This window comes from Pyxidicoccus sp. M6, assembly GCF_055568925.1.
In genome coordinates, this window is the sequence record NZ_CM145714.1 from 458,449 (window position 1) to 685,545 (window position 227,097).

Here is a 227,097-nt window from a genome sequence, read left to right on the forward strand (position 1 = left end):
AAGTAATCGACGGAGGCCGTCCAGCCCGTCTGGCCCGCGGTGCCCGTGCCGATGGCCTTGTCCGAGTTGCCGTGGATGAAGATGACGGGCTGGTTCACCACCGTGTCCGTGCTGCTGGCCTTGCCGCCGTAGCTGCCGCCGGACAGGTCCGTGCGCACGAAGTCGTAGGTGTCGTAGCCGTTGGCGGTGAGCCAGCTACGGAAGTGCGTGGTGAGCCCGGTGGTGGACGCCGCGGACTCCGAGGTGCCGAGCTGCTCGCCCGCGGGCGCTTCGACGGCGGGAGTCTCGGGGAGCGAGGACTCGGGCTCGACGCCCTCGCCGCAGCCGGTGAGTGAGCCGAGCAGCAGCGAGCCCGCGAGATAGAGCGAATGCCGCAGACGCATGGACTTCTCCTTCGATGTGTTTTGGAAACGCGCGCGGAACAGAAACGTCCTCGAGCGCGATGCACAGTCTAATGACTGTTCATGCACGCGTCGTCAGCCGAGTGGACGTGAAACACGTTGTCGCATCGCGTCGCGTGATACTCACGTGTGCATGCGCGCACGCAAGGTCGTGATTGAGAAGGCGGGTGGGTACGAACAGCTCCACCTCAGAAACCTGAATCAGGTTTCACCTGGGCCGGGGGAGGTGGTGGTGGCCACGGAGGCCATTGGCGTGAACTATGCGGACTGCGTCATCCGCATGGGGCTGTACGCCTCGGCGAAGGAGTTCGTCGGCTGGCCGATTACTCCGGGTTTCGAATTCTCAGGAACGGTGGTTTCGGTGGACCCGGGCGTCACGGACCTGGCGGTGGGGGCGCGGGTCTTCGGTGTCACGCGGTTCGGCGGATATTCGACGCACGTCGTCGTGCCGCGTCATCAGGTGTTCGCGGTGCCGTCGCGGTTGACGCTGGAGCAGGCGGCGGGGTTTCCCACGGTGTTCCTCACGGCGTACTACGCGTTGTTCGAGCTGGCGCACCCGAGGCCGGGGTCGACGGTGTTGGTGCACTCGGCGGCGGGTGGGGTGGGGAGCGCGCTGTTGCAGCTCGGGAGGATTGCCGGGTGCCGGATGGTGGGCGTGGTGGGCGGGCCGCACAAGGTGGAGGCGGCGCGGGCGCTGGGGGCGGACATGGTTATCGACAAGAGCCGCGAGGACTTGTGGGCGGCGGCGGAGCGGGCGTCGCCTCGTGGGTATGACGTGGTGCTGGATGCGAACGGGCCGTCCACGCTGAGGGACAGCTACAAGCACCTCGCGTCGCCGGGGAAGCTGGTCATCTACGGCTTCCACTCCATGCTGCCGCGCACGGGCGGGAGGCCGAACTACGCGAAGCTGGCGTGGGACTGGCTGCGGACGCCGAGGTTCGACCCGCTCACGCTGACGAACGACAACATGAGCGTGCTCGCGTTCAACCTGTCCTATCTGTTCGAGCAGCGCGGGATTCTGGAGGAGGCGATGGCGCGGCTCGTGGGCTGGGTGGAGGAGGGGAAGCTGGTGTCACCGCAGGTGACGCGCTTCCCGCTGGACGCGGTGGCGGAGGCGCACAAGGCGCTGGAGTCGGGGACGACGGTGGGGAAGCTGGTGCTGGTGCCATGATGGGCGTGGCGAGCAGCGGTGGAGTTGCTCGCCAGCCTCAGGGGTCCTGGCTGCCGGCGTGGATGTCTCCGACGGCTTCGATGCGCACCTGGACGGAGCCCCACTGGCGCGGGACGGCCGCCAGGACTTCCGGGGTGAGTGCCTCCACGTTGACCTTCACGTGGTAGTCACCACCCTCGGAGGCAAGCCCGATGCCTCGCAGCCAGCGCGTGCCAGCGAGGCGCCGGCCCAGCTCGGTCTTCACGCTGCTGGCTTCCGCTCGTGTTGCCATGCCCGAAAGGTAGCGACTTGCATCGGGCACGTCATCTCAGCCGGCGTCGAGGAGTTCGACTCCGAGCAGGTCCAGCACGGTCTCGAGCGGGTTCGCGTAGCTGACTCCGATGCCGAGGAGGCCTCCTCTTTCCGAGCCGGCGAAGAGGAGCCCCACGCCTTGATGGGCTTCATCGACGACGAGGGCACCGGAGTCCCCACTCCTGCTGAATGGACGGCTTCTGCCCGTGACTTCGAGCTGGCCATCAAAGGTGTGGAAGGTACCGCCGTAGTCGACGGTGACCTGATCGACTTCGATGGCGGACACTCTTCCCTTTGTGTAGCCCGTCGTGCGCCCAAGCTTCCAGACCCCGAGACTCGACTGGATTTCGCCCACGGGCGTCATGCCCGCGAGGCGTCGCTTCCGGTAGAGGGGGTGTACTTTCAGGTCATGTTTCAGCAGGGCCAGCGCGGCATCCACCGCGTTTCCATGGGGCTTCATATGGATGAAGCGCTCCAGCCGGGCGACCTCATCGTCCGGGTAGCCACCTCCATCCATGGGCCCCGCCTGCAAGATGGCATCCCCTCGCTTGCCAGCATTTCTCGCGGCGAGCACATGGTTGTTGGAGAGGATGCCTGGCCGGCCTTTTGAATCGATGACGAAGCCACCGAGTGTCCCTGCCGTGACGTTGACATGGCCAATCGAGAGCCCCGGCCTCAATGGACGGCTGCGTCTCCGATAGCGAGCGGAGGCCGTATCAGCGGGTGGCGCCTGGACGGCACCAATGTAGCGGACATCGGCTTCATCGGCGGCCTTGCCTGCCACATAGGCGGCGTAGCTCTGTGCCTCATGGCTCAGCTTCTGGAGACGCACCGCGAGCTTGAAGTCATCTCGCCTGCGTCCAGGCACGATGCCGAGTGCTACGCCTGGAGGCGGCATCGCGGTGCCCTCGCTCCCAAGGGCTTGGGCCAGTACCTCCGAGCGGCCCATTACGGTTCTATGCAGGTTGAACCAGAGCTCTTCCTTCAATGACCTCGCACTCTCCAGTCTCACGCCCATCCCCTTCTTCGGCCCGAACGGAGCCGTTGGTGGAACGCACCCTATAGGTGGGGGCTGACATGGGAGATGTGACAGGTCTCGGAGCTACTCGCGGTCCTGCTCGCGCTGGCGTGCCTTCATCAAGTCGTCGATGCGGCGGCCCAGCGCGGGGATGCGCTGGGTGTAGTCGATTTTCGTGCTCACGTAGGGGAAGCCTTCCTCTCCCTTCGCCGGGTCCGCGGCGCTCGCCACCGAGGGGTCGTAGTAGCGGTAGCCGAGGTTGGAGATGAACACGACGATGTAGTGGCGCCGCGACTGCCCCGGCAGTGAGCGCACGATTCCGCCGTCGCTCCCGTAGTTCTCCGTCAGCCCCGTCTTGTGCAGGAACGTCACCTCCGCCGCCGCGTTGCAGGGCCGCGTGTCCCTTCCGAACGCCATGTCCGCCGCCGTCACCGTGCCGTCCTTCGGGTCTACCCACCGCCTCGGCACCGCCGCGGGGATGCCCGGCTCCGCCTTCGGGTCTCCGCACAACACCGTCGACGACAGCGCCTCGTGCAGCGCCTGGTCCGCCAGCAGCGATTGCAGGTACACCCGCGACGCGGGTGACAGCTCCGTCGCCGTCACCTCGCGGCCGGACGGCGTGCGCCACAGCACTCCCGGTCCTCCCTCGATGAGCAACAGCAGCCGCGCCGTGTCCAACGCCGTCATGTGGATGCTGCCCGGGTTCCAGTTCCGCCCCGTCTCCGGCGCCGTGTCGTTCACCTGCAACGTCTCCAGCCCGAGCTCCGCCAGCTCCGCGTTCAGCCCCTTCATCTGCTCTGTCTCGTGTAGCAGCTTCACCAGCGCCTCGGTGGAGCCGTTGTCCGATTCCGTCACCATCGGCTCCATCCACCGCCACACCGGACGCTCACCCCGGTCCAGCGTCTCCCGCATGAAGTGCCACGGCTGCGCCAGCGTCAGCACGCCCTTGTCCACCAGCCGCATCACCCGGAAGGCAATCATCAGCTTGAACAGCGACGCGGGGTAGGGCGCCATGAAGCGCAGCTTCGCGCCCTCTCTCCCGGGCACCACGTCGTCCTCGGCCTTGACCGCGGCCCAGTCCCTCCTGTCGTCCCAGCGCTCCAGGTCCCACCGCGTGTAGCGCACCGCCGTCGTGCCCCACGTCTTCGGGTCGATGGGCACCGTCACGCCCTTCGGATGGTCCCGCGACAGCAGCACGTTGGCCGCCGCGATGGGACGCCCCTCCGGGTCCAACTCGATGAGCGCCACGTCCACGTTCGGCGGGTGGGCGATGCGCTCGCCGTTGCGCTTGATGTCCAGCACCTCGTCGAAGCCGGACTGCCTCACCGCGTCCAGCAGCTCCTGCTCCAGCGAGGCGGGGCGCTGCGTCTTCTTGCCCGGCGCGGCGGAGGCCTCCGTGCTCGTGAGCGGGAACATCATGAGCAGCGTTCCCGTCATACCCGCGATGAAGCTCCGCGCCGCATTTCGCATGTGCTGGCTCCTGGATGCCGCCCCGCGTCGCCACGGCTGACGGCGTCTGACATTCCACGCCGTATCACCCTCGGCGCGCAACGAACCCGGGTGCTCATCGATATGCCACGGACGGCCGAGCGTTGGCGTTTCTCTTCAGGGGCCGAGCCGAAAAGACGAGGAGAATTGCATGAAGATGGCATTTCGTGGCGCCTGGGGGCGATGGCTGGCATTGACCGCGTCACTGTTGGGTTGTGCATCCGAGCCGGTGGAAACGCCCGCGACGGATGCTTCCCCCGCACAGGAGCTCAAGAAGCAGGACGACGGAGACTGGATTCCGGAGCGGCTGGCCGCGTGCCAGCTCATCACCGACGGCAGCTCCACCGCCGAGTGCGGCACCCCCGAGTCCTTCAATCTGTCCGCCTGTGACACCGAGAGCCTCGCTGAGCTGGACGCGCAGGGGACCTTCACCCTCCACATCGTCGGCGACGGCATCCTGCAGAACGACAACGACCAGTCCATCTCCGTCCTCCGCTTCGGGGCGGATGGCCGCGTCTTCAACGATGGCTACGCCCTTCGCGAGGCTCACGTGGGCTCGGGGGCGTTCTTCCTCACCAATTACGGGACACTGCGGGATGGACGCACGTACCGCTCGTCCTTCGTGGGCTGCAAGGCGCGCGGGCCGAAGCGCGTGACGGGGTGCTACGTGAGCTGCCTCGCGGGCCAGCCGACATACCAGGCCACCTTCGAGGCGGAGAAGGTCTCCCGGCCTCCCAGCGAGGGTGACTCCTTTGGCCTGTCGCTCATCGGCGAGGGCACCGTGCCTCGCGGCATCGCCGCGGACGTCTTCGTCACCCACGGCCATGCGTACGTCGTCGCGCTCCAGGATGCGCTCGCGGGCCCCGGTGGTCTGTATGTGTATGACCTGAGCGACCGCACCGCGCCCCGGCTCGTGAAGTCCATCTACTTCCCGGGCGACAGCTACTGGAACGGCGTGTGGGCCAAGGACGATGCGCTCTACGTCGCGAGCGGCGCGCGCGGCGTGCTCGTGTTCGACATCTCCACTCCGGCCGAGCCCGTGTTCCTCCGCGCGGTGCCCGGCAATGGCTTCCTCAACGCGCACACGCTCTACGTCGATGGCAACCGGCTCTACTCGATGTCCGCCGCGCCCTCGCCGCAGACGCTCATCTTCGACGTCACGGACGCGAAGAACCCCGTGCTCCTCAACCGCCACCAGGACCCGAGCGTCGACCCCACCGTCGCCACCTTCCCCCATGACGCCACCGCGCAGGGGGACCGGCTCTACGTCAACCACTGGCGCGCCGGCCTGCTCATCCTCGACGTGAGCGACCCGCTCAACGTGGTGAAGCTCGGCCAGTACACGTACCCGCGTGCGACGAGCCACACCCACCGCGTGGGTGTCTTCGACGGCCGCGTCATCGCCTTCGAGGGTGGCGAGGACTGGGGCGCCCACCTTCGCGTGCTCGACATCACCGACCCGGCGAATGTGGCGCTCATCGGCGAGTACCGCCTCACGCCGGGCGTCTCCATCCACAACATGGACCTGCGGGGGGACCGGCTCTACGTCTCGCACTACCAGCACGGCGTGCGCGTGCTGGACGTGTCCAGGCCCAAGCACCCGAAGGAGATTGGCTACTACCAGACATGGCGGGAGACCGACCGGATTCGGGGCAACCTTTTCCATGACGGCGCCATCGGCATGCGCGTGCCCGGGGACGGGTATGTGTACGTCGTTGACACGTCGCGTGGTCTGCTCATCTTCCCGGAACTCTGACAGGGCGGCGGTGCGGTCCGTGGCTGCACCGTCTGGATGGATGAGGACGGGCGCTCCGTCATCGAGACCTGAACGGCGGTTCGGTTCTTCGCGCCACCGTCAGGATTGAGGGCCGGGCGCTTCGTCGTTGCACCTCGGCGGGTGTGCCCGGCCCCACGTGAATGGGCCGGGCACTCCGCCCTTCGGGTCGGCTAGCGTACGGGGCCATGCCCATCGTCCATGACTGGCTGGCCCGCCGCGCCGCGCTCGACCCCGACCGCACCGCCCTCATCGACGCCAACAACGGTGAGCGGCACATCTCCTTCCGTCAGTGGGATGCGAACGCGTCTCGCACCGCGTCCTTCCTGCACCACGTGCTTGGCGTGCAGCGGGGCGACCGCGTCGCCGTGCTCGCGTACAACTGTGTCGAGTTCCTCGACCTTGTCTTCGCGTGCGCGAAGCTGGGCGCCATCCTCCAGCCGCTCAACTGGCGCCTCAGTCCGGCGGAGCTGAGCGCGCTCCTCGGGGACGCGGAGCCCGCGGTCCTCGTGTTCGGCGCGGAGTTCCGCGCCCAGGTGGACACCGTGCGTGCCCGCGCGCCCTTCGTGCGGCACTGGGTGTGCCTCGCGCCTCCGGGCCCTGGCGAGCGGGCGCTCTCCGAGCGGGAGCGTGCTCCGTCCACGCCGCTGCCCTCGCTGGAGCTGGAGGCCGATACGCCGTGGGTGCTCTGCTACACGGGTGGCAGCACCGGCATGCCCAAGGCCGCGGTCCTCACGCATGGCTCCATCACCGCCAACGCGGTGAACACCGTAGTGAGCTGGGGTCTGACTTCGAGGGACGTGGCGCTGCTCAACGCGCCGCTGTTCCATGCCGGAGGCTTGAGCGTCTTCACCACGCCGCTCGTCTACGTGGGCGGCGCGTCCGTGGTGTGCCGCAGCTTCGACGTGGAGGGCGTGTTCGACCTGGTGCACCGGGGCGCGGTGAACCTCGTGTTCGGCGTGCCCACCATGTTCATCGAGATGCAGCGCCATCCGCGCTTCGAGTCGGTGGATTTGTCGGGGCTCAAGCTGCTCATCAGTGGTGGTGCGCCGTGCCCGGGGCCGGTGTTCGAGCGGTTCTTCGCTCGGGGCGTGGACTTCAAGACGGGCTACGGGCTCACCGAGGCGGGGCCGAACAACTTCTGGCTGCCTCCGGGGCAGGTGCGCCACAAGGCGGGCGCCGTTGGCGTGCCCCTGTTCCACGTCGAGGCGCGCATCGACGGCGAGCAGCAGCCGGGCGACGTGGGTGAGCTGCTCCTTCGCGGGCCGCACGTGTGCGCGGGGTACTGGCGCCGTCCCGAGGACACCGCTCGGACCATCGTCGATGGGTGGTTGCACACGGGAGACCTCGCGAGCCGGGATGCGGATGGGTGTTTCCGCATCGTCGGGCGGAGCAAGGACCTCATCATCTCCGGCGGAGAGAACATCTATCCGTCCGAGGTGGAGAACGTGCTCGCCGGGCATCCGGATGTGGCCGAGGTCGCCGTGATTGGCGTGCCGGACCCCAAGTGGGGAGAGACTCCGCGCGCACTCGTGGTCGTGCGTCCCGGCACCGCGCCCACGGCGGAGGCGCTCATCGCGTTCTGCGAGGGACGGCTCGCCCGGTACAAGACGCCGAAGTCCGTGCGCTTCATCGACGCGCTGCCTCGCACGTCACCCGGCAAGGTGGACCGGCGCGCGCTCAGTGCGGCGCATGGGGCGCCATAGACGCGTCCTGGCGCCGCTAGCGTGTTGGCAGTTCCTTGAACGTGATGCCGTCCAGCTCGAGGCGGCGCACGGCGTCCATGAAGCGCTCGGTGCCGATAAGCATCGTGGCGAAGTTGCCGACCCGGAACAGGTCCAGCTCCGAGGGGAGGGATGCGGCGTCCAGGATGGGCTCGTCTGGCCTGCTGAAGCCATGTCGGCCACAGGTCGGGCACGGTGGTGGCACGTCCGGGGGGATGCAGTCCGGGTGCAGTTGGCCGCGCGGTTCCACCTCGGGCTCCAGCAACTCCGGTGGGTTTTTCTGGCGAAATCGGAGCTCTGTGCGGCAACCCTTCAGTCCGCGCACGCCTTCTGCCTGGAGCCGCTCTAGCGCGTCCCGCCGCACAAGGAGCTTCAGCCCTCCCACCCAGGCGATGGGCCCGAACTCGCCGAAGGCCCGGCCCACGAGTGGGCCAAAGCCCGTTCCAGGTGGAAGCTCGGCATGGGCTGGCACCAGCGGACGAACAAGCTCGCGAAGGCGCGCAAACTCGGGGAAGGGCTCGGGTCTCGGCTTTGCGAACTCGCGGCGCTCCGGAAGCTGTGAGAGGTCGACAGAGGGGTAGTCGTGGCCAACGTCGCTCCACGTGGCGCCGCACGTGTGACAGCGCACACCGGGTAGTGACAACTGTTGCCATCCATCAACTTCGCCGCCGTGCTTCGCCGTGGCGGCTTTGTCCTCATTCATCCAGAAGAAACGACTCATTCGCACCTACGCTCCTGGACGGGAATAGTAAGGCTGGATGGGGCCGCCGATGAGGTCGAAGCGGTAGATCAACTCCCCCGCATGCTTGAAAATTTCTTCTGGAGAAGCTCGCGGCTTGGCGTCTTTGAACGCCCTCCATGCGTCGTTCCATGCACCGCCACGTCCGTTGCCATCGTGAATTCGTCTGTGGAGGTGAAGCGGAATGGGCATCGTGTAGTTGTGGATTTTGACGCCTTGGCGCTCGAACCACCGCGCGAGGTCTTCGGACTGGGGAAAGATGTGGTGCTTTTCCCAGCGTCCGGGCGCGAGCTGGCGTGACGGCGGGATGACCTGTTGTGGAGCACCGCCCCAGTTGGGGAACACCATGACGGCGCCCTTGGGTAGGTCCTGCGCGCCGCCCCAGTTTCGCCGGGGCCCCATGCCCGGCGCGGCCGCAGCGGCGGGAGGACGTGCGGGCGGGAAGCGCGCCAGCTCGACTTCTCCGGGCAGGTCCCCGCACGGGTAGAAGCCGCAGGCGTCTCCCAGGCAGAGGAGGGAAACGCATTGGTCCCTCTCTGCGGTGTGACACTCCACCTCCGCCTCTTCCCAGGCCTGCGCCAGGGGACTGGGATGCGTGGTGGAACAGCCCAACCACGAGGTGGCAAACACCAGGACCAAGAAAACGCGAAAGGCTCGCAGAATTTGCGAAACCTATCATCCGGGTCCAGGTTGCGGCCCCTCATTCGTTACCAGGCCAGGGGGCTATCAGCCGCGTTCCCTCACCCAGTCGAGCGCGAGGCGCACTCGGCGGGGCAGCAACCTCCGTGACGGGTACACGGCGAAGAGCTCGCGCGGCTCCACGGTGCGTCCCACCACCGTGAGCTGCACGAGCTTGTCGCCATGCGGCTTCAATGCATCCATCGGCGCGCAGACGATGCCCAGGCCTTCCACTGCGGCGGCGATCGCCACCCTCGGGTCGTTCACCGTGTGCCGTTCATTGGGGCGCAGCTCGTCGAGCGAGCCGTCCTTGCGGCGCAGGTGCCACGTCCCTCCGGCGCGGTTGAGCACCGCGGGCACGGACGCGAGCGTGTCCCGGTCCAGGCGCGTCCGGCCATGGAGCACCTCGCGCACGAAGCGCGGTGACGCGGCGATTGCGAAGGGCATGCTCCAGATGCGTCGTGCCACCAGCTCCGCGTCCTGGATGGGACCCATCCGGAAGGCCAGGTCGTAGCCCTCCTCGACCAGCGATACCACCGCGTTGGTCAGGGTGAGCTCCACGTTGATGCGCGGATGCTTCGCGGCAAAGGCGAACAGCGCGGGCGCAATCCGCTGACTCCCTGTCAGCACGGGCGCCGTCACTCGGAGCCTTCCCGCGGGCTCTTCATCGCGGTCCACCGTCCGGTCCAGCACCGAGGCCAGCTCGTCCAGCAGCGGCCCGGCGCGCTCCAGCAGCCGCTCACCCTCGTCGGTGAGGCCCACCTTCCTCGACGTGCGCTGGAGCAGGCGAGCGCCCAGTGTCTCCTCCAGGTGCGCCACCCTGCGGCTCAGCGTGCTGGTGGGCACTCCGAGCCGCTTCGCTGCCTCCACGAAGCTCAGGTGCTTCGCCACCGCCGCGAAGAGCCGCAGGTCTTCCAGAGGCATCGTTCCATTCATGGGATGGAGCCTGCCACGGCGTCCCATGGCTCGCGACACCCGGTACCGCTACTTCTGGGGCATGAACCTTCAAGACCAGCAGGTCGTCATCATCGGCGGGTCGTCCGGCATCGGACTCGGAGTGGCCAGCGCGAGCCTGGAGGCCGGGGCCTCCGTGACGCTCGTGGGCAGGTCACCCGAGAAGCTCGACGCCGCCGCGTCCCAGCTCGGGAACAATCCGCGCGTGCGCACCTTCGCCGCCGACATCACCGAGGAGGCCCAGGTGCGCGAGCTCTTCCAGTCTCGGCCTCCCGTGAACCACGTGGTCGTCACCTCGGTGCATGCGTACTACGCGCCCGTCCGCCAGTTCGACATGGCGCAGGCGCGCCGAACCATTGACTCGAAGCTCGTCGGCGCGCTCAACGTCGCGAAGCATGCACGCTTCGCGGGCCCGGGCTCGCTCACCTTCACGGGCGGCGTTGCTTCGGACAGGCCCGGTCCGGGCGGGGCTGTCATCGCCGCGGTGAATGGAGGGCTGGTGGCGCTCGCGCGCTCGCTGGCGCTGGAGCTGGCGCCGGTGCGCGTCAACGTCATCTCCCCCGGGTGGGTGGAGACGCCGATGTGGGACGTCATCGCGGGAGACGCCAAGCAGGAGCGCCTGGCGCAGCACGCGCGCCGGCTCCCCGTCGGGCGGGTAGGGCTGCCCGCTGACATCGGCCATGCCGTCCTCTTCCTCATGGGGAACGGCTTCACCACCGGCGAGACGCTGCACGTGGACGGCGGGCACCGGCTCGTGTGACGCGTGAGCGCCCGGGCAGGGCGGTGCCCGGGCACGCGGCGCTCAGCGGTGGCTCTTCGCCTTGGCGACTCTCGCCAGCGGCGGACGGGCCCGGGTGCTCGCGACACGCTGCTGGCCCCGGGCGCGCGATGGCGTGGGGTCCACCGCGCGCCGGGACTGCCTCGCCGCATCAGGTGGCGGCAAGAGGAACCACAGCCACGGCCAGGGGCTCACTGACCGCCCCGCATCCTCTGCCGCATCCCCTCGTGCCGCGCGCGGGCTTGCGAGAGGAGCTCGCGCGCCTTCGTCTTCTGCGCGTCGCTCAGCACCGCCTCCGCCTGCGCGTACGCGGCGTCGTCATTGGCACGCACCTCCAGCATGAGCGGCTCCGCCTGCTGCCTGCGCGCCTCCAGCTCCGACGCGTCCGGCGGCGCGCCTCCCGGGAAGCCGCTGCCCGACCGGCTGCCATCTCCCGGCGGCGGCGGGCGCGGCGGACGCAGCGCCTCCAGCTTCTCGATGAGCGGCGCGTTCTTCTCCTCCAGCGCCTGCCGCAGCTCGCTCACCTTCCCCACCTGCTCCGGCGTGAGGGCGAGCGTCTCCCGATTCTCCAGCAGCAACTCCAACGACGACGGCGGTCGCCGCCGCATCATCTCCCCGCCTCCCGAGCCACGCTGCGCCGCCGCATCCTGCGCGCACGCCAGCAGCGGGAACGCCATCACCATCACCAGGGGCAACTTCTTCCAACAGGCCATGACTTCCTCCGTTACACATGAGTCAGAGCTGCCCTGCCGTCCTGCGCCTGCCCGGCAGGTCCCCCGACTCTTCACGGTGCAATCTGGACCCTGCCCATGTCCTGGAGATGAACCCCCCATTACGGCATGTGTCGGAGGCCATCCCGCGCCCCGTAACATTTCGTCATCGCCTGGAAGTGTTACGGAAAAGGGCCGGTGAGAACTTGCACTCGTGGCCCGGCGGTAAAGTCTTCCGACTCGCCTTCAAGACGAGACCAGACACCCCTCCAAGGCCTCCGGACCACACCTTTCATTGTTACCCTTCCGGAGAGTGCTCAATGCGGGAGATACAGTTCATGGAGCAGCCCACGCATCCGGCCCCGGAAGAGGGCACCGTCCAGGTCCTGCTCGTCGAGGATGACGAGCGACTGGCCCGCCTCACCAGCCGCTACCTCCAGGAGCACGGTGTCGTCGTCACCATGGCCCACTCCGGAACGGACGCGCTCGCGGAGGCCAGCCGTCACACCTTCGACGTCGTCCTGTTGGACCTCATGCTCCCCGGCCGCGATGGCCTGGAGGTGTGCCGCGAGCTTCGCGGCCGCACCGACGTGCCCATCATCATGGTGACGGCGCGCGGCGAGGAGGCCGACCGCGTGCTCGGCCTGGAGACGGGCGCGGACGACTACCTTCCCAAGCCCTATTCGTCGCGCGAGCTGCTCGCGCGCATCCGCGCCCAGGTGCGGCGCGCCCGCGGCAAGGCCGGCCCCGCCACCCAGCCCGTGCACGTGGGCCGGCTCACGCTGGACCCGCGCAGCCTCAAGGCCACGCTGGACGGCAAGGTGCTGCACCTCACCACGTACGAGTTCGGCCTGTTGCGCGTGCTCGCCGAGCGCGCCGGCCGCGTGCTCAGCCGCGAGCAGTTGCTGGATTTGGTGAAGGGCAGCGCGGACGAGGTGTTCGACCGCTCGGTGGACGTGCACATCTTCCGGTTGCGGCAGAAGCTGGAGGTGGACCCTCGCAACCCCACATTGCTGAAGACGGTACGCGGAGCAGGCTACATGCTCGCCACCGGGGATGAGACTTGAGCGGATTCTCCTTTCGTCGTCCTGGTCGGCTGCTGCTGCGCATCTACATGGTGGGCCTCGCGCAGCTCGTGCTCGTCAGCGCGGTGCTGTACCTCGCGCGCTCGCTCGTGCTGGAGAAGCCCTTCAAGCACGGCTTCGTCCGGAACATCCAGTACAACGCCCGTGAGTGGGGAGAGCTGCGGGACGACCCGGAGGCGCTCCAGGCCTCGCTGGCGCGCGCGGCGAGGTTCCTCGACGCGGAGGTGACGGTTCGTGACGCCTCCGGTCGGCTCATCGCCGCCAACACGACCCACCCCATTCCGCCGCTGAGCTCCGCGCAGGTCTCGGCCCTCTCATGGCCAGTGAGCAGTCAGGGGCCAGGGCCGCGCGGCGGCGGTCCACCTCCGGGCGGTCCGCCTCGTGGCGGTCCGCCTCCAGGTGGTTCGCCGCAGGGGCCACCGGCTCCCTTTCCCGTGCTCACGCTGCCCATTCCCGAGAGCGGGCCGGTGGAGGCGTACATCTCCATCTCCATGCGCCCGCCCAGTCCTCCCGCGGAGAACACCACGTTCATCGTGGCCGCGGTGCTGGTGTGCACGGCGATTACGTCGCTCGTCTTCGCGCGCACGCTGGCGGGGCCGCTCCAGCGATTGGCAACGGTGGCGCGCGACTTCGGCGCGGGGAAGCTGGGCACGCGCACCGGCTTCCGCCGCCGCGACGAGCTGGGCGAGGTGGCCGAGGCCTTCGACGAGATGGCCGGCCGCATCACCCACCTGTTGCGCTCGCAGAAGGAACTGCTGGCCAACGTGTCCCACGAACTGCGCACGCCGCTGTCCCGCATCCGTGTGGCGCTGGACCTGGCCTCGGAAGGTGACGCCGCCACCGCGCGTGAATTGCTCACCGACATCACGGAAGACCTATCCGAGCTGGAGCGCCTGGTGGAGGACGTGCTCACCGCCGCGAAGTTGGATTTGTCCAACGAGGGCTCCATCGCCGGCGCGCCGCCGCTGCGCAGGGAGCGCGTGGACGCGCGCGTCCTGGTGGACAAGGCCGCGAGCCGCTTCCGCACGTCCCGTCCCTCGCACACGCTGGAGGTGAGTGTGGACGAGTCGTTGCCCACGCTGGAGGCGGACCCGGTGCTGCTGCGCCGCGTGCTGGACAACCTGCTCGACAACGCGGGCAAGTACTCCGAGCCGCGCACCACCGTGCGCCTGCGCGCGCGCGCCACCGGGCAGGGGCTTCAGTTCGAGGTGGCGGACCAGGGCATCGGCATCGAGGCGGCGGACCTGCCGCGCGTGGGGACGCCGTTCTTCCGCACGGACCGCAGCCGCGCCCGGAAGACGGGTGGCGTGGGGCTGGGCCTCACGCTGGCGCGGCGGATTGTCGACGCGCACGGTGGGACGCTCACGCTCGAGAGCCGTCCGGGCGAGGGGACGACCGCCCGCATCACCCTTCCCGCCGCTCCGGCGGACGGGCAGGCGGAGGCGGCCTCGGCCCACGCGTGACACCGGCCGTAATCCGGTCGTCATTCATTGAAATGAAGCGTCCCGTACATCTGGGCGCATGAAGGTCGTGAGCGAAGCGCCGCGGAGCCTGGAAGTCACCGCTCCCGCGGTCCCCGAGGTGGATGAGAAGAAGCGCCGCATGCCGTGGTGGGGCTGGGCGCTGTTGGCGGTGGCGGTGGTGGGCGCGGCGGGCTACTGGCGCGTCAGGAGCCGCCCGGTGGACCCCACCGCCGCGTTCCAGACGGCGAAGGTGGAGCCGCGGCGCATCACCACGAAGGTGACGGCCACCGGCACCCTGTCCGCGCTGGTGACGGTGGAGGTCGGCAGCCAGGTCTCCGGCCGCATCCAGGAGCTGCTGGCCGACTTCAACTCCGAGGTGAAGAAGGGCCAGGTCATCGCGCGGTTGGACCCGCAGTTGCTCAACGCGGCGGTGGAGCGCGCGAAGGCGAACCTGGTGGCGGCGCGCGCCAGCGTCACCAAGGCGCGCGTGGCGGCGGAGAACGCACGCAAGCAGGCCGAGCGCTCACGCACGCTGCGCCAGCAGCAGTTCATCTCGCAGGCGGACCTGGAGACGGCGGAGGCCACGGCGGAGACGGCTCGCGCGGAAGTGGCGGCGATGGAGGGCCAGCTCGCGCAGGCCCAGGCCGCGCTGTCCGAGGCCGAGGTCAACCTGCGCAACGCCACCATCGTCTCGCCCACCGACGGCGTGGTCATCTCGCGCGACGTGGACGTGGGCCAGACGGTGGCCGCGTCCCTCCAGGCGCCGAAGCTGTTCACCATCGCCGAGGACCTGCGGAAGATGCAGGTGCACACCAGCGTGGCCGAGGCGGACGTGGGCCGACTCCAGGCGGGCATGGCGGCGACGTTCACCGTGGACGCGTGGCCGGGGGAGCACTTCACCGGCACCATCCGGCAGATTCGCAACGCGGCGACGACCACGCAGAACGTCGTCACGTACGACGCCGTCATCGACGTGGCCAACACGGACCTGAAGCTCAAGCCGGGCATGACGGCCAACGTCACCATCGTCACCGCGAAGAAGGACGACGTGCTGGCGGTTCCCAATGCGGCGCTGCGCTTCCGGCCCGCGGCTCCCGAGGGTGCTCCGGCGGAGGCCGCGGCTCAGGACCGCGTCGAGGATGGCAGCCGCGTGCTGTACGTGCTGCGTCCGGGAGCGCGGGGCCCCGTGCCCGCGCGAGTGCGGACGGGACTGACGGACGGCAGCTTCACGGAGCTGGTGGAAGGGGACCTGCACTCGGGCGACACCGTCGTCACCGGGCAGACCACCACGAGCACGGCGGCGTCGTCATCGTCGGCGGGACCGGGTGGCATGGGCGCGCGGTCCGGCGGCATGCGGCCTCCGGGACGAGGGCCGTTCTAGGCGCGGGATGCGGACGCCGGCACGCGAGACGAAACACCGGTGCGGCGTCATCGCCCGAGTCGCTCCGAGGTGCAGAGCGCTTTCGAGGTGGTTCAGGGCGGCGAGGAGAAGAGGGACATGGATGCGGTACGTGAGGCTCCGCCAGTCGTCGAGCTGCGCGGGGTGAGCAAAATCTATCGGACGGGAGACGTGGAGGTGCGCGCCCTGCGCGGCGTGGACCTCACCGTCCAGCCGGCCGAGTTGGTCGCCATCATGGGGACGAGCGGCTCCGGCAAGTCCACGCTGATGAACATCCTCGGGTGCCTCGACAGGCCCACCGCGGGCGAGTACCTGCTGGAGGGGCGCAACGTGGCGCGGCTGGACAGGGACGGGCTGGCGCGCGTGCGCAACCGCACGCTGGGTTTCGTCTTCCAGAGCTTCAACCTGCTGGCGCGCACCACCGCGCTGGAGAACGTGGAGCTGCCGCTCTTGTACGCGGGCGTGCCCACGCGCGAGCGCCGTGAGCGCGCGAAGGCCGCGCTGGAGCGGGTGGGCCTGGGCGAGCGGTTGGAGCACCATCCGAAGCAACTCTCCGGCGGACAGCAGCAGCGCGTGGCCATCGCTCGCGCGCTGGTGGGCCGGCCGCGACTCATCCTCGCGGACGAGCCCACGGGCAACCTGGACTCGCGCACCAGCGTGGAGGTGATGGCGCTGTTCCAGGAATTGCAGCGCGAGGGACTCACGCTGGTGGTGGTGACGCACGAGCCGGACATCGCGGCGTACGCCGGCCGCGTGGTGGTGGTGCGCGACGGCCGCATCGTCGCGGACCGGCGGCAGGTGCCGCAGGCCGCGGTGCCGCTGCCCGAGGAAGAGGAGGCGCTGCCATGAATCTCCTCGAGACGCTTCGCCTCGCGGCGCGGGCGCTGTTGCGCAGCAAGACGCGCTCGGTGCTCACCGCGCTGGGCATCATCATCGGCGTGGGCGCCGTCATCGCCATGGTGGCCATCGGCGACGGCGCGCGCGCCAGCGTGCAGAAGGTCTTCGACTCCATGGGGACCAACCTGCTCATCATCCTGCCGGGCTCGTCCAACTCGGGCGGCGCGCGCGGCGGCTTCGGCAGTCAGCCCACGCTGACGTGGGACGACCTGGAGGCCATCCGCACGGAGTTGCGCTCCGTGCGCGCGGCGGCACCGGAGCTGCGCTCCAACACGCAGGTCTTCTCCGAGGACCAGAACTGGACCACCACCGTGGTGGGCACCACTCCGGACTTCTTCGAGGTGCGCAGCTGGACCATGGCGAAGGGCGCGGCCTTCACCGAGGCCGACAAGGAGGCGGGCGCGAAGGTCGTCGTCCTCGGCCAGACGGTGGTGGACAACCTCTACGGCGCGGGCGCCAACCCCGTGGGCCAGATGGTGCGCATCAACAAGACGCCCTTCACGGTGGTGGGCGTGACGGCGCGCAAGGGCCAGTCCCCCATGGGACAGGACTACGACAACACCGCCTTCATTCCCTCCACCAGCTTCCAGCGCTCGGTGCAGGCGCAGAGCCTGGGGGCGTTCATCCCCGGCGCCGTCTTCGTGCAGGCGGCCTCGTCCTCGCAGACGCAGCAGGCGCAGCAGGACGTGACGCAGCTCCTGCGCGAGCGGCACCGGCTGGCCGAAGGTGAGGCGGATGACTTCGACGTGCGCAGCCTCGCGGAGCTGGCCAGCGGTCAGCAGCAGAGCACGGAGACGCTGAGCCTGCTGCTGGCCTCCATCGCCGCGGTGTCTCTCGTCGTCGGCGGCATCGGCATCATGAACATCATGCTGGTGAGCGTCACCGAGCGGACGCGCGAGATTGGCGTGCGCGTGGCGCTGGGGGCCCGGCCTCGGGACATCCTCGCGCAGTTCCTGGTGGAGGCGCTGACGCTCTCCATGTTGGGCGGCCTGTTGGGCGCGGCGGCGGGCGTGGGCGTGGCGCAGGTGCTGGCCGCGCAGTTCCAGTGGCCCATGCTGGTGCGCCCGGACGTCGTCTTCCTCGCGCTGGGCTTCAGCGCGCTCGTGGGCGTGGGCTTCGGCCTGTACCCCGCGCGCAAGGCCAGCCTGTTGGACCCCATCGATGCACTGAGGTACGAGTGATGCGGACGTTGGCCATGGTGGTGGTGCTGGGGTGGTGCGCGGGCGCGCTCGCGGCGGAAGCCCCGAGGGTGCTCACGCTGGAGCAGGCGGAGGCCACGGCGCGCGAGCAGCAGCCGCAGCTCCGCTCCGCGCGGGCTGGCACGGAGGCGGCGCAGGCCCGGGTGGACCAGACGTTCTCCGGCTTCCTGCCGCAGTTGAGCGGCAATGCCAGCTACAACGTGGGGACGAACCGCGTCGGCACCGACGCCGGTACGGTGAGCAACGGCACGTCGAAGCGCTTCAGCGCGGGGCTCACCGCGAACCAGCTCCTCTACGACTTCGGACGTACATCGGGGCGGCTCACCGCGACGCGCCGCTCGGCGGAGGCGCAGGAGGCCACGCAGGCGCAGACGCTGGAGGATGTGCTGCTCGACGTTCGCACCGCGTACTTCGACGTGCTGACGCAGCGGGCGCTGCTGGACGTGGCGCGCGAGACGCTGGAGAGCGAGGAGAAGCGCCTGAAGCAGGTGCAGGCGGCGGTGGAGGTGGGGACGCGGCCGGAGATTGATCTACTCCAGCAGCGGACCGCGAAGGCCAACGCGCAGGTGAGCTTCATCCAGGCTCGCAACGCGGAGGCCACCGCGAAGGCCCGGCTCAATCAGGCCATGGGCGTGGAGGGTTCCACCGACTACGCGGTTGAAGACGTGGCGGTGGCGCCCGTGGACGGCGAGGACTCGGAGTCGGATGTGTTGGTGCAGCGGGCGCTCGCGGCGCGCGGTGACGTGAAGGCGCGCGAGCTGCAGGTGCGCGCGCAGGAGGCGCAGTTGGGTGCGACGAAGAGCGACTTCTGGCCCAGCCTCAGTGCCACGGCCGGTGCGACTGACTCGGGCACGGACCCGGTGGACGCGACGGTCAACGTGAGCGGCGGACTGACGCTGAGCTGGCCCATCTTCGAGGGAGGCCGCACGCGCGCGGAGGTGCGCGAGCAGCGAGCGCTGCTGCGGGACTCGCAGGCGCAGCAGGACGTGCTGCGGCAGCAGGTGCGGCTGGAGGTGGAGCAGGCGCGGCTGGCGGTGACGGCCTCGCGCGAGGCGCTATCCGCGGCGGAGGAGGCGGTGGTGAACGCGCGCGAGCGGCTGCGGCTGGCCGAGGGCCGCTACCAGGCCGGCGTGGGCAACATCATCGAGCTGAGCGACGCGCAGGTGCAGTACACCAACGCCGCCGCCCAGCGAGTGCAGGCGACCTACAACCTGGCCACCGCGCGCGCCACACTGGCCCGGGCCGTGGGGACGCAGCCGCAGACGGTGGTGGCCATGGCGCCGTGAGCGGATGCCTGCCACGTACGTGGTCACTGTCCGGGCCATGAGGGCACAGCCTCGGGGGGCATGGTACCCCGATTGGACAGGGCGATATGCAGGAGGTGTCCTCGCGTTAGGGGGAACGGTCCCTGCAAGGAGCCCCGATGTCCGTCCCTCGCCTCATCCTGGGCCTGTCCATCGCGGTGAGCCTGTCCGGCTGCGCGCATGACACCGCGGCCCGCACGGAGGCGGTGGTGGCCCGGCGGTTCGCCCAGGCGCTCCAGGTCTCCGTGGACATGGCGTTGGGCACCGCGGGCAAGGTCCTGGAGGAGAAGGGCTTCACCCTGGAGCCGGTGCGGGATTACGGGCAGCTCGCCACCGCGTGGAAGGAGACGGGCCCCACGCGCGAGCGCTATCTGGTGACGGCCATCTCCGCCGGAGCCGAGCGCTCCGTGGTGCGCATCTTCCGAATCACGGGCACGGGGAGCTCCTCGCGCGAGAGGGATTCGGAGCTGGAGCGCGAAGTCGCGGCTCGGGTGCGGGCCGGCCTTGCCTCCGGCGCGCTCCGTCCCGAGAAGGCGCTGCCTCCCTCCAGGCCGGTGCGCGACGAGGAGTTCTACCTCACGCGCTGGCAGGACGAGTCGAGCTGCCCACGCAAGGTGCGGAACATGGAGACGGTGGTGCGGCCGGGGCTGGTGATGCTCATCGGTGAGCAGCTCGGCTCGCGCGAGGCGCCCTCGGTGGTGGGGGACCTCGTGTGCCAGGTCGCCGAGCAGGGACTGGACGTGGCGCTGGGCCTGTCCATTCCGCGCGAGGAGCAGCCGCGCATCGACCGCTACCTCGCCAGCGCGGGCACGCCGGTGGACCAGGACCTGCTCCTGGAAGGCCACTTCTGGCGGCGGCCCTACCAGGACGGCCGCAGCAGCCGCGCGGTGTTCGACCTCATCGACCGGGTGCGCGGCATGCGGGAGCAGGGCCTGCGCGTGACGTTGGTGGCCTATGACACGAACGATGCAAGCTCCAGCGAGCGCGACGCCGCGCTCGCGGACGTCTGGCTGAAGCGCCACGCCGCGCGGCCCGAGGAGGTCCTCGTCGTGCTGGCCGGGAACACGCACGTGCGCACCGTCACCGGCGTGCCGTGGGACGAGGACTTCAAGCCCATGGCCCACCACCTCCAGTCGCTGCCGTCGCTGAAGGTGCTGGAGCTGGGCTACTCGCAGGGCTCGCGGTGGGGGTGCAGCCTGGACGCGCACAGCCGGCTCTACTGCCGCATCGTGGGCGCCTGGCCGGAGGCCCGCGTGGCGGACCACCCGGCGTTGAGCCCCTACGTGCGCTTCTACGAGACGCCCACGGAAGAGGGCTACCAGGGGTTTCTCTTCGTGGGCCGGCTGACGGCGTCGTTCCCCGCGCTGGAGCCGCTCGGGACGAAGCCGGCGCCCACGGGCACGCGGAGGCCGTCCGCGCCGCCCCCGCGCTTCGTCGAGCCTCCGCGCAAGCCGGCTTCGCGCACGCAGAGTCGCTAGCGCGTGGGCGGGTCTTCCACCGCGAGCGGGCCGCTACAGCATGACGTGGAAGGTGGTGGTGGCCCGCGCCGCGTCGTGGCGGAGCAGCTCCACCTTCGCGTTGGGCGAGCCTCCCTGCTGGAATGCGGTGGTGAGCAGGCCGCGGACGAAGTGCGGCGGCTCGGCGCGCACGCCCGGCGTGTGGGCGAACTCGGCCAGGGGCCGCACGAGGAGCTCCCAGCCGGTGTCCTCGCTTCGCGGCGTCACCACGGCGTCGAGGACGTTGTTGGTGGAGCGGATGTTGCGCGACATGCGCAGCAGCATCCGCTCCGCGCCCACCACCTTCGCGAAGTCGTGCAGCGCGGCGCCCACCTTCGACTGCCGGGAGCGCTCCAGGTAGCGCTGGCCCAGGACGAACTGGGCGACGTCGGTGCTCGCGAGCAGGCGGATGGCCTCCGGCCACACCGGGTACGGATAGGCGGCGTACAGGGGCCGGCGGGTGGAGATGCCCAGCCGCTCCAGCCCGGTGTGCATGCCGGGTGTCAACGGTCCCGCCGCCGCCAGCAGCGCCTCCAGTGCATGTCCGAACACCACCGGCTCACGACCCACGGGCTGCGCTGTCACCGTCTCCATCTGCCACCTCTCTCGACACGGGGGCGGGGGCGCCCGCTGCGAGATCATGGATAGCAATCGGCCTGTTTCAGTGCCTTGCCGCTGTATTTCGGGAGATGACGAAGGGCGCCCGAGTGTCTCGGTGGCGTCACATCGGCGCGTTGCCGGGGCGGCACTCTGTGCCATCGTGTGAGCAGCACGACATCTGAAGTGGAGGACACGCAAGGTGAGGACGCGGGCTGCAATCGTGGTGGGTGCGCTGGGACTGCTGACGGCCTGCGCGGGGGTAAGGGGTTCCACGGAAGCGCCCGCGAACGCGGAGGAGGGGAGGCCCATCGTCCTCGCGCGCTCGTACACGCTGGAGTCGCGCGTGCTGAAGGAGACCCGGCGCATCAACGTGTACGTGCCACCGGGCTACGCGGAGGGACAGACGCGCCTGCCGGTGCTGTACCTGCTCGACGGCGGTGAGAAGGAGGACTTCGCGCACATCGTGGGCCTCGCGCAGCTCGCGAGCCTCAGCCACACCATCCAGGAGATGATCGTGGTGGGCATCGAGGGCACGGACCGCAGGCGGGACTTCACCTTCCCGTCCCTGGAGCCCAATGACAGGAAGGGGCTGCCGACGAGCGGCGGCTCCGCGGCCTTCCGTGAGTTCCTCGCCCAGGAGCTGAAGCCGTGGGTGGAGGCGCGCTACCGCACGAGCGGCGAGTCCATCCTCATCGGCGAGTCCCTGGCGGGCCTCTTCATCGTGGAGACCTTCCTGCGCCAGCCCACGCTGTTCGACCGGTACATCGCCGTGAGCCCCAGCATGTGGTGGAGCAACCAGTCGCTCTCGAAGGAGTCCGCCGCGCTCCTGCGGAAGCATCCCGCCGGCTCGCGCGCGCTCTACCTGACCATGGGCAACGAGGGGTCCGAAATGCCGGAGATGCAGGAGGGCCTCGACGTCTTCGTCGCCGCCCTGAAGGCCCACGCGCCCACGGACCTGCAGTGGTACTACGAGCCCATGCCCGACGAGCAGCACAGCACCATCTTCCACCCGGCCGCGCTCCGGGCGCTGCGCAAGCTGCTCCCCGGGCCTCCGGAAGAGGCCACGCCCACTGCCCCTGCGCCTCCGGCTCCCTGAGTGGGTTTCTCATCACTCTCCATCAGGGAATTGGCGGGGCTGATGGCTTCCTGCGCTGCGTCCGCTTCGGGTGGGTTCCAGGCTTCGTGGTGACGTCATCCTGGAGGCGCAAGGGCGCATTCGCGGTGTCAATCTCGTCCGGGTGGCGTGTGTTCATGACGAGGGGGGTGATGCCGCCCTCGTCATCCGGCACATCCAACTCGTCGAGCTTGCCGCCCGCCTCCAGCATGGCCTCCTGCACCTCCTTCACCGCGTCGGCACCGCGGTACGGCTCGAGCTGCGCCAGTCGTGCGCGGAGGACGGCTTCCAGCTCGCTCGCCGTGGCGAAGCGCTCCTCGGGTCTGCGCCGCAGCAGCGTGTGCAGGATGTCGCGCAGAGGTGCGGAGAGCCCTTGCGTCGCGCGCTCCACGTCCCTCACGCGGTAGGACATGGCGCACAAGATGGCGTCCTCGGCGAAGGGCGGCAGCTCCACCCCCATGGCCGTCACCGACGCTTCGAGCACCTGCTCGCGCTGTGCGCGCGTCAGGCGCTTCTCCACGTCCTCGATGCGCACGTCACCCGGGTCGTACAGGTGCCGGCCATTGGCGAACTCCAGCAGGGTGAGGCCCAGGGAGAAGAGGTCTGCTCTGGCGTCCACCCCGTCGCCCAGCAGGGCTTCGGGCGCGGAATAGAGGACCTCACCGTGGAGGCGTGGCAGCGAGGTCGCCAGCCGCCCTGCCAGTCGCGAGAGGGCCACGCCGAAGTCCGTCAGCCGCACCCGGCCACTCGGGCTCACGCGGATGCGAGCCGGGTTGATGTCCCGGTTGACGATGCCCAGCGGTGCGCCCGCGTCATCCGTGAGCGTGTGCGCGTACGCCAGCGCCGCCGCGACCTCCGCTCCCACGTACAGGACAAAGGACTCCGAGAAATAGCGCCCGCGCGCCTGGGCCAATGCCAGCAGCGTGTCGAGCGTCAGCCCCTCCACGCTCTCCAGGACGACGCACAGGCCGTGGTCCATCTCGAAGAGGCCGTGCACGCGGGCGATGCCCGGGTGCTGGAGGTACCGGGCCAGCCGGACCTCTTCCTCCAGTCGCGCGCGGGCGTGCGGGTATTGGCGGAGGGCCTCGGCCCCCTCGGGCAGCGTCACGCACTTGAGCACCACCTGTGGCTGGAGCCCCTCCGGAGTGCGAGGACGGGCGACGAGGAGCCGCTCGCCATGGCGGCCCTTCCCCCGGTCGAAGAAGAACTCGTAGGCCGTGTCGCCCCGGGTGAAGAGGATGCCAGACGGGGTGGGTTGTGCTTCGGAGGGAGTGGCCATGGGAGGGGTCCTCAAAGACATACAAACCCTACCCGCCACCTCTCGCGGCGTGAACGACGTGACAGGTCGAAGATATGCAAATCTGATTCACCGGGGGTGAATCGATTTGCAAACAGGCTTTACGTGTGGAGGCGCTACGGCCAGCGCTTGACGGAGTAGGCGGGCCAAGTCCGGTTCAGCACCATCGCCCCTGGCTTGGAGCCGGGCTTTAAATATTCGGCGGGCACGTACCCATCCTCGCCCAGCACGAAGCAGACCGGGACGGTGCGGCCATCCGGGAGCCGGGCCTCCGTGTAGCGGCCCACGAGATCCTCGCCGTGTGTCCACAGATAGCCGGACATCAGCGTTCCCTCGGGAAGTTCGTCCCAGTCGCTTACCCGCACCACCCCCGTAACGGGGCCATCGCCGTAGACGCCATACTGCCCCCCTCCCCAGGGGCCGGGCTGCCGCCTGTCGAGGGTGAGCATCACGGATTTTCCCACCGGCATGCGCAGCCCGTCCTTCCGCTCCCGGTTGAACATGATGTCGCGTGCTTCAGCAGGGCAGTCCGCCGGCTCGGGACGGACCTGGGCGCCCGGGCAGCCGAGCTGGAGGGCCGCCACGACAGTCGCGCCCGCACAGGTCTTGAGTAGCTCTGCCCAGCGCAGCGGCGGCCAGCCTGTGCCGGGGGCCTGGGGCCTCGGCTTCCTGGCATTGGAATCAGCAGGGCGGAGCATGGGGGCGGGAGCACGCTTCACGGGAGGGCTTTCCTTCTGGGCTGGAGCGGGAGGGGGGAACGCTACCGTAGGGGACTGCATCTCGGTCGTGCGAGGCGAGGCGGGGGCCGGGCCGGCGTCTCGCGCGGCGGCAGGGGAGGGCGCTCTGGCGGGCAGCGTTGGGGTGACGGGAGGCGCGGGGCGCGTCATCAGGAAGGCACCCAGGATGGAGAGGACCACCACTCCGGCTACACCCCCGAGAAGCCGCCGCCGGGAGGCGCCCGGCGTGGCGGCTTCTCTTTCGGGACGACTTGTGTCTCCCAGGGGAAGTTGGGGCGTCGGCGGGTGCAGCGGCGACGTCCAGGCCTCACCCGTCTGGAGCAGGAGCGCTTCCAGCTCCCGGCGCATGACCTCGGCCGTGGCCGGGCGTTGTTCGGGCTGGCGTGCGATGAAGCGCAGGGTCAGGTCTCCCAGCACCGCGGGGACACGGGCGTTGACCTCATGCGGAGCGGGCGGCATCCACCGCCCCTCCACCATCACGCGCGGAGGCATGCGGGCTGGCTGTGCCGCCGTCAGCACGTCGTAGAGACACACGCCCAGCGCGTAAACGTCATCCGTGGCCTTGAATTCATAGCGCGCGCCGCGCTCGTCTCCGTGCTCGCGCAGGAACCGCGTGGCCTCCGGGGAGCGGTAGCGCCGGGTGCCCGGGGGCAGCGGCGTGTCCGTCAGCTCCGGCGCCCACGCGTATTTCCCTGCTCCGAGGTCGAGGACGACGGGCTCGCCGTTGGAGGCACACACCACGATGTTGCCCGGCTTCAGGTCGCGGTGGTGCACGCCCAGCCCGTGCATGTGCGCGAGCGCGAAGGCCAGCTTGGCGAAGAGGCGCACCACCTCCAGGGCCGTCGGGTGCATGCGCTCCACCCACTCCCCCAGCGTGTGGCCCTCCACGTAGTCCAGCACGACATAGAGCCAGCCCCGCTCGCTGTCCGGCCAGTGCCCGTATCCGTGCACCTGAACGATGTGAGGGTGCCCTCGCACCTGGATGAGGCAGACCACCTCTTGCATGAGGCGCTCGTGCGCCTTCTCCGCGTCTCCGCTGCCGGAGCGGTGCATGGCCAGCTTCATGGCGCAGCGCCGGCCATCCTTTTCGACAAGGTAGACGGCGCCGAAGCTGCCCGCGCCCAGCCGCCGCACCACGCGCCAGCCATCCACCAGGTCCCCCGGTTGCAGGTGCGCGGGGCTCATCGCGGTGAGCATGGCCGCGCTTCCTATAATACGAGGCGTGGGATGAGAAGGTTGGGGGCGCTCGCGACGCCACGCAGCTCCAGCAGGAGCGGCTGGCCGTCCGGCCAACCGGGTGCGCCGCTCTCCACCACCACGATGGCCGTCCGGCCCGGCTCAATCCGTGGCTCCTGCATGCGCACCGCGAGGACGGGGAGGTGCACGCCGTCCGCCACGCGAGAGAGCCGCGCCTCGACAGGGACCCAGGGCTCCGCGCCTGCGTTGCGCACCCGCAGCGCGATGGCGGTCCACCTGCTTGCCCGAAAGACAAGTGAATCCTCGGCGGTCAGCAGGCCATCGTCCTTTGCCTCAGAACCAAGGTTCCTTCGGGTCTGGACTCCCATTTCATCCAGCAGGCCCGCGAGAATCATCCCCGCCGGGCCGCTCGCGGCGGTCCGCGCCCGGAGCTCCTCCAGCTCCGCGTCCTTGGCGGCGCAGGCGGCGCGCACCTCGTCCAGCCCGGCCTGCACCGCGTCGGCGGTGCGGGGCAGGCGCGCGACCTCCACCTGGACGTCCACCTCGGAAGGGTGCGCGACGAGCACGAAGGCGCTCCGGGACGGGGCGAGCCCGTCCTCGAAGGGCACGGTCAGCAGCACGCGCTCGCCGGGCGCCAGCTCCCGCGCGGGCCTGAGCACGAGCGTGTGGCGGTTGACCTCGACCCGCGCGAAACGTCCCTCCGCGCCGTGGAGCGTCACCTCGTCGCGGTCCACGGGCGAGTCGAACTCCAGGGTGGTCAGGACGCCAGGCGCGACGTGCAGCTCCACCGGAGGGGCCGCGCTGCTCGCCGGGAGGGACACCTGGCGTCTCTTCAGCTCGCGTCCCCGCCCCGGGCCCGCGGGCTGGGCCAGGGCCCTCGTACCGAGGAAGGGTGCGAGCAGCAGGATGAGCCGACGAGGGACTGGGGACACGCGCGCACGACCTCCACGGGAGCGGCGCGCAACGTAGCAGGTAGCGCCGGGTTTTCCTCACCCTGCACATCCCCACCCGGAGCCTGGCGCTTCAGCCCCGGTTTCGCGTCCCTGCTTCCGACTCCCGCGCCGTGAAGCGCGCGGCCAGCTCCTTCAGCCGCGAGGCCCGCGCGCGCAAATCCTCCACGGAGCGGGCAATCTGCTCCACGCCGGACACCGACTCCGTCGAGCGCACCGAGAGCTGCTGAATCCGCCCGGCGATGCTCTCCCCGGACGCGGACTGGCGCGCGTTCTCCTCGGCCATCCGCTCCACGTGCTCGCCAATCTCGCGCACGCCGGCCACCAGGCGCGCGAGCGCGTCTCCCGCCGCCGAGGACAGGTCCAGCCCCTCGCGCACCTTCGCCGTGCCCTGCCGCATCAGGTCCGCCGCGGCCGCCGTGTCCGTCTCGTTCTGGCCGAGCAGCGTCTGCACCTGCTCCGCGGCATCGCGCGTGCGGTTCGCCAGCTTGCGCACCTCGCCCGCCACCACCGAGAAGCCCTTGCCGTACTGGCCCGCGCGCGCCGCTTCAATCGCCGTGTTCACGGCCAGCATCTGCGTCTCGTCCGCCACCTGCTGGATGAGCCGCAGCATGTCCCCCGTCACCCGCCCGGACGCCTGCAGCCGCGCCACCGTCTGCGCCGAGCGCTCCACCACCTCCACGATTTCCGCCATCTTCCGCGACGCGTGGCCCACCGCCGTGCCGCCCTCGCGCGCCACCTCGCCGTTGTCCGTCGCCCGCTCCGCCGCCGTGCGCGCCGCCTCCGCCCCCTGCGACACCCGCGCGCTCATCCCCTGCACCGCCTCCGCCGCGCGCCGCAGTGACTCCGACTGCTCCCGCGTGGTGTGCGACAGCGCGTCCGCCGACACGCGGATGCGCTCCGCGTCCGCCGCCGTCGCTCCCGCCGCCTCCACCAGCGCCGCCACCACCTCGCGCAGCCCCGTCACCATGCCGTTGAAGGCCTCCGTCAGCCGGCCCACCTCGTCCGCCGACGACACCTCCAGCCACACGTGCAATTCACCCCGGGACACCCGGTGCGCCGCGTCCGCCAGCGCCCGCACCGGCTTCACCACCCGCCGCGACACGTATGCGCCCGCCAGCAGGGCCAGCATCAGCGCGCCGCCCACCGCGACGAGGATGCGCTGGCGCACCTCCGCCACCTCGTGGTCGATGTCCTCCACGTACACGCCCGTGCCCAGCACCCACCCCCACGGCCTGAAGAGCTTCACGTAGCTCTCCTTGGGGATGGGGTCCGGAGAGCCCGGCCGCGTGGCCGCATATGCAATGGAGCCCTCGCCGTGGTCCTTCGCCAGCGTGACGATGTCCACGAACACCGCCCGGCCGCGCACGTCGCGGTAGCCCGTCAAATCCTTCCCCAGCATCTTCGGCAGGTGCGGGTGCATGACCAGCTTCGTGTCCAGGTCATTCACCCAGAAGTACTCCACCCCCGAGTAGCGCAGCCCCTGCAGCAGCGCCGCCGCCTGGGCCTGCGCCTCCCGCCTTGTCAGCGTGCCGGCGCGCTCGCGGGCCTCGTAGGACTCCAGGATGCCGGAGGCCGTCTCCACCGCCTGCCGCAGCCCGCGCACCCGGTCCTCGTGGAGCGTCGCCCGCAGTTGCGGCAGCACGTAGCCGAGGACGACGAGCAGCAGTGGGAGCGCCACCACGCCCATCGCCACGCAGAGCTTCACCAGCAGGCTTCGCCTTCCGAGGGACATCGACCCGCGAGCGTACCCCCTCCACCTCCGTCGCGCGCAGGCTCGGGGGCCCGCCTCCCTGGCTGGCTGCACCCGGGGTTCCTCCTCGAAGCCATGGCGCATACCTGGGGTGTGTGGCACCGGGCGGCGGGCCATGCCCTGCACGATGGCCCAGGGCCGGGTCACCGATGCCACCGGCGGCGCCCGCACCCGCGCACGCGTCCAACCCTGGGGGGAGGAACCGGTCGCAGGACTTGCCGGAACCGTAGGAAAGTCGCCGTCCAACGTTATAGGTCGCCAGCGTTCCCGCGCCTTTCGTCATGTCTCGGAGCCCCAGGCAGGCACCTCCTGAGAGGCATTCCGTCGAGGGAAGGACGCGCCCGCACGAGCATCCGAACCCCGAGAGTCCACCTCGTGGGCAGCAACCCTACGGGTGAACAATTTGAGGCTGACCCGGCAAGTTCTGTCTGTCTGCCTCCATACGTCCTATGCCAGCGGCCAAACGTTTCGGGTCGGTAAGGCATGGACAAGAAACTCGCAACCACCATCGGAGCAGCGGCCCGCGCCGCCCGGACGCGTCTGGAGCTCACGCAGGCCGACGTGGCCGAGCGCATCGATGTGGCCACCGAGGTGTATGGGCGCCTGGAGCGCGGCGGCATGCTGCCCAGCGTGCAGACGCTGCTGAAGCTGTGTCACGAGCTGCACGTGTCCGCGGACGAGCTGCTGGGCCTGGCCAACACCTCCCACGGCGCGTCCAATGTCTCGCGCGCCAGCGAGCCGCCGCCCTCTCCGCAGGAGCGGCCCGAGGTCAGGCGCCTGCTGCGCACCGTCCGCCAGTTGGACCCCTCGAAGGTGAAGCTGCTCGGCCTCGTCGCCAACGCGCTGGGGCGGCGCTGAAGCAAAGCGCCCTCGTGAGTCACTCCCCCCTCACAACGTCGAGAGGAGCTTGTCCAACTCGTCTGGCTTCACCGGCTTGACGAGGTGCCGGTCGAACCCCGCGCGCAGCGCGCGGTCATGTCCCTCCGGGCCGCCGTAGCCCGTAATCGCCACCAGGCGGATGCTCTGCCCCACCCGCGAGCGCAGCTCCTCGGCCACCCGGTACCCGTCCATGCCCGGCAGGCCGATGTCCACCAGCGCCAGCTCCGGTGACTGCGTCAGCGCCAGCGCCACGCCCTGCAGGCCGTCCGGCGCCACCGCCACCTGGTGACCCCACAGCTCCAGCAAGTCCCGCATGGCCTGGCGCGCGTCCGAGTTGTCCTCCACCAGGAGGATGCGCCGTCCGCGCCGCGTGTCCTTGTTCCTGTCGCTGGGGGCGGGCTCGGCCCGCTCGTGCATGAGCGGCAGCGTCACCACGAACTCGCTGCCGCGGCCCGGGCCCTCGCTGTGCGCGTGCACCTCGCCGCCGTGCATCTGCACCAGCTTGCGCACCAGCGTCAGGCCGATGCCCAGGCCTCCGCGAGAGCGCTCCAGGGACGTGTCCGCCTGGGCGAACAGCTCGAAGATGTAGGGCAGCACGTCCGCGGGGATGCCGATGCCGGTGTCCTTCACCCGAATCACAGCCTTCGCCGAGCCGTCCACGCCCTCGCGCTCCACGCGCAGGCTGATGTGGCCGCCGTCGGTGTACTTGGCCGCGTTGTCCAGCAGGTTGGTGAAGACCTGCTCCAGCCGGGTGGCGTCCGCGTTCACCCACAGCGGGCCGGGAGGCAGCGACACCTCCATGCCCAGCCCGCGCGACTCCGCCATGGGGCGCGTCACCTGGAGCACCTGCTGGAGGACGGCGAGCAGGTCCATCCGGTTGGGGCGCAGCTCCACCTTGTCGCGCGTAATCCGGCTCACGTCGAGCAGGTCATCCACCAGCCGCGCCAGGTGGTGCGTCTGGCGCTGGATGATGCCGCGCATGCGCGCTTCCTTCGCGTCGTCCGTGGGCTTGCGCTCCAGGATGCCAATGGCCGTCATGATGGCGGCCAGCGGGTTGCGCAGCTCGTGCGCGAGCATGGCGAGGAACTCGTCCTTGCGCCGGTCCATCTCCGACAGCTCGTCGGCGCGCATGCGCGCGGCCTGCTCCGCGTGCCGCAGGCGCAAGAGCGACTTCACCGTGGCGATGAGCTCCGCGGCCTCGAAGGGCTGGGTGAGGTACGCGTCCGCGCCGCCGTCCAGGCCGCGCACCTTCTTGTCGGAGGTGACGAAGGTGGCGGAGGTGTGCAGCACCGCCATGGACGCGGTGCCGGGGTTGGCGCGCAGGCGCTCGCAGACCTCGTAGCCGCTGATGTCCGGCAGCTTCACGTCCAGGACGATGACGTCCGGCCGGTGCTGCTCCGCCATGAGCAGCGCGCCCATGCCGGTGGCGGCCTCCAGCACGCGGAAGCCCGCCATCTCCAGGATGCGGTTGACGAGGTACCGGTTGGCGTCGTCGTCGTTGACGTTGAGGACGGTGGCAAGCTTGGGCTCAACCACGGCGGCCCTCCTGCAGGGCGTGAGAGCCCAGGCCGGCCTTGGCCAGGGCGTCGCGGATGCGGGTAATCGCCACCTCGCGGCTCAGCGTGTGCTTGGCGAGGATGGCGGCCGTCTCCTTCGCCAGGCGCGTGCGCTCGTCCTCCTGCAGCTCGTGCGAGGTGTGGAGGATGACCGGGATGTCACGCGTGCGCGGGTCCGCCTTCAGCTCGTCCAGCACGTCGAAGGCGGTGATGTCCGGGAGGACGAAGTCCAGGAAGATGAGGTGCGGGGACTGCTCGCGCGCCAGCTTCACGCCCTCCTTGCCGCCGGACGCCTCCAGCAGCACGTAGGGCAAATCCTTGAGGAGCTGCTTGAGCAGGTAGCGGTGGACGTCGTCGTCGTCGATGAGGAGCAGCCGCTCCACCGGGCCGCTGCGGGCCATGGCCGTGAGCTTCTTCTGCAGGCGCCCCTCGTCCACCGGCTTGAGCCAGAACTCGTCCGCGCCCAGCGCGCGCGCCTTCTGCTCGCGGTCCGTCACGGTGACGACGAGCACGGGGATGTCGCGCGTGGCCTCGTTGTTCTTCATGTCCGCGAGGAAGCTCCAGCTCGTCTCTCCCTCCAGCATGACGTCCAGCACCATGGCCGCGGGGCGCACGCGCTCCAGGACGCGCCGGGCCTCCTCCGTGCTGCGTACCGCCAGCACCTGGAAGCCGGAGCGCGCGAGGTACTTCTCGTAGAGGAAGAGCGTCTGCCGGTCGTCCTCCAGCACCAGCACCGGAGCGCGGCCGGGGTCGAGCTGCGCGCTGCGCTCGGTGAGCCCCGCCATCTCGGCCACTTCGGTGTGGACGCGGGGAATGGTGACGGTGAAGGTGGAGCCCTGGCCTGGCGCGCTCTTCATGGTGAGGGTGCCGCCCAAAAGCTCGGTCAGCTTGCGGGCGAGCGGCAGGCCCAGGCCGGTGCCCTTCACCTTGCGCTGCAGGTGGCTGTCCACCTGGGAGAACTCCTCGAAGATGCGCTCGTGGTGCTCCGGGGCGATGCCGATGCCCGAGTCCTGCACGGTGAAGATGACGGTGTCGCGCGGGCCCTTCGTCACCGAGAGCGTCACGTGGCCGGCCTCGGTGAACTTGAGCGCGTTGGAGACGAGGTTGCGCAGCACCTGGCTGAGGCGCGACTCGTCCGTCTCCAGCTCCAGCGCGTCCTCCGGCTCCACCAGGCGCAGCTCCACCGGAGCGTCCGGTGGCAGCAGCGGCTTCATCATGCCGCGCAGCGCGCTGAGCAGGTCGCGCACCACGAAGTGGCTGTGGCGCAGCGTTGCCTTGCCGGCCTCCATCTTGGAGAGGTCCAGCAGGTCGTTCACCAGCTCGAAGAGGGCCTCCGCGGAGTTGCGGATGAACTGGACCTGCTTCTCCTGCTCGCTGCTGAGGGCCCCGTTGATGGGGTTGAGCAGCACCTTGGACAGGCCGAGGATGGAGTGCAGCGGGGTGCGGAACTCGTGGCTGACGTTGGCCACCACCCGGCTTTTGATTTCGGCGGCGATTTGAAGGCTCTCCGCCTTCTCGTCCAGGGCGGCGTGGAGGCTGCGCACGCCGCGGTTGGACTCCTCCAGCTCGCGGTTGAGCCGGGTGAGCTCGTCCGCGCGGCGCTTCAATTCGCGCTGCTGGCGCTCCGTCTCGCGGTGGAGGGTGGACACCTCGCTGAGGGCGCTGCTCACCTGGTCCAGCGCGCTGCCGTAGTCCTCGGGCACCAGGCTGCCCACCATGAGGACGCGGCCGTCTGCGTCGGGGCGGGCGCGGAAGGCGAAGGTGGTGGGCCTGTCCTCGTGGCAGAGGATGAGCTCCCAGCCCTCGACTCTCTCGTCGCGGGCCTGCGAGAGGAGCTTGTCCACCTTCTCCTCGGTGCCCTTCGCCGCGAGGCTGCGCAGCGTCTGGCCCGGCTTCGCGGCGAGGATGGACTGCGCGCGCGCGTCCAACCAGATGAGCGCGCCGTCCGCGTCGCAGACGAGGGCGATTTCCCGGCTGAGGTCGTCGAAGAGGCGGACATCGGGTGATACGAGGTGCCTCATGAACGGGTCTCCTCCCAGGACACCCCCGCCGTGGCGAGGAGCGTCCGGGCCTCCGAGTGCCGCGAGCCCAGCACGGACTTCAACATGCCGAGCACGCTGGGAAATGCCAGGAGACCGAAACCGCGCCGCGGCCAGAAGCCGACGTACCAGCGCACATGGTCTCCCATCACCTCGGGACGGCCCGACGCCAGCGAGTCCGCGAGGTAGGACAGATGCAGTTGCAACTCCTCTTCGAGACGGGGACGGTCCTCGGGAAGGATGTAGAGCGTCAGCCGGCCGGCGGCGGCGTGGGCCAATTCGGGGGCGTCCTGCTCCAGGGCGCGGGCGGGCCCTTCGGTGTAGCGCAGCGCTTCCCGCGCGGCGCGGACGTAGTCGTGGGGCTCGGTGCCGGGGCCCCAGCCCTCGGCCTCCAGGGCCTGCTGCAGCCCGGCGAAGTGGCTGTCGATGTGGCGCGAGCACATGCCGCGCGACACGAGGAGCGTGCGCAGCCAGCGGGCATAGCCTTCCAGGACGGAGGGGCGGTGCTCGTCCAGGGCCTGGACGAGGTAGCGGACGTGGAAGACGGCGTCCTCGTCACCGAAGCGGCGCGAGCGCTCCAGGCCGTAGCGCGCCTCCCAGAAGGGGTCGCGGTACAGAGGCGCGACGGAGGCGGCGGCCAGACGGCTCGCCTTCGCTTCCACGAGTCTGCTCAGCGGCTGCTCCATTGAAGTTCAGACTCCCAGGGTCCTGCAGGCGGTGGCGACCAGCTCGCGCGCGTCCCTGCCGAAGAAGCTGACGCCCATCGAATCCAGCTCCAGGTCCGCCGCCCAGCGGAAGGCGAGGCCGCCCACGGCGATGGGAACGCCGGGAAGGGCCTGGCGCGCGTGCTTCACGGCCTCGCGGAGTTGGGGCAGGTGGTACGTCATCGTCACGGAGAGGGCGAGCAAATCGGGCCGCACCTCGCGCAGCATGCGGGCCAGGTGCTCGGGCGGGACGTTGGCGCCGAGGAAGCGCACGTCGAAGCCGGCCATCTCCAGGAAGTCGCTGGCCATGCGCGCGCCGACCTCGTGCAGCTCGTCCTGGACGCATGACACCATGACGACCTTGCCGTTCTCCGGGTCCCTCGGCAGGTGGCGGTAGAGATGGGCGAGGGCGAGCTGGGAGATGGAGGTGGCCAGGTGCTCCTGCGCCACGGAGATGATGTTCTCCTGCCACAGCCGGCCAATCTCGTACTGCGCGAGCTGGATGACCTCGAGGTGCAGCACCTGGAGGGGGATGCCCCGCAGAAGGCCCTCGTCCACCAGCAGGCGCAGGGCTTCCCGCCGGTTCCCGGCGAGCTGCGCGGCGACGTACTTCTCACGCAGGGTGGTGGTGGAGGGGGCGGTCTGTTGGAGCACGGGCTGGAAGGTGGCGGGCGAAGGGTCGGAGGCTGGTCGTGAACGACGGAGGTTAGAGGGGACCCGTTTCTCAGTTACAGCGAACCAGGTCCAATTTCATCGCCAACCCGACACTGTGTGAGCATTCCGGTAGGAGGTCGCACGCCTGGCTGCCCTGTAGAATTTGCCGATCAGCTCCGGGACGTTGGACGAACGTCGAACGGACCTTGGATGTGTGGACAGGGGCGCACAACGCGAGCGTGTGGCTCGGCTCAGCGCGGCAGGCGCACGATGAAGGTGGTGCCGCGGCCGGCGGCGGAGTCCAGGTCCACGGTGCCGCCGTGCGCGTCCACGAGGTGCCGGACGATGTAGAGCCCCAGCCCAATCGAGTGGCTCGACGTGTCTCCCGTCCTCGCCCCGCGCCGCATGGGCTCGAAGAGGGTGGCCTGGACGTCGTGCGGAATGGGCTCGCCGTCGTTGTGCACGGAGAGGTTCCACCCCGCGTCGGTGCTCCACGTCTTCACGGTGACGGGCGTGCCGGCCAGGCCGTAGGTGAGCGCATTGGTCAGCAGGTTCGTCATCACCTGCGCCATGCGGTCCCCGTCCCAGTGGCCCCGGCCATCACCGGACAGCTCCAGACGCACCTCGCGCTCCGCATGGGCCACGCGCAGGTCCTCCACCACGCCGCGCACCACCGTGTGCAGGTCCGTGGACGTGCGCTCCAATGTGATTCCCCCGCCCAGCCGCGCCTGCGTGAAGTCCAAGAGGTCGCGAATCATCCGGCTCGCGCGCTCGCCGTTGGAGACGATGCGCGACAGGTGCTTCGTGGTGCGCTCGTCGAAGTCCGTCCGGCGCAGCAGCGTGGCGGCCGACAGCAGCATCACCGCCAGCGGGTTGCGCAAGTCGTGCGACACGATGCCGATGAGCTGCTGCTCGAAGTCCGCGCGCCGGCGCAGCTCGTCCTCCACGCGCTTGCGCTCGGTGATGTCCTTGGCCACGCCGATGAAGCCCAGCGCCTCGCCGCCCTCGCTGCGCAGCATCGTGGTGTGGATGTCCACCCAGATGGGGGCGCCGTCCTTGCGCCGTCCCTTCCACTCGCCCCGGTAGTCCATTCCGCCGAGGATGTTCGCGAGGTCTTTCTCCGTCGCGTCCGCGTCGACCTCCGGATAGAGGCGCGCGGTGGTGCCGCCCAGCATCTCCTCCGCCGTGTAGCCGAAGAGGTGCTCCGCGCCGTGGTTCCAGTGCGTAATCCGGCCGCGCAGGTCCGTCACCACCACGCTGTCGCGCACGTTGCGGAGGATGACGGCCTGTTCGCGAAGGAGCGCGTTGGCCCGCTCCAACTCGGCGCGCGTGGCCCGCTCGGCGGCCAGGAGGTTGGACTGCGTGCGCGCGGACGCCCGCGCGTGGAGCAGCCGCTGGAGGGTGGCCAGCAATTCCTCCGGGTTCACGGGCGCGACGAGGTAGCCGTCCGCGCCGCCTTGCAGGCCCTCCACCCGGTCCGTGGTGGAGGTGAAGGACGAGGAGAGCTGGATGATGGGAATGGCGGCCGTCGCCCCGTCCTCCTTCAGCCGCCGGCACACCTCGAAGCCGAGCAGGTCCGGCAGCCGCACGTCGAGCAGGATGGCGTCCGGCAGCTCGCGGGCGCGCGTCAGTGCCTCCTGGCCGGTTCTCGCCTCCACCGTGACGTAGCCCGCGCGCTTCAGCGTGACGCAGAGCAGGTAGCGGCTCGCCTCGTGGTCATCCACCACGAGAATCTCGGGCGCGGGCCGGGCGGCCGGGCGGGGGAGGTCGGTCAACATCGCTCCCGAGGATGACGCAGGCCCGTGCCGCTTTCTTCCGCCCGTGTGGGCGCGGTGTCGGGTACTGGCCCGAGCAAATCCGCGGACCGACGCGAGGGCGCACCCGGAGGCCGGGTGGTGTCGCTCACCAGGCGTGAGGCTGCGCCGGGGCCGAGGACGCGCTCCAGGCCGGGCGGCGGGGTCATGTGGGGACGGTGCACCGGTGGTCCGGCGGGGAAAAACGGGGTACGGACGCGGGCGGTAACAGATTTTCGCGGGGCCGGTGTTCCCTTCCGCGAACGAGGGAGGCGTGACGCCGGTGTCAATCGATGTGGAGGCCTACTACCGCCGCTACGGCCCCCAGGTGCTCCGGCGCTGCCGCTTCCTCCTGCGTGACGAGGAGAAGGCCGTGGACGCCATGCACGACGTGTTCGTGCAGCTCTTGCGCTACCAGGGCGCGCTGAAGGACCAGGCGCCGTCCAGCCTGCTGCACCGCATTGCCACCACCGTGAGCCTCAACAAGCTGCGCGGGGCGAAGCGGCGGCCGGAGGACCGGGAGGACGAGCTGGTGCTGCAGATTGCGTCCGCGGAGGACAATGAGTCGCGCGCCGCCGCGCGCGGGGTGCTGGACCGGCTCTTCGGCCGGGTGCCCGCCTCCAGCCGGGACATCGCCGTGCTGCACCTGGTGGACGGCATGACGCTGGAGGAGACGGCCCGCGAGGTGGGCCTGTCCGTGTCCGGCGTGCGCAAGCGCCTGCGTACGCTGTCCGCCGTGTTGCAGGAGATGGAGCTGGAGGCCGCATGAACTCGCCCACCCGTACGCCCGACTGGCTGCTGGAGCGAATCGCCCTGGGAGAGCTGCCCCCCGAGGAGCTGGCCGCCGCGCGCGCCCGGCTCGCCGAGGAGCCCGATGGCCTGGCGCGCCTGTCCGCGCTGGAGGCGGACTCGCGCGCCACGCTGGAGCGGCTGCCCCCCTCGCGCGTCGTGCGCGAGGTGACGGCCCGTGCGTCCCGGAAGGGAGCATCCTCCCCTTCCTGGCGCCTGGCACCGGCCTGGGGGCTCCTGGTGCCGGCGCTCGCCACCGTGGCCCTCTTCGTCATCGCGCGCCCCGACACCGTCGAGGACACCCAGCCGGTGCGGACGGTGTCCGACGATTCGTACGAGCCGACGCGCATCAAGGGACTGCCACCCCAGTTGCACGTCAGCCGTCAGGTCGCCGCGGGCCCCGAGCGCCTCACCGACGGGGCTCCCGCCGCCGCGGGTGACCTGGTGCAGGTGGAGTACGTCGCCGCGGGCCACCGGCACGGCGTCATCCTCTCCGTGGACGGGCGCGGCACCGTGACGCTGCACGCGCCGGAGGAGGGCAGCCCCACGTCCGCGGAGCTGTCTCCTTCCGGCACCCACATGCTCCCCCGTGCGTACGAGCTGGACGACGCGCCGGAGTTCGAGCGCTTCTTCCTGGTTGTCTCGGATGAGCCGTTCGCCCTGGAGCCGGTGCTGGCCGCGGCGAGGGCCCTGGCGCAGGGGCCGGAGGCCCGCACGGCCCCCCTGTCGCTCCCCGAGGGCTTGACGCAGGTGTCCCTCAGGCTGGAAAAGCAGAGGTGATGAAATCCTTGGCGCTCCTCGCATCGTGGCTGTGGGCAGGGGCGGCGGTCGCCGGACAGTTCCCGGGGGCTTCCCGCCTGATGCCGGAAGCGGCGGTTGAGTCTCTCCTCGAGCAGGAGGCGGGCGAGCCGGCAGCCGCCGCGTCGCGAGGGCTGCGCAAGGGCAAGGTCCACGTCGAGCTGTGGGCGAGCGACATCCAGTACGCCAACCTGGCGGTGAAGTTCGGCGGCGGTCCGTTCTACGTGACGCTGCTGTCGGGCTTCGAGCCGGGGCGTGACTCGCGCTTCAGCTTCGGGCTGGGCGTGGGCGGGCACCTGACGCTGGGGCACCGCCTCTGGCTGGACGGGGACGTGACGGGCGGCGCGGTGCAGCCGGTGCAGAAGCCGCTGGAGGGCGACGGCGGCAACATGTTGGGACAGCTGCGGCTGATGCTGGGCTTCCAGGTGCTGCCGCGGTTGGCGCTGTTCGCCGGGCCCACCTACAACCTGTGGTTCGTCTGGGGGCAGCCGGACTTCGACTCCATCACCCGGATGTCGGTGCACCAGAGCGAGCCGAAGCCGGACCAGCGCCTGCAGCACTGGCCCGGGCTCCAGGTGGGGCTGCACATCTAGCGCGGCCTACTTCGCGACGCGGCTGGCCTTGAGGACGGTGGCGGCACCGCCGGGGCCGGCGTTGGCGCGCGTCTCCAGGGTGGCCTCCACCTTGAGGCCGTTGCCCATCTGCATCTGCTGCACCAGCTGCTCCGCGCGCTCATCGGAGCCGCCGCTGAGGGCGGACAGGTCCACCTCGTGGACGGGGATGGGCTCGGAGCCCGGCTTGTCCGCGCGGGTGGCGTTGTAGGACGGGCAGGGCGGGGCGATGCAGCGCACGCCGCTGTCCTTGACGATGTACACGGCGCTCTCACCTGCCTTCACCTCGCCACCGGCGGCGGGGGTGGGGGGCGGGGCCTCGGCGCCGGGCTCGTTGCCCTTGGGCGGGGCGTTCTCCGCGGGGCGTGCGGCGGTGTCGGCGGTCGGGGACTGGGTGCCGGGCTCGCTGCTCGGAGGGGCGCTGGGAGAGGAGGAGGGCGTGGTGCAGCCGGCGGCGAAGCCAAGGGCCAGGGCGGCGAGCAGCAGCGGGCGGACGTTCATGACGGGCTCCGGAAGGGAAGGGCGGGGACAGTGTCCTCTGCTTATGAGGTTGGGGCCAGTGCGCGATTGAGTCCAGGGGGCCGTGGAGTGGCGACGCTTCAGGAGCGGACTATGTTCCGGCCATGGACCAGGACACGGATCCACGCCGGCGCGAGCGCTACGTGCAGTTGCTGCGGGCCCAGTCCCCGGTGGATCGGCTGCGCAAGGCGGGCGCGCTGACACGCGCCGTCCGGCAGATGGCCACCGCGGGTATCCGTCAGGCATTCCCTCAGGCGGACGAGATGGAGATCCGGGTCCGTCTCGCCGAGAGGCTCTACGGGCGCGAGGTGGCGGCCCGGCTGTTCGGCTCCCACCCGGCGCTCCGAGGATGAGCGAGCCGGATGTCATCGCCGTAGCCCTCCAATGCGCGGACGCGCTGGAGGCGGCCGGAGTGGGATATTTCCTCGGAGGCAGTCTGGCGAGCTCGCTCCAGGGAGAGCCTCGGGCCACCAACGACATCGACTTCGTCGTCGACCTGCGACTGCCCCAGCTCCCGGCGTTCGTCCAGGCCCTGGGCACCGACTTCGATGTGGACGAGGAGTCGCTCCGGGAGGCCGTCCGACAGGGCTCTTCCTGGAACATCTTCCATCTCCCTACCGTCACGAAGGTGGATCTCTTCCTCCTGCGCTCGGGTGCGTTCGACCGGAGTGAGTTCGAGCGCCGCCGCCGGGTGGTCCTCATGCCGGACGGAAGGGGACTCTTCATCAAGAGCCCGGAGGACTCCGTCCTGCGCAAGCTGTTGTGGTTTCGTGAAGGTGGAGAGACGTCCACCACCCAATGGCGGGACATCGTCCAGGTCCTCCGGGTGACCGGCGGTCAGATGGACATGGATTACCTGAACTCCTGGGCAGGGTCACTGGGAGTGACGGCCCTGCTCGACCGGGCGCGGACAATGGCGGGCTAGAGGGCTCCGGCGTTCATTGACGAGCCCCCAGTCAGGGGCTACATCCGGCGTCGCTGATCGGCCCTCCGGGCCGTGACCTGTAAGGACACCTTCCGATGGAATTCCGCATCGCCGCCGACGAGCTGAAGAAGGCCCTCCACCGCGCCCAGGGTATCGTCGAGCGCAAGACGACGATGCCCATCCTCGCCAACGTGCTCGTCAACGCGAACAAGGGCGGCATCACCGTCACAGCCTTCGACCTGGACATCGGAATCGTCTCCGAGCACCCCGCCGAGGTCATCAAGACGGGCGCCGTCACCCTCAGCGCCAAGTACGTCTTCGACATCGTCCAGAACCTCCCGGACGCCCAGGTCACCCTCAAGAAGCTGGCCAACAACTACGTCGACATCTCCAGCGGCTCGGCCCACTTCAAGATTGTCGGCATGGCCGCCGAGGAGTACCCCAAGCTGCCCAAGGAGGAGAGCGCTCCCATGGTGCAGGTGGGCGGCAACACCCTCCTGGAGATGATCAAGAAGACCCAGTTCGCCATCTCCAGCGACGAGACGCGCTACATCCTCAACGGCGTCTTCTTCGAGCCCCAGTCCGGCGGCAAGGTCCGCATGGTCGCCACCGACGGCCACCGCCTCTCCCTCATCGAGCGCGAGATTCCGGGCGACTTCAAGCTCAAGAGCGGCGTCATCATCCCCCGCAAGGGCCTGATGGAGCTCAAGCGCCTCCTCGACGAGGCCCCCGACGCCGAGTGCCACCTGGGCTTCGCGGAGAACTCCGCCCTGTTCAAGAAGCCCGGCCTGTCCATGGTGATGCGGCTCATCGACGGCCAGTTCCCCGAGTACCAGCGCGTGATTCCGAAGGAGGGCGAGAAGGTCGTCCTCGTGCCGAAGACGCGCTTCCTCGAGGGCCTCAAGCGCATCGCGCTGCTGTCGGCGGACAAGAGCAACGCCGTGCGCATCGGCCTGGAGGACAACAAGCTCGTCATCACCGCGAGCAACCCGGACCTCGGCGAGGCGAAGGACGTGCTGGAGCTGGCGTACCAGGGCAACGACATCACCATCGGCTTCAACGCGCGCTACCTGATGGACGTGCTCGCCGTGACGGAGACGGACGAGGTCTCCTTCGAGCTGGGCGACGAGCACAGCCCGGGCGTCCTCCACGCCCCCGGCGACCGCAGCTTCACCGCCGTGGTCATGCCCATGCGCGTGTGAGTCGCGCGTCTCGAAGCGCCGCCTCCTGAACGCATGGGCGCCCACGTGGCGCCTTCGGGCCAACGCAGGGGTGTGTGCTCCGTTCACTCGTGCGGGGCCTCCGGGGCGGGGAGCCTGCCGGCCGCCGGGCACCTTCGTATAGTGAGGGTGTGGCCACCCACCCGGACAACCTGCGGGCTCGGCTGGAGGACCGTGCGGACCTCCTGGAGGCCACGCGGCTTCGCTACCGCGCCCTGCGGAGCATGCTGGATGCCTTCTTCTGGAAGGACCGCGTGCGCGCCCAGTTCGAGCTGCTGCGCGAGGTGGCCCAGAGTCAGCCCGAAGTGGACGCCGCGCTCGCCGCGCTGAAGCGCCGTGCCGCCGCGGAAGGCTGGCCGGCCCATGCCGCGCCCGTGAAGTTGATGGCCGAGGTGGAGCGGCTGCGCGAGGCCGTGTGGCACCTGGCCCTGCGGCGGCTGCCCGGGGACGAGCGCCCGGCCACGCTCGGCGAGGCGCTGCTGAAGCTGGAAGAGGTGGTGCTGGAGGCGGGGCCGCTCCTGGGCCGGCGCACGTGGGCCCGGGCGGTGGAGCTGCTGCCACGCAACCTGCCGGAGCTGCGCGCCGTGTGCGCCGCGGCCGAGGTGTTCGAGCGCGTGTTCAAGCGTCCCGCGCCGGAGGGGCCGCTGCCCTTCACCGTGGCGGAGGCGGATGAGTTGCGGCGCGCGCTGCCGCTGGCGGAGACGGCGCTGGCCGCGCTGTGGCAGCGGCTGGAGCACTTCGACACCAGTGGCCGCGTGAAGGAGTTCCTGGAGAAGCGCGCGTCACGGGCGCCATTGCAGGTGCCTCGCAGCGGGCCGGAGTTGCTGCTGCACGCGGCCTTCTGGTTGGGTGTCGGGAAGGCCCGGCTGCGCGCGCTGCTGGAGGCGCGGCTGGCGCCGGTGGTGCCTGGCGACGCGGAGGTGCCGGAGCTGCTCGTGTGGCTGGCGGCTCGTGAAGGCGGGGCTTCCGAGACGCGTGACGGAGTGGCGGCTGAAGCGCGTGAGGGCTCAGGCCCCGGTGCCGCACGTGAGCCTCACGAGGCTCCAACCCTCGGAAGAGGCCGCGACGCGAAGCTCGAAGCGTGCGCGGCCTTCGGTGAGGGACGCGCGGCCCTGTTCGAGCTGGCCGCGGAGCTGGCGGCGCTGTCCCGCGAGCGACCCCAGGGCGCGTGGGATGAAGAGGCCGCGTGGGTGCGCTTGTGGACCGCGGCGCAGCGGGCCCGGCGCGAAGAGGGCCCGGACGTGGAGCGACTGCGGGACGCGCTGCGGCTGTTCATCCTTCTGCGCGGCCAATCCCAGACACCCGCGCGCCTGTTCTCACCGGACCGCGCACGGCCTCCGGCGGCGGACGTGGGCGCGGACGTGAAGGACCTGGCCGCGCTGGTCCATGCCGCGCGCAACGCCGCCTCGAAGTAGGCCTCCGCCGTGCGAGGCGCGCCACTCACACGGCGAGCTCCCGCCAGGACGCGGGGGCAGCGCTCACTCCGCGCGCGCTTCCACCACCGGCATCAGTCGAGAAGCCAGCGCCGCCACCAGTGCATCCTCGGTGAACGCCGCCGCCACGCTCGGCACCTTGAAGCGCTTCGTGGCCACCTTGCGCAGCGAATAGAACGCCCAGCTCGACGCCACCGCCGCCACGCCGCCGAGCACGCCCGCCAGCGCCACCACGCCGCGCTTCTGTCCCGCCACCGACGAGGCCGCGGCCAGCGCGCCCGCCACCACCCGGCCCGCCAGCGGCACCAGCTTCACGCGCGCGGGCGTCTTCGGCAGCTTGTCCGCCACCAGCTCTCCCGCCGCGAGCACGCCCAGCACCTTCGGCACCCAGGGCTTCGACAGTGCCTCCGTCAACGGGTCCTTGTGAGGCCCCTTCGCCTGCGCCAGCCGGCGGCTCACCAGCGTGGGCGCGCTCATGCTCCGCATCCCCGCCAGCACACCCAGCCCCAGGGGCGTCAACCATTGTCCTCGATGCACGGCTTCTACCTCCTCGTCCATCTGCGTCTTCTTCCGCCCGGGTGCTATCTGCGCGAAGAACTGCACGGGCCCCAGCTCCAGCTCGTGTCCCGAGTGTTCAATCCGTCCCGACTCCGCCGGCTGCCCCACCAGGTCCGGGCGCCGCCGCGTCAGCTCGCGCAGGCGCACGTGCGTCAGCCGGTGCCACGCGCGCTGGTACCGGCGCCCTACCAGTGAGAAGCCCAGGCGGCTCCACCAGTTGGGGAACTCGCCCGGGTGCCATGCCGCCTCGATGTGGAACTTCACCTCGCCCGTCGGGTGGTCCTTCTTCAGCAGGAACCACTCGCGCCCCGCCTCGATGTGGCCTTCCAGCGTCTCGAAGCTGAAGCCGTAGATGCTGCACTTCTCGCCGTACTCCAGCCGCGTGCCGCCCACGCGCACCGCGCACAGGTAGCGCAGCTTCTGATTCAGCGACTTAATCTCCAGCAGCACGGTGCGGCCGCGCAGCGGCTCGTCGGCGGAGAAGTGCCAGCGGACGATGCGCGGGTCCGAGAAGTCGAACGTCTCCAGCACCTTCCGCGCACGCTCGAAGATGCCATCGGGTTGCGGTTGGCCGGGCGGCTCGTGGCCCAGCAGGCCCACCGAGTGCACCTGACTCCAGCCCGCCTCCAGCGTCATCTCCCCGGCGCCGGCAGCGTAGTTGCGGCCCAACGAGCGGGCCTCGTCGAGCCGGGGCACCAGCTCCGCCTCCGTCCAACCGGAGAGCCACCGCCACTCAATCATGGTCCTCGTCTCCCTTCGCGATGAACGTCGGGTCCTTCTCCGGGTCCGCGCCGTCCGGCTCTTCGTCCAGTTGCGTGGTGTCCGCGTGGATGACGCCCACCACGCCCTCTCCGGCGGTGACGGCCGCGCGCAGCACGAACTCCGTCCAGGTGTTGGTCTGCATGGCCTCACCCGCCGTGACGAACCCCACGTAGTGGAACGCCGAGCCGGAACGCGCCCGGCTGCGGATGTGGAAGATGACGTCGCCGTGCTCGTTGCGGTACGCCCCGAAGGTGATTCGGCCCGCCTCCGGGTGGCCGGGCAGGGTGGCGAGCGTGAAGCTCTGCGCGTTCTTGTGGATGACGCGCACGCCGAAGGTACCGGCGCCTTGAATCTTCACCGTCAGCTCGTCACCCACCTGCAGCGGCTCGCCCTGGCGTGATTCATCCACGTGCTGGAAGACACACAGCTCCGCGGGGGCGAACTCCGCGAAGCGGCGCTCCACCCAGTCGATGACGGTGGACGGCGGATGCGGGCACTCCTTGATGACCGCCCAGTAGTCGCGCTGGAGCAGCGGCCCCGCGCCATGCTCGGGGAGCAGGAGGTCGGCTGCCTGGTTGCTCTCGATGTCGGTCGACTCGCTCGCCATCTCGCCCTTTCCCATGCTCGGCCCCACCATGATGGGGACCGCTCCGCCCGGCTGCATGGTGCCGCCGGGTCCGGAACGGAGGAGTGCCGACGCGGGCCGCCTGCCCGCCAAGGAGGGGAGCATGGGGATGGACGTCAATCCGGCGAGCGAGGCTTCGGAGAAGGAGTACGTGGCGCCCCCGGTGGTGCGCGCCGAGCACATCGAGGACTCGTTCACCCGCCTGCTGGAGCAGCAGACGGCCAAGGTGCCGTCGCACGTGTTCCTCTTCGCCAGCTTCTGCTCGATGGCGGTGTCGCTCGGCCTGGAGCTCGCCGGCCGTGAGCGCACGGCCCGCTTCGTGGGCCTGTGGGTGACGCCGCTCCTGGTGATGGGCGTCTACAACAAGATGGTGAAGACGTTCGGCCCGCGCTGAGGCCGCGGGGCATCGGGCCCGGCTAGAGGTGCGCCGGGTACGCGGCAATCTCGCAGTTGCGCAAGCGCACGCGGGTGCCGGGCGCGGGCGGGGTGCCCCTCGCGGAGAGAATCACCGGCCAGGGGCCCACGCGCAGCGTCACCGTGCCCTCCGCGTCCGCCGCCTCGAGCACTCCGTCGAGCACACCCAGCGTGGGCTCACGGGCTTCGGCCTCGGAGACGGGCTCCAATTCCTCGCCCCAGGTGAGCACGCGGGTGACGGCGAGCTCCACGTCGGTGAATTGTCCCTTCGTGGGCGGGTCGCCGCGCCAGTAGACCCAGACGATGCCGCCCGGTGTCTTCAGTGCGATGCGTGGACCGATGTCTCCCTGCTCGAGCCTGACGACCTGGGCGTGCATCCGTGCCACTGCTTGTAACCACGCGGGTGCTCGCGCGAAAGCCCGAATGCACGCGGAGGCTTCACCCCCTGACGTCCACCGTGCCCAGCGGCAGGCCCATGCCATTCACCACGGCCTCGAAGCGGTGCGGGCCGGGGTAGTGCTTGCGCGTGGTGAGCTGCGCGAAGGAGACGCGCTTGCCTACCTCCTCCACCGCGCCGGGCTCCAGCGTGAGCGCGCGCACCTTGAAGACCTTGGGCCGTGCCTCGCCGCTCGCCTTCTGGAAGTACACCGCGAGGTCCACCACGAGCGCCTGCGTCTTCCGGGAGCGGTTGGCCACCTCGAAGCGCACGTCCACCGAGCCGCCCACCGCCGCGCGCTTCGGCAGCGCCGTCGCACGCACCTCGATGCCGGTCGGCTTGCGCGCGCCGAGCACCTCCAACGCCTCCGGCTCTCCGCGCTTGATGGCCGAGCGCAGCGCGTGGCGCACGAGCCACTCGCGCTCCGGAGGCGCGTCCTTCATCCACGCCTTCGCCACCCGCACCAGCACGTCCGGGTGGTCCTTGCCGATGTCGTTGAGGTTGTTCGCCACCGAGCGGCGCACGTACAGCTCCGGGTCGTCCTTCAGCAATTCCAGCAGCGCCAGCACGGGGCGAGGGTCCTGCTGGAACGCGCGCAGGCGCGGTGCCCACGGCAGCCGAGGCCGCGTGCCCTCCGATACGAGCCTGCGCACGTGCACGTTCCCATCCGTTGCCCACTCGCGCAGCCGGGTCAGCGTCTTCTCCGGGTGGCGCTCCAGGTATGCGCGGATGGAGAACTCCGCGGTGAAGCGCCGGGTGAGCGCGTACTGCGCGCGCATGGACTCCTCGAAGTGCTCCAGTCCGTGCTCGGCCACGTACAGCACGTGCGGCAGGTAGAAGAACACGTCCATGCCCGAGCCTTCCGTCTGCTCCAGCTCAGGCCCCAGCGAGCGCACCAGCACGTCCACCGCGCTCGGGTACTCCTTCGGCAGCGCACGGTGCATCGCCTGCGAGAGATGCCGCGCGCGCCCGAGCAATTCGTGCCCCTCCAGTCCGGAGGTGGCCTCGCGCACGAAGGACTCGCGGGGGAAGGACGGGTGGGCCGCGTGCAGCGCGCTCGCGAGCCGCTCGACGAGGCGGGCGTTGAAGAAGACTTTCAGTGGCTCTGCCATGGGCCGCGCATCCTGTCATGCGCACCCCTGGCCGACAGCCACGCCGTAACACTGCGCTCGCGACGCACGGCGTTGTGACTCTGTGCGTCTACATGCCGAGGGCAGCCTGTTCCGGGAGCCTGCGAGCAGAGGGCTGGCGCCCGTGTCGCGGGTTACCCGGACTGGGCAGGGGGGCACTCGCTCTGGTAGGCCGTAGTGAGTGGCGAAGACGCGCGACGGTCGGGGACAGAAGCGGCGGAGCAGGGCCGGCGCGGGGCGTTCCCCGCGTGTGTCCTCCGGCACGCGTCCGTTGCGGGAGCAGCTCGCCTCCGTGCCCGACCCGCTCGCGCTGCTGGAAGGGCTCTTCACGCACTCGCCGGTGTCGTACTCCATCTTTGGCGCGGACGGTCACTGTCTGCTCATCAATCCCGCGTATCGGAAGATGTTCGGCGCGGAGCCGCCGCCCGAGTACGACCTCTTCCGCGACGAGCTGCTGGAGCAGCTCGGGTTGCTCGCGTACATCCGCCGCGCCTTCGCGGGCGAGACGGTGCAGACGCCCATCTTCTGGTACGACGTGCGCGAGCTGGAGCACATCCATGTGGAGGATGCCAACCGCATCGCCATCTCCTGCCACTGCTTCCCGCTGGCGCCCAGCGGCGGCGAAGTCACGCACATCGCCATCGCCTACAAGGACGTCACGGCGGAGCTGACGGCGCGCGAGGCGGAGCAGGCGGAGCGCAACAAGCTGCACCAGCTCTTCACCCAGGCCCCCGTGGCCATCAGCGTCCTTCGCGGCGCCGAGCTCCGCTACGAGTTCGTCAACCCGCTCCAGCGGCGGCTCATGGGCGGCCGCGAGATGATTGGCCACACGCTGACGGAGGTCCTCCCGGACTTGTCGCCCGACGTGCTGGCCCTCCATCGTGGTGTCATGGAGACGGGTGAGCGGGCCATCGCCAACGAGCTGCCCGTGTCCGTGGACTACGCGGGCACGGGGCGCGTCGAGACGAAGTTCTGGAACATCATCTACGAGCCGCTCCGCGACGAGCGGGGCCGGGTGGACGGGCTCGTCACGTTCGCCTTCGAGGTGACGGAGCAGGTGCTGGCGCGGCAGGCGGTGGAGAGCCAGCAGATGTGGCTGGAGGCGGTGCTCGACCTGATGCCCATGCCAGTGGTGATGGTGGACCCGCGCAGCGGCGAGCTCACCTCCTCCAACGCGGCGGCGGACCGGCTGCACGGCGGCTCCATTCCCAAGGACGTGCCCGCGGCGGAGTACTCGGCCGTGTTCCACATCACTGACTTGAAGGGGCGCCGACTCGACAAGGAGGAGATGCCCACCTCGCGCGCGGCCCGGGGCGAGAAGCTGGAGGAGATGGAGGTCATCTGGCACACGCCGTCGGGCGAGTTCGTGCTCAGCATCTCCTCGGAGGCGTTGCCCGCCATGCACGGGCATCCCGCCACGGTGGTGATGCCCTTCCAGGACATCACCCGCCTGAAGACGGTGGAGAAGCACCTCCAGGACGCCATCCGCGCGCGCGACGAGTTCCTCTCCGTTGCGAGCCATGAGTTGAAGACGCCGCTGACGTCGCTGGGCTTGAGGCTCCATGCGCTGGCGCGAGCCATTGACGCGGACCCGGACTCGGGGCTGTCGCGGCGGTACGGCCGCGAGGTGGCGGCGATGAAGCGGCAGGTGTCGCGACTGGCGGAGCTCATCGACGGGCTGCTGGACGTGTCGCGCATCAGCACCGGGCGGCTGCGCATCCATCGCGAGCCCGTGGACATCTCGGCGCTGGTGCAGGAGATGGTGGCGCGCTTCGTCCCCGAGGCGGAGCGAGTGGGATGCGAGCTGGACTTGCGGCCCTCGCCTCCGTGCGTGGGGAGCTGGGACCGGCTGCGCATGGAGCAGGTGGTGTCCAATCTCCTGTCCAACGCGCTCAAGTACGGCCAGGGCCGGCCCGTGCACGTCCACGTGGAAGAGGCCGACGGACGCGCGCGGCTGTGGGTGCGCGACGAGGGCATCGGCATCGACGAGGCCGCGCACGCGCGCATCTTCCAGAAGTTCGAGCGCGCCGTGTCCGAGCGGCACTACGGCGGCCTGGGCCTGGGGCTCTACGTGGTGCGCACGCTGGTGGAGGCCATGGGTGGCACCATCCGCGTGGAGAGCCAGCCCGGCGAGGGCGCCACCTTCATCGTGGAGCTGCCGCTCCAGCCGGCGGAGGCTCCGCCCGTGGCGCTCCAGTCCGCTGGTTCCTGATTCGCCTCCCTCGAAGGAGTGACGTGTAACGCCCGCGGCGCGGCATAAGCTGCTCGGGACGTCTCATTCACATCTTGGAGGTAGGTCTTGCACGAGTATCCGTTGCAGCTTCGCTGGGAGGGCTCCACCGCCTCGGAGTTCTCCCGCGACGCGGTGGCCAGCACCGCGGGCAAGCAGGACATCGCGGTGAGTGCTTCGTCGGACTATGCCGGCAACGACTCTCGTTGGAATCCGGAGGACCTGCTCGGGGCCTCGCTGGCGACGTGCCACATGCTCACCTTCCTGGCGCTGGCGAAGAAGGTGCGCCTGGACGTGCGCGCCTACGAGGACCACGTGGCGGTGACGCTCGACACGGTGGAGAAGGTGACGCGCGTGACGAAGATTCGCCTCGCGCCCACCATCCGCGTCGCTCCGGGGACGGACGCGGCGAAGGTGAAGGAGATGTTCGAGAAGGCCCACAAGTATTGCTTCATCGCCCAGAGCATCAAATCCGAGGTGCTGATGGAGCCCGTCATCGAAGAGGTCCGCTGACGCGCGGGCCAGCCTGTCCGGGGGATTCCGTCGTGGATGGCGCCTCGCGCGCGAGGCCGGTACGCAAGCCCTCCTCCTCTTCACCCGGACAGGCGCCGTCTACCAGTTCGCCAGGGTGGCGAGATTGGTCCCCGCTGGGGCGCCGGGAAGGTTATACGGAGGGGGCCGTGCGCCTCCTCGCGCTCCAAGTCCAGGACTTCCGAAACCTCCCCCAGGTGCAGCTTGCGCCCAGCGCCCACGCCACGATTGCCGTGGGGCAGAACGGGCAGGGCAAGACGAACCTGCTGGAGGCGCTCTATTTCCTGGCCACCCTCAAGCCGCTGCGCGCGGGCCGCCTGTCGGAGCTCGTCCGCTGGGGCTCGCAGGGCGCCCGTGTGACGGGCCGCTTCCTCCTCAAGGGAGCGGAGCGCGAAATCTCCGTCGAGGTGGGCGGTGGCACGCGCCAGGCCTTCGTGGACGGGAAGAAGGCGGCCAGCCTGGAGGAGTACTTCGGTGGCGTCTCGGTGGTGGCCTTCACTCCGGATGACCTCGAGGTCATCAAGGGCGGGCCGGACTCGCGCCGCACCTTCCTGGACCGCGCGGTGTTCAACCGCTTCCCGGCCTTCCTGCGCGAGAGCCGCGAGTACGCGCGAGCGCTGAAGAATCGCAACCGCCTGTTGCGCGAGGGCCACGCCGTGGAGGCCGCCTACCTGGAGGCCTACGATGAGACGCTGGCCAAGGCGGGCGCGCGCATCTACGCGAGGAGGCGCGCGCTGATGGCGGAGCTGGCTCCGCGAGCGCAAGCCACGTTCGCCTCCATCGGCCGCACCGTGGACCCGGCGACGTACGGCTACCACCCCGCGCACCTGGGCGGCGACTTCCCGACGGCGGACGAGGCCGCGCTCGCGTCCGCGCTTCGAGAAGCCCTGAACGAGCGCCTGCGGCGGGACTTGGACCGGGGCTTCACCTCGGTGGGGCCGCACTCGGACGACGTGTCGGTGACGCTGGGCGGGCGCAGTGCGCGCGCGTACGCGAGCCAGGGGCAGCAGCGCGCGCTGGTTCTCGGCTGGAAGATTGCCGAAATCGAGAACCTCGAAGCCGCGATGGGCTTCCTGCCGCTGCTGCTGCTCGACGATGTGTCGAGCGAGCTGGACCCGGAGCGCAACGCGTACCTGATGAACTACCTGGCGAAGAGCGGCGCGCAGGTGTTCCTCACCACCACGGACGGCTCGCTGGTGCGAGGCGCCGCGGCGGGGGACACACTCTGGCTCTCCGTCCACGCCGGGCGGGTGGAGATGCGAGGCTCATCACCCGAGGCGCCTGAAGCCACCGAAGCACCCGCGGCCCTCGCGGCTCCTGATGCACCCGAGGCTCTCGGAGCACCCGAGACTTCCGAAGCCCCCGCGGCCCCGAAGGGCCCTGAGGCATCCGAGGCCCCCGAAACCTCCGAGGGCCCAAGCACGGCCGAGGCCTGAAGCCTCACGGCACCGTGCGCCGCCGGTGCCAGGGCCAGTGCACGTGGAAGCGCCGGCTGTGGGCGTGGGCCTTGGCCTCTTCGGGGCTGATGTGCTCGAAGAAGGCGTAGCGGAACTCCGCCCAGAGCACGCCGTACGCCACCGCGAAGAGGAACGCGGCCAGCGACAGCCACCAGGGCGCGCCCGTGGCCAGCGCCACGCCGCTCAGCAGCAGCAGCACCAGGGACATGCCCAGCGACACCTCGCGCAGCCGCTTCGACTCGCTGAAGGCCAGTCCCATGGACACCAGCGAGAGCGCCAGCACCACCCACGCCATCCAGTAGGACGTGCGCGCGTAGAGGTTGGCGATTCCGAGGAGGAAGAGCCCAAATCCGAATACCGCGAGTCCGCCATCCATCGTTGTCCTCCTTGCCCGGAACCCTCCAGGAGGGAGAGGGCGGGGAGCGGACCGGCCCCTCGCATGCCTCCGCAATCTCGTTCCGGGTGGCTGAAGGGAAGATGCGAACCCGCGCGGATGCGGGGGACTCCCCACGGACGGACGGATGCCGTGATTGACTGAGGGCCGGGCGGACGCCACGGGCGCGGGAATGCGGCGTCTCTTCCCGGCGCCCACCGTGGAGGCGCGGCACGGGAATGCGCGGCGCCGTCCCCGGAAGTCCCTCCCCGGAAGCATCAGCCCGCCCCGAGCCGATGGCTCACAGGAAGGCGGGAAAGCGGGAAGGTACCGCGTCGGCGCTGTCACGACGTGGCGGACGAGGTGTGACAGTAGACGTTTGCCCGCACGGAAAACCTTGCAGGGAGGCCTTTCGTGACGCATGACTCATCGCGCACAGGGCCGGGAGAGGGTCACGAAGAACGGTGCCATGCGGTGGATGCTGTTGCTCGGATGGGTCGCACCCCTGGCGGGTTGCCACCGCGTGAGCTTTGAAGACTCGGTGCTCACCAAGCCCGCAGTACGCTACCGCGTGGGCAAGCTGCCGGAGGCGTGGCACCGCGTTTGGCTGGAGGGCAATGACCTGGCCTTCTCGGAGGAGGGCTCGGGCCGCGCCATCTCCATCAACGCCACGTGCGAGGGGCATGACGACCCGCCCCTGCCGGTGCTCACCCGCCACCTGCTCGCCGGCTTCACGGAGCGGCAGGAGCTGTCCTCGAAGCTCGTCCCCCTGGCCGAGCGCGAGGCCCTGCGCAGCCGTTATCTCGCGAAGATGGACGGCGTGCCGGTGCAGCTGGAGCTGGTGGTGCTGAAGAAGGACAACTGCGTGTTCGACTTCTCCTACGTGGCCCCGCCGGGAATGGCGGAGGAGCGGATGGCGGACTTCGACACGGTGCTGGCCGGCTTCGAGTCGGAGCGCCACGGATGAAGCCCCAGGTGGAAGCCGGCGCCGCGGCGCTGCCGGAGGAGCAGCTCGGCGTGGTGGCGCGCACGAAGGTGCGCCTCGCGTCGCTGGGCACCCTGGCGCTGATGACGGGCCAGGTCTTCAGCCGCGCGGTGCGCCCGCCCTACAACCTGAGCGCGCTCGTCTACCACACCGAGTCGCTCGGGGTGCGCTCGCTGCCGATTGCCCTGCTCACCGCGACGTTCGCCGGGCTCGTCATCTCATTGCAATTCGGTTACTTCCTGGCGCGCTTCGGCGTGCAGTACACGGTGGGGCGCGTGGTCGTCCTCACGCTCTTCCGCGAGCTGGCGCCGGTGCTCACCGCGCTCACCGTGGGCGCGCGCATCGGCAGCGGCATGGCGGCGGAATTGGGCGCCATGACGGTGACGGAGCAGGTGGACGCCATCCGCGCGCTGGGCGCGGACCCGCTGCGCAAGCTGGTGGTGCCGCGCGTGCTGGCGTGCATGCTGGTGATGCCGGTGCTCACCATCTTCGCGGACGTCATCGGGCTGGTTGCCGGCGCGCTGGTGGTGCGGTTGCAGTACGCGCTGCCGCTGGACCAGTTCTTCCAGGGCGCGCTGGATGCCGTATTGCTGGAGGACTTCGTCTCCGGCGTGTTCAAGGGCGGGGTGTTCGGCGTCATCATCGGGCTGGTGGGCTGCTTCAAGGGGCTCACCGTGGAGGGCGGCACGGAGGGCGTGGGCCGCGCCACCACGCAGACGGTGGCGGTGACGTCCGTCGCCGTGTGCCTGGCGGACTTCTTCATCACCAAAGTGACGCTGTACTTCTGAGGCCCCCATGCGACTCGCCCGCCGCCAGGAGCCTGACACCTTCGAGTTCCACAAGCCCACGCCGGGTGAGCAGCTCATCCACTTCGAGCACCTCACCAAGTCGTTCGGCCCCAAGCGCGTCTACGACGACGTGGAGCTGGACGTGCGCGCGGGCGAGACGCTGGTGGTGATGGGCGGCTCGGGCACGGGCAAGAGCGTGCTGCTCAAGTGCCTCATCGGTCTGTTGCGGCCGGACTCGGGGCGCATCTTTTTCCAGGGGAGTGATTTGACGCGGTTCTCGGAGGAGGAGTTCATCCGGGTGCGGCGGCACGTGGCCATGGTGTTCCAGGGGGCGGCGCTGTTCGACTCGCTGACGGTGGGCGAGAACGTGGCGTACCCGCTGCGGGAGCACTTCCCGGAGATGTCCGAGGACGAAGTCCGTCAGCGCGTGGCGGAGAAGCTGGCGCTGGTGAATCTGCCGAACACGGAGCACCTGATGCCGTCGGATTTGTCGGGCGGCATGAAGAAGCGCGTGGGGCTGGCGCGAGCCATCGCCACGGACGCGGAGGTCATCCTGTGGGACGAGCCCACCACGGGACTGGACCCCGTCACGACGCAGTCCATCAATGAATTGATCAACTCGATGAAGACGAAGCTCGGCTGCACCTCCATCGTCGTGACGCATGACATGGTGAGTGCCTTCACGGTGGGAGACCGGCTGGCGATGCTGGCCAACCGTCGCATCGTGCAGGTGGGCACGAAGGACGAGGTCCGGCACTCGAAGGTGCCGGAGGTCCGTGCCTTCCTCGATGCGCGCCGCGCGGAGCTCGTCCCTGGAGGCGCGTCATGAGCCTGTTTCCTTCCGCCTCGGGCGAGCGCCGGCTGGCGCTGCGCGCGGGGCTCTTCGTGGCCATGGGCCTGGCGGTGGCGGGCGTGGTGGTGTTCTTCATCGGCCAGGAGTCGCGCCTCTTCGAGCGGCAGGCCACGTACCGGGCGTACTTCACCAACGTGCAGGGGTTGGGCGAGGAGTCGCCGGTGTGGCTCGGCGGCCTGAAGGTGGGAAAGGTGACGGCGATTACCTTCTCACCGGACCCGAATGACCCCCGGCTGGAGGTGCACTTCCAGGTGTCGCGGAAGTACACGGACCGCGTGCGGGAGGACTCGGTGGCGCAGCTCTCCAGCATGGGCGTGCTGGGGGACAAGGCGGTGGACATCTCGCTGGGCAGTCCCAACGCGGCGCTGGTGGAGTCGGGCGGGGTGCTGAAGTCCTCGGCGGGTGGGGACATCTCCGCGCTGCTGAACGGGGCGGGGCAGGTGATGGAGAACACCATTGCTTTGAGCAAGTCGCTGCGCACGGCGGCCGAGGCGTATGCGGACCCGACGCTGGCGAAGGATGTGGCGCGGGGCATGGCGTCGCTGCGGGCGGTGCTGGAGGAGGTGGAGAAGGGCGACGGCGTGCTGCACGCGCTCATCTACGACAAGAGCGCGGGGCGCGAGGTGAAGACGCTCCTGGCGAATGCATCGCAGGCGGCGCAGCGGATGGACGGCGCGGTGGGGCACGTGGAGGCGCTCCTGCGCGAGGTTCGCTCGGGTGACGGCACGGCGCACCAGCTCATCTACGGCGACGAGGGCGTGAAGGCGCTGAGCGAGTTGGGTGAGGCGGCGGGTCAGCTCGCGGGGCTCATCGAGGACGCGAAGAAGAGTCCGAACGGGGCGGTGCACCAGTTGGTGTACGGCGACGCGCGCGGGATGTTCGCGGACCTGGGGAGCGCGGCGGCCAATTTGAAGACGATTACGGAGACGGTGGCGAAGGGTGACGGCACGGTGGGCGGGCTCATCAGCGACCCGACGGTGTACGAGGACTTGCGCGAGGTGCTGGGCAACGTGAAGCGCAACCGCATCCTCCGCGCGCTGGTGCGGTTCTCGCTGAACAACCGCGAGGACCTGGAGCAGATTGGCGAGCCGCAGAAGGAAGAGAAGCCCGTGGCCCGGCAGCCGGTCGCAGTGCCTGCGCCGAAGCCGGCGGCTGCGTTGGCGCCCGGGGCTCCGGTGACGGCTGGTCAGACGGCAGCGCCTGCGACGAAGCCGGCGGCGCCGCTGGCGCCCGGAGCTTCGGTGACACCTGCGCCGCCTCCGGCGCCGTAGCTGCCATGGGGGCAGCGGGTCGGCACTCCGCGCTCGATTCGCGTGAGTCACCGCTCCCCAGAGCAGCCTTGGGAAGGAACCAGGCAGCGGAGCAGGCGCACGCTTCACGAGCGGGCCGCGGGCCGCGTTGCCACGATGCGGGGCTCGGCCCGTATCGTTCTATTGAGTGCCACCCTTCCCGTGATACCGAACTGACCGTGCCCCGCTCCCGGCTCGCCGTCGCCCTCCAGCCGTATCCCCTCCGTCGCCAGCTCGAGAAGGCCGACTGTGGCCCCACCTGCCTGGAGATGATTGCCGCGTACCACGGTGCCCGGCACGAGCTGTCCGCGCTGAAGGAACTGGCCTTCGTGCAGACCTCCGGCACGTCCATGGCGGACCTGCTCACCACCGCGCAGAAGCTCGGGTACAACGCCCGCGCCTTCGGCGTGGAGGACTTCTCCGACCTCGACGACGAGGAAGGCCAGGCGATGCTGCCCTGCATCCTCTCCTGGGAGGAGAACCACTTCGTCGTCCTCTACAGGCTCACGCCGAAGGAGGCCCTCATCGGCGACCCCGCGCTGGGCCTGCGCCGCATCCCCCGCGCGCGGCTCGGAGAGTTCTGGAACGGCATCCTCCTGTCGCTCGAGCCCACCGACGCCATCTTCCGCCCGCTGGAAGTCCCCAACACGCCGGACAGACCTCGCCGCCTCGGGAGCATGCGGCGCTTCCTCCGAGGCCTCTGGCACTACCGCCTCCTGCTCCTCCAGGTGCTGCTCACCACGGTGCTCCTCCAGGCGCTCGCGCTCGCGCAGCCCTTCCTCATCCAGGGGCTCGTGGACAAGGCGGTGGGTGGACGGAACGTCGCGCTGCTCCCCGCGGTGGGCGTGGGGCTGGCCGTGCTCGTCGTCGCGCAGGTGCTCGTCTCGGCGGCGCGCGGCGCGGGGCTCTTCCTCCTGTCCAGCGGCTACTCGGCGCTGCTCCTGGCTCAGTTCTGGAAGCGCCTGTTGTCCCTGCCCGTGTCCTTCTTCGCGCGGCGCCACCGGGGCGACCTCCGCCAGCGCATCGAGGACCACAAGCGCATCCGCCGCGTCCTCCAGGGCGCGTCCGTCTCCGTGCTGCTCGACCTGGTGATGTTGGTGGGCTACGGCGTGATGCTCTTCCTGTACGACGCCACCGTCTTCGGCATCTTCTTCGCGGGTGCGGCGGTCTACACGGTGTGGACGCTGCTGCTCATGCCCCGGCGCACGGTGCTGGACCAGATGCGCTTCACCGCGGACGCGGACGCCACCCGCCTGGAGCTGCAGATGCTCGGCGGCATCCAGACGCTCAAGGCGTGCGGCGCCGAGCGCCAGGCCCGTGCCCGCTGGGAGAAGATTCAGGCGCGCGAGGTGGATGCCGCGCGCCGCATCTGGCTGCACGACACGCTCCACTTCTCCGGCGCGCAGCTCGTCAACCAGGGCGTGTACGTGGGCATCCTCGTCTACGAGGCGCAGTTGGTGCTCGCCGGCCAGCTCACGCTGGGGCAGATGGTGGCCACGCTCTCCATCCTCGGCATGGCGCTGGCGCCGATGCAGAACCTGGTCATGTTCATCCACCAGCTGCAGGACGTGTTCATCTCCCTGCGCCGCGTGGACATCGTCTACGACGCCGAGCCCGAGCTCCGCGACGACACCGTGCCCGTCACGGGCGCGCTCACCCAGGCGCCGGAGCTGAAGCTCGAGCACGTCACCTTCCGCTACGGCTCGCCCAATGACCCGGCCGTACTGGACGACGTGAGCTTCACGATTCCCGCCGGGAAGATGACGGCGATTGTCGGCCGCTCGGGCGCGGGCAAGACGACGCTCACCCAGGTGCTCTACGGCCTCTATCGCGCGGAGCAGGGCCGCGTGCTCTACGACGGCCGGCCCATCGAGTCCTTCGACCCCACGGCCCTGCGCCGCTCGGTGTCCTTCGTGTTCCAGAAGACGGACATCTTCGACGGCACGCTCATGGAGAACATCGCGCTCGGCGATGACGCCCCGGACCTGGAGCGCGTGGAGTACGCCGCGCGCACCGCGTGCCTGGACTCGTTGCTGGAGCTGCCCAACGGGCTGAAGACGAAGATTGGCGAGTCCGGCATCCGGCTGTCCGGCGGCGAGGAGCAGCGCCTCCAGCTCGCCCGCGCCATCTACCGCGACCCGCGCGTGCTCTTCCTCGACGAGGCCACCAGCCACCTGGACGCGGAGCTGGAGCGAGCGATTACGGAGGCCCTCCAGCGCGAGGCCGCGGGCCGCACGCTGGTGGTGGTGGCGCACCGCCTGTCCACCGTGCGCCGCGCGGACAAGATTGTCGTCCTCCACAAGGGCCGCGTGGTGGAGGAGGGCACCCACGACGAGCTGGTGGCCATTCCGGGCGGACGCTACCGCGCGCTCGTCGAGAACCAGATGGAGCAGGACTGAGCCATGACGCCCCCGAAGCCCCTGCCGCCTCGCTCCGACGCGTCGGACGCCGACCTCGCCCTCACCGACGAGCTGCGCGCGGTGATGTACCCGCGCCCCTATCGCGCCCTGGCCGTCACCGTGGTGCTGGTGGCGGTGCTCGGCGCGCTGGCCTTCGTGGCCTCGCGCACCGTGCTCGCCGTGCTCTTCCGGTAGCGCCTCAAGCCCGCTTCGCGTGCTTCGCGAGCGCGCGGGCGAAGTGGCCGGCGATGTCCGTGCCGGCGCGCGCGTCGAAGCCGAGGAACATCGCGGAGCCGTTCAGCTCCAGGAACTTGAGCTCGCCGTCCTGGCCGCGCTTCAAGTCCAGCCCCGTCCACCGCAGGCCGAGCACCTCGCACGCCTTCACGCAGTCGCGTGCCACCTCGGGCGGCAGCTCGATGGCCTCCACCCGCTCCTCGTTCTGCCGGAAGTCGAGCGCCGAGGTGACGATGCGCAGGGCGGCGATGACCTCGCCGTCCAGCACGTACACGCGGATGTCCTCGCCGGGCAGCAGCTCCTGGAAGGTGACGGGCGCGGCGGACAGCGCGGAGAGCCGCTCGTCGGTGAGGTCCTCGGGCCGCAGCTCCTGCGTGGCGGCGCCGCCGTTGACGGGCTTGTAGGCCACGCGGTTGCCCGCGGCGAAGCGGCGCACGGCCTCCGCGTCGTTCGTCCACAGCGTGCGGGGCACCGGCAGGCCCGCGGCCTTGAGCGCGGCGAGCTGCACGGGCTTGTGCATCAGCCAGTCGCTGGCAACGGGGTTGTACATGGCCACGCCGAGCTGCTCCCACCGGCCCACCAGTCCGTTGAGCAGGGTGGCCTTCTCGCGGAAGGCGGTGAGCGTGGTGCGCCAGTCCTCTTCCATGGCCTCCTGCGCGTCCACCAGGTAGGCCAGGGGGCTGGTGTGCAGGCCACGCAGGTACACGGCGGCGGGCCGGCCCACGGCGCGCCCGTCCACGACGATGCCGTCCAGGTCCTGCGAGAGGGACACCCGCGTCTCGTCCGGGAAGGCCAGCGTGTCCACCACCACGGCCTCCACGCCCTCCGCGACCAGCCGCTTCGCCACATCCTGGATGTGGATGTCCTCGCGGGAGCCCACGAGCACCACCGTCCCTGTCTCAGTCTTCATGGTGCCTGTGCACCCTCCACCCACGTGTTGCCCGCCGTCGCGCCGGGCCGCACCTGCCATACGGACGGGGGCGGCATGACGGGTCGGAGTCCGTGCGTACCTCGGGGCCTTGCGCCGTGCCAGGGGCTACTGCTGCTCGCTTCCCGTGTCCTTCTCCTCGCCCACCATCAGCGTGGTGACCTGGGCCTCGCGAGGCGCCGTGTCCGGCCGGCGCACGGGCACGAGCTCTCGGATGAACAGCACGCGGGGGCGTCTTGGAGGGGTGGGGGCGGTGGGCTGGCTCATGGTTCGCACTTCGCACGGTGTGTCCGTTGGAAGCATGGCGCCAGTCGCGCCCGCGCGCACGGTGGAGCAGCGGCCCGGGAGGCGGCCTCCCGCTCGGAGCATCATCACCGCGTGAAAATGAAAACGGCGGACCCCCGAGAGGAGGCCCGCCGTTCTCATGTCGGCGACGTGCGCCGAGCCGCGCTTACTTGCCCGCGCGGTACGAGGTCCACATGCTGTTCATGCGCGTGTTCTGGCCCGCGCTGAAGTTGTTCATGCAGGAGTCGTAGCTGTAGTCCATGAAGTTGGTGATGGGGTCCACGCCGCCACCGGAGCAGGTGTCACGGCCGGTGGGGCAGCCGGAGGCCGAGGAGGCCTCGGGCGCCGTGTCGCTCACGCTGTCGCCGGGGCTGGCGCAGCCGCCCTGGAACGTGTGGTACAGGCCCATCCAGTGGCCGACCTCGTGGGTGCCCGTGTCGCCCTGGTTGTAGTTGGTGGCCGTGCCGCCGGGCAGCGACGTCTGGAGCACCACGACGCCGTCCATCTTCGGGCTGCTGGAGTAGCTCCAGGGGAAGGTCGCCCAGCCGAGCAGGCCGCCGCCCATGTTGTTCGTGTAGAAGTTGAGCGCCGTCGCCGTGCCCTTGCGCAGGGCGTTCTTCATGTTCGTCTCACACGTGCCACCCGTGCAGGTGTAGTACGTGCTGTTGTTCGTATAGTCCGTGCCAGCCAGGGTAAAGCTGAAGCCGGCGGACGCGTAGGCGGCGTTGAGGACGGCAATCTGGTTGTTGATCTGCGTCGCCGTCACACCGCCCCCGCCCGTGGAGCTGCGGATGACGTGGAAGTACACGGGGATGGACACCGCCATCGCGTGGACCTCGCCCTTCAGCGCCTGGCGGGCCTTCAGCGTCTCGAACTCCGCCTCGATCTTCGCCACGGACTCCGCGTCGAAGTCGGGGTTGCCGCAGCGGTCGAGGAGGGCCGCACCCTGCACGTCCGCCTGGCGCTCGGTCTGCATCTCAGACTCATCCACCGGGCCGCAGCCAACCATCGCGGCAACAGCACCGAAAGTCACAGCAGCCTTACCGAAGAACGTACGCATGCGGGGCCAACCTCATGAGAGTTGCGGGGGAGCCGTGGCTTGTACACGAAGCGTGGAATTGAAAATATGCGTGTAATAAACGGTAATAATCAATTACCTGTAAGTCTGGTTTGACTCGTTTCTAGGGGTGTCCCGCAACCCAGATGTCGAGTGCCGCGCCAGCGTCTAGGCTTGGGCTCCCCTCCGAGGAGATGACGTGAAGCGCCCACTCCCGCTGCTGCTGTGCGTTGTATTGCTGCTGTCCGTCAATGCCTTTGCCGCACCCCGGCAGGCGGTGTTGCTCATCACGGGAGACAATCAGGGTGAGATTGCGCCGTGCGGCTGCAAGCAGGAGCCACAGGGCGGGCTCGCGCGGCGCAAGACGGCGGTGGACGCGGAAAAGGCACGCGGCCTGCCGGTGGTGTTGCTGGACTCGGGTAACGCGCTGTTCCGCAAGCCGGTGCGTCAGGACGAGCCGCTGGTGACGCAGCGCGCGGAGCTGGTGCTGGAGCAGATGGAGTCGCAGGGCACCGCGGCCATGGCGGTGGGGCACCGCGACTTGTCCCAGGGACTGGCGTGGCTCCAGAAGGCCACGCGGGGGCCGAAGAAGAAGATGAAGCTCCTGTCCGCCAACCTGGTGGACAAGGCGGGCAAGGCGCCCTTCGCGGCGTCCACGGTGCTGGAGGCTGGCGGCCTGAAGCTGGGCGTGGTGGGCGTGTCGCCGGAAGGGCCGGTGCCCGGAGAGCCCACGCTGAAGGGCCGTGCCCCCATCGAGGTCGCGTTGGCCGAGGCGCGCAAGCTGCGCCAGAAGAGCAAGGTGGACGTGGTGGTGGTGCTCGCGGCGGTGCCGTACCAGGAGGCGGTGAAGATGGCGCTGCTGGCCGAGGATGCGGTGGACTTCGTGGTGGAGTCGCACGAGGCCAAGGGCATCGGCATCGGCGAGCGGGTGGGCACCTACGCCGCGGTGTTCCCCTCGGGCGAGCTGGGGCGGCAGGTGACTCGGCTGGAGCTGAGCGTGGACGGGCCGGGCCCTTTCAAGGACCTGGGCATGGCGTCGCGGGCTCGCCAGCAGTTGCACGTGGTGGAGGGCAACCTCCTCAAGGCGCACGAGCGGCTGGCCGCCGCGAAGGACGAGGCGACGCGCACGGACCTCTCCCGCACCATCGTCGAGCTGGAGGGGCGCATGCGGCAGTTGGAGACGGAGGTGGAGGTGAAGGCTCCGGCCGGCGGACGCGCGCACCAGCTCTCGTACCTGACGCTGGGCCTGGCCGTGGCGGATGACCCGGCGGTGAAGGTGAAGGTAGAGCAGCTCGAGCCGCCAGGGTCGGCCAACGCCGCGCACTGACGCGAACGTTCCGTTGTCGTTTCCGGTGACATCGCCGGAGGGCTGCGCTCCAATCCGCGGCCATGCAATCGCTCGCTCTTCGTGAAGCCCGCTTCCTGGATGTGCTCCGGCGCCTCATCGCGCTGACGCCGAAGCTGCAGAACAACCCCGCCGCGGGGCTCGTCCCCGAGGAGCGGCTCGCCGCGCAGGTGGTGCTGGACGTGCTCGCGCCGCACATCCAGAGCGGCTTCATCCATGCCGAGTCGCTCGCGAGCCCCGGCAACGAGTCGCGGCCCAGCCTGGTGCTCACCGTGAAGGGCACGGGTGACGGCGCGCTCGGCTTCGTGGGCTCGCACTTCGACGTCGTGCCCGCGGACGAGAAGGGCGAGGGCTGGGAGCGCAACCCCTTCGCGCTGTGGGAGGGGCCCGGCGGCCTCCTCTACGGGCGCGGCGTCACCGACTGCCTCGGCCATGTCGCCGTCATCACGGACCTGCTCGCGCAGCTCGCCGAGCGCAACCTGCGCCCGCGTCGCACGCTGAAGGTGGTGTTCATCTCCAATGAGGAGTCCGTGGACATTCCCGGCCTGGGCATGCCGTACGTCGCGCAGCAGGGCCGGCTGAAGGACCTCATCGGGCAGCCGGTGTACTGGTTGGACAGCGCCAACTTCGGCCCCTCGCTGGGCACCGGCGGCAACAACATCTGGGAGCTGAAGGTGACGGGCGTGGGCGGGCACTCGGGCATGCCGCAGAACTGCGTCAATGCGCTGGAGCTGGCCATGGCCACGTCGCTGGAGCTGGCCCGCTTCTTCCACGCGTGCTTCCCGGCCACCGCGAAAGAGAAGGAGTGGGGCTTCCTCTCTTCGTCCAGTCTCAAGGCCACCGTGGTGGAGGGCCACAACGCGAAGGAGACGAAGATTCCCTCGGACATCACCCTGCGCGGCGACATCCGCGTGACGCCCTTCTACGACTTGAAGGCGGTGATGCAGTCGGTGCAGGACTTCGTGCGCGAGCTGGACGCGCGCATCCAGAGCGACGACGTGCCCGCCGGCTTCCCACGCACGCGCACCGAGGCGGGCAAGCGCGGCTCGCTGGCGTTCCGCTTCATGGGCGCGGGCACGGAGGGCATCGCCTGCAAGCTGGACTCGCCCGGACTGCAGGCGCTGAAGGAGGCGATGCAGCACGTGCGTGGCGTGGCGCCGACGCCGTTCTCCCTCACCGGCTCGTTGCCGCTCGTGCGCGACTTGCAGCGCCAGGGCTGCGACGTGCAAATCACCGGCTTCGGGGACATGGCGTACTACCACGCGCCCAACGAGCAGGCCCGGCTGGAGGACTTCCGCCAGGGCTTCGCCATCCTCCGCGAGCTGCTGGTGCGGCTGTGATTCAGGCGGCTCCGGCTCCATGACTGTCGCGAGCACGCTCCTCACATGGCGGGGCCAGGTGTACGGGCTCTGGCCGTACGAAGAGCCGTACGAGGTCCATCACTTCATCTATGAGGCGGATCCGCGGCGGCTCGCGGCGCTGATCGGAGCCGTCCGCGCCTACGGAAGCACGGAAGACGTGACGCCGCTCATCGACTTCCTCGCTCGCGAACGCCCCGGCTTCGACGTCGCGCTCGACGCGGTGCGGAGGCATGTGCTCGCGTCCGAGCTCGAGGCCGTGTTGCGCGACGACGGCGACGCGCGCGCGGCGTGGCTGGAGGTGCGGGATGGTTGGGTGCGCACGCACCGCTACCAGACGCTCAAGCTCGGCCTGCGGCGGGTCCGCGAGCTCCAGGAACTGGGAGCGGCCCCGGAGATGATTCGGCTGGAGCGTGAGGAACTGCACCGGCTCGTTCGCGAGCCTCCCGCTCCGGGGGCGCTCGTCCAAACGGCCCGGGAGCGCGCTGGGGAAGGGTATCTCCACGAGCTCTTCGGGCTCTGCCTGCAGACGGCCCTGCTCCCGGGGGCGGAGAGCTGTGGGGGCCACATCCTCCTGAGCTACTCGGCAACGCCGGAGGACGTGGGGCCATACCCGCTGCCCCGGACGCTCATCTCCGATGCGTCCGAGGACCACGTCTCCGCCCTTCTCACCGACGGACTCCACGAGGACATGGGGGCCATCACCTGGGGCACGCCGGAGGACCTCGAGCAGACGGCTCGCGGCTTGCTGACGTCGCCCCTGGCGGGCCCGGGCTGGTTTCCCTCGGCGGAGCTGGCACCGGAATTGGGGCGGATGGCGGCACGCGGCAACTGCGCGGTGTCGTTCACGGGCGAGCGGCGCGACCGCGACTGAGCGGAGCGAAGCGGGGCCTCGCGTCGCTCCCGCCACACCTGTCCCACATGGCCGTGGACAGCGGCCCGGTTGCTGGACAGATTCAGGGCCGCGCCCGACGAACAGGGCCGCGGGCACCTCTGCCCGTGGGGCATCCGGGCGCGCGAGGAGCGGCAACCGTGAGAGACCTGCTGATGATTCCGGGACCGGTGGAGTTCGAGCCGGAGGTACTCCAGGCGCTGGGCGCGCCCACGCTCGGCCACACGGACCCGGCCTTCATCTCCATCTTCGGCCGGGCGCTGAAGCGGCTGCGCGAGGTGTGCCTCGCCCCCACCGCCCAGCCCTTCGTCGTGGCCGGCTCCGGCACGCTGGCCATGGAGCTGGCGGTGGCCAACCTGGTGGAGCCGGGTGACGCCGCGCTGGTGGTGAACACGGGATACTTCAGTGACAGGATGGCGAAAATCCTGGAGCGCCACGGCGCCCGGGTGACGCACGTGCGCGCCGCCCCGGGCGAGGCCCCCTCCGCCGACGAGGTGGACACCCACCTGTCACGCGGCGGCTTCAAGCTCGTGACGGTGACGCACGTGGACACCTCCACCGGAGTGCTGGTGCCCGTGGAGGCGCTGGTGCGCACCGCGCGCAAGCACGGCGTGCTGTCGGTGGTGGACGGTGTGTGCGCGACGGCCGGCGAGGCCTTCCACCAGGACGCGTGGGGCGCGGACGTGTACCTCACCGCGAGCCAGAAGGCGGTGGGCGTGCCGCCGGGGCTGGCGCTGCTGACGGTGAGCCCGCGTGCCATGGAGGCCTGGCGCAAGCGCAAGGCCCCGGTGGCCAGCGTGTACTCGGACTGGGCGGAGTGGCTGCCCATCATGGAGGCGTACGAGGCGGGCAAGCCGGCCTACTTCGCCACGCCGCCCGTCAACCTCGTCAACGCGCTGGACGTGAGCCTCGGGCAGATTCTCGCCGAGGGCATGGAGGCGCGCTTCGCCCGGCACCAGCGCATGGCGCGCGCCTTCCGCGCGGGGTGGAAGGCCATGGGCCTGCGCATGCTGCCCACCTCCGAGGCCGTGACGGCCAACACCCTCAGCGCCGTCTACTACCCGGAGGGTGTGGACGCGGCGCTGGTGGGCCGGGTGAAGGGGCAGGGCATCGTCATCGCCGGCGGCCTGCACCCGGAGCTCAAGGCGCGCTACTTCCGCGTGGGCCACATGAACCGGGTGGGCCCCGCGGACGTGCTCGCCGCGGTGGGCGCGGTGGAGCGGGCGCTGCTCGCCGCTGGCCACCGCTCCGAGCCCGGCGCCGCCGTCGCCGCCGCCCAGGCCTCCCTCGTCTCGGGCTGAGGCCGCGCCCCTCGGGCCTTCCCGACGCCCTGGAAGATTCCGTGCATGGCCAGACCTGGCCGGTGGCTCCTTCCTCAAGGAGCCATGACGTCCCAGGATTCCAGGAGCGCGGAATTTTGATTCGACAACAGCATAAAAATATGAGAAGGTTGCCATCCCGGAAGTGGGGGGAATCGGGTCATCCCGGAAGTACCTGCCAGATTCACCGGTGGAGTGTTTCCGAGACAGACCCGGAAGGGCCCCTCGGGGGAGAGACCATGCACGTGGGCACGGAAGCGAGCGCGAGTGGAGCGGCCTGGGAGCTGGAGCTGCGACGCCTGGCCGCGAGCGAAGAAGACACGGCGCGAGGGATGTTCTTCCAGGGCACCCTGGACGTGGTGGGTTTCCTGGGCGGAGAGGGCGCCGTGGCCCGTTGCAAGGGCGTGGCGGGCCTGTGGGAAATCAACCCCGACCATATGTACCCCATCAGCCGCTACCTGCGGATGACGACCACGGCGGCGCGGCTGCTGGCGCCCCAGCTGGACGGCTTCGAGGGGGTGCTGCGGCGCATCGGCATGCAGGCCACGGTGGACTTCCTGGCCTCCACGTTCGGCCGGGACTTGATGCAGATGGCGAATGGCAGCCCGCGGAAGCTTCTGCAGTCGCTGGGTGACGGGTACCGCGTGGCGGTGAGCTACGGCGAGCGCTACCCGCTGTGGACCGGGGAGAAGAGCGCGCGCTTCATCATGAAGCGCGACTTCATGCCCGCCGCGTACCACGAGGGCGTGCTCCTGGGCGTGCTGGAGTCCATCGGCGCGCAGAATGTCCGTGTGTACGGGCGGCAGGTGGCGCTGCTGGACAGCGAGTACGAGATGTCCTGGTCGTGAGAGGCTGAGCGCGAGCCGCGGCTCGGTTCGCGTCCAGCGTCGGGTTTCCGGAAAGGGTTGGTGGCAGCTGAACTCGTGGAGTACTCCGCTGATGGAGGCTCCATGCACACGCCCGCTCCCGCGCCGCGGCCGACCACCGCTCGGGACGCACCCCCACCTTTCACACCGAGGCGCCGCCACCTGCTCTTCAACGTGGAGCAACCCGGTACGAGTACCTCCAGACGCTGGAGCGCCGGGGCGTGGAGCAAGGCCCCTCTACGTTGACGCTCTGGGAAGAGGGCGCCCGGAACCCAGTCATCCTCAGCAGCATCATCTTTCCCTGACGCGAGGCCGGAGTGCCCTGGCGGCCTTGGGGGCTCGTCGGGATTGGCTTCGCGGTGGTTCACCTCCTCGGGAGCGGTACTCGGGCGGCAAGGAGATTGGCTCGGCCCGCGGGACGCTCGCGGCCACGCAGCCGGCGGCACGGTGATGCCGGAGTCGGCGCCCACACTGGAGTCTCGGGTAGGAATTTCCCCGGTATTTTCGTACCTCTGGTGAGTCAGGAATCCCCCAGGGGTGCGTTTTTGTCGGATGGCATAAGGCATTGATTCTGCTCGGGCTTTTCCCTGGCGGCGGCCATGGGGCAGGCCCTCTTTCTGTCATCCCGGAAACTCCTGCGTGAAGCCTCCGACAATGTGGGCACATCCCCCCACTTGTGCGAGCAGGTGAGCGCCATGTCCCTCTGGTCCAAGGTCAAGAAGTCCCCCGTTCTGAACAACCGCTACACCCGCATCGTGAAGGAGGACGTCCAGAAGACGGCCCAGGCCATCAAGGAGCGGGACCCGAAGAAGCTGGCGAAGCTCCCCGGCGAGTACCTGAGCGACCCGGGGCGGTTCCTGAGCGCGGGGGCCCAGCATCTGGGGCAGGGCGTGGACAAGCTGGACAAGCTCAAGCTCAAGGCCGTCGATTCCGCGGCGAGCGTGGCCCAGCGGGGAATCGACAAGTTTTCAGAGACCTCCGTCGGGCAGTCGACGGCCGGGAAGCTCATCACCCGGGGCGCGAGCGGCGCGACCGAGGCTGCACGGCGGGGAGCTCACTTCCAGGTGGGCCTGGAGACGGGCGTGCTGAAGTCCGTGACGGGGACGCTGGACCTGCTGGGCGGTGTGCAGCAGGTCACCTTCAACACAGACACCCAGAATCAGTTCAAGGACCACGTGAAGCAGTTCGGGACGAAGCTGAAGTCGGGGACGCTGGCGTATGTCGATGACCCCGGGAAGGCCTTCTCCAACTCCGTGGACGCGGTGAAGAACAGCGAGGCGTGGAAGAAGGCGAAGGAAGACCCCGAGCACGCCCTGGGGGCCTTCATCGGTGAGACCGTCGGGGTTCCTGCTCCTGGCGCCTCGGGCCTCAACATCCTGTCCAAGACGGCGCGCACGGCCAAGACGGTGTCCACCGTGGTGAAGCACGCCGACGACGTGTCGAAGTGGACGAAGGTCGGCACCAAGGTGGAGGAAGGGGCGAAGAACGCGCCTCGGCCTCCAAAGACTGCCGCCGGTGAGGGCGGTGCGGGGAAGCCTCCCAAGAGCCGGCCGGAGGGAGTCTCCGAGCCGGGGGACACGCGCCCGGATGGCATCCCCCTTCCGGCGGGGGCCACCCGGCCGGATGGAATCACCCGGCCGAAGACGAGAGAAGAAATCATCAATGATGGCGTCAGGGCGCTCGAGGAGGGGGATTTCAACCCGGATGCGACCGGGCAGCTCTATCACTCATCGTTCTCCCCTGCGCTGGATGGGATTGAGGAGGCTGGCGGCCTCCTGCCCGCGACTCGACTGGAGGCAGAGGGCATTCCGCGAAAGTCTGGCGAGGGCCCCCAGTACAGTGGCATCGATAGTGAAAAGCCTTTCATCTCAATGGGCCAGGGTCCGGATGGGCTGGGGACAGCTCACGCGTACTCGGATCTGTATCAACTCTCCAGTCGTTACAACCCCTCCAGGCTGAGCGACACGGACCTGACCAACGAGATTTCCAAGTACAAAGACCTGCTCTCGCGCAAGTGGCCCGAGGAGCCCACGGGACACCCACTGGTCACGGAAAAGAAGGCGCAAACACGGCTTCGTCAGCTCGTGGCAGAGCAGACCCGCCGCACGAGGATGCCGGACGACGAGCGTCCGTATCCGGTCCTGTTCGAGTTCGATGGAGCCAGGGTTCCTTCCGAGCGCGTCAGCAACCTTCCGGGCGAGGTCAAGGTTCACCAGAAGGCGGACCTCGAGAACCTGAAGAGGGTCTTCGTCCCGGCCGACAAGGTCGCGGAGGTTCAGGCGCGACTGGAACGCACGCTCGGGAGCAATCACGATGTCCAGGTCGTTCCCCTGGAGTCACTGGACCGGGGCATTCCGTCTGGCAGTGTTCCGGCAGCCAGCCGCGAGCGGGTTCGGGAGGGGCTGCTTGCGCATGAGCAGCTCATCGAGATTTTGTACGGCGAGAAGCTGACGTCGTTGCCCCCCAGGTAGTCTCGTCACCCAAGAGCAAGAACATGAGCCTTGTCATCAAAGCGACTCCCAAAGCCAGTCCGTACTATCCGAGGGGCGAGACCGCGAAGATCACCTTCGAGCACGGGCGAATCCTGGTCGAGTGCAAGGAGTCGGAGACCCACGAGCTCCTCAGCGGCATGTTGGCCAACCAGTTGTTCGTCCAGGGGCGGGGGTTCCCCCTGCTTCGCCGCGGCGAGAACGGGGCCCTGGTCGTGAATCCGGAGACGAAGCGCTACGAGCTCGAGGGCTACGTCAGGCTCGATGACACTCCGGAGCGGGTGCTGCGCGCCATCCAGGATGGGCTCGAAGCCACGGACCAGTTCGAGGTTGCCCTCACCAACGAGGCCTGAATCACCCAGTGCGAGCCACGGGGCTGTGCCTGGCCCCGTGGCTCGGAAGTCCGCTCGAAGGGCGATGCCCGGTGAGCATCTCGAGTGAGGTGCTGGTGGAGGCAGGGCACACGCCAGAGGTCGCGAAGGGCCCCTTCACGCTGACGTTCTGGGAAGCGGACACCCGGAACCCTGTCGTCCTGAGCAACATCACCTTTTCGTGACACGGGACCCGGCGTGTCATGTAAATTTGTAGTGCAGATACTTCTGTTTCTGGGTTGCGGGTAGTGCCTCTTGGGCTCAACCGTACCGACGGGCAATTGAGCGAACTGTGAGTGGTGTGTTCTCTCTCGTATCGCCTCACACCCCCAAGGGAACACCCATATGCCAGCGATTACGCCGCTTCCCGCTCCGCCGACCGCGCCCCCCAGTCTGCCGTCCAATACCGTGAGGCTCTACCAGGACGCCAGCTGGTCGAGTTCGTCCTACTCGTTCAACGTCAATGATTACACCAAGGACAAACGCCAATCCATCTCCGGGACGAACATGCAGGACAAGTCGACCTGGATTGCGTTCAATCTCCCGCTGGGAACCGTCGTCACCATGATGGACAACTTTGTCGCCCCGGCCGACGGCAACGTCTTCAACCTCAAGGACTGCGGCAGGGTGGTCGACCTCGTGGGAACTGGCCGGACCGAGGCCGTGGCGCTCTCGCAGGTCAACATGAATGATTGCATTTCGGCCTGGTACTGGCACACGCCCGACCTGAGCCTCGGCGGTGTCGAGCTCTACCAGGATGCCGACTTCAAGGGGAACCGCACGGTCCTGTTCCTCTCGGAGTGGAACGCGAGGACGGTCCACTCGCTGTCGGGCTGGTACATCCATGACCGTGCGAGCTCCGCGCGCTGGCCGTCGCTGTATGACGCACAGACGGTCTCGTTGTTCGCCAACAGCGACGGCACGGGGGTGAGCTACGAGAACATCAAGGCCTGGGGCAGCTTCTCGCAGTTGGCCAATTTCAAGGAGGTGAGCTTCAACGACGCCCTCTCCAGCTTCTCGTGGAACAACCTCATCCCGAAGCAGGAGATCGTCGCCCCGGTGATCGTCACGGTCCCGAACAGCGGCGGGAAGAGCCTGTCGACACATCAGACTGCGACGAACAACAGTCCCGAGGTGCAGACGCAAACCATCACGCTCACCAACACGAACGAACAGACGACCACGGTGACGATCACCAACCAGTACACCGCGGGCATGGAGTTGGGCTATTCGGTCTCGGCCAAGGCGGGGCTCGGTGAGAATTCCGTCACCCAGGAGTGGACGCTCAAGGTCAGCTTCACCTACTCGCGCACAGAGACCTCGACGCTGACCAAGACGCAGACCACGGCGCTCACGGTCTCGCAGGTGTTCAACGTGCCCCCCTACAGCATCGCCCAGGCGACGCTCTTTGTGCAGCTGGGTCAGTTGCCTCCGAACACGACGTACAGGACCACGGCCGAGCGCTGGTATGACGTGGACCTCAAGGGAAGTACGTACGACCCCGCGAACGGCTGGTGGAGACGGACGGAGTTCGTCACCCTGCAGATGGGCGGAACCCTGGCTGTCAATTCGAACCTGGTCGTCGAGACGTCTCCGATTCCCCAGGCCACCGAGCAGTAGCTTCTCGCTCTCCTCGCCGTCGCCGCCTCGTGGCTCGAACGAGGTGGCGATGGGGATGCGTGGCCGTGTCCGATGTCGGCCGCCGGGGGGAGCCGATGCACAGATGAGGAGCGGCGCACCGGGGCGATGCGTGCTCGCGGGTGGTCCGTCATCGCCACGCGGATGTGCCACGACAGGTGAGTGGTTTGAATGGCCACTCCGGCAGCCGGCTGCATGCGGGGCCTCTTCTCATCGAGGGGCACATGCGTCCGCACTGGCTCGCGGCGCTGCTGTTGTTGTCATTGGGTACCGGGTGCGCCACGTCGCGCGTGGTGCGCCTGGACACTGGGTCTCGCTCCATCGTCATCACTCCGCACGAGGAGGACGGGGTCCGGCTGGAGGCCATCGAGCTCGACGATGACGAGTTCGAGGAATCTGTCGCGCAACTGGCTCGGGATGTGAGGCCCTTCCGCCATCCGCTGCGGGAAACGCGCGAGCTCTTTGGTGTCCCATCCCGTGGAGGCGTGTACCAGTACGAGCTCCGCACGCGGCGGCTTCTTCCTCAGGGGGCCGAGGACGAAGACGGTCCGCACCTGCTGGAGTCCTACGTGGATGATGCGCTGACGCGTGCCTACGGCCAGTGGTGCCAGCGCAAGAATCAGCCCGGTGACTGCCTGCGCCTGCTGGACGAAGGCCCGCTGCTGGCCAGCGATGGCAAGTACACGCTGGCCATGGCCATCGCGATGGATTCGGTGTGGGACGAGACTGTCGAGGCGCTGGAGGACATGGCGGACCCCAATGCCATCCGGGCCACGCTCACCGCCTCAGTCACGATGTACCTGCTGTTGTGGGCAATGCCCGAGCCGCTGAGTAAGGGCGTCGCCGCGACGTTGACGGCACTGGCCATCGCCTACCTGGGCGTGGACACGGTGTGGAGCCTCATCGACGGGTGGCTGACGCTGGTGCGCGAGGTGGACCGGGCCACCTCCTTCGCGCAGCTCAGTGACGCGGGCGAGGCGTACGGCGAAGTTCTCGGAGAGAACGCGGCGCGCATCTTCGTGATGCTGGCGACGGCGGCCATCGGCAACACGGCGGGGCTGGCGGCGAAGGCATCGGGACTGCCCGGCTCGGCGCAGGCGGCGCTCGCGGTGGAGTCACAGGCAGGCGTCCGGTACGTCGCGGTGGGCGGAGTGCGGTCCGTGGCGATGACGGCGGAGGGCTTCACGATTGCGCTGGCGCCCAACGCGCTGGCCATGGCGGAGCAGGGAGTCAGTGGCGGGAAGAGCCAGTCCCATCACCTCGCCACGAACAAGAACAGCGTCTCCGCCGCACGTGGCGGGCCATGGACTCCGGAGTTCAGACGAATCTTCAGAAGGGCCGGCATGGAGTTGGAGGACCCCGAGAACATCGTGGATGTTCCAGGCCACAAGGGGCCTCATCCTCGGGAGTACCATGAGCTGGTTTTCAGGCGGCTGAACGACGCGACAAGGTCATGCCGCACAGTACACGCATGCCGCAAAGCGCTGATTGATGCGCTCAGGGAACTGGCCGAGGAGGCCATCACACAGGGGACAGAGATCAACAAACTTCTAACGCAAGGCAAGTAGCGATAGGGGCGCATCATGCCGAGACGATTCTTCGATCTTGCCGAGAACATGCAGTCCGGAAACTGGGATTTGGGAGACCCGCTGGATGAAAAGGGCCAGGAGGTTGAAGACCCGTGGATGTTCAGGGCCGGGCAGGCCATTCATGTCCGGGGTCGTCTGACGATACCCGTAGATGCGCCAGGGCGGCGCCTGGACTTCTGCACCGCGGGCATCGGCGTGACGCCGATTGTCCACGTCAGGGTGGCCACCATTTTCGCGGAGCTGGCCCCAGACGACGTGCAGCTCGTTCCTGTCGATATCCAGGGGCAACCGGACCAGTACCTCCTCCTCGTGGCCACGAAGCTCATCCGCTGCATCGATGACAAGGCCTCCAGAGAGGTGCGCTATTGGACGCCGGAGCACGGGCAACCCGAGAGGGTGGGTGATTACCGGTCGGTATCGGGCATGCGCATCGACCCGTCCAAAGTGGGGGATGCCAAGGTGTTTCGCACCCGGGGCTGGGACATCGCCCTCATCGTCCACGAGGACATCAAGAACGCGCTGGAACGCGCCAGGGTCACGGGCGTGAAGTTCACCGAAGTCTGACCGGGCCCCCCGAGCCCGCCCGCCTGCCCCACGACACGGGCACCGAGCCCCGTCCCGCCTCCGCGCCACATCCACCGTCCCCGCCTCATCCACGCCGGACACGTGCGCATGTTGGGAGTGAGCCCACCTGCCCGCTTCCAACGTCCGTCGTGGCCTACCTCGACCCGAACCGTTTCCGTCACCTGTTGCTGCGCTCCGTGGCGCTGCCCACGGTGCTGGGGGCAATGCTCGCGGTGCTCCTCTTCTGGGAGGTCCGCCAGCTCCTCCACGCGGACGAGTCCGCGGACCGCTCCGACGCGGTGCTCGCCCAGGCCGTCCAGGTGCGCCAGCTCCTCATCGACCGCGAGACGGGCCTCCGCGGCTTCCTCCTCACCGGCAACTCCCGCTTCCTCGAGCCCTACCACGTCGCGGGTGAACGCCTCCCGGACGCCATCCGCCAGCTGGAGTCGCTCGTGTCGGACTCTCCGGACCAGCAGGCCCGCGTCTCGGAGCTGCACCGCCGTCAGGCATCCTGGGAGTCCTTCGCCGACGAGGAGCTGCGGAACTTCAATAACGGCGGGAACTGGCTGAAGCCGGTCGCCGAGGGAGAGGGCAAGCGCCGCATGGACAGCCTGCGCCAGCTCCTCGACGAGCTGGCCGCCACGGAGCGCGGGCGGGCCAACGCCCGGGGTGCCCTCGCCGAGCGCCAGGCGCGGATGGTCCTCTGGGGTGGCGCCGCCTGGCTGCTCGTGCTCGGGGCGCTGCTGGCCTGGATGGGACGGCGCCAGCTCGTCGCACTGTCGAGCGACTACGAATCCCTGCTCGCGAAAGCCCAGGCCCAGGCCGATGCCCTGCGCGCCAGCGAGGCCCGCCTGGAGCAGCGCGTGGCCCAGCGCACCCAGGAGCTCACCGTTGCCAACCGAGAGCTGGAGTCCTTCAGCTACTCCGTCTCCCACGACCTGCGCGCCCCCCTGCGCGCGGTGGACGGCTTCAGCCAGGCGCTGCTGGAGGACGAGGGCGAGCGCATCTCTCCCGAGGGCCACGAGCACCTCCAGCGCCTGCGCGCGGCGGCCACCCGCATGGGACAGCTCATCGACGACCTCCTGCGCCTCTCCCGCCTCACCCGCGCCGAGCTGCGCCAGGAGCCCGTGGACCTGAGCGCCCTCGCCCGCGAGGTGGCGGACGGCCTGAAGCGCGCCGAGCCCGGGCGCGACACGACCTTCGACATCGCTCCCGGTCTCCAGACGCATGGGGACGCCCGGCTGCTGCGCGTCGTGCTGGAGAACCTGCTCGGCAATGCCTGGAAGTTCACCAGCCAGCGCTCCGGGGCCCGCATCGAGTTTTTCGTCGAGTCGCGGAACGGGCACCCCCATTACTGTGTCCGCGACAACGGCGTGGGTTTCGACATGGCGTACGCGAGCAAGCTCTTCTCCCCCTTCCAGCGGCTGCATCGCCCCAGCGAGTTCCCCGGCACGGGTATCGGGCTCGCCACCGTGCAGCGCATCATCCACCGCCATGGCGGAGACATCTCCGCGGACGCCGTGCCCGACGGCGGGGCCACCTTCCGCTTCACCCTGGAGGCGTCGCACCCATGACCGAACTGGAACGCCCCATCCTCCTCGTGGAGGACAATCCGGATGACGTGGACCTGACGCTTCGCGCCTTCAAGCGCGCGGGCATCACCCGGCCCGTGGACGTGGCGCGGGACGGCGTGGAGGCGCTCGACTACCTGCAAGGCACGGGCGCCTTCGCGGCTCGCGCCAACCAGCCGCTGCCGGTGGTGGTGCTGTTGGACTTGAAGCTGCCGCGCATCGACGGCCACGAGGTGCTGCGTCGCATCCGCTCGGAGGCGCGCACCCGGCTGCTGCCGGTGGTCATCCTCACCTCGTCGGTGGAGGAGACGGACCTGGTGCGCGGCTATGGCGGCGGCGCCAACAGCTACGTGCGCAAGCCGGTGAGCTACACGGAGTTCGTGGAGGCCGCGCGCCAGTTGGGCCTGTACTGGCTGGTGCTCAACCACGAGCCGCCCCTGGTGCTTCCTCCCGGGACGGCGGGATGAGGCCGCTGCGGCTGCTGGTGGTGGAGGACAACCCGGATGACGAGGCGCTGGTGCTCCTGGAGCTCCGGCGCAACGGCTTTCGTCCGGAGTCCCTGCGCGTGCAGACGGCGGAGGAGATGCGGCGGGCGCTCGCGGGCGCGGACTTCGACGTCATCCTCTCCGACTTCTCCATGCCCGCCTTCACCGCGCTGGATGCGCTGAAGGTGCTCCAGGAGACGGGGCGGGACATCCCCTTCATCGTCGTGTCCGGCAGCATCGGCGAGGGCGAGGCGGTGGACGCCATGCGCGCCGGGGCGCGCGACTACTTCGCCAAGGACCGGCTGGTGCGGCTGGGCGCCGCGGTGGAGCGCGAGCTGGTGGAGGCCCGGGCCCGGCGCGAGCGCATGCGCTCGGAGCTGGACCGGGCGCTGCTGGCGCTCGCCAGCGAGGTGCTCTCCGAGCCGGAGGACCTGGACGAGCGGCTGCGCCGGCTGGTGTGGCTGCCGGTGCCAAAGGTGGCGGACTGGTGCACGCTGCGCGTGTACGAGAAGGGGGCCGAAGGCCTGCGGCTCGTGGCGCTGGCGCACCCGGACACGTCGCGGGCGGCGCGCATGTGGGCGGCGGACCAGCGCACTCCGCTCACGGTGGACATGGACTTCGGGCCGGCGCGGGTGCTGGCCACCGGCGAGCCGGAGCTGGTGGAGGATGCGCTGGCGCGGCCCCGTCCCATCTCCCACGACTCGGAGTACCGGCAGCTCTTGCGCGAGCTGGGCTTCCGCTCGGCGGTCCACGCGCCCCTGCGAGGTCGCTCCGGCGTGCTGGGCGTGCTGTCGCTGGCCATGGACGGCCCGCGGCGCCTGGGACGCGAGGATTTGTCACTGGCGAACGAGCTGGCCCGGCGCGCGGGCCTGGTGCTGGAGAACGCGCGCCTCTTCCGCGAGGTGCAGGACGCGGTGCGCCTGCGCGACGAGTTCCTCACCGTGGCCGCGCACGAGCTGCGCACGCCGCTCACCACGCTGCGCCTGCAGCTCGGCTCGCTGCAGCACCACGCCCGGGAGAACCACCTCGCGCCCGAGCTGGCGACGCGGCTGGAGCGCAGCATGCGCCAGGTGCGGCGGCTGGGCACGCTGGTGGAGTCGCTGCTGGACGTGTCCCGGCTCACCAGCGGAGAGACAGGCCTGTCCCCGGAGCGCTTCGACTTGACGGAGGCGGTGCGCGCGGTGGTGGAGCGCTACGGCGCGGAGGCGGAAAGCGTGGGCTGTGAGCTGCGCCTGTCCGCGCGGCCCGGGCCGTGGGGCCGGTGGGACCGCGGGCGGGTGGAGCAGGCGGTGGCGGCGCTGGTGTCCAACGCGCTCAAGTTCGGTCCGGGCAAGCCGGTGGAGGTGGAGGTGACGCGGGAGGGGCCGGTGGGCCGGGTGCGCGTGCTCGACAGGGGCATCGGGATTCCGGAGGACCAGCTGGAGCGCATCTTCGAGCGCTTCGAGCGCGCGGTAAGCTCGCGCTCGTACGGAGGGCTGGGGCTGGGGCTGTACCTGGCGAGGCGGGCCGCGGAGGCCCACGGAGGCCGCGCCTGGGCGGAGACACGGGAGGGTGGCGGAGCGCGGTTCACCCTGGAGCTGCCGTTGGAGAAGGAGGAGCGTGCGTGAGCCGGCCGTTGCTGGTGGTGGACGACGACGCGGATTTGCGCGAGGCCCTGGAAGAGGTGCTGCGCGACGCGGGCTACGAGGTGCGGGGGGCCAGCAATGGCAAACATGCCCTGGAGGTGCTGGGCGCCATGCCCGTGCTGCCGGGACTGGTGCTGCTGGACATGATGATGCCGGTGCTGGACGGAGGCGGCTTCGCGCGCGCCATGCGCCAGGTGCCCCAGTGGCACGACATCCCCGTGCTCGTCTTCTCCGCGTCCGCGAACGCCCGGCAGGTGGCCGAGGAGATTGGCGCGTGTGGCCACCTGCGTAAGCCCGTGGACGTGGACACGCTCGTTGCGGCCGTTCGCAAACACATGAGGGCCTGAGCCCGCACGGACAGTCCGCGCGAATTGACGGTGCGGTGAGTCGATTGGTAAGGGGTTACTTAACACCCACCCATCCACCGGAGGACGAATGCACTTCAACGCGCTGACACTGCTCCTGGTTCAGCTCATCGTCATCATCGGGGTCTCGCGGCTCATTGGCCGGGGGGCGCGCTGGCTGGGCCAACCGCTGGTGATTGCCGAGGTGGTGGCGGGCATCCTTCTGGGCCCGTCGCTCCTCGGCTGGGTCGCGCCGGGACTGATGACGACGCTGTTCCCCGCGTCGTCAATGCCGGCGCTGACCATGCTCAGCCAGGTAGGCCTGGTGCTGTTCATGTTCCTCATCGGCCTGGAGCTGGACCCGCGGATGTTGAAGGGGCGGGGGCACTCGTCGGTGGCCATCAGCCACACGAGCATCATCGTCCCCTTCGCGCTGGGCGCGGCGGCGGCGGCGCTGTGGCTGTACAAGAGCCTGTCGGACCCGTCGGTGCCGTTCTCCTCGTTCGTGCTCTTCATGGGCGTGGCGATGAGCATCACCGCCTTCCCGGTGCTGGCGCGCATCCTCACCGAGCGCGGGCTGCTCCAGTCGAAGGTGGGCACGGTGGCCATTGCCTGCGCCGCGGTGGATGACGTGACGGCGTGGTGCCTCCTGGCCTTCGTCGTCTCCATCGTCCGCGCGTCGGACCTGGCGCACGCGGCGATGACCACGCTCTTCGCCGTGCTCTACATCGGCTTCGTGCTGATGGTGGTGAAGCCCTTCCTCGCGCGGCTGGGCGCCCGGGTGGCGAGCCGCGAGGGGCTGACGCAGAACGTGGTGGCGGGCACGCTGGTGCTGCTGCTGGCGTCGGCGTGGGTGACGGAGCTCATCGGCATCCACGCGCTCTTCGGCGCGTTCCTCTTCGGCGCCGTCATCCCCAAGGAGGGTGGGCTGGCGGAGGCGCTCGCGGAGAAGCTGGAGGACGTGGCGGTGGTGTTGCTGTTGCCCGTCTTCTTCGCCTTCAGCGGGCTGCGCACGCAGATTGGCCTGCTCAACAGCGTGGAGGCGTGGGCCACGTGCGGCGTCATCATCCTGCTGGCGGTCCTGGGCAAGTTCGGCGGCAGCGCGGTGGCGGCGCGGCTGACGGGCATGCGCTGGCGCGAGGCGGGCGCGGTGGGCGTGCTGATGAACACGCGCGGGCTGATGGAGCTCATCGTGCTCAACATCGGCCTGGACCTGGGCGTCATCTCGCCGCAGCTCTTCACGATGATGGTCATCATGGCGCTGGTGACGACGTTCATGACCACGCCGCTGTTGCGCTGGTTCTACCCGACGGAGGAACTGGCCAAGGACCGGTACCTCCCGCAGGCGGCGCCGGAGCCGGGCCCATCACCCTACAGCGTGCTGATGTGCGTGTCGCACGGGCAGGCGGGCCCGGGCATGGCGTCCGTGGCGCGGTCGCTGGTGGGCGGGGAGAAGTCGCAGATGCACGCGCTGCACCTGGTGTCGCCCGAGCGCGCGCCGCTGGTGCTGCAGGCGGAGAAGAGCTCTCCGTCGGAGAGCGCGCTGGCGCCGCTGCTGGGCCGGGCGGAGAAGCTGGGGCTGGCGGTGCGGCCACTGTCCTTCGTGTCGGCGGAGCCCGCGGCGGACATCGTGCGCACGGCGCAGGCGCGGCGCGCGGACCTGGTGCTGCTGGGGTGGCACAAGCCGCTGTTCAGCCAGACGGTGCTGGGCGGCACGGTGCACGAGGTGATGGAGGCGGCGAGCGGCACGGTGGCGGTGCTGGTGGACCGGGGGCTGACGGACGTGAAGCGCGTGTTGGTGCCGTTCATCGGCAGCCGGCATGACCGGGCGGCGCTGAGGCTGGCGCGGCGGATGATGCGGCAGGCGGGCGCGGAGGTGACGGTGCTGCACGTGACGTCGGACCTGGGCGGCAGCGGCGCGCGGGCGCAGGTGGAGGAGCTCTTCCCCTCGGAGGAGGGGGGCGTGCGGCTGAAGGTGGTGCGCCACGAGGCGCCGGACGAGGCCGCGCTGGAGGAGGCGCGCAACGGGTACGACCTCATCGTGGTGGGCGTGGGCGCGCAGTGGGGCCTGGAGGACAAGCTGTTCGGCCTGCACCGCGAGCGCATCGTCCGCGACGCGCCGGGCTCGCTGCTCGTCGTCCGGGACCCGGAGCCCGTCACCGTCGCCGAGGTCGCCACCGAGGAAGCGGGCGACGCGGAGGCTGCACTGCCCGCGAGGAGCTGAGAGCGCGCGTCATGCATCTGGGCGCTACATTGAGGCTCTTGCGCGTGGACGCGGGCGTGTCCCTGAGGGACATGGCCCGGCGCATCGGCGTGTCGAGCGCGTACCTCAGCCGCGTGGAGAACGGAGTCGACGCGCCACCCACGGCCGAGCGACTGGACGCCATTGCCCGCGAACTGGACGTGCCGCCCGCGCTGCTGATGGACGTGGCCCAGCGCGTGAGCCCGTACGTCGCGGGCTACCTGGAGGAGGTGCCCGGCGCGGGGACGCTCTTCCTCGAAATCGCTCGGCGGCGGCTGTCGGGCGCGCAGCTCGCGAAGGTGCGTGCCTTCCTGGACGCGGAGTTCCCCGTGCGCGCCGAGCGCGGTGACTCACCGGTGCCGCCACTGGCCCCGCTGCTGGCCCCGGAGCGCATCGTCGTGCACCTGTCCTGCGCGGGCTGGGACGACGTGCTGGACGTCATCGCCGGGCGTCTGTCCGCGTCGCTGCCGGGCGCCGACGCGGGCGCGCTGGTGGACGAATTCAAGCGTCGGGACGAGGAGTCCTCCTGCGCCGTGGGCGGAGGTGTGGCCGTGCCGCACGCCGTCCTGTCGGGCGCGGCCCCCGTGGCGGCCCTGGTGACGTTGGCGAAGCCGCTCAAGGTGGACACGCCGGACGGCCAGCCCCTGCGGCTCGTGGTGGCCACGGTGGACGGCGGGCGAAGCAATGCCCGGCTCGTCCGCCTCGCGCACGTGGCGCGACTCGCCGCTCACGGCCTCGCGGACCCGTTGCTCGCCGCACGGCAGCCGCGCGAGGTGCTCTCCGTCCTCGAAGAGCTGGAGTCGCTGCGCTGAACGCTCAGCCCGCCCGGTACACCCAGTTCACCCAGCCGCCCAAGTCGCGGTAGCCCAGCCGCTGGTACATGCCCTTCGCCTGCGGCGTGGCCTGGAGCACGGACGCCACCATGCCCCGGGCCCGCGCTCCGGCGAGCAGCCCGTGCATGACCTCCGACGCCAGCCCGCGTCCCCGGGCCTCCGGCGCCGTGGCCACCATGAACACGCCCGCCGTGTCCCCCACGTCGTGCGCGAAGCCACACGCCAGCGGGCGGCCCGCCTCGCACGCCAGCAGCGTGTGTACCGGCATCGGAGGCCCGTGCTTCCACACCTCCAGGGTGCCGCTCCACTCGCCCCAGACGGCCATGTTGAGCGCCACCAATTCGGCCAGCGTCTCGGGCCGCACCAGGGGCATTGAAGGCGGCACGTCCGGCACCTCCTCCAGCACCAGGCCCATGGCGTCCGAGAGGTGCTCGTCGGGCCGGTAGCCCGCGCTCCCCAGCACCCGCCCGCCCGCCTCCGCTCCGGGCGGCACCACCACGCGCCACGCGGGCGCGCCCTGGCTCCGGAAGAACTCCTCCAGCGCGGGCAGCGCGGCGGCCAGTGCCTCCGCGTCCCGGAAGTACGCCTGCTGGAAGTGCAATTCCGTCGGCAGGGTGGGCAGGCAGAAGGCGTCCACGCCCGGCAGTCCCAGGTGGCTCAGTTGCCCCTGTTCTCGCTGCAGGTGTCGGAAGGCGATGACGTGGGTGAGAAGTCGCGTCGTCAGTTCGGCATTCGTCATGGGCCGTCGTGGAGCGTAGAACACCCCACCGCGCAAAAGCGCGCACCGGAAGCGCGGTGCGGGTAGGGTGCGCGAACGCCCATGAGCAGCCCGCGCTTCTACGCCTTCGACCCTCGCGCCACCCGCATCGGTCTCTTCCTCGGGGCCTGTGTCCTGGCGGTGCTCACCGCCTGGGCCGTGGCCGACGCCCGCTCTGGCGCGGGCACCCAGGCCATGGCCCGCGCCGGCGTCTCCGCGGGCCTCATGCTCGCCTTCCTCGTCGCCTTCCACCGTCTGCGCCCCCGCTCCGGCTGGGGCGTCACCGTGGACGCGCGAGGCGTCCGCGTGGCCCGCCCCTTCACGAAGAGCGAGCTCGATTTGCACTGGGGCCAGATTGATTCCGTGCGCCGGCTCGGCCGGAGGGGGAACGTGCTCGGGCTGTTCCTCAAGGAAGAGGGAAGGGTGCTCGTCACGCGGCATCTCTTCGCCCGCCGGGCTGTTTTCGATGAGTTGATCGCCGCGCTGGAGGCACGTCTTCCACCGCCGCGTTTCGATGCCTGAAACCCCGCATTCCGGGGTCGGCTGTCCGAGGGGGCGGCCGAGCGAAATTCATGAGTGTTTACGCAGCCTTGCAACGCCTCACCGACCTTGTTCGGTGGGGCCCGAAATGGTAGGCACAAGCCTGTTTCAAGGCTCCTTTTCCCAAGGACAGCTTCACATGGAAAAGACCCCCGCTACCGGCGCAGCGGTCGCCCCGCCGCCCGTGGAGTATGGGACTGAAAGCATCACCAAGCTCGAGGGCCGCGAAGCGGTCCGGAAGCGCCCCGGCATGTACATCGGCGATACCATGACCTACGGGCTCCACAAGCTCGTGTACGAGGTCGTGGACAACTCGGTGGACGAGGCCCTGGCGGGGCACTGCACGGACATCGAGGTGGTCATCCACGTGGATGGCTCCCTGAGCGTGCAGGACAACGGCCGCGGCATTCCCGTGGGTCCGCACCCGGACCCGAAGTTCAAGGGCAAGGACACGCTGGAAATCGTCCTCACGGAGCTGCACGCCGGCAGCAAGTTCGGCAACGGGGCCTACAAGGTCTCCGGCGGCCTGCACGGCGTGGGCGTCACCTGCGTGAACTTCCTCTCCGAGTGGTTCAAGGTCCGCGTCCAGACCAAAGGCAAGGTCTACGAGCACTCCTACGAGCGCGGCATCCCCACCGGCCCGGTGCAGGAGGTGGGCACCACCGACAAGCGCGGCACGTACATCGCCTTCAAGCCGGACACCACGGTGATGGAGACGGTGGACTTCAACTTCGAGACGCTCAGCCAGCGCCTCCGTGAGCTGGCGTTCCTCAACGCCGGCCTGCACATCACCGTCCGCGATTTGCGCACGAACAAGGAGCACGAGTTCAAGTTCGACGGCGGCATCTCCTCGTTCGTGGAGTACCTCAACAAGTCCAAGGAGGTGCTGCACGACAAGCCCATCGGCTTCAAGGCGGAGAAGGAAGGCGTCACGCTCGAAATCGCGATGCAGTGGAATGACGGCTACGACGAGCGCATCTACACCTTCGCGAACAACATCAACACCCACGAGGGTGGCAGCCACCTGTCCGGCTTCAAGGCCGCGCTCACGCGCACGCTGAACAGCTACGCGGAGAAGGGTGGCCAGTGGAAGGACCTCAAGGAGACGCCCACCGGCGAGGACGCCCGCGAGGGCCTGTCCGCGGTCATCTCCGTCAAGCTGCCCAACCCGCAGTTCGAGGGCCAGACGAAGACGAAGCTGGGCAACAGCGAGGTGAAGGGGCTCGTCGAGCAGATGGTGAACGACCAGCTCGCCACCTTCCTCGAGGAGACGCCGATGGTCGCCAAGAAGGTCGTGGCGAAGATTGGCGACGCCTGCCGCGCCCGCATCGCCGCTCGCAAGGCGCGTGAGACGGTGCGCCGCAAGGGCGTGCTGGACGGAGGTGGGCTCCCCGGCAAGCTCGCGGACTGTCAGAGCCGCGACCCGAACGAGAGCGAGCTCTACATCGTCGAGGGTGACTCCGCAGGTGGCTCCGCGAAGCAGGGGCGCGACCGTCGCAACCAGGCCATCCTCCCGCTGCGCGGCAAGATTCTGAACGTCGAGAAGGCGCGCTTCGAGAAGATGCTGACGAGCGCCGAAATCGTGACGCTGATTACGGCCCTGGGCACGGGCATCGGCGCGGAGGACTACGACCCGGAGAAGGCGCGCTACCACCGCATCATCCTGATGACGGACGCCGACGTGGACGGCAGCCACATCCGCACGCTGCTGCTCACGTTCTTCTTCCGCCAGATGCCGGAGCTGCTCCAGAAGGGGTACCTCTACATCGCGCAGCCGCCGCTCTACAAAGTGACGCGCAACAAGAAGGACATGTACGTCAAGGACCAGCGCGCGCTGGACGAGTACCTCCTGCGCACGGGCTCCGAGCACTCGCGGGTGCTGACGCCCGGGGGCGAGCTGGGCGGCGCGGAGCTGAAGGCGCTCCTGGAGAAGGTGATTACGTACGAGGAGCGGCTGGAGAAGCAGTCCAAGCGCCGTGACGCGCGAGTGGTGGACGCACTGGTGCAGGCCACGCGGATGACGGCGGACACGCTGGCGGACGAGGCGGCCATCCAGGCGGCGGTGAAGGACGCCTACACCTACTTCGAGCGGCGCATGCCGGACGTGCTGGGCCGCGTGAAGCACGAGGTGGTGCAGGACCCCGAGCACCACACGAAGAAGCTGGTGTTCCGCACGGACGTGAACGGCGCCATGCGTGAGACGGTGTTCGACCACGCCTTCCTGTCGTCTCCGGAGTACGTGGACCTGGCGGCGCTGCGCGACGCCTTCGCGGCGCTGGGCAAGGCGCCGTACAAGGTGAAGGTGGATGGGGGCGAGGTGACGGCCTTCTCCGTGCAGGAGGTCCACGCCGCCATCCGCAAGGACGCGCAGAAGGGCCTGGGCCTGCAGCGCTACAAGGGTCTGGGAGAGATGAACCCGGAGCAGCTCTGGGAGACGACGATGAACCCGGCCACGCGCACGCTGCTCCAGGTGCGGGTGGAGGACGCGGTGGAGAGCGACGAAATCTTCTCGCTGCTGATGGGCGAGGCGGTGGAGCCCCGTCGCGAGTTCATCGAGCGCAACGCGCTCGACGTGCAGAACCTGGACATCTGAGCGTGTCGTGTCACCGTCCCCTCTCTCCTCGCGGGAGAGGGGGCGGTGTGGGTTGTCCCGCATCGAGAATGTGGGCCGCCCGGTCGAGCGGGTCGGCTCCCGGGAGGCACCGATGCTGGCCGCGCTGACGGTCGAGAACTTCAAGAGCTATCGCAAGGCGGAGCTGCCGCTGGCGGAGCTCACCGTGCTCATCGGGGCCAACGCTTCAGGCAAGAGCAACCTCATCGAGGCGCTGCAGTTCCTGTCGTGGCTTGCCCGTGGGCGGCGGCTCTCCGAAATCCTCTACGCGCTCAAGGAGCGGCAGATGGACGTCCGTGGGCCCATCGCGCGGCTGGCGTTCGGTGGTGTGAAGGTCTTCAAGCTCGGCTGCCGGATTCATTCCGAGCCTCATCACGGCATTGCCTTGCATGTGGCTATCGGCCTTCGAGAAGACGGTCTACACATCGAGCATGAAGTCGCCTTCGGCTTCGATGAAAAGTCAGAGGCGTCTCCCTTCCAAGACGGGAAGCTGCTGTATGAGGGGTTTGATTACAACGACTCGACTGCTCATTACGGTAGCGATGTTTCCGTCCGTTACAGCATCCTTGAGGCCGTCGGTTGGAGGGGGCAGATTGTTTGCTCGGGCCAGCAAGCCTTCTTCACACAGATGACCTCGCCAGCGCGTTTCGGGGGCGATCCAGGGGCACAGCACATCGCCCAGGCGGCGAAGCTGCTCCAGTCCACCCTGGAGTCCATCCTCTTCTTGGACCCGGTGCCACGCCGGATGCGCGAGTACAGCTTCACGGTGGACCGAATCCTCCAGGGTGACGGCTACAACCTGTCCGCCGTCCTGTATGACCTTTGCGAGCGGCAGCAGCGGAAGGCGCAGGTGCTGGACTTCGTGCGCGCCCTGCCCGAGCAGGACATCCTCGATGTGACCTTCCTCAAGACGCCGCGAGAAGAGGTCATGGTTCAGCTCACCGAAGGCTTCGGTGGGCAGGTCCGCACCTACGAAGCGGCGCTGCTCTCCGACGGCACCTTGCGTGTGCTCTCCGTGGCGGCAGCCCTGCTCTCCGTGCCCGAGGGCGCGCTCGTGGTCATCGAGGAGATCGACAACGGTGTGCATCCCACCCGGGCGAAGCTGCTGCTCGACAACATCCAGCGGGTTGCTCGGGAGAGGAAGCTGCGCGTGCTCCTCACGACGCACAACCCGGCTCTTCTCGACGCCATCCCCACCGATGCCATTCCCGACGTCGTTGCCTGCTATCGCGACCCGAAGGAGGGCGACAGCCGGCTGATGCCGCTGCGCGACCTGCCGGACTATCCGGAGCTGGTGGCACAAGGCCCCGTGGGGCAGCTCGTCACGCGCGGAGTCCTGGAGCGCTACCTCAAGCATCCGAAGACGCCCGAGGAGAAGGCGGCCCAGGCGCAGAAGGTCCTGGATATGCTCGAGACACCTCCGAGCGAACCGTGACCGTCTGCATCGTCGACACGAGCATCTTCTGCAACCTGCTCTCCGTGCCGAACCGCTGCCAGCATCGCCAGGCGGTAGTTGCCCAGTACCGCGAGAAGACAAAGGCGAATGAAACCCTGCTGCTGCCGATGACGACCATCCTGGAGACGGGCAACCACATCGGTCAGAACGGGGACGGCAATGAGCGGCGGCACTCCGCAATGCGGTTCACGGAGTTGGTCAAGCTGGCGCTGGATGGTCAGTCACCCTTCACCCCTACGCGCTTCCTGTCGCGAGATTCTCTGGCGAAGTGGCTGCATGAGTTCCCCTATTGGACTCTGCAGGGCAGTGGGCTCGGAGACCTTTCCATCGTGAAGGACTTCGAGCATCAATGCGAATTGTCTCCCGGCCACCGGGTCTACATCTGGTCGCTCGATGAGCACCTCGCCAGCTACGACCGTCCGCCCAAGGTATGACGCTCTTGGGGTGGCTCTGCTGAGTCTGCCCTGGTAGGTTCCTCATCATGAGGAAGACCTTATCGGTCGGGTGTGCCCTGCTTCTCTTCCTGGCAACGTCCGTGGCGGCGGCCAGGGAGCGAGAAGCGGCCGTCCGGAACATCTACCTCCCGGACAACCCGGGCGACACCGTGTCTCAGGTGTACGTCACCGGTCAGGTGGCAACCGTGCTTCGCTTCGAGAAGACCTGTGACCCACAGGGGACGAAGCTCCTGGGATGGGAAGGGCGGTTCGAGCCTCCAGTCATTGGTGGCAGATCGGTACTCCTGGTGCCGCTCCAGAACCTCGAGCCTGAAGACCGTCTGCCGCTCCTGGTGAAGTTCACGGATGGAACGGAAGTTCCGTTCATCGTGACCGCCCGGGACGGGGCCGGGGACCAGCAGGTGAATGTGTTTCCGGACCGGAAGGCCTCGCTGGCTGTACATGCTGCCTTGTCAGACGCGCTCGCTCGCGAGCAGGCGCTCAAGGAGGAGAACGACAGGTACCGCAAGGAGGAGGCCTCGCCGGACCATGCCCTGGCCTCGCTGCTCGTCAGTGAGGCCATTGGGCAGACCCCGTTCATCGAGCGAAAGAAGTGGTTGCTCAGGGATGGAGGAGTGGAGCTGGTTGTCCGTGTCTATTCGGGCAAGTCCAAGGCCGCCGTCTTGTTTCACATCACGAATCGGAACTCGGAGCGGCAGTGGCGCCTCCTGGAAGCCCGCTTGTCGACGACGACTAAGGGGGAGGCCAGGCCGTTTGCCCTGCGCATGGACCGGGACTCGATTGCGCCCGGCGCATCCGGGCGCTTCGCCGTTGTCGCGGACAGGAGCGCCTTCAAGTCGGATGGCGGCTTCACCGACCTCGCCTTGGAGTTCTTCCGAGATGACGGACTCCAGCAGGGGTACGTTCTGCTGGATCACCGCCTTGCGCGTGAGTAAGAACGGCGGTCATGCATCCAAACCGAGCACGACGACCGGGACGACTGGCCTGCGTGGTCCTGCTCCTTGCAGTCACAGGCTGTTCTGCTTCTGGCGTCTCATTGCGGCCTGATGGGTCGCCTGGACCGCAGGAGTGCTCTGATGAGGCACTCAAGACGATGCGCATTCTCCGGCTGAAGGTGAGTGACTCCGCAGACGTCGAGTTGGATGCCAACCAGATCGACGCAAGGCCTATCACGCTCTACGACGGGCCGGTGGAGAGCTATCTGGACGGCCAGCTCGGGATGCTTGACCCGGGAACGCGCCTGTACGGACAGGTCTGGACGCGCGGGCCGCAGGTCGTCGTCCGGTACTACGAAGCGCATCCGCCGGATGGAGACGTCATCCCCATCTGCGCGGTGGCACGACTGGGTAATGGGCAGTTGCGCAAACGCCCTGATTCGAAGCCTGGCACGGCCATTCTCGACTACTCCGGCGCGTCGGTCTTCGTGGTCAACGCGTTCCGATAGTCATTCCTGGAGCCGAGAGGGTGACAAGCTCTCCGCCTGAGATGCCCCGCGCACGCAGGTTCCGTGGCGAGCCATGCGCCCGGCGTGCAGATACTTTTCCAGGGCGCGGCTTCCCCCGCGTTCCGGAGGAGCGCCACATAGACAGCGACGAGTCGGACGGAGTCACGCGGCGCGTGATTGTCTCTGGCATGACGTTCCCGTAGGCCTCCGCAGCGCTCCCATCCCCCACTCATGCTGGATTGATGGCCTGTCACGCCTTCCCGGCATGGTGCCCTTGCACCTTGATGGGGGCGCCAGAAGCACGGGGGGTGGACATGATGCCGCATGGGAGGGCCCTCCTGCTGGGGCGGCCGGACGCGCGACTGCACCATGAGGTGCTGGAGGACGCGTTCTCTGACTCCTGTTTCCTGGCGATGCAATGGGAACGGGCCCTCCTTTCGTCCCGCCTCACGCTGGCGGAGGTGACGCACGGGCCTGAGCGGAGACTCCGAGCACACCTGGGCGTGCTGGAGACGGGCGGGCCAGAGGTGCTGGCACGCAGGGCACGTCCCTCGCTTCAGGAGAGCGATACGGAGGCGGTATGGGTGGCGTCGTGGCTGCTGCTGGCGCGGGGCACGGACGCGGACGTGGCGGCCGTGATGGAGGTTCTTCAGCAGGGGGATGAAGCGCCGCGCGGGGCCGTGGCCCGCGCGCTGGAGCTGAGCGAGCGTCCTGGGCTCGCGATGCACCTGCTGCCCTTCGTGGAGTACGAGGCGGCTCCGGAGGTGGCGGCGGCAGTGCTCCACGTGCTGACGGTGCGCGGTGAGTCGCCCGGCACGCAGGCACTGGCACGCGCCCCTGGCCCACCCCCTGCCCGAGCTGCGCTCCCGCACCACCTGAATCTGAATGCGTCACCGAGGCACCGGCAGCCCCCGAAAGGAGCAGGGCATGAGCAACAGCGTTGGCGCCAATGACCGCAGCGTGGTGCACCAGGACTCGGGCGGCACCACCGTGGCCTTTCCGGACGTGTGCAAGACCCCGAGCCCCGCCGGGCCCGTGCCCCTTCCGTACCCGAACGTGGCGAAGTCCGCGGACGCGTCGCAGACGGCGAAGACGGTGGAGGTGGAGGGCAATCCCCTTTGTGTGAAGGACTCCATCTTCTCCACCAGTACCGGCGACGAGGCGGGCACCGCAGGCGGCGTCTTCTCGGGCAAGACGCAGGGCAAGGCCGAGTTCGTCACCTGGTCCTTCGACGTGAAGGTGGAAGGCAAGGGCGTCGTGCGGGCCATGGACCTGATGACCCACAACGACAAGAACACCCCACCCTTTCCGCTCGCGCAGCCGCCCGTGGTGACCGTGGGCGTGCCCCCGGGGAAGGTGGCGTGCCTGTGCTGCAAGAAGAAGCCGTAGGAGGCACGCGCCCCATGCTCGCGGTGACGGGACTGGGAATGATGACAGCCGTGGGCTACGGCGCGGTGGGCACCGTGGCCGCCCTGCGCGCGGGCCTGAGCCGCCCGTACCCCCACCCCAGCTTCCGGATGGTGGACGGTGAGGGGGGAGAAGCGGCCGTGGTGGGCCACCCCGTGATGGGCTTCGCGGAGGGCTTCACAGGACCGGGCGCGTGGGTGCGGCTGGCCCTGGGCGCTTTCGCGGACCTCGTACACGGCGCGGAGCTGCCCCCTGCCAGGGACGAAGCATTCTGGAGCCGTACGGGGCTGACGCTGCTGGGACCCGCCGCCGACGCGGAACGCTTCCCCAAACTGCTGGACGAAGCGCCCGACGCCTGGGCGCGGCTGTACTGCCGCCCCGTGGTGGATGCGTTGCGCATCTCGTGGGCACCCGGACACGTACGGGTTCTGGGACTGGGACACTGCGCCCTGGCCGAAGCCCTCCAGCGCGCCGGGGAGGACGTGGCCGCGCGCCGGGTGGACCGCGTGGTGGTGCTCGCCGCCGACTCGTACCTGGATGCGGAGAGCCTCGCGTGGCTGTGCGGCCAGGGTCGGCTGAAAGGCGCGCTCGGCCCGATGGGGACGATGCCGGGCGAGGCAGGCGCGGCCGTCCTGGTGGAAGCCCAATCCCTGGCGCACGCCCGGAGCGCGGCGCGAGGTGGCCGGGTGCTCGCGGTGGCCCTGTCGGAGGCGTGGGAGAAGGAGGAGCCACCAACCCCCGAGGCATCCGGTCGCGCCCTGGCCGAGGTCGTCCGGCGCGTGCTCCCGGAGCGGCGGCCCTTCGCGGGCGACGTGCTCCTGGACCTCAACGGCGAAGCCTGGCGGGCCCAGGTGTGGGGGCACGCGCAGATGTTCCTCACGCGCGAGCACCTGGACTTCGAGCGCTGCGACGTCACCGTGCCCGCCGAGTGTCTGGGCGAGACGGGCGCGGTGAGCGGGCTGCTGGCCGTGGGTGTGGCTGTGGGCGCCTTCGTCTGGGGCCACAGCCCCGAGGGCCAGGCGCTCGTCCTCTCCCTCTCCGAATCCGGGCGGGTGGCCGCGATTCGCCTGGGTCGCGAGTGAAGCTCTGGAGGTTCACTTCATGGCTGACGACGCACACATCCTCAACAGCATGCCTGTCGTCGCGGTGCTTGGACGCAACCCGAACACGTATCGGGACAACGGCCGGACCGAGCTGAAGGCCAACGCCGGGCGGCGGAAGCGCGTCTACGACAACGACGCGAAAATCATCGAGTACCTGGAGTTCTACGGCGTGGACCCACGCGATGAGGGCGTGCCCAGGCACTCACCGGCGCACGCGGCCCTCTACCACTTCGAGCACTTCATCACCGGGCAGAAGCCCTACTCCAACATCGCCCACCACCTGGTGCCGTGCGAGGTGTTCATCCCCAACGAGGTGTTCACCGAGGAGGAGTTGGAAATCCTCAAGCGCGTGCTCTACGACGTGAACAACGGCAAGAACATCATCTTCCTGCCGGGCTTCTCGCACGCGGTGGAGGTGTACCTGCTCAGGCGCGGGAACACGTCCGGCTCCGAGGTGTGGAAGGGCCTCGGCGAGGACGCGCGGCGGCAGCGCAAGGAGGCGTGGCAGCAGCGGGCGCTGAGGTACTGCAACGTGCACCGGCTGCCCTGTCATTACGACTTCCACGAAGACTACACCGCGCAGGTGAAGGCGGATTGCGAGAAGTTGGTGACCTTGGTGCGCAGCCAGCTCGGCAAGGTGTGTGTGAACTGGAGGCCGCCGGAATCCATTCCGCGCACGCTCTTCAAGCTTCAGGACATGTATTGGGAGTACGTCGTGGCCTTCGGGGAAAGTCGCCCATTGGGTGTCGGAGAAAGCATCAATGCTCTGGTCAAGATCAAGCCCCCCAAGGCCAGGCGCAAGATTGGATGAATGTTCCTGTTTGAATCAACGGGAGGTGATCTGTGACTTACTATCCATGGGTCAACGACGATGAGGATGACTCCTTCGCGTGGATCTCGAAGAAGTCAGACTTCCTCATGCACTGCATGGACTCCTATCTGCTGCACGAGGGCGTGTCGGTGAAGCACTGGTTCCCGACGGACACCGTGTTCCAGCTCGATGATTCCCACGGCATCAAGCTGACGGACTTCATTCCCAATACGCTGCACCTGCTCATCGTCTCGGAGAAGCTGAGGCGGGTTCTGGAGGGAAAGTCAGGCGCGGAGATTGAGTTCCTTCCGGTAGGTATTCGCAACCAGCGCGGCCGCGTGGTCCCGGAGCCCTACTTCATCGCCAACCTCGTAGGCACGGAGGAGTGCGTGGACCGGGAGCGGTCGAAGTTCTGGTGCTCGGACATCCGCCCCGACCAGGTCTTCCATTTCTTCAGATTGTCGCTGGACGGCTCGAAGATTCCCTCGGACGCCAGGCTCTTCCGGCTCAAGGAACAGACGGATCTCGTCATCGTCCGAGAAGACCTTGCCGATGACATCCTCCGTGCGGGGTGTGACGGGATGATCTTCCAGGAGATGGACGACTACGGCAGCGAATGGGGGACGTTGCGAGAATGAATGCCCCCGACATGCGAGCAGTCGAGGTGTCCGCGAGCGCCAAGGCCGCGTTGCTGGAGGAAGAGCTGGAGCAGGGCCAGAGGCCTCCAGAGGAGCGCGAGCGCATCCTCTTCCACCTCTCGCGCTACCTGCGTACCGCCGCCATCGCCCGGCTGCTCGCATACGCGGATGGGGCCACCTTCCGCGAGCGGCTGGTGCGCTCGGGGGAGGCGCGCCGCCGGTTGCTCCAGTCGACGGTGGACGCGCGGCGGCCCTTCAGCCGCTTCACCGCGGCGGGCCACTACGGACCGCTCTGCGACGCGTTGGCCGCCAGGGCGGACGAGCTGGCCCACGACATCGCCCGCCTGTCGACGGACACGCTCGTGAAGGGCCACGAATTCGAGGAGGACTTCCTCTACGCGCGCCTGCTCGGCCTCATGGCCACCGGAGACGACGCGGTACCCGGTCGCGCGGAACCCCTGCTGGACACGCTGGAGCGGGTCATGGAAGGACAGGACTTCCCCAGGCTCGCCATGTGCCGGGGCCTCCTGGCGCGAGACCAGGAGGGCTTCGACATTGCCCTCCAGGCGCTGCTGGAAGAACGAGAGCGCCACTTTCACGCGCGGGCGAGGTCCTTCACGCCCAGGGATGAAGAAGCCGCGACGGAACCCTTCATCTTCGTGGAGGGGCTGGCACTGTTGCAGCTCGCCGAGCGCCGAGGGCTTTCGGTGCAATCCGACTACCGCTTCCTCCCCAGCCTCGCCCGTGCGGGCTGACGCCTTGGATTTGTGCGTGGGCGACAGATGGCCGCTACGGCATGCCCGCCGTCTGAATCGACTGTTGCGCCCAGGTTCCGTGGCGAACCGGGCGCCCGGCGTGCAGATACTCTTCCAGCGCGTGATTGCTCCGCGCACCGGAGGAGAGGCACATGGGCAGCGACACGTCGGACGGAGTCACGCGGCGCGCGGCGGTGGTGGGGGGCCTGGTGGGAGCGGCCGGGCTCGCCACGCTGGCGGCGACGAATCGAGACCCTCACTCCTCCTCATCCGAAGAGCCTCAAGAGCGCCCGGCGAGCGGCGAGCGCCTGCCCGTCGTCTTCATGCCGCACGGCGGAGGCCCCTGGCCCTTCGTGGACATGGGCATCGACGACAAGGCGGGCATGGCGGCGCTGACGGAGTACCTCCAGTCGGTGCGCACCCTGCCGAAGACGTCGCCCAGGGCGCTGCTGGTCATCTCCGCGCACTGGGAGGAGCCGGTGCCGACCGTCATGACGAGCGCCCGGCCGCCCATGCTCTACGACTACTACGGCTTCCCGCCCGCCTCGTACCAGCTCACCTGGCCGGCGCCGGGAAGCCCCCAGCTCGCGGCGCGCGTGCGCGAGCTGCTCGGCGCGGCGGGCTTCCAGACGGCCGAGGACGCACAGCGCGGGTATGACCATGGCACCTTCGTCCCGCTCAAGCTGACGTACCCGGAGGCGGACGTCCCCACGGTGCAGCTCTCGCTGGTGGAGGGGTTGAATCCGGAAGAGCACCTGGCCCTGGGCCGCGCGCTCGCGCCGCTGCGCGACGAGGGCGTGTTCATCATCGGCAGCGGCATGACGTACCACAACCTCCGGGCCTTCTTCAGCCCCGGGGCCCTGCGCACGTCGGAGGCCTTCGACGCGTGGCTGCGTGAGACGGCCACGCTCGACGCGAAGGCGCGCGATGCACGACTGGCTGCGTGGGACTTCGCGCCCGCGGCACGCCAGAGCCATCCCCGCGAGGAGCACCTGTTGCCCCTCATGGTCATCGCCGGCGCGGCCGGAGCGGACCGCGGCACCGTCGCCTACAACGGCACCTTCATGGGCGTGAGGCTGTCCGCGATTCACTTCGGCTGACGTCGCCCGGCATGCGGCACCGGACGGCTCCCGCAACCCCGTTACCGACTTGATACTCCGCATTGCGGAATATCTCGGATGCGGGTAATTGGGAAGGCACCGCTCTCCGTCCCGCATCAGGGGGCTGTGTGTCCCTGCCCGTCACCCGTCTGCCCCGCGTTCCCCGAGGGGCGCTGTTCCTCGCCGCCGCCGTCGCCGTGCTCGGCCTGACGTCCGAGGCCTGGGCCGGCTCGCGGTTCGAGTTCGACGAACCCTTCAACGCCGCCCTGGACCGCTCCTACGTCTTCGGCTCGCCGAGCCGCATCCACCGCGCGGGAGAGTCCTCGAGCCTCGTCTTCGAGGCGCAGGTGGCGCCCAACCTCTTCTTCCCGCAGCTCCACATCGGAGAAGTCGCGCCGGGCGTGGGCGAGTACATCGTCAGCGCGGTGCTCACGCCGAACATCCGCCTGCGGATGCTGGCGCAGGAGTCGAGCCCCGTGATTCCGCCCTCCTTCATGCCCAAGCTGACGTTCCAGGTGGCGCGGCTGTGGGTCCCCAGGGCGAAGCGGGAGAGCGCGCTCCCGTCGATGCGGCTCGGGCTCGTCAACGTCGTGGTGGGCCACTACTCCAACGGACAGGCGGGGTGCTTCTACGCCAACCAGACGCGAGGCGAGTCCGGCTGCGTCCCCGTGAAGGGACAGCTCCCGCTCAACGAGACGTCGGGGGACTTCTCCACCAACTTCCTCCGGCTGGAGGGGCACCTGCGCTTCCTCAACCACTTCGACGTGCAGCGCCGCTCCGCCTGGGTCTTCGGAGGCAGTGCCTTCGTGGAGCGCAACTCGTCGCTCGCCTTCGGCGGCATCACCGACGAGATGCGCGAGGTGTACGGCGACGGGCACTTCGGCTTCGGCGCGATGGTGGAGCGCGTCTGGTACGAGCACCGCTTCCGCGTCGAGGGGAATGTCAGCCGTCCCTACGGCGAGAGCCCGCGCCAGCCGTGGACGCTGAGCGTGGAGGCCGCGGCGCTGCCTCGCTGGGGCGCGGGCTTCGGCGGCTTCGTGCGCTACATCCGGGGGCAGGACTACTACAACAGCCTCTTCCTGCAGCACGTGAGCCTCGTGCAGGTGGGCCTCCTCTTCGAGCTGGGCCCCGGGCTGCGCACGCGCGAGGGACTGACCGGCCAGTTGCTCGGCTCCGCGCCGCACGACATGGCGCCCGTGTCCGCGCCCTGAGCGCTCCCACTGTGTTCCCTCCGCCGCCGGGTTGACTGTGCCGTGGCCCTGGCGCCAACCATGGGGCCATGTACATCCCGCGCCACTTCCACGAGGAGGACACGGAGCATCTCCTCGCGTTCATGAAGCAGTACGCCTTCGCCACGCTGGTGACGGTGGGCGAGGACGGCGCGCCCTTCGCCAGGGCGTCATCGCCGGGCTGGAGCGCAGCCCCCTGGCCGGTGACAGGGAATTGGCGGCGCTGATGCGCTCGCACGAGGACTGATGGGAGCCGCGAAGTGGACGGCCAAAAGACCCGTGGGCCCGGTGCCCGCCTCGGCCCCGCGCCCACGCGCCTTTCCCGTCCTTGTCGAACCGGGCCGCCGTGCTTCGCGGCCCACGCTGGCCCTTACGGCAGGAACCGGGCAACCGCTGCCCGCCTCGAAGTCACTCCCGCGTGCGGTCAGCAACGCGGTGATGCGGATAGGGTAGCCATCTCCGGCACCGCGGGAGCGTGACAATCCGGACACACGGAGGGCCGGTCCCGATGATGGCCCGCTGCTCGGGGAGCACGCGAGGCGCTCGCCCGGCCGCCAGCTACCGCTCGGAGCGCCGCGAACCCTTGAGGGCCTCGGCGCGCTCCTTGCGGGACATCACCGTCACGTCGACGATGTCCACCTCGATGGCGCCCTGGTTGTCCGTCACCTTCGAGTCGGGGAAGGTGCAGCGCAGGTCCTCGGCACCGGTGACCTGGTAGCGCTTGCCCGTCTCCAGCAGGCGGTGGGTGGCACGCACCGAGTCAGCGCTGGGGCCGCGCTCCACGCACAGCACCTGGCGCACGCGGCCGTTGGCCGAGGAGCGCAGCTCCGCGAAGTCGTCGCGCACGGTGAACAGGTAGGTGGAGCGCGGGTTGAGGCCGCGCAGCGCCACCTGGTGCTCGGGCTTGAGCTGCAGCGCGTTCTCCTTCGCGTCGAAGGTGAACGAGCGCGGCGGCACGTACGCGGACTGACGGAGGTTGACGCGGATGGTGCCGCTGTTGTCCTCCGGCCCGCTGTCGTCCAGGGCGAAGACGTAGAGCCTCTTCGCGCCCTTGATGGTGCGCGGAGAACCCCCGAGCAGGCCGAAGCTGCTGTCCGCGGGCAAATCCCCGTCCGCGAAGTAGGCCAGCGTGTTGGAGCCGGTGCCGCGCCCCTCCGCGAGCGAGGCGCTGCCCTCCGTCCACACGGAGTACGCGGCGCCCGGGTTCATGTCGACGGAGGCGGCGGCGTACTCGGGGATGGGCGCGGCGTTGTACATGGGCCGCAGCACCATCACTCGCGTGGGGTAGTCCACCTCGTGCAGCGCGCGCTGCTCCGCGTCGCCTACGCCGTCACCTTCGCCAAGGACTTCGGCCCCCGCGTCCGGCGCCGCGGCGGCAACCACCTGGGCTCCGGCGTCCGGCGTCGCGGCGGCCTGGGCCTCGGTGCCCGCGTCGGTGGTGGGAGCGGTGGCCACGGGGAGCACGGGAGGCGGCGTCGCGGGGGTGAGCGGCTGCAGCTCCGCGTTGACGGGCTCCGCCAGCTTCGAGAGGGGCGTGAAGCGCTTCGTCCAGGCCAGGTGGCCGGGCAGCGTCAGCACCAGCGTGTTGGCCTGGCCGACGATGACGCCCTCCACCATGAGCGGCGTGCGGCCGGGGAGCTCCTTGTTGTTGAGCTTCACCTGCGCGCCCGCGGGCTTGGACGTCACCCACAGCGTGGTGGTGCTCTCGTTCCCCTCGGGCACCCAGTCCGACTTGAAGACGAAGTTGTAGAGCAGCCCGATGACGAGCAGCACGGCGGCGGTGCCGAAGATGTAGATGCTCAGCGAGCGCACCTGCTGCTGGCGCTTCGCGGCGAGCTCGGCCTCTTCGCGAGCCAGCTTGTCGCGCGCCTCGTCGGCGGCCGTGCGGAAGCCGTTGGGCCCGCGCGCGGGCGGGGTGCGCGCGGAGGTGGGCAGCAGCGCCGCTTCTTCCACGTCGACGGCGGGCGTCTCCACTGGCGTGTCGCGAGGCGCGGCGAGCGTGGGGACGATGTCCGGGGCGATGCCGGCGTCGGTGCTCGGCTCGTCGGGCAGCTCGGGCACGGGCGGAGCGGAACGTTCCCCGGTGGCGGGCCGGCGCGCGCCGCCCTCGGAGCGGGGCATGTTGGGGTTCGTCACCCGGCGCAGGCCGCCGGAGCTGGTGACGCGGCGTTGGCCCGGGCTGCTGGCGGGGGGGCGGCGCTCGCTGGTGGGACGGCCACCGCCGTCACTCGGGGGCTTGCGCACGCCGGGGCTGCCGGGCGTGGAGCGCTGCGAGTTGCTGGAGAGGGGACGCGCGCGGCCCTGCGAGGGCTCCGCGTTGCCCGTCTGCCACTGCGCGAGCTGCTCCTTGAAGGTGGGGGTGGTCTCCGGCGCCTTGCGCCCTTCCGCGGCCAGCTCCTCGGCGAAGAGGTAGGCCATGAGCTGCGACAGCAGGGCCGGCGTGAAGCGCGGGTTGTCGCGGTAGAGCAGCTCCACCAGCGACTCGCTCAGCTCCTTCGCCGTCTGGTAGCGCGTGTCGCGGTCGATGGCCATCGCGTGGGAGATGACCGTCTCCAGCTCCGCGCTCACCGAGTGGTTGATGGAGGAGGGCGGCAGGCAGTCGCCGCTGATGATGCGCGGCAGCACGGCGACGAACTCGCCTTCGTAGGGCCGCTTGCCGCAAATCATCTCGTAGAGGACGACGCCGGCGGCGTACACGTCCGTGCGCGCGTCCAGGTCCTGCCGGCCCTGCGCCTGCTCGGGGGAGAAGTACGGGTACTTGCCCTTGAGGGTGCCGGGGGACGTCTTCGCCTCGACGACGCTGGTGGCCTTGGCGATGCCGAAGTCGATGACCTTGACCTCGCCCTCGTAGGAGATGAGGACGTTGTCGGGGGACACGTCGCGGTGGACGAGCCCCATCTCCATGCCGTCCTCGCCCACGTGGCGGTGCGCGTAGTCCAGGCCGTCGCACAGCTTGCTGGCGATGTGCAGCGCGAGCGGCTCCGGGAAGAAGCCCATGCCGGCCTTCTGCGCGCGGCGGAGCACCTTGGACAGGGGCTGCCCCTGCACCAGCTCCATGGCGATGAAGTACTGGCCGTCCACTTCGCCGAAGTCGAAGACCTGGGCGATGTTGCTGTGGCTCATGCTCGCGACCAGCCGCGCCTCGCCGATGAACATCTCGACGAAGTCGGTGTCATCGACGAAGTGCGGGAGGATCTGCTTGATGACGCACGGCTTGGTGACACCCGCCGCCCCCGTCATTCGGGCGCGATAGGTGACCGCCATACCGCCCGCGGCAATCTTCGATAGCAGGACGTATTTGCCGAATTGCTGGGGGCTGGTTTCCGCCACGGGTGCTGGGCCAGGAAAGGAAGATGAGGGAGGTTGAGCATACTCCCGTTCCAGAGAATGTCTTTGTTCCCGCTCGCACGGCACGCGAAGTTTTCGCTGGGAGTGCTTGGATCAGCTTCTTGGACGTTGGGTTCGGGCCAGAGCCGATGTGAACGGGGTGCCGGGAGACCCCGCCAGCCCGTGAGGGCTCGGACCGAGACTCTCGGAGTGAGTCCCGCCGAATCTCAGAATGATTGGTTGAGGGGGTTAAGTATCTGGACGGCCGTGCAAGTCGCTGGAATCCGTGAGGATTTCGGGTGGCGTGAGTGGGGCTGTCGACTGGCTTCACACTTCTTAAATGCGGCGCTCAAGGCATCCGGGGGGCTCGCCGTTATGTAGGCGGGCACGTCCGGCGAAGCCGGCGGGCGGAGGGTGGGCAGCCCTTCGTGGAAGGAAAGAGGCGAAGCCGATGGAGTCCGAGCTCCCCCCGCGCTCGTGGAGGACCGCGCTGGCCTTGGTGTGGGTGCTGGCCGTGCTGCCGTCGGTGGCCCGGGCACAGTCCGCGTTCGACCTGTTGTCGCAGGGGCCGGAGCTGGGCGGCCTGGACGTGCCGAGGGACGTGCCGGTGCGCCTGCCCGCGTCCGTTCCGCCGATTCGGGTGGGTGGAGAGCAGGGGCTCGCGGCGCGCAGGGCGATGGGGCCGGAGGGGGCCTCGCACGGTGTCTCCGAGTCCGAGGTGCGCGAAGGCGCCGAGCCAGGGCCCACTGAGTCTCAGGCCAACCCTCTTTCGCCACAGGCTCCGCGAGGCCCCGGAGACAACGTCCTGTCTCCGGGGCTGACACCGCTCACGCCGATGGAGCCGCGCACCTTCAAGCCGCTGCCGGTGGCCGCTTCCGTGATGCCCGGGCTCCTGTTCCACGGGCTGGGCCCCTGGCTCGCGGGGGACGGGCAGACGGCGAAGCGCCTCTGGGCGCTGGAGGGCACGGGCCTCGGGCTCATCGCGCTCGGTGGCGTGCCCATCGTCTTCACGGGCGCGTCGCGGCGCACCATCGCTCCGCTGTACGCGGTGACGCTCGCGGGCTTCAGCGTGTTCGGCGTTTCCGCGCTCGCGAATCTCTATGCGGTGACGTCGCCGGCCTTCGACCCGGGCATGCCCGCGCCCTCGCTGCCGCCGCTGGAGCTGGAGATGGGCTACCAGTACGTCAACGACCCGTCCTTCGACTACAGCCACTTCGTCTCGCTCGGCGCGCTGGCTCGCCTGGACTCGGTGAAGCTGGAGGCCACCGCGCGGCTGGCTCCGAATGAAGGCAACACGCAGGTGCGCTTCGGCGGCGCGTACCGCCTCATCGGCGAGCCCGAGGGCGCGCGCAATGGCTCGGATGGCACGTCACTGGACGCGGAGCTGTATGGCCTCTTCCACCGCTACCCGACGGAAGGCTTCACGGTGGCCGGAGGCGAAGTGGGCCTGCGAGGCCGCTATGCGATGGCGCGAGTGAGTCCGTCGCTCGCCGGCTCCTTCGCGGAGGCGAGCATCGGCACGTCGCTGCAGGGCTACAGCTACCCGGGCGCGGTGAGCGACGGGAACCTGGATGAGCAGCTCCTCTTCACCTTCGGTTACGGCGTGTGGCTGGGGCGCGGCGGTCCGGTGCGAGGCGACGCGCTCCTCTACTACGACCACCGGAAGGACGGCTTCGCGGGAGGCATGCGCACGCGAGGCGGTGGAGTGGTGGGCAGCTTCGGCCTGCGAGGCCGCACGCTGCTGACGAACGACTGGGGCGTCTCCGCCGAGCTGCAGGCGGGAGGCGCCATCGTGGGACGTCTGTCCCTTATCTACACGGTGGGAGGTGAGTCGTGACGAGCGCGAACAGTTGGTTTGGCATGGGCCCTCCTCCTCGCTACGTGGCCACGAGGCACGCGGGTGGTCAGCACGACACCTCCGCCAGGGAGTGGGCACAGCTCGGCCGGCGCTGGGGCTACGGGTCGGCGAGGGATATGCGCAGCCAGCACAACGCTGTTGCCGGAGCGCGTGAGGTCACGACAAGGGCGGCACTGCCGGCAACCCAGACGCTCGGGGCCGCGGTGCCGCACAACGTGGCTGCTGGGCCGCGCGAGGGTGCCGCGCGCACGGCTCCTGCCGCACCCCGGGTCCTCGTGGGACGCGAGTCGTGAAGCACGCACTCGGCATCGGCGCGGTGGGCGCGCTGCTCCTCTCGGGCTGCATGCGGCCCGCGGAGAACCGCGCCATCCGTGACTCGAAGGTGGGCCGCGCCGAGGGTGGAGGCCTGTCGCTGGAGGTGGAGGGCGGGCTCGCCGCCGTACGCGACGTGTCTCCGGGGACGTTGATGCTTTGGGGCAACGCGCCGGCCTTCACCGTACGCGCCACGCTCACGGCGGAAGCTCCCTCCGACTGGGTGCTCACCGTGCGCAACGCCATGCCGGACGCGGAGCTCTCCGCCGAAGTGGACGGAGGCGAGCTCCTCTCCGTGGAGGCCCTGCCGCAGGCCCTGCCCACCGTGAAGCAGTGGCGCGTGTCCCTGCGCCCGGGAGCCACGGCGCGCCTGACGGTGGCGCCGCCGGACTGGCAGACGCGAGAGCCCTTCCGCTTCGCCGCGCTGGCCGACGTGCAGGAGGCCCTGCCGCGCGTGGGCGACATCTACGCGCGGATGCAGAAGGACGACACGCTGCGCTTCATCCTCTTCGCCGGAGACCTGACGGAGGGCGGCAGCCGCGAGGAGCTGCTGGAGTTCCAGGAGCGGCTGGAGGCCGGCTCGAGGATTCCGCTGTACGCCACGCTGGGCAACCACGAGACCTTCGCGAAGGACGCGGAGGAGTACACCGCGCTGGTGGGCCGGGGCAGTCAGAGCTTCACCTTCCGGGGCGTGCGCTTCACCGTGGTGGACTCCAGCAACGGCACGGTGGACCCCTCGGTGGAGGAGCAGCTCGAGTCGTGGCTCCAGGCGTCGCGGGATGGAGTGCACGTGGTGGCCATGCACGTGCCGCCGCAGGACCCGGTGGGCCTGCGAGGCGGAGGCTTCGCGAGCCGGGGCGAGGCGGCGGGGCTCGTGGGCAAGCTCGCGCGCGAGGGCGTGGACCTCACGCTCTACGGCCACATCCACTCGTACTACTCGTTCACCAACGCGGGCATCCCGGCGTTCATCTCCGGTGGAGGCGGCGCGATTCCGGAGACGTTCGACGGCGTGGGCCGGCACTACCTCGCGGTGGACGTGGACGCGAGCGAGGGGCTGCGCGAGGCGTCGCTGGTTCGCGTGGATTGACTTCCGTGCACTGACACTGAACGGAAGTGCGCCAGGCAGCGTGGGCTTGAAAACGCGCGCGGGGCCGACTTTCCGGCCCGGCAGCGTACCCTCTTGATCTGACACTGAACCTATGTGCAGATGGGCGGACCTTCCCGCACGGAGCCAGGAGGCCCGCCCATGTTCGACTCGAACGAGAACGACCCTATTTCCCCGGCGCTGCGCGCGCTGCTCGAGCTGTTCGCCACGGAGCTGAACGAGGTTCGCTTCCCGGACGTGGACGCCGAGGTGCTGGACGACGCGGCGGCGGTGGTGCGTGAGAAGGCGGAGTTGGTGGCGAAGGCGCAGGCCGCGCTGGAGGCCGCGCGCCAGGCGCTGCACGAGAGCCAGGACGCCCTCTTGCAGAAGGGCCAGCGCGCGCTGGCGTACGCGCGAGTCTTCTCCGAGGACAACGCGGAGCTGAGCGCGAAGCTGGAGGGCATCAGCCTGCCGCGAGCGGCGCGCAAGGGCCCGCGCACGGAAGGCACGGCGGCCGAGCCGGTGGCCGCCGCACAGGGCAACGACGAGAACGCGCCGAAGCGCCGCGGCCGTCCGCCGAAGGTCCGTCCGGCCACGGGCGGCACGCTGTTCTCCGACGGCGCCACGCCCGAGGCCCTGGCCGCCGCCGCGCACGAGTCCGGCAACGGCATGCTGCCCACCGCCTGAGTCACGGCTTCACGGTGAAAGTCACACGGCCCGGTGCCTCACGCGAGGTGCCGGGCCGTCGTGTTCTGGTCGGGGCGGGTGCGGCCTTGTTCTAAGAATCGGCCTGTTCTTGAAGTATGGAGGGTCGTGGCTGGTGGGTAGTCGCTCCGCCGGCTTCGACGAGGACCGGAGGCGTGATGCGGGCAGGTCACCATGTGAAGACGACTCGGCCAGCCGGGGAGGCCTTGGATGCTTGAGCGTCTGGAACTGGAGGGAGTCGGGCCGAGCCCGAACCTGTCACTGGCCTTCAAGCCACGGCTCAATCTGCTGACGGGAGACAACGGACTCGGCAAGACGTTCGTTCTCGACCTCGCGTGGTGGGCGCTCACGCAGAAGCTCGACCATGTTCCCGCGCTTCCCAGAGAGGACTGGCCTGGGACCCCTCGGATTACGGTATCCCTCAAGGGCCGGCTGGGAGGCGGCGCACAGTTCACCCGTGACGTGGACATGCGAGGGGGGCCGCATCCTGCGGTTGTCCTCCCCATCAACTCAGGGCTGACGCTGTATGCGCGCGTGGATGGCAGTTTCTCCGTGTGGGATGAGGCCCGGAATAGTTGGGACGGTGGGGCCTCCAACCTCGCGTCCTACGACTTCTCCTCGGACGCGCTCTGGAATGGCTTGGAGCGTGATGGCCGCGTCCTTTGCAATGGCCTCATCCGGGATTGGATCTCCTGGCAGGTCCGTGGCGCTGAGTCCTTCCTGCGCTTGAAGCGTGTCCTGGAGATTCTGTCGCCGGGCGTAGGCGAGCCACTCGTTCCGGGCGAGCCGACGCGCATCAGCATCGAAGACGTCCGGGACATCCCCACGCTCCAGATGCCCTACGGCCTCGTGCCATTGACCCATGCATCCGCTGCTGTCCGGCGCATCGTCGGACTCGCATACCTGCTGGTCTGGGCCTGGGAGGAGCATGTCCGGGCCGCGAAGCTGCTGCGCGTCCCCACTGCCGACCATGTCGTGTTGCTCATCGACGAGGTCGAGGCGCACCTGCATCCTCGTTGGCAGCGCCTCATCCTTCCTTCGCTGCTCGATGTGGTCCAGGCGCTTCAGGAGAACGTTCCGGTCCAAGTCATCGCCGTGACGCACTCGCCGCTGGTGCTGGCCTCCATCGAGCCTCGCTTCGATGAGTCCCAGGACGCGCTCTTCATGTTCGACCTCGTGGGCAACGAGGTGAAGGTCACCCAGGCGGAGTGGCGTCCCCGAGGTGATGCCAACGCATGGCTTACCTCCGAGGTCTTCGACCTCAAGGAGCCGCGCTCCGTGGAGGCCGAGCAGGCCATCACTCAAGCGAAGGCCGCGCTCAAGAACCCGAACCTCCCTGTTGAAGAGGTCCGCCGCATCCACAACGAGCTGCACCGGCTGCTCAAGGACACGGACCCCTTCTGGCCTCGTTGGCTCGCGCGGGCGGAGGCCGCGGGCATCGACCCATGATTCCCGTTCAGCCCCAGCCCGAGCCACCGGACTTCGATGCTCGGGTCCGCCTGCCGGGCCGCAAGGACCTGGCCGATTCGGAAGGCGAGCTCAAGCCGCACTGGCGTCACTGCTCCACACAGCTCTGGGTGAGCTACCAGGGCATCTGTGCCTATTCGTGCCTCCACATTCCGCGAGGCACTGGCAGCGTGTCCGTTGACCACATGCTGCCCAAGTCGAAGCGCCGCGAGCTTGCATACGAGTGGAGCAACTACCGGCTCGCGTGCGGCCGGATGAATGCTCGCAAGAACGACCTCGAAGACGTGCTGGACCCCTTCGAGGTACGGGATGGCTGGTTTGCACTCAACCTCTCGACACTGGAGGTAGTGCCGGGAGTAGGGCTTCCCGAGACGATACTCAAGCAGGTCCAGGCCACCATTGAGCGGCTGGACCTCAATAGCGACGAGTTCATCCAGCAGCGAAGCGAGTACTACGCCGGCTACCTGGAAAAGGACCTGAGCTTCCGTCACCTGCAGAAGTACTTCCCCTTCCTGGCGAAGGAGCTGATTCGCCAGGGACTGTTCAAGCAGGGGGAGTAGGGCCCCGCGTCGTCAGTTCGGCAGGAACACCGCGCGGACGCACCCGTCCTTCTTCTTCTTGAACATCTCGTACGCGAGCGGCCCGCCCTCCAGGTTGAACCGGTGCGTGGCGAGGAACGACGGGTCCAGCTCGCCCTTCTTCACGTGCTCCAGCAGGCGCGGCAGGTACTTCTGCCCGTGCTGCTGCGCGGTGCGCACGGTGAGCCCCTTGTTCATGATGGCCCCGATGGGGAACTTGTCCATCACGCCATAGACTCCCAATATCGACAGCGTCCCGCCCTTGCGGCACGCGACGATGGCCTGCCGCAGCGCCTCGCCCCGGTCCGAGTGCAGGTGCAGCGCCTGCTTCGCCCGGTCATACGCGTACTCCACGCCCGTGCCGTGCGCCTCCATCCCCACCGCGTCGATGCACGCGTCCGGCCCGCGCCCACCCGTCAGCTCCTTCAGCAAATCGAGGACGCTCTCCACCTCCGCGTAGTGGATGGTCTCCGAGCCCACCTTCTCGCGCGCCAGCTGCAGCCGCTCGGGGAAGCGGTCGATGCCAATCACCCGCGAGGCCCCCAGCAGGAAGGCGCTCTTCTGCGCCATCAACCCCACGCCGCCGCAGCCCCACACGGCCACGGTGTCGCCCGGTTGGATGTTGCAGAAGTCCGCGCCCATGTAGCCCGTGGGCACCGCGTCGGAGAGGAAGATGACCTGCTCGTCCTTCAGCCCTTCCGGCACGAGGAAGCAGTCCGTGTCCGCGTGCGGCACGCGCACGTACTGCGCATGCGCGCCCGCGTAGCCGCCGAAGGCATGCGTGTAGCCGTAGATGCCCGCCGTCGGGTAGCCGAACACCGGCTCCTGCAGCTCCGCCTTCGGGTTCGTGTTGTCGCAGAGCGAGTACAGGTCGTGCTGGCAGTACCAGCAGTTGCCGCAGCAGATGAAGGAAGGCACCACCACGCGGTCGCCCTTCTTCACCTTCTTCACGTCGCGGCCCACGTCGACGATTTCCCCCATGAACTCGTGGCCGATGACGTCCCCCTCGCGCATCGTCGGGATGTACCCGTCGATGAAGTGCAGGTCCGAGCCACACGTCGTGGACATCGTCACCTTGAGGATGACGTCACGCGGGTTGACGATGGCCGGGTCCGCCACCGTCTCCACACGCAAGTCATTGACTCCATTCCAGCAGAGTGCGCGCATCGACGTGTCCCTCAGTAGGAGGATTGTCCGCCGTGGCGAGCGGCGGGGTTGGGGTTCGTCGTGGGGACCTCGCCCGTCTCGACGAGGCTCTTGAAGCGCCGGAGCGTCCTGTACGCGAGCGCCGTGGGCACGTCGCCGAAGAGCTTCACCGCGGCGTCGCCCACCACTCCGGCCGGCGGGTTGAAGCGGAAGCGCAGCGTCACCACCGTGCCCCAGTCTCGCGGAGCAGGCCGGAAGCGCACCCAGCCCTCGTTCGGAACCTGCGCGCCCTTCATGGACTCCCAGCGCAGGAACTCGCCGGGCTGCTCCTCCACGACGTGCGAGTCCCACTCGTACGTCTTCCCGAAGGGCCCCTGCACCTTCCAGTGCTGGAGGTCCGGCCCCGTGGTGGTGACGTCCGCGAAGTGGCCCATCACCTTGGACAGGTTCTCCGCCACGCGCCATGCGCGGTACAGCTCGTGCCCTGGCTTCTGGATGGTGATGGAGCGCTCCAGCACCGTGCCGCCCGTCACCACGCCTTCCTCGTGGGCCCCGCGTCCGGTGAGGCTGCGTCTGCGGATGCGCGAGATTCCACCGGCGAGCGAGCGCCCCCGGGTGCCGCGGAAGATGAGCCCGCCTCCCGCGAGCGCCATCGCCACGCCTCCCACCGAGCGGCTCTTGAGCCCCATGCTCAGGAGCGCCCCGCCGACGAGTGCGCTGGCCACCTGCTTGAAGCTGCCCGTGTCTTCCGCTCCGGCGCGGCTCTGACGTCCCACGCCTCGCGGCGAATCTCCGGTCCGCCGGTCCTCCTCGGCGGTGGCATCAAGGGCCCTGGGAGCAACCCGCACGTCGGGCGGGCGGGGAGCCAGGGACTCCCAAGGTTCTTCGGCCATGAGCTCGAGCCTCCTCGTGCAGCGGGCCCGGGCCGTGAACGGCCTGGGCCTCATCGTGCAACGTTGGAGGAGGCAGGGCCGGGGACAACCCCCGGGCCCGCGTCGTGACGGCATGGGCCGCGTGCTGGAGTGGCCCGTGGCACTGCGAGGTGGCGGGCAATGGCCGGCCCCCTCGAAAACCATGGCCCGGTCACGTGCTGCGCCCCCGGAGCCCCCTCCGCGAGCCGACACGCAACCGGGCCATGGGAGTCGTGCCTCCGCGAGTGCGACGCGGCGGTACGGCTCAACGACAGCAGGTGTTCGTCACTTCTCGGGGTAGGCGGTCCAGCCCTTCGTCCAGTCCGTGGTGCCGATGGCGCCGATGAAGCGGGCGGAGGTGTCGAAGCCCGCGGACGGCACGAGGGTGGCGTCCGCGTTGAGCGAGGCGGAGCCCGAGGCGGGCGCGAAGTTCGGCGCGGTGAGGTTCGTCGCGGCGGTGAGCTGCGGGTCCTGCATCTTCACCTTGTTGGTGTCGGACAGGATGACCTTGGACTCGTCGAGCTTCGTCGCGTCCGGGTCCGTGGTGGTGCCGTTGCTCACCACCGGGTTGGGCGCGAACGGGATGCCGGTGTTGCTGCCAGCGATGTCCCAGAAGAAGGTGTTCTTGATGGACAGGCGCGAGTCACCCGTCTCGTTGAAGAGCGCCGCGGACGCCGTGCCGTCGATGTCCACCGCCTGGTTCTTCCAGTGCGCGACGATGGAGTTGCGCAGCTTCACGCCGGCGCCGGTGTTGAACACCATGGCCTCCTGCGTGGGGTTGGTGGCGGTGTTGGCGCCACCACCGATGAACGTGGCGTTCCAGATTTCAGGGAGGGAGATGGGCGCCTGCGTCGGCGTGGTCTTGTTGCTGGAGGCCTCGATGCCGCGGTCGCCGCGGGCGGCGCTCTGCTGGACGATGAGGAACTGCACCTTGCCGCTGTAGCCCAGGTCGTAGTCCAGGCCGTCGTCGTCCGCCTGCGTAATCACGATGTGCTTCAGCGGAGCGGTGCCGCCGAACATCTCGATGCCGTCATCCAGGCCCTGGTGGACCTGCACGTAGTCGATGTTCGTCGCGCTGCCGCAGCCGCCCACGGACAGGCCGTTCAGCTCGTTGTTCGGCGCCAGCTCGTAGCCCGCGAACTCGATGCGGGCGTACTTCAGGGTACCGCAGTTGTGCGCGTCGTCCTGGCCGCCGTACTTCGTCAGCTCGTTGCCCGCGGTGGAGAAGAAGCCCTCGATGGTTGTCTCGCCACCGGTGACGTTGAGCTTCGCCCTGCCGAGCAGCACCACGCCGCCCCAGTCACCGCCCTCGCGCTGGCCCACGGCCTTGGAGGACGTGAAGACGATGGGCTTCTCCGCCGTGCCCACCGCGTCGAGCTTCGCGTTGCGGGTGATGATGAGCGCGCTGCCCTCCTCGCCCTTGATGGTGGCACCCGCCTCGATGGTGAGCGTGCCGCTCTCCACGAAGATGTACTTCTTCAGGACGTAGGTGTTGGCCGCCTTCCAGGTGGTGTCCCCCTTGAGGTTGTCGGAGACCTCCACCGTCTCGCCCCTCGTCTCGTCGGGCGTCCCGCTGTCCGGCGTGTTGTTGTTGTTGTCGTCCTTGTCGTCGCCGCAGCCGGCGGCGAGGGTCAGGCTGGAGAGCACGAGGAGAGAGGTAAGGAGCCGCTTCATGGGAGGACTTCCTTTCGGGTGAGGCGTTACAGGGAGAGGCCGAGCGAAGCGGTGAAGGCGATGCCCGGCTTGTATTGGAGGATGGTGATGTCGCCCTGCTGGAGGGTGACCTTGGAGTCGAGGAGGTTGGATGCGGTGAGCTTGAGCTGCGTGTTGCTGGCGAGCCGCTGCGTCAGCGCGAGGTCCACGCGGTGGAAGGGCTGCTCGTAGACGTCCGGCAGGCCGTTGGTGCCCACCTCGCTGACGCGCCGTCCGTAGACGTTGTAGAGCAGCGCCACTTCCGTGCCGCTCTCCGGGCGCTCGTAGCCGAGGTTGACGTTGATGACGTAGGGCGACTGGCCCTGCAGCGGACGCTCGGCGTTGGTCTGCAGGCCCTTCACGGCGCCCAGGTCGATTTTCGACTGGATGAGCGTGAGGTTCGCGCCCACGCGGAAGGCGCGCAGCGACTCGGTGAAGCGCGCCAGCGACGTGCGCGCCTCCAGCTCCGCGCCGTAGGTGTCGGCACCCGCGGCGTTCTCGAAGCCCAGGTCACCCGCGCCCTCGGTGTTGATGACGCGCTCGATGGGGTTCACGAAGCGCTTGTAGAAGGCGCTGGCCGCGAGCACCTCGTTGTCCCCCACGAACCACTCGGCGCGGGCGTCGACGTTGTGGATGCGCGTCTGCTTCAGGCCGGGGTTGCCGGACACGTTCCGGCGGCGGACGAAGTCGTAGTACAGGAAGGGCGCCAGCTCGCGGAACGTGGGCCTCGCCAGCGTGTAGCTGTAGCCCGCGCGCAGGTTGACGGACGGGGTGAGCGCGTAGATGGCGTTGAAGGCGGGCAGCCAGTCCACGTAGTTGACCTTGTTGTTGCTGGCCTCCTCGAGGGTGAACTGGTCCAGCGCCGTCAGCTCCTGGCGGGACGTCTCCAGGCGCATGCCGCCCACCAGCCGCAGCTTCTCCGTGGGCGTGACATCCGCGGTGACGTAGCCGGCGAAGATGGAGAGAGACGCGTCATAGGCATCGCTATCCGAGCGGGTGACCTCGCGCAGGCGCATGCCGCTGCCGAGCAGCTCGGGACCGAACAGGACCTCGGGCGGGAGGGTGCGGTCCACCACGTCATCCCCGTTCGGGGCGATGCTGTAGCGGAAGCGGCGGGCGCGGAAGTCGCGGCCGGACACCTGCGCGAGCCCGCCCACCTTGAGGCGCACGTCGGTGAAGGGAACGGTGAGGTTGAGGCTGCCGCCGCCGGACGTCTCGCCGAGGTCCGCGAAGAAGCGCTCGCCGCTGTTGGCCTGGTTGGGGAAGGACAGCGAACCCGTCGGCGTGCCGAGGTTGTCGCTGTAGAGCGAGTCGCGCGTGTCCGGCTCGTCGCGGTCCACGCGGGACAGGTTGGCCTGCCAGTCCACCTCGGCGTCATTGAGGAGGCCCAGGCGGTGGAAGCCGCGGACCTGGTTGAAGGAGAGCTGGCGGACGATGAACTGGAGCCGGCTGGCCTCGTAGCGGTCGCCCTTCAGCGAGTCGATGCCCGTGCTGGTGACGGTGCGGGTATCGGTGCCGCGGGTGTAGAGGCTGAAGACGGTCAGCTCGTTGTCGCGGTCCAGCTGGTAGCCCACGCTGACGAGGCCGCTGAGGTTGGCCGTCTCGGTGCCCTGGGTGATGCGGGCATCGTCGTTGCGGATGTACTGGCTCAGCTCGTTGAAGCTGGCGCGGCCGTAGCTGTTGACCTGCGTGGACTCCTTGTGGCCGTAGTTGATGGTGGCCAGGTAGCCCAGGCGGCGGTTCTCGAAGCGCAGCGTGTCACCCACGGATGCGCTGAGGCCCAGGTTGGGCAGGGCCGTCTTGCGCTGCGCGCGCCACACGTTGGGGAAGCTCTCCCACTCCTGCTCGAGCTGCTCGGCGGACTCGCCGTTGGCGCCCAGCTCGTGGGTGGTGGGGATGGCCTCGGGGAGCCGGCGCTGGTTGCCCGCGAAGCCGAGCCACTCCAGGCCTCCGCCCTGCTGCGAGTTGCGCTCCTGGCCCGTCGTCACGGAGTCGCCGCCGAGGGTGATGCGCGGCTTGAACTCGAACTGGCTGGGGTAGGTGTTGGTCTCGATGAGGAGCGTGCCGCCGCCGAAGCTGCCGGGCAGGTCGGCGGTGTAGCTCTTCACCACGTTGAGGTTGGCGAGCAGCGCGGTGGGGAAGAGGTCCAGCGGGACGCTGGGCTCGTCGGGCTCGGGGCTGGGCAGCAGCGCGCCGTTGAGCAGCGTGGTGCTGTAGCGGCCACCGAGGCCACGCAGGAGGACGTAGCGGCCGTCCACGACGGTGGCGCTCACCACGCGCTTCACGGCGTCCGAGGCGCTGGAGTCCGGCGTGCGGGAGATTTCCTGCGCGCTGATGGCATCCGAGACGGCGGCGGCCTTCTTGCGCTCCTGGAGGAGGGCGCCCTCGGCGCGGCGGTCGGCGCGGGCCTCGACGACAACTTCCTGCACCGCGCCCACGTCCGCGCTGAGCGCGACGTCGAGCTTCGTGGCCTTGCCCTGCGTCACGACGACGCCGGTGATTCGGCGGCCCTGATAGACGTCGTAGAAGACGCGCAGGTCGTACTTCCCGGGCGGCAGGGCCAGACGGTAGTTGCCGTCGAGGTCCGTGAGCGCCTGCTTCTGCGCGCCGGTGACGACCTTCACCGTGGCCTCGATGAGGCCCTCGCTGTTGGCCTGGTCAATCACCCGGCCGTAGATGCCGGTGAAGCCGGCCGGCGGCTCGGCGGACTCCGCGAGCATGGCCTCATCGGACGAAGCGGCGCTGCCGGCCGCGGTGGCCTCGGACGGGGCGGTGTCACCCGGCTGGGCGGCGCCGTCGGTCGGCGGCGTGGCCTGCTCGGAGGCGGTGCCGTCAGCGGGAACCGCGGGCTGCTGCGCGGTCTCGGTGGAAGGAACGTTCATTCCGGGCGCGGGCGTGGCGGGCTGGCCGGAAGGAACGTTCATTCCAGACGGCTGCGCGGTGGCCGGCGACGTGGCGGACGGGCCGATGGGCGTCGGAGCCGCGACGTCCGAGCCGCTCGACTGCGCGAGCGCGGACGTGACGAAGAGGGTAAGCGCGGCCACGAGGGCGCGGGGCAGGGCGTTGCGAGACAACAGAAATCTCCTTGCCGGCGGTCAGCGCGCGTAAAGAACGCGACACGCGTGGCATCTGAATGAATGAGCTGTGACGATTCAGGCGGCGGGCCGAAAACTCGGCGTCACGGCCCGCCGTGGGCCCGCATCAATCCGCGAGCTTGTCCGGCAGCACGCCGACGGTGATGTTCCCGCCGCGCGCCAGGTCCAGCACTTCCATGGCCGTTCCGTACGGCACGTCATCGCCCGCGTCGAAGAACACAATCTTGTCCGGGCGCGCGTTGAGCATGCGCTGCAGGCGGGCTACCACCTGCTCGCGAGGCACCTCCTCGCGGTTGATGCGCAGCACGCCGGCCTTGTCCACCGTGAGCACCACCGGAGGCAGTGCATCGGGAGGAGGAGGCGGCGTGTCCTGCTTGTCGCTCTTCGCCGGCACGTTCATCCACATCTGCTTCGTGAGCAGCGGGGTGACGACCATGAAGATGATGAGGAGGACGAGCACCACGTCCACCAGGGGCGTCACGTTCATGGACGGGCGAAGCCCGCCCTTTCCACCTCCGACGTCGAATGCCATGGCGCCCTCCTAGTGCTTCGGCCTGTCGACGACTTGAAGGTTGATGCCGGGGAAGCCCACGTCCTGCATCTGCTTGAAGAGGCCGCGCACCTCGGAGTAGCGCACGCCGCGGTCCGCCTTCAGCACCACGGGCGCTTCCGGGTCCTTCTCGTGCAGGGCCTTCAGCTCGGTGAGGAGCGCGTCGCGCTTCAGCTCCTTGCGGTCCAGGTAGAAGGCACCGTTGGAGGCCAGGCTCACCGTGACGGGCTTCAGCTCCTTGTTCTCCTTGTCCGGATTCGAGGCCGTGGGCAGCTCCACGGCGGCGCCGGCTTCGAGCTGGGGCGTGACGACCATGAAGATGATGAGGAGGACGAGCACCACGTCCACCAGCGGCGTCACGTTCATCTCCGGCGTCAGGGATTTACGCGGGGTGGACATCGCGCGACTCCCTGCGGGCAGCGAGCTCGGGACCGGTGGCCACCGCGGCGCCGTTGGAGGCGGCGGGCTTCTGCGGGCCGAGGTCCTCCAGGTAGTCCATGAACTCGCCGCGGGCGGTGTCGAGCGAGAGCTGGAGCGAGTCCGCGCGGGTGGTGAGGAAGTTGAACATCAGCACCGCGGGGATGGCGACGAGCAGGCCGAGCGCGGTGACGACGAGCGCCTCGGCGATGCCGCTGGACACGGCGCCCAGGCCGCCGGAGCCCTCCTTGGCGATGCCGGCGAAGGCCTCGATGATACCCACCACCGTGCCGAGCAGACCGACGAACGGGGCCACCGAGCCCACGGTGGCGAGCACGGACATGCCACGGCGCACGTCGGCGCTGACGCGGTCATTGAGGCGCACGAGGTCGCGGCGGGTGAGCTCGACGGGGCCCACCTTGCCGGCGGGAGCGCGGCACTTCGCGAGGAACGTCTTCATGCCGCCGCCGAGCAGCATGGCGAGGTGGCTGCCCTTGGTGGCCTCGGCCTCCTTCACGAGGGACTCGTGCTGGTGCTGGGCGAGGAGCTGGCCGGCCTTGCCCGCGAAGCGCTTGGACGCGGCGCGCGAGCGGGAGAAGACGAAGAGGCGCTCGAAGAACACCGCCAGGGACGCGACGGCGAAGAGGATGAGCGTCCAGGCGATGCCCAGGGCGAAGACGCCCATGTGGCTATAGATGTCCCTGAGATTGAAATTCATGACGGGGGCTCCGGATGCTGCAGGGAAGGTGAGGCCTACGACTTGAGGCGGAAGGGGACCTTGAAGATGCGGTAGACGGCGGTGGGCTGGCCGGAGACGACGGCCGGCTTGAAGCGCCACGTGCGCACGGCGGCGAGGGCGGCGCTGGCGAAGGGCTCGTCGCCGCGCATCACCTTGAGGTTGGTGACGCGGCCGTCGACCTCGACGACGCCCTTGAGGATGACCATGCCCTCGAGTCCCTTGGAGCGGGCCTCGGAGGGGTACTCGGGGATGAGGTTGGACTCGAGCGGCTCCGGAGGCGTGGCGGACTCCGGGAGGTTGATGGGCGCCGTGCGGCCGCCTCCGCCGGAGAGTCCCTCACCGGTGCCGGTGCCACCGACGACGCCACCGGGAACGAGCGTGCCGGTGCCGCCCACGGCGATGGGCGCGGCGGCGACGACCTCCTTCTCGGCCTCGGGAGGCTTCGTCAGGGGAACGGCGTCGGGAGCGACGATGGGCGCGGGGGCCACGGTGGGCGCGGGAGGCGGCGCCTTGGCGACGGTGGGTGGCGCGGGCTTCGGCGCGAGCTTCGGCTTGGGGGCCGGTGGTGGAGGAGGCGGAGGTTTCACCTCGACGACAGGAGGCGGAGGCGGGCGGAAGACGACGTCCACGCCCTTCTTCTCCTGGATGACCTCGCGCACCTTGTTGGCGGCGGACACCGCGGCGACGCCGATCAGCACGAAGACGCCGATGGACGCAGTGGTGGAGAGCGCGAACCGGCGTGCGGAGGTGACGTCGGTAGCGCTGTCGAACGTTTCGAACATGGCTGCATGCGCGTATAGCGGCGCCATGTCTCACGGGTGTCCTGTGCCCGTGACACTTCGCATGCAAACGAATCACGGGAGCGTCACGTCGCGTGGACGCACATGCGTGCGAGACGCATTCGTGACGGTGGTGGAGTCGGCGTCACCATCGCGTCACGGAGCGCGGGCCCGTGGATCACGAAACGAAGGTGATGAGGCGTTCAGGTTGGCGACGAGTGCGTCACGGCGCGCGCATGCCGGGGTACATGCGCGGCAGCCGTGACAGCGCTCCTTCCACCGTCACCGCGCGAGGCGCTCCCGCGCGGCGCACCTGCCACAAGAGGGCGCCGAGCAGCACGGAGTAGATGACGGCGAACGGCCTCCACAGCAGCACGTCATGTGACAGGTCCGGCCCGAGCCCCGAGTCGGAGACGAGCAGTCCGGTGAGAGCGATGAGCGCCACGAGCACGAGGTTCGGCTTGTACCGGCCCTCGGCGGCGGCGCGCACCACGGGCCACGCGAGCACGTAGTTCGCGCGCCATGCGAGCGGCGAGAGGAGCGTCACGCCCAGGCAGCACATGGCGAGCAGGTCCGCCGGACCGGGCCGCGCCCACACGACGGCCACGAGGAAGAGCGCGATGGCCAGTCCCTGCGCGAGCGTCATGCTTCCCGGAGGAGGAATGGACTCGGAGGGCAGCACCAGCGAGAGCAGCAGCGTGGGCAGGCCCTGCGGATTGGCACCCAGCGCCCACGGCGGCGTGGTGCGCGCGAGCGTCTCGCTCCACAACCGCATCTGCGTGAGCGTGCCGTCCCACCCATAGCGGGCCAGCGTGGGCAGCGCGAGCACGATGCCGATGGCCGCGGTAGCGCCGATGACACGCCAGTGCCGGCGCCACAGGAAGAACAGGCCCACGAGCGCGGCGGGCGGCTTGAGCAGGAACGCCAGGGCGAACGCGGCGGCGGGGCGCCACACGTGTCCACGCTCGGCGCCGAGCGTGGCGAGCACGATGAGGAGCAGCAACACCGCGTCCACCTGTCCGTAGAAGAGCTCGAAGGTGAAGGCGGGGAGCAGGGCGACGGTGGCGAGCGGAGGGCCCCAGGCCCAGGGCGTGGCCTCGCTGGAGCCGGGGGGCACGCGCGTGGTGAGCCGGGCCACGGCGGCGAGCGCGAGGATGGAGCCCAGGTTCCACAGTGCGACGGCGGCGCGCGCGGGGAGGAAGGTGAAGGGAATGAAGAGGGGCGCGGTGATGGGCGCGTACTTGAACGGCATGGTGCCGTCGGAGACGCGGTAGAGGTCGGTGCCCTCGAGGAAGCGCTCGGCGGCGGTGAGGTACACGCGGAAGTCCACGCCGCGCCGCGGGTGCTGGCCTACGGCCACCGCGGCCACGACGAGCACCGCGAGCACGAGCCACCAGAACCAGCGGGCGTACGTGTCGGAGCGGCTCTCGGACGCGGCGTCCGGCGGTGTGTTCACTGCGAGAGGGAGCCTGGGCGTGGGGCTCATGTCAGAGCGCTCCCACGGGCGGGCAGGGAGAGGTCTGGGGCGACGGGGTGGCACGAGTGCCCCGGGCATCTGTGTTCATCGAGGGAGGCAGGGAGGGGAGGGGGCCGGCACCATTTCATGGTGGCCGCCGCACGGCAACGGAGGCAAGCCGCGGGCGCGCCTCGGCGGCAGGACGTCGGACTTCAGTCCGGTCCAGGCGCGGGCCGCGAAGCTCCGGGACTGAGAGCGAAGTGAGCCCTCATTCAGGTAGCCGCGAGGGCGTGGGGCGGCACTACCAGGATGCGGGCCCGGTGCCCGGACGGGAGCGTGGTGACCGCGGCGGCGTTGCTCGCCGGAGCCTGGTTCGGGCTGCTCCCCGTCCTGACGGCCGGGCTCCTGTGGAGCCTGTCGCGGCTACAAGCCGTAGGCCTCCAGCAGCCGCAGCCACACCTCGCTCATGGTGGGAAACGACGGCACCGCGTGCCAGAGCGTGTCGAGTGACACCTCGCCGGCCACGGCAATCGTCGCGGCGTGGAGCATCTCGCCCACCTCCGGGCCGGTGAAGGTGGCGCCGACGATGACTCGGCGCTTCTCGTCCACCACCAGCTTCGCGGTGCCCTTGAGCCCCCGGCCCAGCAGGCCCGTGCCGGACACGTTCTGCAGCTCGTACTGCACCGTGCGCACCGGCAGCTTCGCCTCGCGGGCCTTGGCCTCGGTGAGGCCCACGCTCGCCGCCTGCGGGTGCGTGAAGATGACCTGCGGCGTCGCCTTCGCGTCCGCCCACGCCTGTGCCTTCTTCCCCGCGATGATGTCGCCCACCAGCCGCGCCTGGTACTTGCCCATGTGCGTGAGGAGGTTGCGGCCATTCACGTCGCCGGCCGCGTAGAGCCAGCCGCCCTCCACGCCCTTCGCGCGGAGCTGGTCATCCACCTCCACGGGCTTGCCGGACTGCAGGCCCACCGTCTCCAGCCCGATGCCCTCCGTGCGCGCCACGCGGCCCATGGCGACGAGGAGCGCGTCCGCGCGGACCTCCTCGCCGTTGGTGAGCGTCACCGTCACCTCGCCCTTGTCTCCGGCGCGCTGCACGCGCGCGGCCGTGGTGCCCAGCAGCACCTTCACGCCTTCTTCCCGGAGCGCGTTCGCGACCTGCTCACCGACGAAGGGCTCGAAGCGCGATAGCAGGCTCTTCCCGCGCTGGGCCAGCGTCACCTCCGAGCCCAGTGAGCGCCAGGCCTGCGCCAGCTCCACCGCCACCGCGCCGCCGCCCAGGACGACGAGGCGCTTGGGCACCTCCTTCGCACCGGTGCCCTCGCGGTTGTCCCAGGGCTTCGCCTCCTTCAGCCCGGGGATGTCCGGGATGCGAGGCCGGCTGCCCGTGGCCAGCACCACCGCGCGCCGGGCCTCCAGCTCGCGCACCGTGCCGTCCTTCGCCTCCACTCGCACCTTGCGCGGGCCCGCGAGCTTCGCGTTGCCGCGCACCACCGTCAGCTTCGCGCTCTCCGCCCACTTCGCCTGCGAGTCATCGCGGTAGTTGCCCACCATGTAGTCGCGATGCTCCAGCACGGCGCTGGCCACGAGCGGACCCTTGATGGCCTCACGCGCGCCGGGGGCCTGCTTCGCCAGCCACAGTGCCTCCGCCGGACGCAGCAGCGCCTTGCTGGGGATGCAGGCCCAGTACGAGCACTCTCCGCCGAGCAGCTCCTGCTCCACCAGCGCCACCGACAGTCCCGCCGCCGCGGCGCGCGCGCCCGCGTTCTCACCCGTGGGCCCCGCGCCAATCACCACCACATCGAAGGCTTCCGCCATGTCTTTGCACCCCGTGGCGGCAGGCGTAGGCGGAGCAGGCGTGCGGGCCAATCCAGCAGCGGGCTGGTCGTCAGATGGTGGAAAGAGCGGCTGGTAGCCAGATGACATCTGCCCCAGCGTGGCGGGCAGGACCTCGTGTGGGCCTGCTCCCACTCCTCTTGTCAGGAATGCAAGGCGGTCCACGTCCGGGCCCCGGTTGACGTGGGCGGGGTGCGCAGGCACCTTGTCCCTGAACGAATGGTCCGTGCCGGAGCAATGCGCGCGGCGGGAGGTGTGTCATGGGAACTGTACTGAACGGTGTCTCGGGTCGCTCCTCGCCGTGCGTGTCTGCCCGGGTCTGACCTCCTCCCTCGCTGAGTCGTAGCGCTGAGCGGGACGGAGCGGGTTCCTCCCCTTCCAGGACACGTGCGCGCGGAGCCGTAACCGCCGTGCAACCGGCCGGCGTGTGCCGATTCGTGTGTCTTCCGAGGCCTGAAGCCCGGAGCCACGAGGCGCACGCGCGGCCTGCTGGGAACCGTTCGTCCACTCATGTCTTCTTCCAGGAATCGCCGTCCCCGCGCGTCCCGTCGGCGCGAGGGTTCTTCGCTGTCGTCGTCCTCGCTGTCTCCCTCTGAAAACCCGTCCGCGCGCCACCTGCGCGTGCAGTCCACCCTGTTCCAGGAGGTGTCCCTGCTCTTCCGTGGCGGCCTGTCCGACCCACGGCTCGAAGGCGTCTCGCTGTCGTCGTTCGAGCTGTCCCCGGATGGCCGTCTCGCCCGCATCGGCTACACCCTGACTCCCGCCGCCGCGGCCTCCGGCACGCGAGCCGTGCAGGAGGCCATCGACCGCGCCAGCAGCTACGTGCGCTCGCAGCTCGCGCTCCAGTTGGACCTGAAGCGCGTCCCGCAACTGCGCTTCATCTACATCGGCGTGGCGGAGCGCTCGCAACTCGAGCCCGAGGACGCGGGAGGTGAGTCATGATGCCCCGCGTCCTCCCCGCGGACCCCGGCGGCGTGCCCATTCTCGTCTGGGCCCGCGCACTGCCGGACGGAGCGGAGAAGCAGCTCCGTCTCATCGCCTCCCAGCCCTACGTCGTCGAGCACGTGGCCGCCATGCCGGACATCCACGTGGCCTGGGGCATCGCCGTGGGCACCGTCTTCGCCACCGCGAACCATGTGGTGCCAGGCGCGCTGGGCTCGGACCTGGGCTGCGGCGTGAGTGCGTACCGCTTCCCCCGGCCCGAGCTCCTCCCGGGCCGCGAACAGCTGGAGCTCCTGCTGGCCCGGCTCGCCCGCGAGGTGCCGGTGGGAGACGCCATCCGCCGGGGGCGCGGCGTCACATTGCCTCCGGAGCTGGAGTCCCCGCCGCTGGCCACCCAGAAGCTGCGCCACGCGTGGGAGCGGCTGGCTCCGCGACACCTGGGCACGCTCGGCGGAGGCAATCACTTCCTCGAGCTGGACCGTGACGCCGACGGAGACGTGTGGCTGCTCCTGCACACCGGCTCCCGAGGCGTGGGCTCCGCCATCACCGGCCACCACGTGCACGTGGCACGGGCGCTCGGAGGGCAGGACCTCCTGTCCGGGCTTGGCACGGACACCCCCGAGGGTGCCGCGTGCCTCGCGGACCTCCAGTGGGCCTTCCGCTTCGCCCGCGCCAACCGGGACGCCATCGCCGCGCGCGTGCTGCCCCTCGTGGCGGAGGTGCTCGGCGTGTCCCCCGACGTGGAGTCCACCGTGGACGTGCACCACAACCACGTGGCCCCGGAGGAGCACGGGGGGCGCATGCTGCTCATCCACCGCAAGGGCGCGGTGCACCTGGAGGCGGGACAGCGAGGGCTCATCCCCGGCTCCATGGGCACGGCCTCGTACGTGGTGGAGGGCCGGGGCGAGCCGCGCGCCTTCCGCTCCTGCTCGCACGGCGCCGGCCGCGTCCTCACCCGCACCGAGGCCCGCGCGCGGATCCGCCCGGCCGCGCTGGAGCACGCCATGCGCCGCGTGGTGTACGACCGGGACCGCTCCGCGACCCTGGTCGAGGAGGCCCCCGCCGTCTACCGCGACATCACCGAGGTGCTGGAGGACGAGGCCGACCTCGTCACCCCGCTCCGGAGGCTGACGCCGCTGGCCGTTCTCAAGGGCTGAGGGAGGGCCCCACGGCGCCGCGTGGCGCGGCGCGGCGCCGCCCCGCCCGGGGGCCGAGGGGCCGGGAGTGCCCTCCCGGCTTCACTCGAAGTCCAGGCCGGCAGTGACGCCGGGCCCGGATTTCCGGCCTCCGGGAAGATCCTCATTGGCGCGGAGCCCCGGGCCGGGTCATATGGCGGACAAGGCCCGGGAACCATGTCAGGGTGGGTTCCCGAGCCCGTCGGGATGCCGTAGAATCGGGCACCGGAAACAACCGTGCGAACCTGCTGGGGCGTCGTCTAATGGCAGGACATCAGACTTTGACTCTGAGTATCAAGGTTCGAATCCTTGCGCCCCAGCCACTCCGCTCCGGGGGGACGCGGTAGCAAGCGCGTCCGTCCGAGTGCATGAAGGACGGTGGCCCGATGCCGCAGAAGACGCTCCTGCTGGTCTCCGTGGGTAGCCCACCGGCCTCCCTCCTGAGGGACTTGCAGGACCCGCTGGCGACGCACATGGGCGTCCAGGCGGTCGTGGCGAAGACGGCCCTTCCCTCTCCGGCCTACGCCTTCAACAAGGACCGGAGCCAGTACCACTGCAACGCCATCATGCGGCGGCTCTCTCCGATGCTGGAGCCCGGCCAGGCCGCCGTCATGGGCATCACCGACGTGGACCTCTTCGTCCCCGACTCGCCCTTCGTTTTCGGCGAGGCGGACCGCGAGTCCCACACGGCGGTGGTGAGCCTCTTCCGCCTCCGCCAGGGCGCGGACGGGGACCCGCTGCGGCGCCGGGTGCAGGTGGAGGCGGTGCACCAGGCCGGGCACCTCCTGGGGCTGTCCTACTGCGAGGACCCCCGGTGCGTCATGTTCTTCGCCCAGACGCCCCAGGACACGGACCGCAAGCAGTTGTCGCTGTGCAACATGTGTCGCAACGAGCTCCAGAAGCTCAACCGCTGACAGTCCAGATGCCCCGTTGAATCTCCCGTGACGCGTTGACGTCCGACCCGGCGCACCCTGTAGTACGGGGCACTCGAAGCGGCCGGAAAGCGGAGCGACAGCGATGAAGGGCATGTGGCGGTTCATCGGTGGAGTGCTGGCGGTGGGGTTGTTGGGGGCGTGCGAGCCCATCGACGACGGCGGTGGTGGCGGCGCGGGCGATGTCCTCTTCACGCAGGGCTTCGCCTTCGTGCGCGAGGGCGACCGCAACGTCTACGTGGTGGACGACGACGGCGACCCGAACAGCCCGCAGAAGCTGACGACGGTGGGCGGCGTGTACTGGCCCTCCGTGTCGCGCGACGGGCGCAGCATCGTCTTCGTGCAGCGCACCGGCACGGCCACCTCGCTGCAGACGGTGCCCACGTCGGGCGGCACCACGGCCACGCTGTTCAGCTCCGGGGACTCCGCGTGCCCGCGCGGCTGCACCAACTTCCGCACGCCCACCTTCAGCCCGGACGGGCGGAGCGTCGTCTTCGTCTTCTCCACGAACAACAGCTCCCTCACCTCGCTGGGCCGGGTGAACACGGACGGCAGCGGCTTCGTGGACCTCACGCCCAACACCACCATCGGCTACGGCGCGCCGTCGTTCCTGCCCAACGGGACCGCGGTGGTGGCGCCGGCCGGCAGCGGGCTGCGCAACCTCAGCCAGATTGCGCTCGTGCCGCTCGACGGCTCCGCCGCCAGGTTCAGCTCACTGGGGAATGAGGTGCTCGCGGTGGAGAACCGCGTGGCGGTGGCGCCCAGCGGCTCGGCGGTGGCGTTCGACGGGCGGCTGTCGTCGGGCAGCGTGCGCATCTTCGTGGCCTCGTTCAACACCACCGCGGGGGTGAGCGCCCTGCAGCGGGTGACGGACCGCACCTCCGCGAGCGTGCAGGAGACCTGGCCGACGTGGACTCGCTCCAACCAGGTCGGGTTCCTCCTCGACGAGGGCGGCGGTGGCGAGCCGGGCATCTACCGGGCGACGACGGGCACGGGCACGCCGTCCTCCGTGTCGCTCGCGGTGCCGAGCGCGGCGGAACCGTCGTACGGGCCGCTCTAATCGCATGGATTGCGTGCGACTCGCCGTCCTCGCGTGGGCCCTGGCGCTGTGCGCCGCGTGTGCGGCCCGGCCTCGGGAGGTTGTCGTACTCCCGGAGCCGTCTCCGGACATCGTGCTGCACACCGGCGCGCCAGAAGGCGGGCTGCCGTACCGGCTCTTCGTCTCGGGGGAGGCCTACGAGCAGAGTCCGCACCGGCTCATCGTGTGGCTGCATCCCTCGGGAGCGGATGGGCTGGAGTTGGTGGAGCCGCTGGCAAAGGTCTTCTCCTGGACGGGGTTCGCGCTGCTGACGCTGTCGCAGAAGGACTTCACCGACTGGAAGGGCGCGGATGCCAACCGGCTGATGTCGAAGGTGTTGCCGGATGTGGCGGCGCGCGTGCCGACCGTGGACGTGCGCCGGCCGGTGCTGCTGGGGTTCAGCGCGGGCGCGCAGATGGCGCTGGAGTTGTGGTCCGCGCGGCCGGACGCTTTCGGCGGGCTGGTGCTCCTGGCCGGGGCGCCGCGCTTCTCGCGTGGGGATGAGCTCACGCCTCCGCATGGAACCGCGTACACGCGCGTGCCGCTGCTGGCCGTGGTGGGGAAGAGGGACGGTAAGGGGCCCGCCCTGTGGCAGAAGGCGCAGGAGACCTGGAGCGCGGCGGGCGTGCCGCTCCAGACGCGCATCGTCGCCGGCCGGGGACACGAGTGGCTCCTGGTGGAGCCCACGGAGCAGCACGCGCTGCTCGCCTGGCTGGCTGCTCTGCCCCGGGGGCAGTGACAAGGCCGACGGGTTGTCCGGCCTCTCGCGTGGCCACGTGGCTCATCATGGGAGACGATGCGTTGCCTGTGCGGCGTTCTGCCGGGTGACGCAGGCCCGCCGGGCGGGCATCCATGCCCGCTACTCCGAGGAGTCGCGTGGCGGGCCTGCCCGACCGCGCCGGGGCAGGCCGGCCTGCCCACGCCCGGGGCAACTGGCGTCCGGGTCCGCGAGGCGCGATGCTGCCGTGGCTTGGAGGTGGGTGATGTCCCTGTTCGATGCAGTGCTCGCCGGTGACCGTGACGCCGTGAAGTCCCAGCTCGCCGCCAGGGAGCACCCGGACCCGTTCGACGGGGAGGGCCGCACGCCGCTGATGGCCGCCGCCCGCATGGGCCGCGCCGACATCGTGCGCCTGCTGCTGGAGGCCGGCGCGGACCCCGAGCTGACGGACAGCATCGGCGAGACGCCGCTCATCATGGCCGCCGCCCACGGCCACGCCGAGGTCTGCAAGCTGCTCCTCCCGCACGCCAAGGACGACGAGCGGGACCTCGCGCGCACGCTGCTCTCCGGCGTCGGCATCACGGACTTGCGCTCCGAGCCGTCCATCCCCACGCCGGACAAGCTGGACCGCAAGCTCGCCTCCGCGGGCGCGTACGTCGCCGGCAAGCTGGGGGACGAGGGCCCCATGAAGCGGCTGGAGCGTGCCCTGCGCGCCGAGAAGTCCCGCAAGAGCTGAGCTCCGTCGACTGCCGGACACTCCTGCACCAAAGGGCATACCCGGTTGCGTCAGCAACGGGGTTTCCTTTTCCGTTCATGGACAGCCTGCCCCATCCGGGCCGGGCCGCCCGACATGTGGGGCTGGGGAGCGCTGGGCCGGAGCGCTATTCCGTTCATCGCGGAGCCGTGGACATGGAGACGCCGGACACGCGCCTCATCTACGTGAGCGCCGTGCAGGGCCTGTTCCTCGTCGCCCTGCGCGGGCGCCTGTCCCCGTCCGCTCGTGAATCGCTGCGCGCCGAGGGGCTGGATTTGGACCAGGACCTGCTGCCGGCCTACGCCTTCAACTCGTGGCTCAAGTGGCAGGACATCATCCTGCGCGACGTGTGGCCCGAGCTGGAGCGCGACGAGGCCCTGAAGAAGCTGGGCCGCTCCGTCATCGAGGGGCTGCTGTGCACCATGCTCGGCCGGGTGATGGCCACGGCCGCGCGCACGCTGGGGCCTCGGCTGGGGCTGGCGCAGCTCGACCGGGGCTTCCGCATGTCCAACAACTTCCAGAGCTGCCGCGCGACGGAGCGGGGACCGAACGCCTATGAGCTGTTCATCAACGACATCGCGGACCGGCCCGCCTACTACGTGGGCCTGCTGGAGGCGGCGCTCGGGATGATGGGCGCGCGCGAGTCCCGCGTCACGGTGCTCCGCCACGAGCCCCCCGGCTGCTCCTTCCTCGTTGAATGGCGGCCCTGAACGACGAAGGCCCGGCGGCTTCGCGGTGGAAGCCTCCGGGCCCTCGCTCACGGTGACGGACTTGAGGAGTCCGTCAGCCGGTGGTGCCGCTCACTCCGGCTTGGCGCTCACCGTCACGCCGGGCGTCACGGTGCCCGCGCCGCTCCGCGTCTGGACGAGCGAGTCGGCCACCAGCTCGGTGATGTCCTTGATCTTGATGTTCTCGCCGCGGTCGGTGTCGTTGACCGCGTCGTTGAGCATCGTCGAGCAGAACGGGCACGCCACCGCCACCACGCCGGTGCCGCCCTTCTCCTTGTAGTCGCCCACCATGCCCGGCTTCTTCTTGTCCGTGGCGTCGGGGAACGGCGTGGACGGGTCCTCGGCGTGCTTCAGCGTCAGCGCCGCCTCGTTCAGGCGGTTGTGGTTGATGCGCGTGCCGATGTGCTCCTCCATCCACATGCGCCCGCCGCCCGCGCCGCAGCAGAAGCCCTCGCGCTTGCTGCGCTGCATCTCCACCACTTCCAGGCCGGGGATGGCGTTGAGCACCTCGCGAGGCGCGTCGTACACGCCGTTGTGGCGGCCCAGGTAGCAGGGGTCGTGGTACGTGAGCTTCGTATTCATCACCGCCGAGAGCTTGATGCGCTTCTCGTTCAGCAGCTCGTTGATGAGCTGCGTGTGGTTGATGACGCGGTACTCACCGCCGAACTCCGGGTACTCGTTCTTGATGGTGTTGAAGCAGTGCGGGCACTGGGTGATGACGGCCTTCACGCCCATCGAGTTCCACGTCTCGACGTTCGTCTTCGCCATCGTCTGGAACAGGTACTCGTTGCCCATGCGGCGGGCGGAGTCGCCGTTGCACATCTCCTGCTTGGACAGCGTGGCGAAGGACACGCCCGCCTCGCGCATGATTTTCACCAGCGCGCGGCTGACCTTCTTCTGCTTGTCGTCGTAGCTGCCCGCGCAGCCCACGAAGAAGAGGTACTCGTACGGGCCGCCGCCGTCACCCCAGGTGGGCAGCGCCAAATCCTCCGCCCACTCGTCGCGCCGGTCCTGGCCCAGGCCCCAGGGGTTGCCCTGGCGCTCGATGCCCTCGAACACGCGCTGGATTTCGGGCGGGAAGTCCGCCTTCACCTGCACCTGGTAGCGGCGCATGTCGATGAGGCGCGGGACGTTCTCGATGAACACCGGGCAGGCCTGCTCGCACCAGCCGCAGCTCGTGCACGCCCACACCGTCTCCGACTTCAGCGCCGAGCCGACGATTTCCGGCAGCGGCTCCTTCGTCTTGCTGGGGCCGTAGCCTTCCTCCACCCACTGCTCGTGGTCCCAGATCCAATGCTTCAGGTCCTGGTTCACACCCTTGTGGGTGAGCGGCTTGCCGGTGATGTACGTCGGACAGTGCGTCTGGCAGCGGCCGCACTCCGTACAGGAGTACAGGTCCAGGCCGTTCTTCCAGGTGAGGTCCCTCACCGTGGCGGTGCCGAACTCCTCCTTCTCCAGGTTGGGCGTGGGCAGCTTGCCGGTGGAGTGGGTGCGCTGGAAGAAGACGTTGGGCAGGCCGGTGATGATGTGGAAGTGCTTGCCGATGGGCAGGAAGTTCAGGAACGACAGGATGATGGTGAGGTGAATCCAGAAGCCCGCCACGCCCACCACGTGCGAGGCCGTCACGCCCAGCGGCATCATCGCCAGGCCGACGACGCTGGTGACGGGCTCCCACCACACGAGGGCGGACGGGGCGGCGGGCACCTGCGTGGCGCCCATCTGCACCTGGGCGGCGGCTTGCGCCACCATGTGGCTGCCGCCGAACATGAACTCCGTAATCATCAGGCCGGAGATGAAGCCCAGGATGAGGTACGCCTCCCAGGAGACCGTCATGCGGTCCGGCTTCACCTTCCAGCGCGTCCAGACGAAGTAGGCGCAGCCGAGCACGGCGAGCGCGGCCACCACGTCCTTGGCCAGCAGGTAGACCTTGTAGAGGACGAGCAGGCCCGGCACATCCGCCCAGACCGGGTGGCTCAGGTCCGTCAGCACGTCCAGCGCCGTGGACGAGAAGCCCATCACGAACAGCATGACGGTGCGCAGCGCCAGCACCATGAACGCCGCGTAGATGAAGACGTGCATCAGGCCCGGGGTGAACTCCTCCGGGTCCACCATGCGCTTCTGGCCGAGGCCGAAGAGCACGAGCCGCTTGATGCGCAGGGGAATGTTGTCGAGCCGGTTCTCCTTCTTCATCGCGAGCAGCACGCCCACGCGACCAGACATGGTCATCACGAAGATGGGTACGGCGACGGCGAGCAATAGGCCGGTGATGATGGGGCTCATGGGACTCTTGAGGACCTCTGGGAGCGCGCGCGGCGGAGGAGAAGGCCCGGTTGCCGCGGCGCGGCAAAGCTCGAGTTCAGGTCAACCCTAACAGCGTTGATTCGCGAATCAAGAGGCGCGCGGTGGAGCGTGTCCGGCAGTGAAGCACGAAGCCGCGGCCCGCTGGTGGGGAACCGACCTGGCCTCGCATTTACTGCGATGACAGCCCGGGGACGACAGCGCTGAAAATCGCCTCAGCGTGAAGCGTGTAGAGCTTCCGTCAATCACCCCGCGGACCTACCTTGTACGATTGTCGCGCGGAGTGTCGGACGGATGACTGTCCGTAAGTAGCGGTAATTACGTATCGCGCTGACGTGGGGCAGGCGGGCAAGCGTGGGCCGTTGGACAACCAAACAACTTTGATGCTCCAAGGGCTTTACAACGCAAGGCGACATGGACAACATGGTCAGTAAATCGGTCAACGCTTGAGTGGTCGGGCACTACATGGGGTGGGCCCGAGTCGACCGAAAGGAAGGGCGCCCGAGGAGAGGCGAGCCGCGAGGCCGTCCATCTCCACCCAGGCGGAGCGCTCGACAGGAGCCGGACATGGTTCAGCACGACGACACCACGTACATGGACGATGAAGGCCTGCCTTACGCGGACCGCAAGGACGAGGGCGAGTCCGAAGGCGTGCCTCAAATGGACGGCTCGGCGGGCGGCCGCTGGGGCTACAACGAGGAATCGTGGGGCGGTTGGCAGGCGGCGGAGTGAGTCGGGGCCCCCGCGGCCCATGGATGCGCGGGGGCATTCCAGTTGCGTTTGTGGCTGAGCGGCATCAGGCCCGAGCGGCGGCTCCCTCCACGGTGAGCTCCCGGGTGTGAGCGCTCCCTTCGGCCTCTCTTCGTGAGCGGGCCGTCATCTTTCCTTCCAGTCCGGCGTCGTTCCGCGCTTCCCTATTCGAGGAGGCCGCGATGAAGGTGCTGTGGTGTTGGCGTTGCCGGATGGATGTCCCGATGCTCGATGAGGAGGAGTTCGCGCAGGTGGCGCGGATGTACTTGAACCCCATCCAGCGCTTCAAGGTGTCCGAGGCTTCGAGGACGCAGCCGATTTCGGTGCGGGCTGTGCTCGCACCGGTGTGCGAGGAGTACGAGCGGCTCACGGGTTTCCGCGAGACGAACCCCAATGCGGTGGCGCACCACCGGCTCATCCTCTACGGCCCGTCGTGTACGAAGTGCGGCAAGCCCCTGCGCACACCCGAGGCGCGTCACTGTGCCGCGTGTGGGACGCCGCGTTGAGGTGTCGGCGCGGCCCCTGACCCCGCGTGCGGCTCCGGCCGGCCCCCTTGCCGGAAAGCCAGACTCCCGACATTCTGCTGCCCTGAAGCCTTCCCACGGGAGCCCCCGCTCCCGGGGCGTTGTGGCCCATGAGACTTCCGGTGGCGAGGGGTGTCATTCCTCGCAGAGTGATTCGCGGCACAATGCCTCGTGACAGCACGGGGGAGTTCGGATGAAGCAGACGGCCTGGGCAGTGGAGCGCGATGCCGAGCACGGCCGGGAGGTGCTCCTCCTCGTCACGCTGGAGGCGGACGCCGAGGCGCCCCGCGCTCCCGTCGCCATCAACCTCGCCCTGGACCGCAGCGCGTCCATGCGCGGCGTGCCGCTGCTCGCCGCCGTGCAGGCCGCGCAGACGCTGGTGGAACGCTCCAGCCCGCGCGACTACCTGGGCCTGCTCACCTTCGACGCCGAGCCCGAGCAGGTGCTCCCCATGCGCGCCATGGAGCCCAACGCGAAGGCCCAGTTCCTCAAGGTGCTCTCGCGCCTGGAGTCCGGCGAGGGCACCGCCCTGCACGAGGCTGTCGAGCGCGCCTCCGAGGCCGCCCGCCGCGTGCTCGTCCCCGGCGCCCGCCCGCAGGTGCTGATGCTCACCGACGGCGAGCCTTCCGTGGGCCCGTCGCAGCTCGCCGAGTTCAAGACGCTGGGCAGCCGCGTCGCCGAGTCTGGCGTCATGCTGCACGCGCTGGGCCTGGGCCGGCACTACCTGCCCGACATCCTCGAGGCGCTCACCAGTCCGTCCGGCACCGGCTTCGTCCATGTGGACGACCCGGAAGGTCTACCCATGGCGGTGGGCCAGCTCGGCGCGGAGCTGTTCGGTGAGGTGGTGTCCGACGCGCGCATCTACGTGCTGCCCACGGGCTTCGCGGACCTGCGCTGCCGCCACCGCTACCCCGCGCGCGTCGAGGGCGACGCCATGAGCGCCACGCTGGGCGCCGTGTCCCAGGCCTTCCCGCGCCGCGTCCTCTTCTCGGGCCTGCTGGGCAGCGCCGAGTGGAACATGAGCGTGTCCGCGTCCTACACCGAGAGCGGCGATACGCGCCGCATCTCCGTGCCGGTGACGCGCATCCTCCCGGACAGCGAGCAGGGCCGCTACGTGCGCGCCGTGTCTGCGGAGCTGGAGCTGGTGGCCGCCGAGGCCGCCGCGTGGAAGGCGCTGGGCCGCCGTCACCAGGACTCCGCCGAGCGCGCGCTCGAGTCCGCCGACATGGCCCTCTACAAGCTGGCCCGGCTGGGCGCGCCCGAGGTGCCGCCGCACCGCCACGTGGAGCGCCTGGCGGACCTGCGCCGCTTCCTGGAGCGCCGCGCCAACCAGCAGGTTCCGGCGCTGGTGATGCGCCGCGCCCACTCCGAGGTTTCCCGTATCACCATGAGCCGCGTGGGCCCCGCCGTGCCCGCGCCGGCGCTGGTTCCCTGGAAGGGCGAGGAGTAGCCGGGGCGCCTGCCTGCCCGCCCGCGGCGGCCGCGTAACCTCCCGGGCGCTCCGTCCGTAGGAGAGGGACGGGCGGCGGAGCGGCGGGGAATGCACGCCTGCCCGGATGGTTGTTTCTCGTCGGAGACACGTGCCCTTCGCTGGCGGCCCGGCCTCCGGTGGGTTAACGGGAGGCGCATGAAGCGTCAGCTGTCGAAGAGGCTCGGCCGAGCCGGAGTTGTCGGAGTCCTCCTCACGGCCGCGGTGGCGTGGGCGGAGCTGCCCCCTTCCGCGGTGGCGACAGGTGCGCCCGACGAGGGCGACCCGCGCGTCGAGGCGGCCCTGCTGGTGGATGCCACCCAGGTGAAGCCGGGCGACACGTTCCGCGTGGGCGTGCGCTTCCGGATGGACCCGGGCTGGCACATCTACTGGAAGAACCCGGGCGACTCGGGCCTGGAGACGGAGGTGACGTGGGACACGCCGGGCTCCACGGTGGGCTCGCTGCAGTGGCCCTACCCGCACACCTTCCGCACGCCGGACGGCTTCATCGTCACGCACGGCTATGACGGCGAGGTGCTCCTCTTCGCGGAGGCCCGCGCGGCGGAGAACGCCACGGGTCAGCTGCAGCTCTCCGCCGCGGCCAACGCGCTGGTGTGCGAGGTGCACTGCATCCCCGCCGAGCTGATGCTCACGCGCCACGTGCCCGTGGGCCCGGAGACGCTGCGCGACGCGGACGCCATGAAGGCCTTCGACGCGGCGCAGGCGAAGGTGCCGCGCCCCACGGCGGACACCGGCCACACGGTGCAGCTCGCGCTGGACTCGAAGCAGCTCACCGCGGGCCAGGACTTCACCGGCACCCTCACCGTGACGGGCCCCAAGGGCGCGCCGCTGCCCACGCTGGAGAAGGACTTCTTCACCCCCGACCGCATCGCCGGCGTCGCCAGCGTGGCGCTCACCTCGGTGGGCCCGGGCCGCTTCCAGCTCAAGGGCAAGATGGAGCCGGACGTCGCGGGCTCCGAGCCGCGCTTCGCCGGCGTGCTTCGTCTGGGCACGGCGGCGTCGGGTTACCAGGCGCTCGCGGTGGACGCGCCCATGGCGCCCGTGGTGGCCGCCGTTGGCGCCGTTGGCGCCGTGCCCGCCGTGGCGAAGATTCCTTCCGTGAAGGACAGCCTCGCGGCCGTGAAGCCGGTGGCCGCTGTCACGCCGGTGGCGGCTCCGGCCGAGTCTTCCGTCGGACTGGGGCTCGCGCTGCTGTTCGCGTTCCTCGGTGGCGCGCTGCTCAACCTGATGCCGTGCGTGTTCCCCGTGCTGGCGCTCAAGGCGTACGGCTTCACGCGCATGGTGCAGAACGAGCACGGCCGCGTGGGCGCGCACGCGGCGGCGTACTCGGGCGGCATCATCGGCAGCATGCTGCTGCTGGCCGGCGCGGTGCTCGCGGTGCGCGCGGGCGGCGCCAGCGTGGGCTGGGGCTTCCAGTTCCAGGAGCCGCTCTTCGTCGCGGCGGTGAGCGCGGTGCTGGTGGCCTTCGCGCTCAACCTCTTCGGTGTCTTCAACGTGGGCATGGACGGCACGGCGCTCGCGGGCAGGGTGGACCAGAGCCACGGCCTGCTGCACAGCGCGGGTGAAGGCGTGCTCGCGGTGGTGCTGGCCACGCCTTGCTCGGCGCCGCTGCTGGGTACGGCGGTGGGCTTCGCCTTCGCGGCGGGCCCGCTCACGGTGCTGGCCGTCTTCTTCGCGCTGGGCCTGGGGCTCGCGCTGCCCTTCTGCCTGCTGGTGCTGGTGCCGGGGCTGGCGAAGAAGCTGCCCAGGCCGGGCGCGTGGATGGAGCGCTTCAAGCAGGTGCTGGGCTTCGCGCTGCTGGCCACCACGGTGTGGCTGGTGTGGGTGATGGGCGGGCTGGCCGGCGTGGACGGCATGGCGCGGCTCCTGGCCTTCCTCGTCGCGGTGGGCCTGGGCACGTGGCTCTACGGCCAGTCGCAGGCGCAGGAGGGCGGGCGCCGGTTCGCCAGCGTGGCGCTGGCGGCGGTGGTGCTGGTGGGCTCGGGCGTGGCGGCGCTGCGCTTCGACGGGCTGGCTCCGGAGTCGCGCGCGTCCTCCACGGTGGCGCACACGCAGCCGTGGGACCCCGCGGCCGTCACGGCGGCGCTGGAGGCCGGGCAGCCGGTGTTCATCGACTTCACCGCCGACTGGTGCCTCACCTGCAAGTTCAACGAGCGCACCGTGCTGTCGCGTGAAGACGTCCGCGCCGCCTTCGCCGAGAACCAGGTCGCCTTCTTCGTGGCCGACTGGACGCGCCGGGATGCACGCATCACCGCCAAGCTGGCCGAGCATGGCCGCGCGGGCGTGCCCATGTATCTGGTGCTGAGCCCCGGTGCTCCGGACAAGCCGGAGGTACTGTCGGAGCTCCTCACCGCGGACCTGGTGGTGGACGCGGTGAAGCGCGCGGCGGAGTGCTCGCCCGCGCGCCGCAAGAGCGGCTCCAACATCGTCTGTGCCGTGGGCTTCCCACGGCCCTGAAGTGTCGCTGTCGTCGTGGTTTCGCGCTGTCCCAAGTCTGAGGAGGAACGCCATGAAGCAGGTCTTCACCGCTCTGTCGCTCGGCGCGCTGTTCCTGGGCGCCCCCGCGTTCGCTGACGCCGAGGTGGGCAAGCCCGCCCCGGCCTTCACGCTGAAGGACGAGTCGGGCAAGGAGCACTCGCTGGCGCAGTACAAGGGCAAGATTGTCGTCCTCGAGTGGACCAACCCCGAGTGCCCCTTCGTGCAGCGCCACTACACGGCCGATACGATGGCCAACACGCTGAAGGGCTTCGACGCGAAGAAGGTGGTGTGGCTGGCGGTGGACTCCACGGCGCACAACACGCCGGACAAGTCCGCGGCCTGGAAGAAGACGGAGGGCTTCAGCTACCCTGTGCTGCAGGACCCGAGCGGCACGGTGGGCAAGTCTTTCGGCGCGAAGACGACGCCGCACATGTTCGTCATCGACGAGCAGGGCGTCGTCCGTTACGCGGGCGCCATCGACGATGACCCGCGCGGCAAGAACGAGAAGAAGACCAACTACGTGAAGACGGCGGTGGACGCGCTGCTCACCGGAAAGACGGTGCCCACCGCGACCAGCACGTCGTACGGTTGCTCCGTGAAGTACAAGAGCAGCTAGGCTGTCGCTTCGAGCGTGGAAGGATGCCCGAAGGCCCTCGTCCCGCGCGTGGACGGGGGCCTTCTGCTTTTCGCGGTGGAGGGACGCATGAGCACGTGGAGCATTCGCAAGGCGGGACTGACCGATATCGAGGACGTCGTCCGCCTGCGGCGAGAGTTGATGGTCATCTTCGGTGGACTCACGGAAACCAACGTCAGGGCCTGGGAGGAGGCGACGCGGCGCTACCTGACGACGGCGATGCCCGAGGGGCGCTTCCACGTATGGCTCGCGTACGCGGGAGGCGAGGCGGTGGCGTGCAGCGGACTTGCCCCCTTCGAGCGGCCTCCGGCGGCGAACCACCTGAGCGGGCTGGAGGGGTACATCCTCAACATGTACACCGTGCCCGAGTGGCGGAAACGCGGCCTGTCCCGTGCGCTGATGACGGAGCTCATGGCCTTCGCTCGCGAGGCGGGCATGGGGCGGCTGTGGCTGCACGCCTCGGAGGAGGGCCGGTCGCTGTACGAGAAGCTGGGCTTCGCGCCCAATCCGATTGCGCTCGAGTGGAAGCCCAGCGGGCCGTAGCGGGCTGTGTCGTCGCATTCCCTGACGCCGTGCCGCTTCCTGGCGAAGGGAGCGGCCGGTGGAGCCCCGGCCGGTGCCTTGTCCGACACGCGGCGGGTTCGGACCTTTGGCGCCAGAGGAGGAAACGACGCATGGCCAAGAACCGCATCCTCCAGAAGGGGATTGGCGGCCAAGGCGCCGAGAAGGGCACCGCACCCGCGCGCGAGTCGCCTCCGCTGAGCGACAAGAACGACCGTCATCGCTGAAGCGCGACAGGCCTCCGGGGCGCGGCGAGGTCTCGCCCCTGGGGCCCGCCTGCTCCGAGGCCGGTTCCTACGCGTGTTGCTCCCGAGGCGATACTCCAGGCTGTCGCTTCTCGCGTGAAGGGCGCGGCGGCGGTGCTGGGCCTTCCTTCTTCGCGCGGCCAGCCTCGCGCGGAATCGTGAGCAGCGCGACCACGGCACCCACGAAGCACAGCCCCGCGGACACCCAGAGCGCGCGCCGTGTGCCTTCGAGGAAGTCCGCACCCGAGCTCCCGCTCAGTCCGCCCAGCAGCGGCAGCAGTGCCACCGCGAGCAGGCCGGCGATGCGCGCCACCGCGTTGTTCACGCCCGAGGCGATGCCCGCGTACCGGTCCTCCACCGCGCCCAGCACCACGGCGGTGAGCGGGCCCACCGTGACGGCCAGCCCCAGGCCCAGCACGACGACGCCGGGCAATACCGTGTCCACGTAGCCTCCGCCCTGCCGCATCAGCGTGAGGAGCGCCAGCCCCACGCCCGCGAGCACCGGCCCCACCGTCATCATCGGCCGCGCGCCGATGCGCCCCGCGAGCCGCCCCACCACCGGTGACAGCGCGAGCATCAACAGTGTCACCGGCAGCAGCGAGCCCCCGGCCGCGAGCGCCGAGTACCCGAGCTCCTGCTGCAGCGCGAGCACCACGAGGAAGATGGCGCCTCCCAGCGCGAAGTACACCGCGATCGTGGTGAGGTTCGCTCCCGAGAAGGTACGTGAGTGGAAGAGGTGCAGTGGCAGCATCGGGTGCCGCTGCCGCGCCTCCACGAAGACGAAGGCGATGAGCAACGCCGCGCCGCCCACGGCCGCGAGGATGGTGGGCGCAGTCCAGCCATGCGCGGGGCCCTCGATGAGCGCGTAGATGATGCCGCCCAACCCGAGCGCCGCCGTCATCGAACCGGTGATGTCCAACCTGCGCGAGTCCCTCGTCGGCGCATCGTTCGGCACATGGCGCAGTGCCATCCAGACGGCGAGCGCCCCCACGGGCACGTTGAGGAAGAACACGAGCCGCCACGAGGCCGCGTCCACCAGCCAGCCACCGAGCAGCGGCCCCACCGCCGAGGTGACACCGGACAGTCCCGCCCACGCGGACACGGCGCGCTGACGGTCCGCCTCGGGGAACGAGGTGCGCAGCAGCGCGAGGCTCGCGGGCACGAGCAGCGCGGCCCCCACGCCCTGTGCCGCACGGAACACGGCGAGCGTCCAGACATTCGGTGAGAGTCCGCACAGCACGGACGTGCCGGCGAAGGCCATCAGGCCGATGAGGAAGACGCGCCGCTGTCCCCACGCGTCTCCCAGTGCGCCGCCCGTGAGCACCCAGGCGCCGAGGGTGAGCAGGTACGCGTCCACCGCCCACTGGAGGCCGGCCATGCCCGCGCCCAGTTCACGGCCGATGGCCGGCAGGGCCACGTTGACGGCGGTGCCGTCGAGGAACGCCATGCCGCTGCCGAGGACACTGGCGAGCAGCACGCCCCGGCCGCGCTTGCTCGCATAGTCCACGGAGGAGGAGGGGGCCGGGATGTCGGGGGCCATGGCTCAAGCGTGGAGACGCGCTCTCGGGCACGCCACGCCTGGGGCCACGAAACCGCGTGATTCGGAGCGTACGCGAGGCCATGGGCCCGGCTGCCCGGATGCCGAGGATGAAGCGCGCTTCCTGCGTGCGTACGGTGTGGAGAAGGCCGTTGCCTTCATGGAGGTGGACCATGGCCGAGACCTGCGACCACGTGGAGATGGCGGGAGACCCCGCGCCCCGGACGCCAGAGGGCTGCGAGGAGTGCCTGAAGACGGGGGACGAATGGGTGCACCTGCGACGCTGCCTGTCCTGCGGCCACGTGGGGTGCTGTGACGATTCCCCGAACAAGCACGCGACGAAGCACTTCCACAAGACGAAGCACCCCGTCATCCAGTCCTTCCAGCCCGGCGAGGAGTGGCTGTGGTGCTTCGTGGACGAGCTCTTCGTGGAGAACCGGCCCGAGCACGCGGGCGCGCATCCGTAGTCAGTGGCGGACATCCGGCCCCCGGCACGATTGTCACGGGGGCCGCAATGTCTTCACGTGAGCGCATCACTCTCACGAGGAGGCAGGCATGGCAGGCACGATTCTGGTGACCGGAGCGACGGGCACCATCGGCGGCGAAGTCACGCGGCAGCTCATCGCGAAGGGCATCCGGCCCCGCCTCCTGGTGAGGGACCCGGCCAAGGCGCGCGAGTTCGAGGGCAAGGCCGACCTCGTGAAGGGTGACCTCGGAGACCCCGCGTCGCTGGAGCGCGCGATGCAGGGTGTGGAGAAGTTGTTCCTCGTCGGCTCCGGCGTGGACGGGCAGGTGCTGGAGGCGAAGGCCGTCGACGCCGCGAAGAAGGCCGGCGTGAAGCACGTGGTGAAGCTGTCGGTGCTCGGCGCGCAGGAGGAGTCGCTCACCTTCGGCCGCTGGCACCGCCCCGTGGAGAAGAAGCTGGAGGCGTCCGGCCTGACGTGGACGTTCCTCCGGCCCGTCAACTTCATGAGCAACATGTTCAACAACCGCGACACCATCAAGGGGCAGGGCGCCTTCTACCAGCCCACGGGAGAGGGGAAGACGTCCGTCATCGACCCGGCGGACATCGGCGCGGTGGCGGTGAAGGCGCTCACCGAGCCGGGCCACGAGGGCAAGGCCTACACGCTGACCGGACCGCAGGCCCTGTCCGGCGCGGAGCAGGCCGCGGCGCTGACGAAGGCCCTGGGCCGCGAGGTGAAGTTCGTGGACGTGCCGCCCGACGCCGCGAAGCAGGCCATGACGGGCGCTGGCATTCCTCCCGTCTACGTGGACGCGCTGATGGATTTGCTGGCGAACATGAAGGCGGGCCGGACGGCTACGGTGACGGACACCGTGCGCAACCTGCTGGGCCGCGAGCCGGGGACGTTCGAGGCCTGGGCGCGCAGGCACGCCGCCGCGTTCAAGTAGTGCGTCGCTTCAGCGTGGAGAGATGACGAGCTGGAAGCCGCGCACGAGGTCCGCGTTCGAGTCCTCTCCGCCGGGTTGGCCGTCGGCGCCGAGGCTCGTCACCTCGGCCTTTCCGTCCTCCGCGATGGAGAGGCGGTAGGGATTGTTCCACGGGTCCACCGGCTCACGCTCCACGAGTGTCGCCTTCACCAGCGTGGGCCATGCCTCCTCCGTCGGGAGCTGGCCCGTGCGCTGGGTGTATTGTTTCAAGGCCGTCTCGAGCACGAGGAGGTCCTGCCGGGCCAGGCTCGACCTCGACTGCTCCGCGAAGAGGAGGTGGTTGCAGAAGGGAATGAGCTTGAGCAGCAGGAGCATTCCGGCCGCGGCGATGATGCCGCGGACCGCCTTGCCAGCCTCCTTGAGGGAGTGGCCCAGCGAGCGTCTGTGAGGAGCATCGGCCATGGCGGTGCCGTCGCTCGCAGTCTAGCGATTCCGCCGCGAGTCTGCTCGGTCCGCCTTGAAGAGAACCCCGCGACGGCCCAGCGGAGAAACAGCAGGAACGCCACCCAGGCGAGCTCCCTGAAGTCCATGGCTCCTCCCGATGGGAGAAGAGGAGGACGCCGGGTGGCGCCTGTGGCTCAAGCGGCCACGGGCTCGGCGCGCGGGCGGGTGCGCGCGGAGACCTTCTTTCGCCCGCCTCCCTTGCGCAGGATGTCCAGCGTCACCTCCTCGTCCGTGGCCAGGGCCATGAGGCGCTGGAGGTCATCCACGCTCGACACCGTCTTGCGGTTGATGGCCAGGAGGAGGTCATCCACCTGGAGTCCCGCGTCGTGAGCGGGCGTGCCGTCCTGCACCTTGAGCACCTTCACCGCGCGCGGCTGCCCCGTGTCCTCCGCGAGCCGCGAGTCCAGGTTCACCGCCGTGGCCGCGATGCCGAGGAAGCGCCGCTCCACCTTGCCGCGCTGGATGAGCAGGCTGGCCACCCACGCCGCCGTCGCCGCTCCCACCGCGAAGCCGATGCCCTGTGCGTACGGCAGCACCAGCGTGTTGAGCCCCACCACCTCTCCGCGCGCGTTGACGAGCGGCCCGCCCGAGTTGCCCGGGTTGATGGCGGCGTCCGTCTGGAGCATGCCTTCCAGCACCACGCCGTTGGGTAGCGTGAGGCTGCGGTTGATGGCGCTCACCACGCCCATCGACACCGACTGCTCCAGCCGGAACGGGTTTCCAATCGCCATGACCAACTGGCCCACGCGGACGGACCGCGGGTCGGCCAGTGGCAGGGTGGGGAAGTCCGTGCCCTCGGCGCGGACCACGGCGAGGTCCGTGGGCGCGTCTCCACCCACGAGCGTGCCCCGGAGCTCTTCGCCGTTGGAGAGCTGCACGGTGAGGCCTCGCGGGTTGCGCATCACCACGTGGCGGTTGGTGAGGACGTAGCCGTCCGGCGTCAGGAAGAGCCCGGTGCCGTGGCCTCGCGAGTGCTCCACGCCCACCACGGCGGGCGAGGCCTTCGCCACGAGGGACTCCAGGTCATCGGAGAACTGCTGCAGGAGTTTCATCGTGTCGTCCTTTCCCTTCACGCGCGCTTGCCGATGGTGATGGGCACCTCGCGCAACTCACCGGCGCGGAGGATGCGAGCGGGGACGGTGGTGCCCACCTTCTCGTCGCCCAGGTAGCCGAGCAGGTCCTCCACGCGGTGCAGTGACTGGCCACCGAGGCTCACCAGCACGTCGCCGAGGAGCAGCCCCGCCTTGTGCGCGGGGCCGTCCGGGTCGACGGAGAGGAAGACGAGGCCCGCCTCGGTGCCGGAGCGCTCCACGAGGTGCTGGGGGATGCGCACGGGATACGCACCCACGCCGAGGTAGCCCCGGCGCACGCCGCCGTGCTCCTTGAGGGTGCTCGCCACGCGGGTGAGGGTGTCGTTGGGGATGACGACGGCGGCCGTGCGCGAGAAGGCCGCGGTGAGCAGTCCGATGAGACGGCCCTGCGTGTCCACGAGCGCGCCGCCGGAGAAGCCGGGCGGGAGGTCCGCGTCGGTTTCGAGGTAGCGGTCCACCTTGCCACCGGCGTGGGTGCGCCAGCCCTCGCCGTGGGTGCTGACCATTCCGAGCGTGGCGCGCGCGGTGCGGCCCGGACGGGCCACGGTGACGGCGAGGTGGCCGACCTTCACGTCATCGAGCGGAGCGGCGGGGATGGGGGTTACGTTGGAGACGTCGGCCTTGAGGAGGGCGAGGTCGGTGCTCGGGTCGCGGCCGATGAGCTCGGCGGAGACGGTGCGGCCGTCGGCGAGGCCGACCTGGATGTGGCCTTCGTGCTCGACGGCGTGGCTGGTGGTGAGGATGTGGCCCTCGGAGCTCCAGACGATGCCCGAGGCGCCGCGGCGGCGGCGGGCCTCGACGCGGACGATGCTGGGGGCAACGCGCTCGACGATGGCGGCGAGGGACTGGGAGAGGGACTGGAGGTCGGTGGACATGGCGGTTTCCTTTCGAGGGTGAAGGTAAAGGCCTCGAAAAGGCGCCACATCGGCGGACCGGGCAGGAGAAGGAGCTACCCATTCGGGTAGGCCGGCTGGCCATCCGGGGGAGGGGGCTGGTGGTTCGGGTGGGCTACTTGCTCCGATGGAGCAGTTCCGCTGCGTACGCGGCCCTGAGTTCCTCGCCTGCCTCGTTCCAGCCCGTCCATTCGAAGCGGGTCAGGTCTTCGATGGAGACATACTCGGCGAGCTGGGCCTGCCGGGTGGCGCTGAAGGTGCCATGGAACGTCTTGAGCAGGCGCTGCAGCTCGGCCTTGGCATCACGCTTCAGGGCTTCCTCGTCCGGCTCGGGGACGGTGCAGTACTCGCGGCCATAGACCTGCTCGATGGCTCGTTTCCGCGTCAGCCAGGCCTGGATTTCGGGCATGGGGCGCAGCAGGGGTACGCGAGTCTCGAGACTGATGTTGACGACGCCGACGGCGCGGATGGTGGCATCCGCGTCCTCTCCATCATGCGTGGCGATGAGAAGGTCGGCGGGTGCGGTGCCTCGCACGGGACGGAGGGCGGCGGAGACCAGGGGCGCCAGCGCATTCGGATTTGCGAGCACCTCCACCATCCCCGGAGCACGTGGCAGGCGCGGGGATGGGGGTTGGAGGACCTGGATGCCGTCGCTGTGTGCGAGTCCGCGATGCCAGGGGTGTTCGTCGTTCAGCAAAGGGTAGAGCGCTCGGCGGACGAGAATCTCCATTGCGCCCTGCTGGGCGTGAGGGACGGGCTGGAATGGAGGGATGGTGCGCGGCGCGCCGCGTTCGTCCTTGCCCTCGCCGAGGACGACGATGCGGAAGGGACGCTTCATTCACTCGTCCCCGGCGTGCCTCCGATGGCGCCCGAGTACCAGAGGTCTCCAGCGTTCGCCTGGAACTTCTCCGTGAGGGTTCGGAGCGTTTCGGAGTCCGGGATGGCGTGGACGAGTGTCCCCGTCTCGGGGCCGTACTCGACGACGCGAAGCTCCGAGATATCCAGCCACCGCACGAAGTCGACCGACTGGGTCGCGACCACGACGCGGAGCGGATGCCCGGTGAAGTCGCCGTTCGCGAGCGAGCGGAGGAACTCGATGCGCCGGCCCATCAGGTGCGGATGGAGGGCGGCTTCGGGCTCGTCGATGAGCAGCGTGCCGTGCGCAGGAGTCGTCGCGCCGGCCCAGAGCAGGAAGAGGGTGGTCAGCACGCCGTCCGCTTCAAGGCTCGCGGGAGTCAGCCGCGTGGAGCGATGGGTCTGGAACACGAGGCGGCGGACGTTCTTCTTGTCCACCTCGAAGCGGATGTGCTGGATGTGTGGGAAGAGGTTGCGCAGGTTCTGCTCAACGGCGTTGAACCGCTCCACCTCTCGGTTCTGCAAGGCGGCCAGCGCGGCGACGAAGCCCTCGCCCGCGGGCTGGACCTCTGTGTCCTCTCCCGGAGCGAGCATCGCGGCGCTACTGGGCCGGAAGTACCGGGCGGTGCCGAAGGTCTCCAGGAACTGGGGCAGCCCTGCGAGCTCCTCTCCCACCAGGGGAATGGTTGCCAGCCCCGAGATGGCAGTGGCAATGGATGCAGCCCGGGGCGCCACGAGGGACATCTTGACGGTCCGCAGATTGTAGGGATGCCGGCCGGCTTCAACCCAGCCGCCTCGCGGGTCACGGAGTCTCTCCTGGAGGAACTCTGGCTCGGGAAGGCCGGGGTGCGGTTGGCCCGAGGTGATGCTTTCGCGGAGCCGTTCCCAGTCGATGCCCAACTGCATCTCGAAGTCGGGCTCTGACGAGTCCTGCTGAACCGATGCTCGGAAGATGAGCCGCCTGTCGACTTCACCTTTGTGGAGCAGCGTTGGCCAACCCTCACTCAGCAGGGGCTGCCCCGCATAGGTCGCGGCCTGGAGTGAGTCCCGCCGCAAGGCCGCGAAGAGCTCGATGCCGCGCATCACGGTGGTCTTGCCAGAAGCATTCGCTCCGACGAGCACCGTCAGAGGGCTGAAGGTGAGAGATGCCCTCTGGATGGAGCCGAGGTTCTCGATTTCGATTCGTTCCAGCATTCCTTGCCCCGCGGTCGTGCCGAACCATGCCCGAGCATGGAGGGGGCGGCAACGATTCGGGGCCTCTATGAGCGAGTGGACCGTCCAGCAGTGACGTCAACCCGCCTTGCGGAAGCGCTCGTAGCGCTCCTCCAGGTACTCACCGCGCGGGCGCAATTCCGTGGCCTCGGGCAGCATTCCGAGCGGCTTGCCCGAGAAGCCCTTGAGGCCGTGCTCCAGCGTGGGGCCGTCGTGCTCGTCGAGCAGGCGCTGCGCAATCTCGATGATGCCGTCCGGCCGGATGCCCAGCAGGTCCGCGTCGAAGGCACCGTGGTGGAGCTTGCACAGGGAGAGCCCGTTGGGCACCTCGGGACGGCCTCGCACGTCGCGGTCCGGGAGGATGTGCGCCGCGTCGAGCAGTTCCGTCCGCGGGAAGCGGCACACCGCGCAGCGCTGCTCGTAGGCGCGCAGCACGTGCTGGCGGAAGGCCACCTGGTGCAGCCGTTTCTTCACCTGCACTGTCGCGTAGCGCCGCTCCAGGCTTAGCAGCTTTGCGTCCGCTGCATAGCGGCCCGGCTCCTTCACCGGCGCTTCCGGCGCGGCCGACACGACCGTGAAGGTCAACGCGGACGGGTCCACCTCGGAGATGTAGACGGGCCAGATGGGACGGTAGGCGCCGGGCTCGATGCCGTAGAAGTAGATGAGCGGCGCATCCAACTCCATGGCGCGGACGAGCCGGCGGTTGTCCCGGGCTTCGATGTCCGTGCCCTGGAACCGGTAGAGGAAGCCTTCGTCCGAGTGCAGGTCGTCATACCGGGCCTCGCGGCCCTGGCGTGGCACCGTGGTCTTGATGGACAGCGCCGACTCGCGCATGTGCCGGGGCCAGAAGATGCCGCGCGCCCGGTTGGCGAAGTGGAGCGTCTCGCCCTGGTACGTGAAGCCCGCGTCGATGATCTCCCACGGGAGGACCTCGCCGTACTGCCGCACCAACCGCTGCAGGGCGTCGAAAGCGGCGACACGGATGGGCCAGTCGGGGTCCTGGTGCATGGGGAACCGGCTCGGCGCCGGGACTCGACCAGGCTACCAGGTCAGGAGGAATTCACTGCAATCGCTGCTGAACAGGAATGCGGCCCTGTTGCCGGCACTGCATGTCAGGGAACACCCGGGGCGTCGGGTCGCTGTGTCAGGGACTGCCTATACTTTCGTGTGAAGGCAGGATGTGGCAGGTAGGCAGGGTGGCGGAGGACGTTGGTGCGGGCGCGAGCCGCACATCAGGGAGGGCGTGGTCGTGGAGACTCAAGCAGAGGCTCTGAAGGAACTGGGGCGGCGGCTGTCGCGGCGAAGGAAGGAGTCGGGGCTCGATATTGAGGCCCTGAGTGAACGGACGGCGGTCCCCGCCCGGCTCATCGAGGGCTTCGAGAAGGGACAGGCAACGCTGGGTGCCGGAGCGCTCACGCGGCTCGCCAGTGCGCTCGGAGTTGCTCCGACGGCATTCCTGCACACCTCGGCTCCGCAGGAGCGGGCGCCCGTGGAACCCGGCGTCTTGTTGAAAGGACGCTCCGTGGGCGTCTCACTGTCGCCGAGGGACCGCGAGGCGCTCGCGCGAGGACTCCAGAAGGCCCAGGCGTTCTCGTTGCTCGGAGACCTCCTACGTGTCGAGCGACTCGCGGACGGTTTCCATCCGAAGGCCGCGCCCACGAAGAACGCTCACCGCGCGGGTTACGCGAGTGCGCTCCAGGTGCGCGCTCTGCTCCCCGAGCGTCAGGGCCCCCTGCGAGGGCTGACGCGACTGGTGGAAGGCCGCTTCGACATCCTCGTCCTCCGGCACCGCTTCGAGAATGCCTCGGTGCTCGGCGCGAGCTGCCGCTCCGGGCGAGCACGCCTGATTGTCATCAGCACCCGCATCGAGCGCGAGCCCGTGTACCGCTTCGTCCTCGCGCACGAACTGGCCCATCAACTGCTCGACCTCTCCGAGAGTGGCGTCACCACGGACGAGGGACGCTTCGAGAGCTCGGGCTTCTGGATGGAGAACCCGCCCGAGGAGAAGCGGGCCAATGCCTTCGCGGCCATGCTGCTCGCGCCCGATGAGGTCGTACGCGAGGAACTGGGGCCGCCGAGCGCAGATGGCTACGGTCTCACGCAAGCGAGGGGGCTGGTCACCCGGGCCCGGACGCGCTTCGGCCTCAGCTTCGCGGCCATGGCCTGGCACCTCTACAACCTCCGCTACTTCCGCTCCGTTGAGACTGTCGAGGCCCTGCTGACCACGCAGGAGGAGGCACCGCTGACGGGCTTCGAGGACGGGTCCCGCTTCGATGGCCTGGAGCGCAGGACGCTGGAGGTGTGGTCCCGAGAGCTCATCTCCGCCAGCCGTGCACGGGAGTTGCTTGGAGGCTCCGTCGAGGAGCTCTCTCTGCATGATGCGGTACGTGGTGGATACGGACATCCTGGCCAACATCCAGCGGGCGGGTCACGCGATGACTCTGGGAAGACTGGGCCCGCTTCCCGTCGTCATCACTGACACGGTCTGGGACGAGCTGACCGTCAACGCCCGGTTGAATGGGGCTGCTCCCAGGTTGGTGAAGGAGGCGGAGGACATGCTGCGGGCCATCGCCGGCGCACCCTTGATGCTGACGCCGCAGAGTCCCGAGGCACGGACGCTCGTCCAGCTTCAGCTTCCACCTCCGACCGAGGGACTCGGTGAACACTCGGTCATCGCCTACGCGTATCACCACGGGGACGTGACGGCCGTCCTCAATGACCGCAGGGCGCTCCACCGTGGCATCGAGGAGCTGCACGGCCGGGTCGTCTCATGGCATGGCTTCCTGGGCGTGCTGCGCGCCGGGCACGGACTGCCGAAGCGGACGGCGGACGAGCTGTCCTCCTGGTACTGCACCCGCTTCGTCCCCCAGCGCGCGCCTGTCTGGTGGTAGCCGCGCAGTGGCGCTCAGCGTCCCGAGGCCACGACTCCCCGGCGGAGCTGTTCGAGCTGGAAGTCCGACAAGTCGTACGTCGGATGGTGGAAGGCGTGCGTGGCGATGGCGGCCTCGAAGTGCCGCTGCGCGGCCCGCTTGTCCGGGTGGCCTTCGTGCCCCGGCAGGCGCCCCGCCAGGGCTGCCTCGCCGAGGTAGTAGTGCACCTGGATTCGGCGGAGGCGCTCCGTGTGCGAGTCCTCGTCCTTCGTCGCCGCCCACAGAGCCTGCTCGTCCAGCTCGCCCGTGAGGTGGCGCGCCACCGGCAGCGGCCAGTCCGCCGAGGCGTGTGCCGCCGTGAAGGCCCTGAGCTCCGCCACCTTCGCGGCTCCCGGCGCCGTCAAATAGCGCAGCAGCGCGGTCATGACGTCATCCGGATTCTTCTCCGTGAGCCGGCTCAGCGCCGTGTTCGTCAGCTCCGCGCCGCTGTACGTCGGCGCCATCGCCGCCACGTACATGCGCGTGGCCGCGGGGTTCTTGCCCTCATTCACCAGCGACTGCAGCAGCACCGGTGCCTGCGTGGTGTCTCCCATCGCCAGGTGCGCCCGGGCGAGCACCAGCCGTGACTCCACGTCCTCGGGCATGCGCTTCACGATGGGCTCCAGCGTCTCCACCGCGCCCTCCGGCTTCCCTTGCAGGAGGAAGCTCCTCGCGAGGCCCACGCTGTAGAAGGCCTCCTTCGCGTTCGTGCCCGGAGTCGCCTCGTGATTCGCTCGCCATGCGGCCACGTCCGCGAGCGCACCCCGGTAGCCCTTCTCCGTCAGGGCTCCATCTCGCGTCAGGCGTCCCAGCATTCCCCAGCGGCGCTCGATGATGTCGCGGTTCAGGCCCACCCAGTCCTGCGGGTGCTTCGACACCAGCGCCTCCAGCATCGCGCGCGTGTTCGACGGCTGGTAGCGCATCATCATCGGCAGCAGTGAGTCCTGCATGATGGCCTGCGCGATTCGCAGCGCATCCAGCTCGAGCTGCTCGCCGGCCTTCGGGTCCTGGTCGCGGTACTCCATGGGCCAGAAGCTGGAGATGGCGTCCACCGTCGACTCATAGCTGCTGAGCTGGATGGTGATTTTCTCGCCATCGAATGACACCGTTCCCCAGACGAGCGTGTTCACCTTCGCCTGGGCGGCGCGCGTGCGCGCTTCTTCGATGCCGGCGAGCGCTCTCGTGTTGAGAGGGAACACCACCTCCATCGGCGTGTTCGCGATGAGCCCCTGGAGCGCGGTCCGGATGCGCTCCTCATGAAGCTGGGCAGCCAGAGCGGCCTCGGGCGACGCGACCTGTAGCGGGAGCAGGCCCACGACATAGCGGGGCTCGGTGTGCGGAGCGGTGTCCGCCGCCGGTGCCGCAGCGGGCGTCTGGGGCGCGGTGCACGCGGACGCGAGGCCCGTGAGGACGATGAGGCAGGGGAGCAGTCTCATGCGCCTGATTGTGAGCAAGACGTGGGCCGGACTGCCAACCGGCCTGGCGGGCGATGCCCGTGTCTCCTGCTCCGTGGCTCGCACCTCGCGAGGACATTCCTAGCTTGTCCTGGGTCCATCCCGATTCCGCGAAACGCATTCCCGAATCCGAACGAGAGGTGAGCCCATGGAACAGACGCGTGAGAACGTGACGAAGCCGGCGCAGGGTGTCGCTCCCGGAGACCGTCAGGAGTTCGAGTCCCTGCTCAAGGACTACGACGTGGCGCTCCTCACCACGCGTGGCACCGACGGGCACTTCCACACGCGGCCCATGGCCCTGTCGAAGAAGCGCAAGTCCGGCTCCGAAATCTGGTTCGCCACCTGGGTGGACACGCAGAAGGTGCAGGACCTGGAGGCGGACCCGCACTGCTCGCTCGCCTTCCACTCGACCGAGAACGCCTCCACGTACCTCTCCGTGTCGGGCACGGTGGAAATCGTCCGGGACCGCAAGGTCATCCACGACTTGTGGGAGGCCGAGTGGAAGCCGTGGTTCCCCAAGGGGCCGGATGAGGGCGACATCGCGCTGCTGCGCTTCATCCCCGAGCACGCCGAGTACGTCCACCCCGCGGGCGGCAAGCTCAAGGTGCTCTTCAGCACCGCGAAGGCGCTGGTGACGAAGCAGCGCCCCGACCCGGGTCCGAAGAAGGAGCTGGACCTGCACTAACCGCGCACGAGCAGCGCGCCGCCCGGGCCGAAGCCGAGCGTGAGGCACAGCACGCGGTGGCTGTCTTCGAGCCGCGTGTCTCCGCGCGCGGCCTCGGCGGCCAGCTCCGCGTCGTTGAGCACCAGCACGGTGCCGCTCCCGGGGAGCCCGGCGGCTCGGAGCAGGTCCGTCACGAGCGGCGCGTGGCCTTCCCAGCCGTACGTGCAGCCTCCGGGCATGAGCGCGGCATCGAGCGGACACGGGAGGGCGAGGCACAGCGCATCCGGTGTCGCGGTCTGCTCCACGAACGTGCGCAGCGCGTCTCCGATGAAGCGCACCGCCGCTCGCACGTGGCGTCCATCCTCCGGGCGCGGCGTGCCGATGTGGAGGAACGGGAGCGTGGTGAGGTCCCGCTCGAAGATTCGCTGGGCTCCGGGGCTCGCGCACTTGATGCTGGTCTGTCCCACGTCGAGCGCTACCGGGCTCTTGGGTCGCAGAGGCTCCAGCAGTCGCAGGCCCGCGTGCACGGGCGCGTAGCGCGGGTCCTCGGCGACGTACACGGGGAAGGGGAGCGACGCCGTGGCTCCGTCCACCAGCTCCGTGAAGCCTTCGAGACACGCCAGCCCGCCGCACAGCCACACCGCGTCCGCGTCGTGCCGGGGCACCAGGTCCGCCAGCGCTCCGGCGAGCACGGGCAGCAGATGGAAGGCGAGCATCGACTCGGGGACTCCCGCGCGCCGGTCCCGCTCCACGCGCTCGGTGCCGAGCAGCTCCCACAGCTCGCGCCCGAGCACTGGATGGTTCCACACCTCCAGCGACGACACGCCCTCGGGCACGTGGCGGCGGGGGCTCCAGCCTGGCGCGGCGTGGCTCATGCCACGAGCTCCGAGATGCGCTCGGCGGCTTCCTTCGCTCCGTCACGCGCCTGGTAGGACGCGGAGATGGCGGCCACCTTCTGGCGCAGCGGCGTGCCGGGCTCGAGGAGCTGCCGGAGCGCGGCGCGGCACGCGTCCACCGTCAGCGTGCGCGGCTCCAACGCCAGCCCCGCGCCGGACTTCGTGAGGAAGTGCGCCTGGATGGGCTGGTCGTTGCACACGGGCAACAGCAGCATCGGCACTCCGGCGGTCATCGCCTCCATGACGGAGTTGGCTCCGCCGTGCGAGATGAACGCGGACGTCCGCTCCAGCAACTGCCGCTGCGGCACGTACGGCACGGCGACCACGTCTCCGGGCAACGAGCGGGAGAGCTCCGTGTCGGCCAGCTCGCCCGCGCTGAGCACCAGCGTGACGTCGAGCGGAGCTGCGGCCTCGGCGATGGTGCGGAACAGCTCGGGCTGCCATGAAATCTGGCTGCCGAACGACGCGTACACCACGGGCTTCGTGCCCAGGCGCTCCCAGGGGAATTCCACCTCGTCACCGCGCTCGGTGAGCGGCTTCGAGGGGCCGACGAGGTGCGTGGCCGGTGGCAGCCCCGCGTCCGGACCGAGGAAGGCCTCGGTGGCGAAGATGATGTTGAGGCGCGGGGACAGGGACTCGCAGTTGCGGAAGCTCGCGTCGAAGCCGTGGCGCGTGAACAGCGCTTGTCTCTCCGCCGCCAGCGCTCGCACGTTGCGCTTCAGGCCGTAGTCCATGGGCGGCTCCAGCAGCGACAGCGCGGAGGACACGCCGGCCCACGGGATGTTCAGGTCGTGCGCGGCGAGCACGGCGGCGTACTGCATTCCATCCAGCGCCAGCACGTCCGGTCGGAAGCTGCGCACCACTTCACGCACCGGCCCCAGCAGTGCGGGCACCGCGTCGATGAGCAGGCCACGAATCCACTTCCCCAGCGCCACCTCGTCGAGGACGAGCCGCGCCAGCGCCTCGCCACCCGTCTCGATGGCGGGGGCCGGAGCCTCGGGATGGGGCAGGTGGAGCACCTCCACGCCGAGCTTCGCGAGCTGGGGCGCGGGCTCGGGGATGCACAGCCAGCCCACCGTGTGCCCCAGCCGGCGCAGCCACTGCGCCACGCCAATCATCGGGTTGAGGTGGCCCTTCTCGGGCGACGTGGCAATCAGGATTCGTGACATGACGTGAGGAAGGCGCAGTGCGCCTGGAGCATGGCGAGGGAGACGAGCCGCATCAACAGCCGGTCCATCCCACCTGCCTCCGGAGCGTCGGGCGCCAGACGCGTGTACCGGTCCAGGAAGGAGAGCACCGCGGTGGGGTCGATGACCTCGAGCGACTCCAGCCGAGCAGGTGAGAGCCACGCGCGGTACAGCTCCAGCCAGCGCTCGCGCACGGGACTGGAGAGGGCGGTGTGCGCGTAGCGCGGTGTCTTGCGCGCGAGCCGGACCTCGTCGGGGATGAGCCCGCGCACGGCGTGGCGGAGGAGCCACTTGCCCACGCCTTCGCGCACGAGGACGGACGTGGGCAGCGTCAGTGCGACCTCCAGGAAGTCGGAGTCCAGGTACGGCGTGCGCACGGTGAGGTCGTGAGCGCGCGCGCCCCGGAGCTCGGGAGGGAGCACCAGCTCGTGGAGCACCCACGCCGCGTAGCGGACCTCTTCGGAGGACTTCCGGGAGTCCAGCTCCCATGGAGGCCGGAGCTCCCCCTCGGGTTGAGGGCGCAGCACCTGTCCGGCGAGGTGCCTGTCCTCGTTCACGCGCTCCCGGGCGGAGACGCGGGCTCCTGGCGTGCCCTGGAGCACCTCGTCCGCTCCCGCACCGCTCAGCATCACCGAGGCACCGTGCTTCCGCGCCTCCGCATAGAAGGCGTAGCTCGCGACGGCGCGGGCGTTGATGAACGGCGTCTCATTGTTGAGCACGGCGGGCTCGAAGAGGTCCGGGAGCGCGGCGTCGGGGATGGGCACGTCCACCAGCTCCACGCCCGCCGCGTTCGCCACCGTCCTCGCGTTGCTCCGCTCCGCCGCGTCGGCGAAGTGGACATCCATGGTCCACGCGCGCACGCGGCCCGGGGCATGGCGCGCGGCCAGGGCACACAAGGTCGCGCTGTCCACGCCGCCGCTCAGGCTCACGTCGAGCGCGCCCGAGGCCACGTGCCGGGCCACGCCTTCGGAGAGGGCGGACAGGAGCTGCTCCGCGAGCCGGTCCTCCTCGGCGGGAAGGCAGGTCTCCATCTCCGAGCGGTGGACCGCGGGCAGGTGGATGCCCGTCCGGCCCACGTAGAGGAAGAGGGTCTTCCACGGGCGCAGCTCGTGCCGCAGGAAGGCACTCACCTCCCGGGGGGCCAGCTCGTCCGGCGCGAGCTGCCATATGGAGTCGAACCGGGTGTCGTCGTGGCGCAGGTAGGAGGGCAGGGTGGCGAGCGGGCCAGCAGGCGGGGGAGACACCCGATGACTGTGACAAGCGCGAGGGGCTCGGGCAACCCCGCTATAGTCCCGCCCGTGCGTTACGCGCTCCACGATGACCGCATCCTCACCTGGTCCCTGGAGTCGCACGTCACCACGCACTGCAACCTGCGCTGCGTGCAGTGCTGCCCGCTCTCGCCGCACCTGCCCACGTGGGCGGTGACGCCGTCGGTGCTGGGGGAGGACTTGCGCCGGCTGGCCCGCGTGCTACGGCCCAACGTCTTCAAGCTCACCGGCGGCGAGCCCTTCCTCCACCCCGACCTGCCCGCCGTGCTGGACGCCGTGCGCGCGTCCGGCATCTCCGAGCAGGTCTCCGTCACCACCAACGGCTTCCTCGCCCAGAGCGCGCCGGAGGCCGTCTACGAGCGGTTGGACCGGATGACGCTGTCCGTCTACTCCTCCGCGCCGCTCCCGGAGCGCTCCATCCAGCGCATCACCGAGCGCTGCGAGCAGCACGGCGTCCACCTCACCGTGAAGCGCATCGACGCCTTCCAGCAGCTCACGCCGGATGCGCCGCACACGGAGGACGCCACCGTGCGTGACGTGTACGCGCGTTGCTGGCTCAAGGTGCGGTGCCATCTCGTGCATGCGGGCCACTTCTACGCCTGCACGCGTCCACCGCACGTGGCCACGGTGCTCGGCGCGAAGTACCCGGAGATGCCCGCGCTCGCCGAGGTGGACAGTGTCCCGCTCGACGCGCCGGACCTGCTGGAGCGGATGCTCACGTACCTGGAGCGGGATACGCCGCTGGCGACCTGTCGGTACTGCCTCGGCGCCAGCGGTGGGTGGCGGCCCCATGCGCAGTTGCCGCGCGCACGGGGCTGAGTGTCAGCGCGTGGGACGCGGCGCCGACTTCGGCAGCGTGGCCTGCATGTTCGCGGGGTAGCGCTCTCCCGCGGCCACGCCCGGCGGAGCAATCGCCTCGATTTCCGCGAGGTCCTTCTCCGAGAGCTTCACGTTCAGCGCGCCCAGGTTCTCGTCGAGGTACTTGCGCCGCTTCGTGCCCGGAATGGGGACGATGTCCTTCCCGCGCGAGAGCACCCACGCCAGCGCGAGCTGCGCGGGCGCGCAGCCCTTCTGCTTCGCCAGTTGCTCGATGTGCGCGACCAGCTCCAGGTTGCGCGTGAAGTTCTCACCCTGGAAGCGCGGCGAGTGGCGGCGGTAGTCGTCCTGCGCCAGGTCCTCGAAGCGCTTGATCTGGCCCGTGAGGAACCCGCGCCCCAGCGGGCTGTACGGCACGAAGCCGATGCCCAGCTCGCGGCACACTCCGAGCACCTCGTCCTCCGGCTCGCGGGTCCACAGCGAGTACTCGCTCTGCAGCGCGGTGATGGGGTGCACGCTGTGCGCGCGCCGCAGCGTGGCGCCGTCCACCTCCGACAGGCCGAGGAAGCGCACCTTGCCCTCTTCCACCAGCTTCGCCATCGCGCCCACCGTGTCTTCAATGGGCGTGCTCGCGTCCAGCCGGTGCAGGTAGTACAGGTCGATGACGTCCACGCCCAGCCGGCGCAGGCTGGCCTCGCACGCCTGCTTCACGTACTCCGGCTTGCCGTTGATGCCGCGCTTGTTCGGGTCCGCCGGGTCCCTCACGATGCCGAACTTCGTCGCCAGCACCACCTTCGCGCGGTGGGGCTTCAGCACGCGGCCCACCAGCTCCTCGTTGCGCCCGGGGCCGTACGCGTCCGCGGTGTCGAAGAAGGTGATGCCCTTGTCCAGCGCGTGCAGCAGCGTGGCCTCCGACTCCGCGTCATCCCGGCCCGCGTAGAAGTCGGACATGCCCATGCAGCCCAGCCCGAGCGCCGAAACCGTCGGGCCCTCTCTCCCCAGCTTCCGTGTCTCCATGTGCCAGCCTCTTTCTTGATGCAGACTCACGCTTCCACTTCGATGCCCGTCAGATGCTCAGCTCGACGACGCTAGTAAAAGGGTCTCCAGGGCGCGTACCGCCCCGCTGCCCGAGGCACGGCCACCCACCCCCGGGGCGGGTGCCGCGCCGCGCGACGTAGCTGAAATTCAGTGGAAAATGTCCCCCCATCTCTGTTCTCACATATGAGAAATGTCAAGGCGAAGAAGGCCGTGAGTGAAGCACTGGAGGCTGCGGAGGCACCCCGGCTGGGAGCGCGCATCCGCGAGCTGCGGCAGGCGCAGGGGATGACGCTGGAGGCGCTGGCGGAGCGCTCCGGCGTGAGCCGGGCGATGATTTCCAAGGTGGAGCGCGGGGACAACAACCCCACGCTGCTGGTGGCGGTGCGGCTCGCGTCGGGCCTGGGCGTGGGGCTGACGGACCTGCTGGCCCAGCGCCGTCCGCGTCAGCCGCGCGTCCACCTGCCGCCGTCGGCGCAGCCCACCTTCCGCGACGCGGAGAGCGGCATCACCCGGCAGTTGTTGTCCCCCGCCTTCGAGGCGCACGGCGTGGAGTTCATCCGCCTCACGCTGCCGCCACAGACGTCCACCGGTGAGCTGCCGGGCTACGGGGTGGGCATTGGCAAGAGCGTCGCGGTGGAGAAGGGGACGCTGCGCATCGACTTCCCGGATGGCAGCGCCACCGTGGCCGCGGAAGAGGCCTTCTACTTCGAGGCGGACGTGCCGCACGCCTTCGTCAACGCGGGGCGCGGTCCGTGCGTGTTCTACGTCGTCAAGGTGGTGGGCGCGCCGTCGCCGGAGGACTGAGCCGCCCCGGCGTCCAGCGGCAGCTCCACGGTGAAGGTGGAGCCTTTGCCATGCTCGCTCTCCACGTGGACCCTGCCGCCCAGTGCCTCCACCAGCGTGCGGGTGATGTAGAGCCCCAGCCCCAGGCCGCCGTAGTGACGCTCGGACACGGCGCGCTCGAAGCGGCCGAAGAGGCGCGGCAGGTGCTCCGGGGCGATGCCGATGCCCTCGTCGCGCACCGTCAGCCGCGCGCCACCGGGGCTCGCCTCCACGCGCACGTGGATGGGCCGGCCGCTGCCGTACTTCACCGCGTTGTCCACCAGGTTGGTGACGATTTGCTCCAGCCGGAGCCGGTCCCACCGTCCGATGAGGCGCGTCTCTCCGCCCTCGAAGTGGAGCGTGGAGCCGGCACGGGCCGCGTGTGGCTCGTAGCGGGCCATGACCTCGCGCACGAGCGGCACCAGCTCCACGTCCTCCAGCTCCAGCGTGAGCCGGCCCGCGGTGATGCGCGAGACGTCCAGCAAGTCACCGACGAGCTCGGACAGCTTCTTCACCTGCCGCGTGCCGACCTCCACGTAGCTCTCCACCACGCCGCGTGGCACGGCGTCCTGGTGCCGGGCCAGCTCCCTCGCGAGCGCCTGCAGCTTCAGGCTCAGCGGGGTGAGCGGCGTCTTCAATTCGTGGCTGGCGATGGAGAGGAACTCGTCGCGCAGCCGGATGGCCTCCTGGGCCTCGCGGTAGAGGCGCGCGTTCTCCATGGAGAGCGCGGCCCGGTGCGCCAGCTCGCGGCCGAAGGCCAGGTCCGCCTCGGTGTAGCGGCGGCCGGAGTGCGTGCTGCTGAAGAAGGTGAGCACGCCCAGCGTCCGCCCGCTCGCCACCAGCGGCACGGAGATGAGGGAGACGATGTTGGTGGCCTCGATGACCCGTGCATGCTCCGCGTCATGCGCGCCCGCGCGGATGCGCTCGGGCGTCATGCTTTCGACGAGGATGCCCTGCCTGCGCAGCAGCGCCTCTATCGCGGGATGGGGGCGGCGGCCCTCGGGGTGGAGTTGGTAGCGCTGGACCTCGAGCGCCAGGGCGGCGTCCTCCGGGCGGGCGTGGGTCACCTCCACCCGGCGGAACGAGCCGTCCGGCTCGGCGAGGTCGACGAAGCACCAGTCCGCGAACGCGGGCACCACCAGCCTCGCGGTGTTGTGCAGCGTGGCCTCGTAGTCCAGGGACGTGGCCAGCACGGCGCTGGCCTCGGCGAGCACGCGCGCGCGGGCCTCGGCGTGTCGCAGCTCGGTGGCCAGGGACTCGGCCCGCTGGCGCGCGTGCACGAGGTCGGTCACGTCGAAGCCGAAGCCCGCGAGGCCGTAGATGCGGCCCTGCTCGTCCCGCGTGGCCTGGTAGACGAGGTTGATGAAGGCCTCCCGTGGGGGACCTTCCGGGGGGGTGAAGCGCACGGGCACCGCGTGGCCGGAGAAGGGCTCTCCCGTGTTGTAGACGCCGTCCAACATGGCGATGAGGCCCTGGGACTCGGCCTCGGGAATCACCTCCCGGATGGGCTTCCCCATCGTGGGCCGGCGGCCCAGCAGCGTGTCGTTCATCGCGTTGGAGAACGTGTAGACGTGGTCCGGCCCGTGCGTGAAGACGATGTGCACCGGTGCGTTCATGAAGAGCGCATGGAGCCGGGCCCGCTCCGCCTCCGCCGCGCTCCGGGCGGCGCGCTCCCGCTCCAGCAATTCCGCGCGCGCCCGGTTCGCGTCGCGCAGCATCACGTTCAGCTTCGTCATCAACACCGAGACGAGCGTGTAGAGGCTCAGCGCGATGGTGTTCCCCAACCGGAACCTGAAGGAGTGGATGGGGGGCAGGAAGAACCAGTCCGTCGCCACGAGGGACAGCGCCAGCGTGAGGAGCGCCGGGCCCCACCCTCCCCACCAGCCGGAGAACATGACGGCGGCGAAGAAGAGCAGGAAGGGGCTGGCGGCCATGTAGGGCCACAGCAGGCTCTGCAGGCCGAACGCCACCAGGAACGCGAGCAGGCCCAGGACGTAGGCACTGACGCGCGCGTGGCGCGCGGACAGCGGGCCGGTGAAGGGGAGCGCTTCGGAGGGGCGCATGGACTTCGGGGCCGGGCGCCCGGCCGTCGGTGGCTCGGGAGGTCGAGGCACCATGTCCGCTCGGCGGGACTGTTCGTGCATGACGGGTGTGGCCCCTGGACGGTGGGCAGGTGGTCCCGGGCGGGCCTCCATGGACTAGCACGCCCGGAGGCCATGGGGACGGGTTACCTCGGGGCGTGTTGAGTGGCGTGCGGAGGTTCCAGCTCAACCCGGAGGCAGGTCCGCACGGAATGGCCGGGGCTTGGCGCCGGTGGCGAGCGTCGTGGCCTCCACGTGGCATACGTCCAGCCGGGGCTCCCCCCATCCGAGGTTGCGGAGCGCGGCGCTGAGTCGCTCGCACAGCGGGCCGGCATCCGCCGCGCCGGCCAGCTCCAGCGTGAAGCGCGAGCGCTCCACCTGCGTCAGCCGGAAGGCACGCAGCGCGTGGTGCTTGAACACCCATGCCAGCGACCAGGCGTCCACCGCCCGGCCGGACGGGGTGAGGAAGTGGCAGGCGCCGCGCCCTCCGAAGTCCGTGAGCGTCCATCCGTGGAAGCCGCAGGCGCACGCGTCTCGTCGCACCGTGCCGGCGTCTCCCGGCAGGTAGCGCAGCAGGGGGAGGACGCTGGGGCGCAGCCGCGTCACGACGACTTCGTCCAGGCCGGGCTCCAGCCACACGTCCGGGGCGAAGACGTGGAAGTGGCCCGGGGCGTCGTCGCGCAGGCACTCCCAGGCGAGCGGGCCCGTCTCCGTCGTCGCGTAGTAGTTGAGGATGGGCGCGGGGACCTTTTCCGCCAGCGTGCGGCGCAGCGAGGCGGGCAGGTGCTGCGCGGAGGTGAGCACCAGCCGGGGCGTGGGGATGTCGGGCTGCTCCACGAGCCAGCGCAGTCCCTCCGGGTCCGAGAAGAGCACCGAGGGGCGCACGCGGCACAGGCGCTCGCGCGCTTCGTCGCGCAGGGCGGACACGCGGTGCAGCGCGCCGTCATGGAAGATGGGCAGCCGCACCGAGTACTCCAGCCCGCCCGGCAGCGCGTCCAGCAGCACCACCCGAGGACGCGGCGGCAGCACGGCGCCCGCGCGCGATACGAGGAAGCGGAGCACGGCCCACATGTGCAAACAGTCGAGCCTGTCGCGCACCACGCGCACCGGGTCGCCCGTGGAGCCGGAGCTCTTCACGACGACGCACTCGGCGCTGTCCGTGGGGAGCGTGGGCACCGCGTCCCAGTGCTGTGCCAGCGTCGCGCGCTCCAGGGTGGGGAAGTGGGCCAGGTCCTCCAGTCGCTGGAGGTCTCCGGGGTGCAGTCCTGCTTCCTGGAGCCGGCGCACGTAGTACGGCGATTCGAGCAGTGCGGCGCGCAGGCGCTCCATGCGGGAGTCGAGCACCGCGCGCGCTTCGGCTTCGTCCGAGAGGGATGCGAGGTGCGCGAGGCCGTTCCTGATGGAGTCGGCCCACGGGATATGGGGCCGCTGGGTGGAGGTGTCCCGTCGGATGTGGGCGCGTGGGGCGACGCGCAGGTCCACATTCACTCGCGCCAGCCTCGCGCTTCCGCCTCGCGCTGCTGCGCCTCGCGCAGCAGTTGCTCGCGGCGCTCCGCCTCCTGCTTGCGTGCCTCCTCCGCGCGCTTCATCTCCTGCTGCGCCTTGCGGTAGTCGAGCTGGTCCAGGCGCTTCGCGGACTCCTTCGTGGACTCGTTGAGCACCTCTCCGCCCACCGCGCGTATCCATTTGCGCAGGAACTCCTCCTGCCGGAAGCCGTTGGAGCGCACCATCTCCGCGCTCAGCGGGGCGATGTCCTCGAAGAAGCGCCGGAGGAGGCCCATGGACTCCGTGCCCTTCACCATCGCTTTCGCCGAGTCATCCCGCAGCGCCGAGCCGGCCAGCAGGTGCGCGAGCATGACCACCTGTTCTTTCCAGAGCGGGTGGTGCGCGTACTGCTCCAGGTCGGCCCAGTCCTGCCGCGACGGCGGGCGCACGTTCGCCAGCCGGAACGTGTCGCAGATGATGGCCACGGCCAGCTCGTGCGAATACGGCGAGACGATGGGCGCCGCGGCGAGCTGTTGTCGAAGGGTCTGGATGTCGAAGCGCATCAGTTCTCCAACAGGGCCCGGGACAGGTTGGCGGCCGCCGGCCCGAAGTCCGACAGCCACGTCACCACCACGAGGCGGAAGCGCCGCTCGGCCAGCACCGGCGCCAGCACCGCGCGTGCCTTCTTGTCGTCCGGCAGCGCGAGGAAGGCCACCACCGCGCGAGAGCGGCGCGTCGCCTCCACCAGCAGCCGCAGGTTGTCGCCCTCGTAAACGTTGGCGAGGAAGTCGCTGTCCGAGATGATGACCCGCAGCGCGTCCGGCCGCTCGCGCGACAGGGACTCCAGCAGGTCGAACGGGTAGGTCGTCCCCCCGCCGATGTAGCCGAGCAGGAAGTCGCGCGCCGTGTCCTCGTCGTACATCCACGGCGACACGGCCGGGTTGCCGTCCGCGTAGATGATGCCCTTCACCGTCGCCTTCTTGCGGAGGGCCGAGGCCGACAGCACCTGCGCCGCCAGCGTCATCGAATTGAGCTGGACCAGCGGGTTGGGCATGGAGCCGCTGGTGTCCAGGTAGATTTCGAGCGAGGGCACGCCCAAATCCGACGGGGGCGGCAGGTCCGCCTCCAGCTCGCGGCGCAGCGGCGCCACGGCCGCGAGGTGCCCCTGCGAAATCACCGTCAGCGTCCAGTCGATGGAGGATGGGTCGTCGCCGTACTCCCACGCCTCGGGCGTGGTGCGCAGATACGGCTCCGGCTTCGCGGGCGCGGACGGGAGCTTCAGGATGTGCTGGTCCACCAGCCGCTTGTAGTGCCGGCCCACCAGCGCCCGGCGCAGCTCGCCGCCGCCCTTGCCGGGCAGGTGGTGGGTGACGCGGTGGATGGTGGACAGCGCGTCCCCTCCAGAGTCGCTGCCCCCGCCGCCGCTCAGCCAGCCGCGCTCCTTCGCTTCCTCCATCGCGTCGTCCCAGCGCCCCGCGCCGTTGAGGGCCGCGTCCAGGTCATCCACGTCCGGCATCGACACGTCCCCGCCGAGCGGCAGGGAGAACTCCAGCGACTCGGGCTTGTCGATGAAGCGGATGAAGGTGGCGCAGAAGTAGAGGAACTGGAGGCGCGGGCTCGGCAGCGCGTAGAAGGTCTGCGCGAACATGCGCGCCTCGGCGCGGATGCCCGGGTAGCGCTCCTCCATGGGGCCTTCGAGCTTCGCGGGCGCGAGCTGCCCCGGAGCCAGTCCCCACAGCTCCTCGTAGATGGCGAGGTAGAAGAAGAACAACGGAGATACGTCCCCGCCGCCCCGGACGCGCTGGAAGCCGCGATACACCTCCGCCAGTTCACGCGCGTGCGTGCGGCCCACCACTTCGTTCACCTGCAAGTCGTAGAAGAGGTTGGTGAGCGACTGTTTCAGCCCGGGGATGAGCTTCTGCTCCTGCACGCGCAGCTCCGCGTCCCAGCCCAGCGTGTGCGGGAAGCGCGCGTGGTGGCCAATCTCGTGCGCGAGCACCGCCGTGAGGCTGTTCGCCGCGCCCATCTCGTGGAGCAGCGCGAAGTGGACGAAGACCTGGCGCTTCACGAGGTCGATGTACGCGAGCGGCTCGTTGGCATGGTCCGCGTCGGGGCGGAAGGGCACGTGAGGCTCGGGCGGGCTGAGCTGCACGCGCACGTCCCACAGGTCCAGCGCGTCGCGCCAGCATGTGTCCACCTGCTCTGGCGTGAAGCGCGGCGGGCTCATGACGGCACGAGCACCACCACGAACTGCGACGTGTGCATCGTCCCCGCGGCGCGCCAGTCGTTGACGGTGGTGGCGAACCAGTCATCCACGCGCGGGTCGTTCATCGCCAGCCACCCCAGCGCGGGCGTCTGCTCGTGGGTGGGCTCGGGCGTCTCGCGGCAGCCCATGGCGCCCAGCCGGAGGGGCGCGTCGTCCGTCAGCCATAGGCCCTGCGTGGCTGCCTCGCGTCCGGCCACGGCCTTGCGGTGCCGGTCATGCACGCACAGCACCGTGGGGGCGAGGAAGTGGGCGGCGCCGGGCATGAAGCGGCTGTCCTCGGCGGCCAGGTGCACGAGGTAGGGCTGGGCCTTGTTGGCCAGCTTCGCCTTCGGCGGCTCCATGGCCAGGGCCGCCGTCTCGCGCAGTCGGGACTCGATGTCGGTGAGCGACGTGAGGCCCGAGCCCACGCGGCAGAAGATGCGCTGCACCCACGGCGGCCCGGACTCCAGGTTCTCCCCCAGGTTCCACAGCTGCGCGAGCACCTGTGCGCGCTTCGCCTCCGGCACCTGCGCGAGCAGCCGGGGCAGCAGGTCCGACCACGCGAGGGTGAAGAAGTTCTGCCGGCCCGCGCTCGCCGGGTAGAGGTAGCCCAGGCCGATGGCCTCCGCGCCCAGGCGCAGGTAGGCGCGCAGCAGCTCCTCGGACTTCTCCGGGCGCGCGCTCGACGCGGACAGGGCCTCGCCCAGCTTCGCCACCGGGCCGGCGAGCAGCTCCTGCCACAGCGCCGAGTCCCACCGCACGAAGCGCCCGCGCGCGTTCGCCTCCAGCTCTTCGACGAAGCTGCTCATACGCGGCCGCCCGGGTTCTCCTTCAGCCACGTGGCGTAGTTGCGGTAGCGGCTGTACATGGACTTGAGGTGGATGAGGTCCTCGTAGACGGGGCCGGACAGCTCCCGCTTGGTGAGCATCAGGTTCATCAGCGTGGTGACGGAGGCGAGGCGCTGCTCCGTGGTGGGCAGGTCCACGCCGGACAGGCCCTTGTCGAGCTCGGCGCGCAGCGCGGCCACCTTGCGGCGCAGGGGCTCGTGCGTGTCGAAGCCGTCCATGGCCATGTCGAACATGTTGCGAATCCAGGCCACGCGGTCCTGGAGGAGCATGCGGTGGCCCTTCACCTCGAAGAAGGCGCTGCGCGTGTTGGGCACCAGCTTCTCGTGCAGCACCCACGGGGCAATCTGCCGGAAGTCCTCCAGCTCCACCGAGGCGTGGCCGCGGAAGAAGGCCAGCGCCTTCGCGAAGTGCAGAATCGTCTGGTACGCGCGCACGCTGACGCCGTTCTCCGTCTGCGTGCAGAGGTGCACCTTCTTGTCCAGCGGGCACTGCTCGTTGCACACCGCGGCCACCGTCTGCCCGGCGAGCTTCAGCGTGTCCTTGTGCTTGAACTCGAAGCGCGGCGAGGCCATGCGGCAGAAGTCGAGCTGCCCGAGGAAGAAGGCGATGCGCTCCAGCACCGCCTTGGGGACTTCCACCTCGAGGATGGACGCGTAGGCGCGCTCCAACTCGCCGGGGGTGAAGACGACCTCCTTGGGGAGCAGCTCCTCGGGGGACTTGTCCGCCTCCAGGCGCTGGAGGAGCTGGTCCATGAAGCCGGAGTTGAAGGGGACGGCGCGCACGACGACGTCGATGCGGTCCTTGAGGGCCTCGATGACCTGGAAGGTGCCGCCGCCCTGGTCGTCGTTGGCGGTGAGGAACCAGGACGAGCGGCCCGCGTAGACGTACTGGTCCATCATCTCCGCGTAGCCCTCCGCCATGAGGGACAGGAGCGCGGACTGCGTCTTGGTGGGGATGCGGTTGTACTCGTCGATGATTTTGACGCGCTGGCCAATCCACTTGCGCCAGCTGACCTTCACGGCGGACAGGTCCTCCGCCTTGAGCATGTCGGACGGCAGCGGCGCGCCGAGCAGGTCGGCGATGGAGAGCTGCGGGTGGCCGCGCTGGATGCCGCGGTGGACTTCATCGCGGCTCATGCCGGAGAGCAGGGCCATGAGGACGGCGGACGTCGTCTTGCCACGGCCAGGGCCGCCGACGAGGAGGGCTCGGCGGCAGGTGAAGAGGGTGAGCAGGGGGATGAGGACGAAGGAGCTGTAGCTGGTGTCCTCGGGGAGGTGGATTTCGTCACCCGTGGGCGTCTTGAGGGACGCGGCCTGGCCGAACTCGATGTCGTAGTAGGGGCAGATGACGGCGTTGTTGGTGATCCACCAGTACGCCTGTCGCATCTTGTCGTGGAGGCTGCCGCCGTCGCGCTCCGAGAGGTGGACGTTGAGCCCCTTGTCCGCCGAAGCGCGCCCCGTCAGCAGGCGCGTCACCCAATCCTGATTGGCCATGCGACGCGGGAGCGTACCATCCGGACCGTGGCGGCGTGAGCAGGGGGACAGGAGGCGGGCACCCGAGGGCGCGTGAAACTGGTTGAGTGGGTGCGGATGGACTAAGTGTCGCGCATGCTCCGAGAGCTCGGGCTCCAAGGAGTGGGCCCCTCCCCCCAGCTCCACGTCACGTTCGCTCCGCGGTTGAACGTCCTGACGGGCGACAACGGCCTCGGGAAGAGCTTCCTCCTGGATGTGACCTGGTGGTGTCTGACGGGGACCTGGCCCGGGATGCCGGCATGGCCTCGCCGGGGAACCCGTCGCCGGGAGATTGAGTGGACCGTCATCGGCAAGAGCGGCCGCGCCGCGGCGAAGGAGAGCCGCTTCGATGCGTCCCGCCAGCTCTGGCCATGGCCCGCCGGGCGACCGAACATGCCGGGCCTGACGGTGTATGCCCGCGTCGACGGAAGCTTCTCGGTCTGGGACCCTGCGAGGAACTACTGGCACCGGCAGTCGAAGAGCGAGCCCGAGGCTCCGCGCCGCCCGGATGCCTTCCACTTCGCGCCGGATGAGCTCTGGGAGGGGCTCCAGTACGAGGGGAAGACGGTCTGTAACGGCCTCATCCGCGACTGGGTGAGCTGGCAGCTCCAGGATGATGGGGCTCCCGGCTCCGCCTTCCAGATGCTGAAGCGCGCACTGGCGCAGCTCTCTCCGCGTCATGAGCCCATCCGCCCCGGCAGGCCCATGCGCCTGTCGGTCGAGGACGTGCGGGACTACCCGACCATCGACATGCCCTACGGGAACATCCCCGTCGTGCATGCCTCGGCGGGGATGAAGCGCATCCTGGGGCTGGCCTATCTCATCGTCTGGACGTGGCACGAGCACGTGCAGGCCTCCGAAATCCTCGGGCAGCCCCGGGACTCGCGCTTCGTGCTGCTCGTGGACGAGGTGGAGACGCACCTGCACCCGCTGTGGCAGCGCCGCATCGTCCGCTCGCTCATCGAGGTCATCGACGGGCTGGCCCCCGAGACTTCCGTCCAGGCGTTGCTGACGACGCACTCGCCCCTGGTGCTCGCGTCGCTGGAGCCGTTCTTCGACGAGGCGCGGGATGCGCTCTTCCTCTTCGAGCTTCAGGCGGAGGCCGTGCGTCTGCGGCAGTTGCCCTGGGCGAAGCAGGGAGACGCGAACGATTGGCTGACGTCGGAGGTCTTCGGCCTGGAGCAGCCGCGCTCCCTGGAGGCGGAGAAGGCCGTGGAGGCCGCCGAGGCCTTCATGCGGGGCGATTCACAGGCGCTGCCCGAGGGGCTGGCCACGATGGATGCCATCGACGCCGAGCTGCGACGGCTGCTGCCGGAGCAGGACCCGTTCTGGCCGAGGTGGGTCGTCACACGGGAAGGGGGAGGTCGTCGTGGTCCGCTGCATTCCCGCCGGCGAGCCCGCTGACTTCGATGCGCAGGTGCGCCGGCCCGGGGCGAGGTGGCTGCGTGACCACCCGCGCCACCCGGGACGGCCTCCCGCGTTGTGGCGCGCCTTCAACGCGGAGCTCGCGGAGGCCTTCGCGCAGCGCTGTGCGTATACGGCCATGTTCCTCGGCGCGCCGGGCACCGCGGACCACTTCGTCTCGCTCGATGAGGACCGCGGGCTTGCCTATGAGTGGAGCAACCTCCGCTATTCGGCGGGGTGGCTGAACAGCCGCAAGCAGGGACTGAAGTCATCGCAGCTGCTGGACCCGTTCGAGGTGCGTGAGGGGTGGTTCGAGCTGCTCCTGCCCTCGCTCCAGCTCCAGGTGTCGAGCCGGTGTCCGCCCCAGCATCGCAAGCGCGCGGAGGACACGCTGCGGTTGCTCGGGCTGGACCATGATGAGCGCGTCGTTCGCTACCGGCGGCAGTGGCTCCAGGAGTACGAAGAGGGAGAGATATCCCTGCGCTATCTGGAGGCGAAGGCGCCGCTCATCGCTCAGGCCGTTCGGCGCTGGGAGGAAGAGACGGGGCGTCCGTGGCCCACGGTGAAACGCGCGCGCTCGAAGACGTCGAAGCGTGGGGGCTCTGCGCGGACGCGCCGGAGAGCGAAGCGGTAGCGCTTCGGGGCGAGTCGCTACCGGTTTTTGCTTACAGGGTGACCAGGCCCATGCGCGCGGCGCGGACGACGGCCTCGGTGCGGCGCTGCACGCCGAGCTTGGCGAGCACCGCGTTGACGTGGAACTTGGCCGTGTGCTCGCTGATGGAGAGCCGGTCCGCGATGGCCTTGTTGGACAGCCCTTCCGCCAGCAGCGCGAGCACCTCGCGCTCGCGTGGTGTGAGGGAGTCAGGACCCGGTGTGGCGGTGGCGGCGTTGGTGGCCCGAGGGGCGGCGCGGACCTCGGCGAGCGCCGGGTCGAACACGGTGAGGCCCCGGGCCACGGCGAGCAGCGCGGCCACGAGGGGCGCGGGCGCCACGTCCCGGAAGAGCAGCCCCTTGGCCCCGGCCGTCAGCGCGACCTCTCCCGCGGCCTCGTCCGCCACCAGGGCGAGCACGGGAGCGCCGAGGTCGGGGACTTCGACGCGCGTGTCGTTCTCCGGGAGGCGCAGGCCCGTGTCCCAGAGCACCACGTCGGGCGCGTCACCGGAGGCGGACTCCAGCTCCGTCTGGGTGCCCGAGGCCACCAGGAGCAGCTCGCCTCCCTGGTCGCCCAGCGCGCGGGAGAGCGCACCCCGGGCGAGCGGGTCCTCGGCGACGAGGGCGAGGCGTAAGGGGGCGGTGGGGACGTCCAGCACGGGAGTTCTTCCTTAACCAGCGCCATGCATCTCCGCTCGTGCGGCCCGCGGGCGCTGATAGCCTCCTGACGTCACGGGCGGCTCGCGCCGCTTCGCATGAAGAAGTGTGAAGGAAGGAGGAGGCACGGCATGGGGGCTCCACGCACGATGTCCGGAATCCGCCGGGCGGCCTTGGTGGCCTGCTCACTTCTCGCCACGGCGGCCCTCGCTGGCTCCGGGCCGTACGTGAAGCCCGGGGACGAGGTGGTGGGCTTCGTCCGCACCCGCTTCTTCGACGCGAAGAAGGCCGAGGCCTGGGTCGCGAAGCACCAGGGCTACGGCGCCGCAGCCACCAATGAAGACGACTTCGTCCGGCGCACCAACGAGGCCCTCGCCGAGCTGGGCGCCTCGCACAGCGTGCTCTACGCGAAGGGCAGCGCGGGCCACACCGCCCTGGCCGCCATCTTCGCGCACATCCTCAAGCTGCCCCGCGTCGAATACACCAGCATCGGCGCCGACCTCGTGGAGCGGCCCGACGGCGTCTTCGTCCGCCACGTCTTCGCCGGAGGCCCCGCCGCCCGCGCCGGTCTGCTTCGCGGCGACAGGCTCCTCTCCGGCGCTTCCTTCGAGGGCCGCGCTGGCAAGCCCACCCGCATCTCCGTGGAGCGCACCCGCGGCGCCGCGCCCCTCTCGCTCACCGTCACCCCACGCAAGGTGAACCCCAAGGCCGAGTGGCTGGAGGTGCAGCGCGGCAGCTCGCGCATCGTCGAGCGCAATGGCCAGCACGTGGCGTACCAGCACCTCTTCTCGTGCGCCGGGCCCGAGCATCAGGACGTGCTCCAGGACGCGATGCTGTCCAGCTTCACGAGCGCCGACGCCCTGGTCATCGACTTCCGCGACGGTTGGGGCGGCTGCAATCCCGACTTCCTCAACCTCTTCAACCCGCTGGTGCCCCTCTTCACCGACATCAACCGCGAGGGCCGGCGCAACACCCGCTCCTCCACGTGGCGCAAGCCGGTGGTGCTGCTCGTCAACGGCAACTCGCGCAGCGGGAAGGAGATGGTCGCCTTCGCCTTCAAGAAGCACAAACGCGGCACGCTCGTGGGGCAGCGCACCGCGGGCGCCGTGCTCGCGGGCGCGCCGCTGCTCCTGTCCAATGGAGACCTGCTCTACCTCGCCGTCCTGGACGTGGAGGTGGAGGGTGTGCGCCTGGAGGGCACCGGCGTCGACGTGGATGTGGAGGTGCCGGACACGCTGCCGTACTCGCAGGGGAGGGACGCGCAGCTCGACAAGGCGCTCGACGTGGCGGCTGCCGCCGTGGGACGCCGCTGACTCACGCGCCGCCGCGTGCCCGCCACATCCACAGCAGGCCGGCGACGAGCAGCACCACGCCGCCCAGCATCGCCCATCCGATGATGGAACACCCGGGCGACGCCTTCGAGACGATGGGCAGCTTCTGCGTCTTCAGTTCCTCCAGCAGCTCGGCGAGCTTCGCGGAGTCGAAGTCCACGCCCTGGCCGGAGCGGATTCGCTGCCCCATCGCCTCCAGCTCGCCTCCCGGGAAGTAGCGGTCGGAAAGCAGGAGGCTCTTCGCCTGCAATTCCTTGTCGGTACCGTGCGCGGCGGGGTCGAGCCCACAGCGCGCGCACGGCGTGAAGGCTCCCACCTTCGACTCACCGCAGCGGACACAGACAGCCAGGGTCATGCCCGCAGCGTACTTCGGCTGCCGGTCCGAGCGGGAGGCCCGTGGTATCAAGGCCGTCATGACCGACCTCGTGCTGCGGGACATGACCGAGTCCGACCTGCCCGTCTTCTTCGAGCATCAGCTCGATGCGGATGCACGCCACATGGCCGCCTTCACGTCGAAGGACCCGGCGGACCGCGCGGCCTTCCAGGCACACTGGGCGCGCAACCTCAGGAACACGGGCAACCTCAACAAGACCGTCGTCGTGGACGGCCAGGTGGCGGGCCACGTCTCGAGCTTCGAGATGGAAGGCCAACGCGAGGTCACCTACTGGCTGGGCCGGAGCTACTGGGGGCGGGGGCTCGCCACCCGGGCGCTCTCCGCGTTCCTCTCGCACGAGAAGGTGCGCCCGCTGCACGCGCGGGCCGCGAAGGACAACGTCGCATCCCTACGGGTGCTGCAGAAGTGCGGGTTCGTCGTCACCGGGGAGGACGTGGGCTTCGCCAACGCGCGTGGAGCGGAGACCGCGGAGTTCCTCCTCATCCTGCGCTCATGACGCGAGGTGTGCTCACGCGTCCGGGTTCTCCTTACGACGCGCGAGCAAGGTGCGCACCCCGTGGAGCAGCACGGGCAGCACGAGCAGCACTGCGCCGCCCACGAGCGCCCCCAGACTCCGGCCCACGGGGACTCCCAACTGGAGCTCCCCTACCGTCCAGCCCAGCAGTGCTCCGAATCCCCCGAGGAGGACGAAGACACACCCGACCATCTCGTCCGTCTGGCTCACCACCCACGCGATTCCCACGCCCACCACGAGGGCCACCGCGGCTCCCACCGCCGCGGGCACCGGGCCCGCGTCCAGCAAGGCCAGTACGTTGGGCAGGGACAGCGCCGTCCAGAAGGCGAGGAAGATGGTGCGCCCTCGCAGGCCATGGCCACCGAAGCGCGTGGGTTCGCTCATGGGGCGCGGACGTCCGGAGGGTGGCGCATCCGACAAGCCTGACCGATTTCATCGGCCCGGTGGAAGCGCCCCCTGGTCCGTGACTCAGCGCGCCGCCACCGGCTGTCCGGCGGGGGCAGTCTCGGTCGAGGCGGCGGGCTCCACGCGGGCGCGCAGCATCGGCGCGAAGGCCGCGCGGTAGCTCCACGCGAGGTACAGCTCCAGCGCGAGCAGGACGATGGGCATCCCGTACGACGGCGCGAGCAGGAAGTGGAAGCCCGCGATGTTGATGATGATGGGCGCGAGCACCGTCAGCGCCAGCGGGACGAACCGGTTCGTCAGCAGCGCGAGCCCGGCGGCAATCTCGAGGGTCTTGATGAGCGGGAAGACGAAGCCGCTCGCCATGAGCCCTTCGATGAAGGGGGCTGCCTCCTTGGGGTGCGCGGGCGGCGGCGGCAGGAAGTTCAGGAAGAAGTTGAGGCCGAAAACGAAGAACACCAGGCCGAGCAGCGTGCGAGCGACGCGCGGGCCCCACTTGGAAACGAGAGACATCGGGGGACGCTCCTATGAAGTTCTCGCAGCCAAGCTAACGGCCTGCCCCCAGCGGCACTAGTACGCCAGCCGACAACGTATTATTGCTCCAGGAGCAATGGACCTGAACCGCGTCGCCACCTTCCTCCGCGTCGTCGAGGCCGGCTCCTTCACCGCCGCCGCGACGCGCCTCCAACTCCCCACCTCCTCGGTGAGCCGCAGCGTGGCGAAGCTGGAGGAGGACCTCGGAATCGTCCTGCTGGAGCGCACGACGCGGAAGATTGCCCTCACCGACGCCGGCCGCGCGTACTACGAGCGGGCTCGCGAGGCGGTGGCCGGGCTGGACGAGGCCACCCTGCTGGCGGGCGAGGCCGCGCGGGAGCCGAGCGGCGTGGTGCGCATCGCCACGCCGCCCGAGGTGGGAGGCAAGCTCGCCGTCCTGCTGGGCGAGTTCGTCCGCCAGCACCCGAGGATTCACGTCGACGTCATCACCACGGCGCGCGGAGCGGAGCTCGTCGGAGGTCAGGTGGACGTCGCCATCGTCGCCGGCCCGTTGCAGGACTCGGACCTCATCGTGAAGAAGCTCGGGGTGAGCGTGCACCGGCTGTATGCGTCCGCCGCGTACCTGGAGCGGCGCGGGGTGCCGCGCACGGTGGCCGACCTGGCCCGTCACGACGCGGTGCTGTACCGGGGCAATGCCGGCCATGCGACGTGGGAGCTCACCGGCCCGCGCGGCACCGAGAGCGTCAAGGTCCAGGGACCGCTGAGCGGTGACAGCGTGCAGTTCGTCTTCGAGGCGGTGGCGGGTGGACACGGCATCGGCCTGCTGCCCGAGCAGCTCCTCTCGTGCATCTCCGCGTCGAGCACGCCCATTCAGAACGTGCTCCCGAAGTACACGGCGACGGGCGCATTGCAGTCGCTCGTGCATGCGTCCCGGCACCTGCCGAAGCGGGTGATGCTGCTGCGCGACTTCCTGGGCCAGCACCTCGTGTCCTGCGAGCGGGCGTTCGACCGGCTCCTCAGGCCCGCGTGACGCCGTGGCCCGGTGTGCCCGGGCCCTTCAACGCACGAGCGAGCGGGAGCGCCGCTGGAGCCAGACGGCGCCGCCCAGCAGCAGCCACAGGCTGCCTCCGGCACCTCCCGAGCTGCCCGCGTCGCAGGCGCAGCCGACCGCTTCCTCCGGAGCCGGCACGGAGATGGGCCGTCGCACCGTCACCTGGAAGGTGCACTCGGAGGTCAGTCCGGCTGCGTCCCTCGCTGTCACAGTCACGGGCGTGGTGCCTCGTGGGAAGACGCTGCCCGAGGCGTGGCTGTAGGTCAGCTCGGGCGACGTCGTCACCGCGTCGCTCGCCGTGGCGGTGAAGGTGACGGCGGTGCCCTCCTCGTTTTCGGTGTTGGTCGTCAGGTCGGCGGGGCAGGTGAGGGCGGGAGGCGTGGTGTCCCGCACGGTGACGGAGAAGGTGCAGGAGGCAGAGTTGTCCGCCTCGTCTTGCGCCGTCACCGTGACGGTCGTCGTCCCGAGCGGGAAGCGGCTGCCCGGAGCGTGGCTGGACGTCACCTGCGGATTGCGGGTGACGGTGTCCAGGGGGCTCGCGAGCTCGAAGGGGACGGAGGCGCCGTCGGCACCTTCGGCTTCCACCGAGAGGTCCGCCGTGCAGCCCACCATGGGCGGCGTGGTGTCGCGCACGGTCAAGGTGAAGTGGCACGTCGACTCGTTGCCTGCTGCGTCTCGCGCCGTGATGGTGACGTCCGTGGCGCCAAGCGGGAACGCCGTGCCCGAGGCGTGGCTGTAGCTCAGCGTCACGGGAGTGCTGGCCGTATCGGAAGCCGTCGCGGGCGCGTAGGTGACGGAGGCACCGGAGGCGCTGGTCGCCTCGGCGGTGACGTTGGCGGGGCACGTCACGGCCGGAGCGGTGACATCGCGAACCGTGACGTCGAAGGAGCACGAGGCGGTGTTGCCGGCGGCGTCCTTCGCCGTGACGGTGACGGCGGTGGTGCTGATGGGGAACAGCGTCTCGGAAACCTGGCTGTAGCTGAGCGAAGGCGACGTGGAGACGACATCCGAAGCCGTCGCGGGCGCGTAGCTCACGATGGCACCCGAGGCACTGGTGGCCTCGGCGGCGACATCCATGGGGCAGGTCAGCGTGGGCGCGGTGGTGTCCCGGACAGTGACTTCGAACGCGCACGAAGAGGCGTTGCCCGCCGCATCCGTCGCGGTGACGGTGACTGTCGTCACTCCGAGGGAGAACGTCGTCCCGGAAGCATGGTTGTACGTGAGCACGGGCGACGAGGTGACGGCATCGGAGGCCGTGGCCGCCGCGTAGCTCACCATGGCGCCCGAGGCGCTGGTGGCTTCGGCGGTGAGGTCCGCAGGGCAGCTCACAGTGGGCTTCGTTTCATCCCGGACGGTGACCGCGAACTCGCAAGAGGTGGAGTTCCCCGCGGCGTCCGTCGCGGTGACGTTGACCACCGTCGTCCCGAGCGGGAACAGCGTGCCTGAGGTGTGGCTGTAGCTCAGTGCCACGGGCGGGCTGGCCACATCGGAGGCGGTGGCGGACGGATAGTCGACGATGGCACCGGAGGCGCTGGTCGCCTCGGCGGAGATGCTCGCGGGGCATGTCACGGTCGGACCGGTGGCATCGCGCACGGTGACGTTGAAGGAGCACGAAGCGGCGTTGCCGGCCGCATCTGTCGCGGTGACGGTGACGGCCGTCGTGCCCAGGGCAAAGCGCGTTCCCGAGGCGTGGCTGTAGCTGAGCGTGGGCGAGGCCGTCACGGTGTCCGTGGCGGTCGCGGGCGCATAGCTCACGTCGGCGCCCGAGGTGCTGGTGGCCTCCGCGACGACGTCCACGGGACAGACCAGCGATGGCGCGGTGGTGTCCACGACGGTGATGTCGAAGTCGCACGAGGCGGAATTGCCCGTCGCGTCCGTCGCGGTGACGGTGACCCTCGTCGTGCCCAGGGGGAACACCGTGCCGGAGCCCTGGCTGTAGCCCAGCGTCACGGGAAGGCTGACCGCATCGGAAGCCGTGGCGGGCGGGTAGCTCACGGTGGCGCCCGAGGCGTCCGTGGCCTCGACGAGGACGCTCGCGGGACACGTCAGCTCCGGCTTCGTGGTGTCGCGCACGGTGACGTTGAAGGAGCACGAGGCGGCATTACCGGCCGCATCCGTCGCGGTGACGTTGACGGCCGTGGTGCCTGGCGGGAAGAGCGTCCCGGATGCCTGGCTGTATCCGGGAACGAGCGAGGCCGTCACGGCGTCCGAGGCCGTGGCGGGCGGGTAGCTCACGGTGGCGCCCGAGGCATCCGTGGCCTCCGCCGTGATGTCCGCGGGGCAGCTCAGCAGCGGCGCGGTGGTGTCCACGACGGTGACGTTGAAGGAGCACGAGGCGGCGTTGCCGGCCGCATCTGTCGCGGTGACGGTGACAACCGTCGTCCCCAGGGAGAACCCTGTTCCGGAGTCCTGGCTGTAGCTCAGGACGGGCGAGGCCGTGACGGTGTCCGAAGCGGTGGCGGGCGCATAGCTGACGTCGGCGCCGGAGGCACGCGTCGCCTCGGTGATGACATTCGCGGGGCAGCTCAGCGTGGGCGCGGTGGTGTCGCGCACGGTGATGTTGAAGGAACACGAGGCGGAGTTGGAGGCCCCGTCCATCACGCGGACCGTGACGGGCGTCATCCCCAGGGGAAATACCGTCCCGGAGTCACGGCTGTACGTGAACACGGGCGAAGTCGTCACTGCATCGGACGCCGTCGCCGCCGGGTAGCTCACGGTGGCTCCCGAGGCCTCCGTGGCCTCCACCACGACGTCCGCGGGGCAGCTCACGACGGGAGCCGTGGTGTCCTGGACGGTGACGCTGAACGTGCACGGGGCGGCGTTGCCGGCCGCGTCCCTCGCGGTGACGGTGACCGAGGTCTTCCCCAGGGGAAAGAGCGTTCCGGAAGCACGGCTGTACGTCAGCGTCGGCGAGGCCGTCACGGCATCGGTCGCGGTGGCCGGTGGGTAGGCGACGGTGGCCCCCGAGGCGCTCGTGGCCTCGGCGGTGACGTTCGCGGGGCAGGTCACCGAGGGGGCGGTGGTGTCCCGGACGGTGACGTAGAAGGTGCAGGTGGCGGAGTTGCCGGCCGCGTCCCTCGCCGAGGCGAAGACCAGCGTGTTCCCCAGCTTGAACAGCGTCCCCGAAGCCTGGCTGTAGCTGAGCTCTGGCGAGGCGGTGACGTTGTCGACAGCCGTGGCCGGCGGGTAGCTCACGATGGCCCCCGAGGCACCCGTGGCCTCGGCGACGACTGCCTTGGGGCACGTCACCGTCGGTTTCTGGGTGTCACGGACCGTCACGAAGAAGGTGCACGACGACTTATTCCCCACGGCGTCCGTAGCCGTCGCGACGACGGCCGTACTCCCGAGCTTGAAGGTCGTCCCGGAGGCCTGGCTGTAGCTCACCGTCGCGGGAGGGCTGACCGCGTCGGAGGCCGTGGCGGGCGGATAGCTGACGGGAGCTCCCGAGGCATCGATGGCCTCGGCGGTGATGCTCGAGGGACACGTCATCGTGGGCCCCTTGGTGTCCCGGACGGTGACGTTGAACGTGCACGACGCGGTGTAGCCACCCGCGTCCTTCGCAGTGGCGGTGACCTGCGTCACGCCCATGGGGAGCAGCGTCCCCGGAGCCGGGCTGTAGGTGACCTGGGTCGCGCTGGCGTCGGAGACGGTGATGGCCGGGTAGCTGGCCGGGCCTCCAGAGGCACTGGTGGCCTCCACGAAGGCACTCGCGGGACACGTCACCGAGGGCGCGGTGGTGTCCACGACGGTGACGTTGAAGGCGCACGAGGCCGTGTTGCCATACGCATCCGTCGCCGTGGCGGTGACGCTCGTGGTCCCGAAGGGGAACACCGTCTCGGAGGCCGGGCTGAAGGTGATGGACGGCCTGCCGGGCCGGTCATCCGTGGTGCTCGGAGGCGGCAGGCTCACCCGCGCGCCCGCGCTGTTCTGCGCCTCCGCAGTCAGCGACGCCGGGCAGGTGATGGTGGGCGGCGTCGTGTCCGCGGGGACGGTCAGCTTCACGCGCCACAGCTCGAAGCCGGTGGTGCCGTCGTTCGCCACGAAGAAGATGTCGTCCCCCTGCCGCGTGAACAGGCGCGGGTTGGAGGAGGCGGACCCGGGGGCGAGGTCCCCGAGCGGACGGGTCCCCGCCTCGGTGCCGTCCGAAATCCACGGCTCCAGGCCGGACACGCCATCCGAGGCGGCGAACACCACCAGCCCTTCCGGTTTCAGCACCAGCATCGGCTGGACGGCCATGCCGCCCACGGCGCCGGGGGCGAGGTCCTTCACGCGCACGGTGCCCTCGGTCGTGCCATCGCTGCGCCACAATTCGGTGCCGCCCTCCGGGTCGGTCGCCTGGAACAGCAGGACCCGGTTGACCTCCACGAGGTTGCGCGGGTCGAGGCCCTTCCCTCCGGAAAGCTGCTTCACCGGCACGGTGCCATCCCACGTCCCATTGCTGCGCCAGAGGTCGCGCTGGATGCTGCCGTCCTGGGCCGCGCTGAAGTACAGCAGGCCATCGAGCAGCGCGAAGTCGTCCGGCTGACCGCTCGCCAGCGGCCCGCCGATGTCCCTGACGAGCCAGGTCCCGGCCTCGGTGCCATCGCTCCTCCACAGCTCCGTGTCACCGCCGTAATAGGGCGAGCCGGAGAAGTAGAAGAAGTCGGGTGTGACGGCGACATCCTTGTCGAGGTAGGGCGAGACGTTTCTTACGGAGACCGTCCCGGCCATCGTGCCATCACTCTTCCAGAGCGCGTCGTTGTAGACGTAGGCACTGAAGTAGACGTGGTTCTTGAACCCGACGAAGCCCTTGCGGGCATAGGTGTTGTAGGAGCCGCTGTCCGAGAGGTTCTTGAGAAGACGGGTCCCTGCCTCGGTGCCGTCCGAAATCCACACGAGGTGGTCGTTGTCACTGCTCCCGATGAAGTAGAGCTTGTTCCCGACGACCTGCAGGCCGGTCGGACCGTTATAGGTATAGGGGCCGGGGCTGAGGTCCTTGAGGAGCCGCGTCCCCGCGACGGTGCCGTCGCTCGTCCACAGCTCCCTGCCGTGGTTGTTGTCATCGGCGTCGAACACGACGGAGCCATTCAGCGGCAGGAGCTGCCGGGGACTGGAGCCCCAGTTGCCGGGGTAGACGTCCTTGAGGAGTCGCGGGCCCGAGGAGTCGCTCACCCAGGGCTCACGGCCGAAGCCCTGCACGTCCGCGGTGAAGTACAGCGCGTCGTTGACCGTGGCGAGCAGCTGCGGGTCCGCGTCGGCCGTGGCGATGAGGATGTCCTTCACCAGGGACGCGTTGGCCTCCGAGCCGCCGGTCCACCACAGCTCCCGGCCCACGGTGCTGTCTTCGACGGAGAAGAAGAGGTGGCTGCCGGCGGCGGTCAGCGACTCGGGCGTGATGTTGCTCGTTCCCTCCCCGATGGGCTTCACCTTCACGGTGCCGGCGCTCGTGCCGTCCGTCTTCCAGAGACGCCGGCCGGACCATCCATCGTCCGCGGTGAAGTAGAGCAGGCCGCCCACGCCGGTCAGCAGCTGGGGCGTGGAGTCATTCGGGCCGAAGCGGATGTCGGCGACACGCTGCAGGCCTCCCTTCTCGGTGTCCAGTCTCCACAGCTCGTAGCCCGTGTCGGGTTCGTCGGCGCGGAAGTAGAGAATGGGGCCGACGGCGACGAGCTCCTCGGGCCAGCTGCTGGCCGAGCCGGGCGCGATGTCCGCGACCAGCGAGGCCGTCGTTCCGTCGGTCCTCCACACCTCGTAGCCGTAGAGCGAGCCGTAATACCGGCCCGCCGAGACGAAGTAGAGCGTGTCGCCCACCGGCGTGAGCCACTTGATGGCCATGCCGTCGTACGGGTCGCCGGGCGTCGGGTCATAGGCGAGCCGCGTTCCGGCCGGCGTGCCGTCGCTGGTCCAGATGGAGACGCGGGCCGAGGGTTCGAAGCCGACGAAGAAGACCCGGTCGCCCACGGCGACGAGCTGGCTGACGAAGCCGTCCGTGCCGCCCGGGGCGATATCCTTGACGAGCACGGTGCCTGCGGTGGTGCCGTCGCTGCGCCACAGCTCGCGGCCGGTGCCCGGTCCGTAGGCGGTGAAGAAGAGCTGGTTTCCCGCGACGGTGAGGTCCTGGGCACTGCCGCCGAAGTCGCTCGAGCTGGTGTCCTTGACGAGCACGGTGCCCGTGGAGGTGCCGTCCGTCCGCCACAGGTTGCCGCTCGCGGAGAAGTACAGGAGGCCGTTGAAGACCTTCAGGTAGCCGGGAGCCATGGCATTGGTGCCGGGGATGATGTCCTTGACGAGCACGGTGCCCGCGGAGGTGCCGTCCGTCCGCCACAGCTCGCGCCCGATGCTCCCCGTGTCGGCGACGAAGTAGACCTGCCCTCCCATGACGGTGAGGTCGCTGGGGTTGGAGCTCTCGGCACCCGGCCGGAGGTCCGCCACGAGCCGGGTGCCGGCGGGCGTGCCGTCGCTCGTCCAGAGCTCGCGCCCGCTGCTGGCCTCCTGCGCGGAGAAGAAGACCGTGTTGCCCACCGCCACGAAGCCCGATGGCGCGCTGCCGGTGTTGGCGGGCCGCTGCGTCGTCAGGTCCGCGACGAGCGTGGGCCCCGTGACTTCGAGCGCGGCGGAGGACGTGGCGCGCGGGTCGCCGGACTTCGGAGCCACGGACTCCGTGCATCCACCCACCACCGCCAGCGCGAAGGCGAGCCAGAGCAGCGGCCGCCGGAAGTTCCCCAGGTATTCCATGTCCCCCTCGGACAAAGGCCGCGAGGGTGATGGCCCGCGCGATTCGCGGCAGGGACTCTATCCCGTGTCGCTTCCTGACGCGTCACTCCGGCCACCGAGCGGCCGGCCGTGCGGGGAGGGTGCGCTGCCCGTCCGGGTATGGCGTCACCCGCCCTCAGGCCAGCGTGACACCGTGGCCTGGCGCGTCCGCGTCCAGCTCCAGCTTCGCGCCGTCGTAGCGCGCGCCGCCCTGGAACGGGTGGCTCGCGATGAACAGCGGCGTGTCCAGGTCCGCGTAGGTGAAGCCGCCCAGGCCCGCGGCGAGGTGCGCGGAGGCCGTCATGGCCAGCACGCTCTCCACCATGCCGCCCACCATCAATTCCATCCCCGCCGCGCGCGCGAGGCTCCACATCGTCAGCGCCTCCACCACGCCGCACTTCATCGTCTTGATGTTGATGCCGTGCGCGGCGCCCTCGCGGATGAGCCGCAGCACGTCCTTCGCCGAGCGCGCCGACTCGTCCGCGCACACGCGCACCTTCGAGCGCTTCGACACCTCCGCCATGCCTGCGAAGTCCGACGCGGCCACCGGCTGCTCGAAGAGGGACAGCGGCACGTCCGCGCGCTCCAGTTCCTTCAGGAAGGCCAGCGCCTCGCCCACGTCGTAGCCGCCATTCGCATCGGCGAAGAGCCGGGCGTGCGGGGCCACCTCGTGGATGGCCACCATGCGCGCCGCGTCCTCGTCCGGAGACAGCGCCCCCACCTTCACCTTCAGCGTGGAGATGCCGCGCGCGAGGATGGCCTTCGCGGACTCGCGCGCGTGCGGCACGTCTCCCGCCGTCACCGTCATGTCGATTTCCAGCGCCGTCCCCGCGCCGCCGAGCAGCACGTACAGCGGCACGCGGTGGTGACGTGCCAGTGCGTCCAGCAGCGCCATCTCCACGCCGGCCCGAGCCGCGGGCGCCAGCGCGAGTGAGTCTCCCAGCCACTCCGACACCGGCCGCCATGCGCGCACGTCCCTGCCCAGCAGTCCCGCGCGCACCGTCTCCAGCGCGGCCAGCGTGCTGCCCTGCGTCTCGCCGCTGACGGCGGTGAAGGGCGCGGCCTCGCCCAGGCCCACGGTGCCGTCCGCCAGCGTCAGGCGCACCAGCACGTTCTCCGCGGCGTGCTGCGCCCCGGTGGCGATGGCGAAGGGCTCGGTGAGGGGCAGGTGCAGCGGCTCGAAGGCGACGGCGGTGATGAGGGTGGGCGTCTTCATGTCGGAGGTCGCACCCTAGTCCGCCCTCCACGAGTGCGGGGCCTCGAGCGTGCGCGGATGTCTCCGCCCGACACACCGCGTCCCGCTCCGGACGGTGAAGGCTCCACGGAGGGACGGCTACCCGTGTGAGGCGACCTCGGAGGTCATCCGCTCCTGCTGGATTCAGGAGTTTCAGTCGTTTCTCGCACCAGCAGTGTTGTCGTCACACCGCAAGCATCTCCGTGGCCGCTTGAGAAAGCCGTCCGTTCATGGCGACATACGGGGAACCCCTGCTGTTTCTGGACGTCGTGGCCTCCGGGCGCGCGTAGGTCGGGAGTGGGCGGCGCATGTCGGAGACAGACACATCCCCGATGACTCACTCTCCAGGCGCGGACATGCTGCTGTCGGCGCTGGAGGAGGCGGAGCGCGACCAGCCCGAGGGCTGCATGGTGCTGCGCGCCGTGCGCGACGGCTCGGGCGCCATCGCCGACTTCGAGTGGCTGTGGGCCAACCCCGCCGCGGCGCGCGCGCTGGGCCGTTCTCCGGAGGCGCTGCGCGGGCGCCGGCTGCGAGAGGTGTCCGCGGATGACGGCCTCGGCGGCCGGGTGGATGTGCTGCGCGACGTGGTGGAGACGGGCCGGCCCGCCGCGGACAGCTTCCCGGAGGGCGAGGCGTGGCTCCAGGGCACCGCCGTGCCGCTGCGCGACGGCGTGCTCCTGCGCCTGCGCGACGTCACCAGCGCCCTGCGCGTGGAAGAGGGCGTGCGCGACACGCTGGCCTGGGTGCGCGACGTGCTCGAGGGCACGCCGGACGCCTTCTTCACCGTGGACGCGGACTGGCGCGTCACCTACGTGAATCACGAGGCCGCCGCCATCAGCGGCCGCACGCCGGACCAGCTCTTCCGCCGCGTGTTGTGGGAGGCGTGCCCGGAGCTGCTCGGCACCCGGATGGAGCGCGAGCTGCGCCGCGTGGCCACCGACGGCGCGGCCACCTCGTTCGAGGTGCGCATCTCTCCCGGCCGCTGGCACGAGATACACGCGTGGTGCTCCAACGGAAACCTGTCCGTCTTCGGCACTGACATCACCAGCAAGAAGCACCTGGAGGCCGAGCGCGACATGCTGCTCGCCCGCGAGCACTCGGGCCGCCTGGAGGCCGAGGCGCTCGTCCAGAAGCGCACCGAGGAGCTGGTGGCCGCGCGTGAGCGGCTCGTGCGCACGGAGAAGCTGGCCATGGCCGGTCAGCTCGCGGCGGGCGTCAGCCACGAAATCAACAACCCGCTCTCCTACGTCACCGGCAACATCCAGTTCGCGGTGGAGCAGCTCGAGCTGCTCGCCCAGAGCCCCGGCGACACCGAGGCGCTGAGCGAGGCGCTGGACGCGCTGCGCGAGGCCCGGGAGGGCGCGGAGCGCATCCGCGTCACCGTGCGTGACTTGCAGACCTTCGCCCGCGCGGACGAGCCGCACCTGTCGCCGGTGGACGTGCACGCGGCGCTGGAGTTCGGCCTGTCCATGGCCATGCCGCACCTGCGCTACCGGGCGCAGGTGGAGCGGCACTACGCCACCGTGCCCACCGTCATGGCGCACGAGGCGCGGCTGGGGCAGGTCTTCCTCCAACTGCTCGTCAACGCCGCGCACGCCATTCCGGAGGGAGACGCCGAGCACCACCGCGTCATCCTCACCTCGCGCGTCGAGGATTCATGGGTGGTGGTGGAGGTGACGGACAGCGGCCACGGCATGTCGCCCGAGGTGTTGGAGCGCGTCTTCGAGCCGTTCTTCACCACGCGCCCCGTGGGCGCCGGCACCGGGCTGGGACTGTCCACCTCGCTGGGACTGGTGCGCAGCATGCGCGGAGAGCTGTCGGCCACGAGCACGCCCGGCGGCGGCAGCACCTTCCGCGTGCGCCTGCCCACCACCTCCGCGGACGTGCAGCCCATCATCCCGGAACCCGCTCCGGAGGGAGGCGGCGAGCCCCGCCGGGTGCTGGTGGTGGATGACGAGCCGCAGGTGGCCGCCGTGCTGCGCCGTGTGCTCGGCAGCCGTCACGAGGTGGTGCTGGTGCACAGTGGCCGCGAGGCGCTGGAGCTGCTGGCGCACGACGAGGCCTTCGACCTCATCTTCTGCGACTTGATGATGGGTGAGCTGACGGGGATGGACCTGTACGCGGAGCTGGGCCGCCGCCAGCCGGAGCTGCTGTCGCGCTTCGTCTTCATGACGGGCGGTGGCTTCACCGAGCGCGCCCGTTCCTTCCTCCAGACGGTGCCGCTGCCGCGCATCGAGAAGCCCTTCGAGCCGGGCACCCTGCGCGCGCTGGTTGAAGGCGCGCCGCCGCGCGCCGGGCTCGGAAGCCCGGAGGCGCGCGGGGCGGAAGGAAAGTGACTACAGCTTCACTTCGTCGCGGTCCGGCACGGTGATGTAGCCGCTGCCGGCCGCCACCAGCTTCGCCATCAGCTTGTCCATGCCGTTGGAGCGGGCGAAGGCCATCTCGTTCTTCGTGGCGCCCACCAGCGTAATCAGCTGCACCTTGCCGCTGGGCAGCACGAAGTGGTCCGGCCGGGACGGGTCCCTCACGAAGACGAAGCCGGACAGCTTGGAGTCACCGCCGTCCAGCGTGCCCTCCACCGGGTAGCGGTGGCCCATGGCGAAGGCGCGCATGCACACGAGGTTGTAGGCCATCATGTCCAGCAGCCGGAAGACGGGCCACTTCGCCTCTTCGGGCGTGTGGATGACCATCTCGTAGCCAATCCCGCTGGGCGCGTCGTCGGGGAACTCCTCGCCGGGCGCGACAGTGAAGGGGTTGGACAGGCCGCTGGTGACATAGGTCCAGTACGGGTAGTCCGCGCTCGGCGGTGCCACGCGCACGCCCATGGGGCCCCAGTTCGGGTCCGGCTCCTGGACCTGCGCCAGCTCGCTCTCTATCCACGCCTGGATGGCGTCCGTCTGGTCGAGCGTGAAGACGCCTTCGTCGATGGCGCCGAACATCTTGGGGTACTCGACCTCATCCCGGTCCGCCCAGCAGTCCTCGTACCACTGGATGAAGTCCTCGTCCGTCTCCGGAGCTTTCATAACGGGGACACTCTACGGGCTCGCCCCGGTTTCACAACTTTGACAAGCAGGGGGCTGCTTCGGGCTGACAATCGGGGGGCCCTCCGGTGCCCGGAAGTACGGCTCAGGTGCCGGTGGCTCCCCCGGCGGCGGGGCTGCCGGCCAGGGGCCAGGGCTTGAGGCCGCAAATCTTCTCCGCCTCCTCCACGGCCGGAGCCAGCCGCATGTGCTCGCGTGCGAGGAAGTGGCGGACGGCGGCGTCCAGGCGCTTGTCGAAAATCAGGTGCGCGCTGTGGACGGCGGTGGGCTCGAAGCCGCGGGAGACCTTGTGCTCGCCGCCCGCGCCGGGCTCGAAGACCTTGCGGCCGGCGCGGATGCACTCCTCTACGGAGTGGTAGAGGCAGACGTGGAAGTGGAGGAAGGGGTGCTCCTCGAAGGCGCCCCAGTAGCGGCCGTAGAGCCGCTCGCGGGTGGCGAGGTTGAAGGCCCCGGCGATGACCTTCTGGCCCTTCACGGCCTCCACCATCTCCACGGTGTCGGGGAGGTTCTTGAAGACGCGGGAGAAGAAGCCCGGGGTGAGCTGAATCTGGCCCCAGGCGTGGCGCTCGCAGGTGGAGGTGTAGAAGCCGTAGGCGCGCTTCGCGTGGGCCTGGGTGAGCTCCTCGCCGCGCACGGTGCGCAGGTGGATGCCCTGGGTGGCGGCGGCGCCGCGCTCGCGCTTGAGCTGGTTGCGGCGCTTGGAGTCGAAGCGGGCCAGGTAGTCGTCGTAGCTGCTGTAGCCCGGGTTCTTCCAGTGGAACTGGAGGGTGATGCGGCGGGCCAGCCCTTCGCCCTCGAGGAAGTCCGCCTCTTCGGCCGTGGGGTAGAGGATGTGGACGGAGGAGCAGCCGGACTCGCGGGCGCTCTCGGCGGCGGCGGTGAGGAGGGCTCGGCGCAGGGCGGGCACGTCCTCGCCGGGGGCGATGAGGAGGCGCGGCACGGTGGCGGGGGAGAGGGGGCCGCCGACGATGAGCTTGGGGTAGTACTCCACGCCGAGGCGGGCGGCGGCGTCGGCCCAGCCGAAGTCGTAGATGTACTCGCCCATGCTGTGGAACTTGCGGTACGCGGGCGCGGCGGCGACGAGCTTCGGGCCACGCCACAGCGTCAGGTGGTGCGGCGCCCAGCCGGTCTCCTCGGTGGCGCTGCCACTCTCCTCCATGGCCGCGAGCCATGCGTGGCGCACGAAGGGCGGCGCATCGGGGGCGAGGAGCGCGTCCCACGCGGCGGCCGGGACGTCTGTCACTGCTTCGAGGATGCGGAGGCGGAGCGAAGTGTCAGCGGGCACGAGGGCTCATTTAACGCGGCCCTCGCGCGGCTGCCGCTGGCTGATCGCCCGTTCCGGTGCCGGGCGGGCGGCGGAAGCCCGCGCGCCTGGCCAGCATGCCGGGAGGCGCGAGCCCGGGAAGGGGGGCGTTGGCCCCCAATGCGTCAGGCGGCCTGGGCGCTCGCGGCCTCGCGGGCGGCCTCGCGCGGCTCCGGCCAGACGGCGCGCTGCGGGGTGGCGATGCGGATGATGCCCAGCTTCGCCATGACCCGCATCACCTGCCACGTGGGGTCCACCTCGAACTTGCGGGCCGCGAAGTTCGGGCTGCTGCCGTACTTGTGGTGGTTGTTCTGGAACAGTTCACCCATGCAGAGGAGCTCGACGGGCAGCGTGTTGCGCGACTTGTCGCTGCTGTTGAAGTTCCGGTAGCCGTACTTGTGCCCGCACCAGTTCACGATGGCGCCGTGCACCGGCCCCATCATGAAGTGGATGGGCAGCAGCAGGAACTGCCAGGGAGACGTCGCGAAGGCCACGTAGAAGGCCGTGTACAGGGCCACCCAGCCCAGCGTCGCCAGCCACGAGGTGCGCAGCGTGTCGTCCACCAGCGGCCACTCGGGGTAGCCACCCAGGAAGCGCGCCTCGGGCTGGCCGCGGCCGGCGACGTAGTCCTCGTAGCGCTTCTTCGTGTGCCACATCATCCGGAACACGTCCTTGAAGAAGTGCGGCGAGTGCGGGTCCTTCTCCGTGTCGGAGAACGCGTGGTGCTCGCGGTGCAGCACGGCGTACGCGCGAGGCGACAGGTACGAGGAGCCCTGCACCAGGTACGTGAGCAGATGCATCACCCGCTCCGTGCGCGGCCCCATGGTGTACATGCGGTGCGCGGCGTAACGGTGCTGGAAGAAGCTCTGGAAGAACACACAGAGCAGCCAGTGCGAAACGAAGAAGGTGAGGACGACCATGATGTGGCTAGAAACACCCCCCATGTCATGGCAGCGTCATGAGGGCTGACATGGCGGCGCTCGGCTAGCAGTCAGGCGTGTCGGGACTTCAGCCAGCCATCAGTAGAACGCGGCCACGCCCCGCATGACGCGCGAGGCCGTGGCCCCGGCTCCGGTACGAGGAGCCCCAAACATCTGGAGCGAGCGCATGGAGCGGACGGACATCATCCGGCGGGACAAGGGCCATGTGTGGCACCCGTACACCGCCATGGAGACGTACATCGCGGAGACGGACCCCCTCGTCGTCGCCCGTTCGGAGGGGCCGTACTTCTGGGACGTGGACGGGAAGCGCTTCCTCGACGCGAATGGCTCGTGGTGGGTGTCCACGCTGGGGCACAGGCATCCGCGCCTCGTGCGCGCCCTCGTCGAGCAGGCGGGCCGGCTTCCGCACGTATCGCTGGCCGGCGTCACGCATGAGCCGGCGGCGATGCTCGCGGCGGAGCTGGCCGCGATTGCTCCGGGCTCGGACAGGGCTTCGCTGCCCGCGGGCGAGCGGCTGAACCGCGTCTTCTTCTCGGACAACGGCAGCACGGCGGTGGAGGTGGCCATCAAGATGGCGGCGCAGTACTGGGCGCAGAACGGGCGCCCGCGCCGCTCGCGCTTCATCACCCTGTCCGAGGCCTTCCACGGCGAGACGATTGGCGCCACCAGCGTGGGCGGCGTGCCGCTGTTCCGGGAGATTTTCGGCCCGCTGCTGTTCGACGTGGTGCACGCGCCGTCTCCGGCGGAGGAGGGCGGCTGGGAGCGCGCCTTCGAGCAGGTGCAGGCCACGCTGCGCGCGCATCCGGACGAGATTGCCGGCGTCATCCTGGAGCCCGTGCTGCAGGGCGCGGCGGGCATGTTGATGTACTCGCCGGACTTCGTGCGCGCGGTGCGCGAGGCCACCCGCGCGGTGGACACCTTCCTCATCGCCGACGAGGTCTTCACCGGCATGGGTCGCACCGGCGCGCGCTTCGCGGTGGACCTGGCCGGCGTGGTGCCGGATTTGCTGTGCCTGGCGAAGGCGCTGTCCGGAGGACTGCTGCCCTTCGCCGCGACGCTCGCGTCCGAGCGCCTCTTCTCCGGGTTCCTCGGCGCGCCTCAGCGGGCGCTGTACTACGGGCACTCGTACTGCGGGAATCCGCTGGGCGCGGCGGTGGCTCGCGAGGTGCTGGCCGTGTATCGCGATGAGGACGTGCTCGGGCAGGTGGCTCGCAAGGCGCCGCGCATCCGGGCCGCGTTCGAGCGGATGGCGCAGACGATTCCGGGCCTCGTGCGCCCGCGCGCCATCGGCATGGTGGGCGCTGTGGACCTCGGTGGCGGGGGCTACCTCGCGCGCGGCGGCTGGCGCGTGTACGAGGCGGCCCGGCGGCGCGGGCTGTACCTGCGGCCGCTCGGGGACACCGTGTACATCGCTCCCGCGCTCAACATCCCGGATGACGTGCTGGACGAGCTGCTCGCGGGCGTGGAGGCGTCGCTGCGCGAGGTGGCGGGCGGCTGAGGCGGGACATGTCACCGCGCCGGCACTCGTGCCCACGTGACGACTCACGCCGGGCCGGACGCGTGTGGGGGCACGCTGTTCGGAAATGTCGGGACATTTGTGTGTGCCCGCATGGCGACTCACGCCGAGGTATTCGCTCAAAGCGTTGCGATGACCGGCTGAAACCGCCCGCAAAACCCCCGACATTTCCGAACAGGGCGGTCCCGGCCTGCGCTGGGGCGGCTGTTCCTGCTCACGCGCCGCGTGTGGTGGGGTTCGCGAGCATCGGGGAGGTTCGAAGGCGCGGACCGGTCGCGCCATGCATGAGCGGCCGGCTCGCTCCTCCGCTCACGCCGGTCCCGGAGGCAGCGCCCTCACCTGCCTCCGTCGCTCCCTGCGGAAGCTCAGCACCTCGCGGGTGATGATTTGAGCGGCGGCGGCCACGGGCACCGCCACGACGGCGCCCACCACGCCAGCCAACTCCGCGCAGAAGAGCACCGCGAGCAGCACGACGAGCGGGTTGACGTGCACCGTGCGCCGGAACACCAGCGGCGCCAGCACGTTCCCCTCCAGCTGCCCGTACAGCACGAAGTACAGCAGCACGCCGAGCGCCATCCACATGCCGCCCGTGGCCCACGTCAGCAGGGTGATGAAGCCGCCGGCAATCACCGGCCCCGCGTAGGGCACCATGCTGGAGAAGCCGCTCAGGATGCCCAGCGGCAGGAAGTACGGCACCCCCAGCACGGCCAGCACCGTGGTGGTGAGCGTCGCATTCACCGTGCAGATGAACGTGAGCCCGGCCAGGTAGCCACCCGTGGCCCGGTACACGTTGCGCAGCACGCGCACGTAGCGCAGCCGGTGCTCCGGGGTCGTCAGGTCCAGCAGCCGCTTCAGCATGCCGCCGCCGAACGCGAGCATGAAGCCCACCAGGAAGAACACGGTGAGCGCTCCACCCGCCAGGCCCACCGCGCCGCCAATCGCCAGCACTATCAACTCGGGCATCGTCGTCCCGCCGGCCAGGTGGGACGCGGCCTCCTCCGGCTTGCGCGGCCAGCCCAGCGTGGACATCCGGCTGCTCAGCAACCGGAACAGGCGTGACTCGCGCAGCTCCTGCCAGAGGTGCGGCCACTGCACCACCAGCGCGTCCACCTGCGCCACCGCCGCGGGAATCACCAGGAGCGCCAGCGCCACGAGCGCCGTCAGCAGGCCCAGCATCACCACGGCGATGGCCAGCATGCGCGGCAGTCCCTTGCGCTCCAGCCAGGACACGCCGTGCTCCAGCGCGAGCGCCAGGAGAATCGCGATGCCCGTCAGGGTGAGCGCCACCGTCGTGCGCATCACCAGCGCCACCAGCGCCACCACCGTGAGCACGGCGAAACACACGGTGAACGCCGTCTTCAGCGTCACCTGCGAGCGCTGCCTTCCCACCTCATGCTCCGCGGCCACCGTGCCCCCGCGCATGCTCGGTCTTCACGCCCGCTCCTTCGGGTGTGCGCCCGGTCAGTCCGGACGGACACCCGCCTCCGCGCGCACAAGGGTCGGCATCGCCGTGTGGAAAAACCATTGCCACCCACGCCGTCACGGGCGCGCGGATGTCAGACAGGCGACGTCCGCGCAGGGGAGATCCACTGCGAGCGGCAATTCACAACATCTTCATGCCCGGATGCACCGGGCCTCGTTCGCCGGGGTTCTACATGAAGGGGTTGAAGTCGCTGGGCTGGGCCGTCACCACCTGCGCCGCATTGGGTTGCGGCTCGGGGCAGCCGCCCGAGACGGCGTCCCAGTCGGGCACTGTCGGTGCGGTCCGCGCCGCCGCGAGTGACAACTCCAGGAAGACGATTGTCGAGTCGCCGACGGTCGCCGCTCCCAGCGCCTGCACCGCGCTCTACTCCAGCCCGCAGGCCCAGGCCGCTCTGACGCAGGCGGTGGTGGACCCGGGGCTGAAGGCGGATGGCACCACACGCACGCTCATCCTGTCCTTCAACACCCAGGAGGCGCTCGCGCCCGCGGTGCAGACGCTGTCCTCGCTGCTGGGGCTCCAACTGGGCAAGAGCCTGGGCACGCTGAAGGTGCTGCCCATGGTGGTGGTGAAGGTGCCGGTGACGCCGCTGGTGCTGACGCTGCTGCGCACGCAGCTCCAGCCGTTGGGCCTGCTCTCCATCTACGAGGACCGGCCGCTCCAGTACTTCCTGGACCAGAGCGTGGCGTACATCGGCGCGGACACCGCGCGCACCGCCTTCCAGGCCACCGGTGCGGGCATCGGCGTGGGCGTCATCGACTCGGGCATCGACGGGACGCACGGCGACTTCCCGAACATCGCCCGCAACGTGAAGATTGTCGCGCCGGTGGCGGGCCTGCCGGTGGGCGGCGCGCTCTACGTGGACACGCCGGACAGTGACTTGACGAGCGGCCACGGCACGCACTGCGCCAGCACCATCGCCGGCTCGGGTGCGCGCTCGGGTGGGAAGTACAAGGGCGTGGCGCCGGGGGCGACGCTCGTCGGCGTGGGCGCGGGCGAGGCCATCAGCATCCTCTACAGCGTGGAGGGCTTCGACTTCCTGCTCGACCCGGACGTGCGCGAGGCGCACAACATCCGCGTCATCTCCAACTCGTGGGGCACCTCCGGCCGCTTCGCGCCGTTCAACCCCATCTCCATCGCCAGCAAGCGCGCGTACGACTCGGGCGTCGTCGTCGTCTTCGCCGCGGGCAACGAGGGCCCGGACGCGGACACGCTCAACCCATACAGCGCCTCGCCGTGCGTCATCTCCGTCGCGGCCGGCACCGCGAAGGACACGATGGGGGCCACCAACCCGCTGGTGAGCCAGGACCTGCCCGGCGCGCTGGCGGACTTCTCCAGCCGCGGCGTGCCCGGGGACGCGCTGCACCACCCGGACATCACCCTGCCCGGGGTGAACATCGTCGCGGCGCGCGCCACCACCGGGAATCCGGCCATCGTCCCGCCGTACCTCGGCCTGGATGGCCTGCACCCGGAGCCGTTCTACGCGTCCATCTCCGGCACCTCCATGGCCACGCCGCACCTGGCTGGCGTCGTCGCGCTGATGCTCGAGGTCAACCCGTCGCTGAACCTGGACGGCGTGCTGGCGGCCCTCACCTCCACCGCGAAGCCCATGTTCGCGAAGAACGCGGACGGGACGACGCGGCAGCTCGAGTTGTGGGAAGTGGGCGAGGGCTACGCGGATGCGTACGCCGCCGTGCGCGTCGCGTCCGAGACGGCGGGCACGCGCTACACCCCGCAGACCACCGCGCTGCCGGGCTGGACGGGCAGCGTGGACACCAGCCTCAACATCCCCGTCGCGGACGTGACGCTGCTGGCCGCCGAGGACAACCACGGCCTCGTCGTGCCCGAGGGCGCGAGCGCGCTGCGCATCTCCACCGACTGGGGCAACCCGGCGCTGGATTTGGACCTGTACGTGTATGGGCCGGATGGCGCGCTGGTGGGCTCCAGCGCGAATGGCACGTCCACCGGTGAGTCGGTGTCGATTCCGAATCCGGCGGCGGGCACGTGGCGCGTGCAGCTCAGGGGCTTCCTCAACACGCCCACGCAGTACACCGGCACCGCGGCGGTGGACCGGCTCGTGCCGCTGCCGTAGTCACGGCGCCCCGCGATGTATCGGCATGGGCTGATGGAACGGCTCATGCCGTTGCCGCAGTCGCCAAGCCCGTGATTCATCGGCACGGCGGAGCTGGCCTGGCCCGTGCCGATGTCCTGGAAACAGCGACGCCCCGCTCTCCGTCACGGTGAGCGGGGCGTCATGTTTCATCCGTGTTTCAGCGCGTTCTCAGTTGCGCGAGGGGTAGATGCCTTCCATCGCGATGATGAAGTTGATGCAGAGGAAGGGCGACATGTTGTTGTGAGGCTGGCTGCCGCCCGCGACGCCGATGGAGTTCGGTGCCATGGTGGTGTTGATGTTGTTCGGCGTGGTGTAGGAGTTCACCGGCACGCCCGACTCGATGCGTGTCGCCACGACGTTGCCCTCGGGGATGGGCTGGTCCGCCGCGGCGTTGCTCGCCACCAGTGAGTGGGTGTGCGCCGGCATCTGGTTCGAGATCAACGTCACCGTCTCACTGCCGCCCTGCTCGCCCAGCGTGCGCGGTGAGAGCCCCGGGCCCTGGCCGGGCTGCATGGGGTAGCGGCCGCGCAGGTCCGGCAGGGCGAAGGTCGTCTGCCCGTTGCCGCCGTACGTGGTTCCAAGGATGGAGAAGAGCGCCGTGTTCTGCGCGATGGAGAGTATCTGTCCCTGACAGAACTGCCAGCCGCGCGGAGGGAAGTTTCCCGCGAACATCCGGATTTCACCGATGAATGGCTCTGACACGTACACCTTCCTTGGGTTGAGAGTGTTTCAAAAGCACAAGAGCACGTCGACTGCTCACTGAGCAAAGGAGCGGCCACGCGCTGAGCGCTCCCGCGCGGTGGCTCGGTGACGTGTGTCCCTCCTCTGTAGCGAGCCCGTGCGCCGCGTCGTGTCGATGCGTCCCACCGTGACGCGGCTGCGTCCTTCCAGGACGGTGGGTTGGATGCGACCCGATACGTCGCCGACGCGTCGGGATGGCACGCGGGCGCGTTCGCGAGGAACGCGCCAGGGGGGATGGCGCCATGGGGACAATCCGATACACAATCGTCTCATCATTGCTGAAGCACGCGCGCGGCACCCCCCTCGCCGCGATCTGGCTTGGGGCTTGCTGATGGGCCCCATGGCACTGAGTCCCCACGACGAGGAGAAACCCGCAGATGGCTCATCTGAAATGGCAGCGGCCCGCGCATTGGGCGTTCTTGAAGGCAGTCCCTCTGGCGGCGTTGCTGGTGCTCTCGGGATGTGACGAGGGCAAGGAAGGGCCACAGGGGCCACAGGGGCCACAGGGCCCCGCGGGGCCGGTGGGGCCCGCCGGTACGCGCGGTCCGGCGGGTGAGCAGGGCCCCGCGGGCGCCGTGGGCGCGATGGGCCCCGCGGGTGAGAAGGGCGACAAGGGAGATACCGGCACTCAGGGCCCCACAGGCCCTCAAGGCCCTCAAGGTCCCCAGGGTCCCGCGGGTGGCCCCCAGGGTGACTCTGGTCTGAGCGCCCTGGTGCGCACCACCGTGGAGCCGGCCGGTGCCAACTGCGCCACCGGCGGTGTGCTGTTCGAGGCGGGCGTGGACGCCGACCGCGACGGCTCGCTGGAGAACCACGAGGTGGACGCGGCTCTCACGCGCTACGTGTGCAACGGCGCCCAGGGGCCGCAGGGCATCCAGGGTATCCAGGGCATCCAGGGCCCGCAGGGCCTCCGCGGCGACACCGGTCCGCAGGGGCCGCAGGGCATCCAGGGCGACAAGGGCGACAAGGGAGACAAGGGCGACACCGGTGCCACCGGCGCCACCGGTCCCCAGGGTGACACCGGTCCGCAGGGGCCGCAGGGTCTGAAGGGCGACAAGGGTGACAAGGGCGACAAGGGCGACACCGGTGCCACGGGCGCGACCGGTCCCCAGGGCCCGCAGGGCATCCAGGGTGTGAAGGGTGACAAGGGCGATACGGGCGACACGGGCCCGCAGGGCAACGTCGGCCTGAGCGCGCTGGTGCGCACCAGCGCGGAGCTGGCCGGGGCCAACTGCGCCACCGGCGGCGTGAAGCTGGAGACGGGCATCGACGCCAACCGCAACGGCACGTTGGACGCGGGCGAGGAAGTTGCCGCGCTGACGCGCTTCGTGTGCAACGGCGCCCAGGGTCCGCAGGGCATCCAGGGTGTGAAGGGTGACAAGGGCGACACGGGCGCGACCGGTCCCCAGGGCCCGCAGGGCATCCAGGGTGTGAAGGGTGACAAGGGCGACACGGGCGCCACGGGTGCCACCGGCGCGACTGGCGCCACCGGTCCCCAGGGCCCACAGGGCATTCAGGGCGCCACGGGTGCCACGGGCCCGCAGGGTCCCCAGGGCCCGCAGGGGCCGGTCGGTCTCAACTCGGTGGCGGCGACCACCAACGAGCCCGCGGGCGCCAACTGCGCCACGGGCGGCGTGCGGCTCCAGTTCGGCACGGACACCAACAGCAACGGCCTGCTGGACGCGGGCGAGGTGAACGCCGCGCTGACGCGCTACGTGTGCAACGGCGCGCAGGGTCCGCAGGGCATCCAGGGTCCCCAGGGCCTGCGCGGTGACACCGGTCCGCAGGGCGCGGCCGGCCTCAACTCGGTGACGGCCACCGCCAACGAGCCCGCGGGCGCCAACTGCGCCACGGGCGGCGTGCGGCTCCAGGTCGGCACGGACGCCAACAGCAACGGCGTGCTGGACGCGGGCGAGGTGAACGCCGCGCTGACGCGCTACGTGTGCAACGGCGCCCAGGGTCCGCAGGGCATCCAGGGCCCGGCGGGTGCCACGGGTCCGCAGGGTGCCACGGGCCCGCAGGGTGCCACGGGTCCGCAGGGTGCCACGGGCCCGCAGGGTCCTTCGGGCGCGACCGGCGTCTACGGGGATGGCTCGGGGGGCTCGTACAACGTCCCCTTTGGCAACACCGTGGACCTGACCACCCTGTCGGGCTTCAACACCCTGACCGGCCGGCATCACCTGCAGTTCACCGACATCACCATCAGCGGCACCCTCATCGTCCCCAGCGGCACGGTGCTGCGCGCCACCGGCAACGTCCAGGTGACGGGCACCGGCACCATCATCGTGGCGGCGGGCACGCAGGACTCCGGCAACGGCGCGCCGAACCCCGGCGTGTCCCTGGCGCCCTCGGGGCAGATTCACGGTGGCATCGGGCTGGGCGTGCTCCAGGCGTCCCAGGTGCGGCGGCCGGGACCGCTCGCGGGCGGCGCGGGTGACCGCAACCTCTCGCAGGGCACCGTGTCGGGCGGCGAGGGTGGTGGCTCGCTCGTCATCGTGGCGCGCGGCAGCGTGAGCATCGCGGCGGGTGGCGCCATCAATGCCAACGGCAACAGTGGCATCAACCCGGGTGGCGCCGCGGACCTCCCCGGCCCGGGCGGCGGCGGCGGCGGCATCATCATCATCGGCGCCCAGGGCAACATCACGGTGACGGGCTTCCTGCGGGCCGTGGGCGGCACGGGGGGGCCTGGCGTGAATGGCAACGGTGGCGCGGCGGGCGCCGGTGGCGGCGGCGGTGGCGGTGGCGGCATCATCCACCTCATCGCGGCGGGCACCATCAATGCGCCCGGCTCCCAGCTCCTGGTGAGCGGTGGCGCCGCGGGCACTGACGCCTCGTCCTCGAGCACCAACCAGCCCGGCAGCGGCGGCGGCGCCACCGCGGGCAACGGCGGCAACGGCGGCTTCGGCAACCCCGTCGCGGGCCAGGCGTTCACCGCGTCCACGGCCGGTGGCGCGGGCTACGCCATCACCACGGTGGTGCCCGCTCCGGAGTACCTCTTCCTCTAGCGCCCCCTCGTCCGTCCCCCGACGGCATACGGCGGCCCGCGAGCAATCGGCTCGCGGGCCGTTCGTGTTTCGGGGCATGCCGTGTCTACGTGAAGCCCGGGCCCGGGGAGCCTGTCAGCCCCCGCGCGGCCCCGGCAGCCACTCCATGGCCAGGTACGGGTCGCCGTCCGCGCCCTGTACCGGCTCCGGGCGGAAGCCGAGCCGCTCGTACAGCGCGCGCGCCGGGTTGCCGCGCAGCACGCGCAGCCGCAGCGGGACGCGCGCCTTCGCGGCCTCGTCCTGCAACTCGCGCAACAGCCGCGTCCCCACGCCCGCGCGCCGGTGTGCCGGCAGCAGCGCGATGTCCACGAGGCGCCACTCCTTCTCGCCGCGGGCCACCAGCAGGCGGCCCGCGGGCATGCTCTCCACCAGCACCAGCCGGTGGTCCGCCCCGGCGTACCGCGTGGCCCAGTCCCGTCCCTGCGCCATCCACTGCATGCGCAGGAAGGCCTCGCGCTGCGCGGGTGCCCAGCCCCACAGGCCCACCTCGGCCTCTCGCGTGCTCACGTACAGGGTGAACAGGAAGGCCTCGTCGGAGGCGGATACGGGACGCAGGGTGACGGGCACGGTGCCGCGGAGCATGGACTTCCGGGCAACCCCGCGTCCACCACCCCACGTCCGGCGGGCGCCACGTCCGCCAGCCAACGTCGGAGGTCTGCCTCCGCCAGCCCGGAAGCCTCTGGATTCACGGCTCAGACGTCAGACCCGGATGGGAACCTGGGGGCACTTTTCATTCAGGAGCACGCCATGAAGAAGACGCGAGACGAGGAGCTGTCACTGGCCCTCCAGGAGGCCCGGGAGACGGAGGCACGGTGGCGGGGACTGGCCGCGCGGCTGATGGAGCTGGGTGACGACGCCATGGACGCGCAGCTCCTCGTGGCCTTCCGCGCCGCGCGCGAGGAGGGTGTGGTGCCGCCGGACGCGGGCTTCTTCCTCGTGGCCCACATCCTCACCGCCATGGCGGACGAGGTCATCGCCGAGGACCCGCGAGTACGCCGGCTCGCGCGCGAGCTGGACCTGATGGAGCGCGAGTACGGCGTGGGCGACGGTGTGTGGCGCGACGACGAGGAGCTGCCCGAGGACTGGGAGGCGCTGTGCGTGGAGTACGAGGTGGCCTGCGACGAGGCCCGCGCCACCTTCTTCCGCGCCTACGGCGAGGATGAGATGGCCCGCCTCTACCTGGAGGACCGCATCTGCTTCCACCGCCGCTTCGAGAGCGGGCGCCGCTTCTTCCACGGCCTGCCCATGCTTCCCGAGCACCTTCACTGACACGCGCGAGCATGGCGCCGGGAAGATTCGCCGGAAGCGCCGTTCCACTCGCACCAGCACGAGGTCCGGTGTGGGTCTTCGTGCTGTCAGGGAGTGGGACGGGCCTGGGGGCTCGTCCCCACTCTCGTCTTACATCCTCTCAAACCCCGGGAGTTCCACGTGACGTACTCGGGGCGCTCACGCATCCATGGCGTAATCTTACGGTAACGGGAGCGTAAATTAGCTGTACTTCAGGATGGCGCAATGCGCTGTTGATGAAGGCACTTGCTTCACCCTGGTGTTTTTGGCCGGTACACCCTATTCCCGCGCCGGCTTTCGGGCGGTGGGGAGTGGTGGCGGGAAGGAAGTCAATGCATACCATCGGTGTGGAGACTCGAAACTCCAAGGCGAGTCTCTAGCAGCCTCCGCGCTGCACGGCGGCGCGCGTTTCCAGCAGTGAAGTCCCCTCCAAGGACCTGGACCCGCGCGCCGCCGCCTCTTTTTTCTCCTCCCAGCGCCGCTAGAACTTCTCGGTCAACGGCCGGACGTCGAGTTCCTGCGTCCACGCGGACGGGTCCTGCCGGTGGAGCTGCCAGTACGTCTCCGCGATGGCCTCTGGCGAGAGCTGCTGCACGGGCCCCGTGCCGCCTCGCGCATGCGTGTGCCGCGTGTCGATGATGCCGTCGATGACGACGTGGGCCACGTGGATGCCGCGCGGGCCGAACTCGCGGGCCAGTGACTGCGCCAGCGCCCTCAGGCCGAACTTCCCCGAGGCGAACGCCGCCGAGCGCGGGCCGCCGCGCAGCGAGGCGGTGGCGCCGGTGAAGAGCAGCGTGCCCCGCTGCGCCTCCAGCATGGCTGGCAGCACCTCGCGCGCGCAGAGCATGCCGCCCAGGCAGTTGATGCGCCACGAGGCCTCGAAGTCCTCGGGGGACGTCTCCAGGAAGCCCGCCATCCGGAAGAGGCCGGCGTTGTAGACGAGGACTTCCGGCGCGCCGTGCTCCTCGCGCAGCCGGGCGAAGGACGCGCGCACCGCGGCCGCGTCCGTGGCGTCCGTGGGGTAGATGCTGGCGCGGCCTCCGGCGTCCTGCACGTCGCGCTGCACCTGGCGCAGCGTCTCCTCGCTCCGGGCGAAGACGCCCACCGTGTAGCCTTCGCGGGCGAAGCGCCCGGCCAGCGCGGTGCCCAGCCCCGGGCCTGCTCCGACAATCGCCGCCACCTTCTTCGTCGTATTCGCGGTCATGGCCGTCCCGGTTAACGCGCTCACCTCCGCGCGGCCATGCGACGTGAGGCGGTGCCGTCACCCGGCCAACGCCGCACCGCGCACCGAGGCGCGCTCCGGAATGAGGCAGCTCGTCACCCGGCCAACGCCGCACCGCGCGCGGCGGCGTTTCCCGGCACGGAGCGCTACATTGCCGCGCCATGACGACGACCGCTCATGCCACCCGCCTGCTGGATTTGCTCTGGGAGCGCTACGCCGCGGAGGTGCCCTACGCGCGCACCTTCGTGCAGCTCTCCGGGGGAAGCTTCCGCAATGACCACGTCGCGCTGCGCTCGCTCGCGCGGCCCGGCGGAGGCATTTCCCTCTTCTCGAAGCCCTTCGAGCGGCTCGGCTGGAAGGCCGCGGGCGCGTACACCTTCCCGGACGCGCACCTGTCCGCCATCTACATGTCCCATCCCGCCGGGCTGCCGCGCGTCTTCATCTCCGAGCTGAAGCAGGAGGAACTGTCGCCGCGCGCCCGCCAGCTTCTCGCCGCGCTGCCGGAGGACACTCCCGCGCCCGACGACGTGGACGCGCTCGCCGCATGGTTCTCTCCTCCGCCCCCGCCGGACGAGGCCGCGCTGCTGGAGCTGGAGAAGGAGTCGCAGTACGGCGCCTGGCTGCTCGCCTTCGGGCGCAAGGTGAACCACTTCACCGGCACGGTGGATGACGTGGAGGCGTGGCAGCGGCGCATGCGCGAGGCGGGCGTGCCCATGAAGGCGGACATCGAGGGCGCTCCCGGCACGTCGCTGCGGCAGACGGCCACCCACGCCGCGCCGCTGCCGGTGACGCTGCGCGGCGGCGGCACGCGCGCGTGGCCCTACGCCTACTTCGAGATTGCGCAGCGCTCGCCGGACTTCGACGGCTTCCTCGGCCCGCAGGCGCGCGCCCTCTTCGACATGACGAAGCGCGGATGACGCGCGCGTTCATCGAAGCGGTCTGAGGACGCGGCAGGGGTTGCCCCCCGCGAGCACGTACGGCGGCACGTCCTTCGTCACCACGCTTCCGGCGGCGATGGTGGTGCCCTCGCCGATGGTGACACCGGGGAGGATGAGGGCACCGCCGCCAATCCACGCCTTCGCTCCGATGGTGACGGGCCTCGCCAGCTCGGGGCCCTTGATGCGCTCATCGGGGTCCAGCGGGTGCGTGGCCGCGTAGATGTGCACGCCGGGGCCGAAGGAGACGTCGTCGCCAATCGTCACCGGGTTGCAGTCCAGGATGACGCACTGGAAGTTCATGAAGACGCGGGCGCCCACGTGGATGAGGCTGCCGTAGTCGCAGTGGAAGGGCGGCTCAATCACGACGCCCTCGCCCACGCTGCCGAAGAGCTGCTCGAGCAGCTCCCGTCGCCGCGCCGTGTCCTCGTCGTCCGACGCGTTGTAGGCACGCACCAGCCGCCGGGCCCGGATGCGCGCCGCCGTCAGCTCCGGGTCCGTGGCGACGTACAGCTCGCCCGCGAGCATCTTTTCTCTCTCCGTCCGTGCCATGGCCCGGCAGCTTCGCCTCCTTCCGGGCCCGGGCTCCGAGGAAAAAGGCCTGCTGTCCTGGGGGTGACGCGCTGCACCTCGCGTGTGGGTCATGGCGAGGCGTCATTCGGGACCCCTTGGGGCATGTGGCTGCCTGCCCCCCAGGCGGGTCCCCGGGCAGGAAAGGAAAAGCAAAAACTCTCTATGCTGCCGCGTATGCCCACATCCCAATCCCTTTCTTCCCTGCTCCTGGCCGCCGGAGTCTCGCTCGCGCCCGCCCTCGCGCTGGCGGAGGAGACGACGGAGCCGCGGATGACGCCGCTCGAGCAGAACCTCAACAGCATGGACCGCTTCTTCCCCCTCTCGGAGAGCGCGTCCACGCCGCCCACGGACGTGCGCACGGAGACGAGCGGCAGCGCCAATGACGACGGCACGGGCATCGGCGACTCGTACGGCATCTCGCAGCGCGTGGAGATGAACGTGCTGAAGAACCTGTCGCTGCGCGCGGGCGGTGAGCTGCGCATGGGCACGGGCAAGGGCTTCAGCCCCGAGGCGCAGGTGAAGTACCAGTTCTTCAATCAGGCCGCGGACGGGCTCAACGCGTCGGCGGGCCTGCGCTACAAGCAGCTGGGCTTCGCGTCCGACGGCGGCGAGGCGGAGGTGTTCCTCTCCGCGGGCAAGCGCTGGGGCTCGCTCGTCGGCACCGCCAACTTCGTGGCCGGTACCGGCGTGTCCAAGCGCGAGGCGGACATCGAGGGCCACCTGGGCATGGGCTACCTGCTGGGCGAGAAGTTCATCGTCGGCGCCAACGCGCGCCTCCAGCAGGAAGTGGTGGACGAGCCGGGCGAGGTGAAGGGCACCGGCCGCGAGTTCGAGATGCTCGCCGGTGGCCTCGCCGGCTACTCGTGGGGCCCGGTGGACCTGTCCGCGCTGGCCGGCTGGTACTTCCCTCGCAAGACGATGACCAGCGGTCCGCTGGCCATGCTGCAGCTCGGCCTCAACTTCTGAACGCAGTCCGCTCGTACCCGCGGACGGTTTTGCCCTGGCCGCTGGACACTTGCCCGGCCGGGGCACTTCCGACGCATGGGAGGCCTCGGGCATTGGTGTTACGCCTGCACGCGTGCCCGCGCCACCCGACGCACCTTCCGAGCAATCTCCCGAGTCCCCCGGGGCCGGGGAGTTCGAGCCGGCGCCGGGCGCGGACGGGCGGCTCCCCGCGGACGCGCAACTCCAGGCCCGAATCCTGGAGTCGATGGCGGAGGGCGTGAGCGTCTCCGACGAGGGCGGCTTCATCGTCTACACGAACCCGGCCGAGGACCGGATGTTCGGCTACGGCCCCGGCGAGCTGGTGGGCAAGCACGTCACCTTGCAGAACGCCCTGCCGCCCGAGGAGAACGCGCGCCTCTTCGAGGAAATCATCGCCCAGCTCAAGGCGCACGGCGTCTGGTTCGGAGAGTGGGACAACATCCGCAAGGACGGCACGCACTTCGTCACCCGGGCCCACGTCACCGGGCTGGAGCTGGGCGGCCGCAGGCACTGGGTCTGCGTGCGGCAGGACGTCACCGCGCAGAAGCGCGCGGAGGCGGAGCGCGTCGCGCTGCTGCAGGCGGAACGCGAGGCCCGTGCTCGCGCGGAGCGCACGGCGGAGTACGCGCGGCGGTTGCAGGAGGTGACGCAGTTGCTCGGGCAGGCCCTCTCCGGGAAGGAGGTGGCCGGGGCGGTGCTGGACGTGGGGATGGCGTCGCTCGGTGCCGCCAACAGCGCCATCTGGCTGCTGGATGACACCGGGCAGTGGCTCGAGTTGATGCAGTCGCGTGGGTACGACGCGTTGACGGTGAAGGCCTTCAGCGTCTTCTCCGTCGACGCGCCGGTGCCGGTGGCGGAGTCGATGCGGCTCGGCGAGCCGGTGTGGCTGCGCAGTTGGGCGGAGTATGCCGCGCGGGTGCCGGCCTCGGATGCCTGGTCCCACGGCGTGCGCTGGCGCGACGCGATGGCCGCGGCCTGTCTGCCATTGCGCGTGGAGGGGCGCGCCATCGGCTGCGTGTCCTTCGGGTTCCTCGGCGCGCGTTCCTTCGAGGACGTGGAGCGCTGGTTCCTGCAGATTCTCACCCAGCACGCCGCGCAGGCGCTGGAGCGGGTGCGCCTGTTCGATGAGCAGCGCGTCACCCGGGCGCGACTGGAGGCCATCATCTCCGCGTCACCGGCGGCCACCGTCCTCGTGGATGGAGAGGGCACCATCTGGCTGTGGAACCCCGCGGCGGAGCGCATCTTCGGGTGGAAGGCGGAGGAGGTCGTCGGCAGGTTCAACCCGCTCATCCCCGACGAGGCGCGGGACGAGTTCTTCTCCAACCTCCGGCGGGTGGAGCGCGGCGAGACGCTGGTGGGCGTGGAGGTGCGTCGGCGCACGCGCGAGCGGGGCCTCATCGACGTGGAGCTGTCCGTGGCCCCCTTGCGCCTGCATGACGGGCGCGTCCAGGTCCTCGCGCTGGTGACGGACATCGGCGAGCGCAAGCGCGCGGAGGCCCGCACGCGCTTCCTCGCCGAGGCGAGCGCGCTGTTGTCCTCGTCGCTGGACTACGAGAAGACGCTCACCGCGGTGGCGCAGGTGGCGGTGCCGGCGCTGGCGGACTGGTGCGCCTTCGACATGCCCGAGCCCGACGGGCAGGTGCGCAGGGTGGTGGTGGCCCACCAGGACCCGGAGCGCAAGCAGCTGGCCGCGGACTTCCACGCCCGCTACCCTCCGCTGCTGAGCGAGGCCAGCGGCATCGGCAAGGTGCTGCGCACCGGCGAGCCGGAGTTCATGGAGGAGTTCGACCCGGCGTTGCTGGCCGCCATGGTGCAGGACCCGACGCACCGGGAGGCGATTCTCGCGCTGGGCATCCGCTCCCTCATCTGCGTGCCGCTGCGCAGCCGGGGACGCGTCATCGCCGCGCTGTCGCTGGTGTACGCGGACTCGGACCGCCGCTACACCGGGGCGGACCTGCACCTGGCGGAGGAATTCGCCCTGCGCGCGGCCACCGCCATCGACAACGCCATGCTCTACCGCGAGGCTCAGGAGGCCATCGCCGCGCGCGACACCTTCATGGGGGTGGCCTCGCACGAGCTGAACACGCCGCTCACCTCCCTGGCGCTGAATCTCCAGGCGCTGCAGCGCGCGATGGCGCAGCTGCCGCTGGACGGGCTGCCCATCCGTCAGTCCGTGGGCGCGAAGTTCCAGTCCGCGCAGCGGCAGGTGACGCGGTTGGCCAGCCTCATCCGCGAGCTCCTGGACGTGTCGCGCATCACCGAGGGCCGGCTGAAGCTGGAGCCCGAGCCCATGGACCTCGCGGAGCTGGTGCGCGAGGTGGCGGCGCGCGTGGCCGAGGACGCGGCGAGGGCCGGGTGCGAGCTGCGCCTGCGCGTCCCCGAGTCGCTGGAGTGGGTGGGAGACCGGCTGCGGCTGGACCAGGTGGTGCAGAACCTCTTGTCCAACGCGCTCAAGTACGGGCACGGCCAACCGGTGGACGTGGAGCTGGAGGCCGGCGCGGAGGGCGCCACGCTGCGGGTGCGGGACAGGGGCATCGGCATCGCCCCGGAGGAGCAGGCCCAGCTGTTCCAGAAGTTCCAGCGGCTGGCGAGCGAGCGGCACTACAGCGGCTTCGGCCTGGGGCTCTGGATTGTGAAGCAGGTGGTGGACGCGCTGGGCGGCCGCATCGACGTGGACAGCACGCCCGGACAGGGAGCGACCTTCACTGTCGTCCTGCCACGCGGAGTCAAGGCTCCAGAGTGACGCGGGGAGAGGGTTACCCCTCGGATGAAGGGCTCTTCGCACCATTCTCGGCCCGCTCTTGTAGGCTGGGCGCCTCTTCCATGACCTCCTGGGGGACATGCATGCGGCGGGTGGCGCGAATCTTCGGACTGGGTGCGGTGCTGCTGGGCACGGGGCCGGTGTTGGCACAGCAGCAGGCCGACGCGGGCGTCGAGGTGCGCCGCGCGGAGGTGGCGCTCCAGGGCGCGGTGGCGAAGGCGCTCCGCCCGTCGCTCGACTCCGTCCATGACGCGCTCCAGCGCACGGTGCGCTTCCGGCAGGTGTCGCTGTCGCCGAATGGCAAGCGCGTGGCGTGGGTGGAGTCCGGCACGGAAGTGGGTGGAGCGAACCCGGGCGGCAGCGTCATCCAGGTGCTGGACTTGTCCGAGCCCGACGCGAAGCCGGCACGCGTTACCGTCTGCCTGGGGCTGCGCTCCTGTAACGAGTCGTCCGTGGCATGGAGCCCGGACGGGCGGCGGATTGCGTTCCTCTCCGACGCGGGGCTGGGCGGGACGGCGCAGCTCTACGTGGCCAACGCGTCGGACGGGCCGGTACGCAAGCTGACGTCCTTCTCGGTGCCGGTGGCCACGCCGAAGTGGTCTCCGGATGGGGACTCCATCGGCCTGCTCGTCATGGAGGGCGAGGGCGCCGAGCACGCCAAGGGCCCCACCGGCCCGCAGGCCCGAGAGACGGGCGTGGTGCAGGAAGCCCACCCGGTGCGGCGCGTGGCCGTGGTGAACGTGGACGATGGCGGCCTGCGCTCGGTGACGCCGGGGAACCTGTTCGTCTACGAGTACGCGTGGAGCCCGGACAGCGACCAGCTTGCCATCACGGCGGCGCCTCCGCCGGGGGATGCGAACTGGTGGGTGGCGAAGCTGCACGTGGTGGAGGTGAAGTCGGGACGCACGCGGCTTTTGTACACGCCGAAGTGGCAGATGACCGAGCCGACGTGGAGCCCCGACGGGAAGCAGCTCGCGTTCATCGAGGGGCTGATGAGCGACCAGGGCGCCAACGGCGGGGACGTGTACGCGGTGCCGGTGGGGGGCGGGAAGGCGCGCAACCTCACGCCGGGGATGAAGGCCACGGCGACGAGCCTGGAGTGGATGCAGCAGGGGCGGTTGGTGTTCGGCGCGCAGGTGATGGGGGACTCGGCGCTGGCGGCGGTGGACGCGGTGAAGGGCGGGGTGACGATTCTGTGGAGGGGCCCCGAGCGCATCAGCGCGGGCGGCGTGGTGGGCGCGTCGCTGGCGGAGGACGGCGTGACGAGCGCGGTGCTGCGCGAGTCCTTCACGCGCGCGCCGGACGTCTGGGTGGGGCCGGTGGGCGGGTGGAAGCCGGTGACCCACCACAACGAGGACGTGAAGCTGCCGGTGGGCGTGGTGCGCAGCGTGACGTGGAAGAACGAGGGGCACGAGGTGCAGGGGTGGCTGCTGGCGCCGCCGACGGCGCCGGTGGGCAGCACGAAGGCGCCCATGGTGACGGCGATTCACGGCGGGCCGGCGTCGGGGGTGCTGCCGGGCTTCCATCCGCAGGCGCTGCTGCTGACGAGCCAGGGCTACTACGTGTTCTTCCCCAACCCGCGCGGCAGCTTCGGGCAGGGGGAGGAGTTCGTGCAGGCGAACCGGCGGGACTTCGGGTACGGGGACTTGCGCGACATCATGTCGGGCGTGGACGCGGTGCTGGCGAGCGAGCCGGTGGACGCGTCGCGGCTGGGCGTGACGGGGTGGAGCTACGGCGGCTACATGACGATGTGGGCGGTGACGCAGACGCAGCGCTTCCGGGCGGCGGTGGCGGGCGCGGGCATCTCCAACTGGCAGAGCTACTACGGGACGAACCACATCGACACGTGGATGCTGCCGTACTTCGGCGCGTCCGTGTACGACGAGCCGGACGTGTACGCGCGCAGCTCGCCCATCAACTTCGTGAAGCTGGTGCGCACGCCGACGTTGCTCCAGCACGGCGAGCGGGACGTGGAGGTGCCGGCGTCGCAGAGCTACGAGTTCTTCAAGGCGCTCAAGTCGCTGGGCGTGGAGACGCAGTTGGTCATCTACGCGGACGAGGGCCACGGGCTGCGCAAGCCGGAGCATGCGAAGGACCGGACGATACGGATGGTGGAGTGGTTCGACGCGCACCTGCCGCCGCCGAACATCCCGAGCCCGAAGATGTCGGTGCCGATGCGCTAGGTCCCGGTGGACGGGGCGCGGCCTGACCGCGGCCCCGCGACGGATGCGCTCAGCCGCGAGCGCACACGGTCTGCACCGTGTTGTAGGGCGTGCACGTGGGCTGCGTCTGTCCCTCGCACAGCGTGCATTCCCGGCACTCGTAGACGCCGATGGTGCCGCACTTGTCGGGACAGCACACCGTCGACGTGCTCCTCCACCGACACTCAGGGCCCGAGGTGATGCAGGCCGACTGGGAGACATCCCCTGGAGCCTCCACCGAGGGCTCCTGACTCACGGATGGGTTCGCCTCCGGCGCCTCCGCGCCACCACAGGCCATGAAGCACAGCGCGCCCACTACGAGTCCCACCTTCATCAGACGCATGCGTGTCCTCCCCTCGCTGACTGCGTGATGCATCGTTGTTGCAGATGTTTCTGAGTGTAGCGGGTTTGGCGGGTCGAGCGCCACGCGGAGCAGGGGGGCGACGGCGGGGGCAGGGCTGGAATGTGGCGGGCTTCGTCGGTGAGCCCGCGCTCAGCGGGCGTCGTCTGGCGGAGCGACGAGGCTGGTGAGGACGTGGTCCCTCCACCGGCCGTCGATGAGGAGGAAGTCGCGGGCGTAGCCCTCCACGACGAAGCCGAGGCGCCGCAGGACGGCGGCGCTCTTGAGGTTCTCCGGGAGGTGGTTGGCCTGGAGGCGGTGCAGGCCCATGGTGTCGAAGGCGTAGTCGCAGATGGCTTGGAGGCCTTCCGTCATGAATCCCTTGCCCTCGTGGTCGCGGTCGAGCGCGTAGCCGAGGTCCGCGGCCTGGAGGGGGCCCCGGCGGATGTGCGTGAGCGAGATGTTGCCGATGACGGGCGCGGTGGCGAGGGGCTCGGAGCGGGGGAGGATGAACAGGCGCAGGGACAGGTCGTGGCGGAAGTCCTCGCGGTCCTGTGCGAGCCGGGTGCGCCAGTAGGTGACGGAGAAGAAGTTGGCGGGCCGCGCGGGAGACACCGGGCCGAAGTGCTCACGGTTGGCCTCGTGATACGCGAGCACCCGCCACGCCGCGTCCGGCGGCAGCAGCGCCAGGTGGAGGCGCTCGGTAGTGAGCAGGGCGGAGGTGTCGGAGGTCATGGCGCGAGACCGCCCCCGAGGCTACTGCTTCCCGAGGGCGGAGGGCATCGCGACTGTAGACCGACCCGCGAGGGTTGCTCAGCGCGGCGGCTCCGTGTCGCTCTCGCCAGGCTGGGCGCCGGGCTGCGGCGGAGTGGCGCCCTCCTGCACGTCCGTGTCGAGCGAGCCGCTCCCGCCATGGCCCTGCACGTTGGCGCCGCTCTGGCCCGCGGGCTGTTCTGGAGGCGCGGAGTGGCCCGAGCCCGTCGTTCCTCGCTGCGGAGGCGTGGCCTGCGGCAGGCCGCTTCCCCCCGGGTACTGCTGCTGCTCGCCCGAGGTCCCCTGTTGCGAGCCCGCGCCGCCCGTGCCCTGTTGTTGCGGCGGCTGCTGCACCTGGCCGCCACCCTGCGACGGCTGCTGCTGCTGCGAGCCCGTACCTCCCGTGCCCTGTTGCTGCGCACCGCTGCCACCCACGGCCTGCTGGCGCTCGATGACGATTTCCACGCGGCGGTTGTTGGCCCGGCCCTCGGGCGACTGGTTGGACGCCACCGGCCGGTACTCGCCGAAGCCACGGATGTTGATGCGCTCCGCCGGCACGCCGCGCGACGTCAGGAACTCACGCACGCGCTCGGCACGGCGGTAGGACAGGTCCTCGTTGTACGAGTCCGAGCCCTGAGAGTCCGTGTGCCCCTCGATGAGCAGCGGGCTCTGCGTCTCCTTCAGCACGTCCGCCACGTCGTTCAGCCGGTCCCGTGCCGACGGCAACAGGTCCACCGCGCCCGACGCGAAGAGCACGCTGCCGGAGAGCGTCACCACGATGCCGCGCTCCTCCTCGCGCACCTTCAGGCCCTTCTCCGTCTCCTGCAGCTTCGTCAGCGCCGCGGTGGCATTCTTCTCGGCCTCCACCCGCGCCTGCCGCTCCTGCTCGGCCTGCTGCTCGGCCTGCTGCCGGGCCAGGCGCTCCTGCTCGAGCTGCGACGTGCGCTGCTGGAGCTCCTGGTTCTGCTGCGCCAGTCGCTGCGTCTCCGCCTCGGCCTGCATGCGGCGCTGCTCCTCCTGCTGGAGCCGCTGGGCCTCTGCCTGCCGCTGCTCGGCCTGGGCCCGCAGTTGCGCCGCCTCCTGCTGGCGTCGCTGCGCGTCCTGCCGCAGGCGCTCCGCCTCCGCCTGCTGTGACTGCGCCATCTGCGAGGCCCGCTGCTGCTGCGCGATGGCCTCCTGCCGCTCACGCTCCGCCTGGGCGAGCTGCTGCCGCGCCGCCTCCAGCTCGGCCTGGACGCGCTGCTGCTGCGTCGCCTGCATCCGAGCGAGCGACGCCTGCGCCTGGGCCCGCTGGCGCGCGGCGAGGTCCGCGTTGCCACGAGCCTCCGCCGTCTCCGCCTTGCGCAGCGCGATGTACGCCAGCGAGCGCGTGCGCGGCGAGTCCTTGCTGTTGTCGTACTCGCGCTCGGCCTCCAGGAGGGCGTCGTGGGCCTCGGCGACATCTTGCGGACGCTCATGTCCCTGCGGGCTGGTGGACAGCTCCTGGTACGCAGAGCGAGCGTCCATCAACTCCTTCGGCGGCGGTCCTGACGCGCAGCCCACCGCGACCCACGCCGTGGCCCCGACGAGGGCCTTCCATCCACGCTTCCAACGCTCCATGACGCTCTCCTCTCGGGGTGGACGGCTCACTGGAGGCTGCGGCGCGCGGCCTCGGCCTGTTGGGTGGCCCGCTGCGCCTCACGCTCGAGGGGAATCGAGCGGGCCAGCGCGAGCGCCAGGTCCGCATCCGCCTGGGCCTGCATGAAGCGCATCTCCGCGGCCTCCTGTTCGCCTTCGACCAGAAGCCGCTCGGCATCGGCGACCTGTTGCCGGGCGAACTCCAGGTGCTGGGCGGCCTGTGGGACGCGGTCGGCGCCTGCGTTCTCCGCGGCCTTCAGCGAGGCCTCGGCCTGGACGCGGCGTTCATTGGGGACGGGAACAACCTGCTTGCTGGCACACCCGAAAAGGGTCAGGCACAGCACGGCGGCAAGCAGCTTCGGGCGCACGGTTCACCTCCAGCCGTCACGGCAACACCGGGCGCGGGACGTCGCGCCCAAGGCCAGAGGTGGGGCTGCCCCTCCAGGCCGGCAATCCATCCGGGAGTGAGATGCCTGAAGAGGGGGCGGGCAGGCACGCGGGCCCCGGCCCCCGGGTGCGAGTCCCCTTGCCACGGCGCGGGTGGGGACTGGCTTCGGCGCACCCGGCGGAGGTAGACCGCGCGGTATGCGCCTGCACCTCGTGGATGGGACGTATGAGCTGTACCGAGCCCACTTCTCGCCCCGGCCCGGCCACTCGGCACCGGGCGGGCAGGACGTGAAGGCGTCGGTGGGATTGATGTCGTCGCTGCTGATGCTGCTGCACGACGCGGCGGAGTCGGTGACGCACATCGCGGTGGCGTTCGACAACCCCATCCGCTCGTTCCGCAACGCGCTGTTCGCCGGCTACAAGAGCGACGAGGGCGTGCCGCCGGAGCTGCACGCGCAGTTCGACCTCGCGGAAGAGGCGGTGCGAGCGCTGGGCGTCACGGCGTGGTCCATGAAGGAATTCGAGGCGGACGACGCGCTCTCCACGGCGGCGGCGCGCTTCGCGGGCGAAGTGGAGCAGGTGCGCCTGATGACGCCGGACAAGGACCTGGGCCAGTGCGTGCGGGGCCGGAAGGTGGTGCAGGTGGACCGGCGGCAGGAGAAGGAGTTCGACGAGGACGGGGTGCGCGCGAAGCTGGGCGTGCCGCCCGCGAGCGTGCCGGACCTGCTGGCGCTGATGGGAGACGACGCGGACGGCATCCCCGGGCTGCCGGGCTTCGGTGAGAAGGGCGCGTCGGCGCTGCTGAGCGCGTACGGCCACCTGGAGGCGATTCCCGCCGAGGCCTCTTCCTGGACGGCGCGCCCGCGCGGCGCGGACAAGCTGGCGGCGACGCTGCGCGAGCACCGCGAGGATGCGCTGCTGTACCGCAAGCTGGCCACGCTGGTGACGGATGCGCCGCTGCCCGGCACGGCGTCGCTGGCGGACCTGGAGTGGAAGGGCGTGCCGCGAGAGCGCTTCGAGGCGATGTGCGACCGGCTGGGCCTCACCACGCTGAAGCGTCGCCCGAAGCGCTGGGCGGCGTAGCTACCCCGCTGCCTCGTCCACACGGCCCGCGGTGGCGGACACCGGGGCATGGCGCGGAAGGCGCACGGTGAAGGTGGTGCCCGCCTCGGCCGTGGACGTCACGTCCACCGTGCCTCCGTGCGCCTGGATGATGCTGCGGACGATGTAGAGCCCCAGGCCGATGCTCCGGCCTCCGCGGTCCTCCGGCCGCTCAGCGCCGCGCTCCAGCGGCTCGAAGATGCGCGGGAGCTGCTCCGGCGGAATCGGCGTCCCCTCGTTGTGGACCGCCACCTCCACGCCGTGCTCCGTGCCCCGCGCCACCACGCGCACCGCCGTGTCCGGCGGGCTGTACTGCAACGCATTGCCCACCAGGTTGCCCAGCGCCTGCGCCAGCCGGTCCGGGTCCCACGTCCCCGCGCCGCTCCCCGCGGACTCCGCCCGGATGCGCCGCTCCGGTGATGCCGCCTGCACCTCGTCCACCACCGCGTGCACCACCTCGTGCAGGTCCACCGCGCGGGGGAACGCCGGAATGCCTCCGCCCTGCCGCGCCCGCGTGAAGTCCAGCAGGTCGCGAATCATCCGCGTCGCCCGCTCGGCCGAGCGGTGGATGCGCTGCACGTGCCGCTCCATCCGCTCGTCCAGCCGGCCCCGCTGCAACAGCACCGACACCGCCAGCGTTATCGCGCTCAGCGGGTTGCGCAAATCGTGACTGACGATGCCGATGAGCTGCCGCTCGAAGTCCGCCCGAGCGCGCATCTCCGCCGTCAGCCGCTTCGGCTCGGTGATGTCCGCCAGCGCGCCGGTGAGGTGCGTGGGCTCGCCCCGCGCGTCCAGCAGCACCCGCCCCTGGTCGCGAATCCATCGCACCGCGCCGTCCGTGCGGAGGATGCGGTACTCCGCTTCGAAGGCGCCGCGCTCGCGGATGGCGCGCTCGGTGTGCGCCTCGACGGAGGGCCGGTCCTCCGGGTGGACGCGGGAGAAGAAGTCCTCCACCGGGAAGACGGCCTCGCGCGCCTCCAGTCCGAGCATCCGGTTGAAGTTCGCGTCGCGCATCTCCGTCCGCGACTTCAAATCCAACCGCCACGTCCCCACGTTGGCCGCCGCCAGCGCCGAGCGCAGCCGCTGCTCGCTCTCGCGCAGCGCACCGGCCAGCTCGGACTCCTTGCGCCGCGCCCGCACCGTGTCCGTCACCTCCACCGCGAAGAGGATGACGGCCTCCACCCGGCCCGCCGCGTCCAGCATGGGCTGGTACATGAAGTCGAAGTAGCCCTCGGACAGCGTGCCGTCGTTGTGCCGGTCCACGCGCGCGGGCATCTCCCGGGCGCTGAAGGGCTCGCCCGTGGCGAACACCGTGTCCAGCTGCTCCAGCAGCCCCTGTCCCTCCAGCTCCGGCAGGGCCTCGCGGATGGGGCGCCCCACCAGCGGACGGGCTCCGAGGAGCTGCCGCATCCGCGCGTTGGCCACCTCGAAGCGTTGGTCCGGAGCGCGCAGCACGCCGAGCAGCGCGGGCACCTGCTCGAAGAGGGTGGCCAGCAGGGCGCGCTGCCGGTCCGCCTCCTCGCGAGCGCGGCGCTCCAGCTCCAGAAGCCGGGCGCGCGCGGCCTCCGCCTCGTAGTGCTCGGTGACGTCCTGCATCGCCCCCACCACCTGCACCGCCACGTCTCGCGCGTCGCGGACGATGTGGCACCGGTCCACCACGTGCGCCCACGAGCCGTCCCCGCGCTGGAAGCGGTAGGTGTCCTGCCACTCGTGCTCCGTGCCAGCCAGCGTCGCCTCGAGGCCCCGCAGCACGCGCGCGCGGTCCTCCGGGTGCAGCCGCTCCACCCACCACTGGAAGGTGTCGCGCACCGCCGAGGGCGCGTAGCCGAACACCTCGTGCACGCCGCTCGTCCAGTCCACCGAGTTCGAGCGCGGGTCCCACTCCCACACCGCGTCTCGCGTGGCGCGCGCCGCCAGCCGGAAGCGCAATTCGCTGCGCCACGCGCGCTCCTCCGCCACCTGGACCTCGGACAGCGTGCCTTCGACGAGCAGCCGTCGCGCGCGCTCATCTTCCAGGGCCTGCCGCCGCGAGCGCTCCCAGCGCGCGAGCGCTCCCACGCGCGCGGCCAATTCCGCCGGACGGAAGGGCTTGAAGACGTAGTCGTTGGCGCCCGCCGTCAGCCCCTCCACCACGTCATCCGGGTGCGTGTTGGAGGTGAGCAACAGCACGGGCAGGTTCGAGGTGGCGGGGTTGCCGCGCAGGAAGCGGCACACCTCCAGCCCCGTCATGCCGGGGAGGAACCAGTCCACCACCAGCACCTCGGGCATGGCCCGTGGGCCCAGGGCCTCCAGCAGCGCCGGCCCGTCCGCGAAGGTGGAGACGTCACAGGTAGGCGCGAGCGCGCGCCGGATGACCTCCGTCTCCGCCGGGCTGTCGTCCAGCACCCAGACCGAGGGCAGTGGGGGGGCTTCGGGCGATGTGACGCCGGAGGAGGGATTCACGAGAGGGTCGAGGCCTTAGCAACCCCCTCTTCACGCGGTCAATTCTCCGCCGGACGGGGTGTACGCCGCTCGCCACCTCGTCCGTCCTCCAGGCGCGCAATCGTTGCGCGTGCGTCGGGCGTGCCTCCGCGACAGGATGGCGCACTGTCTCCTCGACGTTGAAGGAAGCCATGACCGTTGAGCTGAAGCTGCCCCCCTCGGATGACTGGGTGCCCACCCTGGAAGACACGCCGTACCAGCGGCTCGGCGGGGAGGAGGCGACGCGCGCGCTCGCGAATGCCTTCTACGACGCCATGGACGCAGAGGAGCCGGCGCTGGCGAAGCTGCACGAGCTGGACGAGCAGGGCCGGGTGAATGCGGGCTCGCGCGAGCGCTTCGGCCTCTTCCTCATGGGCTGGCTGGGCGGGCCCCAGCACTACTCCGCGCGCCACGGCCACCCGAGGTTGCGCATGCGCCACGGCCACCTGCCCGTGGACGTCGCCATGCGCGACGCCTGGCTGCGCTCCATGCAGCGCGCCCTGGACGCGCGCGGTATCACCGGAGGCCTGCGTCGCTTCCTCGACGAGCGCTTCGCCCAGGTGGCCGACTTCCTCCGCAACACCGAGGGCTGAGTCGCCTACTGCCGCAGATGGGCTTGCAGAAAAAGCACGGGCGTTCTAAATAAGCTCCATGCGCAAGGGAGAGCTCACCCACCAGGCCATCCTCGAGCGGGCCGTCCAGCTCGCGAGCCGTGTTGGCCTGCAGGGGCTGAGCATCGGCGGGCTGGCGGAGGAGCTCAATCTCTCCAAGAGCGGCCTGTTCGCGCACTTCAAGTCCAAGACGGAGCTCCAGGTCCAGGTCATCCAGACGGCCACGGACGTCTTCACCGAGCGCGTCATCCGTCCGGCCCTCGCGAAGCCCCGGGGCGAGCCCCGCGTGCGCGCCCTCTTCGAGGGCTGGCTCGCGTGGGACAGGGACAAGCTCCTCGACGGCGGCTGCATCTTCGTGGCGGCGGCGGCGGAGCTCGACGATTCGGAAGGGCCCGCGCGCGACGCGCTGGTGCAGAGCCAGCGGGACTGGCTGGACTGTCTCACGCAGGCGGCGCGCATCGCCGTGGCGGAGGGGCACTTCCGCAAGGATTTGGACCTGGAGCAGTTCGCCCATGACGAGTACGCGGTGATGCTCGGCTATCACCACGCGCAGCGGCTGATGCGGGACCCGAAGGCCCATGCCCGGGCCCAGCGCGGCTTCGAGGCGCTGCTCACGGCCGCCCGCAACCCCACCCACTGACTTCCTGTTGCACCTGGTGTCCTTCGAGGAGGACCTCATCATGGCGGAAAATAGCACGACCGTTCGGACTAAAATGGCGCTGTGGGGCGTGAAGGCCACGGCGAAGGGGTTGGGGACGGTGGCGCCGTGGGCGGCGACGGCGTGGGCGGAGAAGCTGTTCTTCACGCCTCGGCGGCCCCGGCGCTCGCGCACGGCGGAGGCGGTGCTGGCGAAGGGGCAGCAGCGGGTGCTGAAGCTGGGTGGGGAGAAGGTGGCGGTGTGGAGCTGGGGCGAGGGCCCGCGCGTGTTGCTGGTGCACGGGTGGAGCGGCTACGGCGGGCAGCTCACGGCCTTCGTGGCGCCGCTGGTGGAGGCGGGCTTCTCGGTGGTGACGTACGACGCGCCGGGGCACGGAGTGTCATCGGGGAGCCGGAGCTCGCTGCCGGAGATGGCGGACATGGTGGCGTGGGTGGGGCGGGCGACGGGTGGGCCGTACGCGGTGGTGGCGCACTCGTTCGGCGCGTCGGCGTCGGCGGTGGCGATGCGGGACGGGCTGAAGGTGGAGCGCGCGGTGTTCCTCTCTCCGCCGGCGGACCCGCGCTGGGGGCTGGAGGACTTCGCGAAGACGGTGGGGCTGACGGAGGGCGTGAAGCGGCGGATGCAGGCGCGGATGGAGGAGCGGTTCGACATGCCGCTGCGCAACCTGGCGCTGCCCACCTTCGTGCCGTTCCTGAAGGTGCCGCTGCGCATCTTCCACGATGTGGGGGACAGGGAGGTGCCCATCGCCTCGGGCGAGGCGATTGCGCGCGCGTGGCCGGGCGCGAAGCTGACGCGCACGGAGGGGCTGGGGCACCACCGCATCCTGTATGCGCCGGAGGTGGTGCAGCCCGCGGTGGAGTTCATCGCCGAGGGCCGTCCGCGCAACGCGTGGCCGGCGCCGGAGGTGCTGGCGTCTGTCTCCGCCGTGCCCTCGCGTGGATTCCTGCGCGTGGTGCACGGGGGCTGAGGGCGCGGGCTCCCTGAGCAGTAATAGACAGAGGGATGGTAGCGTTCGCGCGCCATGCGAACGCTTCATGCCGTCTGGCTGTCGTTGGTTGCCGTGTCCTGGCTGGGCTGTGCCACCGCCAATGCTCCCATTCAGCAAGCGTGGGATGGGGCGGAGCTGGAGTGCAATGCGCGGGGGAGCTGATTCACCGTTTCGAGCTCATCGGTGGTCCCATCCAGCCCTACGATTCACGCCCTGGAGCGTGAGACGTGACGACACGGTTCTTCTGGTTGCGTGAGGACGAGGCGGAGCGGACGCGCTTCAATGGGAGCTTCGACGCCGCGCACAAGTGGGGGCTTCCCGGGGCGATGTGCTCAACGTGCGGAAACACCTGGGCGAGCTCGGGACACCAGTACCCCGGGGTGGACCTCTCGCAACTGCCAGCGCGGAAGGAGTTCGAGAAGGCCAGGCCAGAGCCTTTCGTCGAATTCGCACGCCTGCGCGAGCTCGTGCGGCCCCTGATGCCTTCGAACTCGACGCTGCCGCCCGGCACGGAAATGGGTCCTCTGGTGGGGCGTGCCTCCGGGGCGTTCGGCCCGGTGGCCTGGCAGGGAGCGTCACTGATGCTCCTGCGGAAGGATGCGCTGGAGCGACTCCAGTCGGACGGCGTGCGAGGACTGCGGGGCTGCCGGACGGAGCTGCGGTTCCGGCAGAAGGACCCGCCAGAACTGCTGGAGCTCCAAGTCGAACCGCGCGGCCGGCTGCACAAGGACTGCATTCCGCCCGAGGTGCCGCCACCGTGTGCAACCTGTGGCCGGGTCTACTTCCGGCTGCCGGATGAACCCATCCTGGAGGCGGCATCGCTGCCCACGGATGTGGACCTGTTCCGCGTGGGCAACTACGCCACGGTGATTGTCGGCACCGAGAGGTTCAAGGAGGCCGTGCTCCGCCTGGAGCTGGGCGGCATTACGTTCCAGGAGCTGCCGACTCGCTAGCTGCATCCGGTGCGGAGCAAGCCGTCCGCACCGGATGCTGACGGCGTTGACTACCCGCCCATCTTCGCCATTCGGCGCTGCATCTCCTCGGGCGACACGTCCTCGACATGCTGCGAGAGCCCCCACTTGTAGCCCTCGGGGTCCTCGAACTGGCCGGAGCGGTCGCCGTAGAACTGGTTCTGCAGCGGCTTCAACACCTTGCCGCCGGCCTTCACGAAGCGCTCGGCCAGCGCGTCTACGTTCTCCGAGTAGATGACCAGCCCCATCGGCGAGCCGCCGAAGTGCTTCGGGGCCTTGCTGCCCATGTCCGGGAACTCGTCCGACACCATGATGCGCGAGTTGCCAATCTGCAGCTCCGCGTGCGCCACCTTCCCGCCCGGCATCGGCATCCGGTACAGCTCGATGGCGCCGAGCGCGGCCTTGTAGAACTCGATGGCCTTGTTCGCGTCGCTGAGCGCGAGATACGGCGTGACAGAGTGGAAGCCGTCGGGAATCGCCTTGGGCATGGCTGCTCCTTCTTCGGGTGTGGGCCCCGCCTCACGCGGGGAGCGGCACACTGCTCCAAGCAGGTCGTGGGCTGCAAGCCCGTTCAGTGGGGTTGTGCATCACTGAAACGGAAATGAGCACACGCGTCCCGGCGTACATGGGGGCATGCTCTCCCTCCGCAATCTGGTGAAGGTGTACCCCGGCCCCGTGGCCGCATTGCGCGGCGTGGACCTGGAGGTGCCGCGCGGCATGTTCGGGCTGCTCGGGCCGAACGGCGCCGGCAAGTCCACGCTGATGAAGATTCTGGCGGGTCTGCTGGAGCCCACCTCGGGAGAGGTGACGCTGGACGGCACGGACATCGTCCGACATCCGGAGGCGCTGCGCCCGTACCTCGGCTATCTGCCGCAGGAGTTCGGCTTCTACCCGTACCTCACGGGTGAAGCGATGCTGCTGTACCTCCTGAAGCTCAAGGGCGTCACCGCGCCGCAGGGCCTGAAGAAGCTCACCGCGGAGCTGCTGGAGCGCGTCAACCTCACGTTCGCCGCGAAGCGGAAGGTGAAGGAGTACTCGGGCGGCATGCGGCAGCGGCTCGGAATCGCGCAGGCGCTGGCGGGCAATCCGAAGCTCATCATCGTGGACGAGCCCACCGCGGGCCTGGACCCCGAGGAGCGCCTGCGCTTCTACCGGCTGCTCGCGGAGGTGGCCCACGAGCGCACGGTGCTGCTCTCCACGCACATCGTCGAGGACGTGGCCATGCTGTGCCCGCGCTTCGCCGTCATCCGTCAGGGCCGCGTGGTTGCGATTACGTCTCCCACCGAGGCGAAGGCCGCCATTCAAGGCACCATCTTCGAGGGCACCGCCTCCGCCGCCGAACTGGCCGAGCTCCAGCGCACCCGCCGCGTCACGCAGGCCGTGCTCTTCGAGGGCCGCAACCGCGTGCGCATCCACGCTCAGAACGCGGCCGTGCCCGCGGGCTTCGAGCGCGTGACGCCCACGCTGGAGGACGCGTACCTCCTGTTGATGAAGGACACCCAGGCGCCCGCCGAGGACGCCGCGCCCGCCCGCGAGGTGGCGCGATGAATGCCGCCCGGCTGGGCACCGTGGTGCGCACGGAATTGGCGCACCAGGTGCGCCGCCCGCTGTTCGTCATCCTGCTCCTCATCACCTTCCTGACGGTGTGGGGCCTGTCGTCCGGCAACGTGACGATTGAGTCCGGAGCCAGCCAGGTGGGCGGACAGAAGGCGTGGGTGACGAGCGAGTTCGCCGTCTCGCAGACGCTCATCCTGCTCACCTTCCTGCTCTACACGTTCTTCATCTCCGTGGGCGCGGGCATGGGCGTTATCGCGGACGAGGAGGCGCGCGTGGGCCCCATCATCCACACCACGCCGCTGACGCCGCGCGAGTATGTGTGGGGCAAGTTCCTCGCGGTGCTGGCGGCGTACGGGCTCGCGCTCGGGGCGATGGTGCTCTTCCTGGTGTTCTTCCACCACGTGGTACCGGCGGGAGAGAACGCGGAGTACCGGGGCCCGCTGTCGCTGCTCAACTACGTGCGGCCGGCGCTCTTCTTCGGCGTGCCGCTGCTCGTCTTCATGGCGGGCACCGCCTTCGCGGTGGGCGAGCTGACGCGGCGGCCGGTGCTCGTCTACTTCCTGCCCGTGGTGCTGATGTTCATCTGCGCCTTCTTCCTCTGGGACTGGGCTCCCGGCTGGTTGGACCCGCGCATCAATCGCGCGCTCATGGCGGTGGAGCCCGCGGGCCTGCGCTGGCTGAGCGAGACGTGGGTGAAGGTCGACCGGGGCGTGGAGTTCTACAACCACGAGCGCGTGGGACTGGACGCGCTCTTCGTGCTCAGTCGTCTCGGCTTCATCGCGGTGGGCCTGGGCGGCGTGGCGTGGAGCGCGCGGCACGTGGCGCAGGGCCTCAAGGGCGCGACGGTGCGGCCGGTGAAGGGGAAGACGCTCGCGGACGTGCCGCCCGCCACGCCGCTGGGGACGTTCCGCGAGGAGACGCCGCTCGCGTCGCTGAACATGGGCGTGCGTCCGCCGAGCCTGCTCGGCGACTTGTGGCACGTGGCGCGCGTGGAGGCGCGGGGCCTGCTGTCGCAGCCGGGGCTCTACCTCTTCATCCCCATCATCCTGTTGCAGGTGGTGGTGCAGGCGCTCAACGCGATTGGGCCCTTCGACACGCCGCTCCTGGCGGTGCCAGGACACTTCGCGGTGCGGAGCATGGGGCAGGCGTCCACGCTCGTGTGCCTGCTGCTGATGTTCTACACGGTGGAATCGCTGGAGCGGGAGCGCGCCGTCTTCTTCGCGCCCATCCATGACGCCACGCGGGTGCGCACGCTGTCGGTGCTGCTGGGCAAGGCGCTCGCCAACAGCCTCGTGGGCGTGGCGATTCTGGCGGTGACGTGGCTGGCGGTGTCGCTGGTGCAGCTCGCGCAGGGGAAGGTGCCGGTGGCGGTGGTGCCGTACGCCATCGTCTGGGGGCTGTTGCTGTTGCCCACCTTCGTGCTGTGGACGTGCTTCGTGCTCGCGGCGCGCGCGGTGGCGGACGGGCGCTTCGGCGCGTATGGCATTGCGCTGGCCGTGCTGTGCCTCACCGGCTTCGGCGCGGTGCGCGGTGAGCTGAACTGGGCGACGAACTGGCCGCTGTGGGGCTCGGTGCGGTGGTCGGATTTGGGGCCGTTCGAATTGGACCGCACGGCGCTCATCCTCAACCGCGTGGGCGCGCTGGGGCTGGCCGGCTTCTTCGCGGCGGTGGCGCTGCGGCTGGATGGTCGGCGCGCACCGGACTCGGTGAGCCTGCTGGAGCGGCTGAAGCCGGGTGGCCTGCTTCGCGGCGCGTGGAGGCTGACGCCGTGGATGGTGGTGCCGGCGGTGGCGCTCATCGGCGCGGCGGTGCAGGTGGGGCAGGGCTGGCAGGGCGACGCGGCGAAGAAGCGCGCGAAGGAGTACTGGCAGAAGAACCTGGCCACGTGGAAGGACGCGCCGCAGCCCGCGATTCAGGACGTGGACCTCGACGTGGGCCTGGAGCCCGAGGCCGGCACGTTCCACACGCGCGGCACGTACACGCTCGTGAATCGCCACGACAAGGCGCTGGAGGCCTTCGCGCTCACCGGTGGCGACCACTGGGAGGACGTGCGCTGGACGGTGGACGGGAAGGAGGCCACGGCGGAGGACCGCTCGCGGCTGTACGTCTTCCGGCCGGAGGGAGGCATGCGGCCGGGCGCGGTGCTGCGCGTGGGCTTCGACTTCCACGGCCGCTTCCCGCGCGGCGCGACGAAGGACGGCGGGAAGGTGGAGGAGTTCATCCTGCCGTCGGGCGTGGTGCTCACCAGCTTCGGCCCGTCGTTCGCGCCCGTCATCGGCTTCCGCGACGACATCGGCGTGGACGAGAAGGAGAACAAGTACGAGCCGCGCGTGTACTCGGACCGCTTCTACGAGGGACAGACGGAGGCCGCGTGGGGCACGGGCACGCCCTTCACCACGCGCATCCGCGTGACGGGGCCTGACGATTACACGCTCAACTCGGTGGGCGTGCTGGAGAGCGACGAGGTGAAGGACGGCCGCCGAGTCAGCGTGTGGAAGAGCGACCACCCGATGAGCATGTTCAACATCGTCGCGGGCCGGTGGACGGTGCTGCGCGGTGAGGGCACGGCCGTCTTCCACCACCCCTCGCACACGTACAACGTCGAGGAGATGCGGCGCGGGCTGGACGCGGCGCGGCGGTACTACTCCGAGTGGTACTACCCCTATCCATGGAAGGAATTGAAGCTCTCCGAGTTCCCCGGCCTGGACACGTACGCGCAGGGCTTCGCCACCAACATCACCTTCTCCGAGAGCATCGGCTTCCTGACGAAGAGCACGCCGAAGGCGAACGCGGTGCTGCTGATTACCGCGCACGAGGCCGCGCACCAGTGGTGGGGCAACCTGCTGATTCCGGGCAAGGGCCCGGGCGGTGAGGTGCTGTCGGAGGGCACATCGCACTACTCGGCGCTGAAGCTGGCCGAGCAGTTGGAGGGCCCCGCGCTGCGCATGGAAATCGCGAAGCGGCTGGAGGAGCGCTACGCGAAGAACCGGCGCCTGGACGCGGAGCAGCCGCTGGTGAAGCTGGACAACACGCGCGAGGGTGACAACACCGTCCTCTACGACAAGGGCGGCTGGGTGTTCTGGATGATGGAGGACCTGCTCGGCCGCGAGGCGATGCACGCGGGCCTCCAGGCCTTCCTGCGCCAGTACATCCCGAGCGCGGACCACCCGGTGCTGCAGGACTTCATCGCGGCGATGCGGCCCTTCGCGAAGGACGCGGCGGCCTACGACGCCTTCGTGAAGCAGTGGTTCCACGAGGTGCACGTGCCGGAGTACCGGCTGTCCGGAGCGAGCGTGAAGCAGGAGGGCGGACAGTGGGTGACCACGGTGACGGTGGAGAACGCCGGCACCGGGCGCATGCCGGTGGAGGTGGCCGCGGTGAAGGGCGAGCGCTACCCGGAGCGGACGGAGGAGGAGGCCGCGAAGGGCCCGGCGACACCGTCACCGGACTACCGCGACGCGCGGAAGACGGTGGTGCTGGGCGCGGGAGAGAAGGCGGAGGTGACGGTGCGCGCCGACTTCGCGCCCGAGCGGTGGGTGGTGGACCCGGACGTGCGCGTGCTCCAGCTCCGCCGTGAGAGCTCGGTGCTGAAGCTGTGAGCTTCGCTCGGCCCCCCGTCCCGCGTGGACGGGGGCGTGGCTATTCCGCGTATGCCGGCGAGGTGCTCGAGCCCAGCTGCGAGGAGACGTAGCGGCCGTTCGCGTCGTAGCGCACGCGGACGTCACCCGGCTTCAGCTCATGGCTGTTGTCATCCGTGGCATGCGTGACCTTGGGGCGGGCCGCCTTCACCTCCGCGCGTGTCACCCGCCCACGCAGCAGGGCGTCGAGCCAGTCGCGATGCGCCTCGCAGTCAGCGTAGCCCTCACGCATGTAGGTCCGCGCGACGGCTCCGTCCACCACCAGGTACGCCCCGACGACCAGCGTCGGCACCCAGAGGCCCAGCACCGCGAAGAACGCCACCTTCCATCGGTTCATGTCGGGGACAGTCTGCAATAGAACGGCGCGGACTGTCTCTGCCCGGGGAGCATCGGTGCCACGTGCCCGTGAGCGCGTCCTCGTGGAATGTCAGTGTGACAGGGAGCACGCCGTGCCGCCGCGACAGGGTGGCACGGCACGGCACCCTCGAGTCGCGGTGTCCCCTCTGAGCGGCGGTTGTGCACACGGGTTGCAATAGGCCCGGGCACACGTCCGGAAGGCCGGGCCCTGCCGCTCCAAAGAGGGGGTTCTTCACCGATGAAGCACATCCACACGCTGTTGATGACCGCAATCCTGTCCACGTCCGCGACCGCCATGGCGGACGAACTGTCGGCGCCGGTGCCGGAGGCGCGCCGCACCATCCTGGGCATCTCCGTCCTGCCGCTCATTGGCGACACCACACTGGAAGTCGGAGGCGAGCGGGTGGTGAGCCCGCGCGTGTCCGTGGGAGTCAACCTGCGGGCGGGCATCGGCCACCTGGAGAGCCGGTCGGTGGCCACCAGCGGGCTGGAGAACTTCCCGGGGGCGTCCAACGAGACCAGCTACCTGATTGGCGCCGAGCCGATGGCCCGCCTCTTCCTGACGGGGACGGCTCCCGAGGGGCTCTGGCTCTCGCCCCGGCTCAGCGTCTCCCACCAGTGGTCGAAGAACCACGAGGAGGGGCCCGGCCTGTGGGCGGGCACGTTCGACGTGCGCGGATGGAGTGCCGGCGGCGCCGCGCTCCTGGGCTACAGCACCATCGTCGGGAGGGGGCTCGCCATCCAGTTCGGCGCCGGGCTCGACGCCAGGTACTCTCGCGACACCCAGACAGTGCGCCTCCCCATCCTGGGCACGGATGACGAGTTTGGCGAGGTGAAGCACAAAATCCGCTCTTGGTCCGTTGGCGAGCGTGTGGAGATGTCCGTGGGCTGGGCCTTCTGAAGCCGGGGCCTTGCCTCACACGTGCTGGTAGCGCGGCCCTCCATGGCGCCGCGCGAGAGGGCGGGGCTTGCGTCCACCGGGCCGCGGCGTGGGGCGCCGGGGCTCGTTCCGTCTGCGAGCCCCCGCGCGCAGCGGCAGGTCCGTGAGCCCCTTCACGTCATGCACCAGTCCCAGCGCGGTCATCGCGCGCACCGCCCACCAGCCCGGGTCCGGCTGCCGCCACCCGAGCCCCATCTGCGCCGAGCCCGGATACGCGTGGTGGTTGTTGTGCCACGACTCGCCCATGCTCACGAGCGCGAGCCACCCCGCGTTGCGCCCCTGCTCCGCGCAGCCGGGCAATTCATAGGGCTGCTCGCCCTCGACATGGCTGACGTAGTGGATGCACCAGAAGCCATCCTGCGTGAGCGCCAGCCGCACGAAGACGCCCCAGGCCACCCACGAAGCGCCACCAATCCCATACAGCGCCAGCGTGAGCGGCACCTGGAGCCACAGCCCCGCGCGCTCCAGCGTGCGGAAGAACGAGTCCTCGGCCACGCGCGGCTCCACGGGCGGGTACACGGCCGCGTCCCGCGTGTGCCACGTGTAGAAGAGGGCATACGCCATGACGCGCGCGAAGCCGTCGCGGTAGGCGAAGTACGGCGGGCAGTCCGCCTCCGGCTGGTTCTGATGGAAGTCACGCAGGTGGTGCATGCGGCTCATGCCGATGACGCCACCCAGGCCCGCCAGCGTGCCCACGAGGCCCAGCGTCCGCTCCACCGCGAGCGGCGCGCGGAAGGCGCGGTGGATGAGCCCGCGGTGGATGCCCACCGACACGCCGAGGCACATCGTCACCACCGTCAGCACGGCGAACACGACCACCGCGCTCCACGAGAAGAACCACAAGCCGCCCGCGACGGCCCCCACGTGCAGCAGGCACCAGCGGAACACCTTCCCCACGTCCAGCTTCGCCTCGCCCCACCTCGTGTCCCGTGCATCCATGGCCCTGCTCCTTTCGGAGCAAGGCCATCGCAAGCGCCCTGCCACCCGAAGCAGGGCCTGATTCCGCGCGCTTGCGCGAGCGCGCGGGCAGAACTGACAACGCCGTTCACAGTGGGCGTGCACGGCGTGGACGGGAGCGATGCCGTGGCGCCCGCCCAAGCAGGTCCTGTCACCAGGTGTCAGCGCTCCAGTCCCAGCTCGAATCCGGGGGCCCACGTCCAGCGGCGGTCTCCGTCCACGCGCACGCCGTCGAGGTCCACGCCCACGGTGCCTCGCAGCGCGAAGTCGCCCGTCTTCCACCGGAGGCCCGTGGCGGCTCGCACGGTGAGTGCCGCGGAGTCACCCTCGCGCCTCCCCGGCCGGTCCACCACCAGCATCAGCCACCCGCCACCCACCTCCGCGAATGGTGCGAGCGCACCCCGTCCGCTGAGGCCTCCCAGCGCGAGCAGCGACAGCCGCTGCAACGTGGCCGAGTCCACCCACGCGTCCGGAGCCAGCGCATAGCTCCCTCGAACGCCCCAGCGCAGCAGGCCTCCGGGGCCGGGCGCACGCCAGGAGAGCGCGAGCCCTCGTGACAGGCCCCGCCCGTCGAGCGGTGCCCCGCCCACGGTGAGGCCCACGTCCAGGCCGAGGGCGCGGGATGGCGCGGGGGACTCTGGCGTGGTGACGGGCGCGGAGAAGGCCACGGCGGGGACTCCCGCGGAGGTGACGTAGCCCTCGTAGAAGTCGCGACCGAAGGGCAGGGCGAAGAGTCCCTGGAGGAGGCTCTCCTCGGCGGCGCCGCGCTGAGCCACTTCCGGTGGGCCGGGCTCGGGAAGCCTCGGGGCCTCCAACTCCGAGCGCCGCACGCGGGCCTCGCCGTTCGGCATGCGCAGCCAGTAGGCGTCGCGCTCGGGCAGGGCCAGGACGAGGGCTTCGCCCGCGGTGCGGTGCGCGTCCGCGAGCCGGACGCCCAGCGTGTCCTCCACGGAGATGCGTGCGCCGCCGGGGCTCGCGGGGAGCCTCAAGCGCGGGCCCTCGGGAGCCGGGCCCACGAGCGAGCGGGTGGGGTTGAGCGCGGGCGGAAAGGTGCGCACCGCGAGCCTCGCGCGAGGGGACTTCACGCCGCGAATCGCCGAGGCGACGAAGGCGTCCAACTCGCTGTATTCCACGCGGCCGTCGCCATTCACGTCCGCGCCACCAAGGAGCGCCGAGCGCGCCGCGTGGCTGAAGACTCCGGCGCGCAGGCGGGACCACTCGTGCGTCTCGCCCTCGTCGCTCTCCGCGAAGACAGCGCCCACGCGCGGGTGGCCGGCGAGGCGCTCCTGCTCCAGGGCGCGGCGCAGCCGGCGGAGCACCCTCGGGTCTCCTCCGCGGCTGCCCACCACTCCCGCCGCGTGGCAGGCGTCCACGAGCAGATGCACGTAGTCCGCCTCCAGTCGCTCCACCACGCGGCCGTAGAGGGCGTCCTGGTCGAGTCGCCCATCCGCGAGCGTCAGGTACGCGCGGCCCGAGTCGCCCGTGCGGCCATGGCCCACGTAGACGAAGAGGAAGTCCACGGCGCGGCCCCGCGCGCGGTCCTCCGCGTTGCGCCGGGCCAGGGTGGACACGGCTTCGTCCAGCGCGGCCACGGTGGGAGCGCGGACACCGGTCAGCCGCTCGCGCTCCGTCTCCGCGGTGTCCGCATCCGGCACGGTGAGCAGCACCACATCCACGCCGAGCCGGCGCAGCGCCTCCGCCCAGCGCACGCCGTCGTCATCCGCGTAGCGGAGCGGAGGCATGCCGGGAGCGTCGCTGCCGTTGTGGGCCACCACCAGGGCACGTCGCACGAGGGGCGCGTCCTGCTCCCTCACGAGGGCCGCGGAGGGCTCGGACGTCGCGAGCGCGGAGGGCGGTGGCGCCAGGAGCACGAGGATGACGACGAGCCCGACACGGAGCGCGCTCACTTCGCCACCTCCACGCGCACGCGGTGCTGGATGCGGACGGCACCTTCCGTGGCTTCACCCCGTGCGGCCGCGAGCGCCGCCGCCGCGCTGGTGGCGAAGACGGCCGTTATCTCCACCTCGCCCGAGTCGGGCAGGCGCGGTGTCACGTCCAGCGCCGCCTCGGCCCCAGGCGGGCTCTTCACCTCGAAGGGCCCTTCCACGCGCGTGCCCCCCGCTCCGCGCATCATCACCACCGCGTGGGTGAGGGGCGCACGCCCGCCCGCCGCGAAGGCGAGCGACGCGCCAGCAGGGCACGCACCCTCGCTCTTCACCTCGCGCAGCGCCGAGTCCTCGGGCACACAGAACAGCCGCAGCACGGCGTTGCCGCCCTCGCCCCGGGCGGCCCACTGCTCCTCTGCCTCGGGCTGAGCCAGCAGGAGCAGCGCGCACGCCGCCGCGGCTACGAGTGCCCAGGCCCGGCCGAGGCCGTCCCACGGGTTCGGAGCCGCCACGCGCCCCGGAATGAACGTTCCTTCCACGCCGAGGGCGGCACCTCGTGGGCGCCAGGCCTCGAGTCTCCGCGCAATCCAGGTGCGCACCCCACCGCGCGCCGGGGAAGCCCCACCCGCCGCCGATGCGAGCGCGGCGTTCAGCCCGAGCGCCGCGATGGACTCCAGCTCCTCGTGCGTGGGCTCTCCGAGCGTGTCATGCGCCAGCACGCGCCGCATGTGCACTACACGCTCGTACCGGGGGCCGCACCGTTCACAGCCGCGCGCATGGCGCAGCACGCGGCTCCACAGCCGGGGCGGCAGCGCGCCCGAGGCCGCCAGCCGCGCCAGGTGCCGGTCGACGTGCGGTTGGAGCAGGGGCATGGGCATCTCCCTTCAGGGCACGAAGTTGGGAAACAGCAGGGCCAGCACCGAAGCGGCGGCGGCCATGGAGGGGACGGCGCCGGGCTCGGAGGTCAGCCAGCCCTCGGCGGAGAGGAAGTCCATCAGCGCGCGCCGCAGCTTCGCCTCGCGCGTGCGGGCCTCCTGCCGCGACATCCCGAGCGCCGCGCCGGTGCGCTCCTGGGACAGTCCCTGCACGAAGCGCAGCTCCGCGAATCGTCGCCCCGCCGCGTCCAGCCCGCCGAGGAAGCGGCGCACCAGCTCCCGGGTCTCCGCCTCCAGGGCGCGGTCCTCCGGGCTCGGGCTATCGGTGGCCAGGCGCTCCATCAGCGGCGTGTCATCCAGGGGCACGGCATGGCGAGCGATGCGTCCCGCCGCGCGCAGCACGTCCACCGCCGCCTGCCGCGCCAGGGCGTTGAGCCACGCTTCGTAGGGGCGCACGCCGTCGTAGTCCCGCCGCGCCTGCTCGCGGAAGGCGCGGACGAAGGTCTCCTGGTGAGCGGCCTCCAAATCCAGCGGGCCCACGCGGGTGGGGCCCGAGGGCCCTCGGGCCACGTAGGTGCGTGAGAGAAAACGCGCCACGTGGGCGGCGTACGCCTGGTACACCCGCGCCAGCGCGGCGGACTCTCCACGGCGGAAGGACGCCAGCAGCTCCGGGTCATGCTCCAGTGGCGACATGTCGTCCTCCGCTAGGGTGCATCGAGGCCCTCCACCGTGACTGGCGACAGGGTGTCCGTCTGCGAGCCGTCACCCAGTTGTCCCCACGCATTGCCGCCCCAGCAGCGCACGCGTCCGTCGCGCAGGGCCGCGCAGGCGCTCGTCATGCCCGCGGCGACGTCGAGGGTCTCTCCGTCCAGGCCCATCACGCGCACCGGCGCCGCGCGGTGCAGCCGCGTTCCATCACCGAGCTGCCCCGCCTGGTTCTGTCCCCAGCAGCGCACGTCACCGTCCGGGCCCACCGCGCAGGTGAAGGCCCAGCCCGCGCGCACCTGGCGGATGCCCGGCGGCAGCCCCACGGGCCGCACGGGCCGCGCGCTGTCGAGCGCGGTGTCGTCTCCCAGCGCGCCCGTCGCGTTGGCGCCCCAGCACGCGACGTCTCCATCCCCCACGCGTGCGCACGTGTGGCCACCGCCCGAGGTGAGCGCGCGCGCCGGCCCTGGAAGTCCCTCCACGCGCACCGGGCCCGAGGAGCGGTCCACGCCGGACTGCCCATCCCCGAGCTCGCCCGAGGTGTTGCTGCCCCAGCACCACGCCTCGCCAGCCGCGGTGGCGGCACACGTATGGGTGGCGCCCGCGGTGAGCGCGGTGAGGTTGGCGGGTAGGCCCTCCACGGGCACGGCGCGGGGGCTCTGCGTGGAGCTGCCACCGCCGAGCTGGAGCCGCTCATTCGCGCCCCAGCACGTCACCCGTCCGCCCGCGTGCAGCGCGCAGGAGTGGGCCTGCCCGGTGGCCACCGCCACCACGTTGGCGCCGAGGCCGGGGACCTCCACCGGCTCCAGCGCGGGCAGCGTGTCCCCCGTGCCGAGCTGGCCGCGCGAGTTGTCACCCCAGCAGCGCACCGTGCCGCCCTCCAGCACGGCGCAGGTGTGCATCTCCCCGGCGCTCACCGCGAGGACGCCCGAGCCCAGTCCGCGTACGTCGACGGCGGTGGGACGCAGGGCGCGCGTGCCATCACCGACGAGGCCGGTGCCGCCCCAGCAGCGCACGGCGCCCGTCTCCAGCAGCGCGCACGCATGCTGGCTGCCCACCGTCACCCTTTGCGCCAGACCGCGCTGTGCGAAGGGCTGGCAGGCGTCGGGCGACACCTCGGGTGCGCACTCCAGGTCCGCGGCGCCGCGGATGGGCTCCAGGCACGCGCCGCACAGCAGCGCGAGGAACAGGCACGCGATGAGGCGCTCCATGCGGGACGGCTCCAGGGAAGGCGAACGGCGGCAGCCGCGGTGCGGCGCACGGCGGTGAGGTGACTCCAGCAACCGGGGTACGGCTCACGGCGTGAAGTGTTACGAGGTTTGAAAACGGCGGGCGCCACGGAGGAGGACGAACCGTGGCGCCCGCCGGGGTACGTCTGTCGGCTACGGCGCCAGGGGATGCAGCGTGAAGGCGGCCCAGGGCGAGACGCTGGTGTCCACGGCGACGAGCCGGAAGGACGCCTCGTTTCCGCCCGCCGTGGGCGACAACGCGCCCGCGGCCACCGCGAAGATGCCCCTGCGGATGAAGGGCGAGGTGTCGAGCGCGAAGCGGGCCACCGGCGCGCGGTTGCTCGCGGCCGCGGCGGCCACGCCCACGGTGATTTGCACCGAGGGGAGCTCCAGGCCCTCGGCGGCGGAGGCCTGCCGGTACGGCACGTCGTTGAAGGCCGCGGCCGGGGGCACCTGGTTGTTCTCCAGCGGTGCCACGTCCACCACGGGCGCGTCCGGCGACGCATGCACCACGCGCAGCCTCATGCTGTCCGCGTCCGGGGTGAAGCCCTCCGCGAAGGCGAGCAGCTCGAAGGTGGAGTCGGCCGGGTCATCGTGCGCGGGTGTCAGGAAGCCCGAGGCCACGACGAGGTATCGCTGTCCGGACTGGAGCGCGGAGGTCGAGTCGCTGGCCGCCGGATTGCCGGAGGGCCGCGTGGCGCCGGCCGCGTGCGCGAAGACATCCAGCGTGTACGTGCCCGGCGGCACCTGGATGGGCGGGGACAGCTCGCCGAACTCGAGGTCATCCACGAGCTGCGCGGTGCCCGCGAAGACATCCACCGGCGGAGCGTCCGGCGACGCGTGCAGAGCGTACACGACGGGGTTCTGCCGGATGAGGCCCACGCCGGGCGCGAGCAGGCCGAAGCCGTTGGCCGCGCCCGGCTTGGCGGAGAGCTGGCCGGTGGCGATGACGAACACCTCGCCGCGCGAGGGCAGGGCGGGAATGGTGAAGGCCGTCACCTTCGCGTTGCCCGCGCGCACGCCCACCTGGAAGGACTGGCCCGCGGGCAGGTCCACGCCGGCGGCGCCCGTGTCCTGGAAGCGCTGCAGGGCCGTCACCTCGGACGAGCCGTCATCCCCCACGTCCAGCGCCACCGTGGGAGCATCCGCGCCCGCGTGGACGATGCGCACGCGCGCTCGGCCGTCCGCCGCGGCGCCGAAGCCCTCCGCCAGTGGCAGCACGCGGAAGGACTCCCCATTGTGCGTGGACGCGAGCAGGCCGGCGGCCAGCGCGCTCACCGTGGCGCCCGAGCCCAGCGTCAGCGGACCGGTGGAGTACACCGGGTCCGAGCTGGCCGGAGCGCCCGCGGGGCGAATCTGCACGTTGTACGTGCCCGGGGGCACGGTGGCGTAGGAGGTGGTCTCGCCGTACTTCACGTTGGTGAAGAGCGGGGTCGTCTGGCCCGCGGCGTAGATGTCCACGGCGGGCGCGTCCGGGGAGCCGTGGATGACGCGCAGCCGCGCGGTCTCGGGCTGCTCGTCTCCGGGCGTGTCGTCGTCATCATCGCCGCAGCCCGCTCCCAGCGTGGACATCGAAGCGGCCAGCGCCGCCACCAGGAACCTGTTCCTCCAGAAGCTCTTCGGCATGTGTCTCTCCCGTGGTCGAAGGCCGTCACCCCGTCAGGGAGGGCGGCACGTCGTTGGCGGCCCTTACGAAAAGAGCCCTCGAACCTGGTTGATGGGGCCGCCGCGAACGGGCGCCGTGTGCCCGGCTCCAGGCGCGCTGCTAGCGTGCGCGCACCATGAACCTTGGAGCCCTTCCCCTCATCGTGTCGCTGCTCACGGCGCAGGTCGCCCCCGCGTCCAAGGCGCCATCACAGGTGCCTGGCATCGCCCAGCTGCCGGGGCAGCCGAATGTCTGGGTGAGCAATGTGCCGCCGGTGCCGCCGGAATTGCGCCAGCGATTGGACCAGTACCTGGAGGCACGCGCGGCCGCGTTGATGGACGTGACGGACGACGGCAAGCAGGTGCTCATCTCCACGCGCTTCGCGGACACCAACCAGCTCCACGTGGTGGAGATGCCCATGGGCGCGCGAACGCAGCTCACCTTCTCGGACGAGCCCATCAACACCGCGCGCTTCCAGCCCGGCAATCCGCAAGCCATCTACTACCTGCAGGACAAGGGCGGCGGTGAGTTCTTCCAGCTCTTCAAGCTGGACCGGCGCACGGGGCGCTCGGAGCTGCTCACCGATGGCAAGAGCCGCCACGAAGGACTGCGCGTGTCGCGCGACGGCCGCTGGCTCACGTACGGCGGCACGGCTCGCAACCGCAAGGACACGGACGTGTACGTGGCTCCCACCAGTGACGCGCGCCAGGCCCGCCGTGTCACCGAGGCGGAAGGCACGTGGCTGCCGGTGGAGTTCTCTCCGGACGGCTCGAAGCTGCTCGTCGTGCGGCGGCGCGCGGTGGATGACGCGGACCTGTACGTGGTGGACCTGAAGACGGGCGAGCGGCGCCAGCTCACGCCGAAGGAGGGCAAGGGCAGCGTCGGCGCCGCTGTCTTCACGCAGGACGGGCAGGCCGTGTACCTGGTGACGGACCGCTACTCCGACTTCAACGAGCTGTACCGCCTGGAGCTCGCGAAGGCGCCCTTCACCGAGCCGCCCGCGTCGCTGACGAAGTCGGTGCGGTGGAACGTGGTGGGCGCGACGCTGTCCTCGGATGGGCGCCAGCTCGCGGTGGGTATCAACGAAGACGGCTACACCCGTATGTACCTGCTGGACACGCGCACGCAGAAGCTGTCGCCGCTGGACGTGCCGAAGGGCGTGGTGGCTGCGCTGCGCTTCCCGTTGCAGCGCTCGGACCTGCTGGCCTTCGCCATGGGCGATGCGCGCTCGCCGCTGGACGTATGGACGGTGGACCTCAAGACGCGCAAGCCCACGCGGTGGACGCGCTCGGAGGTGGGCGGCATCGACACGTCCATCTTCACGGAGCCGGAGCTGGTGCGCTACCCGTCCACCGATGGCGTGACGGTGCCGGCCTTCCTCTACAAGCCGAAGAACGCCACCGGGAAGGTGCCCGTCGTCGTCGTGTTCCACGGCGGCCCCGAGTCGCAGAGCCTCCCCATCTTCAGCAACTTCAACCAGTACCTCGTGACGGAGCTGGGCATCGCGGTGCTGGTGCCCAACGTGCGCGGCTCGGATGGGTACGGCAAGACGTACCGGGCCATGGACGACGGCGTGAAGCGCGAGCAGAGCCTCGCGGACATCGGCGCGACGCTGGACTTCATCGCGTCGCGGAAGGATTTGGATTCGGCGCGGGTGGGCGTCTATGGCGGCTCGTACGGCGGCTACCTGACGCTGGCGTCGGTGGCCTTCTACCCGGAGCGCATCAAGGCGGCGGTGGACGTGGTGGGCATCTCCTCGCTGGGCAGCTTCCTCCAGAATACGCAGGCGTATCGCCAGGACCTGCGGCGCGCGGAGTACGGCGACGAAAGAGACGCGGAGGTGCGCAAGGTGCAGGAGCGCATCTCTCCGCTGACGGCGGTGGAGAAGATTCGCGCCGCGCTCTACGTGCAGCAGGGGGCCAATGACCCGCGCGTGCCTCAGTCGGAGGCGGAGCAGATTGTCCAGGCGGTGCGCAAGCGCGGCGCGGACGTCTGGTACCTGCTGGCCACCGACGAGGGCCACGGCTTCCAGAAGAAGCCCAACCGCGACTACGCGCAGATGACCGCGCTGATGTTCCTGGAGAAGCACCTGGGGACGCCGAGCGCTTCGAGTCCGCGGGGCGGTGAGGCCTCGGGCTCGAAGTAGTCGGGGTATGGCACATCGGACACCGGCCTCCGTCCTCGGTACGGGACGGGCGGGCAGGCAGGCGGGCAGGCAGGCGGGCAGGCCGGCTCCGAGGGGTGGGCGGGGCCGTGCGCAGGTTCTTCGGTGTGTGATTCCCGGGGGTTGGCGTCGGGTGGTGGACGGGCCGGTATGTGAGGTGCGGACGGACGTTATGACTCCTGGAGCCATGCTCTGGGAGAGGGAGGATTCCGTATGAAGCGCTTTCTGATGCCGCTGCGCCGGGGTGTGCTGGTGGTGGGGATGCTGCTGGGAGCGGGGGCCGCGGTGTCGGCGCCCCGAGAGGACGCCATCAACCTGCGAATTGCCCGCGAGCAGTACAACCTCGTGATGACGGCGGGAGAAGTCACGGGACAGGACTTCCAGATTACGCGCGCGCCCGGCGAGCTGCGGGGCCGCACGTACCTGGGTGTCGTCACCCTCGCGCTGAAGCCGGGCGAGGTGACGGGCTCTCTGGGCAATGCCCAGGTGAACCTCAAGGTGTCGAAGGAGGGGGACGCGCTGGTCGCCAAGGGCGGCTTCGGCGGGCGTCCGGTGGACCTGAAGCTGAGCCCCAGCGAGCTGAAGGTCTACGTCCGTGACTGCACCTACCGGCTGAAGGCGCAGGACGAGGGCCGGAAGTACATGGGCAAGCGGAGCTGCGACGTGGCCTCCACGCCTCCGTCCGAGGTCTGGCTGCCGGACGAGTTCCTGGCCGCCTCCGCCGAGGAGAAGGCAGCCATCCTGCTCCTGGCGCTGTGAGTCGCGGGGCCCCGAGGGGAGGGGGCGTGCGGGAGAAGGCCGCCCTCGCTCCCGAGGCCGTGAGCTGGATGCCGCCGGGGGTGGGACGGTGAAGCCGCCCCTCACCCCTCGGCGCGAGTCCGGGGCAGCTCCACGGTGAAGGTGGAGCCCACGCCCAGGTTGCTTTTGACGGCGATGTGGCCGCCCATGGCCTCCACCATCTGCCGCGCAATCCAGAGCCCCAGCCCGAAGCCGCCGTAGTTGCGCTCGGACACGGCGCGCTCGAAGCGGTGGAAGAGGCGTGACAGGTGCTCGGCGGCGATGCCGATGCCCGCGTCGCGCACGTCCACGCGCACGTGCGTGTCGGTGGCCGTCAGCTCCACGTGCACGGGCTGGCCCCGGCCGTACTTCACCGCGTTGGACAGCAGGTTGGTGAGCACCTGGTCCAACCGCAGCCGGTCCCACTGTCCGAGGGCATCCGGCGCGAGGACGAGCTCCAGGGGTGTGCCGGTGCGGGCCAGCTCCGGCTCGAAGCGCTCGGCCACTTCGCGCACCAGCGCGCCGAGGTCCAACGACTCCAGGCTGAGCTCCAGCCGTCCCGCGCTGATGCGGGACACGTCGAGCAGCTCGTTCACGAGCTGCGTCTGGCGCTTGAGCTGGCGTTCCACCACTTCGAGGGCCCGTTGCAGGCGAGGGGCGGGGATGCCCGAGGGCGAGCGCGTCAGCGCGGCTTGAAGCGTCTGTACCTGGAGCTGGAGCGCGCTGATGGGCGTCTTCAATTCGTGGCTGGCGATGGAGAGGAACTCCTCGCGCAGGTGGATGGCCTGCCGTGCCTCGCGGTAGAGGCGCGCGTTGTCGAGCGCGAGCGCCGCGCGTCGGGCCAGCTCCTGCGCCAGCTCCAAATCCCGCGCGTCGTAGGTCCGGCGGGAGGTGACGAACGTCAGCGCGCCGAAGGCCTGTCCCCGGACCTGCAAGGGCACACACAGCCACGAGCACGCGTCCGGCGTGTCCGACTCCTGCCCCGTGTGCAGCGCGGGCTCGCCCGAGGCGATGACCTGTGACACGACGTCGAGGCCGGGGGCGGGGATGCCTCGCGTCGCACCCTCGTCCGAGGCCGTGGCCACGCAGCGGACTTCTCCCGCCTCCTCCGCGAGGAAGACGCCGCACGCCTCCGCGTACTTGGGCACCGCGAGGTGCGCCACGTGCTTCAGCGTCTCCTCCTGTTCCAGGCTCGCGGCGAGCACGCCACCCGCGCCCGCGAGGAAGCGCTGGGCGTCCTCGCTGCGCTGGCGCTCGGTGACGTCCACGACGATGCCCAGGCACTGCGCGGGGCCGCCCGGCGGGCACACCCGCGCCGTCCACTGCGCCACCTGGATGGGCGTGCCGTCCCTGCGCTGCCGCACCGTCTCCGCGCCGGACAGCACCCGTCCCTGTGCCACGCCCTCCAAGTCGCGGTGGAACTCCTCCTGCCGCGCTTCGGGCACTCCCGGCAGCACCTGGCCGAGCACCTCGTCCGCCGTCCACCCGAACATGCGCTCCGCGGCCGGATTCCACAGCCGCACCGTGCCGTCCATGTCCAGCAGCATGATGGCCGCGGGGGACGCCTGGATGATGGCGGCCAGCGTCTGGTGCGCCTCGCGCAGGGCCGCCCGAGCGCGCTGCTCCTGCTCCAGCAGCCGGGCCCGCGCGAGCGCCTGGGCCGCATGGTGCGCGAGCAGCTCCAGGAAGGCGCGCTCGTCATCGTCGAAGACGCGCGGCTCGGAGAAGGTGAACAGCAGCGTCCCCAGCGCGCGCCCGTCCACCGACAGCGGCAGGCACACCGATGAAGGCGCTGCATTCCCCTGGGCCATCCGGCACCGCGCCGCCAGCTCCGGGAAGCGGGTCCGCAGCGCGTCCGGCGTCTCCAGCCACACCGGGCGCGCCTCGCGGATGGACTCGGTGATGGGCGTGCACTGCTCCAGCGGCACCACGCCGAACACGCCGGGCAGCATGCGCGCGTCCTCACCCGTGCAGCGCAGCAGCCGCGCCTGGCCGTCTCCGGGCTCCACCAGCCAGAAGCCCCCTCCGCGCGCGCCCACCGCCTCCACGCCCTGGTCCACCACCACCTCGGCCACGCGCGGCGCGGTGAGCACCTGGGACAGCTCCGCCGTCACCCGCTGCAGCCGCGCCAGCCGGCCCGCGGCCACCTCCGCCGACTGCCGGGCCCGCCGCTCCGCCGCATAGGCGCGCGCCACGTCCAGCGCCAGCGCGGCCCGGTCCGCCAGCTCCTGGAGGAGGAGCTGCTCTCCCGCCTCGAAGGGCGCCGCCGCCGGCTCCCGCCACACCGTCAGCGTCCCCAGCCCCCGTCCCCGAGCGCGCAGCGGCAGCACCAGCGAGCGCGTGAAGAAGGGAATGCGCTCCAGGAGCCCGTGGTGCTGCGGCGGCACCAGGCGGCGCAGCTCCTCCACCTCCAGGCGCGGCACCCACAGCGCCTGGCCCGAGCGCAGCACCTCGGCGGACGGGCCCTCGTCCGCGCGCAGCACGGGCGCGACGAGGCTCTGGAAGAGGAGCCGCGTCTCCGGAGTCGCCGACGCGGACGCCACCGTGCGCAGCCACCGTCCATCTTCGGACATCAGCCGCAGCGCGCACGCCGCGCCGAGCAGGGGCACCACCAGCTCGCACAGCCGCTCCATGACGGCCGGGGGCTCCAGGCTGACGTCGGCGAGGACGCGCGAGGCCTCGGCCAGCAACGCCAACCGCTCTTCCACTTCCGGTGCTTGGGCCCCGTACTGCCAGGGTTCACCCCATCTGGATGCTGCCGACCTGTTCATCGCGCCCCCGTTTGGGAATGGGACCATGGACCTCACGCATGGGGGCAGGACCTTGGTGTGCCGGGCCCGGCTCGCGTCTCGGGTGGAGAACACCTCGCGGCTCGGACCGTTGGCCTCGTACGCGCAACCCCGCTCCGCGGTCTTGTGGCTCGCGGTGCGCGCTCACTCGGGCACACACCGTCGCACCCGGCCGTTGGAAAGCGGGGGGCGCCGTGTCACGTCCGTTGCTCATGGCCCGGGTTCGGCTAAAGCGGGGGGCGTGAAAGCCACCACGACGGGAGTCCCGGGAGCAGATGCGGTCCGGGAGTCTCCAGACACCTTCAAGCGAACAGCGCTCCTGGCCCTGGGGGCCCTGGGCATCGTCTACGGCGACATCGGGACGAGCCCGCTGTACGCACTGCGCGAGTGCTTCCACGGGCCCCACAGCATCAGCCCCACGCCGGACAACGTGCTGGGCGTGCTGTCGCTCATCTTCTGGTCGCTCATCATCGTCGTCTCGGTGAAGTACCTCATCTTCGTGATGCGGGCGGACAACCGGGGCGAGGGCGGAATCCTCGCGCTGATGGCGCTGGCCATGCAGCGCCCCCGCGGGCAGGCCTACACGCCGCGGCCGGTGCTGATGACGCTGGGCATCTTCGGCGCGTCGCTGCTGTACGGCGACGGCATCATCACTCCGGCCATCACCGTGCTCAGCGCGGTGGAGGGCCTGAGCGTGGCCACGCCCGTCTTCGAGCCCTACGTCATCCCGATTACGCTCGTCATCATCCTGGCGCTCTTCCTGGTGCAGCGTCACGGGACGGCGGGCATCGGCGCGGTGTTCGGGCCCTTCATGACGCTGTGGTTCCTGACGCTGGCGGTGCTGGGCGTGAAGGAGCTGGTGCACAACCCCGCGGTGCTGTGGGCGCTGTCCCCGGTGCCGGGCGCGGAGTTCTTCATCCGCAACGGTGGGCACGGCTTCCTGGTGCTGGGCTCGGTGTTCCTGGTGGTGACGGGTGGCGAGGCGCTCTACGCGGACATGGGCCACTTCGGGCGCAAGCCCATCGACCGGGCGTGGTTCGTCCTGGTGCTGCCGGCGCTGATGCTCAACTACCTGGGGCAGGGCGCGCTGCTGCTGCGCGACGCGAGCGCGGCGCGCAACCCGTTCTACCTGCTGGCGCCGGGCTGGGCGCTCTACCCGCTGGTGGTGCTGGCCACCGGGGCGGGCATCATCGCCTCGCAGGCGCTCATCTCCGGCGCGTTCTCGATTACCCGCCAGGCCATGCAGCTCGGCTACAGCCCGCGCATGGAGGTGGTGCACACGTCGGCGGAGGAGATGGGGCAGATATACCTGCCCGGCCTCAACTGGGTGCTGATGCTGGGCGTGGTGGCGCTGGTGCTGGGCTTCCGCTCGTCCAGCGCGCTGGCGGCGGCGTACGGCATCGCGGTGACGACGACG

198 protein-coding genes, 1 tRNA gene and 2 pseudogenes (2 of these 201 cut by a window edge) are annotated in these 227,097 nt (G+C 70.1%); 114 read left to right on the plus strand and 87 right to left on the minus strand.

All coding sequences use genetic code 11. The annotated features are described in order from the left end of the window. Window positions 1-383, minus strand: partial view of an alpha/beta hydrolase family protein gene (locus ACVTJA_RS01820; RefSeq protein ID WP_465833247.1) — the beginning only. The gene continues 655 nt to the left of window position 1, outside the view; the window shows 383 of its 1,038 coding nt (coding positions 1-383); the start codon lies at window positions 381-383; the stop codon falls past the left edge of the window. Between the two features lie 151 nt (window positions 384-534). Here ACVTJA_RS01820 and ACVTJA_RS01825 point away from each other — a divergent pair, with 151 nt between their 5' ends. Next, complete coding sequence (locus ACVTJA_RS01825) at window positions 535-1,572, plus strand: synaptic vesicle VAT-1 family membrane protein (protein ID WP_465833248.1); 1,038 nt, start codon at window positions 535-537, stop codon at window positions 1,570-1,572. A gap of 37 nt (window positions 1,573-1,609) precedes the next feature. On the opposite strand, the gene ACVTJA_RS01830 is transcribed toward ACVTJA_RS01825, so the two are convergent. The 3 genes from ACVTJA_RS01830 to ACVTJA_RS01840 form a co-directional block, all read right to left on the minus strand. Further along, window positions 1,610-1,816, minus strand: coding sequence for a hypothetical protein (locus ACVTJA_RS01830; protein WP_465833250.1), 207 nt, complete (start codon window positions 1,814-1,816; stop codon window positions 1,610-1,612). Between the two features lie 63 nt (window positions 1,817-1,879). Beyond that, window positions 1,880-2,851: a chymotrypsin family serine protease gene (locus tag ACVTJA_RS01835; protein WP_465833252.1), complete on the minus strand. Its 972-nt coding sequence runs from the start codon at window positions 2,849-2,851 to the stop codon at window positions 1,880-1,882. Window positions 2,852-2,965: 114 nt separating this feature from the next. Beyond that, window positions 2,966-4,351: a serine hydrolase gene (locus ACVTJA_RS01840; RefSeq protein WP_465833253.1), complete on the minus strand. Its 1,386-nt coding sequence runs from the start codon at window positions 4,349-4,351 to the stop codon at window positions 2,966-2,968. Window positions 4,352-4,520: 169 nt separating this feature from the next. Between ACVTJA_RS01840 and ACVTJA_RS01845 the strand changes: the two genes are divergently transcribed. Together ACVTJA_RS01845 and ACVTJA_RS01850 are read left to right on the plus strand one after the other, a co-directional pair. Beyond that, window positions 4,521-6,125, plus strand: coding sequence for an LVIVD repeat-containing protein (locus ACVTJA_RS01845; protein WP_465833254.1), 1,605 nt, complete (start codon window positions 4,521-4,523; stop codon window positions 6,123-6,125). Window positions 6,126-6,331: 206 nt separating this feature from the next. After that, on the plus strand, window positions 6,332-7,849 hold the full coding sequence (locus ACVTJA_RS01850) for an acyl-CoA synthetase (RefSeq protein ID WP_465833255.1): 1,518 nt from the start codon (window positions 6,332-6,334) through the stop codon (window positions 7,847-7,849). 16 nt (window positions 7,850-7,865) lie between these two features. Here the strand turns inward: ACVTJA_RS01850 and sitI6 (ACVTJA_RS01855) are convergent, their stop codons facing one another. From sitI6 (ACVTJA_RS01855) to ACVTJA_RS01865, 3 genes are all read right to left on the minus strand, one after another. Further along, window positions 7,866-8,588: a SitI6 family double-CXXCG motif immunity protein gene (sitI6, locus tag ACVTJA_RS01855; RefSeq protein WP_465833257.1), complete on the minus strand. Its 723-nt coding sequence runs from the start codon at window positions 8,586-8,588 to the stop codon at window positions 7,866-7,868. Between the two features lie 6 nt (window positions 8,589-8,594). Beyond that, window positions 8,595-9,245: a SitA6 family polymorphic toxin lipoprotein gene (gene sitA6, locus ACVTJA_RS01860; protein ID WP_465833259.1), complete on the minus strand. Its 651-nt coding sequence runs from the start codon at window positions 9,243-9,245 to the stop codon at window positions 8,595-8,597. Between the two features lie 87 nt (window positions 9,246-9,332). After that, window positions 9,333-10,208 (minus strand): LysR family transcriptional regulator, encoded by an 876-nt coding sequence (locus ACVTJA_RS01865; protein ID WP_465833261.1) that lies wholly within the window; start codon window positions 10,206-10,208, stop codon window positions 9,333-9,335. Between the two features lie 37 nt (window positions 10,209-10,245). On the opposite strand from ACVTJA_RS01865, the gene ACVTJA_RS01870 reads away from it, so the two are divergent. Further along, on the plus strand, window positions 10,246-10,998 hold the full coding sequence (locus tag ACVTJA_RS01870; protein WP_465833262.1) for an SDR family oxidoreductase: 753 nt from the start codon (window positions 10,246-10,248) through the stop codon (window positions 10,996-10,998). A 42-nt stretch (window positions 10,999-11,040) separates the two neighbouring features. Here ACVTJA_RS01870 and ACVTJA_RS01875 read toward each other — a convergent pair whose 3' ends face one another. Both ACVTJA_RS01875 and ACVTJA_RS01880 read right to left on the minus strand, forming a co-directional pair. After that, window positions 11,041-11,211: a hypothetical protein gene (locus ACVTJA_RS01875; protein WP_465833264.1), complete on the minus strand. Its 171-nt coding sequence runs from the start codon at window positions 11,209-11,211 to the stop codon at window positions 11,041-11,043. Continuing rightward, entirely contained in the window at window positions 11,208-11,729 is a 522-nt protein-coding gene (locus ACVTJA_RS01880; RefSeq protein WP_465833266.1) for a Spy/CpxP family protein refolding chaperone, read from the minus strand. Before ACVTJA_RS01880 ends, ACVTJA_RS01875 begins: the two co-directional genes overlap by 4 nt. Before the next feature lie 335 nt (window positions 11,730-12,064). On the opposite strand from ACVTJA_RS01880, the gene ACVTJA_RS01885 reads away from it, so the two are divergent. The 7 genes from ACVTJA_RS01885 to ACVTJA_RS01915 all read left to right on the plus strand — a co-directional run bounded on the left by ACVTJA_RS01885 (window position 12,065) and on the right by ACVTJA_RS01915 (window position 20,551). Further along, complete coding sequence (locus ACVTJA_RS01885; protein ID WP_465840748.1) at window positions 12,065-12,793, plus strand: response regulator transcription factor; 729 nt, start codon at window positions 12,065-12,067, stop codon at window positions 12,791-12,793. Then, window positions 12,790-14,274 carry a sensor histidine kinase gene (locus ACVTJA_RS01890; protein WP_465833267.1) on the plus strand — a complete coding sequence of 495 codons (1,485 nt, stop codon included), beginning with the start codon at window positions 12,790-12,792 and terminating at the stop codon, window positions 14,272-14,274. Before ACVTJA_RS01885 ends, ACVTJA_RS01890 begins: the two co-directional genes overlap by 4 nt. Before the next feature lie 58 nt (window positions 14,275-14,332). Beyond that, window positions 14,333-15,655 carry an efflux RND transporter periplasmic adaptor subunit gene (locus ACVTJA_RS01895; RefSeq protein ID WP_465833269.1) on the plus strand — a complete coding sequence of 441 codons (1,323 nt, stop codon included), beginning with the start codon at window positions 14,333-14,335 and terminating at the stop codon, window positions 15,653-15,655. 117 nt (window positions 15,656-15,772) lie between these two features. After that, window positions 15,773-16,522 carry an ABC transporter ATP-binding protein gene (locus tag ACVTJA_RS01900; protein WP_465833270.1) on the plus strand — a complete coding sequence of 250 codons (750 nt, stop codon included), beginning with the start codon at window positions 15,773-15,775 and terminating at the stop codon, window positions 16,520-16,522. Beyond that, window positions 16,519-17,751, plus strand: a complete 1,233-nt coding sequence (locus tag ACVTJA_RS01905; RefSeq protein WP_465833272.1) for an ABC transporter permease — start codon at window positions 16,519-16,521, stop codon at window positions 17,749-17,751. Before ACVTJA_RS01900 ends, ACVTJA_RS01905 begins: the two co-directional genes overlap by 4 nt. Next, on the plus strand, window positions 17,751-19,055 hold the full coding sequence (locus ACVTJA_RS01910; RefSeq protein ID WP_465840749.1) for a TolC family protein: 1,305 nt from the start codon (window positions 17,751-17,753) through the stop codon (window positions 19,053-19,055). The genes ACVTJA_RS01905 and ACVTJA_RS01910 overlap by 1 nt, the downstream gene beginning before the upstream one ends. 137 nt (window positions 19,056-19,192) lie before the next feature. Further along, on the plus strand, window positions 19,193-20,551 hold the full coding sequence (locus ACVTJA_RS01915; protein ID WP_465833274.1) for a TraB/GumN family protein: 1,359 nt from the start codon (window positions 19,193-19,195) through the stop codon (window positions 20,549-20,551). Between the two features lie 33 nt (window positions 20,552-20,584). On the opposite strand, the gene ACVTJA_RS01920 is transcribed toward ACVTJA_RS01915, so the two are convergent. Then, window positions 20,585-21,163, minus strand: coding sequence for a DUF2378 family protein (locus ACVTJA_RS01920; RefSeq protein ID WP_465833276.1), 579 nt, complete (start codon window positions 21,161-21,163; stop codon window positions 20,585-20,587). A gap of 205 nt (window positions 21,164-21,368) precedes the next feature. Here ACVTJA_RS01920 and ACVTJA_RS01925 point away from each other — a divergent pair, with 205 nt between their 5' ends. After that, window positions 21,369-22,265 carry an alpha/beta hydrolase gene (locus ACVTJA_RS01925; RefSeq protein ID WP_465833278.1) on the plus strand — a complete coding sequence of 299 codons (897 nt, stop codon included), beginning with the start codon at window positions 21,369-21,371 and terminating at the stop codon, window positions 22,263-22,265. A 22-nt stretch (window positions 22,266-22,287) separates the two neighbouring features. Here the strand turns inward: ACVTJA_RS01925 and ACVTJA_RS01930 are convergent, their stop codons facing one another. From ACVTJA_RS01930 to ACVTJA_RS01945, 4 genes are all read right to left on the minus strand, one after another. Further along, window positions 22,288-23,562 (minus strand): serine/threonine protein kinase, encoded by a 1,275-nt coding sequence (locus ACVTJA_RS01930; RefSeq protein WP_465833279.1) that lies wholly within the window; start codon window positions 23,560-23,562, stop codon window positions 22,288-22,290. Window positions 23,563-23,696: 134 nt separating this feature from the next. Then, entirely contained in the window at window positions 23,697-25,514 is a 1,818-nt protein-coding gene (locus tag ACVTJA_RS01935) for a serine/threonine protein kinase (protein WP_465833281.1), read from the minus strand. Window positions 25,515-25,525: 11 nt separating this feature from the next. After that, on the minus strand, window positions 25,526-26,446 hold the full coding sequence (locus ACVTJA_RS01940; protein ID WP_465833283.1) for a DUF2381 family protein: 921 nt from the start codon (window positions 26,444-26,446) through the stop codon (window positions 25,526-25,528). A 91-nt stretch (window positions 26,447-26,537) separates the two neighbouring features. Then, complete coding sequence (locus tag ACVTJA_RS01945) at window positions 26,538-28,199, minus strand: methyl-accepting chemotaxis protein (RefSeq protein WP_465833285.1); 1,662 nt, start codon at window positions 28,197-28,199, stop codon at window positions 26,538-26,540. A 501-nt stretch (window positions 28,200-28,700) separates the two neighbouring features. On the opposite strand from ACVTJA_RS01945, the gene ACVTJA_RS01950 reads away from it, so the two are divergent. Beyond that, window positions 28,701-29,075 carry a helix-turn-helix transcriptional regulator gene (locus ACVTJA_RS01950; protein ID WP_465833287.1) on the plus strand — a complete coding sequence of 125 codons (375 nt, stop codon included), beginning with the start codon at window positions 28,701-28,703 and terminating at the stop codon, window positions 29,073-29,075. 30 nt (window positions 29,076-29,105) lie between these two features. Here the strand turns inward: ACVTJA_RS01950 and ACVTJA_RS01955 are convergent, their stop codons facing one another. The 5 genes from ACVTJA_RS01955 to ACVTJA_RS01975 all read right to left on the minus strand — a co-directional run bounded on the left by ACVTJA_RS01955 (window position 29,106) and on the right by ACVTJA_RS01975 (window position 35,827). Beyond that, on the minus strand, window positions 29,106-30,632 hold the full coding sequence (locus tag ACVTJA_RS01955) for a response regulator (protein WP_465833289.1): 1,527 nt from the start codon (window positions 30,630-30,632) through the stop codon (window positions 29,106-29,108). Continuing rightward, a complete protein-coding gene (locus tag ACVTJA_RS01960) occupies window positions 30,625-32,673 on the minus strand; it encodes a hybrid sensor histidine kinase/response regulator (protein WP_465833290.1) in 2,049 nt (682 codons plus the stop codon). The genes ACVTJA_RS01955 and ACVTJA_RS01960 overlap by 8 nt, the downstream gene beginning before the upstream one ends. Next, on the minus strand, window positions 32,670-33,377 hold the full coding sequence (locus ACVTJA_RS01965; RefSeq protein WP_465833291.1) for a hypothetical protein: 708 nt from the start codon (window positions 33,375-33,377) through the stop codon (window positions 32,670-32,672). Before ACVTJA_RS01965 ends, ACVTJA_RS01960 begins: the two co-directional genes overlap by 4 nt. Window positions 33,378-33,383: 6 nt before the next feature. Then, window positions 33,384-34,049, minus strand: a complete 666-nt coding sequence (locus ACVTJA_RS01970; protein ID WP_465833293.1) for a cobalamin B12-binding domain-containing protein — start codon at window positions 34,047-34,049, stop codon at window positions 33,384-33,386. 251 nt (window positions 34,050-34,300) lie between these two features. After that, window positions 34,301-35,827 carry a hybrid sensor histidine kinase/response regulator gene (locus tag ACVTJA_RS01975; protein ID WP_465833295.1) on the minus strand — a complete coding sequence of 509 codons (1,527 nt, stop codon included), beginning with the start codon at window positions 35,825-35,827 and terminating at the stop codon, window positions 34,301-34,303. A 298-nt stretch (window positions 35,828-36,125) separates the two neighbouring features. Between ACVTJA_RS01975 and ACVTJA_RS01980 the strand changes: the two genes are divergently transcribed. Genes ACVTJA_RS01980 through ACVTJA_RS01990 form a run of 3 tightly spaced genes read left to right on the plus strand, consistent with a single transcriptional unit; the run spans window position 36,126 to window position 38,022 of the window. Continuing rightward, complete coding sequence (locus ACVTJA_RS01980) at window positions 36,126-36,611, plus strand: RNA polymerase sigma factor (RefSeq protein WP_465840751.1); 486 nt, start codon at window positions 36,126-36,128, stop codon at window positions 36,609-36,611. Next, the gene (locus ACVTJA_RS01985; RefSeq protein WP_465833297.1) at window positions 36,608-37,411 is read left to right on the plus strand and encodes an ActD-like protein; all 804 of its coding nucleotides are present in this window, start codon (window positions 36,608-36,610) and stop codon (window positions 37,409-37,411) included. Before ACVTJA_RS01980 ends, ACVTJA_RS01985 begins: the two co-directional genes overlap by 4 nt. Continuing rightward, window positions 37,411-38,022, plus strand: coding sequence for a peptidase (locus ACVTJA_RS01990; protein WP_465840753.1), 612 nt, complete (start codon window positions 37,411-37,413; stop codon window positions 38,020-38,022). The genes ACVTJA_RS01985 and ACVTJA_RS01990 overlap by 1 nt, the downstream gene beginning before the upstream one ends. Before the next feature lie 6 nt (window positions 38,023-38,028). On the opposite strand, the gene ACVTJA_RS01995 is transcribed toward ACVTJA_RS01990, so the two are convergent. Then, window positions 38,029-38,541, minus strand: coding sequence for a DUF6748 domain-containing protein (locus ACVTJA_RS01995; RefSeq protein WP_465833298.1), 513 nt, complete (start codon window positions 38,539-38,541; stop codon window positions 38,029-38,031). 122 nt (window positions 38,542-38,663) lie between these two features. On the opposite strand from ACVTJA_RS01995, the gene ACVTJA_RS02000 reads away from it, so the two are divergent. The 4 genes from ACVTJA_RS02000 (at window position 38,664) to ACVTJA_RS02015 (ending at window position 42,119) form a co-directional block, all read left to right on the plus strand. Then, a complete protein-coding gene (locus ACVTJA_RS02000) occupies window positions 38,664-38,912 on the plus strand; it encodes a hypothetical protein (RefSeq protein ID WP_465833299.1) in 249 nt (82 codons plus the stop codon). Beyond that, entirely contained in the window at window positions 38,909-39,484 is a 576-nt protein-coding gene (locus ACVTJA_RS02005) for a hypothetical protein (protein ID WP_465833300.1), read from the plus strand. The genes ACVTJA_RS02000 and ACVTJA_RS02005 overlap by 4 nt, the downstream gene beginning before the upstream one ends. A gap of 95 nt (window positions 39,485-39,579) precedes the next feature. Next, window positions 39,580-40,686: a DNA polymerase III subunit beta gene (gene dnaN, locus ACVTJA_RS02010; RefSeq protein ID WP_465833301.1), complete on the plus strand. Its 1,107-nt coding sequence runs from the start codon at window positions 39,580-39,582 to the stop codon at window positions 40,684-40,686. Window positions 40,687-40,835: 149 nt separating this feature from the next. Then, complete coding sequence (locus ACVTJA_RS02015; protein ID WP_465833302.1) at window positions 40,836-42,119, plus strand: hypothetical protein; 1,284 nt, start codon at window positions 40,836-40,838, stop codon at window positions 42,117-42,119. A gap of 63 nt (window positions 42,120-42,182) precedes the next feature. On the opposite strand, the gene ACVTJA_RS02020 is transcribed toward ACVTJA_RS02015, so the two are convergent. Both ACVTJA_RS02020 and ACVTJA_RS02025 read right to left on the minus strand, forming a co-directional pair. Then, complete coding sequence (locus ACVTJA_RS02020; protein ID WP_465833304.1) at window positions 42,183-43,436, minus strand: DUF1990 family protein; 1,254 nt, start codon at window positions 43,434-43,436, stop codon at window positions 42,183-42,185. Next, on the minus strand, window positions 43,429-44,079 hold the full coding sequence (locus ACVTJA_RS02025; RefSeq protein ID WP_465833306.1) for a DUF1990 family protein: 651 nt from the start codon (window positions 44,077-44,079) through the stop codon (window positions 43,429-43,431). The genes ACVTJA_RS02020 and ACVTJA_RS02025 overlap by 8 nt, the downstream gene beginning before the upstream one ends. 106 nt (window positions 44,080-44,185) lie before the next feature. Here ACVTJA_RS02025 and ACVTJA_RS02030 point away from each other — a divergent pair, with 106 nt between their 5' ends. After that, complete coding sequence (locus ACVTJA_RS02030; RefSeq protein ID WP_465833308.1) at window positions 44,186-44,476, plus strand: hypothetical protein; 291 nt, start codon at window positions 44,186-44,188, stop codon at window positions 44,474-44,476. A gap of 22 nt (window positions 44,477-44,498) precedes the next feature. Here the strand turns inward: ACVTJA_RS02030 and ACVTJA_RS02035 are convergent, their stop codons facing one another. After that, window positions 44,499-44,873: a hypothetical protein gene (locus tag ACVTJA_RS02035; protein ID WP_465833310.1), complete on the minus strand. Its 375-nt coding sequence runs from the start codon at window positions 44,871-44,873 to the stop codon at window positions 44,499-44,501. A gap of 61 nt (window positions 44,874-44,934) precedes the next feature. After that, entirely contained in the window at window positions 44,935-46,044 is a 1,110-nt protein-coding gene (locus ACVTJA_RS02040; protein WP_465833312.1) for a DNA alkylation repair protein, read from the minus strand. A 310-nt stretch (window positions 46,045-46,354) separates the two neighbouring features. Here ACVTJA_RS02040 and ACVTJA_RS02045 point away from each other — a divergent pair, with 310 nt between their 5' ends. The 3 genes and pseudogenes from ACVTJA_RS02045 to recF all read left to right on the plus strand — a co-directional run. Beyond that, window positions 46,355-48,274 carry a sensor histidine kinase gene (locus ACVTJA_RS02045; RefSeq protein WP_465833314.1) on the plus strand — a complete coding sequence of 640 codons (1,920 nt, stop codon included), beginning with the start codon at window positions 46,355-46,357 and terminating at the stop codon, window positions 48,272-48,274. A gap of 87 nt (window positions 48,275-48,361) precedes the next feature. After that, window positions 48,362-48,805 (plus strand): OsmC family protein, encoded by a 444-nt coding sequence (locus tag ACVTJA_RS02050; RefSeq protein ID WP_465833315.1) that lies wholly within the window; start codon window positions 48,362-48,364, stop codon window positions 48,803-48,805. A gap of 167 nt (window positions 48,806-48,972) precedes the next feature. Beyond that, a pseudogene (gene recF, locus ACVTJA_RS02055) lies at window positions 48,973-50,106 on the plus strand (DNA replication/repair protein RecF); the annotation flags it as partial. Between the two features lie 157 nt (window positions 50,107-50,263). On the opposite strand, the gene ACVTJA_RS02060 reads toward recF, so the two are convergent. Next, window positions 50,264-50,656, minus strand: coding sequence for a hypothetical protein (locus ACVTJA_RS02060; protein ID WP_465833317.1), 393 nt, complete (start codon window positions 50,654-50,656; stop codon window positions 50,264-50,266). A gap of 466 nt (window positions 50,657-51,122) precedes the next feature. On the opposite strand from ACVTJA_RS02060, the gene ACVTJA_RS02065 reads away from it, so the two are divergent. From ACVTJA_RS02065 to ACVTJA_RS02090, 6 genes are all read left to right on the plus strand, one after another. Then, window positions 51,123-51,620 (plus strand): hypothetical protein, encoded by a 498-nt coding sequence (locus ACVTJA_RS02065; RefSeq protein ID WP_465833318.1) that lies wholly within the window; start codon window positions 51,123-51,125, stop codon window positions 51,618-51,620. Next, window positions 51,617-52,426 carry an MlaE family ABC transporter permease gene (locus ACVTJA_RS02070; RefSeq protein ID WP_465833319.1) on the plus strand — a complete coding sequence of 270 codons (810 nt, stop codon included), beginning with the start codon at window positions 51,617-51,619 and terminating at the stop codon, window positions 52,424-52,426. The genes ACVTJA_RS02065 and ACVTJA_RS02070 overlap by 4 nt, the downstream gene beginning before the upstream one ends. 7 nt (window positions 52,427-52,433) lie before the next feature. After that, a complete protein-coding gene (locus ACVTJA_RS02075; protein WP_465833321.1) occupies window positions 52,434-53,255 on the plus strand; it encodes an ABC transporter ATP-binding protein in 822 nt (273 codons plus the stop codon). Further along, entirely contained in the window at window positions 53,252-54,550 is a 1,299-nt protein-coding gene (locus ACVTJA_RS02080; RefSeq protein ID WP_465833322.1) for an MlaD family protein, read from the plus strand. The genes ACVTJA_RS02075 and ACVTJA_RS02080 overlap by 4 nt, the downstream gene beginning before the upstream one ends. Window positions 54,551-54,747: 197 nt before the next feature. Next, window positions 54,748-56,967 (plus strand): peptidase domain-containing ABC transporter, encoded by a 2,220-nt coding sequence (locus ACVTJA_RS02085; RefSeq protein ID WP_465833324.1) that lies wholly within the window; start codon window positions 54,748-54,750, stop codon window positions 56,965-56,967. Window positions 56,968-56,970: 3 nt separating this feature from the next. After that, window positions 56,971-57,162, plus strand: coding sequence for a hypothetical protein (locus ACVTJA_RS02090; RefSeq protein ID WP_465833325.1), 192 nt, complete (start codon window positions 56,971-56,973; stop codon window positions 57,160-57,162). 4 nt (window positions 57,163-57,166) lie between these two features. Here the strand turns inward: ACVTJA_RS02090 and ACVTJA_RS02095 are convergent, their stop codons facing one another. The 3 genes from ACVTJA_RS02095 to ACVTJA_RS02105 all read right to left on the minus strand — a co-directional run bounded on the left by ACVTJA_RS02095 (window position 57,167) and on the right by ACVTJA_RS02105 (window position 59,390). Further along, window positions 57,167-58,111 (minus strand): ATP-grasp domain-containing protein, encoded by a 945-nt coding sequence (locus ACVTJA_RS02095; RefSeq protein WP_465833327.1) that lies wholly within the window; start codon window positions 58,109-58,111, stop codon window positions 57,167-57,169. 126 nt (window positions 58,112-58,237) lie between these two features. Further along, window positions 58,238-58,396 (minus strand): hypothetical protein, encoded by a 159-nt coding sequence (locus ACVTJA_RS02100; protein ID WP_465833329.1) that lies wholly within the window; start codon window positions 58,394-58,396, stop codon window positions 58,238-58,240. A gap of 184 nt (window positions 58,397-58,580) precedes the next feature. Next, window positions 58,581-59,390 (minus strand): zinc metalloprotease, encoded by an 810-nt coding sequence (locus ACVTJA_RS02105; RefSeq protein ID WP_465833331.1) that lies wholly within the window; start codon window positions 59,388-59,390, stop codon window positions 58,581-58,583. A gap of 280 nt (window positions 59,391-59,670) precedes the next feature. Here ACVTJA_RS02105 and ACVTJA_RS02110 point away from each other — a divergent pair, with 280 nt between their 5' ends. The 17 genes from ACVTJA_RS02110 to ACVTJA_RS02190 all read left to right on the plus strand — a co-directional run bounded on the left by ACVTJA_RS02110 (window position 59,671) and on the right by ACVTJA_RS02190 (window position 78,981). Continuing rightward, window positions 59,671-60,798 carry a bifunctional UDP-sugar hydrolase/5'-nucleotidase gene (locus ACVTJA_RS02110; RefSeq protein ID WP_465833332.1) on the plus strand — a complete coding sequence of 376 codons (1,128 nt, stop codon included), beginning with the start codon at window positions 59,671-59,673 and terminating at the stop codon, window positions 60,796-60,798. 62 nt (window positions 60,799-60,860) lie between these two features. Continuing rightward, window positions 60,861-62,156: a M20/M25/M40 family metallo-hydrolase gene (locus ACVTJA_RS02115; RefSeq protein ID WP_465833334.1), complete on the plus strand. Its 1,296-nt coding sequence runs from the start codon at window positions 60,861-60,863 to the stop codon at window positions 62,154-62,156. Window positions 62,157-62,175: 19 nt separating this feature from the next. After that, complete coding sequence (locus ACVTJA_RS02120) at window positions 62,176-63,048, plus strand: hypothetical protein (RefSeq protein WP_465833336.1); 873 nt, start codon at window positions 62,176-62,178, stop codon at window positions 63,046-63,048. 158 nt (window positions 63,049-63,206) lie between these two features. Next, window positions 63,207-64,367, plus strand: coding sequence for a pyridoxal-phosphate-dependent aminotransferase family protein (locus ACVTJA_RS02125; RefSeq protein ID WP_465833338.1), 1,161 nt, complete (start codon window positions 63,207-63,209; stop codon window positions 64,365-64,367). Window positions 64,368-64,624: 257 nt separating this feature from the next. Then, entirely contained in the window at window positions 64,625-65,233 is a 609-nt protein-coding gene (locus ACVTJA_RS02130; protein WP_465833340.1) for a TIGR02265 family protein, read from the plus strand. A 713-nt stretch (window positions 65,234-65,946) separates the two neighbouring features. Further along, entirely contained in the window at window positions 65,947-67,722 is a 1,776-nt protein-coding gene (locus ACVTJA_RS02135) for a hypothetical protein (protein WP_465833342.1), read from the plus strand. A 23-nt stretch (window positions 67,723-67,745) separates the two neighbouring features. Further along, a complete protein-coding gene (locus ACVTJA_RS02140; protein ID WP_465833344.1) occupies window positions 67,746-68,093 on the plus strand; it encodes a hypothetical protein in 348 nt (115 codons plus the stop codon). A gap of 71 nt (window positions 68,094-68,164) precedes the next feature. Beyond that, a complete protein-coding gene (locus ACVTJA_RS02145; RefSeq protein ID WP_465833346.1) occupies window positions 68,165-68,296 on the plus strand; it encodes a hypothetical protein in 132 nt (43 codons plus the stop codon). A 160-nt stretch (window positions 68,297-68,456) separates the two neighbouring features. After that, entirely contained in the window at window positions 68,457-69,731 is a 1,275-nt protein-coding gene (locus ACVTJA_RS02150) for a hypothetical protein (protein ID WP_465833348.1), read from the plus strand. A 242-nt stretch (window positions 69,732-69,973) separates the two neighbouring features. Further along, the gene (locus ACVTJA_RS02155) at window positions 69,974-71,317 is read left to right on the plus strand and encodes an AHH domain-containing protein (protein ID WP_465833350.1); all 1,344 of its coding nucleotides are present in this window, start codon (window positions 69,974-69,976) and stop codon (window positions 71,315-71,317) included. Between the two features lie 15 nt (window positions 71,318-71,332). Beyond that, on the plus strand, window positions 71,333-71,902 hold the full coding sequence (locus tag ACVTJA_RS02160; protein WP_465833352.1) for an imm11 family protein: 570 nt from the start codon (window positions 71,333-71,335) through the stop codon (window positions 71,900-71,902). 149 nt (window positions 71,903-72,051) lie between these two features. After that, window positions 72,052-73,476: a sensor histidine kinase gene (locus tag ACVTJA_RS02165; RefSeq protein WP_465833354.1), complete on the plus strand. Its 1,425-nt coding sequence runs from the start codon at window positions 72,052-72,054 to the stop codon at window positions 73,474-73,476. Further along, the gene (locus tag ACVTJA_RS02170) at window positions 73,473-73,940 is read left to right on the plus strand and encodes a response regulator (protein ID WP_465833355.1); all 468 of its coding nucleotides are present in this window, start codon (window positions 73,473-73,475) and stop codon (window positions 73,938-73,940) included. Before ACVTJA_RS02165 ends, ACVTJA_RS02170 begins: the two co-directional genes overlap by 4 nt. Continuing rightward, window positions 73,937-75,565 (plus strand): hybrid sensor histidine kinase/response regulator, encoded by a 1,629-nt coding sequence (locus ACVTJA_RS02175; RefSeq protein WP_465833357.1) that lies wholly within the window; start codon window positions 73,937-73,939, stop codon window positions 75,563-75,565. Before ACVTJA_RS02170 ends, ACVTJA_RS02175 begins: the two co-directional genes overlap by 4 nt. Beyond that, a complete protein-coding gene (locus ACVTJA_RS02180) occupies window positions 75,562-75,930 on the plus strand; it encodes a response regulator (RefSeq protein ID WP_465833359.1) in 369 nt (122 codons plus the stop codon). Before ACVTJA_RS02175 ends, ACVTJA_RS02180 begins: the two co-directional genes overlap by 4 nt. An 88-nt stretch (window positions 75,931-76,018) precedes the next feature. Then, the gene (locus tag ACVTJA_RS02185) at window positions 76,019-78,151 is read left to right on the plus strand and encodes a cation:proton antiporter domain-containing protein (protein WP_465833361.1); all 2,133 of its coding nucleotides are present in this window, start codon (window positions 76,019-76,021) and stop codon (window positions 78,149-78,151) included. 11 nt (window positions 78,152-78,162) lie between these two features. After that, on the plus strand, window positions 78,163-78,981 hold the full coding sequence (locus tag ACVTJA_RS02190) for a helix-turn-helix domain-containing protein (RefSeq protein ID WP_465833363.1): 819 nt from the start codon (window positions 78,163-78,165) through the stop codon (window positions 78,979-78,981). Window positions 78,982-78,985: 4 nt separating this feature from the next. On the opposite strand, the gene ACVTJA_RS02195 is transcribed toward ACVTJA_RS02190, so the two are convergent. Next, window positions 78,986-79,741, minus strand: a complete 756-nt coding sequence (locus ACVTJA_RS02195; protein WP_465833365.1) for a GNAT family N-acetyltransferase — start codon at window positions 79,739-79,741, stop codon at window positions 78,986-78,988. An 81-nt stretch (window positions 79,742-79,822) separates the two neighbouring features. On the opposite strand from ACVTJA_RS02195, the gene ACVTJA_RS02200 reads away from it, so the two are divergent. The 15 genes from ACVTJA_RS02200 (at window position 79,823) to ACVTJA_RS02270 (ending at window position 93,535) form a co-directional block, all read left to right on the plus strand. Further along, window positions 79,823-80,281 carry a hypothetical protein gene (locus tag ACVTJA_RS02200; RefSeq protein ID WP_465833367.1) on the plus strand — a complete coding sequence of 153 codons (459 nt, stop codon included), beginning with the start codon at window positions 79,823-79,825 and terminating at the stop codon, window positions 80,279-80,281. Window positions 80,282-80,438: 157 nt separating this feature from the next. Next, window positions 80,439-82,892, plus strand: a complete 2,454-nt coding sequence (gyrB, locus tag ACVTJA_RS02205) for a DNA topoisomerase (ATP-hydrolyzing) subunit B (RefSeq protein ID WP_465833369.1) — start codon at window positions 80,439-80,441, stop codon at window positions 82,890-82,892. A gap of 112 nt (window positions 82,893-83,004) precedes the next feature. Then, entirely contained in the window at window positions 83,005-84,345 is a 1,341-nt protein-coding gene (locus ACVTJA_RS02210) for an AAA family ATPase (RefSeq protein ID WP_465833370.1), read from the plus strand. Continuing rightward, window positions 84,342-84,800 carry a hypothetical protein gene (locus ACVTJA_RS02215; RefSeq protein ID WP_465833372.1) on the plus strand — a complete coding sequence of 153 codons (459 nt, stop codon included), beginning with the start codon at window positions 84,342-84,344 and terminating at the stop codon, window positions 84,798-84,800. The genes ACVTJA_RS02210 and ACVTJA_RS02215 overlap by 4 nt, the downstream gene beginning before the upstream one ends. A gap of 47 nt (window positions 84,801-84,847) precedes the next feature. Continuing rightward, window positions 84,848-85,756, plus strand: a complete 909-nt coding sequence (locus ACVTJA_RS02220) for a DUF2381 family protein (RefSeq protein ID WP_465833374.1) — start codon at window positions 84,848-84,850, stop codon at window positions 85,754-85,756. 179 nt (window positions 85,757-85,935) lie between these two features. Next, complete coding sequence (locus ACVTJA_RS02225) at window positions 85,936-86,265, plus strand: hypothetical protein (RefSeq protein WP_465833376.1); 330 nt, start codon at window positions 85,936-85,938, stop codon at window positions 86,263-86,265. A gap of 314 nt (window positions 86,266-86,579) precedes the next feature. Continuing rightward, window positions 86,580-87,218, plus strand: a complete 639-nt coding sequence (locus ACVTJA_RS02230; protein ID WP_465833377.1) for a hypothetical protein — start codon at window positions 86,580-86,582, stop codon at window positions 87,216-87,218. Further along, window positions 87,193-87,654, plus strand: a complete 462-nt coding sequence (locus tag ACVTJA_RS02235; protein ID WP_465833379.1) for a DUF4150 domain-containing protein — start codon at window positions 87,193-87,195, stop codon at window positions 87,652-87,654. Before ACVTJA_RS02230 ends, ACVTJA_RS02235 begins: the two co-directional genes overlap by 26 nt. 14 nt (window positions 87,655-87,668) lie before the next feature. Next, window positions 87,669-88,754, plus strand: a complete 1,086-nt coding sequence (locus ACVTJA_RS02240; RefSeq protein ID WP_465833380.1) for a hypothetical protein — start codon at window positions 87,669-87,671, stop codon at window positions 88,752-88,754. 19 nt (window positions 88,755-88,773) lie between these two features. Further along, entirely contained in the window at window positions 88,774-89,586 is an 813-nt protein-coding gene (locus tag ACVTJA_RS02245; RefSeq protein WP_465833382.1) for a hypothetical protein, read from the plus strand. 32 nt (window positions 89,587-89,618) lie between these two features. Next, window positions 89,619-90,224, plus strand: coding sequence for an imm11 family protein (locus ACVTJA_RS02250; RefSeq protein WP_465833383.1), 606 nt, complete (start codon window positions 89,619-89,621; stop codon window positions 90,222-90,224). An 11-nt stretch (window positions 90,225-90,235) separates the two neighbouring features. Beyond that, on the plus strand, window positions 90,236-90,979 hold the full coding sequence (locus ACVTJA_RS02255; protein ID WP_465833385.1) for an Imm49 family immunity protein: 744 nt from the start codon (window positions 90,236-90,238) through the stop codon (window positions 90,977-90,979). 152 nt (window positions 90,980-91,131) lie between these two features. Further along, complete coding sequence (locus ACVTJA_RS02260; RefSeq protein ID WP_465833387.1) at window positions 91,132-92,079, plus strand: DODA-type extradiol aromatic ring-opening family dioxygenase; 948 nt, start codon at window positions 91,132-91,134, stop codon at window positions 92,077-92,079. Window positions 92,080-92,207: 128 nt separating this feature from the next. After that, entirely contained in the window at window positions 92,208-93,290 is a 1,083-nt protein-coding gene (locus ACVTJA_RS02265) for a hypothetical protein (protein ID WP_465833388.1), read from the plus strand. A gap of 68 nt (window positions 93,291-93,358) precedes the next feature. Further along, complete coding sequence (locus ACVTJA_RS02270; RefSeq protein WP_465833389.1) at window positions 93,359-93,535, plus strand: FMN-binding negative transcriptional regulator; 177 nt, start codon at window positions 93,359-93,361, stop codon at window positions 93,533-93,535. A 331-nt stretch (window positions 93,536-93,866) separates the two neighbouring features. Here ACVTJA_RS02270 and ACVTJA_RS02275 read toward each other — a convergent pair whose 3' ends face one another. Then, complete coding sequence (locus ACVTJA_RS02275) at window positions 93,867-96,638, minus strand: protein kinase domain-containing protein (protein WP_465833391.1); 2,772 nt, start codon at window positions 96,636-96,638, stop codon at window positions 93,867-93,869. A 448-nt stretch (window positions 96,639-97,086) separates the two neighbouring features. On the opposite strand from ACVTJA_RS02275, the gene ACVTJA_RS02280 reads away from it, so the two are divergent. The 5 genes from ACVTJA_RS02280 (at window position 97,087) to ACVTJA_RS02300 (ending at window position 102,621) form a co-directional block, all read left to right on the plus strand. After that, window positions 97,087-98,472: a hypothetical protein gene (locus ACVTJA_RS02280; protein WP_465833393.1), complete on the plus strand. Its 1,386-nt coding sequence runs from the start codon at window positions 97,087-97,089 to the stop codon at window positions 98,470-98,472. A gap of 364 nt (window positions 98,473-98,836) precedes the next feature. Further along, window positions 98,837-99,892: a metallophosphoesterase family protein gene (locus ACVTJA_RS02285; RefSeq protein ID WP_465840754.1), complete on the plus strand. Its 1,056-nt coding sequence runs from the start codon at window positions 98,837-98,839 to the stop codon at window positions 99,890-99,892. Window positions 99,893-100,051: 159 nt separating this feature from the next. After that, entirely contained in the window at window positions 100,052-100,576 is a 525-nt protein-coding gene (locus ACVTJA_RS02290; RefSeq protein WP_465833394.1) for a hypothetical protein, read from the plus strand. Between the two features lie 228 nt (window positions 100,577-100,804). Continuing rightward, complete coding sequence (locus tag ACVTJA_RS02295; protein ID WP_465833396.1) at window positions 100,805-102,043, plus strand: AAA family ATPase; 1,239 nt, start codon at window positions 100,805-100,807, stop codon at window positions 102,041-102,043. Continuing rightward, complete coding sequence (locus ACVTJA_RS02300; RefSeq protein WP_465833398.1) at window positions 102,040-102,621, plus strand: HNH endonuclease family protein; 582 nt, start codon at window positions 102,040-102,042, stop codon at window positions 102,619-102,621. The genes ACVTJA_RS02295 and ACVTJA_RS02300 overlap by 4 nt, the downstream gene beginning before the upstream one ends. 12 nt (window positions 102,622-102,633) lie before the next feature. Here the strand turns inward: ACVTJA_RS02300 and ACVTJA_RS02305 are convergent, their stop codons facing one another. The 10 genes from ACVTJA_RS02305 to ACVTJA_RS02350 form a co-directional block, all read right to left on the minus strand. Next, window positions 102,634-103,806, minus strand: a complete 1,173-nt coding sequence (locus tag ACVTJA_RS02305) for a zinc-dependent alcohol dehydrogenase (protein ID WP_465833400.1) — start codon at window positions 103,804-103,806, stop codon at window positions 102,634-102,636. A gap of 11 nt (window positions 103,807-103,817) precedes the next feature. Next, a complete protein-coding gene (locus ACVTJA_RS02310) occupies window positions 103,818-104,678 on the minus strand; it encodes an SRPBCC family protein (protein WP_465833402.1) in 861 nt (286 codons plus the stop codon). Between the two features lie 303 nt (window positions 104,679-104,981). Then, complete coding sequence (locus ACVTJA_RS02315) at window positions 104,982-106,370, minus strand: hypothetical protein (protein ID WP_465833403.1); 1,389 nt, start codon at window positions 106,368-106,370, stop codon at window positions 104,982-104,984. A 26-nt stretch (window positions 106,371-106,396) separates the two neighbouring features. Continuing rightward, window positions 106,397-109,465, minus strand: a complete 3,069-nt coding sequence (locus ACVTJA_RS02320) for a TonB-dependent receptor domain-containing protein (protein ID WP_465840756.1) — start codon at window positions 109,463-109,465, stop codon at window positions 106,397-106,399. Between the two features lie 124 nt (window positions 109,466-109,589). Beyond that, window positions 109,590-110,015 (minus strand): ExbD/TolR family protein, encoded by a 426-nt coding sequence (locus tag ACVTJA_RS02325; protein WP_465833405.1) that lies wholly within the window; start codon window positions 110,013-110,015, stop codon window positions 109,590-109,592. Between the two features lie 9 nt (window positions 110,016-110,024). Continuing rightward, window positions 110,025-110,432 carry an ExbD/TolR family protein gene (locus ACVTJA_RS02330; RefSeq protein ID WP_465833406.1) on the minus strand — a complete coding sequence of 136 codons (408 nt, stop codon included), beginning with the start codon at window positions 110,430-110,432 and terminating at the stop codon, window positions 110,025-110,027. Next, a complete protein-coding gene (locus ACVTJA_RS02335) occupies window positions 110,416-111,168 on the minus strand; it encodes a MotA/TolQ/ExbB proton channel family protein (protein ID WP_465833408.1) in 753 nt (250 codons plus the stop codon). Before ACVTJA_RS02335 ends, ACVTJA_RS02330 begins: the two co-directional genes overlap by 17 nt. 35 nt (window positions 111,169-111,203) lie before the next feature. Then, complete coding sequence (locus ACVTJA_RS02340; RefSeq protein WP_465833410.1) at window positions 111,204-111,971, minus strand: energy transducer TonB; 768 nt, start codon at window positions 111,969-111,971, stop codon at window positions 111,204-111,206. 220 nt (window positions 111,972-112,191) lie between these two features. After that, the gene (locus ACVTJA_RS02345) at window positions 112,192-113,454 is read right to left on the minus strand and encodes a glycosyltransferase family 87 protein (RefSeq protein WP_465833411.1); all 1,263 of its coding nucleotides are present in this window, start codon (window positions 113,452-113,454) and stop codon (window positions 112,192-112,194) included. A 393-nt stretch (window positions 113,455-113,847) separates the two neighbouring features. Continuing rightward, window positions 113,848-115,239 carry a dihydrolipoyl dehydrogenase family protein gene (locus tag ACVTJA_RS02350; RefSeq protein ID WP_465833413.1) on the minus strand — a complete coding sequence of 464 codons (1,392 nt, stop codon included), beginning with the start codon at window positions 115,237-115,239 and terminating at the stop codon, window positions 113,848-113,850. 528 nt (window positions 115,240-115,767) lie between these two features. Here ACVTJA_RS02350 and ACVTJA_RS02355 point away from each other — a divergent pair. The 8 genes from ACVTJA_RS02355 (at window position 115,768) to ACVTJA_RS02390 (ending at window position 121,566) form a co-directional block, all read left to right on the plus strand. Continuing rightward, complete coding sequence (locus tag ACVTJA_RS02355; RefSeq protein ID WP_465833415.1) at window positions 115,768-116,199, plus strand: ribosome-binding factor A; 432 nt, start codon at window positions 115,768-115,770, stop codon at window positions 116,197-116,199. Continuing rightward, the gene (locus ACVTJA_RS02360; protein WP_465833417.1) at window positions 116,196-117,356 is read left to right on the plus strand and encodes an RtcB family protein; all 1,161 of its coding nucleotides are present in this window, start codon (window positions 116,196-116,198) and stop codon (window positions 117,354-117,356) included. Before ACVTJA_RS02355 ends, ACVTJA_RS02360 begins: the two co-directional genes overlap by 4 nt. Window positions 117,357-117,623: 267 nt before the next feature. Next, window positions 117,624-117,697: transfer RNA gene (locus tag ACVTJA_RS02365), tRNA-Gln, on the plus strand. Window positions 117,698-117,760: 63 nt separating this feature from the next. Further along, on the plus strand, window positions 117,761-118,288 hold the full coding sequence (locus tag ACVTJA_RS02370; protein WP_465833419.1) for a non-proteolytic archaemetzincin-like protein: 528 nt from the start codon (window positions 117,761-117,763) through the stop codon (window positions 118,286-118,288). Window positions 118,289-118,391: 103 nt separating this feature from the next. Beyond that, a complete protein-coding gene (locus ACVTJA_RS02375; RefSeq protein ID WP_465833421.1) occupies window positions 118,392-119,366 on the plus strand; it encodes a TolB family protein in 975 nt (324 codons plus the stop codon). A gap of 13 nt (window positions 119,367-119,379) precedes the next feature. Further along, window positions 119,380-120,123 (plus strand): alpha/beta hydrolase, encoded by a 744-nt coding sequence (locus tag ACVTJA_RS02380; RefSeq protein WP_465833423.1) that lies wholly within the window; start codon window positions 119,380-119,382, stop codon window positions 120,121-120,123. 244 nt (window positions 120,124-120,367) lie between these two features. Continuing rightward, entirely contained in the window at window positions 120,368-120,838 is a 471-nt protein-coding gene (locus ACVTJA_RS02385; protein WP_465833425.1) for an ankyrin repeat domain-containing protein, read from the plus strand. A 173-nt stretch (window positions 120,839-121,011) separates the two neighbouring features. Further along, window positions 121,012-121,566, plus strand: coding sequence for a DUF2378 family protein (locus ACVTJA_RS02390; RefSeq protein ID WP_465833427.1), 555 nt, complete (start codon window positions 121,012-121,014; stop codon window positions 121,564-121,566). A 90-nt stretch (window positions 121,567-121,656) separates the two neighbouring features. Here ACVTJA_RS02390 and ACVTJA_RS02395 read toward each other — a convergent pair whose 3' ends face one another. Beyond that, window positions 121,657-123,864, minus strand: a complete 2,208-nt coding sequence (locus tag ACVTJA_RS02395; protein WP_465833429.1) for a (Fe-S)-binding protein — start codon at window positions 123,862-123,864, stop codon at window positions 121,657-121,659. A gap of 585 nt (window positions 123,865-124,449) precedes the next feature. Between ACVTJA_RS02395 and ACVTJA_RS02400 the strand changes: the two genes are divergently transcribed. From ACVTJA_RS02400 to ACVTJA_RS02425, 6 genes are all read left to right on the plus strand, one after another. Next, on the plus strand, window positions 124,450-124,614 hold the full coding sequence (locus ACVTJA_RS02400; RefSeq protein WP_206722666.1) for a hypothetical protein: 165 nt from the start codon (window positions 124,450-124,452) through the stop codon (window positions 124,612-124,614). A 242-nt stretch (window positions 124,615-124,856) separates the two neighbouring features. Continuing rightward, complete coding sequence (locus ACVTJA_RS02405) at window positions 124,857-125,138, plus strand: hypothetical protein (protein ID WP_465833431.1); 282 nt, start codon at window positions 124,857-124,859, stop codon at window positions 125,136-125,138. Between the two features lie 211 nt (window positions 125,139-125,349). Beyond that, window positions 125,350-126,606: a vWA domain-containing protein gene (locus tag ACVTJA_RS02410; protein ID WP_465833433.1), complete on the plus strand. Its 1,257-nt coding sequence runs from the start codon at window positions 125,350-125,352 to the stop codon at window positions 126,604-126,606. 177 nt (window positions 126,607-126,783) lie between these two features. After that, on the plus strand, window positions 126,784-129,102 hold the full coding sequence (locus ACVTJA_RS02415; protein ID WP_465833435.1) for a protein-disulfide reductase DsbD family protein: 2,319 nt from the start codon (window positions 126,784-126,786) through the stop codon (window positions 129,100-129,102). 52 nt (window positions 129,103-129,154) lie between these two features. Beyond that, entirely contained in the window at window positions 129,155-129,739 is a 585-nt protein-coding gene (locus ACVTJA_RS02420; protein WP_465833437.1) for a thioredoxin family protein, read from the plus strand. Window positions 129,740-129,826: 87 nt separating this feature from the next. After that, window positions 129,827-130,300, plus strand: a complete 474-nt coding sequence (locus tag ACVTJA_RS02425) for a GNAT family N-acetyltransferase (RefSeq protein WP_465833439.1) — start codon at window positions 129,827-129,829, stop codon at window positions 130,298-130,300. Window positions 130,301-130,612: 312 nt separating this feature from the next. Here ACVTJA_RS02425 and ACVTJA_RS02430 read toward each other — a convergent pair whose 3' ends face one another. Further along, a complete protein-coding gene (locus ACVTJA_RS02430; RefSeq protein WP_465833440.1) occupies window positions 130,613-132,103 on the minus strand; it encodes a DHA2 family efflux MFS transporter permease subunit in 1,491 nt (496 codons plus the stop codon). Between the two features lie 170 nt (window positions 132,104-132,273). On the opposite strand from ACVTJA_RS02430, the gene ACVTJA_RS02435 reads away from it, so the two are divergent. Together ACVTJA_RS02435 and ACVTJA_RS02440 are read left to right on the plus strand one after the other, a co-directional pair. Continuing rightward, window positions 132,274-132,567 carry a ubiquitin carboxyl-terminal hydrolase 14 gene (locus ACVTJA_RS02435; protein WP_465833442.1) on the plus strand — a complete coding sequence of 98 codons (294 nt, stop codon included), beginning with the start codon at window positions 132,274-132,276 and terminating at the stop codon, window positions 132,565-132,567. An 88-nt stretch (window positions 132,568-132,655) separates the two neighbouring features. After that, window positions 132,656-133,510 (plus strand): SDR family oxidoreductase, encoded by an 855-nt coding sequence (locus tag ACVTJA_RS02440; protein WP_465833444.1) that lies wholly within the window; start codon window positions 132,656-132,658, stop codon window positions 133,508-133,510. 9 nt (window positions 133,511-133,519) lie between these two features. Here ACVTJA_RS02440 and ACVTJA_RS02445 read toward each other — a convergent pair whose 3' ends face one another. From ACVTJA_RS02445 to ACVTJA_RS02470, 6 genes are all read right to left on the minus strand, one after another. Further along, window positions 133,520-133,951, minus strand: coding sequence for a type II secretion system protein GspG (locus ACVTJA_RS02445; RefSeq protein WP_465833446.1), 432 nt, complete (start codon window positions 133,949-133,951; stop codon window positions 133,520-133,522). A 176-nt stretch (window positions 133,952-134,127) separates the two neighbouring features. Next, window positions 134,128-135,045 (minus strand): S1C family serine protease, encoded by a 918-nt coding sequence (locus ACVTJA_RS02450; protein ID WP_465833447.1) that lies wholly within the window; start codon window positions 135,043-135,045, stop codon window positions 134,128-134,130. Between the two features lie 17 nt (window positions 135,046-135,062). Continuing rightward, complete coding sequence (locus ACVTJA_RS02455) at window positions 135,063-135,959, minus strand: S1C family serine protease (protein ID WP_465833449.1); 897 nt, start codon at window positions 135,957-135,959, stop codon at window positions 135,063-135,065. A gap of 133 nt (window positions 135,960-136,092) precedes the next feature. Next, entirely contained in the window at window positions 136,093-136,815 is a 723-nt protein-coding gene (locus ACVTJA_RS02460; protein ID WP_465833451.1) for a hypothetical protein, read from the minus strand. Further along, window positions 136,812-138,026, minus strand: a complete 1,215-nt coding sequence (locus tag ACVTJA_RS02465) for an AAA family ATPase (RefSeq protein WP_465833452.1) — start codon at window positions 138,024-138,026, stop codon at window positions 136,812-136,814. Before ACVTJA_RS02465 ends, ACVTJA_RS02460 begins: the two co-directional genes overlap by 4 nt. Window positions 138,027-138,122: 96 nt before the next feature. Then, a complete protein-coding gene (locus ACVTJA_RS02470) occupies window positions 138,123-139,052 on the minus strand; it encodes an HNH endonuclease (protein WP_465833454.1) in 930 nt (309 codons plus the stop codon). A 241-nt stretch (window positions 139,053-139,293) separates the two neighbouring features. Here ACVTJA_RS02470 and ACVTJA_RS02475 point away from each other — a divergent pair, with 241 nt between their 5' ends. Both ACVTJA_RS02475 and ACVTJA_RS02480 read left to right on the plus strand, forming a co-directional pair. Then, the gene (locus ACVTJA_RS02475; protein ID WP_465833456.1) at window positions 139,294-140,523 is read left to right on the plus strand and encodes a helix-turn-helix domain-containing protein; all 1,230 of its coding nucleotides are present in this window, start codon (window positions 139,294-139,296) and stop codon (window positions 140,521-140,523) included. Beyond that, window positions 140,480-140,935 carry a hypothetical protein gene (locus ACVTJA_RS02480; RefSeq protein ID WP_465833457.1) on the plus strand — a complete coding sequence of 152 codons (456 nt, stop codon included), beginning with the start codon at window positions 140,480-140,482 and terminating at the stop codon, window positions 140,933-140,935. The genes ACVTJA_RS02475 and ACVTJA_RS02480 overlap by 44 nt, the downstream gene beginning before the upstream one ends. Before the next feature lie 14 nt (window positions 140,936-140,949). Here ACVTJA_RS02480 and ACVTJA_RS02485 read toward each other — a convergent pair whose 3' ends face one another. Beyond that, window positions 140,950-142,389, minus strand: coding sequence for a tetratricopeptide repeat protein (locus tag ACVTJA_RS02485; protein WP_465833459.1), 1,440 nt, complete (start codon window positions 142,387-142,389; stop codon window positions 140,950-140,952). Window positions 142,390-142,555: 166 nt separating this feature from the next. On the opposite strand from ACVTJA_RS02485, the gene ACVTJA_RS02490 reads away from it, so the two are divergent. Beyond that, window positions 142,556-143,092 carry a pyridoxamine 5'-phosphate oxidase family protein gene (locus ACVTJA_RS02490; RefSeq protein ID WP_465833461.1) on the plus strand — a complete coding sequence of 179 codons (537 nt, stop codon included), beginning with the start codon at window positions 142,556-142,558 and terminating at the stop codon, window positions 143,090-143,092. Here ACVTJA_RS02490 and ACVTJA_RS02495 read toward each other — a convergent pair. From ACVTJA_RS02495 to ACVTJA_RS02505, 3 genes are read right to left on the minus strand one after another with little or no spacing between them, the layout of a single operon-like run. Continuing rightward, window positions 143,089-143,946, minus strand: a complete 858-nt coding sequence (locus tag ACVTJA_RS02495; RefSeq protein ID WP_465833462.1) for an ROK family protein — start codon at window positions 143,944-143,946, stop codon at window positions 143,089-143,091. The genes ACVTJA_RS02490 and ACVTJA_RS02495 overlap by 4 nt on opposite strands. After that, a complete protein-coding gene (locus ACVTJA_RS02500) occupies window positions 143,943-145,136 on the minus strand; it encodes a glycosyltransferase (protein ID WP_465833464.1) in 1,194 nt (397 codons plus the stop codon). Before ACVTJA_RS02500 ends, ACVTJA_RS02495 begins: the two co-directional genes overlap by 4 nt. Continuing rightward, window positions 145,121-146,398: an asparagine synthase-related protein gene (locus tag ACVTJA_RS02505; RefSeq protein ID WP_465833466.1), complete on the minus strand. Its 1,278-nt coding sequence runs from the start codon at window positions 146,396-146,398 to the stop codon at window positions 145,121-145,123. The genes ACVTJA_RS02500 and ACVTJA_RS02505 overlap by 16 nt, the downstream gene beginning before the upstream one ends. A gap of 54 nt (window positions 146,399-146,452) precedes the next feature. Between ACVTJA_RS02505 and ACVTJA_RS02510 the strand changes: the two genes are divergently transcribed. Next, the gene (locus ACVTJA_RS02510) at window positions 146,453-147,241 is read left to right on the plus strand and encodes a radical SAM protein (protein ID WP_465833467.1); all 789 of its coding nucleotides are present in this window, start codon (window positions 146,453-146,455) and stop codon (window positions 147,239-147,241) included. A gap of 3 nt (window positions 147,242-147,244) precedes the next feature. Here the strand turns inward: ACVTJA_RS02510 and ACVTJA_RS02515 are convergent, their stop codons facing one another. Then, window positions 147,245-148,255, minus strand: a complete 1,011-nt coding sequence (locus tag ACVTJA_RS02515) for an aldo/keto reductase (RefSeq protein WP_465833469.1) — start codon at window positions 148,253-148,255, stop codon at window positions 147,245-147,247. A 204-nt stretch (window positions 148,256-148,459) separates the two neighbouring features. Between ACVTJA_RS02515 and ACVTJA_RS02520 the strand changes: the two genes are divergently transcribed. Next, entirely contained in the window at window positions 148,460-149,080 is a 621-nt protein-coding gene (locus ACVTJA_RS02520) for a helix-turn-helix domain-containing protein (RefSeq protein ID WP_465833471.1), read from the plus strand. Here the strand turns inward: ACVTJA_RS02520 and ACVTJA_RS02525 are convergent. From ACVTJA_RS02525 to ACVTJA_RS02550, 6 genes are all read right to left on the minus strand, one after another. Beyond that, the gene (locus ACVTJA_RS02525; RefSeq protein WP_465833473.1) at window positions 149,038-151,161 is read right to left on the minus strand and encodes a sensor histidine kinase; all 2,124 of its coding nucleotides are present in this window, start codon (window positions 151,159-151,161) and stop codon (window positions 149,038-149,040) included. The genes ACVTJA_RS02520 and ACVTJA_RS02525 overlap by 43 nt on opposite strands. Window positions 151,162-151,365: 204 nt before the next feature. Then, a complete protein-coding gene (locus ACVTJA_RS02530) occupies window positions 151,366-152,667 on the minus strand; it encodes a phenylacetate--CoA ligase family protein (RefSeq protein ID WP_465833475.1) in 1,302 nt (433 codons plus the stop codon). Then, window positions 152,664-153,227, minus strand: coding sequence for a hypothetical protein (locus ACVTJA_RS02535; RefSeq protein ID WP_465833477.1), 564 nt, complete (start codon window positions 153,225-153,227; stop codon window positions 152,664-152,666). Before ACVTJA_RS02535 ends, ACVTJA_RS02530 begins: the two co-directional genes overlap by 4 nt. After that, complete coding sequence (locus ACVTJA_RS02540) at window positions 153,227-154,891, minus strand: vWA domain-containing protein (RefSeq protein ID WP_465833478.1); 1,665 nt, start codon at window positions 154,889-154,891, stop codon at window positions 153,227-153,229. Before ACVTJA_RS02540 ends, ACVTJA_RS02535 begins: the two co-directional genes overlap by 1 nt. After that, complete coding sequence (locus ACVTJA_RS02545) at window positions 154,888-155,718, minus strand: hypothetical protein (protein ID WP_465833480.1); 831 nt, start codon at window positions 155,716-155,718, stop codon at window positions 154,888-154,890. The genes ACVTJA_RS02540 and ACVTJA_RS02545 overlap by 4 nt, the downstream gene beginning before the upstream one ends. Then, window positions 155,715-157,250, minus strand: a complete 1,536-nt coding sequence (locus tag ACVTJA_RS02550; protein ID WP_465833482.1) for an AAA family ATPase — start codon at window positions 157,248-157,250, stop codon at window positions 155,715-155,717. Before ACVTJA_RS02550 ends, ACVTJA_RS02545 begins: the two co-directional genes overlap by 4 nt. A gap of 114 nt (window positions 157,251-157,364) precedes the next feature. Here ACVTJA_RS02550 and ACVTJA_RS02555 point away from each other — a divergent pair, with 114 nt between their 5' ends. Both ACVTJA_RS02555 and ACVTJA_RS02560 read left to right on the plus strand, forming a co-directional pair. Further along, window positions 157,365-158,672, plus strand: coding sequence for an AAA family ATPase (locus ACVTJA_RS02555; RefSeq protein WP_465833484.1), 1,308 nt, complete (start codon window positions 157,365-157,367; stop codon window positions 158,670-158,672). Next, window positions 158,638-159,306, plus strand: a complete 669-nt coding sequence (locus ACVTJA_RS02560) for a hypothetical protein (protein ID WP_465833485.1) — start codon at window positions 158,638-158,640, stop codon at window positions 159,304-159,306. The genes ACVTJA_RS02555 and ACVTJA_RS02560 overlap by 35 nt, the downstream gene beginning before the upstream one ends. A gap of 31 nt (window positions 159,307-159,337) precedes the next feature. On the opposite strand, the gene ACVTJA_RS02565 is transcribed toward ACVTJA_RS02560, so the two are convergent. Continuing rightward, window positions 159,338-159,982, minus strand: coding sequence for a LuxR C-terminal-related transcriptional regulator (locus ACVTJA_RS02565; protein WP_465833487.1), 645 nt, complete (start codon window positions 159,980-159,982; stop codon window positions 159,338-159,340). A 129-nt stretch (window positions 159,983-160,111) separates the two neighbouring features. Here ACVTJA_RS02565 and ACVTJA_RS02570 point away from each other — a divergent pair, with 129 nt between their 5' ends. Then, window positions 160,112-161,293, plus strand: coding sequence for a S41 family peptidase (locus tag ACVTJA_RS02570; RefSeq protein ID WP_465833489.1), 1,182 nt, complete (start codon window positions 160,112-160,114; stop codon window positions 161,291-161,293). Between the two features lies 1 nt (window position 161,294). On the opposite strand, the gene ACVTJA_RS02575 is transcribed toward ACVTJA_RS02570, so the two are convergent. Further along, window positions 161,295-161,666: a hypothetical protein gene (locus ACVTJA_RS02575; protein ID WP_465833490.1), complete on the minus strand. Its 372-nt coding sequence runs from the start codon at window positions 161,664-161,666 to the stop codon at window positions 161,295-161,297. Between the two features lie 58 nt (window positions 161,667-161,724). Between ACVTJA_RS02575 and ACVTJA_RS02580 the strand changes: the two genes are divergently transcribed. After that, window positions 161,725-162,201, plus strand: coding sequence for a GNAT family N-acetyltransferase (locus ACVTJA_RS02580; protein ID WP_465833492.1), 477 nt, complete (start codon window positions 161,725-161,727; stop codon window positions 162,199-162,201). Between the two features lie 12 nt (window positions 162,202-162,213). On the opposite strand, the gene ACVTJA_RS02585 is transcribed toward ACVTJA_RS02580, so the two are convergent. Next, complete coding sequence (locus tag ACVTJA_RS02585) at window positions 162,214-162,603, minus strand: hypothetical protein (RefSeq protein WP_465833494.1); 390 nt, start codon at window positions 162,601-162,603, stop codon at window positions 162,214-162,216. 84 nt (window positions 162,604-162,687) lie between these two features. Next, a complete protein-coding gene (locus ACVTJA_RS02590; RefSeq protein ID WP_465833496.1) occupies window positions 162,688-163,134 on the minus strand; it encodes a DoxX family protein in 447 nt (148 codons plus the stop codon). A gap of 97 nt (window positions 163,135-163,231) precedes the next feature. Here ACVTJA_RS02590 and ACVTJA_RS02595 point away from each other — a divergent pair, with 97 nt between their 5' ends. After that, window positions 163,232-164,146: a LysR family transcriptional regulator gene (locus ACVTJA_RS02595; RefSeq protein WP_465833498.1), complete on the plus strand. Its 915-nt coding sequence runs from the start codon at window positions 163,232-163,234 to the stop codon at window positions 164,144-164,146. A 27-nt stretch (window positions 164,147-164,173) separates the two neighbouring features. Here ACVTJA_RS02595 and ACVTJA_RS02600 read toward each other — a convergent pair whose 3' ends face one another. Both ACVTJA_RS02600 and ACVTJA_RS02605 read right to left on the minus strand, forming a co-directional pair. Then, window positions 164,174-170,881 carry an ELWxxDGT repeat protein gene (locus ACVTJA_RS02600; RefSeq protein WP_465833499.1) on the minus strand — a complete coding sequence of 2,236 codons (6,708 nt, stop codon included), beginning with the start codon at window positions 170,879-170,881 and terminating at the stop codon, window positions 164,174-164,176. Window positions 170,882-171,035: 154 nt separating this feature from the next. Continuing rightward, window positions 171,036-172,115: a dipeptide epimerase gene (locus ACVTJA_RS02605; protein ID WP_465833501.1), complete on the minus strand. Its 1,080-nt coding sequence runs from the start codon at window positions 172,113-172,115 to the stop codon at window positions 171,036-171,038. Between the two features lie 350 nt (window positions 172,116-172,465). On the opposite strand from ACVTJA_RS02605, the gene ACVTJA_RS02610 reads away from it, so the two are divergent. Further along, a complete protein-coding gene (locus ACVTJA_RS02610) occupies window positions 172,466-174,469 on the plus strand; it encodes a hybrid sensor histidine kinase/response regulator (protein WP_465833503.1) in 2,004 nt (667 codons plus the stop codon). Here the strand turns inward: ACVTJA_RS02610 and ACVTJA_RS02615 are convergent, their stop codons facing one another. From ACVTJA_RS02615 to ACVTJA_RS02625, 3 genes are all read right to left on the minus strand, one after another. Then, complete coding sequence (locus tag ACVTJA_RS02615; RefSeq protein ID WP_465833505.1) at window positions 174,470-175,156, minus strand: suppressor of fused domain protein; 687 nt, start codon at window positions 175,154-175,156, stop codon at window positions 174,470-174,472. It lies immediately after the preceding gene. Window positions 175,157-175,259: 103 nt separating this feature from the next. Further along, window positions 175,260-176,459 (minus strand): GNAT family N-acetyltransferase, encoded by a 1,200-nt coding sequence (locus ACVTJA_RS02620; RefSeq protein WP_465833507.1) that lies wholly within the window; start codon window positions 176,457-176,459, stop codon window positions 175,260-175,262. Window positions 176,460-176,602: 143 nt separating this feature from the next. Beyond that, on the minus strand, window positions 176,603-177,397 hold the full coding sequence (locus tag ACVTJA_RS02625; protein ID WP_465840757.1) for an acyl-CoA desaturase: 795 nt from the start codon (window positions 177,395-177,397) through the stop codon (window positions 176,603-176,605). Window positions 177,398-177,584: 187 nt separating this feature from the next. Here ACVTJA_RS02625 and bioA point away from each other — a divergent pair, with 187 nt between their 5' ends. Next, the gene (bioA, locus tag ACVTJA_RS02630; RefSeq protein ID WP_465833509.1) at window positions 177,585-178,916 is read left to right on the plus strand and encodes an adenosylmethionine--8-amino-7-oxononanoate transaminase; all 1,332 of its coding nucleotides are present in this window, start codon (window positions 177,585-177,587) and stop codon (window positions 178,914-178,916) included. Window positions 178,917-179,243: 327 nt separating this feature from the next. Here the strand turns inward: bioA and ACVTJA_RS02635 are convergent, their stop codons facing one another. Continuing rightward, on the minus strand, window positions 179,244-180,356 hold the full coding sequence (locus ACVTJA_RS02635; RefSeq protein ID WP_465833511.1) for an AI-2E family transporter: 1,113 nt from the start codon (window positions 180,354-180,356) through the stop codon (window positions 179,244-179,246). Between the two features lie 233 nt (window positions 180,357-180,589). Here ACVTJA_RS02635 and ACVTJA_RS02640 point away from each other — a divergent pair, with 233 nt between their 5' ends. After that, the gene (locus ACVTJA_RS02640) at window positions 180,590-182,506 is read left to right on the plus strand and encodes a S8 family serine peptidase (protein WP_465833513.1); all 1,917 of its coding nucleotides are present in this window, start codon (window positions 180,590-180,592) and stop codon (window positions 182,504-182,506) included. Window positions 182,507-182,695: 189 nt separating this feature from the next. Here the strand turns inward: ACVTJA_RS02640 and ACVTJA_RS02645 are convergent, their stop codons facing one another. After that, on the minus strand, window positions 182,696-183,229 hold the full coding sequence (locus ACVTJA_RS02645) for a phage tail protein (protein WP_465833514.1): 534 nt from the start codon (window positions 183,227-183,229) through the stop codon (window positions 182,696-182,698). Window positions 183,230-183,687: 458 nt separating this feature from the next. Here ACVTJA_RS02645 and ACVTJA_RS02650 point away from each other — a divergent pair, with 458 nt between their 5' ends. Next, window positions 183,688-186,273: a DUF7151 family protein gene (locus tag ACVTJA_RS02650; protein WP_465833516.1), complete on the plus strand. Its 2,586-nt coding sequence runs from the start codon at window positions 183,688-183,690 to the stop codon at window positions 186,271-186,273. A 114-nt stretch (window positions 186,274-186,387) separates the two neighbouring features. Here ACVTJA_RS02650 and ACVTJA_RS02655 read toward each other — a convergent pair whose 3' ends face one another. Continuing rightward, window positions 186,388-186,894, minus strand: coding sequence for a GNAT family N-acetyltransferase (locus ACVTJA_RS02655; RefSeq protein WP_465833518.1), 507 nt, complete (start codon window positions 186,892-186,894; stop codon window positions 186,388-186,390). A 165-nt stretch (window positions 186,895-187,059) separates the two neighbouring features. Between ACVTJA_RS02655 and ACVTJA_RS02660 the strand changes: the two genes are divergently transcribed. Further along, entirely contained in the window at window positions 187,060-187,581 is a 522-nt protein-coding gene (locus ACVTJA_RS02660) for a hypothetical protein (RefSeq protein WP_465833520.1), read from the plus strand. 499 nt (window positions 187,582-188,080) lie between these two features. Here ACVTJA_RS02660 and ACVTJA_RS02665 read toward each other — a convergent pair whose 3' ends face one another. Beyond that, window positions 188,081-188,803 (minus strand): SDR family NAD(P)-dependent oxidoreductase, encoded by a 723-nt coding sequence (locus ACVTJA_RS02665; protein WP_465833522.1) that lies wholly within the window; start codon window positions 188,801-188,803, stop codon window positions 188,081-188,083. Window positions 188,804-188,982: 179 nt separating this feature from the next. Here ACVTJA_RS02665 and ACVTJA_RS02670 point away from each other — a divergent pair, with 179 nt between their 5' ends. Continuing rightward, on the plus strand, window positions 188,983-189,738 hold the full coding sequence (locus ACVTJA_RS02670; RefSeq protein ID WP_465833524.1) for a 2-oxoadipate dioxygenase/decarboxylase family protein: 756 nt from the start codon (window positions 188,983-188,985) through the stop codon (window positions 189,736-189,738). A 9-nt stretch (window positions 189,739-189,747) separates the two neighbouring features. Here the strand turns inward: ACVTJA_RS02670 and ACVTJA_RS02675 are convergent, their stop codons facing one another. Beyond that, window positions 189,748-190,308: a sugar O-acetyltransferase gene (locus ACVTJA_RS02675; protein WP_465833526.1), complete on the minus strand. Its 561-nt coding sequence runs from the start codon at window positions 190,306-190,308 to the stop codon at window positions 189,748-189,750. Between the two features lie 195 nt (window positions 190,309-190,503). Here ACVTJA_RS02675 and ACVTJA_RS02680 point away from each other — a divergent pair, with 195 nt between their 5' ends. The 3 genes from ACVTJA_RS02680 (at window position 190,504) to ACVTJA_RS02690 (ending at window position 196,257) form a co-directional block, all read left to right on the plus strand. Continuing rightward, window positions 190,504-191,295, plus strand: coding sequence for a hypothetical protein (locus tag ACVTJA_RS02680; RefSeq protein ID WP_465833528.1), 792 nt, complete (start codon window positions 190,504-190,506; stop codon window positions 191,293-191,295). A 112-nt stretch (window positions 191,296-191,407) separates the two neighbouring features. Then, the gene (locus ACVTJA_RS02685) at window positions 191,408-194,056 is read left to right on the plus strand and encodes a PAS domain S-box protein (protein WP_465833529.1); all 2,649 of its coding nucleotides are present in this window, start codon (window positions 191,408-191,410) and stop codon (window positions 194,054-194,056) included. A gap of 101 nt (window positions 194,057-194,157) precedes the next feature. Further along, a complete protein-coding gene (locus tag ACVTJA_RS02690) occupies window positions 194,158-196,257 on the plus strand; it encodes a S9 family peptidase (RefSeq protein WP_465833530.1) in 2,100 nt (699 codons plus the stop codon). 49 nt (window positions 196,258-196,306) lie between these two features. Here the strand turns inward: ACVTJA_RS02690 and ACVTJA_RS02695 are convergent, their stop codons facing one another. The 4 genes from ACVTJA_RS02695 to ACVTJA_RS02710 form a co-directional block, all read right to left on the minus strand. After that, window positions 196,307-196,618: a hypothetical protein gene (locus tag ACVTJA_RS02695; RefSeq protein WP_465833531.1), complete on the minus strand. Its 312-nt coding sequence runs from the start codon at window positions 196,616-196,618 to the stop codon at window positions 196,307-196,309. Between the two features lie 150 nt (window positions 196,619-196,768). Beyond that, window positions 196,769-197,350, minus strand: a complete 582-nt coding sequence (locus tag ACVTJA_RS02700) for a GNAT family N-acetyltransferase (RefSeq protein ID WP_465833533.1) — start codon at window positions 197,348-197,350, stop codon at window positions 196,769-196,771. 78 nt (window positions 197,351-197,428) lie between these two features. After that, entirely contained in the window at window positions 197,429-198,967 is a 1,539-nt protein-coding gene (locus ACVTJA_RS02705; RefSeq protein ID WP_465833535.1) for an OmpA family protein, read from the minus strand. Between the two features lie 26 nt (window positions 198,968-198,993). After that, window positions 198,994-199,353, minus strand: a complete 360-nt coding sequence (locus ACVTJA_RS02710; protein ID WP_465833537.1) for a DUF4398 domain-containing protein — start codon at window positions 199,351-199,353, stop codon at window positions 198,994-198,996. Between the two features lie 217 nt (window positions 199,354-199,570). On the opposite strand from ACVTJA_RS02710, the gene ACVTJA_RS02715 reads away from it, so the two are divergent. Further along, window positions 199,571-200,455: a 5'-3' exonuclease gene (locus ACVTJA_RS02715; protein WP_465833538.1), complete on the plus strand. Its 885-nt coding sequence runs from the start codon at window positions 199,571-199,573 to the stop codon at window positions 200,453-200,455. Here ACVTJA_RS02715 and ACVTJA_RS02720 read toward each other — a convergent pair whose 3' ends face one another. Then, window positions 200,456-202,915, minus strand: a complete 2,460-nt coding sequence (locus ACVTJA_RS02720) for a PAS domain-containing protein (protein ID WP_465833540.1) — start codon at window positions 202,913-202,915, stop codon at window positions 200,456-200,458. Between the two features lie 170 nt (window positions 202,916-203,085). On the opposite strand from ACVTJA_RS02720, the gene ACVTJA_RS02725 reads away from it, so the two are divergent. From ACVTJA_RS02725 to sitI6 (ACVTJA_RS02745), 5 genes and pseudogenes are all read left to right on the plus strand, one after another. Continuing rightward, window positions 203,086-203,526 carry a group II truncated hemoglobin gene (locus tag ACVTJA_RS02725; RefSeq protein WP_465833542.1) on the plus strand — a complete coding sequence of 147 codons (441 nt, stop codon included), beginning with the start codon at window positions 203,086-203,088 and terminating at the stop codon, window positions 203,524-203,526. Between the two features lie 58 nt (window positions 203,527-203,584). Next, window positions 203,585-204,184: a TetR/AcrR family transcriptional regulator gene (locus ACVTJA_RS02730; protein WP_465833544.1), complete on the plus strand. Its 600-nt coding sequence runs from the start codon at window positions 203,585-203,587 to the stop codon at window positions 204,182-204,184. A gap of 73 nt (window positions 204,185-204,257) precedes the next feature. After that, entirely contained in the window at window positions 204,258-205,169 is a 912-nt protein-coding gene (locus ACVTJA_RS02735; RefSeq protein ID WP_465833546.1) for an alpha/beta hydrolase, read from the plus strand. Between the two features lie 170 nt (window positions 205,170-205,339). Further along, window positions 205,340-205,414 (plus strand): annotated as a pseudogene (locus ACVTJA_RS02740) (SitA6 family polymorphic toxin lipoprotein); the annotation flags it as partial. 3 nt (window positions 205,415-205,417) lie between these two features. Further along, on the plus strand, window positions 205,418-206,143 hold the full coding sequence (gene sitI6 / locus ACVTJA_RS02745) for a SitI6 family double-CXXCG motif immunity protein (RefSeq protein WP_465833548.1): 726 nt from the start codon (window positions 205,418-205,420) through the stop codon (window positions 206,141-206,143). A 50-nt stretch (window positions 206,144-206,193) separates the two neighbouring features. On the opposite strand, the gene ACVTJA_RS02750 is transcribed toward sitI6 (ACVTJA_RS02745), so the two are convergent. Further along, a complete protein-coding gene (locus ACVTJA_RS02750; RefSeq protein WP_465833550.1) occupies window positions 206,194-206,649 on the minus strand; it encodes a VOC family protein in 456 nt (151 codons plus the stop codon). 145 nt (window positions 206,650-206,794) lie between these two features. Here ACVTJA_RS02750 and ACVTJA_RS02755 point away from each other — a divergent pair, with 145 nt between their 5' ends. Further along, window positions 206,795-207,709: an ABC transporter ATP-binding protein gene (locus ACVTJA_RS02755; protein ID WP_465833552.1), complete on the plus strand. Its 915-nt coding sequence runs from the start codon at window positions 206,795-206,797 to the stop codon at window positions 207,707-207,709. Next, entirely contained in the window at window positions 207,706-211,317 is a 3,612-nt protein-coding gene (locus tag ACVTJA_RS02760) for an ABC transporter permease/M1 family aminopeptidase (protein WP_465833554.1), read from the plus strand. Before ACVTJA_RS02755 ends, ACVTJA_RS02760 begins: the two co-directional genes overlap by 4 nt. A 40-nt stretch (window positions 211,318-211,357) precedes the next feature. Here ACVTJA_RS02760 and ACVTJA_RS02765 read toward each other — a convergent pair whose 3' ends face one another. Further along, on the minus strand, window positions 211,358-211,693 hold the full coding sequence (locus ACVTJA_RS02765; protein ID WP_465833556.1) for a hypothetical protein: 336 nt from the start codon (window positions 211,691-211,693) through the stop codon (window positions 211,358-211,360). 258 nt (window positions 211,694-211,951) lie between these two features. Between ACVTJA_RS02765 and ACVTJA_RS02770 the strand changes: the two genes are divergently transcribed. Continuing rightward, a complete protein-coding gene (locus ACVTJA_RS02770) occupies window positions 211,952-212,614 on the plus strand; it encodes a hypothetical protein (protein WP_465833558.1) in 663 nt (220 codons plus the stop codon). Between the two features lie 15 nt (window positions 212,615-212,629). On the opposite strand, the gene ACVTJA_RS02775 is transcribed toward ACVTJA_RS02770, so the two are convergent. The 6 genes from ACVTJA_RS02775 to ACVTJA_RS02800 form a co-directional block, all read right to left on the minus strand. Beyond that, window positions 212,630-213,592, minus strand: coding sequence for an acyl-CoA desaturase (locus tag ACVTJA_RS02775; RefSeq protein WP_465833560.1), 963 nt, complete (start codon window positions 213,590-213,592; stop codon window positions 212,630-212,632). Window positions 213,593-213,771: 179 nt separating this feature from the next. Next, window positions 213,772-215,517: a caspase family protein gene (locus tag ACVTJA_RS02780; RefSeq protein WP_465833561.1), complete on the minus strand. Its 1,746-nt coding sequence runs from the start codon at window positions 215,515-215,517 to the stop codon at window positions 213,772-213,774. Beyond that, a complete protein-coding gene (locus ACVTJA_RS02785; RefSeq protein ID WP_465833562.1) occupies window positions 215,514-216,368 on the minus strand; it encodes a hypothetical protein in 855 nt (284 codons plus the stop codon). The genes ACVTJA_RS02780 and ACVTJA_RS02785 overlap by 4 nt, the downstream gene beginning before the upstream one ends. A 12-nt stretch (window positions 216,369-216,380) precedes the next feature. Then, the gene (locus ACVTJA_RS02790; protein WP_465833564.1) at window positions 216,381-217,064 is read right to left on the minus strand and encodes an RNA polymerase sigma factor; all 684 of its coding nucleotides are present in this window, start codon (window positions 217,062-217,064) and stop codon (window positions 216,381-216,383) included. Between the two features lie 11 nt (window positions 217,065-217,075). Continuing rightward, complete coding sequence (locus ACVTJA_RS02795) at window positions 217,076-218,287, minus strand: RCC1 domain-containing protein (protein ID WP_465833565.1); 1,212 nt, start codon at window positions 218,285-218,287, stop codon at window positions 217,076-217,078. Window positions 218,288-218,458: 171 nt separating this feature from the next. Next, window positions 218,459-219,931 (minus strand): DUF4397 domain-containing protein, encoded by a 1,473-nt coding sequence (locus ACVTJA_RS02800; RefSeq protein ID WP_465833567.1) that lies wholly within the window; start codon window positions 219,929-219,931, stop codon window positions 218,459-218,461. Between the two features lie 155 nt (window positions 219,932-220,086). On the opposite strand from ACVTJA_RS02800, the gene ACVTJA_RS02805 reads away from it, so the two are divergent. Next, window positions 220,087-222,096 carry a S9 family peptidase gene (locus ACVTJA_RS02805; RefSeq protein WP_465833568.1) on the plus strand — a complete coding sequence of 670 codons (2,010 nt, stop codon included), beginning with the start codon at window positions 220,087-220,089 and terminating at the stop codon, window positions 222,094-222,096. A 231-nt stretch (window positions 222,097-222,327) separates the two neighbouring features. After that, complete coding sequence (locus ACVTJA_RS02810) at window positions 222,328-222,873, plus strand: hypothetical protein (protein ID WP_465833569.1); 546 nt, start codon at window positions 222,328-222,330, stop codon at window positions 222,871-222,873. A gap of 101 nt (window positions 222,874-222,974) precedes the next feature. On the opposite strand, the gene ACVTJA_RS02815 is transcribed toward ACVTJA_RS02810, so the two are convergent. Then, window positions 222,975-225,587, minus strand: a complete 2,613-nt coding sequence (locus tag ACVTJA_RS02815) for a sensor histidine kinase (RefSeq protein ID WP_465833571.1) — start codon at window positions 225,585-225,587, stop codon at window positions 222,975-222,977. 334 nt (window positions 225,588-225,921) lie between these two features. Here ACVTJA_RS02815 and ACVTJA_RS02820 point away from each other — a divergent pair, with 334 nt between their 5' ends. Beyond that, window positions 225,922-227,097 carry the 5' portion of a potassium transporter Kup gene (locus tag ACVTJA_RS02820; protein WP_465833573.1) on the plus strand. It continues 747 nt past the right edge of the window, so 1,176 of the gene's 1,923 nt are visible here — the first part of the coding sequence; the start codon lies at window positions 225,922-225,924; the stop codon falls past the right edge of the window.

Coding starts and splice junctions, on each gene's coding strand:
- ACVTJA_RS02670 (WP_465833524.1), top strand. CDS start 188,983: ATGACGACGACCGCTCATGCCACCCGCCTGCTGGATTTGCTCTGGGAG.
- ACVTJA_RS02185 (WP_465833361.1), top strand. CDS start 76,019: ATGCACTTCAACGCGCTGACACTGCTCCTGGTTCAGCTCATCGTCATC.
- ACVTJA_RS02525 (WP_465833473.1), bottom strand. CDS start 151,161: ATGCGCCCCTCCGAAGCGCTCCCCTTCACCGGCCCGCTGTCCGCGCGC.
- ACVTJA_RS02065 (WP_465833318.1), top strand. CDS start 51,123: ATGCGGTGGATGCTGTTGCTCGGATGGGTCGCACCCCTGGCGGGTTGC.
- ACVTJA_RS02305 (WP_465833400.1), bottom strand. CDS start 103,806: ATGCGCGCACTCTGCTGGAATGGAGTCAATGACTTGCGTGTGGAGACG.
- ACVTJA_RS02000 (WP_465833299.1), top strand. CDS start 38,664: ATGGACCAGGACACGGATCCACGCCGGCGCGAGCGCTACGTGCAGTTG.
- ACVTJA_RS02270 (WP_465833389.1), top strand. CDS start 93,359: ATGTACATCCCGCGCCACTTCCACGAGGAGGACACGGAGCATCTCCTC.
- ACVTJA_RS01895 (WP_465833269.1), top strand. CDS start 14,333: ATGAAGGTCGTGAGCGAAGCGCCGCGGAGCCTGGAAGTCACCGCTCCC.
- ACVTJA_RS02390 (WP_465833427.1), top strand. CDS start 121,012: ATGGAGACGCCGGACACGCGCCTCATCTACGTGAGCGCCGTGCAGGGC.
- ACVTJA_RS02430 (WP_465833440.1), bottom strand. CDS start 132,103: ATGGCCCCCGACATCCCGGCCCCCTCCTCCTCCGTGGACTATGCGAGC.
- bioA (WP_465833509.1), top strand. CDS start 177,585: ATGGAGCGGACGGACATCATCCGGCGGGACAAGGGCCATGTGTGGCAC.
- ACVTJA_RS02500 (WP_465833464.1), bottom strand. CDS start 145,136: ATGTCACGAATCCTGATTGCCACGTCGCCCGAGAAGGGCCACCTCAAC.
- ACVTJA_RS02570 (WP_465833489.1), top strand. CDS start 160,112: ATGGGGGCTCCACGCACGATGTCCGGAATCCGCCGGGCGGCCTTGGTG.
- ACVTJA_RS02075 (WP_465833321.1), top strand. CDS start 52,434: ATGCGACTCGCCCGCCGCCAGGAGCCTGACACCTTCGAGTTCCACAAG.
- ACVTJA_RS02810 (WP_465833569.1), top strand. CDS start 222,328: ATGAAGCGCTTTCTGATGCCGCTGCGCCGGGGTGTGCTGGTGGTGGGG.
- ACVTJA_RS02805 (WP_465833568.1), top strand. CDS start 220,087: ATGAACCTTGGAGCCCTTCCCCTCATCGTGTCGCTGCTCACGGCGCAG.
- ACVTJA_RS02750 (WP_465833550.1), bottom strand. CDS start 206,649: ATGCCCAAGGCGATTCCCGACGGCTTCCACTCTGTCACGCCGTATCTC.
- ACVTJA_RS02435 (WP_465833442.1), top strand. CDS start 132,274: ATGGCCGAGACCTGCGACCACGTGGAGATGGCGGGAGACCCCGCGCCC.
- ACVTJA_RS02080 (WP_465833322.1), top strand. CDS start 53,252: ATGAGCCTGTTTCCTTCCGCCTCGGGCGAGCGCCGGCTGGCGCTGCGC.
- ACVTJA_RS02790 (WP_465833564.1), bottom strand. CDS start 217,064: ATGTCGCCACTGGAGCATGACCCGGAGCTGCTGGCGTCCTTCCGCCGT.
- ACVTJA_RS02795 (WP_465833565.1), bottom strand. CDS start 218,287: ATGGAGCGCCTCATCGCGTGCCTGTTCCTCGCGCTGCTGTGCGGCGCG.
- ACVTJA_RS02030 (WP_465833308.1), top strand. CDS start 44,186: ATGGGGATGGACGTCAATCCGGCGAGCGAGGCTTCGGAGAAGGAGTAC.
- ACVTJA_RS02655 (WP_465833518.1), bottom strand. CDS start 186,894: ATGCTCCGCGGCACCGTGCCCGTCACCCTGCGTCCCGTATCCGCCTCC.
- ACVTJA_RS02285 (WP_465840754.1), top strand. CDS start 98,837: ATGCGGCCCGCGGAGAACCGCGCCATCCGTGACTCGAAGGTGGGCCGC.
- ACVTJA_RS02095 (WP_465833327.1), bottom strand. CDS start 58,111: ATGAAGACTGAGACAGGGACGGTGGTGCTCGTGGGCTCCCGCGAGGAC.
- ACVTJA_RS02490 (WP_465833461.1), top strand. CDS start 142,556: ATGGAACAGACGCGTGAGAACGTGACGAAGCCGGCGCAGGGTGTCGCT.
- ACVTJA_RS02485 (WP_465833459.1), bottom strand. CDS start 142,389: ATGAGACTGCTCCCCTGCCTCATCGTCCTCACGGGCCTCGCGTCCGCG.
- ACVTJA_RS02315 (WP_465833403.1), bottom strand. CDS start 106,370: ATGAAGCGGCTCCTTACCTCTCTCCTCGTGCTCTCCAGCCTGACCCTC.
- ACVTJA_RS02345 (WP_465833411.1), bottom strand. CDS start 113,454: ATGAGCCCCACGCCCAGGCTCCCTCTCGCAGTGAACACACCGCCGGAC.
- ACVTJA_RS01885 (WP_465840748.1), top strand. CDS start 12,065: ATGGAGCAGCCCACGCATCCGGCCCCGGAAGAGGGCACCGTCCAGGTC.
- ACVTJA_RS02375 (WP_465833421.1), top strand. CDS start 118,392: ATGAAGGGCATGTGGCGGTTCATCGGTGGAGTGCTGGCGGTGGGGTTG.
- ACVTJA_RS02515 (WP_465833469.1), bottom strand. CDS start 148,255: ATGGAGACACGGAAGCTGGGGAGAGAGGGCCCGACGGTTTCGGCGCTC.
- ACVTJA_RS02325 (WP_465833405.1), bottom strand. CDS start 110,015: ATGGCATTCGACGTCGGAGGTGGAAAGGGCGGGCTTCGCCCGTCCATG.
- ACVTJA_RS02295 (WP_465833396.1), top strand. CDS start 100,805: ATGCTTGAGCGTCTGGAACTGGAGGGAGTCGGGCCGAGCCCGAACCTG.
- ACVTJA_RS02775 (WP_465833560.1), bottom strand. CDS start 213,592: ATGGATGCACGGGACACGAGGTGGGGCGAGGCGAAGCTGGACGTGGGG.
- ACVTJA_RS02595 (WP_465833498.1), top strand. CDS start 163,232: ATGGACCTGAACCGCGTCGCCACCTTCCTCCGCGTCGTCGAGGCCGGC.
- ACVTJA_RS01935 (WP_465833281.1), bottom strand. CDS start 25,514: ATGCTCACCGCGATGAGCCCCGCGCACCTGCAACCGGGGGACCTGGTG.
- ACVTJA_RS02535 (WP_465833477.1), bottom strand. CDS start 153,227: ATGCGCTTCGACATCCAGACCCTTCGACAACAGCTCGCCGCGGCGCCC.
- ACVTJA_RS02040 (WP_465833312.1), bottom strand. CDS start 46,044: ATGGCAGAGCCACTGAAAGTCTTCTTCAACGCCCGCCTCGTCGAGCGG.
- ACVTJA_RS02115 (WP_465833334.1), top strand. CDS start 60,861: ATGCAATCGCTCGCTCTTCGTGAAGCCCGCTTCCTGGATGTGCTCCGG.
- ACVTJA_RS02385 (WP_465833425.1), top strand. CDS start 120,368: ATGTCCCTGTTCGATGCAGTGCTCGCCGGTGACCGTGACGCCGTGAAG.
- ACVTJA_RS02070 (WP_465833319.1), top strand. CDS start 51,617: ATGAAGCCCCAGGTGGAAGCCGGCGCCGCGGCGCTGCCGGAGGAGCAG.
- ACVTJA_RS02450 (WP_465833447.1), bottom strand. CDS start 135,045: ATGAAACTCCTGCAGCAGTTCTCCGATGACCTGGAGTCCCTCGTGGCG.
- ACVTJA_RS02635 (WP_465833511.1), bottom strand. CDS start 180,356: ATGCGCGGGGGCACGGTGGCCGCGGAGCATGAGGTGGGAAGGCAGCGC.
- ACVTJA_RS02400 (WP_206722666.1), top strand. CDS start 124,450: ATGGTTCAGCACGACGACACCACGTACATGGACGATGAAGGCCTGCCT.
- ACVTJA_RS01960 (WP_465833290.1), bottom strand. CDS start 32,673: ATGAGGCACCTCGTATCACCCGATGTCCGCCTCTTCGACGACCTCAGC.
- ACVTJA_RS02415 (WP_465833435.1), top strand. CDS start 126,784: ATGAAGCGTCAGCTGTCGAAGAGGCTCGGCCGAGCCGGAGTTGTCGGA.
- ACVTJA_RS02290 (WP_465833394.1), top strand. CDS start 100,052: ATGTTCGACTCGAACGAGAACGACCCTATTTCCCCGGCGCTGCGCGCG.
- ACVTJA_RS02495 (WP_465833462.1), bottom strand. CDS start 143,946: ATGAGCCACGCCGCGCCAGGCTGGAGCCCCCGCCGCCACGTGCCCGAG.
- ACVTJA_RS01910 (WP_465840749.1), top strand. CDS start 17,751: ATGCGGACGTTGGCCATGGTGGTGGTGCTGGGGTGGTGCGCGGGCGCG.
- ACVTJA_RS02195 (WP_465833365.1), bottom strand. CDS start 79,741: ATGACGAATGCCGAACTGACGACGCGACTTCTCACCCACGTCATCGCC.
- ACVTJA_RS02800 (WP_465833567.1), bottom strand. CDS start 219,931: ATGCCGAAGAGCTTCTGGAGGAACAGGTTCCTGGTGGCGGCGCTGGCC.
- ACVTJA_RS01880 (WP_465833266.1), bottom strand. CDS start 11,729: ATGGCCTGTTGGAAGAAGTTGCCCCTGGTGATGGTGATGGCGTTCCCG.
- ACVTJA_RS02020 (WP_465833304.1), bottom strand. CDS start 43,436: ATGATTGAGTGGCGGTGGCTCTCCGGTTGGACGGAGGCGGAGCTGGTG.
- ACVTJA_RS02760 (WP_465833554.1), top strand. CDS start 207,706: ATGAATGCCGCCCGGCTGGGCACCGTGGTGCGCACGGAATTGGCGCAC.
- ACVTJA_RS02230 (WP_465833377.1), top strand. CDS start 86,580: ATGATGCCGCATGGGAGGGCCCTCCTGCTGGGGCGGCCGGACGCGCGA.
- ACVTJA_RS02235 (WP_465833379.1), top strand. CDS start 87,193: ATGAGCAACAGCGTTGGCGCCAATGACCGCAGCGTGGTGCACCAGGAC.
- ACVTJA_RS02310 (WP_465833402.1), bottom strand. CDS start 104,678: ATGGCCGAAGAACCTTGGGAGTCCCTGGCTCCCCGCCCGCCCGACGTG.
- ACVTJA_RS02625 (WP_465840757.1), bottom strand. CDS start 177,397: ATGGTCGTCCTCACCTTCTTCGTTTCGCACTGGCTGCTCTGTGTGTTC.
- ACVTJA_RS02755 (WP_465833552.1), top strand. CDS start 206,795: ATGCTCTCCCTCCGCAATCTGGTGAAGGTGTACCCCGGCCCCGTGGCC.
- ACVTJA_RS01900 (WP_465833270.1), top strand. CDS start 15,773: ATGGATGCGGTACGTGAGGCTCCGCCAGTCGTCGAGCTGCGCGGGGTG.
- ACVTJA_RS02735 (WP_465833546.1), top strand. CDS start 204,258: ATGGCGCTGTGGGGCGTGAAGGCCACGGCGAAGGGGTTGGGGACGGTG.
- ACVTJA_RS02730 (WP_465833544.1), top strand. CDS start 203,585: ATGCGCAAGGGAGAGCTCACCCACCAGGCCATCCTCGAGCGGGCCGTC.
- ACVTJA_RS02425 (WP_465833439.1), top strand. CDS start 129,827: ATGAGCACGTGGAGCATTCGCAAGGCGGGACTGACCGATATCGAGGAC.
- ACVTJA_RS02460 (WP_465833451.1), bottom strand. CDS start 136,815: ATGAAGCGTCCCTTCCGCATCGTCGTCCTCGGCGAGGGCAAGGACGAA.
- ACVTJA_RS01845 (WP_465833254.1), top strand. CDS start 4,521: ATGAAGATGGCATTTCGTGGCGCCTGGGGGCGATGGCTGGCATTGACC.
- ACVTJA_RS02350 (WP_465833413.1), bottom strand. CDS start 115,239: ATGGCGGAAGCCTTCGATGTGGTGGTGATTGGCGCGGGGCCCACGGGT.
- ACVTJA_RS01965 (WP_465833291.1), bottom strand. CDS start 33,377: ATGGAGCAGCCGCTGAGCAGACTCGTGGAAGCGAAGGCGAGCCGTCTG.
- ACVTJA_RS02335 (WP_465833408.1), bottom strand. CDS start 111,168: ATGAATTTCAATCTCAGGGACATCTATAGCCACATGGGCGTCTTCGCC.
- ACVTJA_RS02440 (WP_465833444.1), top strand. CDS start 132,656: ATGGCAGGCACGATTCTGGTGACCGGAGCGACGGGCACCATCGGCGGC.
- ACVTJA_RS02715 (WP_465833538.1), top strand. CDS start 199,571: ATGCGCCTGCACCTCGTGGATGGGACGTATGAGCTGTACCGAGCCCAC.
- ACVTJA_RS01995 (WP_465833298.1), bottom strand. CDS start 38,541: ATGAACGTCCGCCCGCTGCTGCTCGCCGCCCTGGCCCTTGGCTTCGCC.
- ACVTJA_RS02410 (WP_465833433.1), top strand. CDS start 125,350: ATGAAGCAGACGGCCTGGGCAGTGGAGCGCGATGCCGAGCACGGCCGG.
- ACVTJA_RS02690 (WP_465833530.1), top strand. CDS start 194,158: ATGCGGCGGGTGGCGCGAATCTTCGGACTGGGTGCGGTGCTGCTGGGC.
- ACVTJA_RS02140 (WP_465833344.1), top strand. CDS start 67,746: ATGAGCCTTGTCATCAAAGCGACTCCCAAAGCCAGTCCGTACTATCCG.
- ACVTJA_RS02470 (WP_465833454.1), bottom strand. CDS start 139,052: ATGCACCAGGACCCCGACTGGCCCATCCGTGTCGCCGCTTTCGACGCC.
- ACVTJA_RS02255 (WP_465833385.1), top strand. CDS start 90,236: ATGCGAGCAGTCGAGGTGTCCGCGAGCGCCAAGGCCGCGTTGCTGGAG.
- ACVTJA_RS02520 (WP_465833471.1), top strand. CDS start 148,460: ATGAGAAATGTCAAGGCGAAGAAGGCCGTGAGTGAAGCACTGGAGGCT.
- ACVTJA_RS01985 (WP_465833297.1), top strand. CDS start 36,608: ATGAACTCGCCCACCCGTACGCCCGACTGGCTGCTGGAGCGAATCGCC.
- ACVTJA_RS02455 (WP_465833449.1), bottom strand. CDS start 135,959: ATGTCCACCGACCTCCAGTCCCTCTCCCAGTCCCTCGCCGCCATCGTC.
- dnaN (WP_465833301.1), top strand. CDS start 39,580: ATGGAATTCCGCATCGCCGCCGACGAGCTGAAGAAGGCCCTCCACCGC.
- ACVTJA_RS02480 (WP_465833457.1), top strand. CDS start 140,480: ATGACTCTGGGAAGACTGGGCCCGCTTCCCGTCGTCATCACTGACACG.
- ACVTJA_RS02200 (WP_465833367.1), top strand. CDS start 79,823: ATGAGCAGCCCGCGCTTCTACGCCTTCGACCCTCGCGCCACCCGCATC.
- gyrB (WP_465833369.1), top strand. CDS start 80,439: ATGGAAAAGACCCCCGCTACCGGCGCAGCGGTCGCCCCGCCGCCCGTG.
- ACVTJA_RS02770 (WP_465833558.1), top strand. CDS start 211,952: ATGAAGCACATCCACACGCTGTTGATGACCGCAATCCTGTCCACGTCC.
- ACVTJA_RS02160 (WP_465833352.1), top strand. CDS start 71,333: ATGCCGAGACGATTCTTCGATCTTGCCGAGAACATGCAGTCCGGAAAC.
- ACVTJA_RS02340 (WP_465833410.1), bottom strand. CDS start 111,971: ATGTTCGAAACGTTCGACAGCGCTACCGACGTCACCTCCGCACGCCGG.
- ACVTJA_RS02090 (WP_465833325.1), top strand. CDS start 56,971: ATGACGCCCCCGAAGCCCCTGCCGCCTCGCTCCGACGCGTCGGACGCC.
- ACVTJA_RS01915 (WP_465833274.1), top strand. CDS start 19,193: ATGTCCGTCCCTCGCCTCATCCTGGGCCTGTCCATCGCGGTGAGCCTG.
- ACVTJA_RS02705 (WP_465833535.1), bottom strand. CDS start 198,967: ATGGAGCGTTGGAAGCGTGGATGGAAGGCCCTCGTCGGGGCCACGGCG.
- ACVTJA_RS02060 (WP_465833317.1), bottom strand. CDS start 50,656: ATGGATGGCGGACTCGCGGTATTCGGATTTGGGCTCTTCCTCCTCGGA.
- ACVTJA_RS02600 (WP_465833499.1), bottom strand. CDS start 170,881: ATGGAATACCTGGGGAACTTCCGGCGGCCGCTGCTCTGGCTCGCCTTC.
- ACVTJA_RS02590 (WP_465833496.1), bottom strand. CDS start 163,134: ATGTCTCTCGTTTCCAAGTGGGGCCCGCGCGTCGCTCGCACGCTGCTC.
- ACVTJA_RS02360 (WP_465833417.1), top strand. CDS start 116,196: ATGATGCCCCGCGTCCTCCCCGCGGACCCCGGCGGCGTGCCCATTCTC.
- ACVTJA_RS02725 (WP_465833542.1), top strand. CDS start 203,086: ATGACCGTTGAGCTGAAGCTGCCCCCCTCGGATGACTGGGTGCCCACC.
- ACVTJA_RS02545 (WP_465833480.1), bottom strand. CDS start 155,718: ATGAGCAGCTTCGTCGAAGAGCTGGAGGCGAACGCGCGCGGGCGCTTC.
- ACVTJA_RS02220 (WP_465833374.1), top strand. CDS start 84,848: ATGAGGAAGACCTTATCGGTCGGGTGTGCCCTGCTTCTCTTCCTGGCA.
- ACVTJA_RS02765 (WP_465833556.1), bottom strand. CDS start 211,693: ATGAACCGATGGAAGGTGGCGTTCTTCGCGGTGCTGGGCCTCTGGGTG.
- ACVTJA_RS02575 (WP_465833490.1), bottom strand. CDS start 161,666: ATGACCCTGGCTGTCTGTGTCCGCTGCGGTGAGTCGAAGGTGGGAGCC.
- ACVTJA_RS02330 (WP_465833406.1), bottom strand. CDS start 110,432: ATGTCCACCCCGCGTAAATCCCTGACGCCGGAGATGAACGTGACGCCG.
- ACVTJA_RS02005 (WP_465833300.1), top strand. CDS start 38,909: ATGAGCGAGCCGGATGTCATCGCCGTAGCCCTCCAATGCGCGGACGCG.
- ACVTJA_RS02240 (WP_465833380.1), top strand. CDS start 87,669: ATGCTCGCGGTGACGGGACTGGGAATGATGACAGCCGTGGGCTACGGC.
- ACVTJA_RS02605 (WP_465833501.1), bottom strand. CDS start 172,115: ATGAAGACGCCCACCCTCATCACCGCCGTCGCCTTCGAGCCGCTGCAC.
- ACVTJA_RS02555 (WP_465833484.1), top strand. CDS start 157,365: ATGCTCCGAGAGCTCGGGCTCCAAGGAGTGGGCCCCTCCCCCCAGCTC.
- ACVTJA_RS02155 (WP_465833350.1), top strand. CDS start 69,974: ATGCGTCCGCACTGGCTCGCGGCGCTGCTGTTGTTGTCATTGGGTACC.
- ACVTJA_RS02540 (WP_465833478.1), bottom strand. CDS start 154,891: ATGAGCCCGCCGCGCTTCACGCCAGAGCAGGTGGACACATGCTGGCGC.
- ACVTJA_RS02610 (WP_465833503.1), top strand. CDS start 172,466: ATGACTCACTCTCCAGGCGCGGACATGCTGCTGTCGGCGCTGGAGGAG.
- ACVTJA_RS02695 (WP_465833531.1), bottom strand. CDS start 196,618: ATGCGTCTGATGAAGGTGGGACTCGTAGTGGGCGCGCTGTGCTTCATG.
- ACVTJA_RS02300 (WP_465833398.1), top strand. CDS start 102,040: ATGATTCCCGTTCAGCCCCAGCCCGAGCCACCGGACTTCGATGCTCGG.
- ACVTJA_RS01840 (WP_465833253.1), bottom strand. CDS start 4,351: ATGCGAAATGCGGCGCGGAGCTTCATCGCGGGTATGACGGGAACGCTG.
- ACVTJA_RS02405 (WP_465833431.1), top strand. CDS start 124,857: ATGCTCGATGAGGAGGAGTTCGCGCAGGTGGCGCGGATGTACTTGAAC.
- ACVTJA_RS02245 (WP_465833382.1), top strand. CDS start 88,774: ATGGCTGACGACGCACACATCCTCAACAGCATGCCTGTCGTCGCGGTG.
- ACVTJA_RS02675 (WP_465833526.1), bottom strand. CDS start 190,308: ATGGCACGGACGGAGAGAGAAAAGATGCTCGCGGGCGAGCTGTACGTC.
- ACVTJA_RS01950 (WP_465833287.1), top strand. CDS start 28,701: ATGGACAAGAAACTCGCAACCACCATCGGAGCAGCGGCCCGCGCCGCC.
- sitI6 (WP_465833257.1), bottom strand. CDS start 8,588: ATGAGTCGTTTCTTCTGGATGAATGAGGACAAAGCCGCCACGGCGAAG.
- ACVTJA_RS01825 (WP_465833248.1), top strand. CDS start 535: ATGCGCGCACGCAAGGTCGTGATTGAGAAGGCGGGTGGGTACGAACAG.
- ACVTJA_RS02280 (WP_465833393.1), top strand. CDS start 97,087: ATGGAGTCCGAGCTCCCCCCGCGCTCGTGGAGGACCGCGCTGGCCTTG.
- ACVTJA_RS01850 (WP_465833255.1), top strand. CDS start 6,332: ATGCCCATCGTCCATGACTGGCTGGCCCGCCGCGCCGCGCTCGACCCC.
- ACVTJA_RS02190 (WP_465833363.1), top strand. CDS start 78,163: ATGCATCTGGGCGCTACATTGAGGCTCTTGCGCGTGGACGCGGGCGTG.
- ACVTJA_RS02035 (WP_465833310.1), bottom strand. CDS start 44,873: ATGCACGCCCAGGTCGTCAGGCTCGAGCAGGGAGACATCGGTCCACGC.
- ACVTJA_RS02580 (WP_465833492.1), top strand. CDS start 161,725: ATGACCGACCTCGTGCTGCGGGACATGACCGAGTCCGACCTGCCCGTC.
- ACVTJA_RS02175 (WP_465833357.1), top strand. CDS start 73,937: ATGAGGCCGCTGCGGCTGCTGGTGGTGGAGGACAACCCGGATGACGAG.
- ACVTJA_RS02660 (WP_465833520.1), top strand. CDS start 187,060: ATGAAGAAGACGCGAGACGAGGAGCTGTCACTGGCCCTCCAGGAGGCC.
- ACVTJA_RS02665 (WP_465833522.1), bottom strand. CDS start 188,803: ATGACCGCGAATACGACGAAGAAGGTGGCGGCGATTGTCGGAGCAGGC.
- ACVTJA_RS01930 (WP_465833279.1), bottom strand. CDS start 23,562: ATGGCCACTCCCTCCGAAGCACAACCCACCCCGTCTGGCATCCTCTTC.
- ACVTJA_RS01920 (WP_465833276.1), bottom strand. CDS start 21,163: ATGGAGACGGTGACAGCGCAGCCCGTGGGTCGTGAGCCGGTGGTGTTC.
- ACVTJA_RS01865 (WP_465833261.1), bottom strand. CDS start 10,208: ATGCCTCTGGAAGACCTGCGGCTCTTCGCGGCGGTGGCGAAGCACCTG.
- ACVTJA_RS02260 (WP_465833387.1), top strand. CDS start 91,132: ATGGGCAGCGACACGTCGGACGGAGTCACGCGGCGCGCGGCGGTGGTG.
- ACVTJA_RS02130 (WP_465833340.1), top strand. CDS start 64,625: ATGCACGTGGGCACGGAAGCGAGCGCGAGTGGAGCGGCCTGGGAGCTG.
- ACVTJA_RS02465 (WP_465833452.1), bottom strand. CDS start 138,026: ATGCTGGAACGAATCGAAATCGAGAACCTCGGCTCCATCCAGAGGGCA.
- ACVTJA_RS02445 (WP_465833446.1), bottom strand. CDS start 133,951: ATGGCCGATGCTCCTCACAGACGCTCGCTGGGCCACTCCCTCAAGGAG.
- ACVTJA_RS02105 (WP_465833331.1), bottom strand. CDS start 59,390: ATGCAGACCGAGCGCCAGGCGGACGTGCAGGGTGCGGCCCTCCTCGAC.
- ACVTJA_RS01945 (WP_465833285.1), bottom strand. CDS start 28,199: ATGTCCCTCGGAAGGCGAAGCCTGCTGGTGAAGCTCTGCGTGGCGATG.
- ACVTJA_RS01870 (WP_465833262.1), top strand. CDS start 10,246: ATGGCTCGCGACACCCGGTACCGCTACTTCTGGGGCATGAACCTTCAA.
- ACVTJA_RS02120 (WP_465833336.1), top strand. CDS start 62,176: ATGACTGTCGCGAGCACGCTCCTCACATGGCGGGGCCAGGTGTACGGG.
- ACVTJA_RS02150 (WP_465833348.1), top strand. CDS start 68,457: ATGCCAGCGATTACGCCGCTTCCCGCTCCGCCGACCGCGCCCCCCAGT.
- ACVTJA_RS02025 (WP_465833306.1), bottom strand. CDS start 44,079: ATGGGAAAGGGCGAGATGGCGAGCGAGTCGACCGACATCGAGAGCAAC.
- ACVTJA_RS02355 (WP_465833415.1), top strand. CDS start 115,768: ATGTCTTCTTCCAGGAATCGCCGTCCCCGCGCGTCCCGTCGGCGCGAG.
- ACVTJA_RS02210 (WP_465833370.1), top strand. CDS start 83,005: ATGCTGGCCGCGCTGACGGTCGAGAACTTCAAGAGCTATCGCAAGGCG.
- ACVTJA_RS01990 (WP_465840753.1), top strand. CDS start 37,411: ATGAAATCCTTGGCGCTCCTCGCATCGTGGCTGTGGGCAGGGGCGGCG.
- ACVTJA_RS01975 (WP_465833295.1), bottom strand. CDS start 35,827: ATGTTGACCGACCTCCCCCGCCCGGCCGCCCGGCCCGCGCCCGAGATT.
- ACVTJA_RS02615 (WP_465833505.1), bottom strand. CDS start 175,156: ATGAAAGCTCCGGAGACGGACGAGGACTTCATCCAGTGGTACGAGGAC.
- ACVTJA_RS02135 (WP_465833342.1), top strand. CDS start 65,947: ATGTCCCTCTGGTCCAAGGTCAAGAAGTCCCCCGTTCTGAACAACCGC.
- ACVTJA_RS02550 (WP_465833482.1), bottom strand. CDS start 157,250: ATGGCCAATCAGGATTGGGTGACGCGCCTGCTGACGGGGCGCGCTTCG.
- ACVTJA_RS01905 (WP_465833272.1), top strand. CDS start 16,519: ATGAATCTCCTCGAGACGCTTCGCCTCGCGGCGCGGGCGCTGTTGCGC.
- ACVTJA_RS02395 (WP_465833429.1), bottom strand. CDS start 123,864: ATGAGCCCCATCATCACCGGCCTATTGCTCGCCGTCGCCGTACCCATC.
- ACVTJA_RS02100 (WP_465833329.1), bottom strand. CDS start 58,396: ATGAGCCAGCCCACCGCCCCCACCCCTCCAAGACGCCCCCGCGTGCTG.
- ACVTJA_RS02585 (WP_465833494.1), bottom strand. CDS start 162,603: ATGAGCGAACCCACGCGCTTCGGTGGCCATGGCCTGCGAGGGCGCACC.
- ACVTJA_RS02700 (WP_465833533.1), bottom strand. CDS start 197,350: ATGACCTCCGACACCTCCGCCCTGCTCACTACCGAGCGCCTCCACCTG.
- ACVTJA_RS02420 (WP_465833437.1), top strand. CDS start 129,155: ATGAAGCAGGTCTTCACCGCTCTGTCGCTCGGCGCGCTGTTCCTGGGC.
- ACVTJA_RS02785 (WP_465833562.1), bottom strand. CDS start 216,368: ATGCCCCTGCTCCAACCGCACGTCGACCGGCACCTGGCGCGGCTGGCG.
- ACVTJA_RS02640 (WP_465833513.1), top strand. CDS start 180,590: ATGAAGGGGTTGAAGTCGCTGGGCTGGGCCGTCACCACCTGCGCCGCA.
- ACVTJA_RS02170 (WP_465833355.1), top strand. CDS start 73,473: ATGACCGAACTGGAACGCCCCATCCTCCTCGTGGAGGACAATCCGGAT.
- ACVTJA_RS02680 (WP_465833528.1), top strand. CDS start 190,504: ATGCCCACATCCCAATCCCTTTCTTCCCTGCTCCTGGCCGCCGGAGTC.
- ACVTJA_RS02370 (WP_465833419.1), top strand. CDS start 117,761: ATGCCGCAGAAGACGCTCCTGCTGGTCTCCGTGGGTAGCCCACCGGCC.